Genomic DNA, 230,686 nt, shown 5'->3' with positions numbered 1-230,686 from the left:
TTATAAATGAAGAGAATGCACAAGGTGATTCAAAGTTAAAAGAAACCTGCACCATCTTAAGCCAAACAAACCAACCTTATTTAACAATATGTTTGTTCGATGCCGATGACCCTAAAATAGTAAGGAGTATGAAGGGCTCTGCTTTACCATATAAAGACCACGGTAATAACGTGTTTTCAGTTGTTATCCCTAACCCTGACTTTAGAACCGACGAAAAAATATGTATTGAGCATTTGTATAAAGACTCAGATTTAAAACGATACACACATGATGGACTAAGGCTTTATCTAGCCGATGAGTTCGATCCGAAATATGGATTTCACAAACACGAAGAAAAACTTGTGAAGTTAAATCCAACCAAAAAAACGTTGATTGTAGACGAAAATGTTCTAAACACAGAGATAAAAGTCAACGTGGCATTGGCAAAATCAAAATTTGCCGAATTGATAGAATCTCAAGTAGAGCCTTTCAATCAAGTTTCTTTTATTGGATTTGAACCTTTACTAGAAATTTTTGAAAAATTGCATAGTGACTACTTACAGTAAGCATTCCTTCAATTTTTACCCAAAAATATCATTAAGCTTTAACGCAAGCTCATCGTTTAATTGTGACTCTTTTTCACTCACAAGCGCATTAGGGTCTTTTTTAACTTCATCTAGAATATCTTGCCAACGCTCGATCCATTCTTTTTTGAGATGAAACAGATCACCGAATTCGTAGTTTTTACCAACTCCTTTAGTTAAAGTCTGATTACGTATTGCCCTCAGTATCTCACTTGGGCACCCGCGTTCTTGCAGGTGTGTAGAAATAGTCTTTCTAAAAATCTTCGGTGTGAATTTAAGCCACGATTGAAGCACTTGAACATTCTTAGAAAAATGATCACGTTCTACCTGGGTATGTGGTTTACCAATTTCGTGAAACAAATACATATCTTTATCTAGCGTACCGTAGTGACTTTTCAGAGTTCCAAGGTAATCAAGAAGCAATGAAACGACATTTTCAGGTAAGTGAGTCCAAGCCTTTTTGCGGTTTTTTATAGATTCAGGTGGGTGCTCAATACGCATTTTTTGAAAGTTAACCCAGCCGATTTTAACCCTGCTCCACTCTTCAGACCTTACCCCGACACGAAGCATCAACGTTATAAGTACTTTTAACCAATCGTCACAGTCTTGCTTGTCTAATTCATTTAAGAGCTTGTGAAGGTCAGCACTTTCTAAATAGGATTCATCGGGCGAGCCTTGGATGCTTGCTAAAATAGCCTTACGACCAAATAGCGGGTTAGAAGAAACTATGTCCTTTTCTACTGCATAACTGAACAACCTTCGCATTACTTTATGAACAGCTTCAGCAGCTCCCGGTTTTCCCTGTATGTTTGCAAGGTCTAATATAAACTCGTCCCATTCCCTTGGCGCAATTGATCGCATATCACGACCATTCCAGTTGGGCAGAATATACTGGTTGTAGCTTAACTCATAGTTTCTCAATGCGCGCTTTGTACCGCCCGTCATTGCCCAATCTTCTTTGAATTGAGCAAATACCTGATTAACCGATGAAGTCTTTGTAAAACCCTCAATAAGCGACTGTGCGTTTATTTTCCTGATCTTTTCCTGAAGTTTATCTACTTGAGGGTCTATTCCCTTAAGTAGCTGCGCCGTTATTCTGTTGTGTTCAATTTGAATGTCGCCAATGTCCACATCAGGGTAATTACCCAAGGATATAACTGTTCGCTGATCTGAGTTTGGTTTCTGATAACGAAACCGCCAATTGAAAACTGTATTTGATAGCCTATCAACGTCATCCAGTTGGCTTGGGTTTATTTTGCTAGAGGTCCACTTCAAGTAAAGTTGTAAACCCGGATAACCGCCAAAGGTAACCGTCAGGTTTCGCTTGTTATTTGGAATACGTAATTTTGATATTGCTGTAGTTGATAAGTGTATCTTTGGCATAATTGGTAGTCTCCACCATCCTTGCATATATACTAGTATGTGCTCTCTACCAAATTTGTCTACCATTTTGTGTTTTTCGATAGGTACAAAAAAATCCCGATGAATTTTGCAACTCATCGGGATTTCTCGTAACTGCTTATTCTACATAAGAATTTCAGTTAAAATAGGTTGGTGCGGATGGGGGGACTTGAACCCCCACGGCCGAAGCCACCACCCCCTCAAGATGGCGTGTCTACCAATTCCACCACATCCGCATTTTTCCGGCATTTTACCTGATTGAGGAATCAAGTTACCGAGTAACTTAAGGCTACTAATCTTAAATTAGTTTGGTACGTCTGAAGAATTTGTTTCGTCAGATGAAGCTGGAACGTCTGTTGCAGCTGGTGCTACCGTTGCCGCTGGCGCTTCTAGGTTTTCCCACTCGTCAGTTTTTTTAATCTGACCAGTTGTTAAATTACCTAAAACGATGCTCAAAACAAAAAACACAGTTGCTAAGATAGTTGTGGTTTTTGTCATAAAGTTGCCAGCGCCTGATGAGCCGAATACCGTTGCTGATGCACCTGCACCAAACGATGAGCCCATATCAGCACCTTTACCTTGCTGAACTAACACCATTCCAATCAGTGCTAATGCAACAATTAAGTAAATAACTAATAATATTTCGTACATTTAAACGTTCCCTTGTGCACTATTGCAGATACTAATAAAAGCATCTTTATCTAGACTCGCGCCGCCGATTAGACCGCCATCGATGTCTTCTTGTGCAAATAATAATTCACTATTTTTTTCATTCACACTGCCACCATATAAGATGCGCAATGTGCTCGCGACCTGCTCATCATACTGACTAAGCATATCGCGTATAAACTTGTGTACTGTTTGAGCTTGCTCTGGCGTTGCTGTTTTACCAGTCCCGATTGCCCAAACGGGTTCGTATGCTATCACAGAATTATTTAAAGCTGCTAGACCTAATTTACCAATCACCGCATTTATTTGCTCTGCGACTACTTGCTCAGTTTGCTCAGCTTCACGTTCGGCTTCTGTCTCGCCTACACACAGTACAGGTGTTAAGCCCTGCTGCTGTGCCATTGCAAATTTGTTTGCAACCTGTTCGTTTGTTTCACCAAACAGGTTTCGTCTTTCAGAGTGCCCTACTAGGCTATACTTTGCACCTAGCTCAGATGCTAACTTTGCCTGAATTTCGCCTGTATAAGCGCCAGACTCATGCTCTGAAACTGTTTGCACTCCAGAATTGACCCCTGTTTTAGCTACTTCTTTAAGTAACATGGCAGGAGGAAAAACAATCACATCTAGTTGTGCATAACTATGCTTTTTGACTTCGTCACAGATTTTCTCAACCAGTTTCAATGAACCGTTCATTTTCCAGTTACCTGCAACAATTGGCTTACGCTGCGCCATACGATACTCCGCATCAGAAAGCGGGTGAGATACTAACTTGCCTCACCCTGATTTACAAGAAATAAAATTAAAAAACAGATTAATTGCTCACAGATTCAACAACTTCAGCGATTTTAGTGGCAAAATCGATGACTTGTTTCTCTTGTTCTGCTTCAACCATTACTCTGATCACCGGTTCCGTGCCTGATTTTCTCAATAGCACTCTTCCTTTACCTGCAAGTTGCTGCTCTACATCGACAACAACCTGCTTCACTATTTCCTGTTCTGTCGGATCATCGTCAGTGCTATATCGCACATTGATCATTTTCATTGGATATTTGGTAAATCCACTGCCTAAATCTTGCAATGTCTTGTTTTGTGACACCATAGCAGCAAGCACTTGTAAACTTGACACAATGCCATCACCAGTACAAATCAAGTCAAGGTTTAACACATGCCCTGAGCTCTCACCACCTATAGTCCAGCCATTTTCTGTTAGTAACTCCATAACATAGCGATCGCCTACTTTACTTCGCGCAAACTCAATGCCTTTTGCTTTTAGCGCATTCTCAAGCCCCATGTTGGACATAACAGTACCGACTATACCGCCGTTTAAGGTCCCTTTAGCTTGTGCAAGACATGCAATGATGTAAACAATGTCATCGCCATCAAATACATGCCCTTTATGATCAACCATCATCACACGATCACCATCGCCATCATAGGCAATACCAACATCCGCCTGATGTTCAAGAACTTGGCGTTTTAGTGAATCTACGTGCGTTGCACCACACTCATGGTTGATATTGACACCATTTGGTTCACACGCATGGCAAATCACCGTAGCACCTAGCTCACGCATCACAGCTGGCGCAATATGGTAAGTCGCTCCATTGGCGCAATCTAAAACTATTTTGACCCCCTCAAGAGACAACTCTTTAGGGAATTGGCTTTTACAAAATTCAATATATCGACCGTCAGCATTTTCTAAACGACGTGCCTTGCCCAACTTTTCAGAGCTAACACATGTCATTTCTTCATCCATCATAGCTTCAATTTCAAGTTCTACGCTATCTGCTAACTTCAAGCCGTTACCGCTGAAGAACTTTATACCATTATCATGATACGGGTTATGAGAGGCACTGATCACGATACCTGCTTCAGCTCTAAAAGTTTGTGTAAGATAAGCCACCGCAGGGGTTGGCATTGGACCAAGCAGCACAACATCTATACCTGCAGCAATCAGCCCCGCTTCTAAAGAAGTTTCCAAAAGGTAACCTGATATGCGTGTATCTTTACCGATAATTACTTTTTTGGTACCAGTTTTAGATAAAACTTTACCAGCCGCCCAGCCTAATTTCAGTGCAAACTCAGGGGTAATAGGATATTGTCCAACTAACCCTCTCACTCCGTCAGTCCCGAAATATTTTCTCGTTGTCATATGGTTACTCCATGTGTTGCCGCGTACCATACATCTAGCACATCAGCAGTTTGTTGAACGTCATGCACGCGTATAATATTTGCCCCTTGCTGTGCACACAGCAAGGCACCGGCAAGGCTTGCGGCAAGTCGTTCGTCAGTTTGTCTATTTAATAAGTGCCCAAACATCGATTTTCTTGAAAGCCCTGCCAAAAGCGGTAAACCGATGGATTTGAATGCCTCAAATTTCCCCAGTAACTCAAAATTGTGCACTAACGTTTTGCCAAATCCGAATCCGGGGTCAAGAATGATACGCTCGTTTGCGATGTTATGCGTTTGGCATGCTAACAAACGTTCGCTGAAAAATGCCTTAATATCATCAATAACATCCGCATAACTTGGATCGTTTTGCATTGTTCTTGGCTGCCCCTGCATATGCATCAAACAAACAGCAACTTCAGGGTATTTTGCAACCACTTCTAATGCTCCAGGCTCTTGCAAAGCACGAACATCATTGATGATGTCTGCGCCAGCAACAATCGCCTGTTCCATCACCACCGCTTTACTCGTATCGATAGAGATAATACAGTCCGATTTTGCGCGAATTGCTTCTATAACCGGAATCACTCTATTGAGTTCTTCTTCGCAAGTCACATCCGGCGCGCCTGGGCGAGTGGACTCCCCACCGATGTCTAAAATCGTCGCGCCTTGCTCAAGAAGAGATAGAGCTTGATTGACAGCGTTGTCCAATTCATAAAACGAACCACCATCTGAGAATGAATCAGGAGTGACATTCACTATGCCCATCACTTGAGTTTTTGTGAGGTTTAACTTCCTACCTCGGGGTAAACAAATTGTCGTCATTATTACCTTACTCAGTTTAGAGTAATGCTCGCCACCTCAGACTAGTGCTTCAGTAACCAACCAAGCGTAACAAAGGGATGCACGCCAAAATATAATTATTCTAAAGGTATGAAAAAGCCCCGTCTCAGCGGGGCTTTGAAATTATAGACTATTTTAACCGTTATTCAGGTCTATCATCAAGCTCAGATGGGCCTTGTGGCTTCTCTGGTGCTTTATCTTCGCTTTTTTCAGCGACTTTTTCCTGCTTTGGCTCTTTATTGTCCGGTTTTCTGTCATGTGCATCACGTGGTGGACGAACTTCAGTACGCTCCATTAGGTCATCAATTTGACCTGCATCGATGGTCTCATACTTCATCAGTGCGTCTTTCATGCTGTGCAGAATATCCATATTATCTTTTAAAATTTGCTCTGCGCGCTGATAATTTCGCGCAATGAAATCTTTAATTTCTGAGTCGATCAGCTTTGCAGTTTCGTCTGACATACCAGTCGTACGATGAGAACCACCACCCATGTACATCTCGCCTTGCTCTTCGAGGTACATCTGTGGACCGAGCTTACTACTTAAGCCCCACTGCATAACCATTTTCTTGGCAATATCAGTCGCACGCTCAATATCGTTACTTGCACCGGTTGTAACTTTATCTTCACCATATATCAATGCTTCAGCAATACGGCCACCATATAGGCTCGAAAGCATTGACTCTAAATGTTCCTTGGAGTGACTTACGCGATCTTGCTCTGGTAAATACATAGTCACACCTAGCGCTCTACCACGAGGAATGATGGACACTTTATATACAGGGTCATGTTCAGGTACTAAGCGGCCGACAATAGCATGACCTGCTTCATGATAAGCTGTCATCTCTTTCTCGTGCTCGCTCATAACCATAGACTTACGCTCAGCGCCCATCATGATTTTATCCTTTGCAGCATCAAACTCTGCCATGCTTACTTTACGCTTATTACCACGAGCAGCAAATAAAGCAGCTTCATTGACTAAGTTTGCTAAGTCAGCACCAGAAAAACCAGGCGTACCACGTGCAATAACTGACGCTTCAACATTGTCATCTAACGGCACTTTGCGCATGTGTACATTAAGAATTTGTTCACGACCACGAATGTCCGGAAGACCAACTACAACCTGACGGTCAAAACGACCAGGGCGTAGAAGCGCTGGGTCAAGTACGTCTGGACGGTTAGTCGCAGCAATCACGATAATACCTTCATTGCCTTCAAAACCATCCATTTCTACAAGCATTTGGTTAAGTGTTTGCTCACGCTCATCGTGACCACCACCCATACCAGCGCCACGCTTACGACCTACGGCATCAATTTCATCAATAAAGATAATACAAGGTGCTGCTTTTTTAGCTTGTTCGAACATATCGCGCACACGAGATGCACCCACACCGACAAACATTTCAACAAAGTCAGAACCCGAAATGGTAAAAAATGGAACTTTTGCTTCACCAGCAACGGCTTTAGCAAGTAATGTTTTACCCGTACCAGGAGGACCAACCATAAGCACGCCTTTTGGAATGCTACCCCCAAGCTTTTGGAATTTTGATGGATCACGCAAAAAGTCAACGAGCTCAGTAACATCTTCTTTCGCTTCGTCACAGCCTGCTACATCGGCGAACGTCGTTTTCACTTGATCTTCGCTCATTAGGCGTGCTTTGCTCTTGCCAAACGACATGGCACCTTTGCCGCCACCGCCTTGCATCTGACGCATAAAGAAGATCCACACACCAATAAGCAATAACATTGGGAACCAAGAGATGAAAATGTTCGCCAAAAATGATTGTTCTTCTGGCGCAACACCTTTAACGTTTACGTCGTTTTTCAACAAATCATTGATTAGGTCTTCATCATACATTGGCATGATAGTTTGGAAACGTTCACCGTTGCCTTTCATACCAGTGATAGTCCCAGTTGAGCGGTCAATATTGACATCCCTAACGGCACCACTGCGCACTTCTTTGACAAACTGCGTGTAACTTGTTTGGCGATCTATGTGATCACCACTATTGAAGCTCTGAAAAACAGTCATTAGCACGACAGCTATAACTAACCAGAGTATTAAATTCTTCGCCATATCGCTCAAGGAGTTAACCTCTTGTATCCAAAATTATTTAAATTCAACTTTAATGCTTTCCAACTGTACTACAGTTTGTAACCCGTCGCCACTATATATACCTCACGAGAACGTGGTCTCGACGCTTTTGGCTTTCTAATTTTAACAACGTTAAAACAATTACGTACTTCTTGCACAAACTGATCAAAACCTTCGCCTTGGAAAACTTTAACCGCAAACGCGCCGTTCTTACCAAGCACTTGATGACACATATCCAGTGCTAATTCTACCAAATACATACTTCCTGCTTGGTCCGTTGACATATTGCCACTCATGTTAGGTGCCATATCAGAAAAAACAACATCAATGTTTTTCCCACCAATACGTTCGAGTAACGCATTTAACACCGCTTCTTCCCTAAAGTCACCTTGTAAGAAATCAACACCAGCTAGCGAGTCCATAGGCAGAATATCACACGCAATAACTTGTCCATTTTCACCAACTTGTTCAGCTAAATACTGCGACCAACTGCCTGGAGCGGCCCCCAAATCAACCACACTCATGCCTGGTTTAATGAGCTTATCTTTTTGCTGAATTTCTTCGAGTTTAAAAATTGCGCGTGAACGAAAACCGCGTTTTTGTGCCTCATGAACATAAGGGTCATCCACATGTTCCTTTAACCAGCGTTTTGAGCTCGCTGAATGCTTTTTATTTGCCATATTAACTGCAACTCATTAGTAATATTCTTTAGATGGCGGTAGAATATGAGAATTCAAGCCTACATAGTGTAAATTGTAACAATATGACTTTATCAAATAAACAAAAGCAGTACCTAAAAGGACTAGCACACCCACTAAAACCGGTTGTTTTACTCGGTGCAAATGGTCTAACTGAAGGTGTCTTAGTTGAAATTGCTCATTCTCTAGACATTCACGAGCTTATCAAGGTAAAGGTACCAACCAATGATCGTGAAACCAAGCAATTAATTTTTGATGCCATCGTCAGAGAAACGGGTGCTCATAAGGTACAAACGATTGGCCATACCATCGTTTTATACCGCCAAAGCGAAGAGAAGAAAATCCAGCTTCCTCGCCAATAAGTTCGTTAAGCGTCATTGTTTGCTTGCAATGACGCATCTCTATACATCTCAATTACGTGTGAAATAAAATCCGTTGTTAGCTGATTTATCAAGCCGCTCTCGGCATTGAGCAATAAGCTAAAGCCAATATTCAATGCGGGTATGACCACAACATCTGTCCGATAACCCTGTACCCAACCACTGTGGTACATTAAAAACTCTCCATCGTAGTCGTAAATGCGCCACCCTAGCCCATAGTGTGCTTCATTAACATGTTTGCGCCAAATCCGTCGTCTCAGCTCTCTTTTTGTATGAGTGTAAGGTCGACTTTGTAAAGTCAGTGCATCCAATGACAATATATCAGGGTACATGCCGAGTTGCGCTTTTAACCACTGTGCCATGTCTTGAGCACTCGCATTGATACCCGCAGCTGGGGCAACCTTATAGTAATGTGGTTTTAATTTGGCGGTATGCCAGCGTTTTCTTCCCAAAACGTGGGGGTGAGCGTAATTATTATCTTTCGTCATACTTTCAATACCAACCCCGCCGTCTTCCATTCGCAGCGGAACGAAAATTGATTCTGTGATCCAGCGCTCGTAAGTCATTCCCGTTGCTTGATAAATCACGTCGGAGATCAAACTAAACATGGCATTTTGATAGCCATAACACCGCCCTGGCTCACAAATTTTCTCAACTTTAACTAAACGCTCAACAATTTGCTCATACGGCATTCGTGATTCTATTAAGTTGTCATACGCGTTTGGTACCAAACCACTAGAGTGACTCAGCAAATGGTAAATTTTTAACCTCTGATAATCAGTACCTTGCAAAAAAGGCAAGTAATGACTTACAGACTCATCTAAAGAAAAGCGCTCTTCACTTGCCAGTTTTGCCGTTAAAGAGCCTGCAAATGTTTTTGAAACTGATGCCAAACGAAATCTTGTGTGCTCATTGACCGCGCGCCCTTTGCGCACTTTAGTCTGCCCATAGCCTTTTACTAGATCGCCAAAATCTCCATGAACAATGCTTAATGCTGCCCCAGGAATTGATTTTTCTTTTAGTTTGCCTTCGACTTGCTTAGAATAGCTGTTCAAAAATTGGTGCCACTGCTGTTTTGCCTCTTCCGATGCATTTGCTTTAACAGTCAACAGCCAAAATACAACAAGAACTAGATACTTCATAATCATCCATTAAACTCGAGTCAAAGAGAGTTTATCATGAAGTTAACTTTTGTTTGTATCACCAATTAAGACTTTAACTGCAATTTGAGGTACTTGGATGCGTTTTTTGCTTATTTCCACCATTGTGGCTTTGTCTTTTGGTTGCTCACTTACACCAAAAATGGCGCCAAAACTCAATGTGCCCCCCAAGCCAATACTAAGTAAGGAAGTTTACCAGCTTAGCTATAGCACAGAGCTAGATTCTGCGCGTATCAAGTCTGTTCAGCTGCCCGCTCACCCTATTAAAAAGAACAATACGGTGCGTATTGTTGCCGATAAAGTCGCCATGACTGATACTCTTAAGTCTTACATTGAAAGCGCATTAAAGAAACAAGGCTTAAAAATAGTTACTAAAACAAAAGCTGATTATGTTCTTAATATACATGAGCTTGATCTCACCTTTGGTCCCAATAAAACTTATGTGCTCAACAAGCCAAAAACAACGCACCCGCTTTATCAGTTGTTGACTCAAAAAGCTTCTAGTTATCAATGTAGTAATATTATTGCGAGCGTCAGTATGAGACTAACGCATGTCGCGTCTTCAGATGTGATTTGGTTTGCCAAATCTTCAACAGACAGCGCAAGCTTTCAAGGGATACCACTACAATTTAGTTATACCAAAGAGCAAAAAATTACCAACGAACACGAAGTAATCGCTTTTGTTGTCGAGCAAAACACTGAGCAAGCCCGAGTAGCTCGCACTCAAACTCCTGTGCAAATGCCAAATTATCAGGTTAAAGATGAAATAAGCGAACCGAAGAAAACAGCTGGTGCTTGTTCAGAAACTGAAGTGAGTGCATTGAGCAGTGTGATGCACCAGCAACTTGCGACAACATTAATAGATAAAATCAACGTGTTATAGAAAAACAATTTCTTACAGTTCTACACGATAAAATCCCTATAATGTTCACTTGGTTTAATCTTGGTGAACATTATGCTTCGTGTTGTCTTGTCATTTTTAGTCATTTGCTTTTGCACTGCCAATAACGCATCTGCGAGCAACCGCTTATACGCGGACAACACTCTAGAGCCTAGCGAAGAATTTAATTATGACTGGAGCTTAGGCTCTGGCCTCATTTTGGAAGATCCATTTCTGATTGGTACTAAAAGATACCAAAATGCGGTTGAATGGTTGAATATCAATTTTAGAGCCTCATATGGCAACGCTTATATCGACATTGACCGAAGTCAATTGAGCGGTGGTTTTATTGTCGGTATGAGCCTAATCGATAAGTACGACTGGGGATTAGATATAGTTATCACTCAAGCACAACAAGGATTTGGTGACAAAGGGTTTGACCTATATCACTCAGATCAAATCCCCGAACTCAAGGGGATAGCCGAGCGTGGTTATGATCTTAACTCAGGCCTTCGTATGACTCGAAGATTTGGCGATGAACAAGTCTCTTTAGAATTTTTACAAGATGTCAGCAGCACTCACAACGGCTGGATCATAAACTACTATTACTCCAAAATCATCCCGTGGCAGAATTGGGAATTTAGAGCCGCCATTGGCCTTAATGTCTATTCTGATGATTTTGTTGACTACTATTTTGGCATCAACAGCAATGAAGCGACAGCAACTCGACCCGTCTATCAACCAGGCAGTGCCTACAGCGTCGTTTTAGAGTTTCATGGTGAATATCCAATCAACGAAAACTGGGTTTTCTTGTGTGGCTGGATGTCAACCCAGTTTTCTAGCGACATTTATCACAGCCCAATAGTGGCACAAAACCACCATCATAAAGCTAAGCTAGGTGTACGCTATGTTTTTTGATAGTACACATTTTCATTCAATCTGTATCATTTTGAATGAAAGCATTATAAGTTGAATAATTCGTGACAGTGGTGTGTTAGTGGGGCAAACTCAGGAACAGATTGTAGAGTTTAACTAATCGCCAGATTTATGCAGGTATTGGAGGTTATAGGAATGGATAATTACGGCACTATCTTACTCGTTGAGGACGATGAATCACTCGCAAAATGGGTAGCTGATTACTTGGACAACCAAGGCTATACCACGCACGTATGTGAACGTGGTGATAAAGTCGTTGCTATGGTTAAATCATTAAATCCAGATATCGTTTTATTAGATGTGATGCTACCAGGACAAGATGGAATAAGCGTTTGTCGTGAGCTTCGCCAATTTTACAACCAACCTATTATTATGCTTACCGCAAGAGACGAAGAAATGGACGAAGTCATAGGCCTTGAGGTAGGTGCAAGCGATTACGTTATCAAACCCGTTAGACCACGTGCACTACTAGCGAGGATCAAGGCAATGTTACGCGCGTCCGCAGAGACTAAGCAAGTCGAAGACGTCAATGACAAGTCAATTCAAGTTGGGAACCTTTGCATAGATACGCAAGCACGTAAGGTATTACTCCAAGGTGAAGAAGTGAATATTTCAAGCGCTGAATACCTGTTATTACACTTCCTCGCAACAAATGCTGGTGAAGTTGTTTCGCGTGATGCTGTATTTAAGGCAACAAAAGGCCGTGAATACGACGGCTTAGATCGCAGTGTCGATGTGCTGATATCTGCTTTACGCAAAAAGTTTAATGATGATCCTCAGCACCCAGAAAAAATTAAAACAATTTGGGGCAAAGGCTATTTAATGGTGCCAAGCGCTTGGTGATGGGTGGCCTGTGAGAAAGCTGTACATCTATTTACTCACGAGCGCATTAGTCTCTATCGTTGTACTTGGTTGGCTGATTGACATTTTTAGTGAACATACTCTAGATACTGAGGACAACTTTGGTTGGCAAAGTACGCTAGCAAGCGGTGTAGCAAAACAAGCAGCTAAACAACCAATAGATGCAAGAACACCATTTATTAGTGCAATCGCCCTAGATTATGAACTGGCTATTAGCTATAAACCAGGGAACACACTCGCCGTTCCTAGTGAGCTAAAAGCACAAATGCTGACCAAAAATGGTTTGATCCTAGAAGATCAGGCCGGATTTTATTTATTGAAAACCAATCAAGCACTGCTACCCGACTATTTAGAACTGCGTCTAGAAAAGCCACCTGAATTACAAGACAATGATGCTGTTCTCACCCTGCTTTTTTATGCAGGTGTATGTACCTTCATGTGGTTTATATTAGCGCCACTGGCAAAACGTCTGTCGATTCTGACCGACGCTGCCAAACAATTTGCAAACGGGGACTTAAGTACCAGAATTGAAACCAATCAGTTTACCTACATTAAAGATGTAGAGTTAACTTTCAATCGAATGGCCAGCCAAATTGAAAAGCTATTGGCTGAAAACAAATTGATGGCTTCCAGTTTATCTCATGACATTAGGACACCGGTTGCTTGTTTGCGATTTGGATTGGACGCAGCGCTCGAGGAACAAGACATCAATAAGGTCTATGGTATTTTGGAACGTATGGAAAAAGACCTAGATCAAATGGAAGGTATGCTCTCAAGTTATCTGTCTTTTGCCACACTTGAGCAAAAAGCACACTTACTCAAATTTGAATCTGCATCGGCGGAGCCCTATTTTGAATCGCTTGTAGAACAAGTCACACCGAAGTTTAAAAATGCACAACTGCTGCTTTCACTGGACGTTGAAACAAACTTGGTGATACATGCGGACCTTCATTGGCTTGCTCGAGCCGTTACTAATCTGTTGACGAACGCCAGTGACTTCGCGAAGAGTCAGGTTTTTGTTCATGTGGAAAGAGATGTAAAACACATATATATCCACATTGAAGACGATGGCCCAGGGATTGCACCACAAAACTGGCACAAAGTGTTTAGCCCATTTTATCAAGAGCAAACTCACCGAAACCGAGCAGGCAAAAGCTATGGATTAGGACTGGCGATTGTTGCAAAAGTTGTCGATTGGCACCATGGTATTGCCAATGTCTCTCAATCTGAACGTTTAGGCGGTGCGAAATTCACCATTACTTTACCTTGTAAAGATAGCTGAGCAGCGTAAAGTAATAACCACACATAGACACTGCTGATATGGTAATTAGCTGAAATACAATGGGTTCTAGAGAAGAATTAAAAATACGCAGTGGCGTGCAGGTATTACAGGCATAAAATTGCAAAAAAGTTGTGCTAGATCATGGCTTTTCTAGTTCAATTTACTCTTTTTATTTCGAGCTAATTACAGTAGATTGTCAGCCGCATTAAAAAAATAAGAGAAGTATAAATAATATGAGTAGCGTGCGCGGAGAATTTAGTTCTCGCTTTGGATTTATTATGGCAGCAGCTGGGTCAGCTGTTGGCTTAGGTAACATTTGGGGATTTCCAACCCAAACTGCTAGTAATGGCGGAGCTGCTTTCGTGCTCGCCTATCTGGTGCTGGCATTTTGTTTAGCTTACCCTGCACTCATGGCAGAGCTTATTATTGGTCGTCATGGTCAAGCAAATGCCGTTTCATCATTGCAAAAGCTATCAACAAACCCTCTAAATAAGCGCTTTGCGTTTATTGTAGGGTTTGGGGGCATTATCTGCGCAGGACTTATCTTGAGCTTTTACGCCATCGTTGCTGGCTGGATGTTCAGCGCGACCCTAGAGCCAATCGCTGAATTGACGAACTTAGCAAGTACATCACAATGGCTAAATCAGCAGTCTTTAGCTCGTGACCTTATCTTTACCGCGTTGTTTGTTATGTTGACGATTTCAATTATCAGCAAAGGGGTTGAAAACGGCATCGAGAAATGGTCGAAAAGACTCATGCCTGCGTTATTAGGCATTCTATTTTTATTGATAGCTTACGTACTAATGCAAGATGGAGCCAGTGAAGGCCTAAAAGCCTATTTAGTTCCAGACTTCTCATCAATTTTAGACCCAGAGCTCTTAGTCAGCGCACTTGGTCAAGCTTTCTTCTCCCTTTCACTAGGTACCAGTGTGATGATCATTTATGGTTCATACATTAGCAAGCAGGAAAATCTTGTTTCATTGGGCGCTTACGTAACTTTAATTGATGTGTTTATCGCTTTTGTTGCAGGTTTACTCATCATTCCAGCCATGTATGTTGCTCAAGCGCAAGGCGTAGAAATATTCAGTGCAAGCGGCCAGTTGCTTTCGGAAGACACCCTTGTTTTTCAAGTGTTACCTGCGCTATTTGATAGTATGGGAACTGTTGGGTTATTTGTTGGTTTTGCATTTTTCGCTCTGATGAGTATCGCAGCACTCACCTCATCTATTTCAATGTTAGAAGCACCAGTGTCATATGCAGTAGAGCGTTTCGCCCTATCACGCGTGCAAGCGACTTGGATCATCGGCGGGATTATTTCTTTCGTAAGCTTCACCATTATTTTTAATTTTTCTAGTTTATTTGGCTTTGTTGTCAGCCTCACAACTCAATTTGGCCAGCCTCTTATTGGCATGTTGTGCTGTATATTTGTCGGTTGGATCTGGCAGCGTAATGGGTTACTCAACGAAATTAAAAATGGCTGCCCAGATGCACAAAGTGGATTGTTTTGGAAGATCTGGCCTTGGTATATTAAGTTTATTTGCCCGTTAGCCATTGCATTAGTGTTTATACACTCGCTGTAAAGTAAACAAAAAGGCGCTTAACTCTAAGCGCCTTTACTCATTCGCATATCCTGATGAGCAATACCATCTTCTAGGTAAACTTCACCTTCAGAAACAAACCCAATACTTGTATAGAATGGCAATAAATAGGTTTGCGCCGAGATCACTACATCCATCCCATGAAAACGCTCCTGGCATACTTCCAGTGCTTTATCCATAAGTGGCTTTGCAAGGCCTTTACCTCGGGCACTTTGTGCGACCAGTACTCTTCCTATGGCGCATGTGTGCTCAGATTTGTGATAAACACGTGCATAAGCATAAACTTCTTCACTGTTTTGCAAAAACACATGCACTGTCTTTGGTTCGGTGTCTACACTATCAAGCTCTGGATAGGGGCATTGCTGTTCAACCACAAATACATCCACACGCGCTTTAAGCAATGCAAATAAGACGTGCGTATCTAGTTCAGCAAAGCACTTCGATTGCCATTGCATTTTATAACTCTCCCAAAAAGACAAAAGCCCAGCATATTTTGCTGAGCTCATTTGATTTACACTCTAATAAGTTAAGCAAACAGTCTTTCTAACTGATCGCACACCTGAGACAAATTGACGTGATCATGTTCAATCGTCAAATCAACATACCCATCTGCACGAAACGCCCTATCTAGCTCAATAAGTACATGTGTTTTGTGGGCTTCAGGGATAAACGACAGCTCGATTTCTTGTAGTCCAAACATTGACCTGTTTTGTGGACGATATTCAAGCTCTTGGTAACAACCTGATGACGACTGGAAATTACTTGCACGCAGGTAGCCCTTTTCAACATCCGCCTTGACTAGGTTGAAGCCAAGCTTCTCCATAGCCATCATACACGTTTTAACCGCGTCGTTAGGATATATGTGAAGTGTATCTCTATCAGTTGGATCAAGAGCTAGATCAATATCCAAACCCGTTTCAATCCACACATAACTGTGATTAAAGCCTGCATTAATCTCCGTGATCGGTGTTTCAGAATGTAAACGCGCTTCAAATGGGAGCACTTTACGTTCGCTGGGTGAAAGCATAAAGCGCTCACCTACACGCCACTTATCTATGACATGATTGACAAAATATTCACCGTCATCATTTTCAACTTTTACGCGAGTCATCAGGGCCAATTCTAGCCCATTGATTTCTTGTTCGACGTTTCCGCCTTCTACAATGATTTGAGCCTGAAACTTCTGCCCTGGATACAAGTGTTCTGTTTCTAAAATAGTATCAACTTTTGCCGCACCTATACCTACAGATGCAAGGATCTTCTTAAACATTAGCTCTCCTGTGAGAATGTCCGTTAGTGCATCTTAACCACAATTAGCAAGGCTTGTCAGCGAAAATTTCTATGCAAAGCGGCATTATTGCCCAATTTTTTAATTGAACGCATGTTTAACTACGCTATTAATCACTTTTCAATTTATAAATCATATAGTTTTGATACACTGGCTGAAGGTTTAATCAATCCGCATTTGCTATGGAACTATTGTTTTTTGCTGCTGCATTCGCTTGTGGCTTTTCTGTATATCAGTTGAAACTACCGCCTTTGATAGGTTTTTTGATGGCTGGCTTTATTCTAAACCTGCTTGGCTATCGCAGCACAGAAATACTAAACCAATTAGCTGACTTAGGTGTGACTCTGCTCCTTTTTAGCATCGGCCTAAAACTGAAAGTGGGTAACCTAGTTAAAGCGCAAGTGTGGGCACCTGCAACTTTGCATATTGTTCTTAGCAGTGCTTTCTTTGCCGGACTTTTGTTGTTTTTAGGCACAATGAGTTTGCCTTTATTTACCGACTTATCTTTAACGACGGCGCTTATCGTGGGCTTTGCGTTTAGCTTTTCCAGTACAGTATTTGCAGTCAAGGTTTTAGAAGAACGCGGAGAAATGGCCAGCCTCCACGGTAAGATCTCTATTGGTATTTTGGTCATGCAAGATATCTTTGCGGTTGTATTCTTAGCTATCAGTACAGGTAAAACTCCCAATGTCTGGGCACTCGTATTATTGGTCTGCTTGCCCGTGTTTAGGCCAGTTATGCTTTGGGTACTCAACCGCTCTAAACACGGTGAACTGCTTCCTTTGTTTGGCTTTTTCTTTGCCTTGGTGATTGGTTATCACGCCTTTGAGTTTGCAGGCCTAAAAGGTGATTTAGGCGCACTTATTATCGGTATGCTCTTCGCGCCACATAAAAAAGCGGGCGAATTATCAAAGTCTCTCATGAACTTGAAGGATGTGTTACTTGTGGGCTTTTTCCTAAATATAGGATTGAACGCCAACATGAGCTTTGATGCGCTGCTGATTGCTTGCTTACTCACACTCGTGCTCCCTATCAAAGTAACACTTTATTACGTATTGACAAATTTATTGCGACTACGAGCCCGTACTTCATTACTCAGCGCGTTTACTTTAGCGAACTACAGCGAGTTTGGCCTTATCGTATGCGCTGTTGCAGCCAGTAGTGGTGCCATTGCCCCTGATTGGCTCGCCGTTGTTGCTATTGCCGTTTCTATCACCTTCGTCATTGCTTCACCATTAAATAAGCAAGCTAATGGGTTTTACGTCAAGTTAGAGCCTTTCCTTTTGAAATTCGAAAGTAGTAAGCGCTTAGAAGAAGAGTTGCCTGTGAACCTAACGGATACACGTATCGTTATATTTGGCATGGGCCGTATCGGTACCGGCGCATATGAGACTATAGAAGCAACCCACCCCGGTTCAATTGCCGGAATTGACATAAAGCCAGAAGTGGTAGAAAAGCATGTGCAAAGAGGAAGACGTGTATTACTTGCCGATGCAACGGACCCGGACTTTTGGCAACGAGTGAATCATTCACAAGTTGATATGGTCATGCTCGCCATGCCTAAGCATATGCAAAACATATACGCGCTTGAGCAACTCCAAGCATCTGGATTTAAGGGGCAGGTAACTGCCATTGCAAATTACCCTGATCAACAAAAAGAACTTGAAGAACTCGGCGTGAATTCAACTTATAACTTCTATTTAGAGGCTGGTAGTGGTTTCGCTGAACACGTAAAACAAAATTTATTTTCTTAATACATTTGTCTTATCTCAGTACCATAAAAGGTACTGAGAACTATTTTTATTTTCGCATCAACACCTTACTTCTAGATGTCCAAAAAACACCTTGTTCACCATTTAGAAACCCGCATTATTCGATTTACAAAGCTTTACATCGAAGTTAGTAATCTGCCCTAAAAACAGAGTACACTGTTTTCAAGCTTACAGACGTAAGTATCTATTTTTAACACAAAAAAGCAAAGCAACGCTTATTTATTTGACAACTGGACGTTTAAAAAAGAGGGCCATTATGCTTAAAACAAAACAACTGAATCACTTTGCTGCTGTCGTTGATGACGTTAAAGCTGGGCCATTCTCAGACCTGCAAAATCGACTAGATGAAATTCAGGATAATGGAATGACAGCGTTGACAATTCGCAATATTTTATTTCATAAAATGTTGGACTTACACAACGTGCCTAGCGACCATTTTTTACGCGATCAAGACACGCCATCTAGATTGGATGACCCATCGCTTATTGAAAAGTTGAATGGTTTAGGTTTTTATCGTAAACAAAGAAGTGCAATGCACTAGAAATGAATTTGTGGGAGCCTACTCTCCCCATTATAGGCTGGCAATGCCCGTCGCCAGCCTATCTCCTTATATCAACTTCCCTTATAAATTTTCTAAGAAGTCTTCATCAAAATCAGTCTGCTCTTCCTCGATAGGCGGATTGCCATCATGCAGCTCATACAACTGACGCTGAAAATAGACATCTTTCATAAAGATGTATGGGTCTAGTGACTCTTCTAGCAGCTTTTCTTGTGCCATTAATGACGCTCTGGCCTCCACAGCCTTAAAAGCAAACACCAATATGGTTTGTGGCGTTGTTAGCGCAATTTCGGGCAATACGAAGTTATCAACCACATCTCCTGTTACGTTTCTCACCGTCGATGGGCCCATCCCCGGCAGCATCAGATAAGCTCCATCACCAAGCCCCCACACACCCAATGTTTGACCAAAATCCTCATCTTTGTGCTCAAGGCCAAGGCTCGAAGCAACATCAAAAATACCTAAAATACCGACCGTTGAATTAACTAGGAAACGAGCTATGTTAATACCCATATCGCCAGGTTTACCCTGTAAACCCGAGTTAATTGCATCGGTTGGCGTGGTTAAGTTGGTCGTAAAATTAACAATCCCTGTGCGGACAGGTTGCGGTGTAATCGTGACATAACCTTGGGCAACTGGACGCAAAATATAGGCATCCAACACATCCATGTTAAAATCGTAGATAGGCCTGTTTAAAGATTGTAAGGGGTCTCGCTCGTCCTGCTTTTCTTTAGGAACACTGCTACACCCTGAAATTAAAACAGCTGCCAAAACAGCTAACAATGGCTTATACATTTACTTTCCTGTGCTTGATAAAACGCGATTGATCGTAACTGAGATGTTGTCTGAAGCCGAGCTCAACGAAATAACTCCAGTTTGTCCTTCCAACTCACCTGACTGCGGCATTACACTTTCGTCTAAAGAAATACGAGCAGTCACAATAACATCCTCAAAATTAGACAGTTTCAGACTTGGCATCATGGCCATACTATCGTCCAAGGTTAACTTTAAAGGCAAGTTAAAATTTGTAAGTTTTCGCACAGCAAGGGGCATAGCCGGGCCTTCTGCCGCTTTAGCAAAAACAAATAAGATTCCTTGCTCTGGCAGATTGCCTTTTAAGTTTTCATCAATCTTAACATTAACACTGAGGCGCACTTGTCCAACGCCTTGAGCTGGCGTCATTTTTTGCGCAATCTCATCGATGCGTTGCTCTATCATCGGGTAGCGAGGGTCATCATGCTCCATACTTGCCAGTAACACTTCAAAAGCAGCTTTTGCTTCATGCCAATCTTGCTTTTCATATGCGATGAGTGCCAGCAAAGAAATTGCGTCGATGTTAGTGGGATCTTTTTGCAAAACGCTGGCTAGTAAGCGCGCTGCGCGGTTAATTGCTTGCTCGGAGCCTTCAACAAGTAGCACTTGGCTATAATTAACTAAAATGTTTTGATTATCCGGCTCCATTTTGAGCGCTTTTTCAAAGGCCTGCTTGGCCATTTCAAAATCATTCAAGGACATGGCAACACGTCCAAGCAACATCCAAGCTACGGCATCATCACCGTCGTTAGCCAACTTAGTACGTAAACCTAGTGCAAAAGCTTGAAGTTCATTGGCGGTTAAAACATCTCCTTTTTGTAACACCGCACGTTCACCATATTCTGGTAGCTTATCTATCGCATCATACCAGTTAGAGATCTGCTGCTGACTACCTGTAAATTGGTAAAACACAGCACTTACAGCCAAAGTAAACAACACCCCTGTCACAGCAAAGATACGATTATTACCACGACTGCTCAGTTGCTTTTCGGGCGCAAGTTCATTTAGTAGACGACGTTTAAGTTCTAATACTGACTCGGCGTAATTGTCTTTTTCAATCCGTTCGTTATCCAGATCCGCTCTTAATTCGTCTAACCTTTGATAATAAATATCGATACGCTCAGCATTCGCTTCATTATCAACGGTTAATACTCTTTCACGGCGTAAAAACGGCACAACCACAAATAACAACGCTAAAATCGTCAATAGTGCGAACATGCCCCACATTTGCGCTATTCCAGTCATATTACTGCTCCTTACGCTGGTATTGCTGAATTAACTTGGCAAGTTGTTGTTCGTCATCACTGCTCCAAGCTTGTTTGCGGGATGCTGTTTTTTGTCTAAATACAATAAAGCCAAAACCAAATACAACGATAAGAACAGGTAATACCCAAAGCACTATCGTAGCGGGTGTAACTGGCGGCTGATAGTGTACAAAATACCCATACCTATCAATCATGTAATCAATGACTTCTTGTTTACTTTTTCCTTCGTTAACCAGACCCAGTACTTTATCGCGCAAGTCTTTGGCCACGATTGCATCAGAATCTGCAATATTTTGATTTTGACACTTAGGACAACGTAACTCATGTGTTAGCTCTCTAAATGTCGAAGCACGTTCAGCACTTGTAAACTCATATTGATCTTCAGTTGCGAATACTGACACACTCATAAGCAATAACATTAAAAAGAATGGTTTCATTGTGTCAGCTCCTGCAACTTAGGCGCAAACTTAGCACGCCATACCCTTTGGTTTATATCACCTGTATGATGAAGCAAAATCTTTCCATTTGCGTCAACTAAGAAAGTTTCTGGCGCACCAGATACGCCCAAGTCCAAAGCGAGTGTTCGCTGCAAATCCAAAATATTGAATTGGTATGGATTACCCGTTCTGTCTAACATCGCTTGCACCTCGGCACGTAATTTATTGATGTCAAACTGATCGCCAAAATCAGGGTCATAAGCTTGTTCATAATATAGACCGATAATTTTCACACCTTGTTCTCGAAGCTCAGTTAAGTAGCTCAGCTCCGCAATACAAGTTGGACACCAAGTCCCCCACACATTCAGTAAATAAACTTCCCCAAGCAAGTCATCATTTTTCCACTGCTTCGTATCATCCATCAGGTCAGGCAAGACGAATGCAGGCATAGTTTGCCCCAATCGACCAGTTTGTAATTCCCTTGGGTTGCCAAATAAGCCCTGATACAAAAATACGCAAAGCAAGATAAAAATTAGAAATGGAATTAAGCCTAAAAACTTACGATTCATGCGCCCACCTCTTGTTGACGTCCATGGAGTTTACTTTTTCTGTAGCGTTTATCGCCCAGTACTATAAAACCTGCGAGTGCTATTAAGATCCCACCAAGCCACATCCAACGTACATAAGGCTTATGATAAATACGTAATGACCATGCCCCACCACTTAGTTGCTCCCCTAATGCCAAATAAAGGTCTCGGAAAAAACCATCGTCAATGGCCGCTTCAGTCATAAATTGCATCCCAATGTTATATAGGCGCTTTTCTGCGTAAAGCTCAGTCACAAGCTTTTCATTCTTCAGAACCGTAACCACACCAGCATGCCCCGTATAGTTTGGCCCGATAATCTCTTTAACCCCGTCAAAACGATAGACGTACTCGTTCAATGTTGCTGTTTCTCCCGGCAACATGCGTACCGAGCGCTCAACGGAATATGCAGACGTTAAAGTTACACCAGCTATCACAAACGCCATACCAACATGACCTAGTACCATGGCCCAATAGCTCATGCCAAGACGCTTAAGACCAGACAGCAAGTCAGACTGCACAGACACCTTTTGTGCCAAATCAAGCCCCGTTGCTAGCACTATCCACACAGCCAGAGCAGTAGCCATAAACGTTAGAGGTGTTACGACTTCAAAACTGCCAAATAACCATGCCGCAGTGATCACAAGCGTAGCAACTAAAACAATGAGCCACTTTTTAACAAGCGGTGAAAGCTTATTTTGCTTCCAACGCAGTAAAGGCGCAATCCCCAGTAAAATAGCAAAAGGCACAATTAAAATTGCAAACATTTGATTGAAAAAAGGCACACCGATTGAAATGGACCCTAGCCCTAATTCTTTATGGATCATAGGCAGCAATGTGCCCAATAAAACAACCAACGTTGAGACTACGAGGAAAATATTATTCAGCCATAATGCCACTTCACGCGATATAAACTGGTATCGCCCTTCGCTTTTAACCTGTGACACTCGCACACCATAAAGTGCCAAACTACCGCCAACGACTAGCGCAAGGAAAGATAATATAAACAAACCTCGATCAGGATCGGTGGCAAATGCATGCACAGATACGATAATGCCAGAACGTACAATAAAGGTGCCCAGTAAGCATAAACTAAAGGCGGTTATAGCCAGTAATACAGTCCAAGATTTAAAAACACCGCGCTTCTCTGTCACCGATAATGAATGCAGCAGTGCCGTTGCAACCAACCAAGGCATAAGTGACGCATTTTCTACTGGATCCCAGAACCACCAGCCGCCCCAGCCAAGCTCTGAATATGCCCACCAACTACCGATGGTGATCCCCAACGTTAAAAACCCCCACGCAACCATAGTCCAAGGTCTAGACCATTTAGCCCATGTATTATCGAGCTTACCGGTTAACAGTGCCGCTATCGCGAATGAAAAAGACACCGATAAACCTACATAACCCATGTAAAGCAATGGCGGGTGAATGATCATACCAGGGTCTTGTAGTAATGGGTTTAGATCGCGTCCTTCAATTGGATAGTAAGGTAGCAAACGCTCAAAAGGGCTAGACATCCATAGAGTGTATAGCATAAAGCCGACACCTAAGAATCCGAGTACCCCTAATACCCGAGCACGTAATACCCAAGGTAATGAGTTAGACATCAGCGCAACGACCGCAGTCCAAGAGGCCTGCATAACCAGCCACAGTAAAATTGCACCTTCATGTCCACCCCAAGTCGAAGTGACTTTGTAGTACCACGGCAGCGTCGTGCTTGAGTGATGAGCAACATAGGCAACGGTAAAGTCATCAGTCAAGGTGATGTAGATTAATATCGCAAATGAAAACAACACGAACACACACTGGCCAACAGCCAACGACGGTGCCGCGCGCATCAATCTTAAATTACCAGTATGCGCTCCCCAAAGAGGAAAAATGCAAAGTAACAAGCTCAGTGCCATAGCGAGCACAAGCGAAAAATAGCCTATTTCAGGGATCATATTAGTTCTCGCTGTCTAAATTGTACTTTGGTTTCTCATGCTTGATTCCTTTTAGGGCTTCAGCGACTTCCGGCGGCATGTATTCTTCATCATGCTTGGCGAGGACTTCAAACGCCTCTATCACATTGGGTTCAACCAATGTCCCCTGAGCAACAATACCTTGTCCTTCTCGGAATAAGTCTGGCAAAATTCCATGATATCGAATCGTTACCGTAGGACCCGTATCAGTGAGTTTAAAGCTCACGTCAAGATTGGTTTCATCACGTATCACAGAACCTGGCACGACCATACCGCCAATACGCAGCTTCTGGCCAATGAACGGCTTTTCTTTGTTTTCTCCTTTGCCTTCAATCAGTTCAGAAGGCGTGTAAAACAAATTAATATTTTCTTGTAAGGCGTAAAGCATTAATCCAATGGCTGAACCCACACCAAAAATGATGGCAACAACTGCAAGTAAACGTTTTTTTCTTCTTGGATTCATGATTGCTCCTGTTGCTTCGCTTTTTTAATACGCTCTTCACGATGCATTTGCGCTTTGATTTCACTTCGTAATTTACTCGTGTCTCGCAAAGAACTCAGTAATACACTCAATAAAATCAACGTACAGCTACCAAATGACAACCATACATAAAACCCGTAGCCGCCCATCGCCCAAAATTCACTAAATGATTCAAACTGCATTATTCACCTCGCCCCACCAGTTCACGCACCCAAGGACGGTGCTTCTCGCGCTGTAAGATTTCATTTTTCAATCGTATTAATGTCACTACACCAACAAACCCCGCAAACGCCGTAATGTTGATCAACAATGGCCAAAGCATCGATGGATCAATCGCTGAGGTATCAAATTTGGTGATCGTCGCGCCTTGGTGAAGCGTGTTCCACCATTCCACAGAAAAATGAATGATTGGCAAATTAATGACACCAACAATTGCGAGAATACAGGCTGCCCGTCCCGCTGATTTTTTATCCTCAAAAGCATGATATAGAGACAACACACCAAGATATAAAAATAACAGGATCAGCTCTGAAGTGAGGCGTGCATCCCACACCCACCAAGCTCCCCACATAGGTTTGCCCCATGCAGCCCCCGTAATCAATGCAATTGCAGTCATCGCAGCCCCCACTGGCGCAATCGAGATCACTGCAAGCTCTGCATTTCGGATTTGCCATACTAGAGCAATAATGGCTGCGATTGCCATTGACGAGTACGCTCCCATCGACAAAATAGCTGAAGGAACATGAATGAAAATGATGCGATAGCTATCCTTTTGTTGGTAATCTGCGGGTGCATAGGCAAGCCCCCAAACCCAACCAACAGATAAACACACGACAGTAATAACGGCAAAATACGGCAACAGCGTGTTACACAACTGATACGCCCGTTCTGCCTTTGCATAGGGATGTAACCATTTCCACATGTTAACTTACACTCACTTTTAATGCTGAAGATATAGCAATTGGCGCGCTCACAAAGGCGATTGCGAGCATTGCACCAAGGATTGCGAGTTGTCCGCCATAATCAAGTGACATACTACTTGTGTCGATGGCCGACGTCGCAAAAATTAAGACTGGAATATATAGCGGTAGAACCAGTAAACTCATTAAAATACCGCCCTTTTGTAAACCTACAGTAAGCCCCGCACCTATAGCGCCAATGAAACTAAGAAGGGGTGTACCAATTAATAAGGTGAGCACAGTTGCGCCAAGCGCTTGTGCATCTAAATTCATCAATAGCGCAAATACTGGAGCCATAATAACCATAGGCAAACCAGTTATGGTCCAATGTGCAAATACTTTTGCCAATACAGATAGAGATAAAGGATATGGAGAGGCAATCAACTGCTCTAGCGAGCCATCGTTGTAGTCATCCCGAAAAAGCTTGTCTAAACCCAACATAGTCGATAGCAAGGCGGCCACCCAAATAATACCGGGTGCCATTCTGGCTAACAGCGCCGGTTCTGGACCAATTGCTAAAGGGAACAAAGTAATCACGATTAAAAAAAACAGCAATGGGTTCACAATCTCAGAGCGCTGACGAAATGCTAAGGTGACATCTTTACTATAAACAGCAGCAAACAGCTGCCCATAAGAATGCTGTGCGCTCATTAAAACTGATACTCCAAAACCAAAGTTTTTAATTGGGCAAAGTGTTCGGTTAAGTCTTGGTGGGTGGTCAGTAAAATCGCGCCACCGTGTTGGAGGTGTTGACTAAATCGAGTTTGTAACATCGCCACACCTTTTTTATCCAGCGCGGTAAATGGCTCATCTAAAATCCAAAGTTTTGCATTGTTCAGCCAAAGCCTTACCAGAGCGACTCGCCTTTGCTGGCCTGCTGACAAGGTCCTGACTGGTACATCTTCAAGTCCTACCAATCCAAGCTTTGCGAGCAAGTCGTAGGCTCGCTCATCCACGTTGCAACCGTGCACTTTTAGCCAATGACATACATTTTCATAAGCACTGAGTTGTCCATTAACCCCAGTTTTATGACCAATAAATAGTAACTGCGCCGCAAACTCGTCGTAATACTGTTGAATAGATTTACCTAAAAATAACACATCTCCTTCATCAGGACGTGCAAAGCCAGAGATGATACGCAATAATGACGTTTTACCAGCGCCATTTGGGCCCTCAATTTGCATGATCTGTCCAGCTTCTAATGAAAAGCTTAACGATTCAAACAGACAGCGTTCTTGTTTAGTACAAGTGACAGAATTTATCTCTAGCAAATTGGTTATTCTCGTTACCCAAAATTGGGCGTTAGTCTACCATAATGGTATGGTAATACGAATAACACGTTGCGACCGATTAGCGAAAATTTGATTTAAAATAATGAATAAGCCACCGATTTCTATTCAATATTCGACCACACCTGAGGCAAGCACAGCTTTGAACGAAGGTCGCTCAAATATCGACCTGAGCAAGCAACCCAGTCAGTTTTTAGCACGCAACGTTGTGATCAAACCAGAGTCCGTACAAATGGAAGTCGAGATTGATGGCCGCTGGCAAACCATACGTCTGGCCACAAAAGACGGTACGCCAAACACCACCCGCATGCACGAAGCAATTATCACTTTGAGTGAAAATGCTCAGGCGCTCACACTAAAAAGCGCACAGCAGGTGGTCAATATCAAAGCAGCCAACGAGCTACTTTCATTACTCACCCTACTGAAAAGCGGCACACCTCAAAGTAGTGTGACGACCAGTGCAAGCTTAACTCAAGGCAATAACCCGCAACTAAGGTTAGATCAGTTAGGGATAAAGCTCGCCATAGACCCCGCATTAGCTAAAGTACTCGGCGAAGAGCATAAGCTGGTTGCACAACTGCAAGCAAATAAAGATAAAGTGACCTTAAAACTGACCAATGGCTTTGCAGACGCTTTATTAACGAGCACTATCAGTAAGCAAAAGCTTGTTGAACAACTCATATCTCAAGCAAAAAGCCCACAATTACTTGTTGATAAACAAACTATATTCGTGAAGTTCTCTACTGATCAAAAACCGATTTCGTTGCCACTTGCCAATTTAACCAGTGCTAAACAAGCTAATAGTGCGCAATGGCAAGATGCTAAGCTCAACAGCACACTCTCAGGTATGGATATAAGAACACAACAAGTATCAGAACTGTTGAATTTAAAGCAACCTATTAAAGATCGATTTGCGCAAATACAAAATTACAATCCGGCTCAACCGACAGTTAATACCACCAACAGTAGTGGCACACTCACTTACGCAAAACCGCTGTTTAACCTCAATCTACAGGACATTAAACAAGCCGTTGAGCAAGCGCTAGTAAAGTGGTTATCCAAACCATTCAAACAAGAGATAGCGGCGACACAAGCAACGCAATTTAATACAACTGTTAATCAATCACCCAGCCAGCTGTTAAATCCCAACACGATACCTTTGATGTTGCAAACCGAGGACAACGAGGCCCCATTACCACCTCTAATCAAATTACTATCGGGCTTTAAGAATAGCTTTCCACTAAATCAAACGTTTTTTCAGAGTAACAACTTAAAACAGGTTGACCCCTTGGGACAACAAAAACTAACCTTGCGCCCTGAAAAACAAGGAACTTCGGCTCAAACTTCATTAGTCACTGAAGCGCTAAAAGACAATGTGAAATTGCCAAACCAAGCCATGTCGCTAGCACGCAATATCACAGCAGTACAACAAGACCCTGTACTTACAAATTTGAACAATAAGTATCAGGCCAATTTACCCATAGAACGCTCGCTGGTAAGTACTTTGTTGAAATTATCCAGCGCTGAAAAGGTCCAGCAAACAACCCCTGTAAATACTCAAGTGCTAAGTGAGAAAATTGCCAATTTGAGTCAGTTTAAACATGCTGAGTCGATTGATATGACTAAACTTGTGCACCAAGCTTTTAGTCGCATGATTGACTCTACAAACATTTCAGCAAATCAGGTCAGCGCCGAGCTCGCAAGCCTTTTGCCCAATACACCTGCAAGTGCGCACACTGTGCCTTCGATCGCAACGCACAGTTTCACACAAGCATTGGATAAGTTACTTGTTACTTTACTGGCTGCCCCAAAAGCATTAAATATGCAAAATTTACCCGAAGGCATGACGCAAGAACAGCGTTTAACAGCCCTACTCGAAACATTACTGCCCAATAGCAAAAACATTAACACCAAACAGTTAATTCCACAGCTTCAGCAAACAAATGCGAATTTACTTGCTGAGCTTGGCCAAGTGCAAAGTGCCCTCTCAAATAGTGTACAACTGGCTCCGCCAAGCCAACAAAAAGCGGATAGTGAAACACAACTATTACTTAACCTGCTAATGCCAATGAAAGTGCCCCCTGAATGTAAGCAGACAGAATTGCAAATAGGTAAATACAAAAAGCCCGCTAAAGCAAAAATGCCAGAGAAGACTGTATGGTTCGTACGTTTGAATTTCGATTATGCACATTTGGGTAAACTCAACGCACAAGCAGAGTTAATGGACAAAGCCGTCGATTGCCAAATCATCGGCAACACCACACAAGTCTGTGATTTAGCTTCACCACATTTAGATGCATTACGCAGGAAGCTGTCAGGTCATGGCTTGCAGGTAAATGAAATTGTGTTAACCGAGGACATCAACGAAACTCATACTTTTTATGAGCAACATACAATCGTCAACGTTAAGGTGTAAATATGCAACAAAAAACCGCTATTGGATTACTTTATGAAGCCGGCAGTTCACCACATGTGGCATGCAAAGGGTTTGGTGATTTAGCTGATGAAATTATCGAACTAGCCAAAGAAAAAGGCATTATGATCCATGAAGATGCTGAACTTGCGAAAACATTAGGACAACTGGATCTTCATCAAGAAATCCCCAGAGAGCTCTACTATGTTATCGCAGAGCTCATCGCTTTTTCTTATATATTGCGTGGAAAGTTTCCGCCAGGTTGGAAAGGGTTTAGTGACAAACTAGACATAAAGGCTTAAGACTTTTGATGTAAAGACATCAAAAGTTCGGCCTCTGCTCGAGGAAGTTCACATTCTTTCATGATCTCTTCCAGATCGGCGCCTAACTCAATCATTTTCACAGCGCGCGAATAAATTTTAGCGTCAGGATCATCGTACTTTTGTGCCGCTTGCTGCTGCGCAAGTTCTTTTACATAGTTTTCGCAAGCAACGATCCGCTTACCCATATTCATCAGGCTACTGCGCACTTCCGCTACCTCGCTTCGCAAGATAACGGTCTGATCTCGACTCTCTTTTAATGCGTGCTTAATGTGATGAATATTCTGTTGGTTGGAAGATAATCGCTTGCTCAACATAAAAATCAACCCCAGACATACTAAAACAAGTAAACCTGAGGCGACTAATACCAATAAGATCAGATTGTTATTTACTACTTCCACAGCTTATATGTGACTCAACTCGTCCCACTCATCATCACTGAGTAGTTTGTTCAAATCGACAAGTATAAGTAGTTCGCCTTCACGGTTAGATACACCTTGAATAAACTTCGCACTCTCCTCCGTACCTATGTTTGGCGCACTATCAATTTCAGAACTACGCAGATAAACCACTTCAGCGACACTATCCACTAAAATGCCAATAACTTGCTTTTCAGCTTCGATTATCACGATGCGCGAATTATCTGTTACGTCAGCGCTTGCCAAGCCAAACCTTGCTCGCGTGTCAATAACGGTCACTACGTTACCACGTAAATTAATAATGCCGAGTACATACGCTGGCGCTCCTGGCACAGGTGCAATCTCTGTGTAACGCAAGACTTCCTGAACCTGCATTACATTAATACCGTATGTCTCTTCTTCTAGCTTATATGTCACCCATTGAAGAACTTCATCATTACTATCGGCATTTTTGTCTGCGGAAAGTAGTCTATCTTGGCTCATGGTTTTACTCCAAAAAGATCTTGTTTACTGCTCGCGGCTATCGAGACCTTGCTCAAGCAAACGGTTTAAATTTTCTACATCAATTAGTGCGCACATTTTTTCTTTTATGACGCCAGCTAACCAAGGTCTTTTACTATCACTTGTTCGCCATTTTACATCATTCGGCTGTAAAGTAATGTTATTAACCAAGTTTTCTGCCAGCAATCCCCAAGTACTATCACCCAAGGTTATTAAATATTGATAATCGAGCTTTTCCTCAAGCTCTGGCGTATACTTTTCTGGCATAACCCATAAAGCAGTATCCACGACGTGTAACTTTTCATCACGGTTTAACATTACGCCCTTAAACCACTTAGGTTTACCAAACAACTGATTAACTTCGCCCAGCTGGTGAATACCACCTAGAGACTTCAATGGCACCGCTAATGTAAGACCTGCTACTTCAAAAAATAATGCCTGAAACTCATTATCACCGTATGCCTCTCTGGCGCTAACTGGTTGATTTTTTGTTTCGTCAGATTCTTTGATAATAGTATTATTTTCTGGTATCTCAAGAATTTTTGTTTGTTCTTCAGGGATTTCCTGTTCTGCAACAGGTGCTATATCTGGAACCTCTTCTGTTACAACTCGTTCTTGTGGCACAACTTCTTCATCAGCAGGTTGTTCAACAATAACGGGAACCTGTTCAAGCAGCTTGGCGACAGGTAGCAATGCGCTATCTTCAGGCTCTTCCTCGCTTAATAGCGCGCCCAAATACTGCTTCATTACTTTTTCGTTAGCAAACAACTGCTTACTCATTTATACCTCTAATCAACTTGCTGTAAATAATCAAGTAACGCACGATACGCAAATACCCCTCTTGATTTGGGGCAGTATACTACCGGCGCTTGTTGCGCCAAACTTGCATCCCTAAATTTTGTATCGACAGGGATAACACCGGGCCACACGCTGCCATTGTAGCTGTTAAGTAAGCTTTTATAGGCTTCAAGCGACGCTTTGGTTCGCTTATCATACATTGTAGGTATTATGGTATATTTATACGACTTTGATTGCGAACTTTGCATCAACTCCATCGTTCGCATCATTCTATCTAACCCTTTTAGCGCTAAAAACTCAGTTTGAACAGGGACCAAAACACGTTCACTCGCAGCTAAAGCGTTAACCATTAACACACCTAGCACTGGTGGGCAATCTAAAATGGCGTAATCATAATGTTCACTTATTTTGTCTAATGCTTTTTTTAACACTAGCCCCATTCCAGCACGATTGCCCATGCTTCTATCCAGCGTAGCAATTGCCATTGTTGCCGGCAGTATGTCAAGGTTTTCAACCGTAGATGGACAAAGTGCTTGCAGAATTTCTTCTGCCTTCATAGCACTACCACGCGCAAAAACATCGTAAACACTTACTTCGAGTTCTTCTGAATCTATCCCAAAATAATATGTCAATGACGCATGGGGATCGGTATCAATTAGCAACACCCGTTTGCCTTCGAGCGCCAAAATACCCCCTAAGCTCACCGTAGTTGTTGTTTTCCCTACACCCCCTTTTTGGTTTGCTACTGTCCAGATTTTCACGTGTTAAAGCTCTCTCCAAGTTATTAGCTTTTGTAATTCTTATTTATTGCCTGTCCATGGTGAAAATTTAACAGCCAACCTCTTTTGATATTCTTACTGCAACCTCACCTAAAGCGAGATGCTCTGAAGCGAGTCCTGCGTTAGCAATAGCCTGTGGCATACCGTAGACAACACAAGTCTTCTCATCCTGTGCCCAGATCGTCGCACCTGCTTGCTTCAACATTCTGGCGCCATCTCTTCCATCGGCCCCCATTCCCGTCAGCACAACAGCAAGCACATCACCTTGGTAGGCCTTTGCTGCACTGGCAAAGGTCACATCGACACTCGGTTTGTATGTTATTCTTGGACTATCATCTTCGAATACTTTCAGCGTACCTCTAGATTCAACCATCATTTGCTGACCACCAGGAGCTAAGTATGCAACACCAGGCTGCAACTTATCACCTTGCTCAGCTTCTTTCACCTTAATTTTGCAAAGGCTATTCAAGCGCGCCGCAAACGCAGGCGTGAAAGCGGCTGGCATGTGCTGAATCAATAAAATCGGATGTGGAAAATTACTTGGTAATTGCGTCAAAATTGTTTGAAGCGCAACCGGACCACCTGTTGATGTTCCAATTGCCACTAATTGATACTTTTTCCCCGACGCTTTGGCAGCAGTTGACGGCGGGCTCGTCACGGAACGTTGGAAAGTTCTATCTGGCTGCGAGATTCCTGTACCAGTTGTCGGGCGAGTGGGTTGCCTTGTCGCCGGGCTTATTGCAAAACGTGACAGTCGTCGGCGACCAATCTCTTTGACTTTATTTTGTAGAGACTTAATTGCATCATCGCTATTTCTAGCAATGTCCTCAAACTTTTTCGGTAGAAAGTCTAGTGCCCCCGCATCCAAAGCATCTAACGTCGCACTCGCTCCTTCTCTTGTTAAAGAAGAAAACATTAAAATCGGTGTAGGCGTTGCTGCCATGATTTGCTTTACTGCACTAATGCCATCCAGTACAGGCATTTCAACATCCATTGTTATCACGTCAGGCTTAAGCTGTGCCGCTTTTTCAACGGCTTCTTTACCATTAACAGCAAAATCAATCACTTTAATTTCACTGTCTAGTTCAAGAATTTCACTTACTCTACGTCTAAAAAAACTTGAATCATCAACTACTAATACTTTAACTGCCATTGGCACGCTCATTCAAATATACAGATCCAAAAAGTGGTGCGCGGGGCACCACTAAGATTTAAGTCGCTACACGCAAAACACTACTTACCAGCATAATGCTTAAGCATATTAGGCACATCGAGGATCAAAGCAATCCCACCATCTGATGTAATTGTTGCACCAGCCATACCTGGAGTACCTTGCAGTAGTGCATCTAGCGGTTTAATTACCACCTCTTCTTGCCCAATGAGTGAATCCACCACAAAGCCAACCTGTTTTGTTCCCATTTGAACAATAACTACGTGGCCTTCTGCTTTTCTCGTATTCCTATCTGCCCCTTTAACCAACCAATGTTCTAAATAAAACAGTGGTATTGCTTTTTCACGGACAATGATAGTCAACTGACCATCGACGATATTGGTTTTGGTCAAATCTAAATGGAAAATTTCACTTACCCCAGCTAACGGTAAAGCAAATGTCTGCTCTCCGACAATGACCATTAAAGTTGGAAGTATAGCGAGTGTCAGAGGCACCTTAATTTCCAAGATGGTACCGACACCTAACTCTGATTGAATATTAATAGAGCCATTCAACTGAGTAATTTTGGTTTTAACTACATCCATGCCCACGCCACGACCTGAAATATCTGATATCTCTTCTTTGGTCGAGAAGCCAGGAGCAAAAATGAGGTTATATGCTTCTGTATCCGACAAGCGACTCGCCTGATCAGAGTCAATAACTCCTTTATTTATGGCTATTTTTTTCAACTTCTCAGGGTCCATACCCGCACCATCATCTCTAATGGTAAGCAAGATATGGTCACCCTCTTGTGAAGCTGATAACGTAACGGTACCTGTACGAACCTTTTTTGCTGCTTCACGCACTTCCGGCATTTCAATACCATGGTCTACCGAGTTTCTAACTAAGTGCACCAATGGGTCGGCAAGCGCTTCTACAAGGTTTTTATCTAAATCTGTTTCTTCACCTTCAAGAACAAGATTTATATCTTTCTTTAGGCTTCGAGCTAAATCACGAACAACCCGAGGGAATCGACCAAACACTTTTTTGATTGGTTGCATCCGGGTTTTCATTACAGCGCCTTGGAGATCAGCTGTGACCACATCCAAGTTAGAAATGGCCTTACCCATCGCCTCACTATTGGTGTTGTTGGCTAAGCTCACCAAGCGGTTTCTGACCAGTACTAACTCACCGACCATATTCATGATCTGATCTAAACGCTTTGTATCAACACGAACTGTTGTTTCCGCCTGTGCAGCAGGCGCTTTTTTAGCAGCCGTTGTCTTACTATCCGCTGCTGGCGTTTGTACTGGTGCTTTTACAGCAGCTGGGCTTGGTGCTGGAGACTGTTTAGGCGCAGGTTTTGCCGCTTCAGGTTGAGGTTCTGGTTTTGCGGCTGGTGTACTCTTTGGTGCACCACTTTCAACTGATCGAGGAGCTGTGCCTTTACCATGCAACTCATCTAATAGCGCTTCAAACTCATCATCATTGATTTCTTCGTCATCATCGCTAGATGCAGGTGGTGCAGGCGTGGCGCTCGCAGGTGGCGCACTTGGTGCACCTGACTTATCTATGGCTCCAAAGCTACCCACACCATGAAGCTCGTCTAATAGACTATCAAACTCATCATCGGTGATATCGCCATCATCCGTTTCTTCTACAGCAGGTTTGCTTGAAGAGGCTGGACCATTACCTGAACCATGCAGTTCATCAAGCAAGCTCTCAAATTCATCTTCCGTAATTTCATCAATACTCGCATCATCACCATCCGACGAAGCATCTGAGGTATCGATATCAAACAGAACATCATCAGCCTCCACTTCAGGAACTGGCGGAGTTTCATCCTCAATTGGCTCTGGAGCACTGGCGGCAGGTGGTGGAGAAATTACTTCGTCAGCTGATTCAGGCTTGCTCAATTGGTGAAGTGTTTCCAACAATGCTGGGTCAGCTGGATCTGGCTGCTCACGATTTTGGATATGCGCGAACATTTCATTAATCGTATCTAAAGACTGTAAGATAACATCCATCAGTTCAGATGTTACTTTCCTTTGCCCTTGCCTAAGTACGTCAAACACGTTTTCAGCCCCGTGACAGGCATCAACGAGCTCAGTCATACTCAGAAAGCCAGCGCCCCCTTTGACCGTATGGAATCCGCGGAAAATTGCATTTAACAGCTCTTTATCTTCTGGATTATTCTCTAGTTCGACTAACTGTTCAGATAACAGTTCTAGGATCTCACCGGCTTCAACAAGAAAGTCTTGTAAGATATCTTCATCGACTTCAAAGCTCATGCATACTCTCCTAATTAGAAGCCTAAACTTGACAGTAAGTCGTCAACTTCATCTTGCCCTGATACCACATCATCTCTTGAATCTGCATCGATAATTGGTCCTTCAGGGCCTGAAATCTCATCAACATTTACATCTTCAATATGTTCAGGATCAGCTTGCACCTCTTGGCGTTTTGCTTTGCCAGGCTGCTCATCCGTAGTACCAAAAACAGTCAATAAATTAATTAGGCTATCTTCTACTTCTCTGACTAGCTCTATAACTCGACGAATAACTTGCCCTGTTAAATCTTGATAATCTTGAGCCATTAACACATTGGTCATTAAACTTTGTAGTTCATCAGTTCTAGTTTGCGACCCTTGCATAAACTTATCTAAATCGTGACATAGTGACTTGAATTCACCTAATTGAATGTCACGTCGCATCAAGCGATCCCACGTCGGTTTAATATCAGACAAATCATCAGCCAATTGTTGGGCAAGCGGCAAACTTGCCTCAACTGCATCCATGGTTTTATTAGCTGCATTCTCTGTCATTTCCATGACGTAATTTAAACGTTGCTTAGCATCAGGAATGGCTTCAGTCGTCAGATCGGCAAGACGCGTGTCGAGTTCAAAGTTTTTCAAAGACTCATGCAGTTGGCGAGTTAACTTACCCACCTCTGCAAACAACTCAGACTGCTCTTTATTGGCAGCTTCCAAAATTAATTGATCTGCTTTTTCTTGTTCACCTTGTTCCAAATATGCAACAAGCTGTTTTGCCTGCTCAAGGCTGATCTGAGGCACAGAAGGCGTTGACATTAGCCTCTCCTTCTTATTTCTTAGCCTAAACGTTCAAACACTTTTTCTAACTTGGTTTTTAGTGTTCCTGCCGTAAACGGCTTAACAATATAACCATTAACGCCTGCTTGGGCTGCTGCTACGATTTGTTCTTTCTTTGCTTCAGCAGTTACCATCAACACTGGGATATGCTTAAGGTTATCATCCGCTCTAATTGCGCGGAGTAAATCAATCCCTTGCATACCAGGCATATTCCAATCTGTTACTACAAAATCAAACTCTTGATTCTGTAGCATTGGAAGCGCAGTACTGCCATCATCAGCTTCTTGTACATTGGTAAAGCCTAAATCTCTAAGCAGGTTTTTGATTATTCTCCTCATTGTAGAAAAATCATCAACCACGAGAATTTTCATGTTTTTATCCAAAACATCCTCCAGTGAGGTTTGAACCTATTATTTTTACTCTAATTGACCCAGTCATTGATTTTGGCCCTTAGCCTTATCATTGCCTGCCCATGAATTTGGCTAACACGAGATTCACTTACATCTAGTATCTGGCCGATTTCTTTTAAATTCATTTCATCATTGTAATACAGTGATAAAACTAAAGCGTCTCTTTCAGGTAAGGACTTAATCGCTGCGACCAACGACTCGTTAAAGCGTTCATTTTTAACATTATTAAATGGTTTGTCTAGCGATAAATCATCGCCCGATGGTGAAATAACATCTTCATCAACGCCTAAGTCCTCGATACCTATCACTTTACTGCTATTAACATCATTAAGAATATGATGGTACTCATCTAGCGTAATATCAAGTTTTTCAGCTATTTCAGTATCTTTTGGCTCTCGATTGAGAATTGATTCAAGCTCGGCAATGGCTTCTGCAACCATTCGGCTTTTACGGTGAACAGAACGAGGAGCCCAATCACCTCTGCGAATTTCATCGAGCATTGCGCCACGAATGCGAATACCCGCAAAAGTTTCAAAGCTTGCCCCTTTAGAAGCATCAAAGTTTTTCGATGCTTCAATTAGGCCAATCATGCCAGACTGCACCAAATCATCTAATTGAATATTCGCTGGTAAACGCGCCAATAAATGACATGCGACTTTTTTCACTAGTGGCGCATGACGTTCAACCACTTTGTGTATGTTTTCAGACGTCTGATACCCCATCGCTCTACTCACCGATGATGCCATAGTTACCCGTTGACAAGTTGTTCAATAAAAAACTCTAAATGACCAGAAGGTTGGTGTGGAATTGGCCACTTCACAGCCTTGCTAGCAAGTCCCCTAAACGCAACTGCTGCTGGTGAGTTTGGAAAAAGCTCAACGATGGTTTTTTGACGCCTTGATGATTTACGCATATTTTCATCGAACGGAATAGTTGCGACTAATTCAAGCGCCACATCTAAAAACCTGTCAGTTACTTTTGACAGTTTAGCAAATAATTCTTGGCCTTCGCGCAAACTACGCACCATGTTGGCAACAATCTTGAATTTATATACACCATGTTCACGACTTAATACTTTGATAAGTGCGTAGGCATCAGTAATAGAAGTTGGTTCATCACATACTACAACGACTACGTCTTGAGCCGCTCGCGAGAAGCTCAGAACCATGTCAGAGATGCCCGCAGCGGTATCAACAATTAATATATCAAATTCGGTATTCAGTTCACTAAAAGCACGGATCAGTCCGGCATGTTCAGCTGGTGTGAGCTCTACCATGCTTTGCGAACCTGATGTCGCTGGCACAATTTTTATTCCAGCTGGCCCTTCTACGAGTATTTCGTCGAGCTCACATTCTCCTGAAAGCACATGAGAAAGGTTTTTCTCTACTCTTAAGCCTAACATAACATCACAGTTAGCCAGACCTAAGTCAGCGTCTAATACTAAGACGCGATTTCCTTGCTGGCCTAACGCAATTGCGGTGTTTAACGAGACATTTGTTTTGCCTACACCACCCTTACCACCGGTTACAGCGATAACTTTAACACCGTGATTATTATTTTGACTCATTTTACGCAGGCCACTTGCTTGATCTAAAACTGTGTTAATCATACATTCCTACTGTCTGAGACGCTACTGCTACAGGTCTCGAATGTTGTGCTTTTATTCTTTTTAAATACAATTGCTCAGCCTTTTTGACTAGCTTTTGAGCATTCGCCACACGAATATCCTCAGGAACTCGCTGACCATTGGTAAGATACCCTATTGGCAAACGATTTTGAATCGCTATGCTAATAATCTCGCCTAAACTTAGACATTCATCAAGTTTGGTGAAAATACAGCCACTTAAGTTTACTTTTTGGAAATGGCGAACCGTTTCCTGCAACACATGCATTTGCGATGTGGCACTTAATACTAAATAGCTGCGAATATCCACACGAGTGCTACGCATTAATGTATTTAACTGTTCAGTTAAACGCAAATCTCGTTGGCTCATTCCTGCGGTATCTATTAATACTAGTCTTTTATTTCTTAAGTGATACAAAACTTCTGCAAGTTCATTCGCATCTTTTACCTGTTTAACAGGACAGCCAATAATTCGACCATAAGTAGACAATTGCTCATATGCACCGATGCGATAAGTATCTGTTGTGATCAATGCAACTTTATCAGCACCGTACTTTTGCGCACCGAGTGCAGCAAGCTTTGCAACTGTCGTCGTTTTTCCTACACCAGTAGGACCAACGAAAGCGTAGACACCACCTTGACGAAGAATATCATTATTAGTGGTATGCATTTGGTTTACAACCATATTCAGCAACGCGCTCCATGCTTCCTTACGTGATACATCATCTGGAATAAAACACGCCATTTGCTCAGCGACATCAGCATCAATACCCATACCTTGCAAACGATCAATTAAACAAGCACGCGTTGGATCTCGGCGAGCCATTTCTTGTTTCATCAACCCTGACACTTGATGTTCAAGAAGCTGACGGATAGCGTTCATTTCTTCACGCATCGCACTCATTTCATCATGCTTTGGATCGTCATGGTCCATATCATCACCAAATCCAGCTTCTAGCTCATCGTCAAAGTGCCAGTTGGATGTTTGTGATTGTGTTTGTGCGCTGTGATTAGCCTTCGGTTGTTGGAAACGTTCTTGTGCATGCGTGTGTTCTTCAGATTGCTGTGCCCGAGGCTTAAACACTTGCTCAGTATCAATACCAGATTGCGAGAACATAGATGCTAACTGCGGCGAACGAGGACGTGGGGCTTGGCGTTCAAGTAATGCCTCTAAACTATCAGCTACCTGTGCTTGTGGCTCAGGACGCGCTCTTTGTGGTTCAGGACGTACAAAGCGCGGTGACGCAGCTTGAGGCTGTGCCTGTTGAACAGGTTCTGCTGTAGGGGTTTTAGTCACTGCTGGTGCACGATCATTGTCAATTGCGGCAACAATTTCGACGCCATCAGCCAACTTTTTATTTGACATGATCACAGCATCAACACCAAGCTCTTCTTTCACTTCTTTTAATGCGGTGCGCATATCTTTGGCAAAAAAACGTTTAATTTTCATGTTACAACCCCTTTAATCCTATTACTGTCCGACTGAGCTCACAATCTTAATTTGTCTTTCATCTGGCACTTCTTGATATGACATCACGCGAAGGCCGGGGATCGTATGTTTAACAAATCTTGAAAGCACACTTCTTAACATACCTGAGGTTAATAAAATGGACGGGTCACCTAGCATTTCTTGCGTTTGATGCGCTTCTCTCAATGAATTTTGAAGCCGCTCTGCAAGGCCTGGTTCGATTCCTGCCCCTTCATCACCTGCGTTCTGAAGTGACTGATGCAACATCTGTTCCAACTCAGGCGCCAATGTTATGACAGGGATCTCATCTGCGTTTCCAACCGCATCTTGAACGATTAACCTGCGCAGTGAAATACGTACTGCAGCCGTTAGTACATCAGGATCTTGGCTTCTTGGACCATACTCAACCAAGGTTTGCACAATTGAACGCATATCACGAATAGCTACTCCCTCATTAAGTAAATTCTGTAGCACTTTCACAATAGTAGTCAGTGGTAAAATGTCTGGCACTAAACCTTCAACTAAACGCGGGTGGCTTTTCGCAAGCATATCCAATAAATTTTGAACTTCTTCATGACCAAGTAACAATGAGGCATTGTTTGTCAGTAATTGGCTAATGTGGGTTGCTACAACCGTTGCTGCGTCAACTACGGTGTAACCCAGTGAATGTGCCTCATCTTTTTGATCTGGCTTGATCCAAACCGCATCCAAACCAAACGCAGGGTCTTTGGTTTCGATCCCCTTGATAGGACCAAACACTTGACCCGGATTAATTGCGAGCTCATCACCATGCTTTAATTCACCTGTACCAGAACCTACGCCCATGAGCGTGATGTTGTATGCATTGGGGTCAAGTTCAAGGTTATCGCGAATATGTACTGGTGGAACCAAGAAACCAAGCTCTTGAGACAACTTCTTACGCACTCCTTTAATTCGGCTCAGCAACTCACCACCTTGCGCTTGGTCAACTAAGGGTATCAGGCGATAGCCTACTTCTAAACCAATGACATCAACTGGCTGTACATCATCCCAACCCAATTCTTTTTGTTCTTGTTGTGTTGCAACAGCGCCACCTTTGGCCTCATTCTCGGCAGTTTCTTCAGCAGCCTGTTTTTTCTGTTGTTGAGTGTAATAAGCAAGATAGCCCAATAGTGTGCCCAAACTTAAAAACGCAATATGCGGCATGCCTGGGACCAAGCCCATAACAATGAGAATGCCAGAGGCGATAAATAAAGATTTTTCGTTACCCAATTGTGTTTTAAATTGGTCGCCCATGTTGTGCGATTCATTTTGACGCGTAACGACTATTGCAGTGCCGATTGACAGTAATAGTGAAGGAAGCTGAGCAACTAGGCCGTCACCAATGGTCAGCAAGGTATAAACTTCCATTGCTTTGCCAAACGACAAGTCGTGTTGGATCATACCAACAAAAAGTCCACCAATTATATTGATCGCCAAAATAACGATGCCCGCTATCGCATCACCTTTTACAAACTTACTCGCACCATCCATTGAACCGTAAAAATCGGCTTCTCGCGTGACTTCGTCACGTCTTGCACGCGCTTCATCTGCACTAATAAACCCAGCATTTAAGTCTGCATCAATTGCCATCTGCTTACCTGGCATCGCATCTAACGTAAAACGTGCTGATACTTCGGAAATACGCCCAGCACCTTTGGTGATTACAACAAAGTTGATGATAATAAGGATTAGGAATACCACTAAACCAACGGCATAGTTACCACCTATCACCACAGATCCAAAAGCTTCGATCACTTTACCCGCAGCGTCTCCGCCATTGTGACCTTCGAGTAACACCACTCGGGTACTGGCAACATTCAGTGCTAATCGCATGATGGTCGCGATTAGCAGCACCGCTGGAAACATACCAAACTCCAATGGCTTCATGGTGTAGACCGTCACCAACAAAACCACCAAAGCTAATGCAATATTGAAAGAAAATAGAATATCCAACAAAAAAGGAGGCAATGGTAAAATAACCATGCCTAACGCAGCAAGTACCAATAAAGGTGTACCAACACCCTTGGCATATTCTTTTTTATCTTTGTTGAGCTGTTCTAAAACCGCTTTAAATTCCATAACTTAACAACTGCAAAATATTGACACTAAGCTAATAAAGCAATTAGCACGCCAAATTTTGATTAGTGTTTTAAGTTATCAGGGATCGGTAAGTCTTTTTTAATTTCAGTTGGCCGTCGTCCATGACCCTTTTTGAAACGTTTGAGTTGAAAAACGTAAGCGAGTACTTGCGCGACAGCCGTAAACAGTTGATCTGGGATTTGGTGCCCAACTTCAGTAGTGTGGTACAGTGAACGTGTAAGTGCTGGTGACTCAACAATCGGCACCTCATTACCAATGGCCACTTTTCGTATTTGCATCGCGAGTTCGTCTACACCCTTTGCTATAACGATAGGCGCCCCTGCTTTTTCTGTGTCGTACTTAAGTGCAACAGAGTAATGCGTTGGGTTGGTAACAACTACATCAGCATCAGGTACATCTTGCATCATTCGCCGCTGTGACATCTCTCTTTGCGTACGACGAATACGCGCTTTTATCTGAGGGTCACCTTCTGAGTTCTTATACTCATCTTTCACTTCTTGAAGTGTCATTTTTAACTGCTTGTGGTGATTATAACTTTGATAAGGCGCATCAATCGCTGAAATAATGATTAACGTGCAACTGAGCGCTAAGAACATCCAAGAGAGTATTTCCAAGGCATGAATAACACTATCAGGTACCGCTTCAATACTAAGGTGCAAAATTTCATTGAAGAATGTGCTAATTAGAAAAATAGCAAACCCAGCTACCAATAAAAACTTAAGCAGAGATTTCACCAGCTCTATCGCAGCCTGTGGCCCTAACATACGCTTAAGGCCTTTTGCTGGAGACATTTTACTGGCTTTAAATCCTGCAGCTTCCCAACTAAAGTTAAATCCACCTAGCAGCGTGTTACCAATAATTCCAGCTAACGCAATAATAAAAACAAACATCGCTAATGGGAAAAGTAACTCAGAGAATGCATCTGCCCAAACTGCAAACATCTTCGTCGTATCGTAGGTCTCATTGCGGTTGAGTGTTAGCGAACGAGCCATAATATTAAATAAGCCTTTGCCTATCGCAGGACCATAAAGCAACAGTGCAATAGCTGAAAACATAAGCACAAATGTCGTCCCTAGCTCTTTCGAGCGAGCGACTTGACCTTTTTTTCTGGACTCAGAAATCTTTTTTTCCGTGGGCTCTTCCGTGCGCTCTTGACCCGAATCTTCCGCCATATCTACACCGTACAGCCTATTAAATTACACATTAGCTCCGTCATCTTTACCCACTGAAACTCAAACTGTACAACGAAGTTACCGAGTGTTGCCCAAATAATTGTGAGACCAGCCACCAGAGTAAATGCAAAGCCTACAGAGAATATATTCATTTGTGGAGCCGCTCTAGTCATAATACCAAACGAGATATTGATCACTAACATGGCAGTCAAAGGGGCGAGTGATAGTGCTAATGCTGTGGTAAACATCCAGCCTCCCCAATTGATAATTTGCCAATAGTTATCAACTAACCACCACTGTCCATTTATAGGAAAGGTTTCAAAACTGAACACTATCATTTGGATCATCATCAAATGACCCTTAAACACAAAGAATAGCAATGTTGCTAAGATAAGATAGAACTGACCAACAGCCGGCACGCTCATGCCATTTGCAGGATCAACAACTGAAGCAAAACCGAGACCCGTCTGCATAGCCAGTATTTGACCCGCAATAATAAAAGTATTCAGTAATAGCAAAGAGGCGAAACCAATGGCGATACCGATGATCATTTGTTGGATCACCACCAGCAGCATTGCAAACGAAAATAGCTCAGTAAATTCAGATTTGGGTAACGCTGGCATAACAGCAAAAGTAATGACCACGGACAGCGCTAATTTTATGCGTGTAGGTACTGTTTGTGCACCTAAACCCGCCATTATCATGATCATGGAACTTATTCTTACTAACGGCAACAGTAAGTCACTCAACCACTGCATTAATATGCCAAGTTGCACTTCCACAGCTAGCCTGCGATTTCAGGAATACGCATTACAACTCCGGTAAAGAAGTCCATAAGCTCTTGTGTTAACCAGTGACCCGCAATGATCAATGCGAGTATTGTAATGATAAGACGAGGCAAGAAACTCAATGTCTGCTCATTGATTGAAGTTGCCGCTTGGAAAACAGCAACAACTAAACCAATTAGTAAGCCAGGCAGCACAATCGCAGCTACAAGTTTAATAACCAGAAACAGTGCGTCACTTAAAATATCAACAAATACTTCTGGTTCCATGCTATACCCCTAATCCAAAGCTTCTCGCAAGGGTACCCATCACTAAGCTCCAGCCATCGACAAGAACGAACAACATAATTTTAAATGGTAATGAAACTATCATCGGAGATAGCATCATCATACCCATAGCCATCAATACACTGGCTACCACTAAATCCAAGATCAAAAAGGGAATAAAAAACATAAAGCCGATGATAAACGCCGTTTGTAACTCACTCGTCACAAAGGCTGGAATAATCACGATAAATGGCGTGTCTTCTGGGCTATCCAGTTTGTCGTATCCCGCTATCTTCGCAAACGTTTCTAAGTCTTTAATCCGTGTCTGAGACAACATAAAAGCCTTTAGAGGCTCCTTTGCTTGCTCTAGCGCTTGCATTGAAGTGAGTTGTTCATTGAGATAAGGCTGGACTGCCCTATCATTTATTTGACCAAATATGGGTGCCATAATAAAAAATGTTAAAAACAATGACATACCCAAAAGTACTTGATTAGATGGTGATTGTTGCAAGCCAATGGCTTGACGTAAAATTGCCAGTACAACAATGATCCGCGTAAAAGAAGTCATCATGATAACCGCAGCAGGGATAAAGCTCAGCGCAGTCATTATCGCTAACACTTGTAGCGTGACCGAATACTCTTGAGAACCGTCTGGATTGGTCGTCACGCTCAGTGCTTCGATCCCTTCAGCACCCGCAAAAGGCATAAAACCCAAACCAATTAGAAATAATATTAATTTAATCATGGGGCGTTTTCTTGTTGTTATTTTGATTACCTAGAAATCGGCTCAGCTCTTTAGCAAAAGCAGATACTTGCGCTTCTTCTAACGGTTGCTCAAGTTGATGCAGGTAATTAATACTGTGCGGTGTAACACCTAAAAGATGCTGTTTGTTGTCGACCTCTATTACCATTAACCGTTCTTTTGTCCCCAAAGGCAAACTTCTGATCACCTTAAAATCACGGCTATTACCAACATTTGGGTTCAGCTTTTTTAAGACAAATGCCAAACCAATAATCACGACTACCACCAGCATCAATGACAAACCAACTGACACAAGTTCTGTGCTTAAGCCTGCCATTGGCTGCTTCGCAATACTTGGTGCTGATGTAAAAATCAGTGAACAGAGTAAGAGGCTTCTCATCGTAGTTTTTTGATACGTTCCACTTGGCTTATCACGTCAGTTAAGCGGATACCAAATTTGTCGTTAACGACCACCACTTCACCATGAGCGATTAATGTGCCATTAACTAATACATCTAGCGGTTCACCTGCTACTCGGTCAAGCTCTACGACAGAGCCTTGGTTCAGCTGAAGCAAGTTACGAATATTTATTTTAGAACGTCCTACTTCCATAGATATGGTGACCGGGATATCTAAAATGGTATCTAGCTTGCGTTTTTCATCAGGCGAAATGTTCGCACTCGACTCAGATAGCTCATCGAGTTCTGCAACTTCAGGTTCAGCGCCCTGATCACCTTCTTCAGCCTCAGCCAAAGCTGCTGCCCATTCGTCCATTGTATCTTGATCATCACTCATACTATCAAAACCTTAATATAATCAATCTTTACCAGTCTAAATCTACGCCTTCAGAAAGATGTAAATCTTCTTCTAATTCAGCCAGTTCAGCATCTGAGTCCAGCTTTTTACCTCCTTTGGTAAATACATGCAGCTCAGACTTAACAGACTCTGGACGTTTAATTTTTTCGCTAATTTGTAGTGCAACATTATCTCTAGAGCGGCCCATCTTCGCCCTAAAGGTAGGCAGCTCTTCAACAAATACCGTAATATGTTCCGGCATCTCTACAGGAATAACATCTCCCGCTTTTAATTCCATCACCTGTTGCAGTGTTAAATCTATCTCAAGCAGTTGTGTTGAAAGCTCAACCTCCACATCCATAATTTCATCACGCAGTGCCTTACTCCAACGTAAATCTGTATCTTCAGTATCTGATTGAACACCAGCGTCAAGCAGTTCACGAATAGGCTCGAGCATGGAATAAGGCAAAGAGATATGGAAGTCACCGCCGCCTCCATCTAACTCGATATGAAATGAACTGATGACAACCACTTCAGTGGGGCTCACGATGTTCGCCATCGCGGGGTTTACTTCCGAATCTAGATATTCAAACGACACATCCATTACGGGCGCCCAAGCTTCTTTGTAATCTTCAAAGATTATTTTAAGCAGCATTTGCACGATACGTCGTTCGGTTGGCGTAAATTCTCGACCTTCAATTTTGGCGTGGTAACGACCATCACCACCAAAGAAGTTATCGACTAAAATAAACACTAACCGGGCTTCCATGGTAATAAGCCCCGTTCCTTTTAGCGGCCTAAAACGCACCATATTCAAGCTGGTAGGTACAAACAGTGTATGAATATACTCACCAAATTTGAGCATTTGCACACCGTTGATGGATACTTCTGCGGTACGACGCATCATATTAAAAAGGCTGATGCGCATGTGTCGAGCAAAACGCTCGTTAACAATCTCGAGCGTAGGCATACGACCACGAACAATACGATCTTGTGATGAGAAGTCATATTGTAACGCGGAGGATTCCCCGTCATCGCCGTCGTTTATTTCTTCCTCTTCAACGTCATCAACACCATGTAATAGCGCATCAATTTCGTCTTGAGATAATAAATCACTCACTTAAGACCTCACTGCATTACAAAGCCGGTGAATAAAACTCGTTCAATGACTTTACTTCCTTCCACACTTTCCATTGCTTCTTGCACTTTATCGACTGCAGCCAAACGAAGCGTTTCTTTACCTGCACTCGTCGTCAGTTCATCCGCAGTTGTTGTTGAAAATACACTAAGCAAAGTACCTTCAATGAGTGGTATATGCTTCTTTGCAATTTCTTCATTAACATCGCCACGTACGAGCAATTGCACCTTAATTTGTACAATTCTATCTCTGCTTGCACCAGGTACGTTAAAAACAAATGGTCTCGGCATGGCAACATATAATGCACTTCCAGTCTTAGCCGAAGCGGATGTGGTTGCAACAACTTCCGCTGCAGTTGTTTCTTCTGCTAGTGTTTCTACAGGCGCATCCTCAGATGACATTAAAAAAAATACAGCGACTACTACCAAAACAAGCACTGCAGCACCCGCAATAATAATTATTTTTTTCTTTCCGCCGGTTTCTACTATTTCTAAGTCAGTTTCTTCTGCCATGTTAATCCTTAGTCAAGCACTCAGCTTAAGGGTCTATTTCTATATAATAGCAGTAGTTAGGCGTAATAATCTATTGAAGAACCATCGTTTATATTAGGCCGAGCTCCACTTTGTGCAATTTCTTCATCGCTTGCTTCGTTTGTTGTGTCAGTATTGGCAAATGAACCACTTCTGTTATTGTCAGAAGTTTCACTGCCACCTTCATCACCGTGCTGAATATTACTTTCACCAAGCTCAATTCCCTGCTCTGCCAACATCTCTCGTAACTTAGGCATAGACTCTTCTAGTAGATCTTTAGCTTGTTGATTTTGAACAACGAAATTAACCTGAGCTTGCTCTGCATCCGTTCTAATACGGATCTGCATACTGCCTAACTCTCTTGGATCAAGGCGGATTTCGGCCTCTTGGTTATTGAGGTTCAGCATCATTGATACTTTTTCTTGAAGTACTTTAGCTGCATCATTACGCGTAATATTGATTGCCTGCATAAGCTGAGAATCAACACTTATTTTTTGCGTTGTACCGTTAGAATGCTGAGTTTGCTGATTGTGGTGTTGCGCCACTTCGATTTGCTCAACGTATTTAGCCAAATCTACATTATCAATCGACTGAGAAGCGGTCTGCGTTGGCGATGCAATCACTCTAAAAAGTTGCTCTGCTTGGGGGGTTGGCATGGCTTGAGCGATTGAGTTCAGCAGACTATTGAACTCTTTTTTGTTCTCAATCATGACTTGCTTATTCATAACCTCTTGCTGCGTACCTGTAGCCGCGATTTTCATCTCACTTTTAATACTTTCTTTATCAACCTTAGTACTGTTATAACTTGCTGCTTTATCGGTTGTACCCAACACATTCGTAGCTAAAGGGGTATTGAGTGATTTACTTTGTACAGCATCTTGCTCATCAAGTATCGCTAGTTGTGACAATGCTCGTTCAACAAGCGGATTTGATTTGCCACTGTCGGAAAGCTGCTGTAGCCCCTGTTGCAACACTTTACGCTCACTGGGGCTCATAGATTCAAGTTGCTTATTGAGTGTATGACTCAACTTTGCCTCTATCTCTGAAATTTCTTGACTTGTGATGCTAGCAGTCACTTCGCTTTGAGCTTTGTTTAGAATATCGTGTACTTGTTTTGCAATATCAGATTGTTGTGATGTCTTATCTGGCTGAGTTTTATTTTGCGCTGCTGTTAATACGCTATCATTTCTTGTTGTTTGTTGGTCAGAGATACTCAAATCAGCACTGACTTTACCCTGTAAAGCTTTAGGTTCATTTTCAACACTTGTTTTAAGTTTTGCTTGCTCTTCTTCACTGACAACTTGCTTTACTGCAATCTCGCCATTCAACTGCTTAGCAGAGTCGTTTATTTGGCCATCTTTTTTGCCATTCTTATTAGCCGTCTCACCGCCGTCTATGATTTGCTCAGCTTTCCCTTGCGTAGCTATACTCTGCTCAGCTTTAAGAACATCTTCAGTTAGCTCTTCACCCGCTTGTACACTTACGCTTTCAGGTACTTTGGGAATATCAACGCGATCTTTGGGGTGATTTTTGACTACTATCTCGTCATTCAGTTTATCGTACAAAAACTTAAAGCCGTGTTTTTCATCACCGCTAGCTTGCTGCTCGTCTGTCTCATCACTACTAGACTGATGTCTTACAACATCTGTTTTCTGCAAGTTAGCAGCATTTATCTGGGCAAGTAGATCTGACCCTGATGTATCATCTGCTTCACTTTGCTGATTTTGTCGCTCTTCGCCAATATCATCATCAGACTTTTTTGCAGACTCTGCATGTGTGAATTCGCCAGTAAGTGCCTCATCAGAGTTATCTACCATCATTTGATCTGTATCTAGCGCCTCAGTATCTCGGGTAGTTTGCTGCTCACTTGCATCATTGAGTGCTCTAAAAGCCTCTAAAAAGCTTTTTTGCTCGGTGCTGTCGTTTGACGATGCAGTCTGCTCTATTGCCGAAGATTCATTATTTACCTTTGGCGTATTATTCAGAACTAAATTTAGCATATGGGTACCTGCCGAAGCGGCAATTAACAGCCGCAAAAACTTCACTGACGTGATAAAAGCAAAATTCAGACCAATTTATAGTTAAGATATTACTGTGTGTTTAACTATCGAGTGAATGGCTCTAGGAAAGCAATTCATTACTCTAAATAAATTGGTATGTTATGCTCTTCTTCTCATAAATTGATTAGTCGCAAACTCGTCTAACATCTTTTGCTCTGCTTTGTCTAAGCGTTTTTGATGTTCTAGCTCTTTCTTCTCTATCAGCTTGGCAATTGCTTTAGCTTTAACCTGCTGGGCTAGCCATAGCTTCTTACGTTGCTCTACCACTTGCTTCGCCGTATTGACGGTTGTGGCCTGTTGCAAAATCGCATCTTCAATTTTCTTAATGAATGCTTGATATTGTAAAAAGCCACCTGTTGACAAACCTTGCTGAGCTTTAAGGTGTAATTGTTGAGAATACTCAAGACGGAAGTTATTTAGCCCAGAGAGCTTTTGTTGGTTCTCATTTAAGTTATGTTGCGCTTGCATGTAATGCACGCGCAGGGACTCTTCCTTTTCCGATTCTAAGTTATAAAGTAAATCAAGCTTATTGGCGGCCATTATTCTTGTCCTAATAATTGAGCAAGTTCTTGTAAGCACTGATCATAATTAAGCACCTCTTTCATACCTTGCTGTAAGAATGCGTTCACAGTCGGCATCATATTGATGGCCTGATCTAGCATGGGGTCACTGCCCTTTTGGTAAGCCCCTAATGTGATCATGTCTTTATTCTGTTGATACATAGAATAAACTTGCTTGAGCACGCGCGCCTGTTGCATATGACTGTCTGATACCACCTGAGGCATCACACGACTGATCGATTTTTCGATATCAATAGCTGGATAGTGACCACTATCGGCAAGCTCGCGAGAAAGCACAATGTGACCATCAAGAATGGCTCGAGCAGAGTCTGCTATTGGGTCCTGCATATCATCCCCTTCACTCAACACGGTGAAAAATGCCGTGATTGAACCTTGCCCCTCTCCGCCATTACCCGCACGCTCAACAAGCGCAGGTAATTTAGCAAATACCGATGGTGGATAGCCTTTTGTTGCTGGCGGTTCACCAACGGCGAGCGCAATTTCACGCTGTGCCATCGCATAGCGAGTGACGGAGTCGAGTAATAGCAAAACGTTCAGCCCTTGATCACGAAAATACTCAGCAATCGTCACGGCACTTTCACACCCTTTGAGACGCATTAGCGGTGATGCATCCGCAGGTGCGGCTACAACCACAGATCGTTTACGTCCCTCAGCGCCTAAGATCTCATCAATGAACTCTTTAACTTCTCGACCACGTTCACCAACTAGTCCAACGACTATCACATCTGCTTCACTGCCTCGCGTCATCATGCCAAGCAACACTGACTTACCTACACCACTGCCTGCAAACAAGCCCATACGTTGGCCTTGTCCAACCGTGATAATAGAGTTAATTGCGCGCACGCCAACGTCCATAGGTTGGCTGATTGGTCTTCGGGCAAGTGGATTAATACTCGATTGGGCAAATTTAAGTGTATGTTCTGCATTGATAGGACCGAGTCCATCAAGAGGTCGGCCTAAACCATCAACGACGCGTCCAAGTAAACTCATACCAACAGGTAACCCTGTTTCTTTTAATTGTGGAATAACGCGTGCTCCAGGTAAAACACCTGAAATATGGTCATTAGGCATTAAATACAGCGTGTCGTCATTAAAGCCAACGACTTCCGCATCAACTAGACCCCTAATAGTTTCAATTTTACATTGACTTCCCACAGGCGCACTTAGCCCTTTAGCTTCCAAGGTCAACCCGACTACACGAGTTAAGCTACCCGCAACTGGCACGGCATAAGGGGAAATATGTTTTTTATATGTGGATATACGCTCGGCTAATGGGCTTTCTACACTCATTGTGCAACCAAATGTTACGACTCTATACCACTGTTATGCAAAAAGTCGTCCAAGATTTCTTTCATTCTGGTTTTTAGTGTCATATCAATAGAGGATTGTGACGTTTTGACCTCTACTCCACCGCGCTCTTGCGTTGGTTCGGGCAACAGGTGCCAATGCTGCTGTGCGAGTTGCTCCTCGCCATACGCGGCCTTGACCAATTCTAAGTCTTCTGGATGAAGATGAATTTTGACGGCCTGATCAGCGATAGGCAAAGCATCCATCGCTTTTTTTAAGGCCAGTAACACAACATCTGGGCTTTGCTCTATTTCTTTAAAAATCACCGCTTGTGCCAATAAATTGGCAAGCTCCACAAGCTGTTTTTCACAGTGTTCGTCAACCAAGCGTAATGGCTCGTGCAATTCATTTATGATAAGCGTCAAAGTTTGTAACTTTTCTTCAATCAGTGGTTTAGCTTCGTCATGCCCTTGTTGCTTACCAATTTCTACCCCTTCTTTATACCCTGCTTCTTTGCCTTCGGTCATACCCTTATCAAATCCATCAATATAACCTTGTTCATGCCCTTGCTTGATGCCTTCATCATAAGCATCTTGACGAATTTGCTCTAACTCTTCTAGCGTCAATGTGGGGAATTCAGGCTCTTCAACCTCTGGCTCCTGCTTTTTACGCTCTGGTTTTTGATAGACCTCAGCAAGTGGTTTACCAAATGCAGTAGAACGACCAGAAAACTTTCGAGGATCTTCAGCAACATCAGGGATAGGCCAGTTTTTTAACAGTTCGTCCAGTGCTTCACTTTCTACTGGACGACCTTTATAAAATTTCGTGTCGCTCATAGATTACAAGAACTCCTCACCACCACCACCACCTAGCATAACCTCACCTGAATCGGCTAAACGACGTGCTGTAGATAGGATTTCTTTTTGAGCCGCTTCAACTTCACTGATCCGCACCGGCGGCATAGCTTCTAAATCGTCAGCCAACATATCAGCAGCACGTTTCGACATGTTGCTCATGATCTTCTCTTTCAGTGCATCATCGGTACCCTTGATAGCTTTCATCAATACATCTTGCTGCACTTCGCGCAAGATAGCCTGAATACCTCTATCATCGACATCGAGTAAGTTTTCAAATACAAACATGAGATCTTGAATTTGTTGCGACATTTCTTCGTCATGTTCACGAATTGAATCCATTAACTGACCTTCGATATTAGTATCAAGGTAGTTCATGATATCGGCTGCTGCTTTCAAGCCACCCATTTTCGCTGCCTGTGCCCCCGCTTGACCAGCAAATTGTTTCTCCATGATCTCGTTCAATTCTTGAAGTGCCGCTGGTTGTACTTCTTCTAAGTTTGCAATACGCATGGTCAAATCCAGTCTCACCTTTTCTGGGAACTGAGATAATATTTCCGCTGATTGCTCAGGCTCAAGGTAAGACAATACAATGGTTTGGATCTGCGGGTGCTCATTACGAATAATGTTCGCTACCTGCTTGGAATCCATCCACTTGAGTGAATCCAAACCTTTAGCACCTGATCCCATTACAATTTGATCAATCAGGCTGGCAGCTTTGTCTTCACCCAATGCAGCTGTCAGCGCTTTCTTAATGAAATCTTCAGATTGGAAGCCAATCGTACTGAAGCTTTGAATTTGCTCAATAAACAGGTTATGTACCGCACTAATTTTTGCCTGAGATAAGTCATCGAGTGCAGCCATTGCCATGCCCACACGCTGAACTTGTTTAGGCTCTAAATGTTTTAATATTTGCGCAGCATCTTCTTCCGAGAGGCTTAGAAGCAGGATGGCGGCTTTGTCGACGCCATCCAGCTTGTTTACATCATAAGCAGCTGGTAATTGCTTTTGTTCTTCATCAGTCATCTTCAGTTAACCACGCTTTCACTACTTGAGAGGATAATTCAGGTTCGTTTGCAACCAGAGCTCGTACCGCTTTGAGCAGGTCTTCGTCACCATGTAAATCAGGCAATTGTAATGTACCATCAGACGAGAAGCCAACGGATGCCGAATCAAACTCATGATTTAACATATCTAATGTGCTATCTCCCAAGTCCACTCCTGAAGTCAGTGAGTCTTCATCAAACTCTTCTAACGTATCATCAGGGTAGATTAAACGTTTCAGCATTGGTCTAACTACCGCTAAGATAAGTACGATAATAACAAGAGCACCAAGCGCTAAGCGGGTTATTTTCATGAACCACTCTTGCTCCCAAAGTGGCACTTCTGCTGCTTCGCCTAAATCTTCTCTCACAAATGGTACAGTAACCACTTCAAGTGCATCACCACGCTGCATATCAAAGCCAACACCACCTTGTAACAAACGACGAATATTGGCAAGCTCTTCTTGGCTGCGTGGCGTCAAGGTCATATTGCCCTCGGCATCAGGCTTAGGTAGATAATCTACTGCAACCGATACGCTGATACGACGAATGACACCCGTTTGCTGGCGCTTATGACTAATTGTAGTGTCTAATTCGTAGTTACGCGTTGCTTCTTTTTGCATACGGCTTGGGTTAGTACCATTACTACTATTGCCTGCACCTGCAATTTCTGGAATATTCGAATTCACGGGTGGTTGATTAGACAACGCACCTGGAATACCGACAGCTAATCCGCCAACATTATTTTCTTCGAAGGTTGTTTCACTACGCACTGCTGGTAAATCGGGATTAAAGCGTTTTTGCGTTTCTTCGACTGCACTAAAGTCCATTGTTAAATCAACTTGCGCTGTGAAGTTGCCTAAACCAACAACTGGAATAAGAATACTGTCAATTTTTTCTAAATACTCTTGCTCGCGTTTGCGCTCAATTTCATATTCTTTTCGTGAGCGCGCGGCTAATGAGTCTTGCGAACCAGAGTTAAGCAAACGGCCATTTTGATCCGTTACGGTAACACGCGCAGGCTCTAACCCTTGCACTGCTGAGGCAACAATATCAACAATTGAGTCAACTTCTTCCCCACCGAGCGTTCTGCCCCGTTTTAGCGTTATAACGACGGTCGCTGATGGTTTCTTTTCACGACGCGCAAATACGTTTTCTTTAGGAATAGCTAATAGTACTTTTGCACGATTAACATCTTGTAACTCTTCGATGGTGCGTGCGAGTTGTTGCTCACGGCTGTGCTTCAAACGTTCACGCTCTAAGCGCTGACTCACGCCAAAACCCATATCTTGCATTAAAATATCGGTGCCTGAGCTTGGAGACTGGCTAAAACCATCACGCGCCATTTGTAACTTAATGCTCTGATAGTCGTTCTCAGCCACCATGATGGTGTTACCTTCCAGTTCGTATTCAATTTTTTGCGCATCCAAAAAGTCGAGCGTTTGAACAAGCTCTTCCATCGGGTACTTACCTAAAGGTCGCATATCAGGCTGACGTGCCCATATGATAATGAATACCGCGATTGCAAGACAAATGGCCAATGCGATCACGAGCGTAACTTGACGTAACATATCAACGCCACTCAGCGCACTAAAATAGCCCGATTTTTGCTCTTGTTGCTCTTCAGCCTCAGCGCCCATTGCGCCATCTGATAAAGCGAGATCTGTTGATTGATTCGTTGCCACAGTTACTCTCCACTACCTAAATTAAACAGGCATGCTCATAATTTCTTTATAAGACTCAACCAGTTTGTTTCTCACTTGAACTGTCGCTTCAAATGCCACTGATGACTTTTGCGAAGCTATCATCACTTCTGCAAGTGATACGCTACGATCTCCCATTTCAAGGGCCGTTACCTTTGATTTTGCCTCTTTTTGTAAACCATTAACAGTGTTAATAGCATCCGAAAGAAGCTCGCCAAACTGTGCTGATGATGGTGTTGAAGACTGCACAGGCAAGCTTTCTTGCCCTCTATTACGCGTAGCTTCAAGCGCTAGTGATTGCATTTCTTGATATAAAGCATTGGGTTGTATGTTCATTTTCACACCCTCTTCTACAATTGATAACCTTATCAAAGCAGAATCTGTGCCAACTTTAAACTATTTTAAAATCAATATCTTAGCTGTTATTTTGATGTGTCATGATTTTGACAAGCACAAGCCAGCTGATTGCTGGCTTGTGAAAAGGATATAACTAGGCTGGTACGGCGATCCCCATATCGCGCATTTTTGCGAGTTTATACCTAAGGGTTCTTGGGCTCATTCCTAGAATTTCTGCGACTTCTTTACGCTTCCCTTGGCATCTTGATAGAGTATCCAAAATCATTTGATGCTCTTTATCTTGTAGCTCCGCTTTGTAATCTACACCTTCAGCGTTGGCCATCTGTTCAATCACTTCATACGATTCAGCAGAGGCTGGCTGGCTTGCTTGTACATTCGGCACAGATATGCAAGGTTGATGGTTTTCGATGAAAATGTCATCTGCACCAATTTCACTTCCAAATTGCAAGATCAGTGCGCGCTGTACAACATTGTCTAACTCTCTCACATTACCCGGCCATGCATGTGACAACAGTTTTTGCTTTGCATCATGCGTTAACACAGGTGTTGGCTTATTGGACTTTTTGCTATGACGTGCGATCAAGTGCTCTGCGAGCACTACTATGTCGCCCGGCCTCTCACATAAAGGTAGCCAAGTTAAAGGAAAAACATTTAAACGATAATATAAGTCTTCTCTAAACTCGCCCGCAGCAACTGCTTCTTTGAGATCTCGGTTACTGGTTGCCAAAACTCTGACATCCAGATCTATCGTTTTCCTACCACCCAAACGCTCAACTTCACGCTCTTGCAGAACGCGTAGTAATTTAGCCTGTAGGCCAAGGTCCATTTCAGTGATTTCATCCAACAAAATAGTGCCTTTTTGAGCTTGTTCAAACTTACCGGGACAAGCTTGGATCGCGCCTGTAAATGCTCCTTTTTCGTAACCAAACAGGGTAGCTTCCAGCATGTTTTCTGGTATTGCTGCACAGTTAATCGCAACGAACGCTTCTTGCGCTCTATCCGATTTATCATGAATATATCGCGCCAGCACTTCTTTGCCTGAACCGCTGGGACCTAGCACCATAACGCTGGCATCTGACTTAGCAACCTTTGCTGCAAGTTCAAGAAGTTTAATGCTCTGAGGATCTTCAACCACAGGGCCATCAGCTTCTTTTTCTTTAGGAGGCATGTAGCGGCTTACCATATTTAACAACACTTCTGGCGCAAACGGCTTAGCCATGTAATCAATAGCACCTAAACGCATCGCTTCAACAGCGTCATCAATCGTGGCATAAGCCGTCATCATCAACACAGGCAGGTCTGGATAATTCAACTTGATGGTTTTGAGTAGATCAATACCACTCATTGCGCCCATTTGCACATCACTAACAACCAAAGAAAAGCTTTGCTCCTTTAGCAGTACAACGGCTTGTTCTGCACTTGACGCTTCAACGCAATGAAAACCTGACAACTGCAATGTATCAATTAGGGCTTCGCGTAAACCAGCGTCATCTTCAACAACTAGTATGGAATAACTCATACAACCTCCAATTGTTCAGTATCGAATGATATTGGTAGCAACAAACTGAAGCACGCGCCCCCTTGTGGCATATTCTTTACTTCAACACGTCCTTTGTGAGAATTTGCTACTGAATTCACAACTGCAAGACCCAGCCCTGTGCCCTGACTTTTTGTGGTATAAAACGGTTCAAATAATTTATCGGCATCGCTGGGATTGATACCCGGGCCATTATCTATCACGGAAATTCTCACCTTGTCTCGCTGTTCATCCTGTTGAGCGATAAGTGTAACCTTCGCGTCGGTGCCAATAATTTGAATACTGTTATGGATCAGGTTTTGAATTGCGCTGGCCAATGCCGTTTTATTCCCCAAGATCGTAATATCAGGATCCGGTAAGCACACTTCAAGTGAACTTTGATTCATTGCAACCATAGCATCAGCACCCGCTTTTACTTCATTTAAAAGCTGCTGCATCGACACTTTTTCAACCACTTGTTGCTCGCCACTCTTTGCGAACAACAGCATGTCATTAACCTGAGATTCTAGGTCTTTTAACCGCGACATGAGCTTTTCGTGAAATCTTGATTGCGATACTTTTGGTAGCTTATTGCTACCTAAGTTTGCGGCATAAAGCATCGCGGCCGAGAGTGGCGTTCTGACTTGGTGTGCTAAAGAAGCAACCATTTTACCAAGCGCACTTAACCTTTGCATATGCGCAACGCGCGATTGCAATCGACGAGTTTCGGTTAAATCCGTCATTAGAATAAGTTGACCCGGTTCCGGTGCGAGCGCCGTAATATCTAGTTTTATCAAGCGACCATCTTTGAGCGATATCTCATGACCATCATCTTGTTGAGGGCTAAATGAACGCTGAATGATATTAAACCACTTTTCACCCTCTAAAGGTTCGCCCAGCATATCGATGGCAATTTGATTCGCTTTAGCTATCATGCCCTGACCATCAAGGACGACGACCCCAGCGGGCATCGTATGAACTAAATGGCTCAACCAACTTGCTTGCTGACGTAGCTCACTTAGCTCGCCAACGTAGGCTTCTTGCAATAGGCAAGGATTGTATTGTGCAGATGGCACAAATTGTGGATTCAATACATGAGCTAAAGCCATAACATCGCTCTCAAACAATAAAACTCTACCGTTCAAAATGCAGGATGCGTGCCAAAAATCAAATACATATTTATCAAAAACTTACAACTTAAATTTAAATGACAACGTTTTGACACTGGTTTTTTATACAGCACTCTGTACACTAAACAAATCACTACTCTTTCAAGGAAGCAAAATCATGTGCACACGCTGTTTATGGGTTGATGAAAGCAAACCGGATTACGTTGAGTACCACGATAAAGAATGGGGCGTCCCCGTCATTGACGATCACACCTTGTTTGAATTTATCACGCTCGAATCTGCACAAGCCGGCCTTAGCTGGTATACCATTTTGAAAAAGCGCCATAGTTATAAACGTGCCTTTGCAAATTTTAACGTAGAGCAAGTCGCAACCATGGACAAAAGTAACATTGCCGAGCTAATGCAAGATACAGGTATTGTGCGCAATGAAAAGAAAATAGCGGCGACAATCAATAACGCAAAAGCATTTATCGAGATCCAAAAAGAATTTGCTAGTTTCGCACGCTACCAATGGGCATTTGTGAACTTCAAACCAATCGTGAATAACATCGCTACTAGAGACGACTATCTCGCAACGACCGAGATAAGCCATGCTTTTGCGAAAGATTTAAAAAAGCGTGGTTTTAAGTTTTTAGGACCAACCACGGTCTATGCGCATATGCAAGCTTGTGGCATGGTCAACGATCACGACAATGGCTGTTTTAGAAAAAAACAAGTAATCGATATGTATTCTAAGCAACTTTTTAGCGAGATTGCCAGTTAATCTCTATTCAAGTTGTATTTCTTCATTTTTTCTACCAAGGTAGTTCGGCGTACACCCAGTACGTCGGCTGCGTGAGACACGACATAGTCGTAACGCTCCAGCGCTTGAGTAATTAGACTCACCTCAAGATCAGCCAAATATTCTTTAAGTTCTATTCCCTCGTCAGGTAATAAACCTAGATGTGGTTGAGACCCTGACATATCAACAGCATCGCTTTCATCATCAAAATCACTAAAACCTTCGCTAAACAACTCGTTAAATGCGTCTTTTTCTAGCAGTTCTTCAGGATACTCCGGCTCATATGCTTCCACTTCAATATGACGGTATTTATTAGGTAAATCAGTTACATCTACTACTTTTTCTGGGAACATGATCACCATGCGTTCAACTAAATTCGCTAATTCACGAATATTACCAGGCCAATCATGCGCTTTTAGGCTTTCAATTGCACGCTCAGTAAATTTAGCCGTTGAACCGCTTTGCTCGTTTACACGTCTCATCAATTCTTTTAGCAGTAAAGGAATGTCATCTCCACGTTCTTTTAATGACGGGTTTTCAATAGGAAACACATTAAGGCGATAGAACAAGTCTTCACGAAACTTACCTTCTTCAATCATATCTTCAAGATTTCGGTGTGTCGCTGCAATGATCCGAACATCCGCTTGAATGGCTTTGGTTCCCCCCACACGTTCGTAATACCTTTCTTGCAAAACGCGAAGTAGTTTAACCTGCATTTGCAGTGGCATATCCCCTATTTCATCGAGAAATAACGTCCCGCCTTGAGCCAATTCAAAACGACCTTTACGAGCTGATATCGCCCCAGTAAAAGCTCCCTTTTCATGACCGAATAGCTCGCTTTCAAGTAATTCGCCTGGAATAGCACCACAGTTCACTGGCACAAACGGACCTTGGCTGCGATTGGAAAGTAAGTGTACGTTTCGCGCAACCACTTCTTTACCAGTACCCGACTCTCCTAAAATAAGCACATTGGCATCCGTTTTCGCCACCTGAGAGATTAGAAATCGAACTTGTTTAACGGCTGGTGTTTCACCAACTAATCCATCAAATGAACGACCGTCAATTTTGTCTGACTTGCCAGGTAACATACGCTGGTACTGTTGACAGTCATGTAGCAATTGCATCGTGACATCATGGCTAAAAGGTTCAGAGATCAACCCCACAACATTGGCCAAACTTAAAAGTGGTTTGAGTGTTTCACCAATTAATAAAAATGGGTAGGCAGGTTGCGATTTAATGACTGTTTCATGTTCTAGGTTTGACAAGGCACCTAGTACAACGATTGATTCAGAGGGCAATTTGGTTTGTGATCCGATCTCAGACTCTTGTATGACTTTCGCGCCTTGCCCCACAAAAGTTAAAGCAGCCTGAAGGCCATGAGCGCGCACATTATTATTATCTAAGATCAAAACCATCTTACAATTCCAACTACTTTAAGTAAGGATTAAAGTTATGATTGTAAGGCACTTAAGGTGGGATGCAATACCTAAGTGGCATTTTATTGACATAATCGCCAAAAAAACGCCACATGGTATAGAGTTGATTAGTACTAAATCATTAATTTTAGCTTTTTATCTATTTTAGAGTAAGTTCAATACCGCCGAAGCAGATTGATTTGCTTGACCTCTTAATGCAATAGAAGCCTGTGACAAAATATCATTTGCTGTTTGCTCAGATATGACTTTTGCGTAGTCCGTATCTTGGATACGACTTTGGCTTGCTGCGATGTTTTCACGCTGATTATCAGCCTGTCTAATCGTGCTCGAAATGGTATTTTCAAATGCACCTAATTGAGTGCGCTGCGTGTTTAGGTCTTGAGATACTGTGTCTGCAACATCAATTGCCGCTTGCGCACCGGCTTGTGTGGAAATATCAACACTCAAAATACCACTGGCAAAACTGCCGTCAGTTTGCGTCAATGACTTGGTGGTCAAAGCATCAGGGCCAATTTGAAAACTTGCAGACTCTCCGTCAAATAACTTTGCGCCACCAAAAGTTGTGTTTTCAAAGGTTTCTGTAATTTGCGTTTGCAACTGCGTCACTTCTTCTTGCAATGCCTGACGATCTGAATCCGTGAGTGCCCCATTTCCTGATTGAATTGATAGCTCTCTAATACGTGAAACAGCATCATTTACACCTGATAATGCTGAGTCAGCGGTTTGTGCATAAGAAATACCATCGTTGGCGTTGCGAATAGATTGGCTGTAGCCATTTTGCTGAGAAGTCAGTCTATCAATAATCTGCAACGCAGCCGCATCATCGGCTGCAGAATTAACACGCTTACCCGTCGACAACTGCTGGTTTAATTTAGTTCCAGTATTTTCAATCCTGTTAAAAATACTACTACTTTGTGACTGGATTTTCATAGCAATCCCCATCAAGTGGTATTAGCTTAGAACATACTACTTTTTGCACAAAAAGTCATCTATCGCCAATAATTACCTGTGTTGTAGCCATAAATACTGCAAAATCTATAAAACTAATATAAAGTATTGACTAGCATTCGATTTATAGCGCCTATAAATGGTTAGAAAACCTAGCAGGTAACAAAGCTGTAAACAATTAATTACACCTTAAGGTCGGTAAGCATGTTCGACAATAAAACTATCTTAATCACTGGTGGTACGGGATCTTTCGGAAAGAAATACGTAAAAACCTTGCTAGCAAAATATAAACCTAAAAAAATTATCGTGTTTTCACGGGACGAGCTCAAGCAATTTGAAATGCAGCAAGTCTTTAATGACAAATGCATGCGATATTTTATCGGTGATGTGAGAGACAAAAATAGACTAAGACGAGCTATGCAGGGCGTAGACTATGTCATCCATGCGGCTGCTTTGAAACAAGTTCCAGCAGCCGAATACAACCCCATGGAATGTATTAAAACCAATATCAATGGCGCTGAAAATGTCATCGAAGCGGCGCTCGATACAAATGTAGACAAAGTGATCGCTCTATCAACAGATAAAGCAGCTAACCCTATAAACCTCTACGGGGCAACCAAATTAGCTTCAGATAAACTGTTCATCGCAGCAAACAACATGGCTGGCGGATGCAGAACAACTTTTTCTGTAGTGAGATATGGCAATGTTGTTTGTTCACGAGGTTCGGTTGTTCCTGTCTTTCAAAACTTTATCGATGAAGGGAGGGACTACATCCCTATTACTCACGAAGACATGACACGGTTTTGGATAAGCTTACAAGAAGGCGTGGACTTTGTTCTTACTAACTTCAGTAGAATGCTTGGAGGTGAAATTTTTGTACCAAAAATCCCTTCAATCAAAATCACAGATCTAGCCAAGGCCATGGCGCCGACTCTACCGTTAAAAGTTGTTGGTATTAGGCCCGGAGAAAAACTCCATGAAGTGATGTGCCCATCTGATTTATGCTTTGATACGTATGAATATGACGACCATTTCATCATTGCCCCTGGCATAAAATTTAGTAGTAGAAGCAATGACTTCACAACCAATGCATTAGGGGAAAAAGGAAAATTAGTACAACCGGGCTTTGAATACAATTCCCTTGATAATTCACACTACCTGAGCGTAGATGAAATTATTGAGTTTAATAAAAATGCACTACTGTGAATTATAAATTATGATTCCTTACGGAAAGCAAGATATAAATGAGCAAGATATTGAAGCAGTTGTAGAGGTTTTACGCTCTCAATGGCTTACTCAGGGTCCACAAGTCCCAAAATTTGAACGCATTGTTGCGGATTATTGTGGCGCGCAACATGCCTGTGCTACAAATAGTGCAACCTCTGCGCTGCATACTGCTTGTTTGGCTCTTGGTGTAAGTGAAGGTGATTATGTTTGGACATCACCAATTTCGTTTGTTGCATCAGCTAATTGCGCTGTGTACTGTGGTGCAAAAGTTGACTTCGTCGATATCGACCTAGAGACAGGCAATATGTCTGTCGAAAAGCTGGCGATAAAACTTGCGCAAGCAAAGAAAAGTAACAAACTACCCAAAGTTATCATTCCTGTGCACCTTGCCGGCCAATCTTGTGATATGGAAGCCATCTCGGCACTTGCAAAACAATATCAAGTAAAAATTATCGAAGATGCGTCACACGCAATTGGCGCACAATTTCAAGGAAACCCTGTAGGTTGTTGTCAATACTCAGATATCACCGTATTTAGCTTTCACCCGGTAAAGATCATTACCTCTGCAGAAGGCGGCATCGCTACTTGTAACAATGCCGAACTAGTTAATCGAATGAAACGTCTCAGAAGTCATGGTATTACTAATGAGCAATCTGAAATGACTGAACCTAGTCACGGCCCTTGGTATTATCAACAAATTGAACTTGGCTTTAACTACCGTATGACTGAGTTACAAGCTGCGCTGGGGATTAGCCAATTTCAGAGGCTCGACTCATTCGTCGCAAAAAGAAACCAATTAGCAAAAGATTATGTTGCTGCATTATCACACTTGCCTTTACAGCATTTAAACCAGAACCCTGACTGTTACTCAAGTTATCACTTGTTTGTAGTTCGATTATTAGCCAATGATAAACAGCAACACGCCCAGCTCATCACTAAACTAAGAGAAAAAGGCATTACAAGTCACTTGCACTATATCCCTATACATATGCAGCCTTTTTACCAACAACGAGGATTTCGCTGCGGAGATTTCCCAAATGCCGAAATGTACTACCAACAGGCAGTCACAATTCCACTATTTCCAACCATGACGAAATTCGAACAAACGACAGTTATAGAGGAACTACAGCAAGCATTATGCGATTAGCTTTAGGTACTGTTCAGTTCGGTCTGGACTACGGTATTAGCAACAACAACGGTCGACCATCTTATTCTGAGGTTGAGCGCATATTGCGCTTGGCAAATACTGAGAATATAAAAGTTTTAGACACTGCATTAGGTTATGGCGAGAGCCATCACTCTCTTGCTACATACGCACCTCTTCACAGTCAATTTAATATTGTAACTAAATTGCCACCTCTGCAAGCAGATGTATTTAGTCAAACTGAAGTTGAACGCTATATCCGTTATGTTGAACAGTGTTTTATAGACCTAAAATGCTCATCTTTGAAAGCTCTACTTTTCCATCAAGCGTGTGATGCCTTTAAGCCTGGTGTACAAGCATTACTTGACTATCTTGTAGAGCAAAAACAGAAGTGTCGTATAAAGCAACTTGGCATTTCAGTTTATTCAGGGACACCAACCTCTTTATTATGTAAATCAAATTTTATCGACTTGATACAATTACCATTTAATGCCTTTGATGACTATTTTAAAAAAACAGGTGCTCTAGAATCTTTAGCCGAGAACGGGGTAGAAATTCACTCTCGTTCCTGTTTTTTACAAGGTTTATTACTTATGCCAATCGAGCAACTCGCCCCTTACTTTTACCCTTGGTTAACACAACTAAAAATGTTTCATAAGCAGGCCAAGCAGCATAATGTTTCTTTACTTACGTTGTGTTTAGCGTATGTTGCAAAAGAATCTGAAATAAACCAAATCCTAGTGGGCGTAAACTCAGAGCGAGAGCTTAGCGAAATACTTGAAGCATATCAAAAAGTGTCAACTATAGACCCAACAGAGTTAATAAACGTGTCGGTGAGCGATCCTAACTTAACTCACCCTTCTCGTTGGAAACTGAGCGAGTCTTCATGAGGTCATTAACTAACTTAACTGCTTGTAGTTAATTGGCTTACAATGACCTTTTCCAATTAGTAATTTAGTCACTTCAGGGCCCAAGTTCATAAGCGCATCTATTATACCTAAGTGAGAAACGAATGGTGGATAAAGTTGCTGATACTCGGGGTGACTAAACTGTTGATAATATACATCGATACCAGCTTTAGATAATGCACCACCTTTATTATATCTTTCTATATAATTTTTGGCCCCCAAAGGAGATAAATAAGTCTTTGCGGAAAAAAAATGACACAAATTCACCAAGCGTTCATCTTTTTTTCCAGATAAACCTTGGATATTTGAGGTTCTATCTACTGGGGTAGTAATGTCTAAAAGCTTCATAAACTGTCTGATTAAGCCAATATTAAAATCAGCAAGATTATTACTCCCTACGGAGTAATATCTAAGCAATACGTCATAGATCTCATCGAAGTATGGCGCACGCTGATAGTTCATTTTAATCGCTTTTAAATGCTTCTTTCTCCAAGGATGCCCTTGTTTAAACTCAGTGTCGCAAATCGTGCTCTCCATTCTTCCATTTGGAGTCGATACCACTTGGCTTAACATAAGCTCACCTTGTGCACTCTTAATTCGATTTCTTACATGCCAATCACTTTTTCCAAGTTTAACATCATCTAAAAATACAAATTGGTCTGAACTGTTGATCAAATCAAAATATCCCATCCATGGAATATAGGTTGGCTGCATTACGGACAAAATCACTTTAGCCCCCCTTCTTTTTTGAGCACCATTGTAAACTCATAGGGAAATCCACCTTCTTTGGTCACGTAATCATGTTTCAAAAGTACGAAAGGCGTAATATTCCTTTTTATATATTCAAATAAATTCAGAGGATCTACGTAAAATAATTCCTTATCATGATAATCCACGTAACATGATAGGGCATTAAATATAACGCCTTCTTTAGCTACTTTAAATGCCTTGCCAATTGTTTTTAACAAAAATTCTTCATTACAATTTAACTTGTTATTAAAAATACCACTCATTGTTACATAGTCATATCCAGACGGAACAGGATCGCTAATAATATTTAGTGTCATAAACTGACTTTTGATATCTTGCGAGAACTTATTATTATTATTAACGATAAACTCACTAACAAAATCACATCCAAGATATTTCCCAGAAAAGTTATGCTGTCTTAGATATGTTAAAAAATCGCCTAACCCACACCCTAAATCAACGATACTGCATTGTTCACCAATGAATTCTTGAAAAATTTTAAAACGTACGTTTTGCGCATGACGAGAAACATGTTGCACCGCAGCGGGAGCGTCACCATGTTTTATATAGAGTTGCTGATAATATTGCTTTAATTGCTCAGGTGTCATAGTCAAACTCATTAACTACATTAATCATGTTGTCTAATTGATTTTGCGTAATGCTTGGTTTAACAAACAAGTTAATAATACTCGCGCCAATCAAATCAGCGTTAGGTACATTGCTGTATGTAAACATTGCCCCTAAGCTTTGAAAGTGACAAGTGAATACCTGCTCATGTTGTTTTGCAAACGCCAGAAATTGTGACCTCAATTCCTGTGAGATTAATAGTGGATATCTCCAATAGTTGATAAAATAAGGCATTGATAGCTTTCTAAAAATAGGGTTTTTTATACTACCATGAATATATTGAACATTCCCCTTTCTTCGCTCAGTCACCTCGGACAACGTCGAAACTGACTTTGCTAACTCTACACGCATTTCATCGGATCCAGGCATACAGAAAAACGCGTTTTTTCTCAGAATATTGTTTGCTCTCTTTGCGATATATTCATCTTTAAGTAACAAAGCTCCTCCCATGCCATATGCAATTGGTTTATCATAGCCAAAGCTCACTACACTAGCATCTGCAAAACTGCCAATAGACCGACCTTTATATTCACCACCATAGGCTAAGCATGCGTCTTCGATCACCACAATATTCATCATTTGTGCAAAAGCCAAAATATTATTTATATCGCAAACTCGCCCATAGGCATGGACGGCTAAAATAGCGCCAGTATTTTCGGTAACAACAGCCTTAATATGCTCAAGATCACAGTTTAAAGTTTCTAAACTCACATCAGCCAATACGACCTCATAACCAGCCATTTGTAGTGAGTACATTACTATTGGGCAACAGCTAGCGGGTATTATTACTTGCCGCCCTACTGCTACATTGTATGCTTGCATAGCAAGTATAATCGCTGTACTTCCAGATCGAGTTAGTTGGCAGAACGGCATATCAAGGCTGTTTTGAAGTACTAATTTAAGCTGATTTTCAGATCTTTCCGATACCATGACAATGTAAACTCTGAAGGTTGTTCAAGTATTTCAACAGAAGCCACTGAAGGCTGGAATCTTAACCATTGAACTAAATTGGTTAAGTCAATAAATAGCCACTGAGAATAACGGTGTATGATAGGTAGAGAGGCTTCTATTTTAAGGTCACTGCCAGATTTAATTTGCTCTTCAAATTGTTTATCTAGTAGATCTCCAATTAATATCACGCCATTCGGTGCAGCCAAACTGAGCAGCTTTTTTAAAACCGCTTTCACATAGCTTTCATCAGGAAAGTAGTGAAATATGCTATAGCTCAGTATACGCTGGAAGGGTCCTGAAAATGGAATGCTATTAGCTTCCCCCTGTGCGAAATTTGCATTTGGCAAACGTTTCTTGGCTTCATTTACCATGTTCAAAGCAAAGTCTACTCCCCAAGTTTTTTTATCGTCTATTGTTAACAGCGATAATAAATATGCATTTCCACAGCCGACATCTAACAATGACTGACTACCTGTTAGCTCTAAGCTTTGATTTATACTTCTCGCTAGTAAGGCCCACGTCTCATCATTCATTACTCTTGCAACCTGTTGCTGAGCATTGCTAGCTTGAGCCTGATTGGACCAAGCCTGCATTTTCTGATCATTTTTTGACATCTAAAAATCTCACTATACATTCTACCAAATCTCTGGTTGACTCACTGTTGAAGCGCTCAATCATGCTTTGTCGCTGCGCTTGTAACACGCCGATACTGAAGAACCTCGACAAAGACTCTTTGAGAGATTTTAAATCACTGTACTGAGCAAGTCCTAGGTCGAAACATAGTTGATGTTGTTGTAGCAAAAGAGTATCCTGTCTTTGTAGTTCTGTTTGCGATAACGCAGCATTAGGCCTAACACAAAATCCTGATTCATACTTCACAGAGCCACCCCCACTGATCACCACATCATGACCACCGTAAAAGTGGGCTATATTATCCACAAATGAATAATATTGTAATTCATTGCTTTTAGGCTGATAAGCAGGCTTCTGGCTTGCTAGTACTGTCAGCCGGCACCCACTAAGCACACTATCCAACGCTTCAATAAGCTTGTCCATTACCAAAAACCGATCTGCTGCGCCAATAATCACTAATATTTTGCGTACAGTTTGCCCACTTGACGCCTTTTGAAGACTATTCAATCGAACTTCCCGTAAACTGGCTTGAAAAGGGAAGTATTTAACACCCAGAATGTGCTTTTCTGTTGACTCAATAAAGGTTTCTGCTGCAAAACGAAAATTAATAATGGCATCTACGCATGGATAACGGTAGTTATCGAAATCATCAATAACAATTAAATGAGAGCAGCACCGCTTCAGCTCCGTAAGACTTTTCTGAGTATGGGCGTAGCCGTCTACTACCAACGCAGTTTGAAAACTACCCGCCCCTAGCTCGATTTGATCTATTTGCTCTGTAACAAGACGGTTTTGGGCAAAAACGTTAAAATTTCCACTAAACCCCAACTGAAATGGAAAACCTTTCATGGCAATTGCTATTGTCAAGCAACGAGAAAAGTGCCCCAGCCCTACATCTTCATTACCATCGCATACAAATAAAACTCTCTTTATCATTCATCTACCAAACTGCTTTTCGATGGTTTGATAAGTATCACACAATATATCGTTTAGTAGCCATAACTTACCACTGAATCGACCTGAAATGGAAATATTGCTTACTAAATGATGTAATTGCTCAAACTGTGTTGATATGTGTTGATTAAACTCATGTGTTGGCACTGGAAAGGTGTTATGGATAGTCTGCCTGGTTGATGATACAACTTTTGAATCTGGCGCTATAAGCTGCATATCAATCAAGTCAGTAAATATTTTCTTCTCACAGAGCGTGTCTGCTTGCTCCATGTCACTGAGTACTTCGGCCGTGATCGAGTGACACCTCGCTGAGTTCAAGTTAGGATATAATGTGATACGAAAGACATCTGAACTTTCATCCCAGTTCCATAAATAATGAGATTGAGAATTTTTAAGAGGTTTATCTACCGTAAAATGAAATACATTTGCAGTTCTTAATTTAGGCCTAAACGAACTCACTTCTTGTGTTAAGAATCTCAATGCAAATACCGGTGGCGCACTCCAATAGACCCAATCACAAGAGATTTTTTCACCATTACTGATACTAATTTCAGTGATCTCAGATGCTCTCGTTGTCATGCCCGTTATATGAACATCACTGAGAACTTTCACTCCAATTGAGCAAACTTTTTCGATCAAGTATTCTACCCAAGCTTGACAACCTTTATATGATTTGGGATACATGTACGTTGTTTCAGCAATATCCTGCTCCTTCATCCACTGACTGTAAGCTTCGCGAGAATGAAAACCAAGTCGCGTATCATATTCTGAGATTTGTTTAAGCTTTCGCGTCATAGGTTCATCTAATGCCAACAATCGTGTAGCACCGAAGTAATTAATACTACTTTTGCTGGAGAGCGTTTTACAGTCAATTTGCGATCCATATAGCTTCCTAATAATAGGTTTCGCCAGCTGTGAAAAGAATACCTCTCCTATAGAGTTATTACAGTAGGCCTCAATATTGTCGCCTAAAGGATGTGATGTGTTTGCCAATAGTTGACCTAGTCCACGTTCATAGTCCTGTTGGTCTAATTTCCTAGCATCTATTGTCTGAGTCTCGAAATCCCATGTGCCTTTAAAATAGTTCCCTGTTTGCAAATTTGAAATTTGAAGCCAATGTTCATCCCATTGAGATTTAGGTCCAAACAGTATTTCATCAAGTTCAGCATGCCCCGTTAAATTCGGAATGTGTGTACCTTGATCATAATAATTACCTTCATCATCTTGCACAGAGCGCAACAAGCCACCACAGTGCTTAGCTTGTTCGACCAAAACAACTTCATGGCCACGCTGGCGCATTAAATAAGCGGCTAGTAATCCACAAACCCCTCCTCCAACTACAACGCAATTGCTCATGTTATGACTCCTCAATTTTCCCGTGAATAACATTTGGGTTAACACGATCGCCAAACTCAACCGCTTCCGCTAACACTTGTCCTATATACTTGGGTAAAAGCTTGGGGTGCGCACCAAAACCAGGACGGACAGAGCGTATATCTTCTTTAGTCAAAACATGACCTTTAGGCAATGAGCGGCAAAAATATAGCGACCGCCTTGCCAATATATTTTTCTTAGCGGACTCTGTTAACTTGTAAGTAACATGACCTAGAGCTTGTTCAACTTCGCGAATCTTTTCCACCATTTCAGCAAAATCATCACTATCTAAAGAGAAGAACGCATCCACAGATTCATCATCACTATCTTTAATAAAATGCTTTTCAATAATTTTTGCCCCAAGACTAACAGCAGTCATCGGAGCCACAACCCCTTCCGTATGGTCAGAAAGTCCAGCGATGCAATTAAAAGAACTTGCAATATCAGGTATTGTCTTTAAGTTACAGTCAGTTAATGGTGTAGGATACGCTGTAGTACATTTTAGAATCGCTATTTCGGTACAGCCATGCATTCTCAATGTGTCTACCGCAAGTTGAATATCGTCATACTCAGCAATTCCAGTGGATAAAATAACAGGCTTTCCTGTTTTAGCTATGCATTCTAGCAACCCAACATCTGTAATCTCAGGAGAAGCTACTTTATATGCAGGTACATTTAGAGATTCCAATAAATCCACCGCTGAACTGTCAAATGGGCTAGAGAATATATCTAGTCCTAGCTTCTTAGCCTCATCAAACAACTTCTTATGCCATTCCCAAGGTGTGTACGCTTCTTGATAAAGTGAATAAAGAGATTTATGAGATTCCCAAGCATTTCCTGCTGGAAGTAAAAAGTCTGGCTTATCACTTTTTAATGTGATGGTATCAGCTGTGTAGGTTTGCAGCTTGATAGCGTCCGCTCCAGCTTTATGTGCTGCATGGATTAACTCTATCGCTTTATCAATACAGCCACCGTGGTTTGCGGACATTTCTGCGATAACATAACATGGTGAGTTATCATCTATTCGCTTACCATTAATCGTCAGTGACTTAGTCATTTTTAACCTGCTCTTTTTTTAAAGATATTGCTAAACCTTCATTTCTAACTACATGATTGTTTATTTTGTATATATCTGGATATGTATCAAAAAAGGTCTTTATTTCTTGATAATTTATCATCGTACTTCTGTTCCCAAAGTGCTTGGCCATTCGGCTAACAACTTCCCAATCTTCAGGTGTATCTAGCGTAAACCGATACACACTATCATCTGACTTATTCTTAAGTTCTACTATGTTGCAGAATGTTGGATTATTAAAAAGATGGAGCGTGACATGTTCGCGCTCAGAAGGTAACTGGGCTTTTTTCGCCATCAGCGAAAGAACTGTAGCATCGATCACCTCGCAATCTACACCTTCAGAAAAAAGCTCACTCAAAAACGCATATTGAGCTCCTTGACTATCAAAATAGGCTATGAGCTGATCAATTACTTCAGGGCAAATAAACGGGGAGTCAGCAGTAATTCTCACTACTTTATTAGCTGCAAATATTTCGTTCGCTTGAGCAAATCGCCCTAGAACATCGTCCTCACTACCCCGGAAGAAATCAATGCCAAGGCTATCCAATATGTTACATAACTGATCATTTTCAGGGTTATCGGAGGTCAACACCACAATCTGATCGACTTTCTTTGCTTGCCGTAGCCGTATTATAAGGTGTTCAATAACGGTCAAATCATTTAAAGACTTTAAAATTTTCCCAGGTAAACGAGAAGATGCCATCCTAGCCTGCACAAATGCTATGGTTTTGCTCATATCAATTTAGCCTTTGAAAACCACTATGACAAACAGGGCCTTCCAACCATGCTTCAATATTATTATCGTTTTGTGCAACTTTTAACAAAAGAACAACTTCTTTAAATGCAGCTAAAAATTTTCGGCACAGCTCTTCGGTATGAGCGATAGAAACATAAATTACATTGCTCGCCAACACGCCTCGTTTCAACATTTCTTGTGTATAAAGAGTTTTTAAGGCAAGTGCCTGCTCTGTTGGAAACAACAATATGGGCACACTATCAACACCTATTAATTGAAGGTCAAAGTCTATATTTTTGCAAATTGACGTCATTTCTTCTTTGAGACCCGCTCCTATTTTTTGCAATTTTTCACAAACACCTTGCTCTTCAAAAATTTGTAGTGTCGATAATGCAGCTACAAAACCTACTCTTTCAGTCCAATAAGAGCTACTTATAAAAGATTCCTGTGCAGCATCCATCACGCTTTTTTTACCAACAACCGCCCCTATTGGATGCCCATTCCCCATAGCTTTCCCTAATACACATATATCAGGCTCAACATCAAACAATAAATGAGCACCTCCAGCATTAAGTCTGAAACCTGAAGATATTTCATCAAAAATAAGTACTATATTATGCTGCTTACAAAGCGATTTAACCTGTTTGATAAAGTCTATATTCGGCATACCATGGCGAAAAATTTCCATAATCACAACACCCAAATCATCACCGTGCTCTGCAATTATATTCTGAAATTCTTCTAAATCACCTTCTTTAAATGGCAAAGCCGTATCCTGTAGCTGAGCAGGAACACCACTTGGAGCTAACCCGGGCAGCAATTGTTCCTTCAACTTATCTGACGATGCGAGATTGGTTGCTAAATACCAATCGTGCCAACCATGATACCCACAAAACGCAACTTTATTTTTCTTAGAATATGAGCGTGCAATTCGTATTGCCAATGTACATGACTCCCCACCCGTCCTGGTGAAGCGTACACCTCCGGCCCACGGATGAAGTTCTATCAATTTTTCTGCAAGCATCACTTCTTCATAGCAATTTAAGCTTGTCATAGAGCCTGAATGAATTGCTTCGACAACCGATGCGGTCACTTGCGGGTGGGCGTACCCCAAAGAACAAGTTCCAATGCCCATGATAGAAAAATCTAAATAATGATTATCATCCAAATCCCATATCTCACATCCCTTCGCTTTCTTATAATAAGCAGGCCACTGCTTTGGCAAAAACATTTCTGCACGCTTGGATAACAACTGATTGCCACCAGGAATAATATCCTTAGCTTTTTCCCATAATTGAGCCCCAGAATTTTCTTTTTTTGACATATGCTCCTCCGGAAGGGGTTATCGTCGCTATATACTTTATCGACAAAACTTTTGAAATGTTTAGATAAAAGCAAGAAGAGTACCACAAGCGTCTTTATTTTTAAAAAGACCTCGTACACAATAAGGAAATATAAAAAACTGAGCGCATTACATGAATAATCAACCAGTAATTATATTGTTTACCGTTGACCCTGGAGGCTCGAACGCCATAGGCGTTATAGAAAACTCGCTTTCTCGGCAATTCCAAGTTTTTTGTTTTGCGAGGGAAGCAGCTTATAGCCACCTTAAAAAAAACAACCTAACTAACAACGCAATTCTCATTGCTGACTCTCACAGCCAGTATTCCCAAACATTCTTTCATAAATTGTTAGATGAATTAAAACCCATCGTAGTCATAACCGATACCACTGCTCGAGACTATTCAAATAGAAGCTTGTGGCAAGCATGCAAAACGTTGCAAATCCCTACGATCGCTATATTAGATCAGTGGGTCAATTACTCGCTTCGATTTTTAAGAAAACACCAAACCTATCAAGAGAAACACTCTTATCGCCTTGAGGAATATATATTTCCAAATGCAATTGTGACAATGGATAACTCTGCAAAATCACAGATGATAGATGAAGGAATACCCGGCGATATTATTCATGTTCTTGGCTCTCCTTACTATGCCAAGCTACAAACCCAGTCCAACTCGAAACACACTCTGCATACTAAGACACTCAATATTCTATTTGCGTCCGAACCCATAACTAAAACATATGGAGTCTTGCTTGGAAAAAAAATTTATGGTTATACAGAACGCTCTATCTTGAATGCCCTATGCGCCCAACTTGCAAGTGAAGAGAATATTAAACTAACGATTCGTGCTCATCCTAGAGAGTCAAAGCTACGGTATAATTACTTAATAAAACAATTTTCCAACGTTGCACTGTGTACCAAAAAAAATGTAACTGAAGCGATTTGCACATACGATGCAATAATCGGGATGTCTTCAACCATGCTAGTCGAAGGCGCCTTACTCCAAAAGCCCGTTGTGAGTATTCAGATCGGTAATCACGGCAATAGCACATATTACCTTGAAAAGATTGGGTTAGCTAAATCTATACGATATCAATACCAACTTCGTTCAGTATTTAAGCAGTTAATACTAAGTTCTCGTAACCCTTACACAACAAAACTTCCCGTACAAGAAGGCGCCATGCAAAAGCTACTTGAACTTATCAATCAAATGATTTCTAGGAAGTAAGTTTCCATGACATTAGTAACCCATCTTCACTCGTTATGGGTAATAGTGGAGATTTTTCTATTTCAAATCCGATTTTTCGATATGAAGATATCGCATTTTTATTTTTCTTACTAACACCTAAGAGCATAAGCTCACTGGAAAACTTCACTTTTGCAAATTTTGCAAATGCCTTTATTACCTCTGGAGCAACACCAATTCCTTGAAAGCGCGTTTCTCCTATTAAAATCCCCATTTCGATCATTTTGAAGTCATGATCCAAGAACTCAAATTTAACATTTCCAATATGAAAATCATCTTCTTTAGTAAATATTCCGAATAAATATGCTTTCTCATCTGCTTTTTTTGACTTTATATACTCAACAAGACCTGCAATTGTGTGTTTTTTATGTTGAATAAAATCTGCTGATGAAGAGTTCAACCAACTAAGGTACTGCGAAGTCGCATTTTCTTCGTCCAACAACTTTAGAAAAAACCTCTCTGTCTGAATCTCCAACGAACTAGTCACGGCATCTATCCCCCTAGTCTAAAAACTCAAACTCATGATCACTAGACTCATTCCAACGCTCCCTATACATATCTGGCGCGCTACTTAAGAAATCACACCAAACCTGCTTCACAGTTTCATAATATGGCATGATAGATATCTCATCACCAAAATTAAATAATAGGTTAATTATTACTGCATTGGCATACAATGCTTCACCTTCTAGAATCATATAATGGTGGCTGAACTGGGTATTTTTAAGTGAAATAAGGAAGTTTATTTGTTCAAGAACATTATCCAATGCTTGATCTCGCGTATCTGAAGGCTTGTTTAATATTTCAACCATTGTCGAACACAGCTTTTCAAATCCCTCAAAATCCAACCTGTTTTCTAAACTAAAGTCTGCCTCTGGAACATAAAACAACTCGTTTCTGATATAATCAGCCACTGTTTCTTTGTTAACTGCGCTGCTCTGAATAATTATATCGCTTGAAGGCAGAGAAGTTGTCCCCTCTATTTTCGAGCCGTTACTGCAATTAAAACAGCTAGCTCCTCTAGCTACATCTGTTAATAGTAAGCGTTCCATCTGCACTTTACCGGCATTTAGAAAGTGATCAGTAATAACAACACCACCAAAATTCCCTTCGACTCTTAATCGATCACCTATCTGCAACGGCTGATATACCGTTTTTCCGCTTCCATTATAATACATGCTAGACTTTGAGTGATGATGCTCCGGATCTACATAACCATTGTCTACACCGAACATATATATATTTTTAAATCCAAAAGATAGGGCATAACTTAGCGCCATGTTGCCAACTAATGGGTTGCAAAAAGGCAAAGTTCCGCTTGATGGAACGCCTGAGAATACCTCTGCGATTTGAAACAAACTGGTACCAGCTTCCCTTCCTTTAAGCCCCGCCCCACTCCAAGCGAACAGATCGGCAACCTCTTCGTGCATGACGTTTACGGTCAACAAAGATATTTGCTTCCTGTACTCTTCTGGTATGTATACTTTTAAAAAATCATAGGTAAGACGACAACGCTCTAGCGCCGCGTGAAAATCAGGAATAATATCATGCTTAAGTAAGGCTGTCGTAACAGAGTTACACGCTATAAGCAACACTTTATCTCGGTACTTTTTAATTGTCTCAATGTCATTATCCAAAGATGGTCCATTTGCAACAATAAAAACTGGAAAATCCTTAAACTTATTTTCACCATTAACTCTTCCAGGAAAAACTGGAAGCCGCTTTTCGACATTTTTGCATGTATGTGCGAGGCTCATAAATGCATCATCAATAAACCCCCACCCCATGAAGATCTGATGAAAATTATCTCTTAGCTTTAAAATCAACTTATTAATAGATACGGATGGATAGTGCTGAAAAAAGAAAGAATTAGAAATTGTAAATGGCCCAAGGTCTTGTGCCCGAGCATACAACTCCTTATAAGTTTCATCTTCTGAAACACCTATACTTATATAAAAATTAGTACCGGCTTTATCAACTTTATTTAAGAAACGAGCCCAGTCGAAAGTAAACAGGCTTGCAAAAAAGTAATCTTCTTCAGGTTCAAAAATGTTCAGATATGCTGATGGTACTTTCTCCAGAAGCTCCTCAAGGTGATAACCTAAGCCAACACCAAAAACAACCACACTTACCTGCTTTCCAGAAAGCTTAGTGTTATTTTCAAGTTCATTCTTCGCTAAGTTATATGCCTTACCGATTTTATTTAATAACTTAACATGAGTGTAATCATACTGATTTTTTAAATGCTCTAAATGCGAGTAATTTATTCTAGAAATATGGGGGTTGTCTAATGAATTTTTAACCTGCTCTTGTACCTGCTCGAGAGGGGTTTCATTATACATGGGGAACTTAGTTCCATAGTCAATGATATTCGCAGTGCCATTATCATTAAGAAAAAGTTTAAACTCGTCTTTTGGTTGAAATACAGAAAACTTATCGTACAGTTCAGGAAGGTACTTAGCCAAAGCAACTAAGTTTTTTTCGTAAGTTGCATTTGCCTCTTTAATAAACTGCTTTTCCATTTCAGCCATCTTTACAGATGAATGCAGTTTATTTTCCATATTGGTTAATTGTTGTTCTAAATCACGTTGGTCAGTCATAATATATCGGCTCGATACTCGAATAAAGTACTAAAAAGATTTGTATACGTTTATTGCTTTTTGAGAAGCAATAGAGTTGGACAACTCATCTCGAGTTTTTGCTTTTTTCTTATTTAGTGAGGTTAATAAGTCGGAGTACTTATTATTTATAAAATTTAGCACATCAAAATCATGGTCTTGAAGTTTAGAAAAGTTAATTGCTCTAATTGAACGATCAATAGACTCGGCAAATATCATTGCTTCAGCCAAATTCTCATCAAGTAACGCCATTTCTAGATTAATAACTAACTTTTCAACTTCAGTCAGCTTATCCTGCATTTGCATGTTCGCCATGGTGGCTTAATGTTTCCTGTCTAACATCAATTGGTATTGAATCCCATGCAGACTTGATTTCTTTAAGCAAGTTAGAGACTTCATCTATAATGGCTGTGTCATTGCTAACGCTAACATCTATCAGTCTATCTATCATATAAGTGTATAATGCGTATAAGTTTTCAGTTATCTCACCACCCACTTCAAAGTCTAAACATCCGCGCAGAGCAGATATGATGTCAGATGCTTTCGATAGGTGTTCACTCTTAGCTTCAAAATTTTTCTTTTCAATTGATACTTTAGCCAGCACCATCTTTTCGACGGCACCTGCCATTAGCATTTGAATGATTTCAAAACGGTCCGCTCCCGCCACGCGTGTTTTCAGCGCTTCTTTGCGGTAGTTTTTTACTTTAGCGTTATACATAACCCACCTTTCAAATTTATCTGTTAAATTGTCATTGCCGACTAAGATTTAGATTTAGTAAATCCTGGTAAACTTGCCAATTGGGCACCTAAATATGACTGTGTTGATTGCATTTGAGCTAACAACACATCCAACCCTGCATATTTTTTCCGAAGTCCTTGTTCAAATGACTCCATCCGGTACTGAAAACTATCTACATCATCTTCTAGATCATCTAATTGACCATTTAAATTTGTTTCTCGCTGCTTAACAATGCCACCTGAATCAATATAGTTACCAAGCAAAGTTTCTAAATCTTTGGCTACACCATTATCTCCTGCAAAAGCCTTGCCAATATCATCAAAATTACTATCCATTGCTTCATTTAGACTACGAACCAATGACGACTTTTTCAAATATCCATCGTTATCGACAGTTAAACCGATATCAAATATCGACCCAAATGGACCAGCCCCTGTTAAAGGTTTTCCTAAAGTATTAATTAACTGGTCTTTTAGACCTCGTATTGACGCATCACCATTTAATGGCTTGCCAATGCGAGTTTGAAAACCAATATTGCCGATTAAGTTATTATAAGACTCAACTAACTGATCAACTAATTTAGTAACTGACTCTCTATCATACTCAACACTCAGTTTGGCTTTTTCTGGGCTGCCCGTACCATCATCTTCACTTTTCTTTAACGCTTTAATTGTCATATCTTGAACAGCATCTTTAAACGTATTTGTGCTGCTGTTTACTGTTAAACCGTCAACCGTGATAATTGCATCTTGGGCCGCTTGTGTTTCAGTCATTCCAGCAGTACCACCTGCAAATGGTGAAGTACTCACTGCATCTAATTCAGCCGTGTCAGAAGTGACCGTTAGCCCATTACCGTTACCAGTGACATTTGAAGTGAGGACTAACTTTGAGCCGACGCCTGGAACACCTGTGTTCACGATATTTGCTGTTACACCAAAGTTAGTTTCTGAACTATTGATAGCATCACGCAACTCTGCAAGCGTAGCGCCCGCATTAAGGGCCACGCTAAAATTATTGCCTGCTCCCGCGTCAAATGTGAGGGTACCGCCAGAAGCCGTTACAACATCGGTTGTCGCGTTAAACGCACCATCGGTAGAGTTTAATCTACTGCCCATAGCTAGCTGCGTCACTGCAATATCAAATGTCCCGACGGAAATATCGCTAGTCGGTGTAACACTTATAATGTCTCCCGATGTAGGCTGAGTGATGTTTGCAACACGCTTACCGAAGTTATCTGGATCAGCGAGTTTTTCAATGGTATCTTTAAGTTTAGATATTGCAGATTTAATCTCTCCAATCGCTGACAACTCAACCTTTAACAAATCCTGCTTTTTCTGAAAAGCTTGAAGCTTAGGTGCACTTTCGGCTTGTACTGACGCCTGAATGATACTTTCAAGGTCTAAACCAGAACCGATACCCGCTTGAGTGACTAATGGCATGAGTTACCTCCAAACTTACTGCAATCTAAGCCGTTTCATTAAATAAAAAGCCCTTGTTAGCTAATTTATCGGCAAACTCGTCCAAAGCTTTAGCTACTTCACGGAACTCTTCTGATGGGATTTCTCGAATAACTTCATCATTCCCGCGGTCGATAACACGGATAAATGGCGGGTTACCTGTCTCATCAAATTCAAAAGATAAATTAGTTGAAGTGATTGGTAGCACTTCATTCAATTTATCTAGATTTTTCTGTACATCGTCAAATAATGCCTGACGCTCTTGCGCTAAATTTTGCGATGACTCTTCTTGCTGCTGCAGTTTAGTGGACGCAGCCGATTGTTCTATCGGACGCTGAAAGTCAACAGCACTGCTATCTTTATCTTTTGAAAATGTAGGAGTCAAAAAACCGACATTACTTTTTAAAATATCAAAATCGCTCATAGCAGACCTCCAGATATTACCTTAAATATAGCATACGTTAAACTCAGATGCTTAATACCTAAGTTTAACGTAATGCGTGTTCACTTTAACCTAATAGTGATAAAGCTACTTGAGGACGCTGGTTAGCCTGACTCAAAATCGAACTACTTGCTTGCTGCAATATCTGCATTTTAGTCAAGTTTGCAGTTTCTGTTGCAAAGTCGGTATCCTTAATACGTGATTTAGCAGCAGCTAAATTCTCAGATACGTTTGACTGATTACGAATTGTAGATTGGAAACGGTTTTGTACCGCACCAAGCTCTGCACGCTTTTTATCAACTACCGCAATGAGTGCATCCATACCAGCCATTACTTTTTGTGCATTTGACTGACTTGAAACACTGATAGAAGTCGCCTGGAATGTCCCTGCATATGTGAACGATGTACCTACAACTGAACTGCTACCTACTGAACTCAATTCAGTTAGCGATGCCAATGAAGTACCTGCAGTACCGGTTACCGAACTTGCTACGGTTGCAATACCTGATAGGGTAAAGCCACCATTATCAGCCAGCGCAGTATCACCACCCACTTCCTGCATACTAAATCCGATGGTTTGAACAGCATCAGCACCTACTTGGAAGCTTGCTTTATAAGAACCATCTAATAAATTTTGACCACCAAACGTCGTATCTTCTGCAATACGGTTTACTTCTGAAGATAACGAACGAATTTCTTCTTGAATCGCTAGACGGTCTTCATCTGTATTCGAACCGTTAGATGCTTGTTGTGCTAACGTACGAATACGCTGGAACATCGAAGTTACTTCGTCCAAAGCACCTTCAGCAGTTTGTGAAAGTGAAATGCCGTCATTTGCATTTCGTGAGCCCTGATCTAGCCCGTTTACTTGGCTAGTCAAACGGTTCGCAATTTGCAGACCTGCTGCATCATCTTTAGCACTATTAATTCTAAAGCCTGAAGATAACCGCTGGAAGGAAGTATCTAAAGAATTAGCAGAATTATTCAGTTGCCTTTGTGCGTTCAGTGAACTCACATTGGTGTTTACATATATAGCCATAATAGCCTCCGCTTCATTGTTGGATTGGTATGTAACGGGATACCCCTACCCTGTTACACCCAAATTAGAGTCCTAAATTTGTAGTTCTCTGACTCATGTATCGACTCATGAAGCGAAAGCTTTAGCTTTATTTATGTTTTTTTTTAAATATTTGTCAACTTACCCTTGTAATAAACTCAGTGCAGCTTGAGGTCTTTGATTTGCTTGACCTAATATAGTCTGGCTAGCTTGCTGCAAAATTTGATTTTTAGTGAGTTTTGCGGTTTCAAGTGCAAAGTCTGCGTCTTTAATTCGAGATTTTGCAGCCGATAGATTTTCAGAAATGTTGGCTTGGTTACGTATCGTTGACTGAAAACGGTTTTGCACCGCACCCAACTCGGCACGTTTTTTATCAACTACCGCAATGAGTGCATCCATACCCGCCATAACCATTTGTGCACCTGATTGAGAAGATACACTAATTGAAGTCGCTTGGAAAACGCCAGCATAAGTAAAGGCCGTTCCCACAATAGTACTACTTCCTACAGAGCTTAAATCAGTCAGCGAGGCCAAAGACGTTCCCGCAGTTCCCGTTACAGAACTTGCCACGGTAGCAATGCCGGATAAAGTAAAGCCTCCATTATCAGCTAGCGCAGTGTCACCACCCACTTCTCTCATACTGAAACCAATGGTTTGAACTGCATCCGCACCTACTTGGAAACTCGCTTTGTAGCTGCCATTAAGTAGGTTTTGTCCACCAAACGTAGTATCAGTAGCAACTCGGTTTACCTCAGCAGATAGCTGACGAATCTCTTCTTGAAGTGCCAAACGGTCTTCATCGGTATTAGAACCATTGGCCGCTTGTTGTGAAAGTGTGCGTATGCGTTGAAACATGTTAGTTATTTCTTCCATCGCACCTTCTGCTGTTTGTGCTAACGAAATTCCATCATTCGCATTACGGTTACCTTGATCCAAGCCATTTATCTGAGACTGCAAACGGTCAGAAATTTGCAAACCGGCTGCATCATCTGCAGCACTGTTAATGCGCATACCTGAAGACAATCGTTTGAAAGACGTATCTAACTCATTTCCTGAATTCGTTAATTGACGCTGAGCGTTTAAAGCGCTTACGTTAGTATTTACAAATAAAGCCATAACAATTTCTCTCTATTTCAAGTTAAAGCCAAACTTTCCAGCTTTAAATTACTCAATACAAAGTGGCTATTTTTGTCGCCATGTTTTTTGCGACGGGGCAAAAAATTGCCACTTGCACCATGTTTAGTTTTCTTGATAAAGGTAAATGCAAAAGGTGGGCCAATTTAATATTCAAACGAAATAGATAGCTTGGAATACAAAAAAAGGGCCTTTCGGCCCTTTGTAATTTGAAATTTGAGAGTAAGTGTCAATAAACCAGCATATACATTGGCACGGTCTATGCTAGAAAATATGTGTTCATTGAATCGATGAACGCTATTGGATTGTAAGCTCCTCCGCTTTATCATCCAACTTGGTGTCCGTGCTAAATACCCCATCAAGTACGGACACCGCTTTTCCTGTCATTATCCTAGAAGACTTAAAGCAGCCTGAGGACGTTGGTTAGCCTGACTTAAGATAGTTTGGCTTGCCTGTTGAAGGATCTGCATTTTAGTTAAGTTTGCAGTTTCTGTTGCAAAGTCGGTATCCTTGATACGTGATTTTGCTGCCTGTAAATTCTCAGATACGTTTGACTGATTACGAATTGTAGATTGGAAACGGTTTTGTACCGCACCAAGCTCTGCACGCTTTTTATCAACTACCGCAATGAGTGCATCCATACCAGCCATTACTTTTTGTGCATTTGACTGACTTGAAACACTGATAGAAGTCGCCTGGAATGTCCCTGCATATGTGAACGATGTACCTACAACTGAACTGCTACCTACTGAACTCAATTCAGTTAGCGATGCCAATGAAGTACCTGCAGTACCGGTTACCGAACTTGCTACGGTTGCAATACCTGATAGAGTAAAGCCACCATTATCAGCCAGCGCAGTATCACCACCCACTTCCTGCATACTAAATCCGATGGTTTGAACAGCATCAGCACCTACTTGGAAGCTTGCTTTATAAGAACCATCTAATAAATTTTGACCACCAAACGTCGTATCTTCTGCAATACGGTTTACTTCTGAAGATAACGAACGAATTTCTTCTTGAATCGCTAGACGGTCTTCATCTGTATTCGAACCATTCGCTGCTTGTTGTGCTAACGTACGAATACGCTGGAACATCGATGTTACTTCATCCATTGCACCCTCAGCGGTCTGCGCAAGAGAAATACCATCGTTTGCGTTACGGTTACCTTGGTTTAAACCATTTACCTGCGAAGTCAAACGGTCTGCGATTTGTAGACCAGCCGCATCGTCAGCTGCGCTGTTGATACGAAAACCAGAAGATAAACGCTTGAATGATGTATCAAGTGAAATACCTGAGTTGTTTAATTGTCTTTGTGCGTTCAACGAACTTACGTTAGTATTTACATAAAGTGCCATGATAGTTCTCCCAATGTAAACTTTGTGTTTACTCTCAAACTTAAAACTTTAAGCCTTCGAAAAGTTTTTTATTCTCCAGCTTGGTTACTTAAGTTATCGGGCGGCAAAAAAAATCCTTTAGTATTTTTTTTTAAAAAATAGCAACCATTTGTTTTAAAATAGAAAATATTAAATAAAGTGCAATCTCAAGCAATTTCTGCCAAGCATAGTTATTTTTTATGGGCGAGAGTTTTTTAATAATTAAAACAATAAGTAGCAATAGAAAGCTATAGAAACTGATGTAAACAAGAAAATGCTGCCATAATTTTGGCAGCAAACAATTATCTGATGTAGTCCAGTAAAGATAAGTTAGATAAGCGGCCAAAAGTAGCTTGGGAGGCCTGTAGTGCAGTTTCATGCTTGGTAAGTTCAGTGATAGCCTCAGCCATATCCAGCTCAACAAGATTTGCTTTAGCCTGCTTATTATTGATATCTAAGTCTGAATTTGCCGACTCAACACGCTTGGTCGTATTGAGTCGGCCGCCTAAAACAGACTGAGTTTGAGACACCAGATTCTTCGCATTATCTAAACCGACATTTGCATCTGCTAGCGCTTGCTTAAAATCATTTTCATTCAAATTAGGGTTATTGAGCGTTGTCACTAACTCATCTAATGTATTAAGAACGTTTTGCTTTGTTGGTGTTTCCAAATCAAAGTCAATACTTGCTGGCGCACCTGTAAAAGTGATATCCATACCATTCACACTGACTTTATTACCTTGGTAAGTACCCGATTGAATGGTTGTGCCAGCGACTTGTAAATCATAAGTTGTTGCTGAAGTGAAATTGATGGTGACCGTGTTTGCATTCGCTGGCGCAGTTGGGTCAGCGTTGTAATTCGCTTTGTGAAAGTTATCAAAAGCACCTTGCTGTTGCACATACACATTACTCGTCGCTGGCACAATAGTTGTACTATCAACATTTAGACGTTTGCTGGCTTTTTCAAAAACACTAAAACCATTATCGCTCGATTTGATACTGATGCCTTCTGCCACTTTAATGCTGTGTTGGCCTTGGTCACCCTGATACACATATTTTCCAGTCGCACCATCATACACAAATGCTTGTTTATTATCTTGATAACCAGCAAATATGTATCCACCATCCTCGGACTTTGAGTTCATCAGTTCAAAAATAGATTCTTTGAGTGAGCTTATTTCTGCTGATAGCCCCTCTCTGTCTATATCATCAAGCGCACCGTTACCCGCTTGGATTGTTAAAACCTGCGCCTTGGCAATTGATCCTTTAATATTCTCGAGCACACTTTCTTCAATTTCTAAACGACTACTTAGCATCGAAGAGCTTTTAGCATACTGCTCGTTAGACTGGATTTTATCCGTGTATAACATAGAATTGGCAATCGCTGACGGATCATCCGAAGCTGTCAGTACGCGCTTTTGGGTATTAACTTGTTGCTGAGCTCGGTTAACTTCTTCTTGATTACTCAAAATGGAATTTAGGTTATTTCTAAACATTAAATTGTTTGATAATCGCATAACTGTTACCTCGCCGCGCTCAATAAGGTGTCAAATATGGTACGTGCAGCCGATATAATCTGCGCGGAAGCAGAGTAGGACTGTTGAAAACGTAACAAGTTGGCTGCTTCTTCATCTAAGTTTACACCTGAAATAGATTCAAACCATGTTTCAGATTGCGTTGCTAATGCATCAAAAGCAGCTCCATTGGTTTTGGCTTGATTCGCAATCACCCCTACTTCCGTCACTAAACCCGCGTATGATTCGTTAAACGTTTGTAAGTTATCTGCACTGGCTACAACGCCTTGACGCACTAGCTCATCGGACTTTAGCTGGCTAAGTGCTAAACCATTGCGGTTGTCATCAAAACCACCTGTATTAACTTTAATGGTGAAAACATCTCCCGTTGCTGGCTGCCCTTCAATATTGAAATCAAAGCCGTAAGCGTTATACGGTGCACCGGCCGCATTTAAGAAACTGTTTGCAGGAGGTGTAATCGTCACTAAATTTGTGCCACTGCCATCCACAATTTGATATTGGTTTGCTACTGCCGTTTTAGTGATCGTAATATCACCTTGCGCCAATGCAATTGGGGGGCCTGCATTAATATTGCTGGTGTTATTTACAACACCGGCTGAAATAGCTGCAGTACTTGTATTATTAGCACTCACCTCTGTTCGAATTGGAGATGCTAAAGCCAAATGTTCGGGTCTTTGTGTAGCAAGATCCAATGACCCTGCGGCACTGGAGTTAAGTTTTACGACAAAACGGTCTCCCGCAGCGGCCGCTCCCGTCACTGTCATATCTAACCCAAATGATTCACCAGATGTAATGGTTCCAGAGTTAATAGCACCGGCGGTGACATTCGCCGTGGAAGGAGTACCTATAACATTGCCTTCGCTGTCGATTGCTGAAATTTCAACCGTCGTTGCCGTTAAAAATGTTACCTGGAAATCAGTGGCCGGCAACGAGCTACCTAACCCAGCTTCTAATGTCGCATTGACGACACCAGTACCAGTATTACTTTGAAACGCATAGCCCTGCACAGTTGGGATACTAAAAATAGCGCCACCTAAATTACCGTCAAGATCCATACCTAATGCATTTTGCTGGTTAAACGCATCTGCAATGGCGATGCCTATCTGCCCTAGCCGATTTTGTGCAGGCTGTAGAATATCGTCACGAAAAGCCATCAATCCACCAATTTTTCCTTTTAGTGAGCCCAAATCAACATCTAAAGCAACAGCACTACCACTGCGAACATCTAATTTTAAATCTTTAACGTTCGGATCTGGATCGCCATCCAACGCAAATGCATTAAATGTCCCATTTTCCATAACTAAGGCTTGACCACTACCAAGAAATACCAGCTTTTCTCCATTTGAACCGTCGAGTGTTTCAATATCAACTAACTCTGACAAATCCCGAATTGCTTGGTCTCGTTCATTTAAAACCGATAGTGCCACTGTGTGGTCATCGCTCGTATAGGTTGATGCTACTTTATCATTTAACTGGCTGATTTTTTCAATTAGGTTATTGGCTTCATCGGTATAGAGGCTGAGTTGCTCATTAACAACGCTTTTCTGATCAAAGACAATGTTTGATAGCCGATGCATCTGCTCAACTAAACCTTGTGCAGAGTTCATAAATAGTGAACGCGATACGGTTGACGCTGGTTGGTTCATTGCCTCTTGTAAACTATTAAACATGGTATTAATGCTAGTACTCAGGCTATTTGACTCTTCAGCAAAGAGCGTATCAATACGAGAAGACTCTGTTACAAACTGATCATAGTAAGCTTTATTTGAGATATCACGATTCAGTTGTTTTACTGCAAATTCATTGATCAGGCGAACAGTTTCAGAGCGGCCCACCATATTGCCCACGGTCGTCGCATGCTCTGTGCGCTCGCGTATATAACCCTTAGTGTTTAAATTGGATATGTTTCTACTGGTCGTTTGCAGAAGCTCCGAGCTTGCACGAACACCACTCGTACCAATTTGCATAAGATCATAAGACATCTTAATTTACTCCTTGACGAATTAGCGACGTGAGCATCTGCTTAAACTCGCCACGCTGTAGCACGTTTTTAATTTTATCGGCATAATTTGGATCTGTTGCATAGCCTGCTTGCTGTAATGCCTCTAAATATTCACTTGGCTGCTTCACTTTTTGCAGCGCCTCTTCATAGCGGGGATTACTTTGCAAAAACTCAACATAGTCATTGATACTGTCCTTAATTGAGTCATATGCTCTAAAACTCGCTTGCTTTTTAATGGGTAGACCTTGTTCAAACTCCAATGTCAACTTCTTGGCACTCTCACCCTGCCATGCTTTATCTGATTTAATATTGAACAAGTTATAACTGCTCGAACCATCAGGCTTCGAGATAACATGTTTACCCCAACCTGTTTCTAATGCGGCTTGCGCCACCATCACAGCTGGATTAAGTCCAATTTTGCCAGCGGCTTCTTTAGCGTGCTCCCAAATGGATTCAACAAAAGCCGCAGGATCATCAAAAAACCCCTTCTGCTCTTCACGCTTTGAGTCGCTTGCCTGAGTTGCCTTTGCCTCATCCGGCTGAGCAGCAGGCGCTTGACCACTGGCAATCTTGTCACTGACTAAATTGGCATTTGTGCGGATCACTGAAGCTGGCGTGTACCCGTCTGAATTTGGTGACAATTGCTGTACAATTAAATCCGCTAAGCCCAACCCCCCTTTTCCAGCAAGCTCCACAGATAGTTGTTGGTCGTGCATTTCTTCAAAGAACTTGACGCTACTGGAGTTAAACGGACTATCTTTATCTTCCATTGCTTCATTGGCTTTGCGCATACTTTTGAGCAGCATTTGCGTAAAGATCGATTCAAACTGCTGCGCCGCTTTTTTCAAAGCTTCATTTGACGCTTTTTGATCAGTGCCGCTTTTCAAGGCATCTTGACGTAAGGTATTTAGATCCCCTAAATCAAAAAAGTTCTGTTTGTCTAACGGATTAGTATTCATCAGTTCAACGACACGTTAAAAATTCATAGCATTATCAATGCAAAAAATGAGCCAAAAAAAAGCCCCGACTAATCAGGGCTAACTTATTGATTAAAAATAACTCTTCATATGACGACTAATTGACCATTGATTGCACCCGCTTCTTTTAGCGCCTCTAAAATCGCCATTAAATCGCCAGGCGCGGCACCCACTTGATTAATCGCTCTAACCAAATCATCTAAACTCACACCTGGGTCAAATACAAACGCTCGTGAGTCATCCGTATTTACGTCAATGATACTTTGCTGCGTTACTGTCGTTTCACCTTCACCTAAAGGTTGAGGCTGAGAGACATTTTGCTGTTCAGCAATAGTAACGGTTAAGCCACCATGTGTGATCGCAGCAGGCTGTAGCTTCACATTTTTACCAATGACAATGGTACCAGTGCGTGAATTCACAATAATTTTAGCGGTGGTATCGGCTGGCTTAAATTCTAAATTCTCTAGTGTAGAAAGATAAGCGACACGTTGTGAGGGATCTCTGGGTGCAATAACCCGCACAGACGCAGCATCCATAGGTTTTGCGCTGTTTGGTCCAACCAGCTCATTAATTGTATCCGCCAATCGTTTAGCCGTTGTAAAGTCAGGACTGTTCAAGTTAAAAGTGATATGGTCACCTTGTGTAAATGGGCTTTTTACCGCTCGCTCAACAATCGCACCATTGGGTACTCTGCCCACCGTCGGGGTATTAATAACCACTCGACTACCATCCATACCCTCAGCACCTAAACCACCTACAATCAAACTCCCTTGCGCAATCGCATATACATTACCATCAACCCCCTTCATAAAGGTTTGCAGCAAAGTACCGCCACGTAGACTACCTGCACTACCGATTGAGGAAACCGTAATGTCAATCTTCTGGCCCGGTTTAACGAAAGGTGGCAAATCTGCATGAACTGCAACTGCAGCGACATTTTTAATTTTGGGCTTTAAACTAGACGGCATAGTAATACCGAAGCTGCTTAACATCGCTTTAAAACTTTGCTCGGTAAAGCGGCTTTGTTCGCCAGTTCCAGGTAAACCGACCACTAAGCCGTAGCCCACCAGCTGGTTTGAGCGAACACCTTCCACCATACTCACATCTTTTATACGCTCTGCGTTTGCACTTGCGGACAATACACAGCAGACCAATACACTAAGTAATACGAACAATCTCATTGTCTTAACCCTTTAAAATGGTAACAACGTACTTAAGAAGAATTTAGCTAACCAGCCAGGACTCTGCGTTTCTTGATGCTGGCCTTTACCTGAGTATTGGATACGCGCGTTAGCAATGCGGTTTGATTCAACCGTATTATCCGCTTTCACATCCGAGGCTCTCACCAAGCCTTCTAGTCGAATAAACTCTTCACCCGTATTCAGTGTCAACCATTTTTCACCACGGATAACCAAATTACCATTGGGTAGCACGCGCATGACGTTAACAGATATGTTACCGAACAAGCTGTTTGATTGATTCGCTTGGCTATCACCTTTGAAAGAGGATTCTGATTCCAAACCAAATTGAATACTTTCTTTACCAATATTAATCGCTGAACCACCCAAGCCCGTGATTGGATTGAGCGACGCTTCGGTCTCTTTATCAGTCTGGTTATTTGCAGCCTTTGACGCTGCGGTTGTTTCACGCAGGATGACGGTAATAATATCCCCGGTTCTTAATGCCTTTTTATCCGAATATAAATCATTAGCTCGGTACTCACTAAATAATGATCCGGTTGCGACAACAGGCTCCGCTTCTTGCTCGGGGTACATGGGCGCATAGTATGGATCATCGCGCACCACATCACTATTTTGCGTTGACACACATCCTGCAAGTAAAGTGGTTACTAAAATGGCTAAGCTCAAATCACGCATACTGCCCCCTAAATCTTATAATTGCTGATTAATATAACTAAGCATTTCATCCACGGATGAAATTACTTTCGAGTTCATCTCGTAAACCCGTTGAGTTTCAATGAGATTGACCAACTCTTCGGTCACATTCACGTTCGAGGTTTCAAGCGCACCTTGGACAATAAGACCAAGACCGTCAACGCTCGGATTACCTTGCACCGGTGCACCGCTTACTGCCGTTTCTGTGTATAAGTTTTGACCCATCGGCTCCAAGCCCGCAGGATTAATAAAGTCGCTGATCACTAACTGACCGATCACGACATTCTCTGCTTGCCCTGCAACTGCAACTGATACTTCACCATCTTGAGAAATCGTAATGGACTTGGCATCATCTGGCACATTCATCTGCGGTTGCAGTGGGAAGCCGGCACCTGAGGTAACAACACGACCAGTTTCATCCGTCGTAAACTGACCATTTCGAGTGTAAGCCGTTGTGCCATCGGGCATTTGAATTTCGAAAAAACCAGGGCCTTGGATCATCCAATCCAGCGTATTTTCAGTACTAAGCATATTGCCTTGAGAAAAGTTTTTCTGGTTGGCAACCACTTTCGCACCGGCACCTAACATCAAGCCCGAGGGGAGTTCGGTGTCTTGCGACGAACGGCCGCCTGGTTGATTGATATTCTGATAAAGTAAATCTTCAAAAATAGCGCGACTCTTTTTATACCCGACGGTACTCGCGTTTGCTAAGTTGTTAGAAATAACCGCAATATCTGTTTGTTGCGCATCTAAGCCCGTTTTACTGATCCACAATGCTGGGTTCATAACAATTACCTCACTCGGTTAGACGATACGCAGCAAAGATACATGACGTTCGTCTATCTCTTCTGCGGTCTTCATTAATTTCATTTGCATTTCAAATTGACGCTGGTGGTTAATCAAATCCACCATCTCATGTACGGGGTTCACATTAGAGCGTTCTAATGTACCGCTCATAACACGAGCCGTTGGGGAGATTTCACAAAACCCACAAAGGCCATCAACCAATGCATCTTCTTTTGGACGAAACAGGCCATCATTGCCTTTTTCAAGCTGGCTGTTGTCTGCGTCAATAATTTTTAATCGGTCGACAACTTCCATAAAGTTAGCAGGTGCGCCTTGTGGGCGAACTTGGATAGAGCCATCATCACTAAATACCACTTTATCTACTGGGATAGGCAATATAATCGGCCCCCCCTCGCCAATAAGTTGACGCCCATGGCTGGTGATCAAAGCGCCGTCCGAACGAATGTTTAAATTACCCACCTTGGTGTACGCTTCATTGCCACTTTCGTCCATAACACTGATCCAAGATTCTTGAGATACTGAAATATCTAAATCTCTCGCAGTCTCCATAATTGGCCCGGAGGTCAAATTAGTCCCAGGACGTTCCTGCATAGCAAACACGCGAGTCGGTAAACCTTCACCAAATGCCTGCATTGAACGCGCTTGGGCAAAATCGGCTTTAAAACCGACGGTATTTGAGTTGGCTAAGTTATTAGCTTTAATAGCAACGCCACGCAAATTTTGTTTTGCGCCAGACATTGCAACATAGAGCATTTTATCCATAACACTAACCTTACTAATAAATTCATCTAATCAATAAAAGCAATAATAGTGCCAACAAATAAATGACGCTGTTCAAGTGAGGAAAGGCATATAAAAAAGGCCGCATGATGCGGCCTTGGAAGCAAATATCTAATTATCGGATCTGTAGGATATTTTGTTGCAATGTTGAGTTTACTTCCAGCGCTCGAGAGTTTGCTTGGAAATTACGCTGAGCACTGATCAAATCTACAAGTTCATTGGTCAAGTTAACATTCGACTGCTCAAGCGATGAAGAGTTAATGCTACCTAATGTACCTGAGCCCGGCTCACCCGCAATTGGCTCGCCCGATGTTAAACTCTTCTTCCATGCAGTATTACCCACTGGTGATAAACCTTGCGAATTGGAAAAACGCACCATCGCTACTTGGCCCAAGTAAGTTGAATCACCGTTACTATATGCCGCGATGATTTTACCATCAGAACCAATGTCAATACTTGATAGACGGCCAACCGTTGCACCATCCTGTTCAAGCGCTTTGACTTCAAAACGGCTGGCATATTGAGTCGGCAATTTGTTGGTGGTGTTTGCTTCATCACGCCAGTTCATAGTGATATTATTCGGGAACGTAGCACCGTTGGTCAGTAACCCTGATAAGCCATTAGGCGGCGCTGATGGACCAGTAATTGTTAATGGATCAAACGTTGTGCCCGTATTATTAACTGTCGCAGCAGGCGGTATCGTTGTTGTCGCTGGTAGACCGCTTGCGTCAAAACCAAAAGTCGTTAGCGGCGCGTATGGTGCGGTGTTTGCTGCACCTGTATTAGTAAACGGTTGACTGTCTAGTGTGCCATAAACATCCCACGTATTTGCCGCTGATTTTCTAAAAAATAACTGGACGACATGAGGTTCACCTAACGAGTCATATACTGTTGTCGAAGTAGATGAGTTATAGGATGCCGATTGTGTTGGATCAAACGGAATTGAGGGTACTTGCTCACGAGAGTCAACATTAAACGAGTTGTAAATTGTTGATGTAGCGCGCGGTGAACCCGAAGCATCAGGGATTTGTAACGCGGTTGAAGTACTCAAACTTACTGAAGTTGTATCTCCTGTAGAGGGGTCTACAGGGAAACCTTGCAAGAAGTTACCTTGCGCATCGACGATAAAATTGTCTTTGTTCAGCTTAAAAGCACCTGCACGGGTATAGGTATAATCTTGTGAGCCAAACTCTTCACTCATTGCAAAATAGCCATCACCCGTAATCGCTAAATCTAGCGAGTTTTGCGTGAACTTCAAAGACCCTTGGTGAAATTGTTGCGCCACCATCGTCGTTTGCGTACCATCGCCGGCTTTCGTTTTACTGGAACTAAAAACAGATGCCGCGTAAACGTCAGCGAACTCAGCACGTGACTCTTTAAAACCTGTTGTATTCACGTTTGCAATGTTATTTGCCGTTACATCTAGGTCTTTTTGAGCTGCCGCCAAACCTGTTAATGCTATATTGAAACTCATACTCTCACCTCTTGAACTCTAAGGTTAATTCTGTGACTAAGATAATTATGCGATTTCAGCGACATCAGCGAGTTTCACTGCGCCTGCACTAGTATTGATCACGATGCCATTGGCACCATTCACATTTACGCTATCTATATTTTTAAAAGTAGCCATAGGTAGGCTTGTATACTCACCATTTAACCTACCTTCAGCCTTAATTGTGTATTCACCATCTGGCATTTGAACTTCGTCGTCGTTCTTACCATCCCACTCAAATCTTAATGCGCCAGCAGTTTGACTACCCATCTCCATAGTACGAACCAACTGATTCTTATCGTCATAGATACTGATAGTAAGATCTTCAACTGGTTGAGTGGCGATCACCGACCCTTTTGCCAATTGGTCCGAACCAACATTGATAGTATCTGATTCGAGTAATGCTTTTTTTCCGACCAAGGTGGAAGCTTGTAGTGCAGAGTTGGACGTCATGGACGCTGATAGCATCTCAAACTTAGAATTTAAGTTAGAAATACCTTCTGCCATGGTAAAGTTGGTCATCTGCGCTATCATCTGATCGTTGTCAGCAGGCTTACTTGGATCTTGATAGGAAAGCTGTTGTGTTAACAACGAAAAAAAGTCTTCTTGCGTTAACTGATCATTCTTCTCTTGTGGTTTGTTTTCCTTATTCCAACGAAGGGAATCCATGTAAGAGGACGATGCCGCATTAATATCATTACTCATCAGCTATACTCCCGTTAACGCTGACCAAGCAGTAGAGTCTTACTAAGCATTTGCTTAGCGGCGTCTGCTACTTGTACATTGGTTTGATACGAACGAGATGCAGAAATCATATTGGTCATTTCTTCAACTACGTTCACATTGGGTTTATAGATGTATCCATCTTTATCAGCACTCGGGTGGTTTGGGTTGTATTCAACCTGAAGTGGTTTATCACTCTCTACAATCCCTAACACTTTCACCCCCACTGATGCATTGAGCTGCGTTGGATCTTGCATTGAAGACGCTTTTGTTAACTCAGCTGCAAATACTGGGTGCCTTGCCCTATAAACCTTATCTTGGCTAGAGCTAATACTGTTTGCGTTCGAAATATTACTGGCAGTAGTGTTTAGGCGAATGTTCTGAGCACTCATACCTGTACCTGCGATATCAAATACGTTATATAAACTCATAATAATTACCCTTGACCACCTAGCGCCTTTTTAAGGCCTTTAAACTTACCAGACAGAAACTGCAAACTGGCTTGATACTCTAATGAGTTTTGTACATACAAGTTTCGTTCCACCTGTACATCCACAGAGTTGCCATCACCCGTATCTGTTTGATTTGGATTGCGAAATAGTTCTAAACCGCCAGTTAACTTGGTGCCCCCAGCGATATGATTGGAATCTGTGCGAACCATATTATTGCCGCGTTCTTGACCAGATTTTGCCGCTTTAAATGCTTGGGCAAAATCAATGTCTTTGGCTTTGTAACCTGGGGTGTCGGCGTTGGCGATATTACTGGCGAGGATCTCTGCACGTTGCGAGCGGATCACCATCGTATGAGGGTGTACTCCTAATGCCTTATCAAAACTGATTGCCATAACACTACTCCAAAAATTTGACTCAGGAGTGTTAATGCAAAAGTTAGGCCAGAAGTAAAAAGGCGGGAAACCCCACCTTAAACTATTGTTTTTTCTGGTAAATAATACCTGGGTTACAGCGTATCATATCAAAGGCATCACTTAATCCAGCCATTGATTCTGAAGCGCCTAGAAAGAGGTATCCATTAGGATTGAGCGCTTGCGCAAATTGAGAAATAATTTTTGCTTTCACCTGCGGTGAAAAATATATCAATACATTTCGGCAAAAAATGACATCAAACTTCCCCATCAGAGCATAAGAATCTAATAGGTTTAGGTGCCTAAAATTGACCATGCGTTTGATCGGATCAACCACTTGTGCCATACCGTTGCCGCTGTCTTTAAAAAACTTAGTGCGCCTTTCGGCAGACAATCCTCTCGCTAGCGCCAGTGCGTCATACTCTGCATTTTTGCACATATCGAGCATGGTATTGGAGATGTCTGTGCCCGTGATCTGCACTCCCATCTTCAATGCGCCTGGGTTTTTAGTCTGATATTCACTTGCTGACATCGCAATTGAATATGGTTCTTGCCCAGAAGAACTGGCCGCAGACCAAATTTTTATAGGTCTGCGTAATTCGCTAAATTCTGGAAATATCTTAGTTTTCAAAAGTTCAAACGGATAGGTATCACGAAACCACAAAGTTTCATTTGTCGTCATCGCATCGACGACTGCGGCACGTAATTGCCGCTCGTGAGGACTGAGCGTTTTCGCGACTAATGCAGAAAGTGTATCAACGCTAAATCTTGCCATAAGAGGAGCCAAGCGACTCTTAACAAGATAAAGCTTGTTATCTCCTAGAACAATGCCACATTGTTGCTCTAGAAACGTTCTGAATTGATCGTATTCGCCCTGCTGAAGATGCTTATTTTCCAAAGTACTACCGCCATTCATTAATCACAGTGAACCCACTTTTTAACCGCAGCTGCCAACTCGTCAGGATTAAACTTAGCAATGAAGTCATCAGCACCTACCTTTTCAATCATCGCGTGATTAAATACACCGCTAAGCGAAGTATGTAAGATAACGTGCAATGGTGCCAACTTAGGATCCGCTTTTATTTCAGCAGTGAGTGTATAACCATCCATCTCCGGCATTTCAACGTCAGAGATTAATAAACCTACACGCTCAGTAATATCATTTTGGCAATCCATCTGAGCTATTTCTCTAAGACGTATCAGCGCCTCACGACCATTTTTTGCAAGTTCCGTTTGGACACCTAAAGGTTCCAACGCACGCTTTACTTGATTGCGTGCTACCGCTGAGTCATCCGCAATGAATACAATACGCTCGCCCAAGTCTTTTTGCATTTCGCCGTCTGAAATAATATCTTGGCTTACTTCGGTATTAACCGGGCAAATCTCATTCAGAATTTTTTCGACATCTAAAATTTCGACAAGCTCATTTTCTATTTCTGTGACCGCAGTTAAGTAAGAATATCGACCAGCCCCAGAAGGTGGCGGCATGATCTTTTCCCAATTCATATTCACAATTCGCTCAACGGCACCAACCAAAAACCCCTGAACCGAACGGTTATATTCCGCAATAATAATAAAACAATTATGAATATCTTCTATTGGAGGCCCACCTACAGCTAAAGACATATCAATAACTGAAATGGTCTGCCCACGAATATGTGCAACACCTCGAACAAAGGAGTTGGATTTAGGCATGCTCGTTAGCGGTGGACACTGGAGCACTTCTCTAACTTTAAACACGTTAATGCCAAAGCGTTGTCGACCTTTAAGCCTAAATAGCAATAACTCTAGGCGGTTTTGCCCAACCAACTGGGTGCGCTGGTTTACTGAGTCTAAAATACCTGCCATTTCACTCTCCTACTATATTAATGCTTAACGGAACGATACTTGCAGACGCTAATAAAGGAACGATAACTCTTGAAGAGGTGCCACAATTAACGCAAAATCTTTATACCTTTTTTCACATGATAAGCATAGTCGAAACATCATGAGTTTGTTAAAAAAAACCAAATCTATCGGGTTTTTATCCTCGATGGTATATATTCTGCTCAGTTGTGAAATTTATGCCCAACAATTCAATAATCAAGACCTAGAAGAAGCTGCTAGGACCTACATTGAAAACTTGGTCCCAACAAACCCCGACAGCAAGATACAAATTTCGGCACTTCCACTGGATGCACGGCTGCCTACTCGCGAATGTGAAAAGCCTATTGATATCATGACAAATGCGTCGCCCCCCTTTAATCGGCAGGTAACTGTACAACTTAAATGTGACGACTTAATTGGCTGGACACAATATGTGCATGTTCGCATCGAAGAGTTATTCCCAGTAATCGTCAGTAGCACGATGATAGCCAGAGGAGAGCTCATTTCAGAGGAACATCTCAAATTAGACTTCCTCGCGAAATACTTTGTTCGAGCGACTCATATTGATGATAAATCTTTGCTAATAGGTAGTCGAAGTAAGCGTGTAATACGTGAAGGCATGCCTATAGGCATGCATCAAATTTGTATGGTTTGCAAAGGGGATGTAGTCAATATATATGCGCGAACTCCCTCTTTAACTATAAAAACCATCGGTATTGCACTAGAAGATGGTAACATTGGTGAACAAATTCAGGTTAAAAATCAAAAGTCTGGAAAAATTGTCTCTGGAAGAGTAAAAGATGTTGATTCAGTTGAGGTCAATATTTAAAATTTTTGCTAAAGTTATAGCTAGAACAGCCGATATTCTAAACAAGAATTTAAATTTGGGTCACAGGTCATGGTAAATAACGTTAAAGGTCAAACGCAATCAAACAGCGTGCTTAATAATATTAAGCAACAAAAAGCTGAGTTGCAAAAAAATGAAGCCAATGCTGCTAGCACAGCGCCTACTAAAGCGCCACAAAAAGCGGCTAGCGATTCAGTAAGTTTAACACCACAAGCGCAGCAACTTAAAAACCTGCAAGAAAAGGCAAAAGATGCGCCTGCGTTTGATAGCAATAAGGTTGCTGAACTTAAAAAAGCCATTAGCGAAGGCAAGTATCAAATAGACGCCGAAAAACTCGCTAAGAATATCGCCGCATTTGAGTTTGATATGTATGGTTGAACAGCTTAACCTCTGTCTTCATAAATTAGAAACACAGCTCACTAACCTAGCAACTCTGACCCAGTTGCTAGATAGAGAGTTGAATGCTTTAGCGGCTCGAAAAGGTGACCATTTAAAAGAACTTGCAAGAGATAAACTTACCTTACTAAACACCATCCAAAAACAAGATAAAGAGCTGTCTAGTTTTGATCAAGCGCTTTTCCAAGCTGAAGAAGCTATCGAGATGACCGATAAAATTGAAGAGTTGCTAATTGAGTGTAAAAAAAAGAATGAAGTAAACGCTCAGGCTGCGCATCAAGCTCATTTAAGCGCCAGAGAATTGAAAAGTATTCTTTTAGGTGCGCCCTCTTCTATTACATATGGCCAAGATGGTAGCGTCGTGACAGGTAATAACGAGCTAGTTAAAAACCTTAAAGCATAATCAAGTACGCTCTGCATCTAACAGAGCGTTGCCAAGCGTCCAGTCTATTAATAATAAGTTACACGTTTTATCTTTCTTGGTTTCACCTGTGTAATATATAAATCGTGCACGCGCTTCATATCGAGCTCTAATTCAGTCACATATGCATCACCCGACGCATAGCTCTTTACAACCTTAGCGCCTCTTATCACACCTGTCACTTGACTCTTGAGCCCATCGTTTTTAGCAACTGCACCTTGAACTGTCATACCCGCGGTAATATTTTGGCCATAGACTTGCTCTGTTAACTCTCTGTATGCCTCAAGTTTCGACACTTTCACCGCCATTAGCATCTTTTGCGTATCACTGGCACCAGGTTGAGCACTTAACGGGGCGTAACCAATTGCTTTTAATACTGGGTAATTATCTGGCTTGACGTACTCATATTCAATGTTTTTATCAAACATCGAGCTACATCCACCTAATAAAAATAAAAGTATGGTTATGGCAACCAAGCCTATACTGTTAAAAGTTCGTGTGGCATTCATCATTCTATACCTCTTAAATTTGATGATTTATCCAATGCACGATTCTTGCCAAAAATTGTTGGTATATGACTTGCTACGTTCATTACAGTTATTTTTTAAGGTTTTAATTATGATTAGAGCAGTCGCTTTGCTTATGCTGGTAGCAATGAGCAGTAATGTAAAAGCTGAGTGGTATGAAGTCATCGGTTATGCAAGCATGCAAGGGCGCGACATGGCAGACGCTCGTCAAGCAGCAGTTAAAGACGCAATTACACAAGCGTTGATATTCTCTGGGGCTACCATCAGCAGCGTTCAAACCGTTGCTGATGGGGTCTTGAGTCAAAATGAGATCAAGATCAAATCTCATGGCGAAATCCAACAAGTTAACCTTGTTAGCGAAAATCAAAGTGACGAGCAATATAGCGTGACTTTGCATTTAGATATTTATGCTACCGAAAAAAAATGTCCAGGCCAGCAATTTAATAAACAAATTGCCATTACTCAGAGCCAATTAACACAGCCCCATCAAGCAAGGTTGGGTCAAATTTTTGACATTGCAAAGTCTGCATCTCATCGTTTGTTTAATACCCTGAATGAGCGTACTTCCGCAGTCAAACCGATCCCTTATCTAAACTCCCCTCTAAACGTCAGTGAGTATTTTTCTCAACAATTTAACTATGACCATATGTTGATTGAAACCATTTCAACCAACAGTAATAGCCAATATGTATTATTAAGCCAGATCACAGATATAGCGGGTTTAGATAAACTCAATAATGATTATGCCTTTTGGCAAGACGATGAGTACCTTCGCAGCTTTAAAATAGACTTTGCGCTATATGACTCAATAACATTCGAGCAGGTATGGCAACAACATTATGTAACTCAGGGAGTTTGGCCATTTAAAAAGACAAAAATTATTGACGTATATAGCGAGCAATTTTGGCGCTCAAACTATGGTCAACAAATTCAAGATATTTTTAATAAAGTGAGCCAAGACCTTGATGTAGCCGTGGCATGTATACCAACTAAAGGGAAGATTTTGCACATTAATAATGAACAAGTTGTGATTAATTTAGGTAAAAAACACGGCCTAGAGCCGGGCAAAGTACTCTCAATTATGCACCGAAGTGACATCGTCACGGGTAACGGCAAAATCATAAACTCTACACGACAAACTATCGAGCAACTGAAAGTCATTAATGTGAATATGCAAAGTGCCACAGCCATTAACTTAAATACTCGCCCATTAAGTAATGTTCAGCTCAATGATATAGTGCAAGTGCTCATTAAATCTGATGAGTCATTTGAACTTGAATAACCAAGAAGGTGCCAATTGGCACCTTTTTCCTTGTTGATAGCTGATGCATTGTTATTAACTTCACATCACTAAGCTCGATAGGCAGTACAACTAAAACAACCAGGATTTGCGTTGTGTATTTGAATATATTCCACGCTCTGAATGTTAAACATCTCGTGCAAATGTATATCAACGACTTCTCCTTGCGCAGTTTTAGCCGACACCATATTGCCCTGTTGATCATAAGCTCTGAGTGACAATAATCGTGAACAGAGTACCTGCGGTATCTCATTCACCTCTAGATTGGCATCCTGACTACTTTCACCTATGAAAATAGGACCTGATGCACGATAAGGCCCAGACACATCATGATGAACATAATGAAGCAATAATACTCGCTCACCCACTTCTACATCTTTTAGTGACACTCGACACGGATAACCAGATTGTTCATCTGCTGTCAGCCACACCGCGTGGTGCGCTTGCAATACATCCACTTGTGCATTGAAAAGGTGTGTATAGTCTTTATAGTTCAACCCTTTAATAATAAATTGATTATTCATAATACTCGTCCTTTTAATGAAAACCCCATTATAGAGACGTGCAGGAGGCATTCTCGCCAGATATGGAATCAAAAGCATCAAAAGTATAACTACTCAGAAAGAAAGGTTAAGCGCGCAAGGAGTGAGTTGGGTGGGTCTAAAAAATACTGAGTGACAAGAAGCAAGGGGGTTGTCGATACCATCCCTTGTAACCATTTTACGATTTCAGCCCATTCCTCAGCACAAAAAAGTAACTAGGATTAATAATGTAATTTTTAAAGCTATTGTTTTTATGAGGAAAACTGGCGGCCCCTGCAGGAATCGAACCTGCAACTATCCCTTAGGAGGGGACTGTTATATCCATTTAACTAAGAGGCCACAATTTTGCAAAGTATATCGTTTTGGCCTCAGAAGTTTCAAGACTTTTTTATATTACTCAGTAACTTGAAACAGTCAACCAGCCTAAGGAAGTTGCAACACCATCAAGTCAGCACTTTGCAAAACATAGCTGGGCACAAGCTTGCTACTTGTCGCAATCACCTGCTTGGACTCAATATCAACGATACGCGCATGCACTTCTACGCCAGTGCTTCTGTAAATCATGGTCCCCGATAAAACATGACTCGCCACTTTTTTTTGTGCCAAACGTTTTAACTCTCGTGAAAAAGAAAAATCGCCATTCGCTGTTACCGCTATAGAGTTGGCTGTTTTGAAATCAACGACTCCATAACCAAACTTTTGCAACTGATGAATGAAAGTTTCCGAAAGCTGGTTGCCCAACTGATTAGTAGAGCGCAAATTATTATCAAACTCGACAAATGACGTGACGGCAATGTGCATCTCATCTTCGTAAGTCATCGAATCTACGAGATCAAGTGCCATTTGCTCTACATAATTAGACAAACTCAAGTTATGTCGCATCGGGTTAAACTTAAATGCATTTTGAGTCATTGCATATTCATCAGCTTGCTCACGTTGTTTTGTAACTTGAGCTTGACGGTAAAGCTCATCTAGCGGGCTGGCCGCAGGTGTAGGTTGCGGATGAACAGGCTTCTGTATCGGTGTAATTAACTGACACCCGGCTAACGATGTTGCAAACGCTGCCCATAAACAAAATTGCAGTTTCATCTTAAACCTCAATTACTTGCTTTTTTTAACAAAATACCATCGGTTCGATAGCTATTCCCCAAGGCGTCAACGACTGACTGAGGAATAAACCCCTGTGCAGAGCCTACCACCGCCTTACTATTGATCCCAACGATCCGCGCATTAACCAATACACCGCCTTGGTGGTTAACTAAAGTCCCCGCCAGAACATATTGAAAGCTCTGGGTCTCATTTAACTCTAGATAATCACGGCTGAATACAAAATCACCTTGAGGCGTAACACGCATATAGTCTGTCGTTTTGAAGTCCACGACTGCAACACCAAACTTATGTAGCTCATGCATGAAGCTCTCCGACAGCTGATTACCCAGCAACGTGCCTTGTCCATAATCATCGTCCAAATATACGAAGCTTGAAACCGCCAAAGGAGTTTTAGCGTTGACATACTGTAAATTTTCAATCATATCTTGCATGATACCGCGTACATAATGATTGATATTCTTACGGCTGACGCTTGCCCTCTGACTAACTTGGTTAGGAATGGCATTACGCGCTTGAAATGCTTCTTTGGTTGTCGATGGAGCCAGAACACCACGTTGAGTGCTTGGTGCAGACAGATCACCTTGTTTTTGTGTTCCAAATGATTCCATCATATTGGCGCATCCAACACCCAATGGTAATAGCAATAAATATAAAAAATTCTTCATTGTGTGTTCCTCATTAATATTCAGTGCGATAGATTGCACCATCGCGTTGCTGTACTTTTTCATCTGACCACATAACATTAATTGGGATCTCAGTGGTTGCAGCAGATACAACGCGTGCACTTTGCATATCAATTAGTCTAGCATTGACGATATAAGCATGTTGCTGCTGAGTCAGTGAACCCGCAATCACAAAGTCAATATTCTGACGTTCTCGTAAATTATCAAGCTTGCGACTTAGCATGCTATCTGCATTTTCAAGCAGCGTGAGTTGGTTTTCTAGACGATGCTCTACGGCGTGGTAACCAAGTTGTGTAAACTGCGTAAGTAAACTTTCTTGGATCTGCTGACTTAGGCCTAACATCTGTTGACTAGCAAGGCTTTCTCCTAAACCTTCAGCTTTGAAAAAGCTCATTACAGCAATACTAGCATTACGTTTTCTCACGCCAGTAATGTTACTCAATTGCACACTTAAATCACTCACGTATTGATGTACAGTGTAAGGTGCCATGGTACGTTCTGGCGTTACATATAACGGGTGGCGCTTGTCAGCATCACCTGCGCTTTGGCAGCCTGCAAGGCCTATACAAATTAAAAATAGTACTACGCGCATTATCATCGAGCCCAAATTAACAATTCTGCTCAGATGAAATGCAAGAAGTATACCCAAATATTTGATCGAATGGCTTTATAGTAATCCGCTTAACTAAGTGTTATTACGATATTATGTGTAAACCTTGAAAAGACAAGCAATAACCGTTACCCAATTTGCAGTGAACTGTGCCAGGCAATTAAGTACCTGCTCTTTTCATCATTTAAGTTATTGAACAGATATCCAAGCGAATGTTTGCCTTCGTTTTGTCACCAACTTGACTCAACTGACGGCAATAATTTGCCTCTTTTTACAAAAACAAGATCGTCAATATCATTCTCGGTGATGTTTTATGCAGGTGTCATTCATCCATTTCTTAATCATTAAAAATCGATATTCAAGGTGAATGCGATATTACTTCGAACTACAAACTAGCTCATCGAATATTGGGGCTTCTACTATTCAAGCAAACGACATGATTCACTTAATTGATTGAGGACAAAACACATTTTTCGAGCGTCATCCACTGAGTTAAATGGTCCACCAAGCACGACAAAATATCCCATGTTTATCGTACGGTGTCTGTCTATCTGATAAGAAATAATTGAATCAAGTTGGGGGTAACGTTTTTTAAAATCTTGAAGATAAGCATCAGCCTGCTCTTTTCGTAAAAAAGTGCCTAAGTTTATCTTCGCTTGATATGTTTCCCGCGTATTTTTCCTTTGTTGTTTGTAGTTGTTTATAACGCGCTCTACATCACTACGCAGTGATGGCGACAAAACTTCAACATCGGTTTGAGAAGCAACCAGTTGCAATAATAAGGAAAGATCTTGCTCCATCTCTGTGAGCCGAGCAATACTTTGCTTGCTTTGCTCCCACTGTTGAAGATAAGGCTCAATATCAGAACGATAAACGGGCTGTCGCACATGGCTAGGCTGCTCACCCAGCAAAACGCAGGCTGGCATCAAAGTGACTAGCAATAAAATCATCATATTTTTAGCTAACATCGCACTTACTTCCCATAAAAACACAATTTCAGTCCGTTACGATTGTCAGCAAAAAAAGTGCCATGATAGGCACTTTTCAATTCATAAACTGCATTTTACTTAACCTCAGCTGAGGTTACTTATACCAATGACTTCATATGCGCCTTCAAAGGCCCTGCAAATTCCGCTCTTCTTAATGCATATTCAATTGTTGCTTGTAAATAGCCAAGTTTACTACCACAATCATGGCTTTTGCCTTTCATCGCGTACGCTTGAACCGTTTCTTGTTCCATTAGCATCGCAATTGCATCCGTCAGCTGAATTTCACCACCCGCACCAAGCGGTGTTTTGGCTAGTAATGGCCAAATGGCTTTTGATAATACATAACGCCCAACCACCGCTAAGTCTGACGGCGCCTCGTCGATGGCTGGTTTTTCAACCAAGGTATTCAAATCACAGCTTTGCCCTGATTTGAGTTTTACATCACCAATGTCAGCAATACCAAATTTATTGACATCCTCATGCGCAACTTGTTCAACCATAATTTGACTATCACCTGTTTCTTTAAAACGGGCTATCATTTGTGCTAGGTTGTCTTTACGCAAGTCGCTTGCAGCATCATCAATCAATACATCCGGCAGCATCACCACAAATGGTGCATCACCAACGATTGGCGCTGCGCAGTTTATCGCATGCCCTAAACCTTTCGCTTCACCTTGACGAACGTGAATAATTGTTACGTCTTTAGGACAAATTGATTGCACCTCTTCAAGCAATTGACGTTTAACACGCTTCTCTAAAGTTGCTTCAAGTTCAAAACTGGTATCAAAATGGTTCTCAATTGAGTTTTTACTTGAATGAGTGACTAAAACGATTTCCTTGACGCCCGCAGCAACCGCTTCATCTACCACATATTGAATGAGTGGACGATCAACAATTGGCAGCATTTCTTTTGGAATTGCCTTCGTTGCAGGCAGCATACGCGTGCCGAGCCCCGCTACTGGAATAACAGCTTTCATTTTTTCTCCTAAATGGCCACAGGTGCTTTAATATGAGGGTGAGCTTGATATCCTTCGAGCTCAAAGTCTTCATATGTAAACGAAAATATGTCTTTTACTTCAGGATTAATTTTCATCGTTGGTTTTGCAAATGGTGTGCGAGATAACTGTTCGTCAACCTGCTCTAAGTGGTTGAGATACAAGTGTGCATCACCAAAAGTATGGACAAAATCACCCGGTTCAAGATCACATACCTGCGCAACCATCATTGTCAATAAAGCATAACTGGCAATATTAAATGGTACGCCCAAGAAAATATCACCGCTGCGCTGGTATAGCTGACAGGATAATTTGCCATCCAATACATAGAATTGAAAGAGCGTATGGCATGGCGGCAAAGCTTGCTTGCCCATTGCCGCATTCTCTTTTGGCGAGTATTGAGTGTCGGGTAATAGTGCTGGGTTCCATGCACTAACAATAAGACGACGCGAGTCTGGATTGGTTTTGATTTGCTCGATCAAATCCTTGATTTGATCGACTACTTCACCGTTTTCACCCGTCCACGAACGCCATTGCTTGCCATATACTGGGCCCAATTCACCTTCATTCGTTGCCCACTCATCCCAAATTTTTACACCGTTCTCTTTTAAATAGGCAATGTTTGTCTCACCTTTTAAAAACCACAGTAATTCATGAATAATTGAACGTAAATGACACTTTTTGGTGGTGACCAAGGGAAAGCCATCTTGCAAGTTAAAGCGCATTTGATAGCCAAAAACGCTGATAGTCCCCGTGCCAGTTCTGTCCTGTTTTACCGTGCCATGTTCTTTTACGTGGCGCATTAAATCTAAATACTGTTTCATAATCGCTATCTTAATCGTCTATGACTTATTCTCAACGGGCTGTGTTTTATACGCCCAAATCATTAAAGCTGCGCCCGCAATCACCATTGGCAACGACAGGATCTGCCCTTGTGAAATAACGCCAGCATAAAGCCCTATATGTGCATCAGGCTCGCGGAAGTATTCAATACCGAATCGGAAAACCCCATAACCAAGCAAAAATAATCCAGCAATACTACCCGCCGGTCTTGGTTTTTTCGCAAATACTATCAACATGATAAATAACACTAAGCCTTCAAAAAAGGCCTCATATAATTGCGATGGGTGTCTTGGTAATGGCCCACCTGTTGGAAATACAAATGCCCAAGGCACATCGGTTGTGCGTCCCCACAACTCACCATTGATAAAATTACCTATACGCCCAGCCATAAGCCCTACAGGCACAAGCGGCACAACAAAATCTCCCACTGAGACAATAGATTTTTTGGTTTTACAAGCGAACACAACAATGGCCGTTATAACACCCAAAGCGCCACCATGGAACGACATGCCGCCTTGGTCAATGCGGAATAAGTACAGCGGGTTTTCGATGAAATATGAGAACTGGTAAAAAAGCACATAGCCAACGCGGCCGCCTAAAATCACACCCAGCATACTGTAAAACAGTAAATCACTGACCTGCTCTTTGCTCCAACCTGAGTTTGGTTTCTCAGCTTGCCGATTTGCCATCCACATAGCAAACACAAAGCCAATTAAATACATCATGCCATACCAGCGTACGCTCAATGGCCCTATCGAAAAAATGACAGGATCAATCTGTGGAAACTGCAAAGCCATCGCTTTCCCTTAATTAACGATCATATTGAAGGCAATTACTAATAGTAATGCCGCGAAAATTTTCTTTATTGTCGAAACAGGCAAATATTGTGTCGACTTAGCGCCAATGGGTGCTGTAAACCATGATGTCAGCACAATACCAAATAACGCAGGTAAATATATAAACCCTGCAAAGCCTTGATTCACGGTGTAGTGACTACTACCAGATGTAATATATCCTATCGAACCAAACAAGGCGATGACAATGCCACAAGCGGACGCACAGCCAATTGCTTTTCTAACATCTAATGAAAAATGGCTTAATAACGGTACTATCAAAGCACCGCCACCGATGCCAATCATCGCCGACAAACCACCCATTAATGTTGTTAGGAACGTCAACATCGGACCACTAGGTAATTGACGCGTCGACTGCACTTTTTTGGCACTACTGTAGAGCATTTTTAATGCGATGACGACGACACTGACGGCAAAAATGCCGCGGATCACCACCTCGGGCAACATCGCTGCAAAAAACCCGCTGATCAATGCCCCCAATGCCACGCCTCCCATCACGTAAGGCGCAATATGCCAGGGCACATTACCATTTCGATGATGCGCAAGCGCAGATGACGTGGAAGTGAACAAAATTGACGCTAATGAAGTGGCGATTGCCACCAAGACAATTTGAGGTTCTGGCACAATGTTGAAATAGTGCAAAATGCCTGACAGTACAGGCACAATGATGAGGCCGCCGCCAATTCCTAATAGTCCAGCAAGAAAGCCGACAAAGCTACCTAATAACGCACAACTGGCTATTAGTAAAATGGCTTCGCTCATGTATGTTATCTCTTATTATTTTGAGCGGGTAATGGTAACGCATTCTGTATAGCCATGCATCCTTCAAACAGGTCCTAATTCGATTGATAGAATAGTTCGCTGAAATTATGTTCAATCATAAAGTTACGTAACAAACGATGTACCTGCTTTGCTGAGGATTGTGACAAACATTCTTCCAGCAACATTTCCATATCACTGACATTGAGCCGTCGAAGTACCCACTTCACTTTAGACAAAGACGAAATGTTCATACTGAGTCGACGATAACCCATTGCCACCAGCAAAATGGCCCCTTCTGGCTCCCCGCCTAACTCACCACACAAACTGAAAGGCAACTCAAACTCCTGACAGCTTCTGGCAATAGAGTTTAAAACACGCAAAACGCTCGGGTGATAAGGGTCGAATAAATCTGCAACCTGGGCGTTATTCCTATCCACAGCGAGAAGATACTGGGTTAAGTCATTGCTCCCCACCGAGCAAAAATCCACTTTCTTTGACCACTCTGGCAATAAGAAAACACTGGATGGTACCTCAAGCATCAAGCCCACTTCAGGCCTATCAATCAATAAAAATTGGTCAGCCCATTCTTCTTGCAATTCAAAATAGGCTTGTTCGATAAGAGAAAGGGTCTCATCGACCTCTTCGGTATGACTCACCATTGGCAGCATAATGCGCAAATTTCCAAGCCCCGCGTTTGCTTTTATCATCGCTTTAAGTTGATCTAAGAACAGCTCTGGGTGGTCAAGGGATACGCGAATACCACGCCAGCCTAAAAATGGGTTTTCTTCTTTAATATCAAAATAATCAAGTACTTTATCACCACCAATATCTAAGGTTCTCATCACTACAGGTTCAGGGTGATAACGAGTGAGCACTTCGCGATACCATTGCTCTTGTTCGCTTTGTGAAGGAAAACGGCCCTTTTGCATAAACCAAGCTTCGGTGCGGTACAGACCTACCCCGTCGCAATATTTAGCGGTCAATGACTCTGTACTTAAATCAAGCCCAGCATTTAGCAGTAAACTGATGCGCTCGCCATCTAGGGTAATGGGCGGTAGCGCATGCTCTGCCTCAAACTTATCGTGTAATAAGCTCTCTTGGCGGCGCATTTGTTCATATTCATGGCGTAATGACTGTGAGGGAGAAATATACACTCTGCCCGCATAGCCATCGAGTATCATCTCTTTGCCTTCAAGCTGTAATAAGGGAATATCTTCAATACCCCAAATTGCTGGCACGCCCATAGCTCGCGTTAAAATGGATGCATGTGAGTTGGCTGCACCTAATACACTGACCACACCTTTAAGTTTATCTTTCGGCACCTCAGCAAGCATGCTGGGTGTCAGGGTATGCGCAACAAGCACCGTGTTGTCAGGGTAAGATTTTACTGCATGCTCAGTACTCACTAAATGATGCAGCACTCGTAACCCAATGTCGTTTACGTCAACAGCACGCTCTTTAATGTAGGGGTCTTTCATGGCATTAAACTGGGATACCAAACTTTCAATCACATGCTTTAAAGCACTTTTCGCGTTCCAACCTAGCTTTAATTGGGCATCAACTTGCTGCCCCAAACTCTGCGCATCGAGTAGCTGTTGATAAACCTCAAAAACGGCCAACGCTTCTTTAGGAATCGTATCGCTGAGCGTATTGGCGAGAATGTGAAACTCTTGCCGTGTGGCGGCAACGGCCTGTAAGAATAGCTGCCGTTGATGCTCAATATTGTCTGACTTTTGCGGCTCGATGCTGTCAAAACCCAGTTTTGGCAACACCACATAAGCGTCGCCAATGGCAATACCCGGCGCACCAGACACCCCTTTCAAAACCGACGTTTGATGCGCTGTAGCTTCTTGAGTCAGTACGGTTTGAATACCCACATGTGAAAGCTGAGAAGCAAGCTGTGCCGAAAGCGTGATTAAAAACGATTCCTCATCATGGCTAAATACCCTGGCCATTTTTTGCTGTACTACAATCACACCCAGCACTTTACGTTGATGTACCACAGGTACTGACAAAAAGGCATTGTAACCTTCTTCATTAACTTCGGGAGAGAGTTTAAAGCGCGGGTGAGATTGCGCATGAGCGATATTGATGGGCTCTTCTCGCTGCGCGACTAGGCCAACAAGGCCCTCCGTGAAGCCAATACGGAATTCGCCTATGGCTTGCGGGTTTAGGCCATCACTGGCCATCAAAACAAAATTATCTTGGCTATAATCTGCAAAGTAAATTGAACAACATTCCGTTTTCATTGCTTCTTTGACCATAGTCACAAACAATGTCAACGCAGCTTCTAAATCCGCTTGTTGTGACACTGATTCGACTATTGAACGCAATGTTGCTAACACTTTTAACTCCTTTTATCGACGCTGACGATAGCCATTTTCTCTGCCATTGTTGTCTTTTTTATTAAATGGCATAGCAAAAGGTGCAAATTCTTTCATGACTCGGCGATAAACATCTCGCTTAAAAGACACCACTTGCCTAACCGGATACCAGTAGCTCACCCAACGCCAGTCGTCAAATTCTGGATGATGTGTATGCAGTAAGTCTACATCTTCGTCTTTGCATCTGAGTTTTAACAAAAACCATTTTTGCTTTTGGCCAATACAAACCGGACTTGAATCTCTTCTGATCAAACGCTTGGGTAGCTTATAACGCAACCAGTGTTTTGAGCTGGCAACAATTTCCACGTCTTCCGGTTTTAAACCCACTTCTTCGTGCAATTCTCGATACATGGTTTGTTCAGGCGTTTCGCCCTCATCCACACCACCTTGAGGAAACTGCCAAGAATGCTGGCCAAAACGTCTAGCCCAAAATACCTGCCCTTGGTTGTTACAGATCACAATTCCGACATTGGCACGAAAACCTTCGGCATCAATCACCTTAGTGCCTCTTTTATAAGTCGATTTTTAATGATTGTTCCACAACTTCTGGCCTACAGCAAATATTATTCCCGCTTTTACGCAAGTTACCCACAGTTTGTGCATAAAATTTTATAATTAAGGTTGTTTTGCAAACAAATCCACAAAATTTCGGTTTATACAGTACTTTCTCCACAGAAACTGTGGATAATTATGTTTATATTGTTGTATTTATCCAAGTATGACCACTTCCAAAGGTACTTGAAGCTCTTAAACATTAAAAAAACCACTTATATATCATATAGGTAACCACAAACACTGTATATTTTTACGGTTATTTTTTATCCCGATTAAGAAGGGGTTAAAAGTTAACCACTTATATTGTTACGGTTTTTTATTCACAGTGCATTCGTTACAATGTTTGGATGAACGACCATTGATGCTATTAAATCCATTGAATAAACCAGCTCCCCCAACCTCTATTGCGCAGCTTATGCAGCGTGTTGATGACATTGCAGGCCTCACCTTGGGCGAACTTGCCGAGCGTTACCAATTTAAAAGCCCTGAGCACCTACTGAGGGAAAAAGGTTGGCCCGGACAGTTACTCGAATATGTGCTGGGTGCCAGTGCAGGTTCAAAGCCTGTGCCCGACTTTGAGCATTTGGGTATTGAGCTAAAATCCTTGCCCATTGGCTACAACGGTAAACCGCTTGAAACCACTTATGTGTCAGTTGTGCCGCTGACCAACTTAACGGGGGTGACATGGCAAGAAAGCACCGTCAAGAAAAAGCTCAGCCATGTACTGTGGCTACCCGTATTAGCAGAACGTGAGCTGCAACCTGTTGAGCGCACCATTGGCTGCGGCTTTTTATGGCAACCCAATACACAACAAGAAGCTTTGTTACAAAGGGATTGGGAAGAACAAATTGAACTCATTGCCCTTGGCCGCGTTGATGAAATATCAGGGCACCTTGGTCAGGTGATGCAGATCCGCCCCAAAGCCGCCAATAGTAAAGTGACCACCGACGCCATAGGCCCGAACGGCAAGTTGATCAAAACCCTACCCCGTGGGTTTTATCTCAAAACCAATTTTACTCAAGAAATTTTAGCGCAAGAATTTAAGCTTTAAATTGCGACATTGTTGCAAGGCGTCTGAAGCTTTTCCAATCTACCCGCGTAGGTGGGATAAGCGCAGCGCCACCCGACGCGAATTTACGATATTAAGCCAATTCTATACAGGTGATGACACATCACAAATGGTGCCTTCAGGTGCAACAAGCAACATTCGCTTTTGACCATAAGATGTGAGTTCTGGCGCTTGCAAAGCGCCGTAACCTAGCGTTTGTGATTTATCAAAAAGCGCATCAACATCTTCGACAATAAAGGTGAGATAAACACCTGAAACAGCACCTTTGGCTTGAACCGGCACCACATCACTGTTTTGCGCGATGATACCAAGCTCTAGTTCCCTACCTTCTGAAATTAAATGTACAAACCAATCGCTGTCAAAATCAACCTCAAAAGCGAACAAACGGGTATAAAAGTTTTTAGAGCGCTCAAGATCTACAGCGCATATATTTGTCAAAAGTCGGTTTATTTTCATAGCAAATCCTTCATGCATCGTGCTTTAACAAAAAGCGAATAATAGCGGGCTAGATAATCGCCCAATACGCCAAAACCTGCGCCTTGACGTTCATTATTTAATTAAAGTGTGGTGTTTGTATGACATGGGAAAGCAAATACGCGAATTGTTGGAAGGCGCCTTCGGCTTTTCCAACCTACCTCACGTAGGTCGGATAAACGCAGCGCCATCCGACGTTGATGTTTAACGCCGCAAAACACAACCTACTTCTTTGTCATTAAAAAGGCTAAATCCTTTGCTATGTTTTTATTGCGATAACAACAGTAGCTACAGCTCCAACTAGTGTAGCAATTGATAACACTACATTTAGCCAAAAAACCTTATTACCAACTTTATCCGATGACTCTGCATTTTTAGCTAACTGATTCTCTAGCGACTTAATAGATGATTGAATATCTTCGGTACACCTGACAGTTATTGCAGCTTTTTGTTGCTCATGAACTGCACTTTTTGGCTGAGCTACTCCAACCAAATCTTCTAGGATGTCAGTTTTAGTTTTACCTTCAATGTGGCTCAAAAGAATCTCCTCAAAACACAACAGCGTATACCTTGTAAGGTTGACCGTCAAAACGTCATAGATCAAACCAAAAAAAATGCCGTCAAACATGACGGCATTTTCTTAGTCTTAAATAAAGTTCAGTGTATTACTGACCTTTGATCTCTGAACGACCTTTGTAAACTGCTTTGTCACCCAACGCTTCTTCGATGCGAAGTAGTTGATTGTACTTAGCAACACGGTCTGAACGACATAGAGAGCCAGTTTTGATTTGGCCAGCCGCTGTACCTACCGCTAGATCTGCAATCGTGGCATCTTCAGTTTCACCAGAGCGGTGTGAAATAACCGCAGTGAAGCCCGCGTCGTGTGCCATCTTGATTGCGTCAAGCGTTTCAGACAGTGAACCGATTTGGTTGAACTTGATTAAGATTGAGTTACCGATGTTTTCATCGATACCACGCTTTAAGATCTTCGTGTTAGTTACGAATAAGTCGTCACCAACAAGCTGTACTTTTTCACCGATTTTATCAGTCAGTACTTTCCAGCCAGCCCAGTCACTTTCGTCTAAACCATCTTCGATTGAAACGATTGGGTAACGGTTAGCCAGATCTGCTAGGAAGTCAGCAAAACCTGCTGAATCGAATGCTTTGCCTTCGCCTTTCAGGTCATATTTGCCATCAACGTAGAACTCAGACGCCGCACAGTCTAGTGCAAGTGTAATGTCTTTGTTTAGCTCGTAACCTGCATCAGAAACCGCTTGCGCGATGACTTCTAGTGCTTCTTCGTTTGACTTAAGATCTGGTGCAAAACCACCTTCGTCACCTACCGCTGTGTTTAGGCCACGTGCGTTAAGTACTTTTTTCAGGCTGTGGAAAATTTCAGCACCCATGCGCAGTGCTTCACGGAAGCTCTTTGCACCAACAGGTTGGATCATGAACTCTTGAATATCAACGTTGTTATCTGCGTGCTCACCACCATTGATGATGTTCATCATAGGAACTGGCATTGAGTATTGGCCAGACGTACCGTTAATATCAGCAATGTGCTCGTAAAGCGCCACACCTTTTTCCTGCGCTGCTGCTTTTGCGTTTGCAAGAGAAACCGCCAAAATCGCGTTTGCACCTAGTTTTTCTTTGTTTTCAGTGCCATCTAAATCGATCATGATTTGGTCGATGTTACGTTGCTCAAGTGCGTCTTTGCCTTCAAGTGCTTGTGCAATATCCGCATTGATAAAATTAACGGCAGTTAATACGCCTTTACCTAAATAACGAGACTTGTCACCATCACGTAGTTCTAATGCTTCGCGAGTACCTGTTGATGCACCAGACGGAGCACATGCACGACCCCATGCGCCTGAAGCTAAGTGAACATCTGCTTCAACCGTAGGGTTACCACGTGAGTCCATAACTTCACGGCCAATCACTTTAACGATTTTTGACATCTTGATTCCTCTTATTCCCAAAGTGGTGAGTGTAATAATTTAAATACTTAAAAATAAGCACTGGTTTAAATTTACGATTTAGTTTAAATACAAATCAGTGCTCACTGCGCCATTAAAAAAGCCGCGCATAAGCACGGCTTTCATTATTTAAGAGTTTGCTTTTTGGTAGCCGTACGCTGCCGCAACAAAGCCTTCGAATAGTGGGTGTCCATCTCTTGGCGTTGAGGTAAACTCCGGGTGGAACTGTGCAGCAATAAACCAAGGGTGGTCTTTATTTTCAATGATCTCTACCAGCTTTTTATCTTCTGATAGCCCAGTAAATTGTAAGCCTGCTTTTTCCAAGCGCTCAACGTAGTGGTTATTCACCTCAAAGCGGTGACGGTGACGTTCAACAATTTCATCGCTGCCGTACACATCACGTACTTTTGAGCCTTTCTTAAGGTGACACTTCTGTGCGCCTAAACGCATTGTGCCGCCAAGGTCTGACTCTTCGTCACGTACTTCAACGTTGCCTTCTGCATCTAACCACTCAGTGATCAGACCCACAACTGGGTGTGCCGATTTTGCGTCAAATTCAGTTGAGTTTGCGCCTTCAAGGCCAGCTACGTTACGCGCATACTCGATAAGGGCAACCTGCATACCTAAACAAATGCCAAGGTAAGGTATTTTGTTTTCACGGGCATATTTCGCCGCTAAAATTTTACCTTCAACACCACGGTTACCAAAACCACCTGGTACCAAAATAGCATCTAGGTGTGCTAAGCGCTCTACACCTTTGCTTTCGATATCTTGAGAATCAACATATTCGATATTAACCGTTAAGCGATTCTTAAGGCCAGCATGCTTAAGTGCTTCGTTCACTGACTTGTACGCATCCGGAAGTTCGATGTATTTACCCACCATACCGATGGTCACTTCGCCCGTTGGGTTTGACTCTTGGTACAATACTTGTTCCCACTCAGATAAGTCAGCTTCTGGTGCTTCAAGGTAAAAACGACGACACACTAAGTTATCTAAATCTTGTGATTTAAGTAGTGCAGGAATTTTGTAAATGCTATCTACGTCAGGAAGCGAGATAACCGCTTTTTCTTCTACGTTAGTGAACAAGGCAATTTTTGCACGCTCGTTCGCTGGTAGTCGGCATGAAGAACGACATACTAAGATATCAGGCTGGATACCAATTGAACGTAGTTCTTTTACTGAGTGTTGTGTTGGCTTAGTTTTTACTTCACCTGCAGTACCAAGGAAAGGCACAAGCGTTAGGTGCATAAACAACGCGTGCTCTCTACCAAGCTCAGTACCAAGTTGACGTAATGCTTCTAAGAATGGTTGTGACTCGATGTCACCCACTGTGCCACCCACTTCAACGATTGCGATGTCGTAGCCTTCAGCGCCTTCTAATACACGACGTTTAATATCGTTAGTGATGTGTGGAATAACTTGGATAGTTGCACCTAGGTATTCGCCCTTACGCTCACGGCGCAGTACGTCTTCGAATACACGACCTTGCGTGAAGTTGTTGCGACTCGTCATTTTGGTACGAACAAAACGCTCGTAGTGACCTAAGTCAAGGTCAGTCTCAGCACCGTCTTCGGTTACAAATACTTCACCGTGTTGAATTGGGCTCATTGTGCCCGGGTCAACGTTGATATAAGGATCCAGCTTAAGAATAGTTACATTCAAGCCACGTGCTTCTAAAATAGCGGCCAATGATGCAGCTGCAATACCTTTACCCAAGGAGGAAACAACTCCGCCCGTTACGAAGATAAATTTTGTACTCATGCGAACCCTAGAATATCAGGAAAAAATGGAATTCAAATAGAATCAGGACGGGGCGATAGTATAGCAAAGCAGGACAAATCAATCCAGCGAAAATTCTGCCTAAACAAGTTGCAAATATTTAACCTTGTTGTTTTTTAACTTGTTCCCAAGCCTCATCCATTTGCACCAGCGTGGCTTGTTCTAGGTTCAAGCCTTTTTGTTGTAACGTGCTATCAACTTGGGCAAAACGTCGTACAAACTTATCGCACGCTAAACGTAAAATTTGCTCCGGATCATGCTGCGCATGTCTTGCGACGTTTACAGTGGCGAATAATAAATCACCTAATTCTTCGGCGCTGTGGGCCGAATGCGGGTCGTTTGCCAAGGCCTCACCGACCTCTTGTACTTCTTCAGATACTTTATCTAGCGCGCCATGATAATCTGGCCAATCAAAGCCTAAAGCGGCAGCGCGCTTTTGTACTTTTAGCGCGCGAGACAATGCAGGCATAGCGCGAGGAATATCGCTCCAAAGTACCTCTTGTTCAGGTGCTTTGTGTTTTCTCTCTTGTGCTTTTATCGCCTGCCACTGTGCTTCCAACTCTTCATCAGTCAGCGTTTTTTGTTCTGCAAAAACATGTGGATGGCGACGCGTGAGCTTGTCATTCAAGCTTGCAACCACTTGCTCAAAATCAAATGCGCCCTGCTCGTTGGCCATTTGCGCGTAAAAAACGACTTGGAATAATAAGTCTCCTAACTCATCTTTGAGCGCTGCCATATCTTGTTTTTCAATGGCATCGGCTACTTCATAAGCTTCTTCCAATGTGTGTGGCACAATCGTTTGAAAAGTTTGCTTTTTATCCCAATCACAGCCCTTTTTGGGGTCACGTAAGGTTGCCATGATGTCTAGAAGCTGTTCGATCTCTTTGTTCATGATAGTAAGTGCTCACCTAATGCTGACGTTTTGCATCAAATACGCCTTCAATTTGGTGCAACTTGGTTAGTAATCGATTCATCGCTGACAAATCGGATACTTCTATTTTCATTTCAAACACGGCAACTGCGCGCTCATCATTGGTTTGCACACTCATGTTCAGTACATTGACTTTTTCATTGGCCAAAACCGAACTTATATCACGGATCAGTCCCTGCCTATCATGAGCTTCAATACGCACCGTAATGGCATAAGCTGATTGAATTTCTTCCGACCAACTGACCGCAATTTCACGCTCAGGGTGCAAGTCACAAATATGAGCAAATGCATCACAATCCGTTCTATGAACTGCAATGCCTCTGCCTTGGGTTATGTATCCCACAATTTCGTCGCCAGGCACGGGTTGACAGCATTTAGCTACATGGCTCATTAAACTGCCCACCCCATCAACAACAATGCCATTTTTGTCGCCTTTGCGTTTACGAGGCGATGCAATTTTTAGTTTTGGCAGCTCTTCAGGCTTGTCTTGAACATAATTCAAGAATTGATTGAGGCGAATATCACCGGCACCGATAGCAGCCATCAAATCATCAACATTTTTGAAGTTGAAACGTGTAATAGCTGGTTCGAGTTGTTTATAGGTTAAATCAAGCTTAGCTAACTGCGTATCGAGTATCTCTTTACCTGCTTGTAGGTTTTTGTCTCTGTCTTGTTGCTTGAACCAGTGGTGAATTTTACTACGCGCACGAGAAGAATGAATGTAGCCCAACGACGGGTTAAGCCAATCACGACTTGGCGATGCATTCTTCTGGGTAAGAATTTCAACTTGATCGCCCGTTGATAGCTTGTAAGTGAACGGCACGATTTTGCCAAACACCTTAGCCCCTATGCAGCGGTGTCCCACATTTGAGTGAATGTAGTACGCAAAATCTAGCGGTGTTGCGCCCAAAGGTAAGTCGAAAATATCCCCTTTTGGCGTAAACACATAAACTCTATCTTCCACCACCTGATTTTTAAGCTCATCGGCTAAGTCACTGCCATCAACAACTTCTTCTTGCCACTGCAACAGTTTTCTTAGCCAACTAATTTTTTGCTCGTAACCCGAGCCACGCCCCGGTAAGGCGCCTTCTTTGTACATCCAGTGTGCAGCAACACCCAGCTCGGCATCTTGATGCATTTCTTCGGTACGAATTTGGATTTCTACCGTTTTACCTTCAGGGCCAAATACCACGGTATGAATTGACTGATAGCCATTTTGTTTTGGTGTTGCGACATAATCGTCAAACTCTTTAGGTAAGTGCTTCCAACTGGTGTGCACAATCCCTAAAGCAGCGTAACAATCTTGAATTTGATCGACCACGATACGCATAGCACGGATGTCAAACAATTGATCAAACTCATAGTGCTTCTGCGACATTTTTTTATAGATACTGAAAATATGCTTTGGCCGCCCATAAACCTGTGCATTGATGCCCGCAGCCGACAACTTATCACTTACCAACTTAACCATGTTCTCCATGTAAGCTTCACGATCAAGGCGCTTGTCTGATAATTGTTTGGCAATTTTTTTGTAGGTGTCAGGATGCAAATAGCGAAAAGAAAGATCTTCTAACTCCCACTTCAACTGGCCTATGCCCAATCTATTTGCCAGTGGTGCAAAAATGTTGGCTGTTGCTTTGGCAGCGATCACCCGCTCATCTTCATCGGCATTTTTTACCGCACGCAGGTGACAAATTTGCTCAGCTAATTTAATCACCACGGCACGTACATCTTCAACCATGGCCAATAACATGCGACGAATATTGTCGATTTGCACGTGGCCTTTGCCTTGGTGTGCCAGCGTGCTAATCGTGGCCATTTGCTCTACGCCGCGCAGCAGTAAAGCAATATTGCTACCTAGCTCACTCTCCACTTTGTCGACATCAACTAAGTTGGCTAAGAAGTAAGGAGTTAAATAGGCGGTTGCTAAAGACTCTGCATCAAGATTTAACTCTGCTAAAATTTCGACCATCTCAATAGCATTGTGCAACATCTCAGGTTCAGATTCTGCAGGACACAAACCATGGGCTTGCTGCAGCCGAGTCATTTTCTCGTCTGATAAGTCAAGCAAAGACAGCCGCGCCGAAAAATCGGCGGGTAACTGTTGTTGATGCGATTGGCGAGTAGCAACCATTCCTATTACCTCCTGTGGAATAACGCCATAGTTTCGATATGTCCTGTATGTGGAAACATATTCATTAGTCCGATTTTTTGCAATTCAAATCCGGCATCTAAGAGCAATGTACTGTCGCGTGCAAGCGTGACGGGGTCGCAAGAAACGTATAATACTCTATCAAATTGCGCCAATGGCATTTGCTTGAGTATTTCATATGCCCCTGTCCGTGAGGGGTCAAGCAGCAAAACGCTAAACTTAGAAGAAAACCACTCAGCCTCTGTTATTGCACGCGTTAAATCAAAACAATAAAAATCGACATTGCCTTGTTGATTAGTGTGCGCATTTTGCTTGGCCATTGCAACCGAAGACTGCGAACCTTCCACCCCAACCACACTGTTTGCCTGTTTTGCCATCAATAAAGAAAAATTACCGATGCCGCAAAACAAATCTAGCACCGTATCTTGAGTGCTGGGATTAAGCCAAGAAAGCGCTTGAAGCAGCATTTTCTCATTCACAGCTCGATTAACCTGAATAAAGTTTTCGAGCTTAAAATCAAAGTGCAATTCGGCCACTTTGTAATGTGGTAACTGGCTGTATACAACGGGATCTTGACCATTGTCCCAAAGTAGCAGCCATTGCTGCGCAGCAAAATGCTGTTCAAATGCCTGTTTATGCTCATCAGCTATGGGCTTCGTATGCCTAATCAGAGCATATTGACCATTATCCGCGTCACATAGCTGAATGTGACTGATTGAGTTAAACGCTTTGTGACTCGCAATGGCATCTCTCAATGGAGCAAAGCTCGTCGCGAAAGATTCTGACAGCACATCACATTGCTCAATGTTTATAATCTGTTTACTGCCAGCACTGCGAAACCCAAGTTTTAGTTGCTGACTCTTTTTATCAAAAATACAAGCAATACGAGCTGCGCGACGGTAGTTATACGGTTCGCTTTCAATTGCAGATTGCCAAGGCATGACCGATTTTTGTGTAAACTTTTTAAACAAGACATCAAGCGCTTGTTGCTTATGTGCCAACTGTTTTGTATGTGCCAAATGCTGTAATTGACAGCCACCACATTGCTGATAGTGTTGGCAAAACGGTGCCACTCTGTCTTCACTGCGGCTGATCACTTTTACTTGCTTTGCCTCTATTAGTTTGGCTTTTTCATGATTAATTTGCGCTTTCACACTCTCTTTTGCCAACGCACCTTCCACAAAACATACTTTCCCCTGATGCCTGCCAACACCGCGTCCTTGATGATCTATCGACTCAATTGCAAGCTCAATCGTTTTGCCTTTTGAAGATGATGCCTTAGCACGAAAAAACTGCGCCATACTCTGCCCCTTAAACATTGCTAATCAGCAACTAACTAGATAATCTATTGAGAAATAAACAACTCAGACTACTGCCTTACATGACTAAACTTAGCCTGCGTGACAGCATTCTCGTTTTAACATTAATTCCCACTGTGCTGATCGGCTTGATACTTGGAGGCTATTTTACCGTAAATCGTTATATTGAGCTTGAAGAAATTCTCTATCAACAAGGCAGTAGTATTTCCGAGCCGCTTGCAATTGCCGCCGAGCACGCTGTGGTCGAGCATGATAGGGCCGGATTACACCGAATTATCAGTACCGCACACAACAAACATGCACCTCTAGTGAAAAGTATTGCGTTATTTGATCAAGACAATCAATTACTACTCACCAGTAATTACCATGAACACTTTGAAAAACTTTATTTTTTTGGCGACATATCGCAACTGCACAAAACTGAATTCGTGAAGCTTAATGATACCTTCGTGTTTTTTACCCCCGTAAAAAACCATTCAAAGCAAATGGAACGTTGGAATTCAACACATCCGAAAACTATCGCAGTATTAGCAATAGAGGTCAGTCAAAATAAAGCGCTTATATCGCAGCAACGGGCATTGATTTGGAGCAGCAGCGTTATATTATTCGCTTTGTTCCTGAGTGCTTTCCTATCACTGCGCTTAAGCAAAATGTTTACTATGCCCCTTTCACAACTGCTTCTTGCCACAGACAAGCTTGTAGAAGGTAAACGAGATATTGATATTGACCACGAAATGGTCGGCGAATTTGAACTTTTGCGTCAAGGCTTAAATACCATAAACGAAAAAATGATCGGTCAACGTGATGAGATGCAAAAACACATTGACCAAGCTACCAGCGACTATAAAGAAACGCTAGAACAGTATGAAACACAAAACATTCAGCTCAATATTGCCAAGCGAGAAGCACAAGACGCTAACCGCGTAAAATCTGACTTTTTAGCGAAAATGAGTCACGAATTGAGAACACCACTCAATGGCGTAATAGGTTTTACCCGCCAGCTGTACAAAACACCGCTTAACAAACATCAAAAAGATTACTTAGATACGATTGAGCTTTCTGCTAACAGCCTACTGACCATCATCAGTGATATTTTGGACTTTTCAAAACTAGAAGCTGGCGCAATGGATTTAGAAAATATCCAATTTCAGCTACGAGATTCGGTAAACGAAGTCATGACTCTGTTAGCCCCTAGCGCGCATGAAAAGAACCTTGAGTTATCCATTGCAATTAACCGTCAAGTGCCTGATAACTTGTTGGGCGACCCAACTCGGTTTAAGCAGATATTGATAAATTTGATCAGTAACGCCGTCAAGTTTACAGAAAAGGGCTCAGTCAAAGTTGATATTACTTACCGTTTACTTGATGACTCTCACGCTTCTTTACTTGTTTCTGTCAGCGACACTGGCGTTGGTATTGCAATGGATAAGCAAGACGCACTATTTATTCCATTTGCACAAGCCGACTCAAGTATCACGCGTAAATTTGGAGGCACAGGGCTGGGTCTCATCATTACAAAGCATATTGTTGAAGCGATGAAAGGCCGTATTACTTTAAACTCAGCGCCCGGTAATGGCACTTGCTTTACGTTTAATGCTATTTTCGAGTTACCTAATCGATTATATAATGACGACTTGCCTAATGGCTCATTGACCAACAAACGTATTTTGTATTTTGAGCCACAGAATCATACCCATGCTTCGGTGGTTGCTCAACTGGATGAATGGAGCATGCAGATCACTTCGTGCCAAACAGAAGCAGAGTTTTTTGCCGCTCTTGAGAAAGACTTTAGCTTTGATATTTGTTTGATTGGCGCTATGGCAAATGTAGAACAAATGCAAACCGTAAAAAGTTACATAGCCAAAGCAAGAGACTCCGCCGATTATCTATACCTCATGCTCAATACTATTTCTCACAACATGCGAGAGTCTCTCATTGGCAGTGGCGCTGATGCATGTTTAAGTAAGCCACTTAACCATAGAAAACTGTGTGAAATATTGGCTGCGCCGTATCGCTTGGATCACCCAACCATTGCTATCGAAGAAAGTGATATTCAAATTCTACCAATGAAAGTGCTCATCGCCGATGATAACGATGCAAACTTAAAGCTCCTTTCAACCTTACTAGAAGAGCAAGTAGAAGCAATCGACACAGCACACAACGGCGCTCAAGCTGTTGGCTTGTGTAAAACGCACAAATATGACCTGATATTTATGGACATACAAATGCCAATAATGGATGGTATTACCGCCTGTAAGACCATACTCGAATCGTCATTAAATGAAGACACACCGATCATCGCGGTAACTGCTCACGCACTGACAGGTGAAAAAGAGCAGCTACTTAAAGATGGCTTTAAAGGCTACTTAACTAAGCCCATAGACGAAGACATGTTAAGACAAACGATCAGTGATCACAGCGTAAAATCACCGATAAGCAAGCATAAAAATAAAGCGGTGATACATAATAGCGTAGCGCCATTTGAAAGCGCGCTTCTTGACTGGCAACTCGCTCTGCAACATGCAGGGGGTAAACCTGATCTCGCCTTAGAAATGCTGAATATGCTGTTAGATGGTTTAGAGCCTATGCTAGAGACAATTGAGCATGCCTATGAAAACCAAGATACTGATACTTTGCTGCAAGTCATCCACAAATTTCATGGCGCATGCTGTTATACGGGCGTGCCAAAATTAAAGAACCTTGCCGAAATACTTGAAACCGCACTTAAGCAATCACAGCCAATCAATGAATTTGAGCCTGAACTGCTTGAGTTGATTGACGAGCTGTCTAACTTTAAAAATGATGCACAAGCAAATGTTGCTTGATTGATGTAAAAGTCGCGCTGCTAAGCGCGGCTTTAGGTCTGCTATTTAAGCAAACCAGGTGAAGAGCTAAGTTAGCCAGTCTCACGTTTGCATCGCTTTAATAGTCAACTTTAATCTCTTCATTGATTAGCGTAAAAATCACAACGATTTTGTCACGTCAGCCATCGAATTTACTGAAACACGTAAAAAAGCAACTGTCTGTGCTGGTTTGCCGTGAACTCAGTGAAATTTATACGAATTTACTGTCATTTGGGGATCTCTCATCTATATTTTATAAAACATAATATGTGTTTGTTTCGTGAGGTACCTTTGACCGAGCCACTTCCTACCATGTCACTAGTACGCCGATTAACGCAATTAAACATGTCAGTCATGGCCGGCGGTATGCTCTTAGTGTTTACGCTCACAACAGCACTACTGTGGTTTATGGTAAGGGACAGACAAGCAGAAACCGCAGAAATCAACTTAGCACAAGTAGCGCATAATGTTGTTCCTATGCTGTTATTCAATGACAATGAAACGGCAAACAAAGAGCTCACATTAATTGGAGAGCAAAAAGACGTGCTTTTTATTGCTCTGCGCAAACCTGATGGAGCGATATTTGCTGAATATGCCGAGCCAAGCTTTGTTCAGCCTAGCACTTTATATAATGAGACAAGTTCGCAACCGAGTCGCCTATATTCGGGGCTAAAAATGCTGCTCTATTACCCTGTAAAAATGAAAGGGAAAATGGAAGGCGACCTCGTCATGGTTGTCGACCTAAGTAGTTTACTTTATTGGTTCTTACAGCTCACCCTCATGCTAGCGTTGCTTACTATGGCACTTTTTACAATCTCTGCATTAATGCTTGCAGGGGTACAGAGAAGCGCCTTAGCGCCATTGCTTTCTTTGTCTCAATTAGCACAAAAAGTTACCAAAGAGCATAACTTTGGGCTAAGAGCACAAATTGTCAGAGATGATGAAATTGGTATTTTAACGCGCAGTTTTAATGAACTGCTCAAACGTGTCGACATTTCCCAAGCTGAGTTACGCCAGCAACTGGAACAAGAACAACTGCAAGGCCAACAACTTAAACAAATGGTACGTACTGATCCACTCACTAAGCTTCCTAATAGAGTGGCATTAAACACGATGCTCAAAGAAATCACCAAAGAGGGTGTAACACAACCAATGTTGAGCTGCTTGATGTTTATCGACCTGGACAATTTTAAGTTTGTGAACGACAACTTTGGTCATGATGCTGGGGACGAAACACTGATTGAAGTAGGCAATCGCATTAGTGAGATAATTCGTAACGACGATCTATTATGTCGTCTTGGAGGAGACGAGTTTGCACTACTGTTACCTCATATTGAATCCACCGAGAATGCCGAGAAACTCGCCGCAAGAATTGTTTCAAGCATCAACCACCCTATCGTGATAAAAGACAAAACTATGCCTATTGGTATCAGTATAGGCTTGGCGTACGCACCTTTAGATGCAAGCTCGCCAATTGACTTACTCAATTGCGCAGATGATGCCATGTACGCCGCTAAAAGAGCTGGGAAAAACAACTTTCAGGTTTACCGTAAGAAGGTGACGGCTTCATGAATATGCTCATAAGACTGATGCTTTACATTTCTGTCTCATTGAGTGTAAATATCAATGCTGAACCACTTCCTGCTCTAGAAGATTTACTTGATCAGCAACTTAAAGAGTTACCAAGTAATACCCAGATATCCACAGCGTCACGCATAGAACGTTCAAGCAGTGACAGCATGGCAATTACTCATGTAATAACCGACAAAGAAATTAGGCAACTTAACCTTCAATCACTGGCAGATATTATTTCTCTGTTCGCGGGGATCACAATCCGCGACGATAGTTCTTTCATCTACGTTGGAGCCAGGGGCATTGGTCGTCCAGGAGACTTTAACTCCAGAATATTATTTCTACTCGATGGCACTAGAATTAATGAAAACCTATTTGACGCGGGTTTGCTCGGCAACGAAAATTTTGTGGATGTTGGGTTAATTGAACGAGTTGAATATAGTCCCGGTGCATCAGCCGCATTGTATGGAAATAACGCATTATTAGGTGTTATCAATATAGTGACTAAGACTTCTGCAAAACTACGCGGCGTTAATACCTCATTGTCGCTTACAAATGACAATGCAAAACATGCCCGAGCCACTTTCGGGTTTCGTTCCGACTCTGGAGCTGATAGCTGGTTTTCAATCAGTCGTACTAAGCTAGACTCTATCCCCTACACTGTCATCAACACGCCTGAAGAATTATTTGCATGGCAAGACTTAAACGAAGAAAAAAGTACTCGACTCATGTTCAGCCATCAAACAGGTGGCTTCCAACTTCAAGCAGCTGCATCACGTAGAGAACGAAATTTTCCCGATGGTCCAAGCTTATCCGTTCAAGAGACACCCGCAATAGAAAAGCTCAAAACAGATGCTTACTTACTGGCGTTGAGCTATGACGGTAGGTTAAGCGAAGATACAGAACTCTATTTTCACGCATCCACTCACGGTGATGATCTGTCCCGCGATATTCCTGTTATATTTACAAACGGTCATATTGAAACTGACAATGTAAAAAACTCGGGAAGATGGAGCAATTTGGATGGCCAACTCATGTTTTTAGGCGTTGATAATCATGAGGTTTTAATTGGTGTTGACTACCAAAGAGATCATCGTCAAGAATTCTCCGCAACGTCATCTATCCAAAATGGGCTAAATTTAACGGAAAAAAGCAGTGAATCTAGATACGGCATTTATATGCAGGATTTGTGGCGATTAACTGACAACTTTAAATTTCAATGGGCATTAAGGTACGATAATTCTGACTTTAGTGAAGCTCGCTGGTCTCCGACGTTTACTGCAAAATATCATCTAACACCCAAACATAGTATTTTGGCTAGGCACAGTAAAGCATTTAGAGTCACTAATGTACTTGAGCGAAATGCTAACCAATCGTTCAACCTATCAAACCCCAGCAATGAAGCCGTCAGCTATAACGAGCTCAGCATTATCAATAACTGGTCAAGTTCTTTATCTTCATTTGCCACACTGTACCAAGCTGATATAGACGATCTCATTCATCAGGATGTATTTTCTCCCATTTACTTCAATACCCCTCCCATCAAGAGTCAAGGGCTGGAGATGGGAGTGGATAAACGTTGGCCAAGTGGTATGTCCATGGCTGCTAATATGGCACTGCAACGGACCGAAATTGAAGGAGGAAATATCATCGCAAACTCTCCTCGCTTTATCGCTCAACTACGCTTTAGTGTACCGCTAAGCTCGGAATTCTTATTTAGCATTCATTCTCATACTGTCAGTAAAAGAAAAACGTTTACCGGTATGCTGCCTAAATTTACAACACACGACGCAAGTATTAGCTGGCAAAATGACGACGGAATGTTTATTGCGCTTGGCATTCGTAACCTAAATGATGAGGAAATACTCAATATTACGGGAGATGGCTTTGTGCCCCATGTACAAAGGCGCAGACAAGTACACCTATCAATAAACTGGAGTTGGGATAATGATTAAAATGCTCATTCTTTTGTGCTTTTTGGTCACTATGCCCTTTTGTGTTGCGCAGAGCCTAAATGAAAATGAACTCAAAGCGGCATTTTTGTATCGTTTCACACAATTTAGCAAATGGCCCCCTCCTCCACCTGAAACCTTAAACTTTTGTGTCGTGGGAAACCATGCGCTTTATCAGGAGGTATTAAAGTTACTCAAGACTCAAAAAATGCAAGAAAGCATTACAGCCATTGAACTGCCAAACAACGAGCAAGTACGTCAATGTGATGTACTCTTTTTGAGCCAACAAAACCGCCAACAAACACAATATTGGTTAGCTGAGCTAGAAGAAGAGCCGGTTCTAATCGTAGCTGATACCAGTGAAGGCTTCCGTCAAGGGGCCATGATTGGTCTCATTGCCGATGCAAATAACTTAAGTTTTAGAGTGAACCTGACAGACGCCAAGCGTAAAGGATTAAACTTCAGCGCACATTTGCTGAAGCTTGCATCGGAGGTACGTTAAAAAAAGGCACCTTAAAGGTGCCTTTCTAATATTTTACTGAAGCGACTGTTAGTCTTCTTGAGACACGCTCAATTGCGGGCGAGAAACTTCAGCTTGCGCTTCTAAAGCAGCCAATAACGCCGTATAGCTTTTGTTTGCATGCGACATTTCAATATTTCTCTTTTGCTGCTCATCAACTTCTTTGCTCAACTCTGGTGTGGTTACTGCATTTAATTGCAGCAATGCCGCGTCACCATTGTTCAGCTCAACCATAGCAAGCTGAGGCTTACCGTCTACAGGATGAGGAAGTTCAAACGCTTCACTAACAATTGCAGGAGCAATGCTATATGCTTGACGCTGCAACGCTGCTTCTGATTTAACTTCTTGCTCTGCTTCTTTTGCAACATCAGCTAAAGCTTTACCTTCTTTCAACTGAGCAAATAAGCCTTCTGTATACTCTTTAATTAGAGTTGATGCTTTATCATTGATAAGCTTAGTTTTGATCTGAGCACTTACCTCGTCCAGCGGCTTAGTCGCAGCTGCTTGGTAGTCACTGACTCTAACCACAACGATATGTTCGCTTTCAACTTCTAGTACCTCAGAGTTTACTCTATCTTCTAGCAGTTCGGGCGTGAAAAGCGCATTTGTAACTGTAATAGAGTTTAATGGCGCAGGTAACATATTCTTTGCTAACAGTTCTGTTTTCTGAAGCTCTACACCGGCTACTGCTGCAGCATCTTCTAAGGAATCAGCCTGCTCAAATGCAATTTCCGCTACTTCTGTTTGTTTTTGATAGAACGCATCTATCTTCTTATTCTGTTCAAGTTCAGCACGAAGCTCATCTTTCACATCATCAAATGCTTTTGTTTGTTGACGTTGAATATCGGTTAACTTAATTACATGAAAACCAAATTCAGACGTAACAACTTCACTCATATCACCGACATTTTCTAGAGCGAAAGCCGCCGCTTCAAACTCAGGATCCATCATGTCTAGCTCAATCCAGTCAAGGTCACCACCTAACTCGGCACTGACTAAATCATCTGACTCCGTTTGTGCAAGCTCCGCAAAGTCCTCGCCACCTTTCAATCTAGCTAATATCTCTTGCGCCTTCTGCTGAGCTTGCGCATCGTCCGCACTGCCTTCAACTAAAATATGCGACACGCGACGTTTTTCAGGTTCGATATACTGAGATTTGCTCTCTTCGTAGTATGCCAACACATCTTCGTCTGTTACTGGGTTTGCTAGCTCAATATCGCTCGCTTTAAGCTCTATGTATTGAACTGCAACGCGCTCTGGCGACTGAAATTGACTCTGATTAAGCTGGTAATAGTCTTTAATTTCCTGCTCAGATACTTCAGCTTTATCAGTCATTTTGTCTTTGCTCAAAACAACATAATCTAAGCTACGCGTTTGCTGTTGCAAAGCGACCGTTTGCTTAAGCTCAGACGATAACACAAATTCAGAACCCGCTAACGCTTGTACTAGTTGTGTTCTGGTCATCTCTTCACGTAAATACTCACGAAATGTGTCTGGCTGAAAATTCATTTGGCGAATAAGTTGCAGATAACGATCATTGCTAAACTGTCCACCAATTTGAAAGTAAGGCATTTCAACAATCGCGTTCTTTACCTGCTCATCGCTCACGCGTAGGCCTAACTCAAGTGCTAGTTGGTTTTGTAGTTCTTGTTGTACTAAGCGATCAACGACACCTTGACGTATACGCGCCATGTAGGATGGATCTGCCGAAATTTGATTGAAATACTCTCCAAACTGCTGTTCTAATCGAGCCCGTTCATTTTGGTAAGCTCTGGAAAATTCAGTTTGACTAATTGTTACTCCATTGACCTCTGCAACAGGTTGCTCTGTGGTTTGACCTAGGTAACCACCGATCCCTGCTAGCGCAAAAGACAAGATAACTACGCCAAGAATAATTTTGGCTGCTGGGCCTTGAGAACCCTCTCTGATCTTTTCAAGCATTTGTTCTTCTCTTATCTAAGCCAAAGCACATGTGCGCTTTGAAATTTATCGCTAATGTAAAAAAAGCGTATCTTATCAGATACGCTTTTTTTCTTGAAGCTGAACACGGCATTTGTAGCCTAAAAGTGTAAAGCTACGTAAAGCCGCGCCTATAATCTAATCCTTCGGATTAGTTAACAGCGTCTTTTAGTGCTTTACCAGCTTTGAAAGATGGGATGTTAGCAGCAGCAATTTGGATTGTTTCACCAGTTTGCGGGTTACGACCAGTACGTGCAGCACGTTCACGCACAGAGAAAGTACCAAAGCCAACAAGCGCTACTGAGTCGCCATCTTTTAACGCACCAGTTACTGACTCGATGAATGAATCTAGAGCACGACCCGCAGCCGCTTTAGAAATATCAGCATCAGCTGCGATTTGATCGATTAATTGAGATTTATTCACAATATCATCCTCTTACATTGTTATTATCAAAAGCGCACCGGATAGTTATGTTGATACGCTCTTGCTGTTCATTTAGAGATATCACAGCGACTCTCTAATTCGGAAATCTTTGTCAAGCCTAGGCCTCACAAGGCCTAGGCTTAAAACTAGTGCTTAAGTTAACATACCTTTTCGATTTGAAAAGCCCTTTCACACACTTTTTTAGCTTTTTTCTTAGTTTTTGCTGCTTTCAACAGCAAAACTCTCAATTGGGTTAGCTAAAGCGAGCGATAACACTTCGTCAATCCACGTCACAGGGTGAATTTCCAAACCATCCAGTACATTCTGTGGTATCTCTTTTAGATCTCTTTCATTGATTTTTGGGATCACCACAGTCTTGATACCACCCCTATGAGCCGCTAAAAGTTTTTCTTTTAATCCACCAATTGGCAGTACTTCGCCACGTAACGTGATTTCCCCAGTCATAGCGACATCTGAACGGACCGGATTACCAGTTAAGCTTGAAACTAGACCAGTTACCATCGCAATACCGGCACTTGGACCATCTTTAGGTGTTGCACCTTCAGGAACATGCACATGGATATCACGTTTTTCATAAAAATCGTCATTGATACGAAGTTTGTCCGCGCGATTTCTCACAACCGTCATTGCAGCTTGAATTGACTCTTGCATCACATCACCCAGTGAACCTGTATAAGTCAATTTACCTTTACCTGGCACCGCTGCACATTCAATCGTAAGTAAATCTCCACCGACTTCTGTCCATGCCAGACCAGTCACTTGACCTATCCGATCACCATCTTCCGCTTTGCCATAATCAAAGCGTTGAACGCCAAGGAATGACTCAAGGTTATCTTGGTTAATCACTACTTGTTCAATATGTTTATCTAGCAAGATGTTCTTGACCGCTTTACGACATAATTTTGAAATTTCACGTTCTAAATTACGTACCCCAGCTTCTCGCGTGTAATAACGAATGATGCCAATGATCGCACTATCTTCAATAACAACCTCAGATTCCTTCAAACCATTACGTTTAATTTGCTTTGGTATGAGATGCTGTTTTGAAATATTCAGCTTTTCATCTTCGGTGTATCCTGAAAGGCGTATCACTTCCATTCTATCAAGCAGTGGCCCTGGAATATTAAAGCTATTTGACGTCGCAACAAACATGACATCAGACAAGTCATAATCAACTTCTAAGTAATGGTCAGCAAACGTGCTATTTTGTTCAGGGTCCAATACCTCCAACAATGCAGATGCTGGGTCACCACGCATATCTGAAGACATTTTGTCGATTTCATCTAGCAAGAATAATGGGTTCTTAACACCGACTTTGCTCATGCTTTGAATAAGCTTACCTGGCATTGAACCGATATAAGTTCTTCTATGTCCACGGATCTCCGCTTCGTCTCGAACTCCACCTAACGCCATACGGACGTACTTACGACCCGTAGAACGCGCGATAGATTGCCCTAAGCTTGTTTTACCAACACCAGGAGGGCCAACTAGACATAAAATTGGGCCTTTAAGTTTATTGGTACGCTGTTGAACAGCAAGATATTCAATAATTCTTTCTTTTACTTTTTCTAACCCATAATGGTCTGCGTCAAGAATTTTTTGTGCGCCCGCTAAGTCTTTCTTTACTTTTGAGCGCTTCTTCCAAGGTACGCCAATCATGGTATCAATATACGAGCGAACTACCGTTGCTTCAGCTGACATAGGCGACATCATCTTCAACTTGTTCAGTTCAGACATTGCCTTTTCTTCGGCCTCTTTTGGCATTTGCGCTTCACCGATTCGTTTTTTAAGCGCTTCAAATTCGTCCGGCACATCGTCAAGTTCACCAAGCTCTTTTTGAATGGCTTTCATTTGCTCATTCAAATAGTACTCTCGCTGCGATTTTTCCATTTGTTTTTTAACACGGGAACGAATTTTCTTTTCTACCTGAAGCAGGTCAATTTCGCCCTCCATCAACGCCATGAGATACTCTAGACGTTCAGTCACACTGCCAAGTTCCAGTACCTTTTGCTTTTCTGGCACTTTGATTGGCATATGTGCTGCCATCGTGTCAGCTAAACGAGCAGCTTCATCTATACCTGATACAGAAGTTAGAACTTCCGGCGGAATCTTTTTGTTGAGCTTCACGTAGCCTTCAAATTGACTCACCGCACTACGAATGAAAATGTCCTGCTCTTGACCATCAATGTCTTTTGACTCTAAGAACTGCGCTTGTGCTAGGAAATAATCGTCTGTCACCAAAAATTCTTCGATTTTGGCTCTTTGTGTACCCTCAACTAAGACTTTGACAGTACCATCTGGTAACTTTAGCAACTGAAGTACCGTTGCAATGGTACCGACTTCATAAATTTCGTCAGTTTTTGGGTCATCAACAGTGGCGTCTTTTTGCGCAACCAAAAAGATCTGCTTGTCATTTTCCATCGCCGCTTCTAGGCACTTTATCGATTTCTCTCGGCCAACAAAAAGCGGGATCACCATGTGCGGATAAACCACGACGTCGCGTAGTGCTAGCACAGGAATTTCAACTCGATCCGTTCTCTCAAGCGTCATTTTATTCTCTTCACACTTCTTTAATTTTTATTAATACCAAACTATATGGGGATAGTGGTTGTAAAGTTCAACTCGTTGATAAAAAAAGGAGCCGTTGGCTCCTTTTTTAACAATTAGTAAACCTACTCAGACACAGCTTTGTCTTTTGGGCTATTCTCGTAAATCAAAATAGGATCTGACTCACCTTTAATAACAGTCTCATCAACAACGACCTTGCTTACGTCTTCAATTGAAGGCAGTTCGTACATCGTATCAAGCAGCACACCTTCCACGATAGAACGTAATCCTCGTGCACCTGTTTTACGCTCCATTGCTTTACGGGCAATCGCTTTCAGTGCGTCGTCTCGGAACTCAAGTTCAACATCTTCCATCTTGAATAATGCAGCAAACTGTTTAGTTAATGCATTTTTTGGCTCATTCAAAATCTGAATAAGTGCATCTTCATCAAGTTCTGTTAACGTAGCAACCACTGGTAAACGACCGATAAATTCTGGAATTAATCCGTACTTTACTAAGTCTTCTGGCTCAACATCTTTGAAAGTTTCACTCAACGAACGTGTTGAGTCTGCCGATTTAACATCCGCTCCAAAGCCAATACCGGTATTTTTGTGACTGCGCTGTTCAATTACTTTATCAAGGCCAGCAAACGCGCCCCCACAAATAAACAAAATTTTCGAAGTGTCTACTTGAAGAAACTCCTGCTGTGGGTGTTTACGACCGCCTTGAGGTGGCACAGATGCCACTGTACCTTCGATAAGTTTTAACAGGGCCTGTTGAACCCCCTCACCCGATACGTCTCTGGTGATCGATGGATTATCGGATTTACGTGAAATCTTATCGATTTCATCAATGTATACAATACCACGTTGCGCTTTTTCTACATCGTAGTCACATTTTTGCAGTAGCTTTTGAATGATATTCTCTACGTCTTCACCAACATAGCCAGCTTCTGTCAATGTCGTTGCATCTGCCATAGTAAATGGCACATCTAATAATCGAGCTAAGGTTTCGGCTAAGAGCGTTTTACCGCTGCCCGTTGGACCAATCAGTAGGATATTACTCTTGCTTAATTCAACATCGACTTTAGAACCTTGACTGCGCAAACGCTTATAGTGGTTATACACAGCTACAGATAAGACTTTTTTGGCATGTTCTTGGCCAATTACATAGTCGTCTAAGTGGTTTCTAATTTCTTTTGGAACTGGAAGCTTGTCACCAGACTCATGCTTTGGTGCAATATCTTTTATTTCTTCCCTAATGATGTCGTTACACAGCTCGACGCACTCATCACAAATATAAACAGAAGGACCTGCTATTAACTTGCGTACTTCATGCTGGCTCTTACCACAAAATGAGCAATACAAGAGTTTGTTACTTTTGTCGCCGTCTGTTGGAGTGTCTGACATTCAGCTACCTCTTAAATTCTGTGTCACCGTTCACCGGCGACCATATACGTTGTTTTAACTATACCAAATAAATTTTACTTTAGCATAGTTGTAGAGAGAGGTTTAACACCTCACCCTGTCAGATTTACTTGCTGTCTCTGCGTGTATGTACTGCGTCAACCAATCCATACTCAACCGCTTCTTGTGCACTCATGAAGTTGTCACGATCAGTATCACGAGAAACGATATCAAACGGTTGACCTGTATGTTCAGCCATTAGACGATTTAATTTTTCTTTTATAGACAAAATTTCTTTTGCATGAATTTCAAAATCCGATGCCTGACCTTGAAATCCACCTAAAGGCTGATGGATCATCACACGCGAGTTTGGCAAACAGTAACGCTTACCTTTCGCACCACCAGATAATAAGAATGCGCCCATACTTGCAGCTTGGCCAACACACACCGTACTTACGTCTGGCTTAATGAAGTTCATGGTGTCATAAATAGACATACCAGCAGTGACCGAACCGCCTGGCGAATTAATATATAAATAAATATCTTTTTCTGGGCTTTCTGATTCCAAGAATAACAACTGCGCGACAATCAGATTCGCCATGTGATCTTCAACTTGACCAGTCAAGAAAATAATACGCTCTTTCAGTAGTCGAGAATAGATATCAAAGGAGCGTTCACCTTTAGCTGTTTGTTCTACAACCATAGGTACTAATGCATTGAAAGGATCGATCATACCGTCATTCATAATTTTTATTCCTTATCCGCAGTCATATCAAAAGCACTGCGTGTGGTTGGTATTCTGTGCCTAGAAAATAAAATGGCCCGGACATGCTACAAAAACTGCAGAATATCTCGAGCCATTAAATCGTTAGCTATGCTTTAAGTCAATGACTTATTATGCACCTTGCTGTGGATTCATGATTTCATCAAATGCTTTTTCAACGTCAGAAACCTGAGCTGCAGCTAGAATAGCTTCAACAGCTTGCTCTTCCATTGCTACATTGCGCATTTGCTGCATCATTTGCTCGTTGCCCTTATAGTAAGCAACTACTTCACTTGGATCTTCGTAAGCTGAAGCAACACTTTCGATTAACTCATCTACTTTCGCTTCATCTACTTTGATGTCGTTCGCTTTGATCACTTCACCAAGTAAAAGACCAGTTTTAACGCGAGTCAATGCTTGCTCGTGGAACAGCTCAGCTGGAAGCTCAGGCATGTTTTGCGCGTTGCCGCCAAAACGCTGCGCCGCTTGCTGGCGTAGTGCATCAATTTCTTGATCAATTAGAGCTTTTGGAACTTCAGTTTCGTTGTGCTCAAGAAGACCTTTGATCGCTTGATCTTTCACGTTTGCTTTAACAGCTTGAGAAAGTTCACGTGTCATGTTCTTTTTAACTTCTTCTTTAAGTGCATCAACGCCACCTTCAGCAACACCAAACTTAGTTGCGAATTCGTCGTTTAGCTCTGGAAGTTCTTGAACTTCAACTTTTTTCACTGTGATAGTGAATTGAGCTGGCTTACCTTTTAAGTTTTCTGCGTGATATTCTTCAGGGAAAGTCACGTCAGCTACAACTTCTTCACCTGCTTTTTTGCCAACGATGTTGTCTTCAAAGCCAGGGATCATACGACCTTGACCCAGCTCTAGAGGGAAGTCTTCAGCTTTACCGCCTTCAAACTCTTCTCCATCTACTGTGCCAACGAAATCGATTGTTACACGGTCTTTCTCGCCTGCAGCTGCATCGCTTTCTGCCCAAGTTGCGTGTTGCTTACGAAGTGTCTCAAGCATGTTTGCTAAGTCTTCGTCAGTTACATCTACAACTGGCTTTTCAACAGTGATTTTATCTAAGTCTTTCAGTTCAACTTCTGGGTAAACTTCGAAAGTTGCATCAAATTCTAAATCTTTACCCGCTTCTAAAGACTTAGGCGCAAATGCTGGTGCGCCAGCTGGGTTGATTTTCTCAGCTACGATAGCTTCAATGTAGTTGCGTTGCATTAATTCGCCTGCAACTTCTTGACGAACAGCTGCACCAAAACGTTTAGTGATCACTGATACAGGAACTTTACCCGGACGGAAACCGTCAATACGCTGAGTTTTAGACAGTTGTTGTAAGCGTTTTTTAACTTCAGTCTCAACGTTCTCTGCAGGAACGGTGATAGTCAGACGGCGCTCAAGGCCTTGAGTCGTCTCAACAGAAACTTGCATGATTTACCTCAATCTTCAATTTTGGCGACAAAGCGCCTTCCTTACAAACAAGTTGCACATCATGTCTTAATTAGCCTATCCACGGAATACCGTTTTGAGCACCAATTGCATGTGTCATTCTTGTTGCCTGCCCTTCATGGGCGCTATGTTAAACAATAGACGCGGCATTATAACCGATAAAAACGTTTAGTCGAGCTATCGAAGTAAATTTATGACGAATTAAGCGATGATTGGTTAAATAATGGTTAAAAATAAATTTAGGAGAATAAATTTAGATAAGAAGGTGGTCGGCGATGCAGGATTTGAACCTGCGACCCCTTGGACCCAAACCAAGTGCGCTACCAAACTGCGCTAATCGCCGATAAGTAAATACATTTTAAGAAGTGGTCGGCGATGCAGGATTTGAACCTGCGACCCCTTGGACCCAAACCAAGTGCGCTACCAAACTGCGCTAATCGCCGATAAAAGTATGTAGATGGGGCGACTGATGGGACTTGAACCCACGACAACCGGAATCACAATCCAGGGCTCTACCAACTGAGCTACAGCCGCCACTACATGTGGATTAAAATAAGAATGGCGCACCCTGAAGGATTCGAACCTTCGACCGACGCCTTAGAAGGGCGTTGCTCTATCCAGCTGAGCTAAGGGCGCATACGAACATCTTCATGTTACTATCTTACTTTAAAAGTGGTCGGCGATGCAGGATTTGAACCTGCGACCCCTTGGACCCAAACCAAGTGCGCTACCAAACTGCGCTAATCGCCGATACCTTTTCGTTGTTTCCGAGTGACCTCGTTGACAACGGGGTGCATAATAGTGATTTGACTGTTCTAGGTCAAACACTTTTTGAAAAAAACATTTCAAGTGGCCAATTTTACTACAAACTGTTCAATAAGTAGATCACTTTGCTGAAATTTATACAGTTTTTCCTACACTTTAGGCTAATCATGTTTGCTTAATATGGTAAAAAGCACATATCAGCTTGGCGCATGCGCCGTTTTCTGAGAAAATAGCGCCATTGTTGCTTTATATAGTAGCAATTTGAGCTTAACCCCTATACGCTCATTTTCGTTCAAGTTTTTAATCCCAATAAAGGTCACCCATGACGGCAAACATCATTGATGGAAAGGCAATCGCCAAACAAGTACGCACCACGGTTACTAAACGCGTTGCCGAGCGTGTTGAACAAGGTCTACGCGCTCCTGGACTTGCAGTAGTACTAGTTGGACAAGATCCAGCGAGTCAAGTTTATGTTGGCTCTAAACGTAAAGCATGTGAAGAAGTTGGCTTTATTTCAAAGTCTTTTGACCTACCTGGTGATACGAGTGAACAACAATTATTAGACTTAGTTGACACACTAAACAATGATTCAGAAGTCGATGGTATCTTAGTTCAGCTACCACTTCCTGAAGGTCTAGATGCTGAGAAAATTCTAGAGCGTATTCATCCACACAAAGATGTAGATGGTTTCCACCCTTATAATATAGGCCGGTTGGCTCAACGTATGCCTGCGCTTCGCCCTTGTACGCCAAAAGGTATTATTACTTTATTAGACTCAACTGGTGTTCATTATAAAGGAATGCATGCTGTTGTTGTCGGTGCATCGAATATTGTTGGACGTCCAATGTCCTTAGAGCTGTTACTCGCTGGATGTACAACTACAGTATGTCACAAATTCACTAAAGACTTAGAAGCACATGTAAGGCGTGCAGATTTGCTCGTTGTTGCAGTAGGTAAACCTGAATTTATCCCTGGCGAATGGATCAAAGAAGGCGCCATCGTAATTGATGTTGGTATAAACCGCCTAGAGTCAGGTAAATTGGTTGGCGATGTTCAGTATGATAAAGCAGAACAAAAAGCGAGTTTCATCACACCTGTTCCTGGTGGCGTTGGCCCAATGACCGTGGCGAGCTTAATCGAAAATACTTTAGAAGCGTGCGAGAAATACCATAGCTAGCCACGCGCTAATTATTCAATAAGGAGTCTTTAAGGCTCCTTTTTTATTTCTTATCTCCAACGCGCAACAGATTCATATGGAAATGGGTACATATTAAGGTACTGCACGATGCGAGGTTTATCGGTTAAGTTTGCTCGACTACCATGAGGTAAAAAATGATGCCAAATAATCATATCGCCAGCATTTGCCGCTATTGGTTTAGAGCCGAGTTCATGTAGTTTCGCAGGATTGGGCTGAGATTGATACTTAGCCGCTTCATTGGTCAGCTTTTTATGGAATCCTGGCACCAAGGTCAAAGCGCCCTGCTCTTCCTCCGTATCGGTCAAATAGATAATGCCCTGAGTACCAAAAGTGAGTGGCCTTGAAAAGTCAACATCCCAATGTAAATCAGGGCCAGGAAATGGCTCTCTGTCGGTTTGTGGTGGATTGAATCCACATCGATCGGCGGAAACTACTAAGTCTGTGGTTTGCCACAACTGGCTAAACGCTTTATAAATTCGCTTACTGCTGCGCACCTTATTGAGCGCCTCATGCTGGATCAGCTCAACCATAATACCCGAACGCCTATCATTGACATACCATTGGCTTGTATCTGCCATGTCCATTTGCAAATATTCGCCTAACGCACAGATCACACCGTTGCACATCTCTTGATCAATGGCATTTTTCACCACAACAAAACCGTGTGTTTGCCATTGCAAGATGTCGTCATCACTTAAAACATTATCCATATTTTGAACTTGCGCTATTATTTGTTGCATCTCTTGAGGCTGTTCTTGACCACTTAAATAGCGGCTAAGGCGTGTGAGCGATAACTCACTAGATGGACCTAAGTCATTTATACGCTCCAGAAACGCTTGATATGAGTGAGCGCACTCATAAAGCGCTCGCAATGCATCTGCCTGGCTTATACCTAACAGGTCAAAAATCGCTCGCTCAAGGAGGAAATCCACTTCTTCGTTTTGATCTGCTTGACCATTGATGCTGTTATGTATGCGAGTCCAAATTTTTTCCAAATAGATGCCAACAATATGGTTATTATCGGCAAAGTTACCCATTTCAAAATGATGATCAATCATATAGTTTCCTTGAGCAAAAAATGTAGAGCGACATTATGATTATACAAAAGTTATAAATATCATAAAATTACGAAAAAACACTATTTTTTAAAAAATCTTGAGCAGCCATATTTTTTGCACATTTGTCTTCCATCTTATTAATCAAGAAATCAACACACCTCTTAGGTATATCACTACCGTTATTAAAGTGGCGTGTGGAATAATTAACCCATGACAAAGAGAGACAAAATATGAAACGTTCAATTATTAACATTGCAATCGTTGCTACAACACTAGCCACCTTAACTGTTAGTGCGCAATCACATGCACGTAAAGGCGGTAAAGGCCCGCATCAAGCACCTGAAGTCGTATTTAGTAAATTTGATCTAGACCAAAGCGGTACGCTTACCCTTGATGAGTTGAATGCAAATACCACTGAAAAGGCTCAGAAAAAATTAGAGCGTGCGGATACTGATGCGAGTGGTGAAATTGAACTTACCGAGTACCTAGCAAATCGCCGTCATAGCAATGACCTATCAGCTTTTGCCGCAGAAATTGTGCAATGTGTCCAAGACACTAAAGATGCCACCGCAGATGAGAATATAGTGGTACCCGGTGCAGACCATTTTGCTTCACCAGAAACTAAGTTTGCGCAATTAGATAGCGACAGCAGTGGTGGTATTAGCTTAGATGAAATCAGCAGTTCACTTTCAAACCGCCATGCAGATGCATTCTCTGCAATGGATAGCGATGAGAGTGGTGATGTTACTTTAGATGAATTTATCCAGCACGGTGAAAGCAAACGCGCCACTAAGCATGCAGTCAAAGAATGTATCGACAGCATCCTAGACGCTGCAGAGCCTGTATAAGCAATTGTTAAAGTGTTCATTAAGAAAGGGCCATTCACAATGCTTTGTGACTCGGCCCTTTTCTAGATTTTATCTTTCAAGGCAACAACTCGAAGTCTACTAATCAGATTACTGTCCTTTCCTACGCCTCATAAATGACCAATATTATGCGCATTTGAGTAGACCATAGAAAAATATTCTTACTCCACTTGCGCTTTAATTGGGCCATATTCTAAATTCACATGCGGATTTTGCCCACGTTGACGCAACAAGTGATCCATCAAGGTAATTGCCATCATTGCTTCTGCAATAGGGATCGCTCGGATCCCCACGCAAGGATCGTGTCGTCCTTTTGTGATCATTTCAACTGATTCGTTGGTCGTATTAATACTTTGCCCGGGTATCGTAATGCTCGATGTAGGCTTAAGCGCTATCGATGCAACAATATCTTGACCCGTTGAAATACCGGCTAGCACACCACCAGCGTGATTACTTGTAAAACCTTGAGGCGTGAGTTCATCTCTATGTTCTGAGCCTTTTTGTTCCACTACCGCAAAGCCATCACCAATTTCAACACCTTTCACAGCATTAATACTCATCAAAGAGTGAGCTAGCTCCGCATCTAATCTGTCAAATACTGGTTCACCTAAACCAACAGGTACATTTTTGGCAACCACTTTTACTTTTGCACCAATGGAGTCGCCTGACTTTTTCAAATCACGCATGTATTCATCTAGCGCTTCTAATTTGCTCTCATCTGGAAAGAAAAATGGATTTTGCTCAACTTGCTGCCAATCATATTGCTCGGCTTTTATGGGCCCAAGTTGAGACAAGCATGCATGAATTTCAATGCCATGTACTTGTCGTAGATATTTTTTTGCTATACCACCGGCTGCAACTCGAATAGCCGTTTCACGTGCTGATGAACGTCCACCGCCGCGATAATCGCGATGTCCATACTTATGCCAGTAAGTATAGTCACCATGTCCGGGCCGAAATACTTCTGCAATTTTACTGTAGTCTTTTGAACGCTGATCAGTGTTTTCTATTAATAAGCCAATACTGGTACCTGTGGTTTTCCCTTCGAAAACACCCGACAGTATTTTAATTTCGTCGCCTTCTCTACGCTGTGTCGTGTAACGACTTTGTCCTGGCTTGCGCCTGTCTAAATCAACTTGTAAGTCAACTTCACAAAGCTCAAGCCCTGCTGGAACGCCATCTACCACACCACCTAGTGCTGGCCCATGACTTTCGCCAAAGGTACTCACCTTAAAAAGCTGACCTATGCTATTTCCTGCCATTATTCACCCTCATTCCAAATGACACCCAAAATACTAAGTAAGCATGCCGCCTACTTAGTCGTTAAAATATTCAACTAGTTGTTGCTTTGAAATAACAAATACACCTAGGCCACCATTTTCAAATTCTACCCACTCGAAAGGCGCACCTGGGTACAACGCTTCCATATGTACCATAGAGTTACCAACTTCGACAAATAAAAGTCCATGATCGGTCAAATGCTCTGCCGCTTCTTGTAAAATCGTGCGCGTTACATCAAGGCCATCTTCTCCCGATGCAAGGCCTAGTTCCGGCTCATGATGAAACTCGTGTGGCAAATCAGCCATATCTTCTGCATCCACATACGGTGGATTGGCTACAATCAAGTCATATTTTTGACCTTCAACACCACTAAACACATCAGATTGAATTGCAAATACTTGGTCTTGCAACATGTAATCTTCAATGTTGATATTCGCGACTTCCAATGCATCATAAGAAATATCAACCGCATCAACTTGTGACTCTGGAAAGGCTTGCGCTAAAGCAATCGCAATACACGCAGATCCTGTGCACATATCCAAAATACGTTCAACAGGCTGCTGGGCTTGTAACCATGGCGAAAATTTATTATTGATAAGCTCAGCAAATGGCGAACGCGGAACTAGTACGCGCTCATCAACATAAAATGGCATACCAGCAAACCAAGCTTGGTTTGTTAAGTACGCTACCGGCGTACGCTCTACGATACGGGTTTCGATGTAACTCAATAAACGCAGTTTCTCGGTACGTGTTAAACGCGAGTTCATTAATTCTGTTGGTGTATCAAGTGGTAAATTCAAGATCGGTAAAACTAAGCTAACAGCTTCATCCCACGCGTTATCTGTTCCATGACCAAAAAATAGCCCTTGGCTTGCAAATTGGCTGGTCGTCCAACGTAACCAGTCTCGAATTGTTTGTAAGTCACTTACCGCTTCTTCGGCCAGTGCTTCTGTCAGCTGAAATTCGCTCATGTTTCTATCTCGGTCATTTTTAAACTAGCGACATTGTAGCGGTTTTTGCGCTGGGTTTTTACGCTTTTTTTCATTAGAATGACACCATGAAAAAAGAACCCTCAAACTCATCCCAAATAGACGACGCTGACCTAGATTTATTTCGTCAGTCCATCGCTGGTACAAAAAAAATGAAGCAAGATACTATCCGCTTCAGTAATGCCACTAAAAAACCTAAATTTAGCGAACTAGCAGAGCAAAAAAAACAACATAAGTCGGAGTTTTATTTTTCTGACGAATATATTCCTGACATTGATACACACGGTACTGTCAATTACGTTAGACTCGGCGCAGACCGCTATTTAGCAAAGCAATTACGCCGAGGCGACTTTGCACCTGAATTAGTATTAGACCTTCACGGATTGAACAAAGATAGAGCTAAAGATGAACTCGCGGCGTTAATTCATGCGTGTAAAAAACAACACTACTATTGCGCTTGTGTTGTACACGGAATAGGTGAACATATTTTGAAGCACAAAGTGCCACAATATTTAGTGCAACATCCTGATGTGCTAGCAATGCACCAAGCGCCACTTGAATATGGTGGTAAGGGTGCGGTCTTGATTTTAATCGATTTACCACAATCGGATGAGTTTAGACGCTAAGCCAATCGCATTAATTATCTGGCTCATTGAAAAACCTTTGGTTAATATGCCCTGTAAATAACGTTAATAACGATTAGAACAACAGGGTTTCTATGAATGAATTACTGAGTGCAGATCTGGCGATACTGCTTGTTGAGCCTTCGCCAACACAACGAAAGGTCATTACGAAAGAACTTAAAGACGAAGGTATATTGCATATTGATTTTGCTGATTCCATCGAAGATGCCAAAACACAGCTGATCAACAATATTCCTGACTTGATCATTTCCTGCCTGCATTTACCTGATGGCAGCGCCGTCGATTTACAGCATCATCTCAACCATGAACTGAGTGAGTATGCAATTCCATTTATGCTCATATCTAGCGAAACCCGCAAAGCTCAATTAGAGATATTCAAACAATCCGGTGTCATCGCTATTTTACCAAAACCGTTTAACAAGCAGCACCTAGGTAAAGCACTCAATGCCACCCTTGATATTCTCTCTCCCCAAGAGTTAGAACTTGATCTATACGATGTACAAGACCTTAGAATACTCATTGTTGATGACTCCCGCCTTGCTCGTAATCACATCAGGCGTGTACTCACAAACCTTGGCGCTAGTCGTTTTACGGAAGCTGAAGACGGTGCGCAAGCCATTGAAATCTTACAAACACAGATGTTTGATCTGATTGTAACTGATTACAACATGCCTCAAGTCAATGGCCAAGAGCTAACCGAAACCATCAGAACAAGTGACGAACACGCGCATATTCCTGTGCTAATGGTTACTTCAGAAGCCAATGACACACATCTTTCTAATATAATGCAATCAGGGGTTAATGCACTTTGTGACAAACCGTTTGAACCCGAGTCTGTTAAGCGGTTAATTTATCAACTTCTAGAACATGACTAAAATATAGTTTTTTTCGCCAATCAATGTGGTCAAATGTACAACAAAAGGAATTTGACCACACTCCAACAAAACAAAAATCTAATTAAAAACAATGATTTAAAATTTTTTCATAACATGGCACAACCTTTGTAATAGTTAATGCGACTAATACATTAAAGGAGCAAGATTATGAAAACTTTTACTAAATTAACAGCTATCGCATTGCTTTGTGGTACAAGCATTTCCGCTAATGCAAACGACTTAACAACCGATGTTACCGCTGAGCTATCAGATGTGATCAGCACAGCTATTAGCAACAGTATCAATAACAGCATTGAAGAGTTGAAAGTAACTACTTTCGAGTCTGTAACTTCATCTTTAAACACCGCTTTTGAGCAACCTGAAAACGAAAAAACGGCAGCTACAACTCAAGAGGCGCCTAATCATGGGGAATGAGCTAATGTTACTGGGCTTACTTGCACTGCCTGTAGTTAGCACTTTCGCTGCATATATGGGTATAGAAATTCTGCGTCATGTGGGACAGCGACTAAGCATGGGGTAAAAATATGGTTGGGATAAACTTTAAAGAAACGAGCAGGCAAATAAAAACCCGCCTAGCGGCGGGTTTAAACGAAAAACGTAGCGATTATAGTGCGCCTTCGTTCTCAGATAGGAACTTAGCAACACCTTCAGGGCTTGCATCCATACCTGCTTTACCTTCAGTCCAACCAGCTGGACATACTTCACCGTGCTCGCTGTGGAACGCTAATGCATCAACCATGCGAAGCATTTCATCGATGTTACGGCCTAAAGGAAGATCGTTAACTACTTGGTGACGTACGTTACCTTCTTCGTCGATTAGGAAAGAACCACGGAAAGCAACACCAGCTTCTGGGTGCTCAACATCGTATGCTTGGCAGATTTCGTGTTTAACGTCTGCAATTAATGCATATTTAACTGGACCGATACCACCTTCATTTACCGGTGTGTTACGCCATGCATTGTGCGAAAATTGAGAATCGATTGAAACACCAATCACTTCAACACCGCGCTTTTGGAACTCTTCAAAACGCTTATCAAAAGCGATTAGTTCAGAAGGACAAACAAAAGTGAAGTCTAGTGGGTAAAAGAAGATAACTGCTTTTTTACCTTTGATGTTTTCATGTAGATTGTAGCTATCTACGATTTCGCCATTACCTAGTACCGCTGCTGCTGTAAAGTCTGGTGCCTGACGGCCAACTAATACACCCATTGTTTTCTCCAAATAGTTAGGTTTTTTGTCCAATTTAATTTAGCACATCAATGTGTACTAACACTGTATCTTATTATTGAGGCAGTATGTGAAAAAACAAGCCTCTGCAAAAATTGGCATCAGTTTATGCTGCTCATCGTCAAAATAACAATCGAATAAAGCGATAACCATCATCAATTTTTTTGATTGCTGTTTTTTAATACCAATTTTCTTAACTAAGTAGTCTATTTTGAGGCTGGAGAACCTTGTTACTATCAGGTTTAGCCTCCAGAATGATCAAGTGTTATTGCAGATAGGTATAATTCAAAGATTTATGCAAAAAAAAGCGCCCCGAGTTCGGAGCGTCTTAATCCTAAGAATACTTAATCCATTATATTTTCTGGCATTTCACCACGCAATTGTTGCCAGATTTCACCCGTTTTGTGACCATATTTACGCATCAACGAAATCGCTCCATCGTGGTTTTTATCTTGCGCGAGCACCGTCAAATCTTTATAAAACTGTCTTGCAAGTTCACGGGTACGTGGGTCTGAGAAGTAGTGCCCACCAATTTTTGAGTACAGGCCTTTGAAACCATTCAAAACTAGCACGTAGATGCGGTTGTTACCGGCAATAGCGAGCTTGTGGTGAACTCGGTAGTCATATTCAGCAAAAGCCTCTGCCGAGTCTTCTAGTTCATCACTCTTAGATAGAATATCAATCACATCTTCAGGATTAAATTTAATCGCGGCACGGGTATAAATTGCACTAATGTTAGTGCGAGCAGACAACAACTGATCCGTTAACTCTGGCATTTTATCTTCATCTAAACGCGCCAAAGTCTCTAGAATGTTCAACCCTGAAGTTTCCCAAAAGTTGTTTACACGAGTGGGCTTACCATGCTGTATGGTTAACCACCCATCACGGGCGAGACGCTGCAAAACTTCTCGTAATGTGGTGCGAGTAACGCCAATCAACTCCGACAACTCTCGCTCAGCAGGTAAAATAGAACCCGGCGGAAATTCCCCATTCCAAATAGATTCAACAATATACTCCTCAGCAAATCCTGCTGGGCTTTTGGCTTTGAAAATTCTCATTTAGCACCACTTTTTTGAAATACGTGACCGTACCGTTGTAATCCACTGATTGTACCAGATGATTTTCAACTAACAAGCAAAGAAGCTTATCGAGTATATCCTGAAGTCAATCGAGATTAGTTGCAGGCATAACAAGTTATGACTCATAATAGCCTCAAAAAGATAATCCTTTGGAGCGGATATGAACTGGCTAGGTACTCTGCCTTTATCAAAAAAAGCATGGGCGCTTTTGGCACTAAGTGCTGCAATATTTGAAATTACTGCATTGTTTTTCCAGTATGCAATGGGCCTTGAGCCATGCATTATGTGTATTTACCAACGCACTGCCATGTTGGGGCTATTTGCTGCCGGTGTGATCGGTTTAATTAATCCTCAAAGCACACCATTTAGGTGGCTAGGCTATGCGATATGGGGAGTTAGCAGCATTTGGGGCTGGTTAATTGCCCGTGAGCATATCGATATGCAAACAACCACCGACCCATTTGCGTTTACCTGCGATATTGTACCTAATTTTCCTTCATTTATGCCCTTACATGAATGGTTCCCTGCTTTTTTTGCAGCGACAGGTGACTGCGGTAATATCGATTGGTCGTTCTTGTCATTGAGTATGCCTGGTTGGATGGAGATCATTTTCGGATTTTATAGTCTGAGCTTTGTCGCCATCTTTGGCTGTAGCTTACTGGTAAAAAACAAATGATTTTACGTCTCAGTCAACTCAAATTACTTGATGGTTATAAGCTGAGAGACAAACAGCGTATATTGTCAAATGCATTAGAAATGCTACCAGTTACTCAAAAAGTCATGCTTCGCATTGCCAAACTATCGGTACTGATACCTTTTTTTATCGCGCTGGCATATGTTGAAGGTTGGGTGCTTCTGCCTGTCTTATTGTTGGCGGGCTTGAGCTACCCTTTGCTTACTAGTCCAATTGAAATTTTATTCTCAAAGTCAACCATTGAGCAGGCTGAAAAACAGTTTAATTCTAGAGAACAGCATATAAATGGGCCCGAATAAGGGCCCCTCCTTGCTTTTAAAAGCGGATCCTCCCAGCTAATTTAGCAGCCATCCTAGGGCCAATTCCCTTGACTTGTTGTAGCGATTCAATGTTTTCAAATCGACCATTCAACTGGCGATAATCAATGATTGCTTGTGCTTTTGTCTGTCCAATACCTGGCAAGCTGGTTAACTCATCTACCGATGCATTATTTATATCCACCAACTCTACCGAGGGTGATGCTGCAACTTCTTCAGTATCGATGGGTGGAGTTTGAGCAAGTACGGTTGGATAGTGCCCAAACGCTAGAACAAGCGTCACAATAAGAATAATTGATTGAATCATAGTAGTTCCTTACTAGTTAATGTCCATATACGCCTTCAAAAAATCAGCTTCGTGAAAGCTCTTTAAATAAAGATAAGTAGTCCCTCTTTGTCAAGCTCATCAATCATTACTTATCATGTAATTTTTTAATAACATGACTATGCTAAATATTGATTTACGCGCTTAACAAGTGCCAATTAAAACTTGCATAAATCGGCGCAAACTATTACTGTATAAAAAAACAGTGTTTAGCAGGAGTGATCATGGCTGTTGTTGTTAAGTATGTGGTAGAAAGAAATGGAGTCGAGCGCATGACCTTTACCAGTAAAAAAGAGGCTGATGCATACGACAAAATGTTAGATGTTGCAGAATCTTTGGAACAAATGCTTACCAAGGTAGACGTACCGTTAAGCGAGCAACAAGTTGAGTCTTTAGCGCTTGAAATTGCCAAGCAAAAAGATCAGTTCCTTGCCGTGTTAAAGGGTGGAAAACCTGAGCCTGTGAAAAAACCCAAAGCGGTTAATAAACCGCAAGCGGAAAACGTCACGCCACTCAAAGAAGCTTAGTCTTTTTATAGAAAGTGACTAATCACAAAACTTTTGCCTTACCTGCATATAGATGTAGATTTCTTGGCAATTGCAAGACGAGGTAGCCGCGCTACCGACAAAGTTTTCTTGCCTCAAAATAGACCTCTTAGTTAGGCGAATTCGCGTTAAAGATAAAATCAAGGCGTAAAAAAACCCGCTCATGCGGGTTTTTATGTGACTGAAATTTTATTTCAAAACGTCAGCAACGGCATTTGAGAAGTAATCGATGTTCGCTTGACTAATACCGGCTACGTTTACACGACTCGAACCCACGATGTAAATCGCATACTCTTTTTGTAAACGCTCGATTTGATCTTTATTAATACCCAAGAACGAGAACATACCATTTTGACGATCAATGAAAGAGAAGTCTTGCGCAACACCTTTAGCCGCTAAACTGTCTTTAATTAAAGTACGTAAACCATTAATTCGGCTACGCATTTCATCAAGCTCTTCGTGCCACATTTGCGTTAATTCATTGCTGCTCAAGATTGTATTAACAATGTCTGCACCGTGCGCTGGCGGCATTGAGTAAATACTGCGCACAACGCTTAACAATACCGAGTTTGACACATCTGCAGTTGCTACATCTTTAGCAATCAACGAACATGCACCAATGCGTTCACGGTATAGACCAAAGTTTTTAGAGCATGAAGAACAAATGATCATCTCATCTACTGCATCAGCAACCATGCGAAGGCCTTTTGCATCTTCATCAAGACTTGTTCCAAAACCTTGGTAAGCGATATCAATTAATGGTGTAAAACCTACCTCTTTCGCGAGTTCAGCAACCACTTTCCATTGTTGCTCGTCTAAGTCCATACCGCTTGGGTTGTGACAACACGCATGAAGAAGCACAACATCGCCTTTTGGTACTTGCTTCAATGTATCGATCATTTCGTCAAACAAAAGCCCTTTATTTTCATAGTCGTAATAAGGGTATTCTTTAACGTTCAAGCCTGCAGCTTCGAACAAGCTAATGTGGTTTGCCCAAGTTGGTGTTGTAACCCATACTGTTGCATTTGCGTTACAACGCTTAATAAACTCCGCAGCTACGCGCAGTGCCCCAGTCCCGCCAGGCGTTTGTGCTGTACGCACTCGGTTTGCTAACAGCGCGTTGTGCTCACCAAGTAACAGAGACTCCATTTTGTGACAAAAATCTAAATTACCCGCTAGACCAATATAAGACTTTGTCTTTTCATTTTCTAAACGAAATGCCTCAGCCTGCTTTACCGCACGCAGTACTGGTGTATCGCCCTGCTCGTCTTTATAAACACCAACACCTAAGTCAATTTTGTTTGGGTTAGTATCTTGCTTATAAGCTGCCATCAAGCCAAGAATTGGATCTGTTGGTAACGGTTTTAGTTCACTGAACATGGTTTATCTCTTTATTATATTTAAGCCGACACCGAATAAGACACAGCACTAGATGTCTATACGATGCCAAGCAATAGGGGTTAAAACTGAACTCATCTTAACATAAATATGTGTTAAAACGAGCGATATCACTCAGGCAGATACTGAGGAATTTTAATACATACAGCGATTAGTAAAGCCAATACTTCAGGCGTAAAAAAATCTTTGCTAAATGCTTCAGCATCAATGATACCTATGCAGTTGTTCTCACTGTCGAACAATGGTAGGCAAGTCTCAGCCCGTACTTTAGGATCACACGTATAATACTCTCCCCCGGCTTCAACATAAGCTCGAACATCATTGATCACACGGGCATGATGGCTCATAACAACTTGTACGTTGTTGCTAGTTGCTGCGAACTGTTCATTAACAGGGAAAAGCGGCCTGCTCGGAGCACCAACATAGGCAAGCTTCAAAAGTTGGGGGCCTTCTGGTGTCACTCTTGTTTGGTATATACCAAACCAATCAACTCGAGTGAGACGACTGACAAATTCAACAATAGTTTGTAATTTAGCTAAACATACTTCTGTATTTTCACTTTTATCGATGATTGATGAAAGCTCAAATGGCTCATCTTGAAGGTGCCCAAATAAGCTACACGCACCACCTTCACCCAATTCAGGAATAAGATAAGACCAAACAGCCTGTGTACTATTGCTCTCATCATTTAAAAATACATCTAGCTCTGATAATGCCCTGTCTATCAATTTAGGTTCTATTGATAACTGCGCGAGATCAAGATAAGAATAAACCATCTAGCCATCCAAACTTCCAAAATTAAAAATAGAGACTAACATGGTGCGTGATTGTTGCAAATAAAAAATCAACGAAGCGCATAGATTATTTTTACTTCATTACCTTTCTCGTTGAATTGAATGTCTGTAGCGATTTCACTGAGCAGCCTAAGACCTCTACCATGCTCTAACTGCAAATTATCTTCTTGCTTCGATTTGGGCCGGAAACCTTTACCAGAGTCTTGTATCGTAAAAATTAATCGAGCTTCAAGCGGGGCATATTGCACATGTATAACAATCAAGGCTTGCTCTAAGGTACTCAACACTTCTTCACGCAGCTGATAAAACTCTAAAAAGCCATCTTCTTTATTTTTGATATCAGAATCAAGACCCAATACGCCATGGTCGACTGCATTGTTATAAGCCTCAGACAAAAGTAAGAAAATATTAGAACGATGCTCACTAACTCCTTTAATTCTGCTCAGTACATCTACTAATTCCAAGATTGGATCCGCACCCACAATATTAGTCTCATCCACTTTTGCACTCAATTCAAACGGAACATGAGAGTACTCAATAGGCTGTGTAGATTTAACTTTACTTGGCACACAATTTAAAATGGCAACACTCAAGTCATCTTGCTGGGCGCTATGTTCAGAAAACTTCTGGGTATGACTAACAACTAACTCTGTCGAAATGTTGGGCACAGAAGATAACAAAGCTTTTAATCTATCTTCACCAAACATATCGCCTTGCTTATTTTCAGTCTCAATAATGCCGTCAGTCGCCATGAAGAGCCTTCGGCTTGCATCAACTTCTAAGTGTAAGGTTGTTCGTTCAAACTCATCCTGTTCTAAGATCCCTAAGGCCATATGCTGTGACTCCAACGTCTCAATAATATTGCCTTGTTGATCGAGTAAATAGAGGTCAGGTAACCCACCTAACCAAGCAGATAAACTTTTTCCCGATTCACTCAATTCCACAATCGCAGCAGCACAAAACATATTACTCGGTAATAAAGTACTCAGTACCCCATTAAGTTCATACGCAATATCATTAACCGCCATTCCCTTATTGACCATAGCGTAGAAAATACGAGATGCGGGAAGCGCACCAACAGCAGCAGCGAGCCCGTGTCCGGTAAAGTCACCGAGCAAGCAATAAAATCCCCCCATCGGGCTTTTTGCCATTAAGAACATATCCCCGTTAAACATTGAAGCTGGAGACAGGTGATAATCGCAATAGCGGCTATATTCAGGTGATTGACTTAACGCGTTACTAAAAATGTGCTCTACAATTTCATGCTCGCGCTCAATTTGGTTGTAATGGTACTCAAGCTGCTTTTTTTGTTGATTTGCTTCTTGGCTTAGCCTTCTCGTTCGCGCATGCGCGCGTATTTTGGCGGAAAGGATCACTTTGTCGAATGGTTTATGGATAAAATCGTCACCACCCACTTCCAAACAACGTTCAAAGCTATTGTGGTCTTCAAGCGTTGTAATGAAAATAACGGGTAAATACACATCACCAGCAAGTTCTTTAATTTTTGGCGCAGCAGTAAAACCATCCATTACAGGCATAATAACGTCAAGTAGTACAATATCAATTTCACTCGACTTTAATACTTCCAGCGCCTGCGCACCATTATTTGCAACCGATACATCATAGTTTTGTTGCTCAAGCATTGTTTTGAGCAAAATGCAGTTCAAGGGTTGATCGTCTACAACCAGTACTCGCACAGTATGTCTCTCTAAACGCTAAATATGGCTTAATCGATATCGAACTTTTTATCAAAGCGCGAAATTTGAAGAATTTTCTTCAACTGAGGACGACAATTACTTATTTGAATAGTATCTATAGTTTCGGACAATGTTTTTTTCATATTTAACAACATACCTAGTGCTGAACTGTCCATATAGTCAGTTTCACGCAGATCCACAACCACTTTCTCTGTTCCTGAGCCTATGTCAGCGTAGGCCTGACGAAACGATTGCACTAAATTGAAGTCGAACTTACCACGGATTTGTATCGTTAAAACTTTTCCATCTGCAGACGAACTCTTGCTCAAACTCATGTTAAGCTCCTAATATGGTTTGAATTTGTTATATAGCACTGCTTTAAATATAATCGCTATACAAAGATTAGCAAAAATAAAACGCACAAAAGTTCAAACGATACGCTCTCTATTCATTGATCTGTGTATCATTACTGCATTATTAAAAATAGATGGTATGATCCGCATATGCTAAATACCCTCTATGAGATTAAACATGTCAGACAGTCGCTTAGTTTATTCAACTGATCTTGGAAGAATTGATACTAAAGAACTTAAAGAAGAAGCCCAAGTCAAAACATTTAAAGATGGCTTTGTTAGAATAGAAAGACAAACTAAAGGCCGCAAAGGCAAAGGTGTGATGCTTGTTGTTGGTATTGACCCCAAAGAGCATGACTTGAAAAAGTTAGCTAAAACACTAAAAAGTAAAATGGGCCAAGGCGGCGCTTTAAAGGATGGTGTTATCGAGATACAGGGCGATGACCGTGAAAAGCTCAAACAGATTTTAGAAACGCTGAAATTTAAAGTGAAAATTGCAGGTGGATAAGCTGTAATAAATAACCGAACTTAGTTGTCAGATATGGTTTGTAAGCGTGCTTTTATCTGACAGTACTAAATCAAGCATGAAGTTACGAGACTAAATCAGCTTTTCGCTCTATAACAGGTAAAACTTCTGCCAGCTCTTTGTCTAGCATATCTAATACGCTTTCAAATCCATATTTCGGCCTCCAACCCAAGGCTTCCTGTGCAGCGGAAGAGTCATATATACGATCTAGACGTTTCGGGAGCTCCCATCCTCTTAGCTCAAACTCTTGAGCCAACTTGTGACATTTTCGCCTAATTACTACATCGGCCTCACTAAATAAGCTTTCTTGATCAGAGCGATGGAAAGGGGTTGCTGCTGATATAATAAATCGATTAAAACCATCTAGACGCTTGGTCACAGCGCATAAATGTGCATTAGCAACATCTCGAGCATCAACCCCCCGGGTAAGCCGATAAACCGCCATTAAATCACCAGCTTCAGGAAAACATCGGGACATTTGCAAGACTGTAACGGGTAGCGAATACTGCTGTGATATTTCGTGAAGCTTATGTTCAGCCAATATTTTACTTCTGTGATAAACGGATTTCGGTTGTGGTTCTACTTGCTCTGTTATCCAGCCAGCCATTCCATTTGGTGTAGAAGCATGACCATAGAGTGCTGTGGTGCTCGTAAATATAAAGTGTTTAATGCCATTTTTTATGGCCTGTAATGCCAATCGCTCTGTTGCTTCTACATTAATACTCTGAAACTCATGCTCGCCAAACAGCCCCACATGAGGGGCATGCAACGCCGCAGTGTGGACAACGGCATCCACCCCCTGCAAAGCTTTGTTTATTACATTGATATTTCGAATATCAGCGACAAAATCGACCGTGGAACAAGGTGTTGTATCAACACCAACTACATCATGTATGTTCATTAACTTGATGTAAATAGCGCGGCCAACCCGACCAGCTGAACCCGTTATTAATATTCTCACACTTACACCCAAACACAATATAGCTTGAAAGCACAGGGGGTTGAGAACCACCTATTCAGCATACAGCTAATCCCTTACGCTTCAAGTTTACTTTTCAGGGCAACCGCTTCGTGCTGAACGCTCTCAGGACCATTGCTAACAATATCCTCGATCACGCGATTGGCCGCATCATAGTCTTCGATTTCAATATAAGCTCTTGCAAGATCGAGTTTAGCTGAATAACCATCCTCTTCGAGGTCAACGTCTGTCGGGTTTTCACCTGCCAGTAAATTTTCAAACTCGTCAAGTCCCACATCCATATTTGCATCAACATATGGCTCATCGTCAGGCTCTAGCTCTTCGCTTTGTGCAAGCAAATCATCGATTTCAACGAACTGTTCATCCTCAACGTCCGCTTCACCTAAATCTTCATCTGCGACGCTAACATCTTCATCTTGTAATAATGCGTTAAAGTCAACATCAACTTCATCTAGATCGCCAACTTCAATAGGGTCAGGTTCAGCCAATTCGTTAAGCAAAGAGTCAAAATCAGTCTGAGTGAGATCCGACATAAAGTCGTCTTCTATGGCATTTTCATCAATTGCTAAATCAGCGTCACCTTCTTCTTCACTGAGATCATCTATTTCGCTCAGGAACCCTTCTGGTGTTTGCTCTTCCTCATCAAACTCAAACTCTGGCAAAGAATCCAGCTCTGCGTTTTCAACCTCTTCACTATCAAGCTTTTCTTCATCTAGCGACTCTTCCGCTGGTTCGTCTGATTGCTCTGACAACTCTTCGGTTTGCAATTCACTAGGCTCTGATAATTGTGGTTCATCGAGATCTGCTGCTTCTTGTGTAAGCGCATCATTTAATAGGTCATCTAGCTCATCGCCAAGTTCACCCATTGATTCTGCAGCGGCTTGCTCATCAAACTCTGGCTGTGAGCCTAAATCATCCATCGACTCTGCAGCGGCTTGCTCATCGAACTCTGGTAGTGACTCCAAATCAACAGACTCTTGCGCGGTCGGCGTTTCTTCTGCAAGCGGTTGATCCTGTAAGTCTTCTAAGTCATCGCCTAACTCATCCATCGACTCTGCAGCAGCTTGCTCATCGAACTCTGGTAGTGACTCCAAATCAACAGACCCTTGCGCGGTCGGCGTTTCTTCTGCAAGCGGTTCATCCTGTAAGTCTTCTAGGTCAGCGCCTAACTCATCCATCGACTCTGCAGCGGCTTGCTCATCGAACTCTGGCAGTGACTCTAAATCAACGGACTCTTGCTCGGTCGGCGTTTCTTCTGTTAGCGATTCACCCTGTAAGTCTTCTAGGTCCTCGTCTAACTCATCCATCGATTCTGCGGTAGTTTGCTCATCTAACTCGGCAAGCGATTCCAAAGCAATATCGTCTGTATCTTTATCAGCTACATCTTCGATGGTACCGTTCATTTCATCAAGTGATGACTGAACGGATTGCTCATCAAACGAAGATAGCGCATCTTCTATTTCCAATTCATCATCAATGTCCAGCTCATCTTCTAATGCAAAGTCATCAATGTCGCCTTCTAACTCATCATGCGTAAGCCCATTTGACATTGCATCAGTCAAACTTTGCTCAGTTTGACTGACTGCTGGCTCTTCAAGCTCAAGTTCAGGGTAACTATCTAGCTCCTCGCTCTGTTCGATAAAGTCTTCGAGTTCTTCATGCTCTTCATCTTCAGACAAGTCGATTTCATCTGCCAGTGGGTCATCGCCAAGCGCTATTTCTTCGCCCTGTGTGGCCTGTTCATCCCACTCACTGAGTTCTTCATCATCAAGCTCACTTAACAAATCATCAACACTCTGTAGTGTTTTTTCCTGCTGTTCTTCAAAACTGGCTTTCGGTAATTCGTTCTCAAATTCATCATCACCAAGGTCAACATCAAACTGACGTTCATCCATCATTGGCGTTGAGGTATCCTTCGACTCGTTCTGCTCCTGCTCGGAAAGTGCATCTTCACTTTCTTCTGACAAGGTGTCATCGCCCTGTGAAACGTCATCTTCAAGGCTATCAAGCATGCCTTCAATTTCATCAACCACATTGTCCGAATCAGAGTTTTCATCTGGAGCATCGAGTAAGTCTTCAGCGTCTAGATCATCAGCTACATTCTCGGCTTCATCCAGCTCAGGCTCGGCCGCGATGACTTCTTCTGGCTCGTCGAGTAAGTCTTCAGCGTCTAGGTCATCTGCTAAGTTCTCGGCTTCATCCGTCTCTGGTTCGGCCGCGAGAACTTCTTCTGGCTCGTCGAGTAAGCCTTCAGCGTCTAGGTCATCTGCTACGTTCTCAGCTTCATCCGCCTCTGGTTCGGCCGCGAGGACATCTTCATGCTCGTCGAGTAAGTCTTCTGCGTCTAGATCATCTGCTACATTCTCAGCTTCATCCGGCTCTGGTTCGGCCGCGAGGACTTCTTCTGGCTCGTCGAGTAAGTCTTCAGCGTCTAGCTCATCTGCTACGTTCTCGGCTTCATCCAGCTCAGGCTCGGCCGCGATGACTTCTTCTGGCTCGTCGAGTAAGTCTTCAGTGTCTAGCTCATCTGCTACATTCTCAGTCGCATCCGGCTCTGGTTCGGCCGCGAGGACATCTTCAGGCTCGTCGAGTAAGTCTTCAGCGTCTAGCTCATCTGCTAAGTTCTCGGCTTCATCCTGCTCTGGTTCGGCCGCGAGAACTTCTTCTGGCTCGTCGAGTAAGTCTTCAGTGTCTAGGTCATCTGCTAAGTTCTCGGCTTCATCCAGCTCTGGTTCGGCCGCGAGAACTTCTTCTGGCTCGTCGAGTAAGTCTTCGGCGTCTAGGTCATCTGCTAAGTTCTCGGTTTCATCCTGCTCTGGTTCGGCCGCGAGGACTTCTTCTGGCTCGTCGAGTAAGTCTTCAGCGTCTAGGTCATCTGCTAAGTTCTCGGCTTCATCCGGCTCTGGTTCGGCCGCGATGACTTCTTCTGGCTCGTCGAGTAAGTCTTCAGCGTCAAGGTCATCTGCTAAGTTCTCAGCCGCATCCGGCTCTGGCTCGGCCGCGAGGACTTCTTCTGGCTCGTCGAGTAAGTTTTCGACGTCTAGGTCATCTCCTAGAGCTTCAGTTTCATCTAGCAGATCATCTAAATCATCACTAGATAATTCTACTGACCCATCAATATCTGCGGCTAACTCTTGCTCCGAAGACTCATCTAGCAAATCGTCCAAATCATCACTAGATAATTCTACTGTTCCATCAATATCTGCGGCTAACTCTTGCTCCGAAGACTCATCTAGCAAATCGTCCAAATCATCGCTAGATAATTCTACTGACCCATCAACATCTGCGGCTAACTCTTGCTCCGAAGACTCATCTAGAAGATCATCAATATCGAAATCATCGCCAGATATATCAACCTGTCCCTCTGAATCATTAGCTTCCGTACCTTCTTCGTTAGACTGCTCTAACAAATCATCTATATCAAAATCTTCATCTACTTGTGCAGATTCAGCATTTGTAGATGAATTATCTTGTGTTTCGTCCAGTAAGTCATCGATATCAAAATCATCTGAAGATTCATCGTCGCTAGTCTGTGACTCTTCGACAATGTCCGGCGCTAAATCAGCTTGTGATTCATCAAGTAGAGCATCTATGTCAAAGTCATCGTCACCAGAGTCATCACTGGCTTCGTCTAATAGCCCGTCTATATCAATGTCATCTTGCTGCTCGTCCGCCAACTCTTCACTTAATGTTGCCAGCGCATCATCACTAATATCTAACTCGTTATCCGCCTCATCCGGTGAAGCGCCCAACATTTCATCAATATCGTCATTGCTCAGTAAATCATCGCTGCCGTCATCTTCATCCAGTGAAATATCATCACCTGCATCTTCGTTCTGACCATCAAAACTTTGTTGTAAGAAATCATCTAAATCTTCTGGAATATCTGAGTCTTCAGTTTCATCATCAAAGACGATATCCTCGTTTAATAAACTATCTAATTCATCCTGATCGAGCTCGCTACTGCCTTCTTCAAACGTGTCGTCATCCAATGAATCAAACATGATGTCATCATCTTCGGGCAGTATGTCATCATCTAACTGTACACTGTCTTCAATGGGCGGTTCGGCAGGTGCCGACTGCATGCCTAAATCGAGAGGATCTGTGGCTGCGGCAGCTGCCGCAGCAGGAGCTTGCGGTAAGAAATCATCTTCATCGTTGGAAGGCGTATCCTTCTCTTGTTTTCGCTTTTTGAGGAAGAAGATAGCACCACCCACAGCCAATAGGGCTGGAAGCGTGGCTAATAAAATCAGCACTAATGGGTTGCTGAGCGCTGAACTAAGGTCAAAGGCGCTCTCTTGTTTTTGCTTTTCTTGCTCCTGGCGTGCAATTAATGCATTTTGCAAATTGATCATCGACTGAAGCTGTTGCTGAATTTCGCTGTCTTTGCCCAGTTGCTCTCTAACCGTTTGCAGTTCTTCAGAAATAGTACCCAGTTGCTTTTTAAGCTTGTCGTTCTCTACTAAAATTTCTTCAACATTTTTGACAGAACTACGGAATTGTGACTGCAGCTCCATAAGCCGAGAGTCTTGTTCAATTTGGATTGATTTAAGCTGATTGGTTAAAGACTCTTTTGCCTGCTCAACATCAATTTTTCGTGCCTGGGTAACTTTTTTCTGTGCTTCTTCAATTGTTTGATTGTCGAGTAAACCGTTTTTCTTCATTTCCCACAGAGCATCATCCTGATCTGAACGCTGTTTTGCCAATGTCGGATTTTCTTTGCGGATCTCGCCCATTGTTGGAATTTTTAAATAGGCACCATCACGCATATGATTAAGATTTTTATCTAGGAATGCTTGAGGGTTTTTGTGGTAAAGCGCGCTCATTACCTGATAAATGGTAACCGACTCGTCAGGTCTTACTTTTTGGGCAATACGCCATAAGGTATCTGATGACTTAATTGGCCCTATCGATCTCCCTTGCAGCCCGTAATCAACTCCTTTTGGCCCTTTTATTTGAGGCTCTTCAAGACTGTTAACAGGTAAAGTGATCAATGTAGAGACAAAGATACAAAAAACGACAAAACCGCGCATGTTGGTCCTTTCAGTACTATGTTCAACATTATTTTTTGCTAAACATCAAAATGTTGCTAATGATTGCTACTGCAAGCTCTATTCCAAGTTCAAACTATAAACCAGATAACGTCGAATATCCATTGCAACGCTTTGAAAATTAACATGCTTATAATAAATTAAAGGCAGAGTAAGGCACAGGGGTAAGTAAAGGCATGCCAAACCATTGGCAGTTTTACATTTATAGAGGCAAAATGCTGCCGCATTGCAGCACTTTGCTATTTCTGTTACAGATAGTTTTCGATAAGTTCTTCGGCAATTTGAACGCTATTCGTGGCTGCGCCCTTTCGCGTATTATCCGAGACAATCCAAAGGTTTAAACCTAATGGATGGGAAATATCTTGGCGTAAACGACCTACATAAACTGTATCGTTACCACTTGCGTCACTCACAGGCGTTGGATAATCATGCTCATCTTCTATCAGTTCAACACCTGGCGCTTCAGCCAGTAGTTGCTTGATATGTTCAATATCATAAGGCATACGTGTTTCTAAATGAACCGCTTCAGCATGACCAAAAAATACTGGAACACGCACTGCTGTAGGATTAACCATTACGCTACTATCGCCCAAAATTTTATGGGTTTCCCATACCATTTTCATTTCTTCTTTGGTGTACCCGTTATCTTGGAATGCATCTATTTGCGGGATCACATTAAATGCCATTTGCTTAGGAAATACTTGGTTATCCATCGGGCGTGCATTCATTAAATTTGCAGTTTGCTTAGCCAACTCGTCCACAGCTTCTTTCCCTGCGCCAGAGACAGCTTGGTACGTAGATACATTTATCCTATCAATGCCATACGCATCATAAATTGGCTTTAATGCAACCAACATTTGGATAGTCGAACAATTTGGGTTGGCAATAATGTTGCGATTTCTAAAATCTGCAAGACTCTCTTTGTTCACTTCTGGAACAACCAGAGGCACATCAAATTCATACCTAAATTGTGAGGTATTATCAATCACTACACACCCTGCTTCAGCAGCAATTGGCGCATACTTTTCTGACACACTACCACCTGCAGAAAACAAACTAATATGTGCTTGACTGAAATCGAACTTTTCAACATCGATTACTTCAATTTTTTCACCACGAAAGTCAATTTCTTCGCCCGCACTGCGACTACTCGCAAGAGCGAAAAGCTGATCCACTGGAAACTTGCGTTCTGCCAAAGTTTCAATAATTTGTCGGCCAACTAAACCCGTTGCGCCCAACACAGCCACATTAAATTTTTGCGACATTACTTGCCTCATTCTTTTCAATTACATTAAATCCTAGCTTCGCCAGTAACTCACCATGCTGACTCAAGTTTTCAACACTTAAGGTATTGAACTCTCGTCTTGGTGGGTAGGTTTTGCGTAAACTGTCAAAGCCATGGCTTTGCAAGTTAGCACGCATAAGCCCATCATCTCGGCGAATATCGTAAACTAAATGCACTAGACGACCTAAATCTTGCTCAACCAACGTGCTTTCAGTTTTACATTTAGTCAACGCAGGTACGGGTAAAAAATCTTCTAGTTTTTTAGTAGTTGCTATACCTAAACGCTGGCATAAGCCCTCGTAAAGCATTTGCGTGCCTCGGGCTTTACCCTCTTGGGTATGTCCTGCGATGTGCACACTTGCGAAGCGAGCAAAATCTAAAAGTTCAGTGCAAATATTGGGTTCGTTTTCCCACACATCGAGTACTAACTCCAACTGTTGACCGTTCTTTAATGCGCTTAGTAATGCTTTATTATCTATTACATCCCCACGACTTGCATTAATAACAAGCGCCCCTTTTTTCAACAAAGTTAACTTATCTGAATTGAGTAAGTGGTGTGTTTTATATGGGCCGTCTTTTATTAACGGAACATGAAATGTCACTATGTCTGCACTCGATAGCAATTCATCAATCTGCACATGCTCATCCAAGGAGCCTTTTTCGTACCGAATTGGATCACATAACAGTAGTTTTAATCCGATGCTGGCCAGTTTTTCACGTAAACACTGGCCAATATTACCCACGCCAACAATGCCCAATGTCTTGCCTACTAAGCTAGTATCCGTTTCCTGTGCATAGGCATAAAGCGCGCTGATAACATACTCAGCAACAGCAATAGCATTACACCCAGGAGCATTAGCAAAGCCAATGTTTCGTTGTTCAAGTAACGGCTTATCAACATGATCGATACCAATCGTCGCAGTGCCGATGAATTGAAGCTTGTTAGCATGTGCTAACATTTCTTCATTTATTTTTGTCACTGAGCGGATCAGTAACACATCTATATCGTTAAGTGACGATGCCTGTAAGTTGCGCCCATCAAAACGCCTCACTTCACCTAATTCAGAAAAAAACTCTTCTACTAAAGGCATATTTTGATCTGCGAGGATCTTCATTTAACATTCCAAACTTTTCACGGGACCGATATTGTATACCTAAGCTAGGTCAGAATGCGAGTTTGCCTAGCAATTAGACTTTATGAACACGCCCTAGTGGCGCTTTTTCATTTTTTGCACCCCAACTCCAATGCACACAAACATCACTAGCAAAAGAAGTAATACCGTGAGTGTTGCCGTTTTTTGCTCTGGCAGTACCAACAGCGGGCTCATAACGACAGCAAATACATTGAAAAATGCCAAAGCTAAGGCGGTTTGAACTTGCGCGTGATAGCCATACCAAGCACTTATCAAACAGCAAAAAAGATTGAAAAATACAGCTGGTGTATAAATATTGACTGACATCCATGTGGCTAACAATGAGATAGACATAACAACAATTGAACTAATCATTCAAGGCTCCTTCCTTAAAATGCGGTCCCAGTAAAAACATAGACCCTGGCGTGCAAATCTCCAACATTATGTTTGGTTAAAATTGCGACTGGCAATTAGCCGCTACAATCCCGCTTTTTAGTAAAATACGCACCTCTCGTATGAGTACGCTAAATTACGCATAGTTAACTAAAGTAAATGAATCGTTTTTTCTCTTGAAATGATCGCCTTATGGAGCTAGTCTAGCCTAGGTGGTCAGACCTCTTATAAGGAAGAACAACATGACTCTCATATTCACTCTTGCTCTGATAGCACTACTTAGCATCGCTTGCTATCACAGAGCTAGCTGGAACACCTCAGTTGGTGTTGCAGCAGCAACCTTACTTGTGGGCACCTTATTTGGCGCCTTCGGTGCATTGTCTTGGCTAATTTTCTTAGCCGTTACTGTGCCTTTATCTCTTACTAATATCCGTCAGCAGTACATTGTTGCGCCGTTATTTAAAGCATTTAAAAAAGTAACGCCAACCATGTCGGAAACCGAAAAGTCAGCAATTGATGCTGGTACTACTTGGTGGGAAGCAGACCTATTTTGCGGTAACCCTGACTGGAAAAAGTTACATCAATTTCCACAGTCTCGTTTAACAATTGAAGAACAAGCGTTTTTAGACGGTCCAGTGGAAACTGTATGTGCCATGCTTGATGATTGGAAAGCAACGCATGAGCTAACAGACTTACCTCAAGATGTATGGCAATACTTAAAAGACAATAAGTTCTTTGCCATGATCATTAAAAAACAATACGGTGGACTTGAGTTTTCTGCTTATGCTCAGTCATGTGTATTACAAAAGCTAACAAGTAAATCAACCTTGCTTTCTTCAATCGTAGGCGTACCTAACTCATTAGGTCCAGGCGAATTACTTCAGCACTATGGTACTCAAGAGCAAAAAGATCACTATTTACCACGCTTAGCAAAAGGTGATGAGATCCCTTGCTTTGCATTAACCTCTCCAGAAGCAGGTTCAGATGCATCAGCTATCCCTGATTTTGGTATCGTCTGTAAAGGTGAATGGGAAGGCCAAGAAACTCTAGGTATTCGTTTAACTTGGAATAAGCGATATATCACTTTAGCACCAGTTGCGACGGTACTTGGTTTAGCATTCAAACTACGTGACCCTGATGGATTGCTTGGTGATAACAAAGAGCCTGGGATCACCTGTGCGCTTATCCCAACAAACACCCCTGGAGTAAAAATTGGTCGTCGCCACTTCCCTCTTAACGTGCCATTCCAAAATGGACCGACACAAGGGGAAGACATTTTCGTACCAATTGATTACATCATCGGCGGCCCGAAAATGGCAGGTCAAGGCTGGCGTATGCTTGTTGAGTGCTTGTCAGTTGGACGCGTTATCACACTACCTTCAAACTCTACAGGTGGTATTAAATCATTGGCGCTTGCCAGTGGTGCATACAGCCGTATCCGCCGCCAGTTCAAGTTACCTATTGGTAAAATGGAAGGTATCGAAGAGTCATTAGCTAAGCTGGGTGGTTACGCCTACAGCACAGACGCCGCTGTGAGCATGTCTACAGGTGCCGTTGACATGGGTGAAAAGCCATCTGTTGTCTCCGCTATTCTGAAGTATCACTTAACCGAGCAAATGCGCGCGTCTACGATGCATGCAATGGATATTCATGGCGGTAAAGGTATTTGTTTAGGCCCTAACAACTATCTAGGTCGTGGTTACCAAGGCGCACCAATTGCAATTACGGTTGAAGGTGCAAACATCCTGACACGTAATATGATTATTTATGGTCAAGGTGCGATCCGCTGTCACCCATTCGTGCTGTCTGAACTCAATGCGGTCAGTATGGAAGACAAGCAAGCTGCACTAGAGAGCTTCGATAAATCGTTAATGGGCCACGTTGGCTTCACGATTTCTAACCTTGTTAGAACTAAGTGGTTGGCACTAACTGGTGCACGCTTTACTAAAGTACCTTACAACGATGAAACGGCTGAGTTCTACAGAAATGCAAGCCGTTATAGTGCGTCTCTTGCATTAATGTCTGACATTTGTATGGCAGTATTTGGTGGTTCACTCAAACGTAAAGAGCGTATCTCAGCCCGTTTAGGTGACTTGCTAAGCTACCTATATTTAGTGTCTGCAACGCTTAAGCGCTACAACGATGAAGGTCGTAAAAAAGAAGACCTACCGTTTGTACAGTGGAGCTGTCAAGAACACTTGTATTTGTGCCAACGAGCACTGGCAGATTTGATCAACAATATGCCTTCTGCAGCTCTCAGAGGTTTGCTTAAAGTAGTATTGTTCCCGTTCGGCCGTCCTGTACGTAAGCCTACCGATGAGCTTGAGCACAAACTTGCACACTTACTACAAACGCCAAATGAGTCGCGTGAGCGCTTGGCTGCACACATTTACCTAAAAGATGAACCATTAAATATCTTAGGTAAACAAGAACAAACGTTGCGTGATATTCTTGAAGTTGAGCCTTTATTTGACAAAGTATGCCGTGCAAAAGGTGAAAAGCTACCATTCTTGCAACTAGACAAAGTTGCAGCTATGGGCCTTGAGGCTGGTATCTTAAATGAAGATGAAGCAGCTAAGCTCAGCGCTGTAGAAGCGAAGCGCCTAGCAGTTATAAACGTTGATGATTTTGACCCTAGTGAACTCACTGCGGGTCAAGCTGTTAAGCCAAAAGCGAAAGGTGCAAGCGCAGCATAACGACTTTAAGTTCATAAAATGAGTCAAAGCCAGCGGTCTTCGCTGGCTTTTTTGATCTTATCCCCCGCAATAACACTTACTTATTTTTGAGGGGTTAAACCTAACGCTAGCTGCTTTAAAAATTTCTTATTTACAATAAATAGCAGAACGAGGAAATGCTACCGACAAAGTTTACTGGCCTCAAAATAGACCTCTTAGTTACGCGGATTGATGTTACAAGAGAATTTTAACCAGATATACGCTCATAATGAGGGCTGCCCAACAAACTGCCAAATGCTTGGCTTTGCGAACAGCACACCATTGGATCATAGGTGCTAAAAAAAGCACACCTAACATATATCTATCAGCCCCCAGCATTAAAATAGAAATACACCAAGTGATGAAGAACAAGGCGAATATTACAGTATGCTGAGTAATAAATGCATACTCAAACTGTTTTATGCTTAGCCAAAATAAGCGATGCTCTCTTAGGTAAGTCGATGTTTTTATGCACAATGTGCCCCACAACAAAAGTGCGATGGCAACGATCATTGGTGTATACCAATGTAACAGCTCAGGCCTTTCTTGGGCTATAATTACGGCCCCCCAAATGAATAAAAAACTCACAGAAAATCGCCAAATCAAAGACCAGATATTCTCCAAACCATATAATAACCAAAACTGCCAAATGGTTACCTGTTTAGGCAAAAAACGAAACTTGAATGGTTTAATTGCACAAGCAGTCAGCAAGAGTAAATTAATGATGCCCAAATACACAGTGGAAGGTAAAGCCAAAGCATGTAAAGCCAGCGCACCTATCAACGTGTAAATAAGTGCCTGTGGACGATACAGTAGCGCAATCGAACAACTTACTTGAGTTGTAATAAACAGCACAAAGTGAGGTGCTTGAGGTAACTTATCTATGCCTATTGCCATCGCTAACACAAACGACATCCACAGTAGCACATGACTACATAGCAGTAACCCAACATCACAGAGAAACTGCTTTATCCGGCTGGATAGAAGTGTCAAATGAAAAGCCCTGTGTGGCATGTCCAGTACAATGGGTTTTAATACATTAAGCAATAAAGTTTGTATGAGTAGATAGCCCCAAATAACCTTATTGGATACTTGTTCAGAGTCACTTTCGACAATTCTGCCAAGACCAAAAAACAACGCCCCTATAAGGCCTGGTAGAAAAATATAGAACAAGGTAGAGATCATCAAAGCAAACTGTTGTATCTGCCTTACAAGGTCTCTGAGCGCATATCGATAGGCATGAATACGATAGGTAAAGTAATTCATATTGTGCACCCGCTACTGGTTAAATAGCGGCTGAGAAACAAACCCAATATTTAAAAATGGTTGCGGCTCATGGCTACTTATTAGAACATGCCCATTAAACTCACCTAACCACTGACAGATGGTATCAACGCCATGTTGGTCCAGCGCCGCACTCGGCTCATCTAAAATGAGGTACTCAGTGCCTCTCATTATCGCATTCAGCAATTGTAGCTTTTTATAATTGCCTGACGATAAGTCACTAACTCGGGTCTCCAAAAATGCGCTAAAACCGAATTCCTCAGCAAGTGTCAATGGCAACTCACATTGCCAAGCACTCCCTGTCATGGCCAAAATTTGTTGTGCAGTCAAAAACTCTGGGAATGGTATTTTATCTGAGGCAAGCGCGACACGTTCTTGCAAACTCTTAACATGCTTGCCGGCAAGTAAAATTCGCCCCGAAAAATAGGGATCAAGGCCAGCGATCAGAGTAAATAGTGTCGTTTTTCCAACGCCATTCTCACCCAAGACACACGTCTTAGCATTTGGAAATTTATTGTTGTATTCGTGAAAAATTTGCTTATTTGCAAACTGCTTATGAAGGTGTACAACTTCTATCATAAAAACTCCCTGTTTTTTTAAGTCTATCATTTAGGGAGGATTTATATATATGTTGATTAGTTACAAATTATGTAATCTGGAGAGAATAAAAGCGTCATTAAACGAGTGTAGAAATTACTGTAAAGAATAAAAAAGAATTTAATCGAGATGAATTTCTAATAAATGGCGGAGTGGACGGGACTCGAACCCGCGACCCCCGGCGTGACAGGCCGGTATTCTAACCAACTGAACTACCACTCCGCAGTGGTATGTGTTTATAGAGCATCCTCTTTGATATCAAATGGCGGAGTGGACGGGACTCGAACCCGCGACCCCCGGCGTGACAGGCCGGTATTCTAACCAACTGAACTACCACTCCGCAGAGATATCATAATTGTTATTTGCGTTGGCGGAGTGGACGGGACTCGAACCCGCGACCCCCGGCGTGACAGGCCGGTATTCTAACCAACTGAACTACCACTCCGCTGAGCAAATAAGGGCGACTAAAACGTTGGCGGAGTAGACGGGACTCGAACCCGCGACCCCCGGCGTGACAGGCCGGTATTCTAACCAACTGAACTACCACTCCACGGTGTTTTAATCTGCTGCTTTCCTATTGGCGGAGTGGACGGGACTCGAACCCGCGACCCCCGGCGTGACAGGCCGGTATTCTAACCAACTGAACTACCACTCCACAAAGGAAAAGCGTGCCTTTCGGCGTTGTAAGATTTGGCGGAGTGGACGGGACTCGAACCCGCGACCCCCGGCGTGACAGGCCGGTATTCTAACCAACTGAACTACCACTCCAGCGCTACTTACAAATTGTTGAATAATTGGCGGAGTGGACGGGACTCGAACCCGCGACCCCCGGCGTGACAGGCCGGTATTCTAACCAACTGAACTACCACTCCGCATTATTCTTGCTATCAAGCTGCTCCCTGACAGCGGCGTGAATAATACGAATCGACCCCATGAGAGTCAACAGTTTTTTTGAAAATAACCCGCTTTTTTAGTCATCTGACATCGAAAGGTTCAAAATATCACCTGATTTGTCATTTTTTGAACCACTTTCATCGGAGTTTTGTTTTTTCTCCGATGTTTCTTTTTCTGGCTCAGACTGCTTTTTCTTAAAAAGAGACGAAGGTAATGGCAGTTTTATGCTAATTGGCTTGTTTTGAACAAAAACGCGAAACGCTAACCAACCGACAAATAGCACTAACATGTTCCCAGTAACAATCACACTCACCACTAAAGTTGTATTAACTTCTGGTTCTGGCTCTGGCTCAGGTAACAAAATCGTAGGGACTGGTTGTGCTAACTCTGGGACTTTTTCTATAGGTCGTTCTATTTCAAATTTAAACATAGGCAAAGTTGCCATAAATTCTCGACCATTGATATTTTCACCAAACGCAGAAATTTCAACACTGTAACGCCCCCAATCATAATTCTTGATGGGTAGCTTCCGGTATAAACGTGTTTCTGGATTTAGGGTAAATGGTAATTGTTCACCATTTGGATAAAAGATTTTACCTTGAAAGATCACTGTATCAGGCTTGACCACTTGATTGTCTATTTTAAACAATAACTCGTGATCAAACTCTTCGTTATCTGATAACGTCAGCTCATATTCAAACGGTGGCCGCGCAACAAGGATTGGTTTACCAACCACTTTACGTTTAATTAGTGGCGTTTCAATGTGAAATTCCGGTCGCCATTCTCCAGCAGGAAAAGAAAGTCTGAATTCACCGGTGAAAATACCGTCCATTGGCCGCTCATCAAACTCACGCCCATCATCTTTGAACTCGGTCACACTTTGTGTGCCCGCGCCAAAATTATCGTAGTTATCATTGTTGGTACTAACGAAGTCGACAACTAAAGATACAACATCACGAAAATAGCCAATTTCAATAGGCTGACCATCATTGGTCACCCGCCCCGTTACTTTAAGGGTCTCACCTTGAAATATAAGTGCAGGCAATGGCTCCATATTAAGTTCAATGTCTCCTACCACCATAACGCGGCTACCTTTTTGGATATTGCCTATCACTTGCCAAGGTCCAGGGGTTGGATTAGTCAATACGATTAAGTCGAAGCTGGGTTCGTCATACCACTGTAAGGTTTCATCACGAAGTGCATGGGTAGAGTATATTTTACTGCCATCTGGTTGCACCAGAACGACCGCTGGTGAGCCTGTTTTCCTAAAAAATAACAGCGAGATTTTATCAACCTTATGGTCAATGCGAAAACGGTTATCTAGCAGTGGCACTTCATTTGTTTTACCGTCGCGCTCTAAAATGGTCACTGACGGCAAAGCTACCGCAATGCTTGATATCATCAACATCAAAAGCCATAACCGCTTCATATACTACCTCATTATTGTTGCCACAATGTGTTGCCGCCTTTATTAACTACCAAAAGCCTTTCTTGATGAGCTTGAAGTTCGTCGCTTGTAGCCCTGACAACCTTCAATGCAGGCCTATCAGCGTTGAGTCGACGAATGGCACTACTGTCATTTTGTTCACTGCTATCACTACCGTTAGCTAGGTTAAGTTTAACCTGACCACCAGTCATGCCCAGATATACATCTGCGAGGATCTCGGAATCCAGTAATGCGCCGTGTAATGTTCGTTTTGAGTTATCTATGTCATAACGGCGACACAATGCATCTAGGTTGTTCTTTTGTCCTGGATGCAAATCGCGCGCCATGACTAGGGTATCTAGCACTTGACAATACTCATGTGTGGTTGGATAGCCCTGATTTAACATGGCAAATTCATGGTCCATAAAGCCGACGTCGAACGGCGCATTGTGGATCACCAATTCAGCGCCTTTGATGTAGTCAAAAAATTCTTGCGCTATTTGATTAAACAAGGGCTTATCTCGCAAGAATTCGTTGGTTATACCGTGAACATCGATAGCTTCTTCTTCAATCTCTCGTTGAGGATTTATATAAACATGAAAGTTATTGCCGGTTAACCGACGGTTTATTAGCTCTACACAACCAATTTCAATGATCCTATGCCCCGCTTTTGGGTCGATACCCGTTGTTTCAGTATCTAGGACTATTTGTCTTTTTAACATATCGTATGAAGCTCAACTTTGTTATGGTTAACCACTATTAGTTACATTCTACATAAAAACAGGTCTATTCGTGCAAAAAACAGTAGAGATTTATACCGATGGCTCTTGCCTAGGTAATCCTGGGCCCGGCGGCTATGGGGTATACATGTGTTATCAGGGCCATGAAAAGCAATTAGCACAAGGGTACGAGCTGACGACAAACAACCGCATGGAAATGCTTGCAGCCATCGTTGCGCTTGAAACTCTTAAACGACCATGTAACGTGATCCTGTATACCGATAGCCAATACGTTAAACAAGGCATCGAGTCATGGCTAGAAAATTGGAAAAAACGTAACTGGAAAACAGCATCTAAAGCGCCTGTAAAAAACGTTGACCTATGGCAGCGATTGGATGCAGCTTGCCAGCAACATACTGTTGAATGGCGTTGGGTAAAGGGTCATAGTGGTAACAAATATAATGAACTGGTTGATGACCTAGCCCGTGAAGCTGCGTCATCTAGTCACTTGCTGACTGATGAGGGTTATCAGCGTTAATCTTCCCTTGACAGCTTTGCGATAAACGCGCATTTTTCACTGCTGGCGCCCATTTTGGTCTAGCATGCCACTTTGGTTTAATGGGGGTCAACGGTGTCACGCGTTTTCGGGCAACTATCATATAGCAGCTTCCCATCGGTTTTAAATATTGGCGGCAAAAACGCCGCCAAGGCGCGAACCGTGATAAACGACTGCCACGCGCTAGAGACGCGTGTATAAAGCGTTCATCTGCCAAAATCTCAAAACCAAGTAAATCGAGCCAGTCTTTCACACGCGATGGTGTAAAAAAGCGACCTGACCAAGGTAACTTTTCTTTGCTAAATGGCAATAAATTAGCCAAGCCACACAAACTGATGGGATTAAAACCCGTGATCACTATGTATCCACCAGGAATAAGTGTTCTGTGTGCTTCTCGTAAAATGTGGTGAGGATCTGAGTGATACTCCAAACTTTGGCTCAATATGCAAGCATCCACACTATGCTCAGAAAATGGCAGTTCATCTATTTCTGCTACGACCCCCACGTGACTTTGCGCAAATGGTGCTACACACACTTGGTGCTTAATGGTGCTCTTGGATGTGTTGATCTGACCGCTTAAGCTGCCCAGTTTTAGCATATGATAACCAAACATTCGCGGTAACCATTTATCTATTTTCCGCTCAATCCCAACTCTCAAATAATCACCATGGGGAAAGTCTTGCCACTCAAGAGGTTTTGGGCCTTGTTGAAAACTTAGGGCTGGTTTCATCAAATACGCTCGTTATACTTATGCTAACACTCACTTTATAGAGCTATGACTAATGGTGCAAGTAGAGCCAATAAAAGCATTCACCGATAACTATATTTGGGCAATTCGTCACACTGAACGCCGACAAGTTTGGGTTGTCGACCCTGGCCAATCAGAGCCAGTTCAAACCTATCTAAAAGCGCACGGCGCAACACTTATGGGTATTTTGGTTACTCATCATCATTGGGACCATACTGATGGTATCGAAGTATTGAAGACTCACTACCCGTCCCTTACGGTATACGGCCCGCGTGACTCAAAGTTTCAAGGAATTACACATCCTATGCAAACAGGTGATACACTTGAGGTATTTGATCTTACATTCGATGTATTCGAAACGCCTGGCCATACACTAGACCATATATGTTATGTTAATAAGAAAATGTGTTTTTGCGGTGACACGCTGTTTAGCGCAGGCTGCGGCCGCTTATTTGAAGGCAGCGCCAAGCAAATGTGGCAATCACTCGAAAAGTTGTCAAATTTGCCCGATGACACACTTGTTTACTGTACTCACGAATACACAAGCGCCAACCTTGCTTTTGCTTGTGCCGTTGAGCCACACAATGAAAACATCAAAAATTATCAAACATGGGTAACAGCTCAAAGAAATGCGCACCAACCAACTCTACCTAGTAGTATTGGAAAAGAGCGTACAATTAATCCTTTTCTACGAACAAAGCAAAGTCATATCATTGAAAATTTACCAAAACACCTAAATAATGAAATAAATGCACCTTGGCAAGTTTTTGCCGCGTTGAGGGCTTGGAAAGACGAATTTTAACCTCTAGGTTACATACGCCACTTTAAATCTACCGGTGTTACAGGTAGTATTGGCGGGTTTTTGCTCGAGAATCAGAAAATTACTTATGAATAAATTGCCGGTTTCTATTGTTTTGATGACGCTGCTTACAAGCGGCTGTCAAACGCTATCCGAAAAAGACAATCTAGAAGAAGACACCGCGAAGCTTCTCAATAGAGCAAGCCCCGCCGAGATCAGCGATACACTACTTAGTGCTATCCAAGAGCCTATAGAAGCGGATGAACCTCCGCCGGTATTTGATGATGTATGGGAGCGAATTCGTTACCAACTCTCCATTGACGTCCCCCAGAACAGGCCTGTTGTTGCTGAACGAAACTATTATCAACGTCATCAAGCCTATTTAGATCGTATTGCCAAGCGCGCCGAGCCTTATCTGTATTTTATCGTTGAAGAAGTTGAAAAGCGCCAAATGCCTATCGAAATTGCGTTATTACCCATTGTTGAAAGCGCCTTTGATCCCTTTGGCTACTCACATAGAAGCGCCTCGGGTATTTGGCAGTTTATGCCACAAACTGGAGAGCGGTTTAATTTAAAGCAAAATTGGTGGTATGACGGAAGGCGCGATATTGTACAATCAACTCGTGCAGCACTTGATTACCTGAGCTATTTACATAAAACCTTGGAAGGCGACTGGTTAAATGCCATTGCAGCCTATAATTCAGGCGAAGGCCGCTTACTTAAAGCAATTCGTAAGAACAGAAAAAAGCACTTACCCACTGATTTTTGGTCTCTCGATTTGCCACGCGAAACAACTGCTTACGTACCCAAATTGCTAGCGTTATCAGACTTGCTGAAACGCCAAGATGAATTTAAAGTCCGCTGGAACAAAATAATTAACGCACAAGTTGTAGAGTCGGTTGATATCGGCTCTCAAATTGATTTGGCATTAGCTGCAGATATGGCGGATATATCGCTCACTGAACTATATCGTTTAAACCCAGCCTTTAACCGCTGGGCTACCGATCCTAAGGGCCCACACACTTTGTTGCTCCCCGCTGATAAAGTGGACGCATTCAAGGATAAGCTTGCTAATACACCAGAGAAAGAACGCTTAAAATGGCAACATTACGCGGTTAAGAAAGGTGATACTCTCTCTGTGATTGCGGCAAAGTTTTCAACCAGCGCAAGTGCCATCAAATCGTTAAATAAACTTGATTCACATATTATCCAAATTGGTCAACAACTCCTCGTCCCTCTGAGTGACGGCGAATTAAAAAGTGAGCATTTACCCACTAGTGTACGCTCTGCTATCGCGAAAACACAGCAGAGCAAGAAAACTCACACCGTAACCAATGGTGATACTTTATGGGATATTAGCCGTGAATATGATGTCACCATCAAGCAGTTAGCTCGCTGGAATAAACTGAAAACTAACGCTATTTTGCGTCTTGGCCAAAAACTGACTATTTATCAGCAAGAACAAACTAAGCAAGTCGCCAGTAACTTAACAAATCGTACAATTACCTACAAAGTACGACGCGGTGACTCACTCGCACGCATCGCGTCTAAGTTTAACCTGACGATCAATGAGATCATTAAATGGAACGACTTAGCTGGGCAAAAATACCTCTACCCAGGTCAAAAATTGAAACTTAAGGTAGATGTAAAAAGCTCATAAAAAAAGCGCCATTAGGCGCTTTTTTTATAGCTGCGCAATCCAGCGTTCTAGCCACGGCTGAACGGGCTCCCACGGCTCAAAATGCTCACATGCATCCACATCTAACCGCTCAAGTGGCAAAGAAGCATTCAACTCCTGGACAAGTGCATCAATTTGTCGACCTGCGCCACAAAACGTTTCACCATAACTACTATCTCCAAGTGCGATTACCCCCACTTTTTTGCCCGTTAACATAGGGAACTGGCTTTGCATCTGCAAAAACAAAGGCAGTAAATTATCAGGGATGTCACCCGACCCTGTTGTGGACGACACAAACAAAATCGTGTCGGCTTGTGTAAGTTGCTCCAACGTTGCTTCAGTGTATACGCTGGCTTTATGGCCACTTTTCTCATGCGCTAATTTTATCTCGGCAGCCAAATTTTCAGCGTTGCCATACACGCTTCCTACAAAAATTGATACAGACGCCATTATTCATAATCCTTTTCGGTATTAGGCCAACCTAGTCGCTCACAGATGGTTAGCATCTCTTCACCTAGTTTAGCTTTAATGATAATTGGTTGTTTAGTGTAAGGATGAACAAATTTAAGCGAAGACGCAAACAACATTAATCGTTGCAAAGCAAAGTGCTCATAAAAGAAATGATTATGTTTGTTATCACCATGATTCACATCTCCAATGATTGGGTGATTTAAATGCTTTAAATGGCGGCGTATCTGATGCTTCCTACCCGTTTTAGGAAAGCACTCCACCAGGCTATAGCGAATGCTTGGATACTTACCAAATGGGATAGGTAAACTCGCTTGATGTAAGCAATTAAACTGGGTTTGTGCTTCTTGTGGCGCTTTATCTTGATCCGCAAACTTATCTGCGATCTTGTCTAATTCTTCTTTAAGTGGTTTGTCAAGAAAAACAGACTCAGGTGCAAAGCCACGTACCAAAGCCAAGTAACGTTTTTCAATATTGCCATCAATGAATACTTGGTTCATGTCGCGAGCGGCTTCTGAGCTAAGCGCAAACAACAACACACCTGAAGTAGGTCTATCTAGACGGTGGACAGGAAATACATGTTGGCCAAGCTGGTCACGCAGCATTTGCATAGCAAATTGCGTTTCTCTTTTGTCTAAAAAGGAACGGTGTACCAACAAACCCGATGGCTTATTGATCGCAACATAGTTTTCATCTTGATATATGATTTCTAGCATGGTTTACCCTGTGAGAGACTCTGATCAATACGTACAAGCACCGTATGAATTTGAGGGAAATGTGCATGGGTACTCAAGGTCACTTCCGCCATAGGGGCCAATGCAATGCTCGTTGGTAATGACAGCTGATGTGTCACAAGCTCTGTTAATTTAGGTATGAAAACAAACTGAAGCCATTGTTCAAATTGTAACGTGTCGCAACAAAACGGCTGCGTTGACGCTAATAGTTGTTCATTGATTGGCTCTAATTGCCACAATAAGGATGCTTTGAGCACTTGCTCAAGCTCGCGCAACAGCAAACTCATATGCTCATATAACTTAATGTCCAAAATGATTACTCAAAATCGGGAATTTTGACTAATTATACCCAATCCTCCACGAGGAACCCATAGCTTGCTTATCACCTCACACATTTATAGGTATAATCTCACCCCTAAAGAACAAAGTGAGTGACAAATGACAGCGCAAATTTCAACGTTAGGCGAACTTTTAAGTACTGCAGGTACACAATGGCGTGTGTATGACATTGGCCGTAGGATCACCAAAATAGACAAAACGCTATTTGCTCAGATTGAAAGCACTCAAGCTCCTTACCCTTATCCTCTAGGGGGGCATGCACTATTAGCCATTCAATTTTGGGATAACCAAGCCACCCTTGATCCCTATGTATGGTTTTTAAAATTTCCATTGGATGAACAAAGCAAGCTCGTAGTGGCAAGCCGAGATCATTTTGCCAGTATGGTGTTGGAAGCACTGGGAACGCAACTGACGGGTGAACAAGCTGAAGGAAAATTAGACAACAACCCTTACGTATTTACACCTAATGCGAACAAGCTTGCGGCATTTAATGCCCTATTAAAATGCGAACTCAAGCGCCCGGCATCGCAATATTACGAATACTGCGAACTATACTTCGCAAATAAACTACCTCATGATGCTTGGCAAAGCATGGCTGTTCAAGGCATAGCTGATTTCGCATTTCGCTTAGACCATGGCCAAAATAGCCAAAATCTCGCGCAAGTGTGGAACGACCTCCCGCTCGAAGTTAAGCAGCCCTTAAGTGCCATGTTGGAACATGTTGCCATCGACACCAGCTTTTCTGAGCAGTTACAAAAAGCAATCACCGTCGCTATTGAAGAACAGCAGCTCGGCGAACTGATATGCCACCTTCGAGCACTATCTGGCAGCAAGGCAAAAGGGCTTGTTGAGCAAGCTGTTGATGCACTGCTAGATAGTCAATACAACAATGAAGCAGACATTCTACTTACGCTCGCTGGGCGTTGTTGGGAAACACTCTCAGACGCCCAGAGGCTATTTAAGTTTTTAGACTGTGTTGCGCATAACACCCAAATTGAAAATTTATTTGCTAGTATTTTCGCAGACTTAGTTGCAATTCCAAACTTGCGCCCACATGTATTAGCTATTCTACGGGCAGAAAACCGCAGTGAAACATTATCACGCGCGATTGGAAGGTTATTTTCATAAATGGCAACTCTCTGGCTTTTTATTTTATTCGGTGCTGCAATATCCATATTTTGGACAAGCAGACAGGCTGCTGAAGCAGCTAAAGAACATGCACAGTATCAAGCTGAAAAGCTGCAAGTACAGCTCCTCAGTGTGGCATGTCAAAAACGCCGTCTGGGAATACTCAAAAATGGTAAACCCGGCATAAAAAGCCAATTTGATTTTGAATTTAGCTCCGATGGACAAAGTGTATATCATGGCACTTTGTATCTTGAGAATAGCCAGCTAGTGAAAACTGATATTCCCCCACACCGTATCGTATAACTATTTGTTGCCAAATAACATACAGCTAGATATTCTCAAGGCTCGTTGCTTATAAAGGATATTTAGCTATGAAAAAACCACCATCTCTGAGTGAAAACAGTACACTCGCGATTGTTTCTCCCTCATGGGGCGGGCCCTCTGTCTTTCCTCACATTTACCAACTAGGGCTCAATAACTTAAAAGCACTTGGCTTTAATATCCGTGAATATCCAAGTGCTACAATGGATGCGAACACACTATTTCATAACCCCAAGCAACGGGCACAGGATATAAATGACGCATTTTCTGACAATGAAATTGACGGAATTATCGCATCTATTGGCGGGTCAGATTCATCTAGAATAATAAAGTACTTAGACCTGGAAGCAATATCACAAAACCCCAAGCTTTTTATGGGATACTCAGACACGAGCGCTTTGACAAGTACGTTAAATCAAGCAGGCATTGTTACATTCAACGGACCCTCTGTGATGGCAGGCTTTGCGCAGTTGCACAACAGCGAAGATGGGTACCAAGCTTACATTCGAGACTTTTTCTTTAATAACCCACCAAGTAGGCTGTTACCCACATTCAAACATGTCAGTCACGGTTACCCTGCATGGGCGGATATCAAAAATACAGGCAAGCTCAACCCTTTAATTGAAAGTCGTGGACCACAGACACTACAAGGTTTTGAACCTGTTGCTGGTCAACTATTCGGCGGCTGCATTGAAGTACTGGAAATGCTCAAAGGCACGGAGTATTGGCCTAAGCCCGACTTTTGGTACGGTAAAGTGTTTTTCTTAGAAACATCCCAAGAAAAGCCATCTATTGACTATGTACGTTATTGGCTTCGTAATTATGGGATTATGGGCGTATTCGAAAAGTTACATGCATTATTGATAGGCCGACCCAGAGACTACAATATTGACGAACAGTTAGAGTTAGAAGCCGCTATATTGAACGTTGTAAGAGAAGAGTTTTTAAACGATAGGCTTACAATTGTCGCCAATTTAGACTTTGGACACACAGATCCTCAAATCATATTGCCGCTCGGTATTCAATGCGAAGTCAACGCTCAAACTGGTCAGTTGAAATTACTTGAACAAGTCTTTTCGCAATCCTAACCAAATTTAGTAAGCCAGAAAAAACTAAGGCGCAACCTATGTCGCGCCTAGTTCTGACTACATCCATGATGGGTTATCCCTGCCCGGTGCGAAACGCCACCTTTTTCATCATCCCCTGAACGGGTATACATCCCAGTCACACCCGATCACCTTCCATGCCTTCTTCCAATGCCACTCCATGTGACCATCCACTTGCCAACCTGGCCTCCACTTCGCTCTTCCTAAGCGCTCCCTAAAGACACATCATGTGTCAATCCATTCTTCCTTGTACATACATCCCAGCATGTCCTCACTTCCTGTGAGCTCCTAAACCAATCCTTGCTCCTTTCTCTCGCTCCATCTCAGTTGGCCATCCAGCCAATTACCCCATGTCCTTGGAGTTCCTACTTCCTTTTGTCTTCCTGACAACAATCAGTCTACTCCAATGCAGTATTTGGGAAAGTGAATAAACTCAATTTAATACTTGAAAAAAAATAGCAATAAAAACAAATTCACTTTAAAACAAAAGGTTAAATGAAGATCAATACCATTTAACCATACAACAAAACACCTTTACCTACATTCCTGTAGGAAAAGTCGCACACTCATTCTTCCATTCTGTCAGCACTACGAGGTTTGAATAAGAGCTCTCCAGTCACTTTTTCAAAGCTAAGTTGCTTTATCACCTGATATCCATGACCTAAAAAGAAGGCTTTTTGCGCAGTTTGAGTAATGAAAACAGCCATACCGGCAACTGTTTCATTGCTCAAAGTCAAATCGTCCAATCCAGCCAATAAATAATGACCTAGGCCTTGCCCTTGAACATGGGGGTCCACCGCAATGAACGCCAAAAAGTAATAATGGCCATACTCTTCAAGTGCCGCCCGTATTGTATTTTCTTTGTCTATTAATTGTTGTGTTTGCAGGTACCCTGCACTAAGCATCAATCTCAAGCGCCAATGCCAGTAACGCGTCGCTTGCAGTTCAGTTTCAGACTCTAAAACACAAGCAACCGCATATAAGTTTTCACCTTCAAATAAACCAATCATAGGCTGACATCCTTGACCAAAACTTGAAAGTTCTTCACGGATCAAAGCTCTCAACTTTACTTCATAGCTGCCATCATCTTTCGCAGACAGCACATTTCTCATCACATCATCATCATGATAAGCCTGATATAACAGGCTAGCTGCAACTCTCATATCCTCTGGTGATAGATATTTTACCAATAAGTTTTGTTGTTCTAGAACGCGCATACTTTTCCCTTATGTTGTTGTTTTTAGGGCCGACGAATTGTTGTTAAATGCTCTGTCTACTATAGTTACAGTGTGATTTTTAGGCAACTAACGGAGTAACTTATGGATACCAGCAAGCACAACCTTGCTACCTTGTTCGCGCAATTGGGGCTGGAAAATTCAAAAGAGCAGATTGCGCAGTTTATTAACAAGCATCACTTAGCGGATGATATGCTGTTGGCTGAAGCTCCATTTTGGAATGACGGGCAGCGCCACTTTATTGAGGAGTCACTACGCGAAGATGCGGACTGGTGTGAATTAATAGACGAGCTTGATGCCATGCTACGCTAAGTATCTTAGCTATGATAACATGCGCTTTATTTGTTTGGAGTAAAGCGCATGCATCCTGCAGTTCAAAGAGCAATTGCAACGTTAGTAACTGAGGGCAAAACCCCAAGTGTTGCGCTCACTAAAGCTCGTTTGAGTGAGCCCGTTCCTATGCCGATAGTAATAGCAGGTCTGAGTGCCTACAAAAACGACCCAACAATTATCCAGGCCCCCTTAGAAGAAAAACCTGTTCAAAGCAATGAACAACTAAGCCAGCTCGACCGTATTGAGCAAAAACTTGATCGCTTATTACAATTACTAGAAAAGGACTAACATGTTCGTTGTTGATTTAACCTTTGATTGTTACCAAGACACAACACTTGATATTGCCGAAGTAGCAATAAACAGGGTCGTTAACGCATTACGTTTTAACGGTCAGATCATTGGTGATGAATTCCCTACAGTATTGAAAGACGGCTATTTTATTACGCGTGTCATGTGCCCATTAGAAGATGCATTGCACCCGCTCAATCACAGTCCATTCGTAAAACACGCCATTGATCAATTACAAAAGGCTGGCTTGTTGACACCAAAAGTCAAAGTGATAGGACAAGATATTCATGCTAATGGAGCCGATCAGTGTGATGCACCTTCGAGTTATATTTTGTACACCACGTATGTACATACATGTAGCCCTCTTTACTGCGGCGATGACTTTCAACCTGTACCTCTTTATAAAATTCCGGCGATTGCCAATGGCGACTTTAAAGCATTAATTAAGTGGCAAGAAGATTGGCAAGCGTGTGACCAAATTCAAATTAATGGCGCAACACGTTGTGAGTTTGCAGCTCTCGAGGAGATCTCTAGTATCGAGAGTGACTTATTTAGGCGTGGTATGGATCTCTCGAAACGAATTCGATATTTAACCAAAAAGCCGGTTTATTACTATATCTATCGAGTTGGTGGAGAAAGTTTAGAAGCCGAGAAACAACGCAAATGTCCAAGTTGTAATGGAGAGTGGGCTTTAGAAGAACCTTGGTTTGGTATCTTTGACTTTCGCTGTGACAAGTGTGAGTTAGTATCCAATCTGTCTTGGGATTTTCAATAACAACATAAACTAAGATCAGCGTTAAACGCTGATCTTTTGCAAAAACTCTGACAAGCTTGAAGCCAATACATGATGTGTTGGCTTTCCTACATATTCCAAACAAACATAGCCAGTATCGAGCTCTACCGTGATCAACAAATCATCTTGCTCAGTCAAGCCAATGAATATCGTTTCTGGCTGCTTTAACTTGCGTTTCATCAATACATGACCTGTTATGTTTTGCTGTAATCGCTCATAGTCATCCTGATTCCAAGCTTGCAACAACTCAATTTGATGACCATCGATATTGCCAACAATATTACCCGCAAAAAAACTGCTGTAATAACTATCAAGTTCTTTAGAAAAGTGACATCCCAAAGCATTTGCTAGCGTTTGCAAGTGATTGTCTGACGGCTGAGCAACTGCCTGCCATTGAATGTGCTCATCATTAATTGGCGCGCCCACCTCACATGGGCTTGGCCACTGAGCGTCATAATACATGCATGGCAAAGTGCCATGCTGTTGTTGATAGTTTGCCGCATAATCTGCGTGTAGTTGCGATAAAATCTGGTCTATTACCATACTGCCAACTGCTGTCTGATCCGTTATAATGCAGCCATTGTAACCACAATTGGTGAAACATGACAGACTACACAAATGCCCCCGAATTAAAAGCATCCGTTTTAGGTAAATCAACAGAGTACGCATCTGAATATGATGCCACTATACTGCACCCTATTGCACGTAAGCTCAATCGAGATCAAATTGCAGTTGATGAAACCGCGCTCCCATTCAAAGGCGAAGACACTTGGACGGGTTATGAGCTATCTTGGCTAAATGAAAAAGGTAAGCCACAAGTTGCAGTGGCAACATTTGTTTTTCCTTGCCAAAGCTCACACATCATAGAGTCTAAGTCATTTAAGCTTTACTTAAACAGCTTTAATCAAAGTAAATTTGCAAGCAAAGAGGCCGTTCAAGAGACTCTGACAAAAGACCTTTCGACTGCCGCAAATACCAACGTGACCGTTACACTATTTACTGCTGATGACTACGCGTGTATCCCTTTTACTGCAATGCCAGGTAAGTGCATCGATGATCTGGATATAGTGATTGATGTTTACAGCCCTACAGCCAACATTTTGAAAAGTGTTAATGAACAAGCCGTTGTTTCTGAGGTGTTGCATAGCCACTTATTGAAATCAAATTGCTTGATAACATCTCAACCTGACTGGGCAAGCATTGTTATCTCATATACTGGCAAACCCATATGTCACGAGTCGCTATTACGTTACTTGATCTCATTTCGCAGTCACAATGAGTTTCATGAGCAGTGTGTGGAACGCATCTATTGCGAGCTGATGAATACGTTTGGATTGGAGCAACTAGAAGTATACGCACGATACACAAGAAGAGGTGGCTTAGACATTAACCCTTATCGCTCAAGCCACCAAGATAATACACCTTATCAGATCAGAACAAATCGTCAGTAACGCACTGGCACTGGTAAAGCGCATACATCTGCATAGTTTGGCGTTGCAACAAACCAAGACTCAGGTCGGTTTTTTCGTGACGCCACTAGCGCTTTAAAAGAAGGATGCGCTGTATCTAACACTTTAAAACGGGTTTTATCTTGCTCCGAAATATCAGCAAGTACTCGTACAGAGCTTATTAGGTTAAAAGGCACTCCTTCACTTGCTTGTCGCTGTAACCTTTGCACATGCTCCATGCCAGATAACACTCGACCAAATACCGTGGTATTTTTATCGAGATAGCGTTGCGGCGTTAATGTGATATAAAAGTCCGTACCGCCGGTATCCAGGCCATCTTCACGAGACATACCAACAGCACCAGTGCAGTGCACTTGCCAAGTTTCTGTACCCTCTTCATTTTGCGCGACGGCAAAGCCATTCAAAAACCCAGTGCGAGGTGCGTAACCATCGTTTGTATCCACCACAGTAATATTAATGGGGGTATCACTTTTTAAGCTCAACTCTGCTTTTATGTGCCGCTTGCCATATTTAAGCGATTTTTTACCACTTTCATCGCCCCCTTGAGCGACAAAATTTTCCACAAAGCGATACATACTTAAGCCGTCATAAAACTTGGAACGCGCCAACAGTTTAATGTTATTGACCTGCCGAGGTGCAAGCAATGGATCCAATTCTACGTAGGTCGCCCCAGTAGGGAGCTGTATTTTTAATATATTATTATTATCGATCTGGCGCCAAGCAGTAGCAGGCGCTTGTTCAATAACTTCCTGTGGCGCTTTATCTGGTTGTGCAAGCGCAAGGCTTGAACACATTGATAGTGTGCAAACAAGCATAAGTTTGCAAGATTTCATTTGATGCTCCTTCTTAACGTTCTGTTTAATGTCCTACTGCTTTTCTGGGTCCCAATCAAATTTGTACAGTAAATCAATGCTGTCGTACAAACCACTGGTTGCTTCAATATAGAGTTTTGAGAATACGCGGTATCGAACCGCAATTTCATTCAATGGTTCAAATACACCAACTCGATAGCTCACCTGTACACTGGGTGTCAAATATCCCGACACCTCAACTTTTGTGGCATCGCCACTACCTCGAGCACCTAAAGTAACATCTTTAAAACCAAACTTCTCGCCCGTTTTCGACACTAATCCTTCGCTACGACCTAGGCCTTTTGAGAGCAATAACTGGGTAAGAATCGCATCATTTGAACTCTCCCCTTCCCCTAAAGGCTCTCCATTGAGCAAATAAGCCAAAGACTGGGATTGATCCATAACAGGCACCGAATAAATCGCAAATTTCGGCGCGTCAATACTACCGCTTAATTCTATACCAGCCTCCACACCATCCGCCGTCACTTCAGGATTACGAATCGCACGCACATTCAAATAAGGCTTATCCAGTGCACCATTAAAGCCAATTTGCCCTGTTTTGATAAGTAAGTCTTGACCAAAAGCTCTGTAGCGCCCTTCCTGTAACAGTAATTCACCACTAGCTAACAAAGGGCTGGCGGGATACTTACTGATGTCCAGCTGACCTGTAATGTAACTATCGAGTCCGAAGGTTTTGATTCTAAAGTCATCACCAACTTGCACATCAATATCAATGCTGTAGGGAACAGGTGAGTGTGTTTGTCTAGTAACCGGCTCATCAACAATAATTTGATCCTCCGATATCTGTACAACATTTGCAGGCAGCTCTTCTACTTCAATTCGACCATAAGGCACGGTAACTTGACCCGTTAGCGCGGCCTTGTTTTGCCTAAACTCGAAATGCAGATCAGGTGAGAGTGTTAATTCCACACCAGCTTTTGGCGCAATGAAAAAGTCATCTCCTTGAGCGTCAATACGCGCACTCAAGCCACTTTGCCAATTAACACTGCCATCTAAAGATAGCTTTCCGCCCTGTTGTGCCTGAAGTACTCCATGCAACGATGCAGCCTTATCATTAAGTGTCATGATCAATGACGAGTTTTGCAATGAGATTGGTGACAACTCGCTGGCAAGATGGATGTCATCGACATGAATATTACCACTTAACTGTGGTTGCTCTCGCGACCCCCAAAGAGACAGCTTACCGCTGACATCCCCGTCAAGTTTAACTGGTTGTTTGAAACTTTTGCTTAGAATGGGTGCTAATGGAGACAATGACATATGCACAATATTAAGATTTGCTGTCGGGGACAAGCTCTTATCATCAACTAAAGGCAATTGAAATTGCCCATCCATTCGCCCCAAGATGGAAGAGTTCATTTGCCATTGCACTTGTGCGTGCTGATTATTACTATTCAATTGAGTCGACAACGCTTCAATAGGCAGCGTGTGTAGCTGTTCATCACTATGGGTATACACCTTCACTTGCTGCATTTTCAGCTGCCCGTCTGCTTGGCTTAGCTTTCCATCATGCCATGCAAGCGCGACATCACCATGCGCCAATCCATCCAGTTGTAATACGTCTTCAAACCAAGCATTTAAATCATTGAGCACAAGCTGTTTGATGGTCACTTGGCTAGACCCTTTGCTCGTCAGCAGATCATGCTCAGCGGCAAAACACATCTCACTGTGTGAAACCTGCCAACACTGCTGCGCCAACGTCACGTGTTCAGATGAGAGTTGAAGGTCACCCGCGTTTTGTAATACCAAATTTTGGTTCTTGTAACTGGCTGTCGCAGCGTTGATTTTACCAAGCCATTGACTATTAAGTAGACCACCTATTGCGCTTATCGATGCATTGACGTCGCCTTGAGTATTAAGTTCAAATCGATGCTTTGCCAAGTCTCCTTGCAACCCAAAGTTAGCCGCATCAAGCGTCAATCCCTGTGTGCGCACCATCTGTGCTTGAATTGCAGCATTTGTTTGCCAATTTATCTCACTATCAGTGCTCACATCGAACTTTGCACTAGCCACCGATAATTGCTCATTGATAAATCGTGTCAGTTGTCCTTGTAGTTGCACTTTTGGACTTCTATGGGAGCCCGTTATCTCAAACGTTGATGATAGATCTAAATCAGCGGCAAACAATGGATCTTTCTGATGATGTATCTCCATCATGCCTGTTAATGCTAAATGCTGATGCAACTTGCCTTCAAGCCCAAGAAGACTGTCTCCATATCGAACTTTCAGGGTATTGAGTTGCCCATGAAAATCTTGGTCGAGCGTCAAGTTAACATTTGCGTAAAATGGCCTGTTATACAAACTACCTTTGATTGCCAAACCATCAACCTGCAACTGCCAATTTTCATTTTTTAACTCAAAACGTGTATCTAATTGTGCTGCTAACTGACTGTTAGGAAGATCAGAAATAAATTCGCTCAATGGTAATGGCGCTATATCGGCTTTGACTTCTCCTATGAGCGTATTTTGCCAGTCTAAGCTTGCTTGCAACGTGGAGTCGGTCTGGTCCCATTGCAAGCGACCTTCATTTAATTGCACTTGCGTTAAACCGCCAGCAACCTTTGCATTGATGTCGAACGCCTTGTTGTTGCGCGTAGTGCCATCAAGTTTGATATTCAGTGCATAGTCATTCGCGTTACCCGTCGCTTGAAGCGAGGCTTTGTTTAACGACAGTTGAGCTAGGGGTTCATCAATCAAGTCATGCAAAGTCCAATTCATCGCGCTCATTGACAGTTCAAACGGCCAATTGATTTGCGTGAAATCAATCTGGGCTTGAATATCTGAGGCGTACGTTCCTTGGTTGCTTGCATGGATAATCAGATCAGACAATGTGCCTGAAACTTCCAATGTTAAGTGCTCTGTGCCTGTGCTCAATTCACTCGAAGCGTTAACATGCAATGTCTTAGCCCAATCCAACGAACCATACGCATTCAAACTAGCTTGCTGATACCGAGCGCGTAGCCCTTTCCATTGCAAGCCTGCTTGAGCCACAATCGCTTGCAGCTCAATATCAGTGACTTGTGTCGTTTTGCCTTCTTGCAGGAAAGCAAGCTGAGATACTTGCAACCTATCTAAACGAAGCGTGAGCGGTAAAGGTGGTATTGTCACGTCGATGACCGGCAGCTCTGTTGGCATGGTTGGTGGTGAAGTATCTTCATTAACCTTTTGTACTATATCCACATTTTGCATAGTTAGGTGCGGTATTTGCACATCCGTCCCTTGCCAATAAACTGCCATGTTCAATTGCTTTATTGCAACTTGTTGCTGAGGCAATATCAAATTGCCATGGTTAATCAGCAAAGTTTTGATACCGATATTAAACGGCGCTTCGAGCCCACCCTCTTCGGGTTCATTCTCTATGTTGCCAAGCGCTTGATGTGTTTGCGGTGAACGCTGGTTATCAATTGCTAATTCCAGAGTTTGTGCTGAGATGTCAAGACATAGGGTAGAACATGTAAACCACTCTAGCGATATAGCTAATTGCTGTGCTTGGAGAGCTAGGTGATCACTTTTATAGTCAATATCAAAAGGTGCCCCCGATAACAAACGCCCTTTTTCTAAATTTATCGATAAATCTGTTACCCAAAAATGCGCGCTACGAATTAACAATTGATGGCCTGGAGCCGTGGCCAACAAACAAAACAGCACAGCCACAAGCATACCAACCCCAGCTAAGCATTTTTTAAAATTGCGTATATTGAAAATCGACATTAAATCTCAGGCCCTATGACAATACTTAACCTTGTACTTCTGCTTTCTTTACTTAAGCCCCACGCGTGATCTAACCGAACAGGCCCAACTGGTGTGATATAGCGAAAACCAAAACCAGCCCCCACTGACCACTTCTCAGAAAAATCATTAGTTGCAGTGCCGCCGTCAACAAATAAAGCAGCGCGCCACTTGGGTGCAAATTGATAATTATATTCAACAGACCCCGTTACTAAATACTTGCCCCCCACTTCTTTATCCTCTTCTTTTGGGCCAATTGAACGATATGAAAAACCTCGGATACTTTGGTCGCCACCAGCAAAAAAACGCATATTAAAAGGCACGCTATGAATATCATCCACAACGATAGCGCCTAGGTTAACCCGACTTATCAGATAGTGTTTTTCATAGTAATTGCGTAACCAAGCATTATTCCATCGCACTTTAAGTAACGATGTCGAAGAAATTAACGAGTCACTGGCTGCTTCAACTGAAATTAAACGTTCGTTTGCCCAATAAGGCGTGGCTCCCCCTTTGCTCTGTTTCTTGGCATAACTAATACCGGGAAGCAACATTTCCGATTTAAAGGGATCACCATCTTGCTCGGTTTCTTCATGCTCTCGCTTCAAAAAAAGGGTCCTCACCCAGTTGTCACTCGTCAACCACTGACGTTGCACCTGAACATTCCAAATTTTACTATTGATGCCTTGTTGCAGGTCATCGTTGATTTGGTAGCCTGCAAGCATACGCCATACATCATTGTTAGGATCTGATACAGGAATGGTGTAACTTGCCATAATATCCTGTCGGCGCTCGGACAAAGACAAATTACTTTCAACAAAATGACCGTCTTCAGTTAACCAAGGTTTAGCCCACTTTAAGCGTGCTTTTGCACCCAGATCTGTGCTGTAACCACCACCCACTTCAAAGCTATGAGCAGGCTTATCTATGGCTTCGACTTTAATGGGCAAAATACCATTTGCCCGCTCTTTCAGCTGTGGAAAAACTTTAGCGGATAGGAAATAAGGCGTGTTATTTAAAGACAATGTATATTGCGATAGAGCCTCACTGTTATATGGCTCTCCAACTTTGAAAGTTGCTAAAGAACGAATATACTTTTGGGCCTTCGTACTGTCGTCTACTGTTATTACGCCAAAACGGTAGCGCTCACCACTGTCAATATGCCAAACTACCTGAGCGTTGCGCTCTGATTTGTTTACCCTCAGTTCATGACGTAGCCATTTAAAGTCGAAGTAGCCTCTCTCAAGTAACCGCCCTTCAACACTGGCTTTAGCTTGACTATAATTCGCATGATTGAGCGTATCACCCACTTTAATTGGTAACTCACTGGCCATGTTTACAAGCCAAACATCTTCCTCGGCAGGCCCGCTTAGTTTCAACAAAATATTTTGCCACTGTAATGGCTCTCCTGGCACAACGTTAATTACCAGCGTGTTGTTTTGTGCGTTGGCGTCAAAAATAGTTTGGCTATGATAGTAACCAAGTGCTTGTAAAGCCTGTTGCAAGTCTTCTTCGATTTGCTCTTGCAGTTGGTCATCAAATGTTTGCCCGGTGTAGGCAAGTAATGTTCCTTCTGCATTGGCTTTTAGTTCGCTATCGATACCCAAAATATTGATATGCTCAAGCTGCCACTTTGATTGCGCCTGAACTTGAGCAACAGGAAAGGTCGCCAAAAACACCCATAATAAAACTAGTGGCTTACACACCCAAATAGCTTCCTTTTGTTTAAATTGCAAAATAGCATATCACAGGCCACCATAACGCCCTATGAACAATCCCTATGCAATCGAGCACTAAATTTAATGCTGACCTCTTTTTATTTATTGCTGAATAACCGACAATAGAGGCAATTGAGTTATTTGGACCAAATTATGCAATTCCCTGATGATGATAATGGCCAGCTATTAGCCGAAATGGCTGATGCTGGCATTGATCTTACCCAATTCCATACCGTTGACTTTTTTATTCTATTTGAGCAAAAGCAACAAGCTGAGTCTTTTATTAACGCCATTGGTGAAGATGAACTTGCCCCTGAAACTGAACTGCAGCAGTGTAAAGATACTGGTGTTTGGGAAGTTGTCACATCAATAAAAATGGTTCCTGAACACCAGTTATTAAGTCAAACTGAACAGTATCTAGAAAGTATTGCTAATAGCCATGAAGGTTACGGTGATGGCTGGGGAATAATGACACAAGAATAGCACCAGGTTGCTAGGGCATGTTGAACTTTCCTGTATGTTTTTACCGCAGTCATTCGGGTGTTTTGACAAGGCTGAGCCCGCATCGCATAGTTATTCTATGTGAGTCAGGCGGAAACGTAGAAAAATGACCGAATGACGCAGCCCAAAGGGTTACCCTTAGAGCCCTAAAGGGCTCTAAGACTTATCTGCGACACGGTAATGTCCCTCATAATCAAATATTTTTTCATGTACTTGCCAACCATATTGCTTGTGTTGTTTTGCAATCACAAAATCCGGCGCTAGTAAGTCATGTACCGAAGCACAAACTTGTTCGGCTGTTTGCCACTCAACCAGATGCTCTCTTCCTTTAAGCCTTTTCGCAAAATCGCGATTAAATACAAACCGACTCTTTGCATTGTCAAAATCATATACCTCAGAGCAGCTCGCACCGTCTTCATCATAATACGTTACTTTAACGAGTGCGTTTTTTAGGGGCTCTGCACTCATACCGCTACAACGTAACACCATAGCGTTTTTTAGGTTTAATGCTGCTCGTAATTTATCATCAGGATCCGCCATCACCGCTCGGCACTGGGCACACTGTCTGGCCGCGATATCGTTTTCTGCGCCACAGGCATCGCATTCTTTAAAGCGAAAACGATAGTCACATTGCTGCTGTTCAGGTACCTCCCCCAGCAAGCCTTGACAACGTCGGCCATAATGCTCAATTACTTGACCCTGCTCATTGGTTTTGCCCCAAAATATATTCGCAAACCCACAGCCAGGACACATGACCTGCACAGGTTCACTATCGCTATTTGGCTTTTTGCTGCCCACTTCAGGTGAAAACAAGTCAAAATCATTGCCTGCGTAGTCAATCACCAAGCATTCCGATTTATTTTTACTCAAGCGAAGTCCTCTCCCAACAATTTGTTGGTATAAGCTCACCGACTCTGTTGGGCGTAAAATTGCTATAAAATCAACATGAGGTGCATCAAAACCTGTTGTTAATACAGACACATTCACCAAATACTTTATATTTTTTTGCTTAAACTCATTGATTATATCGTCACGAACACCAGCTTTTGTTTCACCTGTAATTAATGCAACATTATCGTTTGATAAATAATCATAGATTTCTTTAGCATGTAACACTGTTGCTGCGAATATCATAACACCTTGTCTATTTTCACTTTGCGAAATAATATGCGAAACAATGCTCTTAGTTGCTCGGGTTTGCGCAGATAGCAACTTATTCATGTCTGTTTCAGAATAACTACCAAAACAATCCGTTTTTAACGCTGAAAAGTCATAATTACTGATTGCCGGGTCAATCTCTTTTGGTGCAGTTAAATAACCATTTTTTATCATATACCGTAAGGGCAATTCATAAATACAACGCTTGAAAGGGCTATTATTCGTGCCTCTGACAAAGCCATGGTAATGGGAGTGATATATCCACCCCATGCCCAATCGATACGGGGTTGCCGTCAAGCCCAATACTTTTAATGCTGGATTATGCTGCTTGAGCTTGCTGATGATCTTGCCATATTGACTGTTTTCATCACCATCAACGCGATGGCACTCATCTATAATAACAAGTGAATAATAGCTATTTAGTTTTTCTAAGTTTCTTACAACCGATTGTACACTCGCAAAAGTAACTTGCTGTGAAAACGATTTCTGTTTTAATCCCGCTGAAAATATACTCGCACTTAGACCAAAGCTTTCATACTTTTGTGCGTTTTGCTCAACAAGCTCTTTCACATGTGCTAACACTAAGATTTTATGCTTTGCCAAGCGCGCCAGTTCGGCAATCACCAAGCTCTTACCCGCACCGGTCGGTAAAACAATGACTGCGGGATCATTACTCACTTTGAAATGTGTGATGGTATTATGTACAGCTTCTTGCTGATAAGAACGGAGTGTATAGATACAAAATACTCACTCTAATACAGAAATGCTAATATTATACGGGTTAGAACGATTAAAGGCCCATATAGGGCCTTATATAGAGTTTAAAACTACATCGAGTCTTTAAATGGTATAATCATCCAAGTTCACACCAACAAATGCTTTAGGTGTTTTACCACGACCAGTCCACTCAAATACTTCACCATCTTTTTCAATTCTATACTTTGGCTTTACTTTTGCGCGTTTATCAACCTGAGCGCCGCCAACAAGATCTTCAAGTGTTAAACCTTTTTCCTTGATCAGTGCCAATACTTCCTCTTTTACTTGCTGCTGTTCACGCTGAGATTCGATAGCTTCATTGATTAACTCAGCAGCTTTTTCTAGCTCACTAAAACTTGCAGACTTGATAAAAGATTTAATTTCACGCATTGATAATTCTCTTAAATTATTAGAGTTAAAATACCCAAATTAGGTATATCCTATCAGATATAAAAAGAATTTAGTTTATATATTCCGATTACTATATTTTTACATATAAACCTAGTAAATCAAATAATATTAGAAAATTTCAGGGTATAAAGTGAAGTGAATGATTAAAATAGGAGCAACGGGCGTTACTCCTCAGGCAAATATGGTAGTTAAATAGCCACTACGTTTTCAGCTTCAGGGCCTTTTTTACCTTGCTTAACCTCGAAAGATACAGCTTGACCGTCGGTTAAGGTGCGGAAACCGTCACCTGAAATAGCACTAAAATGTACAAACACATCTGGGCCATTTTCTTGTTCAATAAAGCCAAAGCCTTTTGATTCGTTGAAAAACTTTACTTTACCTGTTTTAGAATTAGACATACCTATTATTCCTGTAAGTCAGATCAATTTAACATTCGCCTAAACGGCTGCCTCCCTGAGCTTGCGCCGCAACATGTCGGAATAATAAATACAGCAAAAAATACCATTCGAGAGCTAACCTCACGATATCGCTCAGTTAACCATATTTCCTTACCGCAACTCTTACATCCATAGAACAGCAAAAACTCAAAGCCTATTTAGCCTAACATATAAAATGAAGTACGGTACAAACTGTGCACAAATTTAATAATAAAATCATGTTTAAGAATTAAAAAAGCGCCCAAAAAGGCGCTTTTTCTCTGGCATATTGTGCTTACTATATGACTTTCCAGTCAATTTCGGCACCAGCTTTAATCGGCACTACCTGACTATCACCTAAAGGATAGCTCTCAGGCACTGTCCAAGGTGACTTTTGTAGTGTCACCGTATCCGTATTTCGAGGTAAACCGTAGAAATCAGGGCCAAAATGGCTTGCAAACCCCTCGAGCTTATCCAAAGCCCCCGCTTCTTCAAAAGCTTCTGCATATAACTCTAAAGCCGCATGTGCTGTATACGCACCTGCACAACCACATGCAGCTTCTTTTTTATCTTTCGCATGCGGCGCAGAATCCGTGCCTAAGAAAAACTTTTTGCTACCGCTAGTTGCAGCTTCAATTAACGCCTGCTGATGAATATTACGTTTTAAAATAGGTAAACAATAATAATGAGGGCGTATTCCACCAGCTAACATGTGGTTTCGATTGTAAAGTAAGTGATGCGCAGTAATGGTTGCAGCCACATTGGATGACGCCTGTTTGACAAATTCAACAGCATCTTTTGTGGTGATATGTTCAAGCACAACCTTTAAATTAGGAAATGCATCAACTATTTTAGCTAGCTTGGTCTCAATAAAGACTTTTTCTCTATCAAAAATATCAATTGCCGAGTCAGTCACCTCACCGTGAACAAGCAGCAACATACCAACTTCTTCCATTGCCGCTAAGACAGGGAAGATATTCTCAATATCCGTTACACCCGAATCTGAGTTGGTTGTCGCCCCCGCGGGATAGAGTTTTGCTGCAACGATATGCCCACTCGCTTTGGCTTTTTTGATTTCTTCAGGAGTTGTATTATCTGTGAGATACAGGACCATTAACGGCTCAAAGTTGCCTTGTGGCTGTGCCGCTAGGATACGCTCTCTGTAAGAAAGAGCCGTCTCGGTACAAGTCGCTGGCGGAACTAGGTTGGGCATGATAATAGCACGCCCCATATAACGACTAATATCTCTAACGGTGTCTTTAAGCGTTGCGCCATCACGCAAGTGCACATGCCAGTCATCAGGGCGAGTGATAGTGAGGGTGTTTACGGTACTTGTCATTGCTATTTTCCTCGGCTGAATTTGCCCGATCATAGGCAGTTCGCTATGCAGAGTAAAGTTTTTACGCCTGTTGCAGGCTGAAAATACCAATTTTCGTTAATTTAATGCTCTTTTTGCACAATTAATGTGTCGTTTCATTTATAAGTACGTTAAATTGTCGATAGTCGTTTTTAAGAGTGATGTGAATGCTTCCCAATAACAAACTAGAATCAAAAACCGAGCAGCTTAGCATCATCAATCAATTTTCATCTTCTTTATTACAGATAACCCAACTAGATGAATTATTTGATTATGTTACCGCACAAGTTGTATGTCGCCTTGGATTTGTCGACTGTGTTATTTACCTTGCTGATGAACAAACAAATTTTTTGGAAATCGTTGCCAGTATGGGCGTTGCCCAGCAGAGTAGTGATTATAAAGTTGCGCAAACAAAAATTCCGATCGAACAAGGGATCACGGGACACGTGGCCAGAACGCAGCAGGCTTTTGTTTCAGGTGATGTATCTGTTGAGCCTATGTATATTGCAGATAGCCGCCCTGCTCTTTCGGAGTTATGCGTGCCTTTGGTTTACGAAAACAAATTAATCGGCGTGATCGATTGTGAACACCCACAAAGAGATTACTTTACAGACGCCCATTTGCAGATACTTTCAACCGTTGCGCACTTACTCAGTGCCAAAATAAACCAAGTACGTACGCTCAATAGTCTAACAACCACAATTGAACAGCTAAATAAAGCGCAACAACTTGAAAAGTGTCTGTTAAAAATAGCCAATATCACTTACCGATCGCTTGACTTGGAAGCTTTTTACGACGAACTTTATCAGATCATCAACAGTCAATTACCCGCAGAGAACTTTTTTATCGGCTTATATGATAGATATAGCGATATTCTTGAAATTGATTACTTAATTGAGGGCAAAGTAAAATGTAACGCCCATCAGCGTGTCACCAAAGCACAGATCAAACATACCGCTTCTTACTTTACTCTCACTTCAGGTAAACCCCTACTATGTAATAGTAGAGAGTTTGAACATCATATTGAGCTTGGTCATTTCCAAATGGTGGGACGCTCGCCCAAATCATGGTTAGGCGTACCTTTTGCGGTTAACGACCAATTTCAAGGTGTCATCGTGATCCAAAGCTACACCCAAGACCGGGCTTTTAATCATCAGCACTTATCGATTCTAACCTACATCAGTAGACAAGTGAGCATGGCCATTGATAGGCAGCTTTCTCGCCAAGCTCTGGAGCATCGTGCGCTGCATGATGAGCTAACAGGATTAGCTAACCGCTATTTACTCTTAGAACGGATCAAACATGCTATTTTGTCGTTAGAGCGCACAGAAGACGATACACAGCATTGCTTACTTTACCTAGATTTTGACCGCTTTAAGAGTATTAATGACGCACTCGGACACGATGTTGGTGATAAGTTTTTAATTGCTATCGTTAACTTGATCAATGCCTGTATTAGACGCACTGATACATTCGCTCGATTAGGCGGTGACGAGTTTGCAATTTTCATCGAAAATGTCAAAGACAAAGAGCAAGTTGCTCTCGCACTTGAACGTATTAACGAGGCTATTTCTAAACCTCTGCACATAGATGGTCACGTGTTACAGGCGTCAAGTAGCATTGGTGTCGCTTTTACTGGCGACGCAACTGATAATGCAATAACCCTCTTACAACAAGCTGACGCTGCCATGTATGAAGCCAAGTCTCGCGGGCGAGGACAAGTTTGTTATTTTAATAACGCCATGCGCCGCAAACTAAAACAACGAGCCGATATTGAAAACGACCTACAACATGGCATTAAAAATGATGAATTTGAGCTATTTTTTCAACCGATCTTCTCATTGAGCGATCCACACATCGTCAGTTTCGAAGCGCTCGTAAGGTGGCACCACCCCAAAAATGGTCTGGTCCCCCCCAATGAGTTTATTCCTATTGCTGAACAAACAGGGCAAATTATAGAGCTTGATTTGTATTTATTGCGCTTGGCCGCAAAACAATTACAAACTTGGAGGTTGTCGGGCTATCCGATGACAAAAATTACGGTCAACGTGTCATCTCGTCATTTTGCCAGCCTCGATTTTGTGACTTACATGCAGCAGCTATACATTGATTATCAACTGCCCAATGGCGCCCTATGTATCGAAATAACAGAGTCTGGGCTAATTGAGAACCTCAAACTGGCCACTAAGATAATCCAAGGATTAGAACCTCTTGGTGTTAAACTTTACTTAGATGACTTTGGTACAGGTTATTCAGCACTTGGTTACCTGCATCAACTACCCATTCATGTATTAAAACTCGATAAAAGTTTTGTTGATCAACTAACAAACAAAGAAAACCCGCTCATAGACACTATCTTGTCTCTAGCACAATCGCTTGAATTGAAAGTAGTTGCCGAGGGTATTGAAAACCCAAAACAGTGGGCACTGCTAAAACGAAAAGGGTGTCAGTTTGGTCAAGGTTTTATGGTCTCAAAGCCGCTCCCTGCACGTCAAGCCATGGAGTTTTTGATCAGTAACACCGAAATGACATTATCGATATAAAGCATCAGAGTTAGGTCAAGGCCCATCGATATGGGCTTTGAACACACCAAATACGTTCATTTAGATTTGAACAGTAAAACAGCCTTTTGCAGAGCAACGGCTCCAACAAGTAGAAAAACAGGCAAGTCTCTATGAAATTTGTACAACTATTCACCCCCAGCAGAATAAGATGAATAAAATTAATTTGTATTTTTTGCAAAAAAGTTAAATAAAAAATGACAACGCTGTCAAAAATAGTGTTATAGTGATTTTGTTAAAAACTAATCATCGATTGCTGGTTTTGCAGACGTCTAGACGTTACTATACGGTAATGAAAGAAGTTCAGGGTAAGCAATCTGAGTTTAACTCAAGCTAATAATGAGATTTATTAAAGATGATAGACATAAAGCACCTGAAAACCATCGCAACATTAAAAGATACTGGGTCACTTGTTAATACTGCACGTGAGTTATTCTTAACTCAATCGGCTTTGTCACATCAAATTAAAGACTTGGAAAACAAACTTGATTGCCAGTTGTTTGAAAGAAAAACGCAGCCAGTGCGCTTCACACCTCAAGGTATGCTGTTACTTGAACTAGCAAACGATATCTTGCCAAGAGTCGAAGCAACAAAATGTCGCTTGAAAGAAAGTCTAAATCAGCCAATATCTCAATTGAGATTAAGCGTAGAATGTCACGCCTGCTTTCACTGGCTATTGCCAACGATAAAGGAATTCAATAACTTCTGGCCTGATATCAAAGTCGACTATGAACGTGGCTTTAGCTACGACGCTATTCCCGATCTACTTGAAGAGGAGTTAGATTTAGTGCTGACTTCAGACTTGAGGGAACAAGATAAGCTAGAGTATGCGCATTTGTTCGACTTCAAGTTAAAGTTGATAGTAGCGCCTGATCACGAATTGGCTAAAAAAGCCTATGTCACAGCTCTCGACTTGAAAGACGAAACGATTATTTCCTACCCGATTCCAAAAGAACGTCAGGACATTTTCAAACATTTTATTCAAAACGCCCGTTTCGACGGCACGCTAAAAACCGTTGATCAAGGTTTGCTTATATTCCAGTTAGTGAGTGCTGGTATGGGTGTTGCAGCTTTACCTGACTGGTTGGTTACACCCTATGAGAGTCAGGGACTTATTAAGTCAATCCCGTTAGGTGCATTAGGCTTAACTCGCCCTATGTATCTAGCCATGAAAAAGAATATGAAAGACAACCCAGTCTATCGCCACTTTTTAAATACCTGCAAACAGAACAATAACCGCTAAGCTATTATTTTAAGAACAATTTTACTACACTAAACCCAATCTTTTTGATTGGGTTTATTATGTTTGTTTTTAAAAAGCTGCTGGGCAGTGTACTTATGCCTTTACCACTGCTGCTCATCATTCTCGCTGGTTGCTTGTTTTATATAAGTAGGGCCAATAAAAAATCATATGGCCTTGCTTGGCTATGCCTCTTGAGCTTGTGGTTTATCAGCACCCCCTACGTTGCTGATCTTATGATCACTCCTATTGAGTCTCAATTAAGTACATTTAATACCCAAAAACATAAGCGTGTTGACAAAATAGTCGTACTTGGCTGTGACGTATACCCCAACGCTCGATTACATGCCAATGCGCAACTTGGTGGTTGCGCACTGTCTAGATTAACTGAAGGTGTGCGCTTATCACATCACTATAAAAGTGCTGAGCTCATTGTTTCTGGGCAATCCAGTGCCGTACTCATGAAAAGAACGGCTATTAGCCTGGGCATTACAGCTTCACGCATTCGTACCAACCCAAATGCCTTAGATACTAAAGACGAAGCAAAATTATTGGCGCCTATTTTGGTCGATAGGCAAGTTGCATTGGTCACCTCTGCCGCCCATATGAGCAGAGCCAAAGATTTATTTGAGGCACAGGGTATTGATACGATAGCGGCACCAACGCAATTTTTTAATTTTAAAAGCCAAGTATCATACAAACAACTGATTGCTCAATCATCAACATTAAATGCGGTCACATCGCACTATTATGAGGTACTGGGTAAAGCTTGGATAAGTTTAAGACGCTGGATAGACCCAGAGGCGCTATAGCGCCTCTGAGTATTTAAACTGGATTATCTATATCGATAAACGTAACATCAAGATCATAATGCTCAGCTAAGTACTCCCCTAACGCTTTGATACCATAGCGCTCAGTAGCGTGATGGCCTGCAGCAAAGAAGTCTATACCTTGCTCATTCGAGCTGTGGATTGTTTGCTCGGATGCCTCACCCGTTAGGTAAGCGTCAATGCCCTGACTTGCAGCCATGTCAATATAACCTTGCCCACCACCAGTGCACCAAGCTATGGTTTCTATTGGTTCGTTACGCACACTGTTGACCAGTGGTTTGCGATTTAACACAGTGGCTATTTTTTCAGCAAACATCTCGACTGACATAGGTGATACCAGCTTACCATGCACAGGAACGCTGGTTGGGCTTGGTTCAAGCCCGCCAAGCAGTTCTATGTCCAGTAATTGAGCTAACTGTGCATTGTTACCAAGTTTAGGGTGAATATCCAGTGGCAAGTGGTAACCATACAAATTAATATCATTGGCTAACAGCTTAGCAATCCTGCGCTTTTTCATACCAGTTATTACTTGCGCTTCACCTTTCCAAAAGTACCCATGGTGAACCAAAATGGTATCAGCTTGTATTTCAACCGCAGCATCAATTAATGCCTGACTTGCAGTCACGCCTGTTACTATTCTTTTCACTTCATCCGAGCCTTCAACTTGCAAGCCATTTGGGGCAAAGTCACGGATCGAATCGGGTTTTAATAACTCAGTAAGAATGTGTGTAAATTCTGAACGCTTCATGAAATTAACAGTATTTTGTCTTAATTATTCGCAAATTTTGGCGTTTATAAGCCAAAAATGGAAGCAAAAACCTTAAAAAATTGAAAAATCGTGCAAATTTGAGTATAAATACTCTTTAAATCTTAATCCCGCGTATCCGCGTATAAAACGACTAGGATCTACGATGAGTAAACTAGATAAAACTGAAGTATTAAGCGCTTTTGAAGCTGCTTACGAAGCTGCCCACGGCAAGAAACCTGAAATTACTACCAAGCCTGGCTGGTATAGCATTGATGGTGGAAAAAACATGCGCCTTGCGGAAGTAGCAGCATTAACTGAAGAGCTAACTTCTGGTTCTGCAACCCCTAGCGATTCTCCTAAAGCCGCTCCAGCCAAAGCGGCGACTGCTAAAAAAGCAAAAACAACCAAAGCAGCCCCCACTAAAACAGCGAAAAAAGCCTCTTTTAAAGTAATTAAAGAAAACGCTGAGGGTTACACAGCTGAAGAGTTCTGGATTGCAGAGCTTGCAGGCAAAGATCACGATTGTCGCTTGCCACGCGGTGTGGTTTAAAACCACACTAGGAAGTGACCGATAAAAAAACCGCGCAAGCGGTTTTTTTATACCTGTTTAAACCTTCTCTGCCTGCTCAAGTATTTCTTTTAAATTGTCCAAACCAACCTGTAAGTCTTCACCTATCACTTGTTCAAAATCCATCAGTAATAACATTAAGTTCATGGGATATTTCATTTCTCCATCGAATCCCCACGTCACTTTTGTTCCAATTGGCACGGTTTCTGTGCTCATAAAAGCAGGACTAGTAGACTGAAAAGGCTCTAAAAAACGAAGTTCGTAGTCAATTCGATTATTTTCAACAACTTTGATGATCTCCTGCTCACCCATACCTACTTCTGGATTGTCACTACGCCATGCTGATACAAATCCGACTTGGCCATCTTCACCACGATACTCTTTTTGCATATTTGGGTCCATTTGACCCCAAGAGCTATAGTTATCCTGATTTTTTAGTAATTTAATATATGAAAACACCGGTTCGACCGGGCGCTTTATAACCACATGACGTTCTACGTGATAACTATCAGCAACAAACAGTGCGATAATAAAAGGTGCAGCAACAATTATCAGTAAAACTAGAAGTACTTTTTTCAACATAACCTTACTCTTTTCTTTTTATTTGAAAATAACTGGCCGAAAGCACTGGCTTTACTCACTCAACCGACTTTAAAAATGCCGCACTGACTGCCCCAAATAACCCCAATAAACTATACACTAAAATCAATTCTGAGATGGATAGCCAAGTAGTTAATAGACCCAAGCTTCCCAAGATTAACAGCAAGCCGCCTATCACGGTATTACTGACTGACACGTAATCCGTTCGTAAGGCCCCTTCAGCCATATTGACCAAATAGGTTTTTCGCCCCAAACGCGCACCTTGATGCGCAACACTAAGCAAGAAATACATACAGGGTAAAAACCAAACGCTTTTCAGCCAAGCGCTTTGCCACGTACTTACTAAAAATACCATAATACCGTTTGCGACAACTAAAAAGGCGCTCAACATAAGGACATGTTTACTGGATAAATCACTGAGACGCCCCCAAAATGGGGCTGATACAAAACTAGCTAAACCAGACATGGCCATAAACAATGCTAATAAAGGAATATCTAACAAAGTATTACTGGCCAGCACAATATAAAATGGCGCGCTCAACGCAGAGCAGAGTAACAACGCCCTAGTCAACACAAAGTGAGCAAAAGCCCTATCTTGATAGAGGATCTTCAGCTTGCTGAGCGCATGGTAAAGGCCATTTTTTCCCCCTTGAGTCGCTCCCTTATGCTCAATAATCATGCTGTAACAAAGCGCAGAAAACATCCACATAAGTGCACTCATACCTAAGGCAATCATAGCCGCTTGGCTTTGATATCGTTCGGGCAATAACCACAGGGTAAAAGCAAAAACTAGCGTTGCAAAGCCAGTAATACTTGCAGCTAAGCCGCTTAAATTACCTCTATCCCCTTTAGGAATCACTTTACCAAGTATATCTTTTGCTGCAACCGAGCAAAAGCCTCTGGCCATGCTAAACAAACACAATACGGCTATCAAAGCAGCTCCGGCCGCAGCGCCACTCAAGTTCAATGATATTATGAGCATCCATACAATACAGAGCGCTTGTACCAATGCGCCACTCACCCATATCCATTTACGTTTAGCCAGCTTGCGGATATAACTGGCGATAGCCAACTGAGGTAATAACGAGCCAGACTCCCTAATGGGCACCAACCAAGCAACAAATGCACTTGGTACACCAAGCCCTTGCATTAACCAAGGTAAAGTCACTTTTGGGTTTAACAAAGCATCGGCAAATTTGCTCAATATCTGACTAACCAACATAAATATAAAATTACTTGGCACATTTTTACAGGCATCATCTGCAATTGCTTCACAAGCTCGGGCGTCTTCAACGTTGGTTAAACGCTCGTAAAGCGCTTCCTTTTTCATTTTGGGCATAATGTGAATTTCAAGTTCCTAGATTTACTTGATTCTTAGGACCTATTGTTCAGCGATGCTTCTCAATAGTCATGAAGTTGTCAACCCTTTGGACTAGAAAGCTGTGTATTTAAATACTTTACTAATCGTTGATGCAATACAGTGTAAAGCGTAGCAGCAGTATTCTAATAATGACGTGAAAGAGTGTGAGGGAGGCAACAAAACACATTACCTCCAAAATCTAAGTTAACTAAACAAACGTTCAAACCAGTTTTTATCTAAATCATCTTCACAACGCTTTAACTGTGCACCATATCGGCTAGCACGATGTTTGACCTTATTAGCAACCGACATCAACCATTTTTTCTTACGATAGGTACCGCGCTTATATCCTCCCCAACCCTCGTGATAGTTAAGATACTGCGCATAGGCATCCCACTTGGACACCCCATTGATTTTATGCGTTTTATAAACAAACCATGCCATAAAATCGATAGCATCTTCAAAGTCATCCCTGTCTGCGCCTGAATTGCCAGTTTCACGAATATAGTCACTCCATGTCGGCGTTTTAGCTTGAGAATAGCCATATGCAGAGCTCGCTCGACCTATGGGGATAACCCACAAAAAATACTCCATGGGTGGGGCTGCATCATGCTTAAAAGAACTTTCTTGAAACATCATCGCCATCAGCACATGCTTGGGTGACCCCCATTTATCTTGAGCATCCCTTGCATCATAATACCAATCTTCTTTTTCTTGGAAAATTTTACAAATATCATTAGGTTGCGAAGGTGGGGCAGTTGCACAACCAGTTAAAACAAGTAACACTGGAAATAAAATAATAAATTTTCGCATTTTTTTTCGAACCCATTGAACTTTTCTAAATAGTGCGAGTCTTAACTTATGAATGCAGCAGTTTAGCATTGTTTCATCCCTGAAATTTATTTGCGCAGCCTCTTAAGCTGCGCTTTTTTTTACCTACGCTTTAGCAAAGTAATCATCTAAGAATGCTACAAAGCTCAAAGAATCACTTTGTTCAATTTCTTTGGCTTTTTGTTTTGATTCAGCTACCGAACCACGCAACTTGCTTTCATCATAAGCCTGAAACTCTCGTTGCTGAGATGCCAATTTATATTGTTGCGCTAAGTCTAAAGCAAGTATATCACCGCTTTGCTGAGTTGTTTTAAGCGCTTCAATCAAACGTCCTGAGTAGGTCAATTCAGGCTGTTCTACCCAGCCGCTTAACTCACTAATAGTAGTGGTATACTTATCTGAGTTATTGGCCTCATCCATCCATTTTGCCACTTCCATAAGATCAGCAAATATCTGCTTCGCCCAGTGCGTCAGTTTCTGATTTTGACCCTCTTTGCTAAGTTCAACATTGGGATCTCTACCTTGATTAACAACAGTGCGAAGATTCACCTGAGTCAGTTTTTGCTCTTGCCAGTCCATTTCAGGCGAAGGTTTCAGTAAGCAATACGTCAAAAATACATCTAGGAAGTTAACTTGCTCGAGGTTAATGCCTGTTTCTGAGAACGGATTAACATCCAATGCACGGATCTCAATGTATTCAATGCCTCCACGTTCCAACGCATGCGTCGGAGGCTCGCCACTATGCGCATTGCGCTTTGGCCTTACTGGCGAGTAAAACTCATTTTCAATTTGCAGAATATTTTTGTTCAACTGCTTAGGTGCATCACTGGTGTAATCATCCAAATCACCATACAAATCAGAATGACAACGAATTGCTTCTCGCAGCCCTACAATGTACTCATCTAAGCTGTTGTACATAACCTTCAACGACGATTGCGCACTGTTAGTGTAACCAAGGTCACCCAAACGAAGCGCGGTGCCATGCTCAAGATAAATAATACCATTAGCGAGCTTTTCAAATGGCAACTTACTTTCTTTACCTTGTAAAAAAGAGGGACACAAAGCCGGTGATGCACCAAACAAATAGCTCAATATCCATAATTCACGCTTAAAATTGCGGATCAGGCCCAAATACTTGTCAGAAATAAAATCTTGCAGCGACTGCTTATTACCTTCTAATGCTTTTAGGCTTTGCCATAAGCTATCTGGAAAAGAAATATTAAAGTGCACACCAGCGATGGCTTGCATCATACTACCATAGCGGTTTTTTAAACCTTCACGATACAGGGTTTTCATCTTGCCAATGTTCGAATTACCAAATTGGGCTAACGCAATATCTTCTTGATCGTTAATGAAACAAGGCATGCTCATTGGCCACAGCAGTTCATCACCCATTTGAGAAAGCGTAAACTTTTGCAAGTCGCTCAACTGAGCAAGTGTCTCTTGTGAGTCTTCACTTACAGGCGTTATAAACTCAAGTAACGACTCTGAAAAATCAGTTGTGATGCTTCCGTGTGTTAACGGATGACCTGCGTTTTGGGGATGAGGTGTTTGAGCAATTTTACCATTTGGGTTTATGCGTAACGCTTCACGTTCAATCCCTCGTTTAATACCTTTAATGGCATACTTGTGCTCTGGCATAGACAACGCCGCGAGTCTTGTTTGTAGTTCTGTTGTTATCAAAAAAATATCCTCGGCCAAATTAGGCATTGCCAAACGTTATGGGGGCACGGATAAGCAAACTCAAGTCAGTATAATAACTTTTCCACTGTGTTCCCCATTTTCCATAAAGCGGTGCGCTGCACAGATATCATTTAGCATGAATTTTTCACTTACGTGAATGGTTAGTTTGCCACTTCTATACGCATGATACAATTGAGTGAGATCAGCGCCACTGGCGTGTACAACCATTTTCTGGCAATCAATACTGCGACTTTTAGCAAAATCACAGACTTGCTCTTGAGTAATCGTAGGCACAGTCACCACAGCACTACCCGGCTCTAGATTAGCAAGCAAATTAATTGCATTTTCTCCACCCACTAAATCAAGTAATTGCCCTACTCTGGCCTCACTGTAAAATGCATCATAATCCAATGTTTTAACCCCGACAGATTGAAACATTGTATGCTGCGCTCGATGTGTTACAGCAACCACTTGCCTACCTTGCATAAGCGCCAGTTGTAATGCCAAATGGCCAACACCGCCCGTCGCGGCGTTAATATACAAAGGTTGCTGTGGCAAAATGGGTAATAGCTTTAAAGCTTGCAGTGCAGTTAAACCGCTCAAACAAAGACCTGCAATTTCTGGATTTTCTTTCTTATCTAAAACAATTATTTCCTTGTGACTAACATCAACTTGCTGAGCATAACACCCGGGGTTAAGCGCAAAACCAACCATCCCAATGACCCAATCACCTAGCTTAATGTGTGGCACATCGGCGGCAACTTCGCACACCTGACCATAAAGATCATAGCCAAGACCCATAAACTGCTCATCTGGCTTTTGACTCGCAACAAACCCCAACCCCATTCTAGTTTTAATATCGATCGGGTTCACACTCGTCGCACACAGGTCGACCCTTACATGACCACTTTCTAAGTTACCCATTTTGTGCTCCACACTGCTAATCTGTGCCGCATCGCCAAAATCTGTAATGCCATAAACTCGTTTTGTTTTACTCATAACAGGTCGCTCTGTTCTCCAACTTGATAACTAGCTATAATCTAACACAATTAAGCAACATCTAATTCTCAAATCGATAATTCGTAAGTGATTAAGTCGAGCACTTGTTTACTAGCTCGAAGCCTGTTTAGGAGAACACAATGCGTCGTGGGCAAACAACCATCAATGAGGAGGTCACATTCGATGACTCTCAACAACTCGTCTCTACTACCGACTTAAGAGGCGTAACAACATATGCGAACGACGCTTTTTGCGCAATCTCAGGCTTTTCTCGTGAAGAATTAGTTGGCAAAAACCATAACATCGTGCGCCACCCAGACATGCCTAAAGCCGCATTTAAAGAACTCTGGGATAAACTCAAGGCTGGACATTCATGGCGAGGCGTTGTGAAAAACCGCTGTAAGGACGGCAAGTATTACTGGGTTGATGCATTCGTTACACCTATTTTCGAACATGGCCAGCTCACAGGCTATCAATCGGTGCGTGTTAGACCGAGCAATGAGTTAAAGCAAAGAGCACAAGCGCTGTATGATGCCGTCAATCAAGGTAAACGCATTTGGCATTGGAGTGAGCAACATACACTGCGAAGAGCACTCAGTGCAATATTGGTGCTTGTATCATGTGCCACAATTGGTTGGTCGGTTAGTATTGTGGCTGCCTTGCTGTTATTTTTTGTTTTTATCTCATTAATTGCTATCAACTACGATGAACTCATCAATACACCGGCAGAGCTAAAAACACAGCAGGCACAATTTGATTCAGTATCACGTTATGTCTACAACGGGCACGCTTCGTTTAGCGTCGCGCAATACAATCAAGGTATGCTGCAAGCAAAACTTCGTACCGTACTCGGTCGCATGAAAGATGCAACGTTCACTTTCAAAGACATTGCCGCAGGACTTGATAGTAAATCTAGCCAAACAGAAGCTGGCATTCAAGCACAGAGCCAACGTTTAAATTCAATTGCAACAGCTATGTCGCAGATGAGCAGCACTATAGGTGAAATCTCCGACAATACCGCTGAAACAGCTGGCAAAGTAGAGATAACACAACAGCATTGTGATGAAATCAAATCTTCCATGGCAGATAACGCCAACATGGTGAATACGCTCGCTGAACAAGTGGATGAAGCGGCTCAAACTGCTTCTTCTTTGGCCGACGAAGCCGACAAAATTGGTAAAGTCATGACGGAAATTGAAGGCATTGCCGAACAAACTAACTTGTTGGCACTCAACGCTGCCATCGAGGCGGCAAGAGCCGGTGAGCATGGCCGAGGATTTGCAGTTGTTGCTGATGAAGTACGCGCCCTTTCATCTAGAACACAAAATGCCACCAGCCATATCTACACCTCAATCAAGGAAATTCAAGATACGTTATTTAGTTGGTCAGAAGTGATGCAAAACACCAAAGACCGTGCAGACTCTTGTGCGCAAGCGAGCCAGCAAAGCCAATTAGCGTTAGAAAGCATTTTTTCGCAGATCAGTGATATTGCACAATCGGCGCAAGAGATATCCGCTGCAGCAGAGCAGCAACAGGTTGTAAGTATGGAGATCAACGGTAATATAAGTGATATTAGTGGGCACGGGGATGAAAACCTAGCACTGAGTTATAAAGTGGCTGAAGACGCTGCAAAATTAGTTGAAAGTGCCAACAAAATCTCTGGCATGCTGCTAACTTTTAAAGCTTAATTGCGAAGTAGCACATAATTTTAGGCTATTGATGAGCATTCAATAGCCTAATTAACCTCTTCTGAGGTTAATTATCTTGAATTAATTCGTTAACACTGTCGCCCAAACTTTCGAGTAAATACGACAACTTTACTTTAACCGCTTCATGCAACATGTCGTTATTAAACTTAATACCCATTTGGCAAACTTTAGCTGAACCCAATTTAGTATCGACTGCACTCAAACGCACAGGCATCCCATAAATAGGCTCAATTAGCATATTACCTTCTTTGTTTAAATCAAAAATGTCGAGCTCAATCGCATAGTTATTAAATAGATTTAAATCACAGCTATAGGGTAATTCAATCAACATACCGGTATGACTGATGTTTTTCACCGAGCCTGCCAGCTTTCTGTTGCTGGTTTGCACTCTCACTCGATGCTCCGGCATACCAGCGAGCCTCACGGCACCTCGACGGTTTGCACTGTTCCAAGACTTCTGAATGGCATCTTCAAGCTTTTCTGCGCTAAATGGTTTGACCACATATTGTGATACACCATTTTGAATAGCACTAAGCACATGCTCTTTATCTCCTAAAGAACTCATCATGATGAAAGGTATTTTTTTCATTTTGTCCGATTGTCGAACTGTACGAAGTAACTGGGCACCATCCATCTTTGGCATCTGCCAATCTGCAATTATGATATCGATTTCTCGAACACTGAGAAGCTCCAATGCTTCATTTCCATTAGTTGCCGTATAAACTGTATCTGCGCCCAATCTATTTTCTAGGGTATTACGCACTAAGTTCCGTACTAACTGACAGTCATCAACAACCAAAAAACTCACATCTTGCATCGAACGCTCCGCTTATAAAACTTCAAGAATAACCCCATAGAGACTCAACACCCCAGTTGTTTAGTTGTAGCACACAGAACCATATTCACAACCAAGGGGTGTGAACACCATTATTGCGCTTAACCGTTTTTATCATTATTTTTGGTAGGTGTAGTCAATGGCTTACTTCTCTAAAATTGAGAAAATACAAATAAAGCAATGACCTTTAGGTTTAGAAGCACCACGCTGACACCGCGTAAAGTGGTTGCAGCTAAAGTCGCTGTTTATTTGAGCAGGTGATTATACGCATTTTTCAGTATAACAAAACAATAAATATAGAAAAATGGCTTAGGCACAAGGTAAAAAGGAAGCTGTAAAAGGCAAAAAGCTCAGGCCTTATTTAGCCTGAGCTTCACTAACGGTTTATTTTACAAATACAATATCGTCGTTTTGTACATCAACAGTAATCGTATCACCACTGACAAACTCACCTGACAATAAACGCTGAGCCAGAGGGTTTTCAATGTATTGCTGCACAGCTCGTTTGAGGGGTCGTGCACCAAATACGGGATCAAATCCATTCGCTGCTATTTTGTCTAATGCCGCAGGGGTTAACTCAAACTGATACCCTTTATCTCTCAAGCGTGATTCAAGTTTGTCTAGTTGGATGCTAGCGATTTGCTTGATATGCTCATTAATCAGAGGATGGAATACCACAGTCTCGTCAATTCGATTGATAAACTCAGGCCTAAATTGCGTGGCGAGTACGCCCATCACACGCTCTTTAAGGGCTGCGTAATCATTACTACCCGCTTGTTCTTGAATAATGTCAGAACCCAAATTAGAGGTCATAATGATGACCGTGTTCTTGAAATCAACGGTGCGACCTTGACCATCCGTTAAACGGCCATCATCCAACACTTGCAGCAAAATATTGAACACATCTGGATGCGCCTTTTCTACTTCATCAAGCAGTACGACTGAGTATGGGCGTCTACGAACCGCTTCGGTTAAATACCCCCCTTCTTCGTAGCCAACATAGCCGGGAGGTGCCCCCACTAAACGTGCAACCGAGTGCTTCTCCATGAACTCTGACATATCAATGCGCACCATTGCATCTTCCGTATCAAACATAAAATGCGCCAGCGCTTTTGTTAGCTCCGTTTTACCAACCCCTGTAGGACCCAAGAACAAGAATGAACCGATTGGACGGTTAGGATCGGCAAGCCCGGCACGCGAACGACGGATTGCATTGGCAACAGCATTAACCGCTTCATCTTGGCCAATCACTTTTTTATGTAATTCATCTTCCATTTGCAGTAGCTTTTCACGCTCACCCTGGAGCATCTTGGCCACCGGAATACCAGTCCAGCGAGATAAAATTTCAGCAATTTCATCTTCACCTACTTGGTTTTTGAGCAAGCTCATTTCCTGCATTTCGGCTTGTGAGGCTAGGTCAAGCTTGCGCTCTAGCTCTGGTATGCGGCCATATTGAAGCTCTGACATGCGCTGCAAATCACTGGCTCGACGTGCCACGTCTAAATCTAAACGTGCTTGTTCGAGCTCCGCCTTAATAACTTGCGTGCCTTGAAGTGACGCTTTTTCTGCATTCCAAACTTCATCCAGTTCTTTGTATTCACTTTCAAGCTCTGTAATTAGCGACTGCATTTCTGTACGACGCTTTTGGCTGGCTTCATCTTTTTCTTTCGCCAGCGCATTGTCTTCCAATTTAAGTTGGATGATTCGGCGTTCCAGTTTATCCAACTGCTCAGGTTTTGAGTCTATCTGTAAGCGAATAGAGCTACCCGCTTCGTCAATCAGGTCAATAGCTTTATCAGGCAACTGTCTGTCACTGATGTAACGATGCGATAAGTTTGCAGCCGCTACGATTGCCGGATCGGTAATATCCACCGAGTGATGCAGTTCATAACGCTCTTTCAAACCTCGCAAAATAGCAATGGTATCTTCCACGCTTGGCTCGCTAACAAATACTTTTTGGAAACGTCGTTCTAGCGCAGCATCTTTTTCAATGTACTGACGATATTCATCTAACGTGGTGGCCCCCACACAGTGTAACTCGCCGCGTGCTAAAGCCGGTTTGAGCATATTACCAGCATCCATCGCGCCATCGGTTTTACCCGCGCCAACCATAGTGTGAATTTCATCAATGAATAAGATAACTTGACCTTCTTCTTTCGCTAATTCATTGAGAACAGACTTCAAACGCTCTTCAAATTCCCCTCGATACTTAGCACCGGCAACAAGTGCACCCAAATCAAGAGATAATACGCGCTTGTTCTTAAGCCCCTCGGGTACTTCACCATTGACAATACGCTGCGCGAGGCCTTCCACAATCGCCGTTTTACCAACACCTGGCTCACCAATTAACACTGGATTATTCTTAGTTCTACGCTGTAACACCTGAATTGTACGACGTATTTCGTCATCACGGCCGATAACGGGGTCCAGCTTACCTTGCTCGGCACGCTCAGTTAAATCTATCGTGAATTTTTCCAGTGATTGACGCGTGTCTTCCGCATTTGGGCTATCCACTTTTTGCCCACCACGAATGGCTTTAATAGCCGCTTCTATTTTAGGTTGAGTGATATGCAGTGATTTGAAAATATCGCCAAGTGGACCTTTATCTTCACAGGCAGCAAACACAAACAGTTCACTCGAAATATACTGATCTTTGCGTTTTTGCGCATATTTGTCGCACAAGTTAATCAAGGAAACGAGGTTATTTGACAACTGCACATCGCCACCAGCCCCCTCAACTTTAAATATTTTTTCTATGGCTTGAGATAATTTACTGTTCAGCTCATCGGCACTGACACCTGCTTGCGCAAACAAAGCTCGTACGCTAGAACCATTTTGTTGTAACAGTGCATACATTAAGTGGACGGGCTCGATAAATTGATGATCACGGCCAAGAGCCAATGACTGCGCATCCGACAGCGCAGACTGAAATTTGCTGGTAAATCTATCTAAACGCATGGGTATCTACCTATTAAAAACGATTACTAGTTAATTAATGGGTATGACAAGTCGAATGTTCAAGTAGAAAAAGTTTACAAAGTTTAATTATTTGCGCCAGATCAGAGAGGCCATCCGCCCCGTTTGGCCGTCTCTACGATACGAGAAAAACTGCGCTTGCTCAGTGACTGTACAATGTGTGCCACCAAAGATATGCTTTATTCCAAGTACATTGAGTTGCCTGCGTGCAATAGCAAAAATATCAGCAAGATACTTACTATTTGCTTGTAACATGAAGTCATTCTTATGCTCAGCATTGAGCGCACAAAATTGCTGCCTTACTTCCTCACCCACTTCAAATTGAGTTGGACCGATAGCCGGACCTAACCACGCGTATACGTGCTCATTGGGGGATAAAAAACGCTGCAGAGTGTTGTTGATGATACCTTGTGCTAATGGCCGCCAACCACCATGGATAGCAGCAACCTCATTACCTTTATAATCAGACAAAAGAATAGGTAAACAATCCGCGGTCATTATGGCCAATGGCATCTGTTTTAAACGCGTGTATTGGGCGTCTGCCTTAGGCCATGGTGTGGTGCCCTGATACTGGGTCACTTCTAAAACGTTTGCACCATGTACTTGCTCTAACCACTGTGCTGGTCTGGGTAAAAACCGCAGCAGCTGCTGCTGATTGGCATCAACACGTTGCTTATTATCACCCACATGATAACCAAGATTGAGGCTATCAAACGGCGATTGAGAAAAACCGCCGTTACGGGTTGTGGATAAGCCGCCAACTAAATGCTGTATTGGCCAATCAGGAAGCAACATAACCGGAACAGTTATAGAGAAAGATCTGGGTTGATCTTAGTATCTTCTCGCAGTGCTTGTGTCAAAATTTGCATATCTTCAGGCACTGGCGCTTCCCAAGTCATCATTTCACCCGTAATTGGATGAGCAATGCTCAACTTAATTGCATGTAGCGCTTGACGTTTAAAATCTCTCAGCTGGGCAAAAAGCTCTGGTGTTGCGTTACGCGGAGGACGCGGTCGTCCACCATATAGCTGGTCGCCAATCAATGGATGATTCAAATACGCCATATGAACACGAATTTGGTGCGTGCGGCCGGTCTCCAGACGCAAACGTAATCGCGTATGCGCTCTGAACTTTTCGGCAACACGGTAATGCGTTATTGCTGGTTTACCCATTTCATGAATGGCCATATGAGTACGTTTGGTGGCGTGGCGTCCGATTGGTTTTTCAACCATGCCGCCAGCTGTCATTGTGCCATTACAAATCGCTTCATATTCACGGGTAAAGTTTTCACGCGCTTGTAAGTTTTTAACTAAATGCGTTTGTGCTTGAATGGTTTTAGCCACCACCATCAAACCCGTAGTGTCTTTATCAAGGCGGTGCACAATACCAGCTCGTGGCACATTGATGATATCTGGGTGGTGGTGCAATAATGCGTTAAGCACTGTGCCATCCGGGTTACCAGCGCCTGGATGAACAACCAACCCCATAGGTTTATTGATCACCAAAATATCATCGTCTTCATAAACAATATCTAAAGCAATATCCTGCGCTTCATACTCTCTGGGTGCTTCAATCTGCGTTTCAACTGCGACCACCTCTCCACCTAGTAATTTTTCACGAGGCGTGTTTAGCACTTCACCGTCAACGGTTACTTTATCGTCTAAAATCCAAGTTTTTATTCTTGAACGTGAAAAATCGGGGAACAATTGCGCCAAAATTTGGTCTAGACGTTTACCGCCTAATTCGGTGGGGACTTCAGCTTGAAGGGAAATTTGCTCTGACATCTGTAACTTTACCTAATTTACCAGTGCAAGCTGTGCTCGACTGGGTTAGAATCGCATAAATGCATAGTTTACTCGGTTTTACCGACTTGGCCTAGCCGAAGACAACAAAGGTAGTAAAATAAAATGATAAAAAACTTAGGGAAGCGCGCCTTTGCCATTGTAGTAAGCGCCTCATTTTTGGGCTTAGCGGCCTGCTCTTCAGCGCCAGAACAAGATGAAATAGAACGCGTACCAAATAAATCAGCACAAGCGCTTTATGACGATGCCAAACAAACACTAGACTCCGGCCTCTATGCTCGCGCAATCGAGCTACTAGGCGCCATCAACTCTCGATACCCTTTTGGCCCTTATTCTCGCCAAGTACAAATGGATTTAGTGTTTGCTTATTACCAAACAGGTAATACCGAACAAGCGTTAGCGCAAATTGACCGCTTTATTCGCTTGAATCCAAACCACAAAAATTTAGATTACATGTATTACATGCGAGGTCTGGTGAACATCAAAGCAGATGAAAATGCTTTTCAAGATTATTTTGGTGTAGATAGAGCAGACAGAGATGCTAACCGAACTCGTGTAGCATTTCAGGACTTGTCAACCTTAGTTAAGAACTACCCTGATAGCGCTTATGTACCTGAAGCGAAAAAGCGCTTAGTGTGGCTGCTCAATAAAATGGCACGCTATGAACTGAAAGTTGCCCAATATTACTTTGAGCGTGAAGCTTATTTAGCCGCAGCCAATCGTGGCAAATATGTCGTTGAACATTACTCTCAAAGCAGCTATTTGAACAATGCACTTGAAATCATGGTAAAAAGCTATGACAAATTGGGATTAAACGACTTAAGCGAACATGCTCGTCAAACATTAAAGCTAAACAAGCGATAAGCTGACAGTTTAGTGTTAATCACTAAATAAAAGCTAACAAAAAGCCCCACTTTAAAAGTGGGGCTTTTTGTATTTGAACGTTGAAGAAAATATTAACGCTCGTTTAAATTGCTTCTTCGTCTTCTTCACCCGTACGAATACGAACAACACGCTCTACTTCCGTGACAAAGATCTTACCATCACCGATTTTTCCTGTTTGAGCCGTTTTTAAAATAACATCAATTGCACGATCCACATCTTCATCTGCGAGCACAATGTCGAGTTTTACCTTCGGTAAAAAATCAACCATATACTCAGCACCACGATACAGCTCTGTGTGGCCTTTTTGGCGACCAAACCCTTTTACTTCACAAACAGTCATACCGGTTATACCAATATCTGATAATGCTTCTCTTACATCGTCTAATTTAAACGGTTTAATAATGGCTTCTATTTTTTTCATGGCTCTATCATTTCCTGTGGTCGTGCGTCGATTTTAATCAATCCTAAAAACGTTAGCAAACAAAGTCATTGCTTTGGCGGTAAAATCCACGCGATAATGAACAAAATTAAAGTAAGACCAGTTGTTCATAATGAGAACACCACAAATAAAAACGAGTGGCTTTACTCTGCTTGAATTGCTTACGACCCTAGCAATTTTAGCAGTTTTGGCTGCAATCGCTTTTTATGGCAATAGAGATTTAATTGGTTCTGAGCGTGCTGAGGCCCATTTACTTGAGCTAAAAAAAAGTATTAGTTTTGCAAGAGCAAAAGCGGTTGCCAGTGACAGTATCGTTATTGCCTGTCCTGTCGATGCATCTCGAGTAAACGGGAATGACTTAGCCTGCAATGGCAATTGGTCAAGCTCCGCTATCGCAGTATTTAACGATCTAAACAATAATGGAAAATTTGAACAAAGCAGCGAAACCTTGCTACGAGTTATCGATCCCATTATAGAAGGTGACGCCTTATACTTCGCATCAGGCGTAATTCGTTTTGAAGGGAGTGGCCAAATGACATCCCCCATTGGCACCTTCATATACTGTCCAAAAGGCAATACAGCTCAGAATCAAGCACTCTCAGTGACTTTATCGGGTAATGCGCTATTCAATGGCATTTCGAGCTTGAGCTGCAGATAAACTTTTACCTGCCTACATTGCATTTAAAAACCCCTTAGACTAGGTTTTAATGCATATCAATTTGATTGCGAGCGCCAAGGATGGACAAATGCAACCGGCCCTATCAGGCTGGACTCTCTTTATTTGAGCAATTGGTGGTACTAGCTATACTATCGACTTTATTGACTCTAGCACTTTCAAGCTATGGTGAAATTTTTTCTGAGCACCGCCCCGAACATGGCTTGAAGCAAATTAAACGGGCATTGGTATTTGCCAGAGTCAGAGCGCTTTCTACAGGGGCCCAAACAACCGTTTGTCATTTAGAGCATAATCGTTGTGTTGATAACCATTGGCACGAGTCCATTTCTGTGTTTGTCGACCGCAAAGAGCCAAACGTGCTAGACAAAGACGATACACTGCTGCTCGAAATCGATGCGATCCCTAAGCAAGATAAACTCGCTTATCCTCGTCGAGCGGTTGTGTTCAATTATACAGGTGCGATAAAAGGCTTCACCAATGGTACTTTTGTTTACTGTTTACCTGAACATGAAGGAGAAGCTTCGGGTTTGGAGATGAGCGTAAGCAACTCTGGTAGAGCAAGGATCCGAGACACAGATAAGTGCCCGCTATAACTTGATTCAAGGTTAATTAACTCCAACCTAGCGTTGCCAGCATTGCTCATTGGTTGCACTACCAGAACTCAGCTTTTGACCAAGGTGATTCACTTTGAGTGACGTGCATTTTTTATCGCCCGCTACCGGACCCGATACGGCACTGGCCACTATCTCAAACTCATTGTCTTTGCTGGTCACTGAAATAGCATAGTAGCCATTGGGCGTTTTCTCTGGCACACCGATATCTTCCAATACATTTGCGTATTTTCGGTTATCAACAAAATACTGCTCCTGACGGTTTGCTGCATCAAGCAGCAAAGTCATCGCCTCTGAACGCGCTGCGCGCGCAAGGTGATCTTGATAACTTGGGTATGCAAAAGTCGAAACAATACCCACAATCGCCAAAACCACGAGCAGCTCCAATAGCGTAAAACCTTGCCCCTTAGTGCAATCATTTTTCATCATTAAGCTCTTTTTTGTATATGTACATTTGTCTTGTTGTTAAACCAAAATCAACCTGAGGACGAGTTAAGGATATTTTGCCGTTGATCACGACTGGCACTGAATCAAGTAACTCGGAAGGTGTCCACGGAGTACCCGTTGAAGGACCATTCCCCGGTGATTTATCCTGTTCTGTTTTTATTGCTGGACCAACCATACGTACCACGGTTTCGCAATCATTTTGCCCCTGTGCTTTTTCACAATTAAAGTACACTTTCGGTGTATCCGGTACAGTATGAGTCGTCTCAAATCTCAGTTCATCATACACTTGGGTTCCGTAGTGCAAATGAAAGGCGTATAAATTACCCGTACCCGTTGATGCTTTGCAACGGCTCACTTCGCTGGGGGGGGTGTACGATGTAAAATAGGCAATTCCACCTGCAACCGTCGGAGCTGCCAGCGATTTTTCATTGCCTGATAGTGCATATTTCCAACCTTTAAATTGCCCCAACTGCGCCTCTACATCCGTAAAACCTCGCACATTATCTAGTTCTGCGGCAAATGGATCTTGGGTTATATCCATCAGCTCATTGAGTTGAATTGTTGATGGCACGTTTGTTTGAAAAGACTGCGTCACAGTATGCTCATCTCTTATCATCACTAAATAATCTTTTGTGCCTGTTGATAATGGTCTAGAACGATTTCCAGAACCAAGCATCACGGCTTCATAAGGTGTGTCTTTACGCGTTTTTACATTACCATCAGAAGTCGAGGTCACTGTAACTTTACTGAAGTAAGTTCTTGCAACTGCGGGCTTGTAGAAAAACCGCCTATCCCCAGTACCTCCGGGCTGGCCAAGCTGAGCAAGCTTAAAATGCGTCCATTTTTTATCATTGTCAGTTGGGTTCGCACCTGGCATGTCCACCCGCCAAACATCTCCACCTGTATCGGCAAAGTAGAGTCTATCAGTATAGCCATCATAATTTGAGTCCAACATTGCAACATCACCGGGGACACTATGCTTACCTTTAAAGCCATTTTTTGGGGTTAAAGACCAAACAAGACTACCTGTTTGAGCATCAATAATAAAAATACCCCGGCCTTTACCATCTACACTGCTCCCATTATCTTTATTCGTATCGTAACCCGCCCCAAAAATAAGCACGGGAGATTTACCTCGGTTTTCGATATAAGTCACTTCGGGCTTTGACCAACTTTGATTTAACTCTTCAAAAGTGCCTGAGCCGCCCCCCAAGGGCTTGCCCCACATCATCTCAGGGTTATCAGGGTCTGTAATATCAAACGCATAGTAACGATTCCCCCCTCGGCGCATCCCCGCAAACAACCAAACTTCATCATCGCCGTTGACTTTGCCATTTTGGTCTACATCATGAAAATAAACTGTCAACGGCCCATCCATGCCGTATAGCTTAGTGTCTGGTTTTTTAACTCGCGTGTTATAAATCACTTTAAACAAGGATTCAGGAATAAACGCCCAACTCTCTTCAACAGTATTGCCTTTGTCTTTAAACATGTGCAGTAACCCAGCATTGGTGCCAACAATAACGCGAATATCACCATTACCGTAATCCATAGTCACGGGTTTTGAATGCAAAGGATCGCCAAATATGTCAAGCCTGCGCTCTCGCCAAACACCATCTCTATCGTCGTCATCAACATCCCAGCCATATAGCCAATTGATGGTGTTTTTAACTTCGTTTTTGTAGACACCTAACGCACCTGCGAAACGGCGCAAATTACCGTATTGCCTTCTCCCTTCAGGCACAGTAAATGGTCGCAACGACCCATTGCCATAATCAGAGTAAATGGTACGATTTCGCTGCTTTTGCAATTGGTAGTTCACCCCACCTCGTTGAATATTGTTGCCATCTTGCGAACCACTTTCAGACCAAAATGTAGTCGCACTTGCAGCTATCAACCCTTTCTCGTCTAATGCAGCCGCACCACCCATATCAACCACTTTATTGTTAGAAAACTTCAGTTTTTTCAAGTTGCCTTGCCACCTGGTATGGGGTTCAGGGTGAAACATTGTGTAATACAATGCTTCCCCACTGCGGGTTTGATCTGAGCTACTGGTCGCAACCGAAGGTGCCGAAAAACTGTCATTCACCTGACGTATCACATCCAATTGCTTTTTAAGCGCATCGGTCAATTCATTAGGTGTATTTGCTTGGGTATAAATCCCTTTGCCCAATTGCGCGGCTTTCTGTAGCACCTCAGTGCCTTTTTGACTTACATCAGTGCCAAAGCCAATTGTATATACTCGGCCTTTGTCTTCTAAAACTTGGCTTTGCGGGTAGAGATCTTTTTTGCCGGCAATGATCTCAGCAAGTGCGGGTAGATAGCTATCGTGTAGCTTTTCCGCCGATTTGGCAAACGTACTATAATAAAGATTTGCGATGTTGTAATTGCTACCATCATCCGCGGATGGCTCACCATCAGTGATCATAATAATACTGGCTGAACTGGCACAAATATCTGGGTTATTCGCCACAGCCTGAAACGGTGAAATATAGCGATTACCTCGCTCTACACTGGTATCTCGGTATTGCCAAGGCACACCATAACCATAACCAACGTTGCCGCCTGAAAGGTACTCATATGCCTCCCACAACGATTCCGTCAACGGCGTAGAGCCTATCGCCTCTAATGCACTAATTTGGTATCTAAGCGCATAGTTACTCGCTCCTAGTCCCGCCAAAATGTATCCCCCCTGATCCTGATTAAAGCGCATTAAACCAAAATCAATGTCTGGATTACCGTTAATCAAGTCAGTAATAGCCTGTTTAGCTACACCTAACCGGTTATCTGGACATAAGTAATAACGTCCTCTGACATAGTCATAACCACAGTTATTACCATTGGTGCTAGAAAAAGCCATGCTGCCAGAGGTATCAAATATCACCATAACTTTGGGGGTTTGTTTTATGGCAACATCTTGTTTGATATACAGCTCAATATCATCCGCACACACTAAATGTGACGTAAATGCAATCAGTAATAATAAGCACCACTTCATGTCTTAACGTCCCTCCTTCACACTGAGCATTTCTTGTCCTATTCCAGTCACGACAGTAATCGTATGCTGAGACTTAGCGCCATAAGTAATCGTGGTTTCGAGTTGCGTCATATTGCAGGTTATCCCCGCTGTAAAGGCATAAGAGCGTGGACAATTAATCTCCATTGGCCCCTTATTCAAGCTAGTAACTGTGTTCACTGCACCATTTTGTCCTTTGAATGTGTTATTTCCTAGTTCTAGCTGCTGACGGCTACGTGTAAATAAACTATTGCCACCCAATGCGGTTTGTGTCGCAACCGCTCTTTGAACTTCACCCATCAACAAATTTTCCGCCTCTTCACGCTCTTGAACGGCATTGGAAATTTTTAAGTCAACACTGCTAGAACTCATTAGGGTTACAGCAATCGCACTCACCGCGACGATCATTAACATCGCACTGATCAGCACCACACCTCGCTGGTTATTTACAAACGCCATACGATACTTCCCATATTGTTAAGTCTTACTGTGGTTGAAAAGACGGTTCTTCTGAAATTGTCATTAAAGGTATGCACGCGCTTATCTGGATCTGAACCCAAAATAAATGTGTTATTGCTGCGAGCTAAATCTGAGTCAGGCTCTAATGCTCTAACTAGAATAAAAATTTGGACAGTCAAAATACCATGTAAACGCTCCCAATCGGATGCACTCATGTCTTGAGTACTACGATAAGTATCCACTCGGTTGTCGCCATCCGTATCTAGACCAAAAACAAAACGTAAGTCTTCAACCCCCTCCATCACGGTTTCACTGATCATACCGCCATTGACTGTCAGCCGCCTACGCATCAAAACCGGAATTGATAACTTTTGGTTCCTAAGTGTAATATCCTGCTGTGATATGTAATAAACATGATGACTATATGGCCAAAGCGTTGAATTTACAGTTGGTAGAGAAAAACCATTGGTTTTTGTAGTGAACAAAGCACGCTCTTGATCGGCTACAAAGTAATAGCGATTATTTTGCATATTGTTTACACTTGCTAACTGCTTACCTTCTAAAAACTTGAGTTGAATTGCATCGGTGTTCTTCTTTGCATTAGATACACAATTGAGCGCACTGCTATCTGTCACCACACTGGCATATATGGAGCGAAAGTTCGCAGGACTCGTATCAGGAAAACTGCCATTGTTTATGCCTCCATAGCAATCTCCCCTTGGACTTTTTACTCCACCGCCCATGGCAACATTGTCGTCGTTGAATCCTTCTTCATAAAATGTTCCCCAAAATCCGACTTGTTCAATATCACGCTGTAGAATTGATAGAGTCAGCCTCCCCGCCTCTTGCATTTCCCCAATTGCCAAAGTATCCCGTGTGGTGGTCTTCATACTCACATAAGTTACACCGACCCCTGCTAAGATCAGCACGCCAATAAACATCGCAATTAATAATTCAACGATTGAAAAACCACGACTAACCATCATCACCCTCGCACCAAGATATAGCTATTTAAAACCACCAAACGGCGCTTATTGTTTTTTTCTCCACAACTAATCGACTGATTATCGACGCTTGCTTTCATCGCTTGTTTGCCTTGCCAAGCCACAACGACTTCAACGTTATACCCACGATTACGTGTACCCCCAACTGGCGAAGGCGTAATACAAACTGTGGTATTGTCCAATGCACCTGTATTTTCTCTAGCGCGTATTGCTTGACGCCAGTGCTCTATATCCATTGCGGCAATACTGGCAGCATCACACTGGCCGCTGAAGCATCGGTTGACTGGGTTAAGGGTGGTTTGACTGTTAAATACAACTTTGTAATGAGCCGATAATTGCAAGGTGTCATTAACTCTCAAACGCTGAATTATGTCGTTCGCTAACGCTATCGCAGCTGAGCGTTGCATCGCATCAAGGCTTGCTTGTTTCGCTTTTGCTTGAAGGGCCACAGCCCCTAACAAACCAAAACTAAGTACCATAAAAGCAATCAGCACTTCTAAAAGCGTAAAGCCTGCTTGTTTTGAATGTTTAAATGACATGTTCAATAAAATATAAATAACCTCACTTTATTGTATAAAGTGAGCGTCAACTTACAAGAAAGAAAGGAATTAACGGTTACTTTTGCCGATAAACGGTTAACCTAAGGATTGCAACTGCTGCCACGCACGACGACTAACAGCAATTTCGTCTGGAAAGCCAACAACAGACACCCAATACCCTTGCGTTGTGTTGTGTAGCTCAAAAATTGCAGCGCGCTTAACTAAGGTATTACGATGCACTTGCACAAAATGCTCAGGGTATTGCGCCAACAGCCCCTTTAAGCTGGTTTCTAAAATAATCTCTTCTTGACCAGTGAACAAGGTGGTGTATTTCTCATTCGCCTTGGCCACTAAAATATGCTCAACTTCAACCCACCTCGTTTGACCTCCCAGCAAATACTTTAACCGTGGGGGGAAAAGATGCGTCACCACTTTTTGTAACTGCTCAAGCGTAATAGGTTTGACAAGGTAGCCACTAGCAAAAACCGAAAATGCGTCTAATGCATACTCTGAGTGTGCCGTAACAAAAACCACTTTAGGTGGTTTGGCCAATAAACTAATGCTCTGAGCGAGTTCAAGACCATTCATTCCAGGCATATTGATATCAAGCAGTAAGAGCTGCGGCTGGTACCTTTCAATCAAAGCCAAAACTTGTTCTGCACTAGACTCTTCAGCGATACATTCAGTGCCCGCAATACCACCCATAAGCCGTTTTATGCGTTGACGAGCTAGGGGCTCATCATCTACGACCATATACTTCATCAGGTAGACTCCTTCAAAAAGGTTAATATGGCAGTATAGGTTTCACAGGTTTGCTCTGTATCGAACCTGGCTCGACTACCAAAATGCAACGCTAGTCGCGCTTTAATATTATCTTGGGCAATCCCCTCTCCGCTGTACTGATTTACTTTTTCTTGCGAGTATTGATTGCTGATCCTAAGCACAACCTGAGTCTTTGTTTCTAATAAATCTATGTCAATGCGTGTCACATTGCTGTGTGATTCCACCCCATAAACTATGGCATTTTCTAACAAAGGTTGAACACTCAGCACAGGCAAAGTGACTTCAGGAATATGCTTGGGCAAATACCACCGAACATCTAGTCGCTGCACATATCGCCAACGCTCTAAGTCAATATACTGACGTGCAAGATCGAGCTCTGCCCTTAAAGTCGTCAACTCACTCGTGCGCATAGCCGCTTTACACAATTGAGCGAGTGACAACACGGCTTGTTCCGCATCATTTTTATCCCCCTGCGTCAGCTCAGCAATCGTATTTAGACTGTTATACAAAAAATGAGGGCGGATACGCGCGCTCAGGGCCTCCAGCTCAATTCTTGATAACGTCTTGGTGGTTTGTAGTTTATCTAAAAAGATGCTCATTGAATGAATAAACAACAGCGACATTAAGAAACAAATCGCCATATTCTTCAACACAAATGACCACTCAAATATACTTGCCTGAGGGCTTGGCAAATATTGAATCAAAGCACTTAGCCCTGCGGTCATACACTGAAAAATAGCAATAATTATAAATACTTGAAAAAACAAGCTACAACGTGAAACTAAGTGGCGTAAGGCATATAAGATGCTAAACCCCAACACGCTCACACAATGAATAAACAAACTGAAAATGCCCAGTCGCACCCAAAAATCATCATAACTAAAAGGCGCTAGAGCCAAAATTGAAGCGAGAATTTGAGAGGCGACTAGCATGGCTAGTACGCCTCGATGGGTAATAATCGTAGGAATAAGCTGTGAAGTTAAATTGCTAGACTTTAACATCAAAGCTAAAAGTCTTAACGCAGTTCAACCGGAACGGCAAATACCACATTTTCTTCTTCACCCGGGTTTTCAACAACCGTGTTACCACCCAATTCTTTTAGGCGGTTTACAACTTGCTGAACTAATACCTCAGGCGCAGATGCACCAGCAGTCACACCAACTGACTCCACGTTGTGAACCCATTGTGGGTCAACACCTTGTGCATCATCAATTAAGTATGCTTTCGTGCCCATTTTATCAGCAAGTTCTCTAAGTCGATTTGAATTTGAACTGTTCTTTGCACCTACAACTAATAACACATCCACTTTATCTGCCAAATCTCTTACCGCATCTTGGCGGTTTTGTGTGGCATAACAAATATCATCTTTACGTGGGCCGTGAATGTTTGGAAACTTCTCACGCAACGCATCAATAACATCCGCCGTGTCATCCACCGATAGTGTTGTTTGGCTACAATAAAATAAGTTGTCAGCATCTTTTACTTGCAACTTCTCAACATCTTCAGGGGTTTCAACTAAATAAATACCACCTTCAGGGTTGTCGTATTGCCCCATCGTGCCTTCAACTTCCGGGTGACCATGATGACCAATCAGTACACACTCTGTCCCCTTTCGACTAGCACGCGTCACTTCCATATGTACTTTTGTCACTAATGGGCATGTCGCATCAAACACCTTAAGCTCTCTACGTTTAGCCTCTTGACGTACTTGCTGAGACACGCCGTGAGCACTGAAGATAACAATACTGTCATCGGGTACTTGATGCAGCTCTTCAACAAACACGGCCCCCCGATCACGTAGTCCATTTACAACATATTTGTTGTGTACAACTTCATGACGCACATAAATAGGCTTTTCAAAAATATCGAGCGCGCGCTCAACAATACTGATCGCTCTATCTACACCAGCACAAAAGCCACGAGGGTTAGCAAGTAAAATGTCCATTAGTTCTTCACCTCTAAAATATCCACTTCAAAGGTAACGGGTTGACCCGCCAATGGGTGGTTAAAGTCAACCGTAACAGAATCGCCCGCAACTTCACGAATTAAGCCAGGTAATTCAGTACCATCGGGTTGGGTAAAAGCAATAATACTACCAACTTGAGCCGGTGCATCAGTACCAAACTTACTACGATCCACATAATAAATATTATCTGGATTCGGCTGACCAAACGCGTCTTCTGGCTGCAAATCAAACGATTTACTATCACCCGCTTTTAAACCCAACAAGCACTTTTCAAAATTTTCAGTCAGGCTGCCATCTCCCATAAAGAGCTTAGCAGGCTTGTTGTGAACTTTCGTCGAATCTGCCGCCGAGCCATCTTCTAGTTTGATAGAAAAGTGAAACACAACTTCTGATTGTGGGCCAATCACTTGTTCACTCATGCCTTTTTCTCCTGTGCTTTATCGCCAGTAAAAGCGTCAAAAATTAACAATCCTGCGCCACCTACAATCGCCATATCTGCAACATTGAATGCTGGGTAATGCCAATTTTGATAGTAAAAGTGTAAAAAGTCGATGACATAGCCATGGATCAAGCGATCGATCAAATTGCCTAAAGCGCCCGCAAGCACCATAGAATATGCTGAACACAAAACCCAGCTACGGGCAGGTAATTTCTTCAACCAAAATAGCAGTAACACACTAATAGCAACTGCAATGGCACTTAAAAACCAACGCTGCCAACCACCGGCTTCACTTAAAAAGCTAAATGCGGCGCCATAATTATGCATGTAGGTAAAATTGAAAAATGGCAGGATCTTTATTGATTCATAAAGATCCATATTTTCAACAACAACGGCTTTGGTTATGTAGTCTACTGCAAAAAGCAGCAGACTCAGCCACAACCAGACTAAACCACTTTTTTGCGTTGTGTTAGTCACTCGTTGCTCCTATGCGAACTGGCGCTCTTCGCCGTCACCCTCAACGTTGCTAACACAACGTCCACACAATTCAGCATGTTCTTGGTGCTGGCCCACATCTTCGCAATAGTGCCAACAACGCTCACATTTGGCAGCTTCTGTTGCTTTGATTGCAATGTACAAACCATCAATTTCAGTTGCGATTGCATCTGCTGGTTTTGCATTTACAACCTCAACAGTCGCTTTCGACGTTAATAGTACAAAGCGCAGCTCATCACCAATTTTCTGCAATGACTCAGCTAAATCACCGCCTGTGTATAACGTGACTTCTGCTTGTAAAGTTGCACCGATCAGCTCTTCTTTACGCGCACTCTCTAGCACACGGTTCACTTCATCACGTACTTCTAGTAGGTTCTGCCAGTATTCGTTGTTAAGTTTACCTTCAGTGACATTTTCAAGACCTGCATACCATACATCGGTAAATACAAACTCGCCACGCTCACCCGGAAGAACTTCCCAGATCTCTTGTGCCGTGAAACTCATAATTGGTGCCATCCAACGCGTCATTGCTTCAGCAATGTGATAAAGCGCAGACTGACATGAACGACGAGCATGACTGTCGCTCTTCGCGGTGTATTGACGGTCTTTGATCACGTCTAAGTAGAATGAACCAAGCTCACCTGTACAGAAGTTCATCAGCTTTTGCGTTACAACTAACATTTGATAGTTGTCGTAGGCATTAATGATCTCTGTTTGCAATGCAGCGGCACTCGCCACAATCCAACGATCCAGCTCAACCATGTCTTCAACAGCAACGAGATCAGTCGCAGGATTAAAACCACTTAAGTTTGCTAGCAAGTAACGGCTGGTGTTACGGATACGACGGTAACGATCTGCTGAGCGCTTAAAAATTTCGTCAGAGACTGTCATTTCCGCGGTGTAATCCGTAGATGCAACCCATAAGCGCAAGATGTCGGCACCTAATTTATTCATCACGTTTTGCGGTGAAATAACATTGCCTAAAGACTTTGACATCTTACGGCCATTTTCATCTACGGTGAAACCGTGTGTTAATACCTGACGGTAAGGCGCATGACCATTAATCGCCACCGATGTCATCATTGACGACATAAACCAACCACGGTGCTGGTCTGAGCCTTCAAGGTAAAGATCCGCAGGGCCGGTTAACTCTTCTCGTGCATCCACAACACAAGCGTGTGTTACACCCGAGTCGAACCATACATCTAGCGTGTCTTGTACTTTAACGAACTGCTCGGCGTCTTCTCCTAGTAACGTTGCAGGCTCAAGGTCATACCATGCTTGAATTCCTTTTTCTTCAACCAACTTAGCAACTTGCTCAATGAGCTCGTTGGTATTCGGGTGAAGTGCGCCAGTATCTTTATCAACAAATAGCGCAATTGGAACACCCCATGTACGCTGACGAGAAATACACCAATCTGGGCGGCCTTCTACCATGTTTGCGATACGGTTCTCGCCCCATTCAGGGATCCACTGTGTTTTACCGATTTCGGCGAGTGAGTCTTTACGTAAGTTGGCTTGGTCCATGCTCACAAACCACTGCGGTGTTGCACGGAAAATAATGGGAGTTTTATGGCGCCAACAATGTGGATAGCTGTGCTGAAGCGCATGGTGGTGCATCAACACACCTTTTTCTGCCAACAGCTCTACAATGCTAGCATTTGCTTTAAATACGTGTTGACCAGCAAAGATAGGCGTATCAGGTAAGAACACACCGTTTGCACCTACGGGGTTAGCAACTTCTAAACCGTATGAAAGACCCGCGGAGAAATCCTCTGGACCGTGTCCTGGTGCCGTATGAACGATACCGGTACCTGAATCGGTTGTTACGTGATCCCCTAAGATAACAGGTACATCAAAATCTAAGAATGGGTGTGCTACTCGCAAGTTCTCAAGCGCTTGGCCTTTTACATAGCCAAGTACGTGATAATGATTGAAGCCAAAACGGTCCATTGCATCTTTAACTAGCTCAGAACCCAGTACGATACGCTGCTCTTTACCTTCGTCTTCCACTTGAACTAGTGCGTACTCTAAGCGCTCGTTCATCGCCACTGCGCGGTTAGCTGGTAAAGTCCAAGGTGTTGTTGTCCAGATAACAGTACATACTCCACCCTTACCTTCATGACCCTCTGCCAATTCAAACGCTTTGACCACCGCGTCTTGATCGACAAAGTCAAAACGTACATCGATCGCTGGAGATTGTTTATCTTGGTATTCTACTTCTGCTTCAGCCAATGCTGAACCACAATCGGTACACCAATGAACAGGTTTAGCACCTTTATGAAGGTGACCATTCTCGATAATGCGACCTAATACACGAATTGCATTCGCTTCAAAGTCAAAGTTCATGGTCAAATAAGGCTTATCCCAATCACCTAGTACACCCAAACGCTTGAAGTCAGCTTTTTGACCATCTACTTGTTTGGCAGCGTAAGCACGGCACTTTTCACGGAACTCCGCCGCAGAAACTTTATGGCCCGGTTTACCTACTTTTTTCTCAACTTGAAGCTCGATAGGCAGACCGTGACAGTCCCAACCTGGCACGTAAGGCGCGTCAAAATCAGACAATGTTTTAGACTTAACAATAATGTCTTTTAGGATCTTGTTAACTGAGTGACCTAAGTGAATATCACCATTTGCGTATGGAGGGCCATCGTGCAAAATAAATGGCTTCTTACCTTTTTTCGCGTCACGAATTCGACCATATAAGTCTTTTTCATACCAAGCTTTCAGCATTTTTGGTTCGCGTTGCGCTAAGTTTCCGCGCATTGGAAACTCAGTTTCCGGTAGATTCAAAGTATGTTTGTAGTCGCTCATTTATCCTAGTTTCCGTATCGCCTACTTAAAATTAAAACATTGTTTTGCAGCGGCAACATCTTGAGCGATCTGCGCTGTAAGCTGTTCCAATGTATCGAATTTTTGTTCATTGCGAAGCTTTTGAATTAGCTCCACTTGCATAAAATGTCCGTAGACATCTTGGTTAAAATTAAATAAATGTACTTCAAGCAGGGCTTTTGTACCATTCAAGGTCGGTTTATTCCCGACATTAGCAACGCCTTCATATTGTTTACCATCCAGCGTCACCCTAACCGCATATACCCCTTTTACTGGGTTTACTTGCCGTTTAAGTGCAATATTTGCCGTGCGAAAGCCTAATTCCCGGCCTTTTTTCCAACCATGTATAACACGCCCAGAAATTGCATAGGTATGGCCCAGCATTTCATGGGCCTTATTGAGCTCTCCGTCAGCAAGAGCTTGTCTTATCAGTGTACTGCTTACTCGGTGATCATCTCTACGAAAGCTCGCAGTGCTCTTCACATGCATATTATGAATATCACCAAGGCGCTTAAGCATATCGAAATCGCCTTTGCGACCTTTACCAAAACGGAAATCGTCGCCAACTGTCAGTGCTTTAACTCCCAGTTTTTTCACTAAAACTTGCTCAATAAAGCTTTCAGCCTCTTGACTAGCAAACTTGCCATTAAAGCTAACGCAAATCACGCGATCAATACCTAGTTTTGCCAACAAAGCAAGCTTGTCACGTAATCGAGTCAAACGAGCTGGCGCTTTTTCTTTTGCAAAGAATTCTTGAGGTTGCGGCTCAAATAACATCACTGTACTAGGCAACCCATATTGCTTAGCATCGTGTTGAAGCCCTTTAAGAACCTCGACATGGCCCAGATGCACACCATCAAAGTTACCGATAGTTAACACACAACCAAAGTGATGTGGCCGAATGTTATGGATACCTCTGATCAGCTGCATAGTTTCAATGCCTTAAATAGTGCAATCGTTGAAAGTGAGCGATTATACCCAAGTTGCTCAAAAATGCGAACATCTAGGGCCTGTGAATCTTTGTAAGCATTTAAGCATTATGATTACCTATAGCTGTCACGGTGTTTCACGGACATCTTTAATCGTTGAAAGTCGAACACCAAAAATCCACATTAAACCAAAATAACAGATAGCCGCCAAAGCCAACAAAGCGCATAACAAGGTGATTTGTTGCATCAAAGGCCACGCTTGCCAAGCATATAACATCGCAACATACCGCACACTTAATGCCATCAACATGGCCGAAGCAACGCATTTGAGTGCAAATAGCCAAGTAAACTTTGAAATATGGTACACATCACTGTGACTGAGTTGGCGATAAAGCAAAAATGCGTTACAGCTTGCCGATAAGGATGTAGCCAAAGCTAATCCCAAGTAACCGATGAATGGGGCCAATATAATGTTGAAGAGCATATTTAAAACGAGCGTGACAATACCAATTTTTACTGGTGTTTTGGTGTCTTGACGGGCATAAAAGCCTGGTGCCAATACTTTGATCAGCATAAAACTGACAAGCCCCACCGAGTATGCCGCCACGCCATAGCTCACCGCTTGAACGTGATCGACTTCTCCACTCGAAAACGCGCCGTGGTCAAACAACACAGAAATAATGAGCGGACTGATGACCATCAACCCAAACATGGCAGGAAATCCTAAGAAAAGAACGAAGCGTACGCCCCAATCTAAGGTTTTTTGAAAATCATCCAGTTTATCCCCCGCATGTAGTTTCGAAAGTGCAGGCAAAATGACCGTCGCGATACCAATACCAAAGAGGCCTAGCGGAAACTCAATCAGTCGATCAGAGTAGTAAAGCCAGGCAATAGAGCCAGTTACAAGCAATGATGCGATGATCGTATCTAGTAACAAATTAATCTGACTAATAGAGACACCGAACATAGCGGGTAACATTAGCTTTCTAACTTTTGTAACCTCATCGGAACGCCAAGCAAACTGTGGCTTTTGCAGCATGCCTAGGCGGTATAAAAAAGGCAATTGGAAAGCAAGCTGAACAACTCCCCCCAAAAAAACCCCCACAGCAAGTGCGTAAGCACTTACATCAAATTTATCGTGCAAGAATATTGCGCAACTAATAATGGATATGTTTAACAAGACGGGCGTAAATGCCGCAACCGCAAAGCGGTTATAAACATTCAAGATGGCACCACTTAGTGCCACTAAACTGATAAAAAATAAATATGGAAAAGTCAGCTTTAACAAACCACTGGCTAACACAAACTTATGGGCGTTTTCACCGCCTTGCCACCAGTCAATAAACCAGCCAGTGCCAAATAAGGCCGCAATCACAGGTGAACCAATCACCCCGAGAAAAGTCACACACAACAAAATAGTACCCAGTGTACCCGCTGCTTGCCCTACAAAAATGCGAACTTTGTCATCTCCGTGCTTTTCTTTTATCTCCGACAACACAGGAACAAACGCTTGAGCAAAAGCGCCTTCGGCGAATAAGCGGCGTAAAAAGTTTGGAATTCGATTAGCGAATAAGAACACATCCGCAGCTAACCCCGCACCGAGCAAATTTGCGACAACTGCATCGCGAACTAGCCCCATAATACGCGAGATCATCGTCATAGCACTTACTATCATGCCAGACTTAAATAACCCTTTGGCCACCCTTTTCTCCTTATGATTCAAACCCGACAATTATGCCATAGGATGGCGAAAAACAGGCAAAACATTTATCTAAGCACCATGTAAGTATAAAAATTCTTAACCTAACACTATGTGAACGATGTAAGGTTTGTTACAATACGCGCCATTAATCGCAGCAACCGGGGAGTTTCTTTGGTATTGGTGTGATTCAAATGCCTGCAATTACTAAATGCCAAGTGCATTTTTGCCGAGGTTTTAGTGTGATCAGGCTACCATGATAAAGAAACAAAGGCCGCATTCGTCAAATTATATTGACTTTTGCGATTAAAACGGGCATATTCCTCGGCCTTTAAATTAAGCTTATTTTAAGATTGTTAGGAGCAAACCTTGGCTAACATCAAGTCTGCAAAAAAACGCGCTATTACTAGCGAAAAACGCCGCCAGCACAACGCAAGCCGTCGTTCAATGATGCGTACTTACTTCAAAAAAGTAGTAGCTGCAATTGAAGCTGGTGACAAAGAAGCTGCAACTCAAGCATTCGCTGTTGCAACACCGATCCTAGACCGTTACGCAACTAAAGGTCTTATCCACAAAAACAAAGCTGCTCGCCATAAGAGCCGTTTAGCTGCTAAAATTAAAGCACTATAATTTGTTTTTGAATGAAAAAACCGACGCAAGTCGGTTTTTTTATATCTAAAATTTGACGGATTATTTAGCTTATCTCTAACTCTGGATAAAACTTCTTCAACATGGCCGCAATCTTTTTTGGTGAAAAAGGCTTAACCACAAACCCCTTTGCCCCTAACTCAATCGCATCTTTGACATTTTCCACTGTAGAGTGAGCCGACACCATCACAACATTTAACTCTGGATTAATTTCGTTTAATTGAGAGATAATTTCCTTACCATCACCATCAGGCAGTTCGATGTCTAAAAATACGATATCAAAATGTTGCTCTTCACACGCTGTGATGCACTGCCTCACCGTCGAGGCTTCTTTTACTCGGTCTATGCCCAAATGCATGAGAGTTTGATGCAAAAAGCTTCTCACGGTCCCCACATCATCGACGATTAATATTGAGATTTGCTGATCCATAATCCTTTCCCATTAGGCTGCGAATAAAAAATACGTTATCATTGATAATGATAGATCTATTATAGAGTGCTGCAACTAAAAGGCTACATCTAGGTATGGCAAACAATCCAAATAAACAGAAAAAAAACAAAAAACAAGCGTTACTAGGCCAAGTTCAGGGCAAACATAAAGCACGCATTGCGCGAACACCGCATAAAGCGAACCTAACGATTGAAAAAGCAAAAGAGCAGCCAAGAAACGATGTAACACAGCAACAATCTGGCACAAAAAAGCTACCCATAAAATGGATTGCGCTTAGCATACTAACACTCGCAGCGGTTATTTTTCCAAAACCTCAACTTATTACATACGAGAAACTTGGACTTGTTTCACAAAGCGTCTATTGGAGTGGGGCTTTAGGCTTCGACCCAGTTTTATTTGACTCTAATCTGCACCCTAGACCAGCACTTGAACGCAATACCTTATATCTGTGTGTGGATGAAAACAATCCAGATAGCTGCCAGAAGTATCAAATCATCGAGCAAAGTGGCTTTCTTTCCGCCCTTAAAAAGCTGATTTTGGATTAAAAAAACTAATCTGAAAATTATAAAAATACTCGCTTGAAGCATGGTCAAATGATCACCATAATGGCGCTCCTTTAATCAACAATGGAAACCCATACAGACCATGCTCAACGAGTTCGATTGGCTCATCAATATTATATTGCTAGCTTTAGGCTTAGGTGCCTTTTTTATCAATCAAATAACACTTTTGCGCACTGCCGCGTTCACGGCGTGTAGCTTACTGTTTTTATCATTCAGTTTCGATCTTGTTAATACTAGCGTGGTATCTAACCTAAGCCTTATTCTAATTAATACTTTTTATCTATTTAAAGTATATACATTTGGCCATCTTGAACTTAGCTAGTAGTCATAGGCGTTAGACTAAGCTAAAATCTCAGCCATACTCTCAGTTGCTTTACAGGTGAAGTATGGCTATGACCGATGAAGAGCTATTTTTAGCATCCATGGGAGATGTCACCCCACTGGCACACACAAACCAAGTGGAGTTATCTCGTTTAAAACATTCCCCAACAATTGCGCAGTTAGAAAAGCGTCGTGCCGCAGAAAAAGAAATTGATTTTGATCCCAACTTCTTGTCCACAGAATATGTAGAGCTGTTAGACCCTCATGATCTACTAACTTACAAAAAATCAGGTGTACAGGAAGGAGTGTACAAAAATTTACGTCTAGGCAAATACCAAATAGATGCGACATTAGATTTGCATGGGCGTTCTTTTTATGAAGCCAGAAAGGCCTTATTTGACTTTGTGATGGATTGCCAACAACGCAATATAAGAGTGCTTTTAGTGCGCCACGGCATTGGGCTTAAAAGTAAACCTTTCCCTGCAATCCTAAAAAGCTACACCAATAAGTGGCTGCAAGAAATGCCACAAGTGCTTGCATTTCACAGTGCACTAAGCTGCCATGGTGGCAGCGCGTCAACCTATGTGTTGTTGAAAAAAAGTGAAGATAAAAAAATAGAGAATAGAGAGCTACATGCTAAGCGCTAGCTTGTGATATCACTACTTTTGAAGGCTCTGGCAATTCAGTTGCTTGGGCCTTTGTAAACCATGCCGATACTCCTAACAAAATAACCGAAAAAAGTACCAACGACAACTTCACACCACTCTGCCTGCTTTTCATTATAGCCTCCTGTTTTTATTATTTTTTACTAATCTACTGAATATTCGGTGAACGAACAAGGTGTTTTTATATACAGGATGATGAACACACCGTGACATTTTCATTACTCAACAGGTACAAATTACTCACATCAAAAAAGCACAATAAAACCTTGAATTATATAATATATCTCTATTTAAAAGCTGTTTCCATCAAAAACAACTTAATACCCCTTGCTTCGATTTACTTCGCAGTTTAGCGGTTTGTTATTAAGTAAAGCGAAATAATTGTGAGCAATTTGCTCACAGACTGTCGAAATACTCGTGAGAGCTGCACAATGAGGTGTAATTGTTATTGCTGGATAACGCCAAAATGGATGTTCATTAGGAAGAGGCTCTTGCTCAAAAACATCTAAACTAGCGCCTGCAATTTCTTGATTATCGAGTGCCCAGATCAAATCTTGCTCATTGAGGTGCTGGCCACGAGCAACATTAATAACCACACTCGAGCTAGGTAGCTTTTCAAAAAGCGATTTATTCAAAATACCCTTGGTGTGCTCGGTTAACGGCAATAAGCAAACTAAATAATCTAACTCGTTTAGAAACGAGGCTATTTCTGAAGGCCCAGAAAAACAGGAAACATTGTCAATTTGTTTCGATGATGCACTCCAGCCATACACCTCAAAGCCATTATCATTTAAACGATGGGCAACTTTTAGACCAAGCTCCCCTAACCCCATAATACCGACTTTTTTGCCTTGCTTTGCTCTGCGAGGTTTCCAAACTTGCTTTGCTTGCTGAGAATAATATGATTTTATACGTAACTTATGTGCCAACACCTGACCCAGCACATATTCAGCCATGTCGTCCGCAAGCGCACTATCAATAACACGCGTAACCCGAACATGCTCAGGCAACAAATGCATAGCAATCGCATCCACACCCGCACCATATGATTGTACAACTTGCAAGTTAGGCAGCTTTGCCCAAAGTGCATCAGGCGCATTCCAAGCCAGAACAAACTGAATGCGCTCAAGATCAGG

224 protein-coding genes and 14 tRNA genes (2 of these 238 only partly in view) are annotated in these 230,686 nt (G+C 42.3%); 58 read left to right on the top strand and 180 right to left on the bottom strand.

Annotation, left to right across the window (positions count from 1 at the left end; genetic code table 11):
- Positions 1-545 carry the final stretch of a reverse transcriptase domain-containing protein gene (locus ACW689_RS01415; protein WP_476287837.1) on the top strand. It extends 1,174 nt beyond the left edge of the window, so the window shows 545 of its 1,719 coding nt (coding positions 1,175-1,719); the start codon falls outside the window, past its left edge; the stop codon is at positions 543-545.
- A gap of 15 nt (positions 546-560) precedes the next feature.
- Here the strand turns inward: ACW689_RS01415 and ACW689_RS01410 are convergent, their stop codons facing one another.
- From ACW689_RS01410 to rlmE, 8 genes are all read right to left on the bottom strand, one after another.
- Positions 561-2,063 carry a tyrosine-type recombinase/integrase gene (locus ACW689_RS01410; RefSeq protein WP_476287835.1) on the bottom strand — a complete coding sequence of 501 codons (1,503 nt, stop codon included), beginning with the start codon at positions 2,061-2,063 and terminating at the stop codon, positions 561-563.
- A gap of 52 nt (positions 2,064-2,115) precedes the next feature.
- Positions 2,116-2,200, bottom strand: a tRNA-Leu gene (locus ACW689_RS01405).
- 67 nt (positions 2,201-2,267) lie between these two features.
- A complete protein-coding gene (gene secG, locus ACW689_RS01400; protein WP_476287833.1) occupies positions 2,268-2,615 on the bottom strand; it encodes a preprotein translocase subunit SecG in 348 nt (115 codons plus the stop codon).
- Positions 2,616-3,365: a triose-phosphate isomerase gene (gene tpiA, locus ACW689_RS01395; RefSeq protein WP_476287831.1), complete on the bottom strand. Its 750-nt coding sequence runs from the start codon at positions 3,363-3,365 to the stop codon at positions 2,616-2,618.
- Positions 3,366-3,444: 79 nt separating this feature from the next.
- Positions 3,445-4,785, bottom strand: a complete 1,341-nt coding sequence (gene glmM, locus ACW689_RS01390; protein WP_476287829.1) for a phosphoglucosamine mutase — start codon at positions 4,783-4,785, stop codon at positions 3,445-3,447.
- Positions 4,782-5,627 (bottom strand): dihydropteroate synthase, encoded by an 846-nt coding sequence (folP, locus tag ACW689_RS01385; protein WP_476287827.1) that lies wholly within the window; start codon positions 5,625-5,627, stop codon positions 4,782-4,784. Before folP ends, glmM begins: the two co-directional genes overlap by 4 nt.
- 160 nt (positions 5,628-5,787) lie before the next feature.
- Positions 5,788-7,722, bottom strand: a complete 1,935-nt coding sequence (gene ftsH / locus ACW689_RS01380) for an ATP-dependent zinc metalloprotease FtsH (protein WP_476287825.1) — start codon at positions 7,720-7,722, stop codon at positions 5,788-5,790.
- 68 nt (positions 7,723-7,790) lie between these two features.
- On the bottom strand, positions 7,791-8,420 hold the full coding sequence (rlmE, locus tag ACW689_RS01375) for a 23S rRNA (uridine(2552)-2'-O)-methyltransferase RlmE (protein WP_476287824.1): 630 nt from the start codon (positions 8,418-8,420) through the stop codon (positions 7,791-7,793).
- Positions 8,421-8,503: 83 nt separating this feature from the next.
- Between rlmE and yhbY the strand changes: the two genes are divergently transcribed.
- Positions 8,504-8,800: a ribosome assembly RNA-binding protein YhbY gene (gene yhbY / locus ACW689_RS01370; RefSeq protein WP_476287823.1), complete on the top strand. Its 297-nt coding sequence runs from the start codon at positions 8,504-8,506 to the stop codon at positions 8,798-8,800.
- Positions 8,801-8,805: 5 nt separating this feature from the next.
- Here the strand turns inward: yhbY and ACW689_RS01365 are convergent, their stop codons facing one another.
- Entirely contained in the window at positions 8,806-9,960 is a 1,155-nt protein-coding gene (locus ACW689_RS01365) for a serine hydrolase domain-containing protein (RefSeq protein WP_476287821.1), read from the bottom strand.
- Positions 9,961-10,057: 97 nt separating this feature from the next.
- Between ACW689_RS01365 and ACW689_RS01360 the strand changes: the two genes are divergently transcribed.
- The 5 genes from ACW689_RS01360 (at position 10,058) to ACW689_RS01340 (ending at position 15,517) form a co-directional block, all read left to right on the top strand.
- Positions 10,058-10,861, top strand: coding sequence for a hypothetical protein (locus tag ACW689_RS01360; RefSeq protein ID WP_476287819.1), 804 nt, complete (start codon positions 10,058-10,060; stop codon positions 10,859-10,861).
- A gap of 72 nt (positions 10,862-10,933) precedes the next feature.
- Positions 10,934-11,776 (top strand): MipA/OmpV family protein, encoded by an 843-nt coding sequence (locus ACW689_RS01355; protein ID WP_476287817.1) that lies wholly within the window; start codon positions 10,934-10,936, stop codon positions 11,774-11,776.
- Positions 11,777-11,929: 153 nt separating this feature from the next.
- Positions 11,930-12,637, top strand: a complete 708-nt coding sequence (locus ACW689_RS01350; protein WP_476287815.1) for a response regulator — start codon at positions 11,930-11,932, stop codon at positions 12,635-12,637.
- 10 nt (positions 12,638-12,647) lie between these two features.
- Positions 12,648-13,937 carry an ATP-binding protein gene (locus tag ACW689_RS01345; protein WP_476287813.1) on the top strand — a complete coding sequence of 430 codons (1,290 nt, stop codon included), beginning with the start codon at positions 12,648-12,650 and terminating at the stop codon, positions 13,935-13,937.
- A 233-nt stretch (positions 13,938-14,170) separates the two neighbouring features.
- Entirely contained in the window at positions 14,171-15,517 is a 1,347-nt protein-coding gene (locus tag ACW689_RS01340) for a sodium-dependent transporter (protein WP_476287811.1), read from the top strand.
- 23 nt (positions 15,518-15,540) lie between these two features.
- Here the strand turns inward: ACW689_RS01340 and ACW689_RS01335 are convergent, their stop codons facing one another.
- Positions 15,541-15,990, bottom strand: a complete 450-nt coding sequence (locus ACW689_RS01335) for a GNAT family N-acetyltransferase (protein WP_476287809.1) — start codon at positions 15,988-15,990, stop codon at positions 15,541-15,543.
- Between the two features lie 71 nt (positions 15,991-16,061).
- Positions 16,062-16,805 carry a sporulation protein gene (locus ACW689_RS01330; RefSeq protein ID WP_476287807.1) on the bottom strand — a complete coding sequence of 248 codons (744 nt, stop codon included), beginning with the start codon at positions 16,803-16,805 and terminating at the stop codon, positions 16,062-16,064.
- 200 nt (positions 16,806-17,005) lie between these two features.
- On the opposite strand from ACW689_RS01330, the gene ACW689_RS01325 reads away from it, so the two are divergent.
- Positions 17,006-18,577 (top strand): cation:proton antiporter domain-containing protein, encoded by a 1,572-nt coding sequence (locus ACW689_RS01325; protein ID WP_476287805.1) that lies wholly within the window; start codon positions 17,006-17,008, stop codon positions 18,575-18,577.
- A 274-nt stretch (positions 18,578-18,851) separates the two neighbouring features.
- Positions 18,852-19,136, top strand: a complete 285-nt coding sequence (locus ACW689_RS01320; protein WP_476287803.1) for a hypothetical protein — start codon at positions 18,852-18,854, stop codon at positions 19,134-19,136.
- A gap of 81 nt (positions 19,137-19,217) precedes the next feature.
- On the opposite strand, the gene ACW689_RS01315 is transcribed toward ACW689_RS01320, so the two are convergent.
- From ACW689_RS01315 to ccmA, 10 genes are read right to left on the bottom strand one after another with little or no spacing between them, the layout of a single operon-like run.
- Positions 19,218-19,949, bottom strand: coding sequence for an MlaA family lipoprotein (locus ACW689_RS01315; protein ID WP_476287801.1), 732 nt, complete (start codon positions 19,947-19,949; stop codon positions 19,218-19,220).
- Positions 19,950-21,212, bottom strand: coding sequence for a c-type cytochrome biogenesis protein CcmI (ccmI, locus tag ACW689_RS01310; protein ID WP_476287799.1), 1,263 nt, complete (start codon positions 21,210-21,212; stop codon positions 19,950-19,952).
- 1 nt (position 21,213) lies between these two features.
- Positions 21,214-21,669, bottom strand: coding sequence for a cytochrome c-type biogenesis protein (locus tag ACW689_RS01305; protein ID WP_476287797.1), 456 nt, complete (start codon positions 21,667-21,669; stop codon positions 21,214-21,216).
- Positions 21,666-22,238: a redoxin family protein gene (locus ACW689_RS01300; RefSeq protein WP_476287795.1), complete on the bottom strand. Its 573-nt coding sequence runs from the start codon at positions 22,236-22,238 to the stop codon at positions 21,666-21,668. Before ACW689_RS01300 ends, ACW689_RS01305 begins: the two co-directional genes overlap by 4 nt.
- Positions 22,235-24,199: a heme lyase CcmF/NrfE family subunit gene (locus ACW689_RS01295; RefSeq protein WP_476287793.1), complete on the bottom strand. Its 1,965-nt coding sequence runs from the start codon at positions 24,197-24,199 to the stop codon at positions 22,235-22,237. Before ACW689_RS01295 ends, ACW689_RS01300 begins: the two co-directional genes overlap by 4 nt.
- Before the next feature lies 1 nt (position 24,200).
- Positions 24,201-24,680: a cytochrome c maturation protein CcmE gene (gene ccmE, locus ACW689_RS01290; RefSeq protein ID WP_476287791.1), complete on the bottom strand. Its 480-nt coding sequence runs from the start codon at positions 24,678-24,680 to the stop codon at positions 24,201-24,203.
- The gene (gene ccmD, locus ACW689_RS01285) at positions 24,677-24,880 is read right to left on the bottom strand and encodes a heme exporter protein CcmD (protein ID WP_476287789.1); all 204 of its coding nucleotides are present in this window, start codon (positions 24,878-24,880) and stop codon (positions 24,677-24,679) included. Before ccmD ends, ccmE begins: the two co-directional genes overlap by 4 nt.
- A complete protein-coding gene (locus ACW689_RS01280; protein WP_476287787.1) occupies positions 24,880-25,620 on the bottom strand; it encodes a heme ABC transporter permease in 741 nt (246 codons plus the stop codon). Before ACW689_RS01280 ends, ccmD begins: the two co-directional genes overlap by 1 nt.
- Position 25,621: 1 nt before the next feature.
- On the bottom strand, positions 25,622-26,308 hold the full coding sequence (gene ccmB / locus ACW689_RS01275) for a heme exporter protein CcmB (protein ID WP_476287785.1): 687 nt from the start codon (positions 26,306-26,308) through the stop codon (positions 25,622-25,624).
- Positions 26,308-26,928 (bottom strand): cytochrome c biogenesis heme-transporting ATPase CcmA, encoded by a 621-nt coding sequence (ccmA, locus tag ACW689_RS01270; protein ID WP_476287783.1) that lies wholly within the window; start codon positions 26,926-26,928, stop codon positions 26,308-26,310. Before ccmA ends, ccmB begins: the two co-directional genes overlap by 1 nt.
- Before the next feature lie 103 nt (positions 26,929-27,031).
- On the opposite strand from ccmA, the gene ACW689_RS01265 reads away from it, so the two are divergent.
- Both ACW689_RS01265 and ACW689_RS01260 read left to right on the top strand, forming a co-directional pair.
- Positions 27,032-29,362: a flagellar hook-length control protein FliK gene (locus tag ACW689_RS01265; protein ID WP_476287781.1), complete on the top strand. Its 2,331-nt coding sequence runs from the start codon at positions 27,032-27,034 to the stop codon at positions 29,360-29,362.
- Between the two features lie 2 nt (positions 29,363-29,364).
- Complete coding sequence (locus ACW689_RS01260) at positions 29,365-29,661, top strand: EscU/YscU/HrcU family type III secretion system export apparatus switch protein (protein WP_476287779.1); 297 nt, start codon at positions 29,365-29,367, stop codon at positions 29,659-29,661.
- Here the strand turns inward: ACW689_RS01260 and ACW689_RS01255 are convergent.
- The 29 genes from ACW689_RS01255 to ACW689_RS01115 form a co-directional block, all read right to left on the bottom strand.
- Positions 29,658-30,059 (bottom strand): DUF2802 domain-containing protein, encoded by a 402-nt coding sequence (locus tag ACW689_RS01255; protein WP_476288302.1) that lies wholly within the window; start codon positions 30,057-30,059, stop codon positions 29,658-29,660. The genes ACW689_RS01260 and ACW689_RS01255 overlap by 4 nt on opposite strands.
- 24 nt (positions 30,060-30,083) lie before the next feature.
- A complete protein-coding gene (locus tag ACW689_RS01250) occupies positions 30,084-30,581 on the bottom strand; it encodes a chemotaxis protein CheW (RefSeq protein ID WP_476287777.1) in 498 nt (165 codons plus the stop codon).
- 24 nt (positions 30,582-30,605) lie between these two features.
- The gene (locus ACW689_RS01245) at positions 30,606-31,379 is read right to left on the bottom strand and encodes a chemotaxis protein CheW (RefSeq protein ID WP_476287775.1); all 774 of its coding nucleotides are present in this window, start codon (positions 31,377-31,379) and stop codon (positions 30,606-30,608) included.
- An 8-nt stretch (positions 31,380-31,387) separates the two neighbouring features.
- On the bottom strand, positions 31,388-32,158 hold the full coding sequence (locus tag ACW689_RS01240; protein ID WP_476287773.1) for a ParA family protein: 771 nt from the start codon (positions 32,156-32,158) through the stop codon (positions 31,388-31,390).
- Positions 32,159-32,225: 67 nt separating this feature from the next.
- Positions 32,226-33,329 carry a protein-glutamate methylesterase/protein-glutamine glutaminase gene (locus tag ACW689_RS01235; protein WP_476287771.1) on the bottom strand — a complete coding sequence of 368 codons (1,104 nt, stop codon included), beginning with the start codon at positions 33,327-33,329 and terminating at the stop codon, positions 32,226-32,228.
- An 80-nt stretch (positions 33,330-33,409) separates the two neighbouring features.
- On the bottom strand, positions 33,410-35,617 hold the full coding sequence (locus ACW689_RS01230) for a chemotaxis protein CheA (protein WP_476287769.1): 2,208 nt from the start codon (positions 35,615-35,617) through the stop codon (positions 33,410-33,412).
- A gap of 14 nt (positions 35,618-35,631) precedes the next feature.
- On the bottom strand, positions 35,632-36,414 hold the full coding sequence (locus ACW689_RS01225; protein WP_476287767.1) for a protein phosphatase CheZ: 783 nt from the start codon (positions 36,412-36,414) through the stop codon (positions 35,632-35,634).
- Between the two features lie 20 nt (positions 36,415-36,434).
- Positions 36,435-36,818, bottom strand: coding sequence for a chemotaxis response regulator CheY (cheY, locus tag ACW689_RS01220; protein ID WP_171625892.1), 384 nt, complete (start codon positions 36,816-36,818; stop codon positions 36,435-36,437).
- A 38-nt stretch (positions 36,819-36,856) separates the two neighbouring features.
- Entirely contained in the window at positions 36,857-37,591 is a 735-nt protein-coding gene (locus ACW689_RS01215) for an RNA polymerase sigma factor FliA (protein WP_476287765.1), read from the bottom strand.
- Between the two features lie 2 nt (positions 37,592-37,593).
- Positions 37,594-38,454, bottom strand: a complete 861-nt coding sequence (locus tag ACW689_RS01210; protein WP_476287763.1) for a MinD/ParA family ATP-binding protein — start codon at positions 38,452-38,454, stop codon at positions 37,594-37,596.
- Positions 38,447-39,919, bottom strand: a complete 1,473-nt coding sequence (gene flhF, locus ACW689_RS01205; RefSeq protein ID WP_476287761.1) for a flagellar biosynthesis protein FlhF — start codon at positions 39,917-39,919, stop codon at positions 38,447-38,449. The genes ACW689_RS01210 and flhF overlap by 8 nt, the downstream gene beginning before the upstream one ends.
- Positions 39,920-39,940: 21 nt before the next feature.
- A complete protein-coding gene (gene flhA, locus ACW689_RS01200) occupies positions 39,941-42,037 on the bottom strand; it encodes a flagellar biosynthesis protein FlhA (protein ID WP_476287759.1) in 2,097 nt (698 codons plus the stop codon).
- Positions 42,038-42,099: 62 nt separating this feature from the next.
- Positions 42,100-43,230 (bottom strand): flagellar biosynthesis protein FlhB, encoded by a 1,131-nt coding sequence (gene flhB, locus ACW689_RS01195; protein WP_476287757.1) that lies wholly within the window; start codon positions 43,228-43,230, stop codon positions 42,100-42,102.
- 2 nt (positions 43,231-43,232) lie between these two features.
- Positions 43,233-43,988: a flagellar biosynthetic protein FliR gene (gene fliR, locus ACW689_RS01190; protein ID WP_476288300.1), complete on the bottom strand. Its 756-nt coding sequence runs from the start codon at positions 43,986-43,988 to the stop codon at positions 43,233-43,235.
- A gap of 26 nt (positions 43,989-44,014) precedes the next feature.
- Entirely contained in the window at positions 44,015-44,284 is a 270-nt protein-coding gene (fliQ, locus tag ACW689_RS01185) for a flagellar biosynthesis protein FliQ (RefSeq protein WP_476287755.1), read from the bottom strand.
- A gap of 1 nt (position 44,285) precedes the next feature.
- Positions 44,286-45,026, bottom strand: coding sequence for a flagellar type III secretion system pore protein FliP (gene fliP, locus ACW689_RS01180; RefSeq protein WP_476287753.1), 741 nt, complete (start codon positions 45,024-45,026; stop codon positions 44,286-44,288).
- Positions 45,019-45,360: a flagellar biosynthetic protein FliO gene (gene fliO, locus ACW689_RS01175; RefSeq protein WP_476287751.1), complete on the bottom strand. Its 342-nt coding sequence runs from the start codon at positions 45,358-45,360 to the stop codon at positions 45,019-45,021. The genes fliP and fliO overlap by 8 nt, the downstream gene beginning before the upstream one ends.
- Positions 45,361-45,419: 59 nt before the next feature.
- Positions 45,420-45,818, bottom strand: coding sequence for a flagellar motor switch protein FliN (gene fliN, locus ACW689_RS01170; RefSeq protein ID WP_476287749.1), 399 nt, complete (start codon positions 45,816-45,818; stop codon positions 45,420-45,422).
- Positions 45,819-45,846: 28 nt separating this feature from the next.
- Complete coding sequence (gene fliM / locus ACW689_RS01165; protein ID WP_476287747.1) at positions 45,847-46,938, bottom strand: flagellar motor switch protein FliM; 1,092 nt, start codon at positions 46,936-46,938, stop codon at positions 45,847-45,849.
- Positions 46,939-46,946: 8 nt separating this feature from the next.
- Positions 46,947-47,468 carry a flagellar basal body-associated protein FliL gene (gene fliL / locus ACW689_RS01160; protein WP_476287745.1) on the bottom strand — a complete coding sequence of 174 codons (522 nt, stop codon included), beginning with the start codon at positions 47,466-47,468 and terminating at the stop codon, positions 46,947-46,949.
- A 56-nt stretch (positions 47,469-47,524) separates the two neighbouring features.
- On the bottom strand, positions 47,525-49,486 hold the full coding sequence (locus ACW689_RS01155; protein WP_476287743.1) for a flagellar hook-length control protein FliK: 1,962 nt from the start codon (positions 49,484-49,486) through the stop codon (positions 47,525-47,527).
- A gap of 159 nt (positions 49,487-49,645) precedes the next feature.
- The gene (fliJ, locus tag ACW689_RS01150) at positions 49,646-50,086 is read right to left on the bottom strand and encodes a flagellar export protein FliJ (RefSeq protein ID WP_476287741.1); all 441 of its coding nucleotides are present in this window, start codon (positions 50,084-50,086) and stop codon (positions 49,646-49,648) included.
- Complete coding sequence (gene fliI / locus ACW689_RS01145; RefSeq protein ID WP_476287739.1) at positions 50,086-51,417, bottom strand: flagellar protein export ATPase FliI; 1,332 nt, start codon at positions 51,415-51,417, stop codon at positions 50,086-50,088. Before fliI ends, fliJ begins: the two co-directional genes overlap by 1 nt.
- Before the next feature lie 14 nt (positions 51,418-51,431).
- Positions 51,432-52,250, bottom strand: coding sequence for a flagellar assembly protein FliH (gene fliH / locus ACW689_RS01140; protein ID WP_476287737.1), 819 nt, complete (start codon positions 52,248-52,250; stop codon positions 51,432-51,434).
- Positions 52,251-52,253: 3 nt separating this feature from the next.
- Positions 52,254-53,294 (bottom strand): flagellar motor switch protein FliG, encoded by a 1,041-nt coding sequence (gene fliG, locus ACW689_RS01135; RefSeq protein WP_476287735.1) that lies wholly within the window; start codon positions 53,292-53,294, stop codon positions 52,254-52,256.
- A complete protein-coding gene (gene fliF, locus ACW689_RS01130; protein ID WP_476288298.1) occupies positions 53,287-54,951 on the bottom strand; it encodes a flagellar basal-body MS-ring/collar protein FliF in 1,665 nt (554 codons plus the stop codon). The genes fliG and fliF overlap by 8 nt, the downstream gene beginning before the upstream one ends.
- A gap of 66 nt (positions 54,952-55,017) precedes the next feature.
- A complete protein-coding gene (gene fliE / locus ACW689_RS01125) occupies positions 55,018-55,350 on the bottom strand; it encodes a flagellar hook-basal body complex protein FliE (RefSeq protein WP_476287733.1) in 333 nt (110 codons plus the stop codon).
- Positions 55,351-55,504: 154 nt separating this feature from the next.
- Positions 55,505-56,890, bottom strand: a complete 1,386-nt coding sequence (locus ACW689_RS01120) for a sigma-54-dependent transcriptional regulator (RefSeq protein WP_476287731.1) — start codon at positions 56,888-56,890, stop codon at positions 55,505-55,507.
- On the bottom strand, positions 56,887-57,996 hold the full coding sequence (locus ACW689_RS01115) for a sensor histidine kinase (protein ID WP_476287729.1): 1,110 nt from the start codon (positions 57,994-57,996) through the stop codon (positions 56,887-56,889). The genes ACW689_RS01120 and ACW689_RS01115 overlap by 4 nt, the downstream gene beginning before the upstream one ends.
- Before the next feature lie 178 nt (positions 57,997-58,174).
- Between ACW689_RS01115 and ACW689_RS01110 the strand changes: the two genes are divergently transcribed.
- Positions 58,175-58,780: a DNA-3-methyladenine glycosylase I gene (locus tag ACW689_RS01110; protein WP_476287727.1), complete on the top strand. Its 606-nt coding sequence runs from the start codon at positions 58,175-58,177 to the stop codon at positions 58,778-58,780.
- Here ACW689_RS01110 and ACW689_RS01105 read toward each other — a convergent pair.
- Positions 58,777-60,213, bottom strand: a complete 1,437-nt coding sequence (locus tag ACW689_RS01105; protein WP_476287725.1) for a sigma-54 dependent transcriptional regulator — start codon at positions 60,211-60,213, stop codon at positions 58,777-58,779. The two genes, ACW689_RS01110 and ACW689_RS01105, sit on opposite strands and share 4 nt — an antisense overlap.
- Before the next feature lie 165 nt (positions 60,214-60,378).
- The gene (locus ACW689_RS01100) at positions 60,379-61,164 is read right to left on the bottom strand and encodes a flagellin N-terminal helical domain-containing protein (protein WP_476287723.1); all 786 of its coding nucleotides are present in this window, start codon (positions 61,162-61,164) and stop codon (positions 60,379-60,381) included.
- Positions 61,165-61,386: 222 nt separating this feature from the next.
- On the opposite strand from ACW689_RS01100, the gene pseB reads away from it, so the two are divergent.
- From pseB to ACW689_RS01085, 3 genes are read left to right on the top strand one after another with little or no spacing between them, the layout of a single operon-like run.
- Positions 61,387-62,388: a UDP-N-acetylglucosamine 4,6-dehydratase (inverting) gene (pseB, locus tag ACW689_RS01095; RefSeq protein WP_476287721.1), complete on the top strand. Its 1,002-nt coding sequence runs from the start codon at positions 61,387-61,389 to the stop codon at positions 62,386-62,388.
- Positions 62,389-62,398: 10 nt separating this feature from the next.
- A complete protein-coding gene (pseC, locus tag ACW689_RS01090) occupies positions 62,399-63,556 on the top strand; it encodes a UDP-4-amino-4,6-dideoxy-N-acetyl-beta-L-altrosamine transaminase (protein ID WP_476287719.1) in 1,158 nt (385 codons plus the stop codon).
- A complete protein-coding gene (locus tag ACW689_RS01085; RefSeq protein ID WP_476287717.1) occupies positions 63,547-64,443 on the top strand; it encodes an aldo/keto reductase in 897 nt (298 codons plus the stop codon). Before pseC ends, ACW689_RS01085 begins: the two co-directional genes overlap by 10 nt.
- 9 nt (positions 64,444-64,452) lie before the next feature.
- Here the strand turns inward: ACW689_RS01085 and ACW689_RS01080 are convergent, their stop codons facing one another.
- From ACW689_RS01080 to ACW689_RS01040, 9 genes are read right to left on the bottom strand one after another with little or no spacing between them, the layout of a single operon-like run.
- Positions 64,453-65,190, bottom strand: coding sequence for a WbqC family protein (locus ACW689_RS01080; RefSeq protein ID WP_476287715.1), 738 nt, complete (start codon positions 65,188-65,190; stop codon positions 64,453-64,455).
- Entirely contained in the window at positions 65,187-65,819 is a 633-nt protein-coding gene (locus tag ACW689_RS01075) for a class I SAM-dependent methyltransferase (RefSeq protein ID WP_476287713.1), read from the bottom strand. Before ACW689_RS01075 ends, ACW689_RS01080 begins: the two co-directional genes overlap by 4 nt.
- On the bottom strand, positions 65,809-66,768 hold the full coding sequence (locus ACW689_RS01070; RefSeq protein WP_476287711.1) for a DegT/DnrJ/EryC1/StrS family aminotransferase: 960 nt from the start codon (positions 66,766-66,768) through the stop codon (positions 65,809-65,811). Before ACW689_RS01070 ends, ACW689_RS01075 begins: the two co-directional genes overlap by 11 nt.
- Positions 66,732-67,403, bottom strand: a complete 672-nt coding sequence (locus ACW689_RS01065) for a class I SAM-dependent methyltransferase (protein WP_476287709.1) — start codon at positions 67,401-67,403, stop codon at positions 66,732-66,734. Before ACW689_RS01065 ends, ACW689_RS01070 begins: the two co-directional genes overlap by 37 nt.
- Positions 67,390-68,358 (bottom strand): hypothetical protein, encoded by a 969-nt coding sequence (locus tag ACW689_RS01060; protein ID WP_476287707.1) that lies wholly within the window; start codon positions 68,356-68,358, stop codon positions 67,390-67,392. Before ACW689_RS01060 ends, ACW689_RS01065 begins: the two co-directional genes overlap by 14 nt.
- Entirely contained in the window at positions 68,359-69,732 is a 1,374-nt protein-coding gene (locus tag ACW689_RS01055; RefSeq protein ID WP_476287705.1) for an NAD(P)-binding protein, read from the bottom strand.
- A 1-nt stretch (position 69,733) separates the two neighbouring features.
- The gene (pseI, locus tag ACW689_RS01050; protein WP_476287703.1) at positions 69,734-70,807 is read right to left on the bottom strand and encodes a pseudaminic acid synthase; all 1,074 of its coding nucleotides are present in this window, start codon (positions 70,805-70,807) and stop codon (positions 69,734-69,736) included.
- Positions 70,800-71,561 (bottom strand): cytidylyltransferase domain-containing protein, encoded by a 762-nt coding sequence (locus ACW689_RS01045; RefSeq protein ID WP_476287701.1) that lies wholly within the window; start codon positions 71,559-71,561, stop codon positions 70,800-70,802. The genes pseI and ACW689_RS01045 overlap by 8 nt, the downstream gene beginning before the upstream one ends.
- A 1-nt stretch (position 71,562) precedes the next feature.
- The gene (locus ACW689_RS01040; protein ID WP_476287699.1) at positions 71,563-72,885 is read right to left on the bottom strand and encodes an aminotransferase class III-fold pyridoxal phosphate-dependent enzyme; all 1,323 of its coding nucleotides are present in this window, start codon (positions 72,883-72,885) and stop codon (positions 71,563-71,565) included.
- 151 nt (positions 72,886-73,036) lie between these two features.
- On the opposite strand from ACW689_RS01040, the gene ACW689_RS01035 reads away from it, so the two are divergent.
- A complete protein-coding gene (locus tag ACW689_RS01035) occupies positions 73,037-74,134 on the top strand; it encodes a hypothetical protein (protein WP_476287697.1) in 1,098 nt (365 codons plus the stop codon).
- Here the strand turns inward: ACW689_RS01035 and ACW689_RS01030 are convergent.
- From ACW689_RS01030 to ACW689_RS00925, 22 genes are all read right to left on the bottom strand, one after another.
- Positions 74,124-74,639, bottom strand: a complete 516-nt coding sequence (locus ACW689_RS01030) for a GNAT family N-acetyltransferase (RefSeq protein ID WP_476287695.1) — start codon at positions 74,637-74,639, stop codon at positions 74,124-74,126. The two genes, ACW689_RS01035 and ACW689_RS01030, sit on opposite strands and share 11 nt — an antisense overlap.
- A 13-nt stretch (positions 74,640-74,652) precedes the next feature.
- On the bottom strand, positions 74,653-76,752 hold the full coding sequence (locus tag ACW689_RS01025) for a motility associated factor glycosyltransferase family protein (protein ID WP_476287693.1): 2,100 nt from the start codon (positions 76,750-76,752) through the stop codon (positions 74,653-74,655).
- Between the two features lie 30 nt (positions 76,753-76,782).
- Complete coding sequence (locus ACW689_RS01020) at positions 76,783-77,070, bottom strand: hypothetical protein (protein WP_476287691.1); 288 nt, start codon at positions 77,068-77,070, stop codon at positions 76,783-76,785.
- Entirely contained in the window at positions 77,060-77,488 is a 429-nt protein-coding gene (gene fliS, locus ACW689_RS01015; protein WP_476287689.1) for a flagellar export chaperone FliS, read from the bottom strand. Before fliS ends, ACW689_RS01020 begins: the two co-directional genes overlap by 11 nt.
- A 41-nt stretch (positions 77,489-77,529) precedes the next feature.
- Complete coding sequence (gene fliD / locus ACW689_RS01010; protein WP_476287687.1) at positions 77,530-78,948, bottom strand: flagellar filament capping protein FliD; 1,419 nt, start codon at positions 78,946-78,948, stop codon at positions 77,530-77,532.
- Between the two features lie 25 nt (positions 78,949-78,973).
- Positions 78,974-79,390: a flagellar protein FlaG gene (locus ACW689_RS01005; protein ID WP_476287685.1), complete on the bottom strand. Its 417-nt coding sequence runs from the start codon at positions 79,388-79,390 to the stop codon at positions 78,974-78,976.
- A gap of 85 nt (positions 79,391-79,475) precedes the next feature.
- A complete protein-coding gene (locus ACW689_RS01000) occupies positions 79,476-80,447 on the bottom strand; it encodes a flagellin N-terminal helical domain-containing protein (RefSeq protein ID WP_476287683.1) in 972 nt (323 codons plus the stop codon).
- A 159-nt stretch (positions 80,448-80,606) separates the two neighbouring features.
- Positions 80,607-81,581 carry a flagellin N-terminal helical domain-containing protein gene (locus ACW689_RS00995; RefSeq protein WP_476287681.1) on the bottom strand — a complete coding sequence of 325 codons (975 nt, stop codon included), beginning with the start codon at positions 81,579-81,581 and terminating at the stop codon, positions 80,607-80,609.
- A gap of 404 nt (positions 81,582-81,985) precedes the next feature.
- Positions 81,986-82,957 (bottom strand): flagellin N-terminal helical domain-containing protein, encoded by a 972-nt coding sequence (locus ACW689_RS00990; RefSeq protein WP_476287679.1) that lies wholly within the window; start codon positions 82,955-82,957, stop codon positions 81,986-81,988.
- Positions 82,958-83,277: 320 nt separating this feature from the next.
- Complete coding sequence (gene flgL, locus ACW689_RS00985) at positions 83,278-84,492, bottom strand: flagellar hook-associated protein FlgL (protein WP_476287677.1); 1,215 nt, start codon at positions 84,490-84,492, stop codon at positions 83,278-83,280.
- Positions 84,493-84,497: 5 nt separating this feature from the next.
- On the bottom strand, positions 84,498-86,492 hold the full coding sequence (flgK, locus tag ACW689_RS00980) for a flagellar hook-associated protein FlgK (protein ID WP_476287675.1): 1,995 nt from the start codon (positions 86,490-86,492) through the stop codon (positions 84,498-84,500).
- Position 86,493: 1 nt separating this feature from the next.
- Complete coding sequence (gene flgJ, locus ACW689_RS00975; protein ID WP_476287673.1) at positions 86,494-87,471, bottom strand: flagellar assembly peptidoglycan hydrolase FlgJ; 978 nt, start codon at positions 87,469-87,471, stop codon at positions 86,494-86,496.
- A 104-nt stretch (positions 87,472-87,575) separates the two neighbouring features.
- Entirely contained in the window at positions 87,576-88,670 is a 1,095-nt protein-coding gene (locus ACW689_RS00970) for a flagellar basal body P-ring protein FlgI (RefSeq protein ID WP_476287671.1), read from the bottom strand.
- A gap of 12 nt (positions 88,671-88,682) precedes the next feature.
- The gene (gene flgH / locus ACW689_RS00965) at positions 88,683-89,366 is read right to left on the bottom strand and encodes a flagellar basal body L-ring protein FlgH (protein ID WP_476287669.1); all 684 of its coding nucleotides are present in this window, start codon (positions 89,364-89,366) and stop codon (positions 88,683-88,685) included.
- A gap of 15 nt (positions 89,367-89,381) precedes the next feature.
- Positions 89,382-90,170, bottom strand: coding sequence for a flagellar basal-body rod protein FlgG (gene flgG / locus ACW689_RS00960; protein ID WP_476287667.1), 789 nt, complete (start codon positions 90,168-90,170; stop codon positions 89,382-89,384).
- A gap of 18 nt (positions 90,171-90,188) precedes the next feature.
- Complete coding sequence (locus ACW689_RS00955; RefSeq protein WP_476287665.1) at positions 90,189-90,953, bottom strand: flagellar basal body rod protein FlgF; 765 nt, start codon at positions 90,951-90,953, stop codon at positions 90,189-90,191.
- A gap of 133 nt (positions 90,954-91,086) precedes the next feature.
- Positions 91,087-92,445 (bottom strand): flagellar hook protein FlgE, encoded by a 1,359-nt coding sequence (gene flgE, locus ACW689_RS00950; RefSeq protein WP_476287663.1) that lies wholly within the window; start codon positions 92,443-92,445, stop codon positions 91,087-91,089.
- A gap of 45 nt (positions 92,446-92,490) precedes the next feature.
- Complete coding sequence (locus ACW689_RS00945; RefSeq protein ID WP_476287661.1) at positions 92,491-93,168, bottom strand: flagellar hook assembly protein FlgD; 678 nt, start codon at positions 93,166-93,168, stop codon at positions 92,491-92,493.
- A gap of 14 nt (positions 93,169-93,182) precedes the next feature.
- Positions 93,183-93,617, bottom strand: a complete 435-nt coding sequence (gene flgC, locus ACW689_RS00940) for a flagellar basal body rod protein FlgC (protein WP_476287659.1) — start codon at positions 93,615-93,617, stop codon at positions 93,183-93,185.
- 5 nt (positions 93,618-93,622) lie between these two features.
- The gene (flgB, locus tag ACW689_RS00935) at positions 93,623-94,030 is read right to left on the bottom strand and encodes a flagellar basal body rod protein FlgB (protein ID WP_476287657.1); all 408 of its coding nucleotides are present in this window, start codon (positions 94,028-94,030) and stop codon (positions 93,623-93,625) included.
- A gap of 82 nt (positions 94,031-94,112) precedes the next feature.
- Complete coding sequence (locus tag ACW689_RS00930) at positions 94,113-94,946, bottom strand: CheR family methyltransferase (protein ID WP_476288296.1); 834 nt, start codon at positions 94,944-94,946, stop codon at positions 94,113-94,115.
- Positions 94,947-94,963: 17 nt separating this feature from the next.
- Complete coding sequence (locus ACW689_RS00925) at positions 94,964-95,896, bottom strand: chemotaxis protein (protein WP_476287655.1); 933 nt, start codon at positions 95,894-95,896, stop codon at positions 94,964-94,966.
- 139 nt (positions 95,897-96,035) lie between these two features.
- On the opposite strand from ACW689_RS00925, the gene flgA reads away from it, so the two are divergent.
- From flgA to flgN, 3 genes are all read left to right on the top strand, one after another.
- The gene (gene flgA, locus ACW689_RS00920; protein ID WP_476287653.1) at positions 96,036-96,743 is read left to right on the top strand and encodes a flagellar basal body P-ring formation chaperone FlgA; all 708 of its coding nucleotides are present in this window, start codon (positions 96,036-96,038) and stop codon (positions 96,741-96,743) included.
- Between the two features lie 69 nt (positions 96,744-96,812).
- Complete coding sequence (gene flgM / locus ACW689_RS00915; RefSeq protein WP_476287651.1) at positions 96,813-97,139, top strand: flagellar biosynthesis anti-sigma factor FlgM; 327 nt, start codon at positions 96,813-96,815, stop codon at positions 97,137-97,139.
- Positions 97,132-97,560 (top strand): flagellar export chaperone FlgN, encoded by a 429-nt coding sequence (gene flgN / locus ACW689_RS00910; RefSeq protein ID WP_476287649.1) that lies wholly within the window; start codon positions 97,132-97,134, stop codon positions 97,558-97,560. The genes flgM and flgN overlap by 8 nt, the downstream gene beginning before the upstream one ends.
- Before the next feature lie 47 nt (positions 97,561-97,607).
- Here flgN and ACW689_RS00905 read toward each other — a convergent pair whose 3' ends face one another.
- Positions 97,608-98,087, bottom strand: a complete 480-nt coding sequence (locus ACW689_RS00905) for an LPP20 family lipoprotein (RefSeq protein ID WP_476288294.1) — start codon at positions 98,085-98,087, stop codon at positions 97,608-97,610.
- Between the two features lie 109 nt (positions 98,088-98,196).
- Between ACW689_RS00905 and ACW689_RS00900 the strand changes: the two genes are divergently transcribed.
- The gene (locus tag ACW689_RS00900; protein WP_476287647.1) at positions 98,197-99,387 is read left to right on the top strand and encodes a flagellar assembly protein T N-terminal domain-containing protein; all 1,191 of its coding nucleotides are present in this window, start codon (positions 98,197-98,199) and stop codon (positions 99,385-99,387) included.
- Positions 99,388-99,455: 68 nt separating this feature from the next.
- Here the strand turns inward: ACW689_RS00900 and ACW689_RS00895 are convergent, their stop codons facing one another.
- From ACW689_RS00895 to rppH, 12 genes are all read right to left on the bottom strand, one after another.
- The gene (locus ACW689_RS00895; RefSeq protein ID WP_476287645.1) at positions 99,456-99,929 is read right to left on the bottom strand and encodes a DUF1203 domain-containing protein; all 474 of its coding nucleotides are present in this window, start codon (positions 99,927-99,929) and stop codon (positions 99,456-99,458) included.
- Between the two features lie 282 nt (positions 99,930-100,211).
- A tRNA-Arg gene (locus tag ACW689_RS00890) sits at positions 100,212-100,286 on the bottom strand.
- A gap of 84 nt (positions 100,287-100,370) precedes the next feature.
- A complete protein-coding gene (locus tag ACW689_RS00885) occupies positions 100,371-101,036 on the bottom strand; it encodes a FlgO family outer membrane protein (RefSeq protein ID WP_476287643.1) in 666 nt (221 codons plus the stop codon).
- Between the two features lie 8 nt (positions 101,037-101,044).
- Complete coding sequence (locus ACW689_RS00880; RefSeq protein ID WP_476287641.1) at positions 101,045-101,722, bottom strand: FlgO family outer membrane protein; 678 nt, start codon at positions 101,720-101,722, stop codon at positions 101,045-101,047.
- A gap of 13 nt (positions 101,723-101,735) precedes the next feature.
- Positions 101,736-102,332, bottom strand: a complete 597-nt coding sequence (locus tag ACW689_RS00875; RefSeq protein ID WP_476287639.1) for a FlgO family outer membrane protein — start codon at positions 102,330-102,332, stop codon at positions 101,736-101,738.
- 437 nt (positions 102,333-102,769) lie between these two features.
- Complete coding sequence (locus ACW689_RS00870; protein ID WP_476287637.1) at positions 102,770-103,318, bottom strand: hypothetical protein; 549 nt, start codon at positions 103,316-103,318, stop codon at positions 102,770-102,772.
- Positions 103,319-103,437: 119 nt separating this feature from the next.
- Positions 103,438-104,316, bottom strand: coding sequence for a UTP--glucose-1-phosphate uridylyltransferase GalU (gene galU, locus ACW689_RS00865; protein ID WP_476287635.1), 879 nt, complete (start codon positions 104,314-104,316; stop codon positions 103,438-103,440).
- 8 nt (positions 104,317-104,324) lie between these two features.
- The gene (locus ACW689_RS00860; protein WP_476287633.1) at positions 104,325-105,158 is read right to left on the bottom strand and encodes a thymidylate synthase; all 834 of its coding nucleotides are present in this window, start codon (positions 105,156-105,158) and stop codon (positions 104,325-104,327) included.
- An 18-nt stretch (positions 105,159-105,176) separates the two neighbouring features.
- Positions 105,177-105,974, bottom strand: coding sequence for a prolipoprotein diacylglyceryl transferase (gene lgt, locus ACW689_RS00855; RefSeq protein WP_476287631.1), 798 nt, complete (start codon positions 105,972-105,974; stop codon positions 105,177-105,179).
- 9 nt (positions 105,975-105,983) lie between these two features.
- The gene (locus tag ACW689_RS00850) at positions 105,984-106,793 is read right to left on the bottom strand and encodes a sulfite exporter TauE/SafE family protein (protein WP_476287629.1); all 810 of its coding nucleotides are present in this window, start codon (positions 106,791-106,793) and stop codon (positions 105,984-105,986) included.
- A gap of 74 nt (positions 106,794-106,867) precedes the next feature.
- Positions 106,868-109,138, bottom strand: a complete 2,271-nt coding sequence (ptsP, locus tag ACW689_RS00845; RefSeq protein ID WP_476287627.1) for a phosphoenolpyruvate--protein phosphotransferase — start codon at positions 109,136-109,138, stop codon at positions 106,868-106,870.
- A gap of 12 nt (positions 109,139-109,150) precedes the next feature.
- Positions 109,151-109,675: an RNA pyrophosphohydrolase gene (rppH, locus tag ACW689_RS00840; protein ID WP_476287625.1), complete on the bottom strand. Its 525-nt coding sequence runs from the start codon at positions 109,673-109,675 to the stop codon at positions 109,151-109,153.
- A 418-nt stretch (positions 109,676-110,093) separates the two neighbouring features.
- Between rppH and mutH the strand changes: the two genes are divergently transcribed.
- Positions 110,094-110,783, top strand: a complete 690-nt coding sequence (mutH, locus tag ACW689_RS00835; protein WP_476287623.1) for a DNA mismatch repair endonuclease MutH — start codon at positions 110,094-110,096, stop codon at positions 110,781-110,783.
- A gap of 102 nt (positions 110,784-110,885) precedes the next feature.
- Here the strand turns inward: mutH and ACW689_RS00830 are convergent, their stop codons facing one another.
- The 7 genes from ACW689_RS00830 to rlmD all read right to left on the bottom strand — a co-directional run bounded on the left by ACW689_RS00830 (position 110,886) and on the right by rlmD (position 119,417).
- Positions 110,886-111,257 (bottom strand): VOC family protein, encoded by a 372-nt coding sequence (locus ACW689_RS00830; RefSeq protein WP_476287621.1) that lies wholly within the window; start codon positions 111,255-111,257, stop codon positions 110,886-110,888.
- Between the two features lie 277 nt (positions 111,258-111,534).
- Complete coding sequence (locus ACW689_RS00825; protein ID WP_476287619.1) at positions 111,535-111,903, bottom strand: hypothetical protein; 369 nt, start codon at positions 111,901-111,903, stop codon at positions 111,535-111,537.
- 37 nt (positions 111,904-111,940) lie between these two features.
- Positions 111,941-113,233, bottom strand: coding sequence for a phosphopyruvate hydratase (gene eno, locus ACW689_RS00820; protein ID WP_476287617.1), 1,293 nt, complete (start codon positions 113,231-113,233; stop codon positions 111,941-111,943).
- A gap of 147 nt (positions 113,234-113,380) precedes the next feature.
- A complete protein-coding gene (locus ACW689_RS00815; protein WP_476287615.1) occupies positions 113,381-115,015 on the bottom strand; it encodes a CTP synthase in 1,635 nt (544 codons plus the stop codon).
- A gap of 118 nt (positions 115,016-115,133) precedes the next feature.
- The gene (gene mazG / locus ACW689_RS00810; RefSeq protein ID WP_476287613.1) at positions 115,134-115,925 is read right to left on the bottom strand and encodes a nucleoside triphosphate pyrophosphohydrolase; all 792 of its coding nucleotides are present in this window, start codon (positions 115,923-115,925) and stop codon (positions 115,134-115,136) included.
- A gap of 16 nt (positions 115,926-115,941) precedes the next feature.
- Complete coding sequence (gene relA, locus ACW689_RS00805) at positions 115,942-118,098, bottom strand: GTP diphosphokinase (RefSeq protein ID WP_476287611.1); 2,157 nt, start codon at positions 118,096-118,098, stop codon at positions 115,942-115,944.
- A gap of 5 nt (positions 118,099-118,103) precedes the next feature.
- Entirely contained in the window at positions 118,104-119,417 is a 1,314-nt protein-coding gene (gene rlmD, locus ACW689_RS00800; protein WP_476287609.1) for a 23S rRNA (uracil(1939)-C(5))-methyltransferase RlmD, read from the bottom strand.
- 80 nt (positions 119,418-119,497) lie between these two features.
- Here rlmD and barA point away from each other — a divergent pair, with 80 nt between their 5' ends.
- From barA to ACW689_RS00780, 4 genes are all read left to right on the top strand, one after another.
- Entirely contained in the window at positions 119,498-122,260 is a 2,763-nt protein-coding gene (barA, locus tag ACW689_RS00795; RefSeq protein ID WP_476287607.1) for a two-component sensor histidine kinase BarA, read from the top strand.
- A gap of 309 nt (positions 122,261-122,569) precedes the next feature.
- A complete protein-coding gene (locus tag ACW689_RS00790; protein WP_476287605.1) occupies positions 122,570-123,850 on the top strand; it encodes a diguanylate cyclase domain-containing protein in 1,281 nt (426 codons plus the stop codon).
- A complete protein-coding gene (locus ACW689_RS00785; RefSeq protein WP_476287603.1) occupies positions 123,847-125,805 on the top strand; it encodes a TonB-dependent receptor plug domain-containing protein in 1,959 nt (652 codons plus the stop codon). The genes ACW689_RS00790 and ACW689_RS00785 overlap by 4 nt, the downstream gene beginning before the upstream one ends.
- Positions 125,798-126,304, top strand: a complete 507-nt coding sequence (locus ACW689_RS00780; protein WP_476287601.1) for a YfiR family protein — start codon at positions 125,798-125,800, stop codon at positions 126,302-126,304. The genes ACW689_RS00785 and ACW689_RS00780 overlap by 8 nt, the downstream gene beginning before the upstream one ends.
- A gap of 48 nt (positions 126,305-126,352) precedes the next feature.
- On the opposite strand, the gene ppiD is transcribed toward ACW689_RS00780, so the two are convergent.
- The 11 genes from ppiD to ACW689_RS00725 form a co-directional block, all read right to left on the bottom strand.
- A complete protein-coding gene (gene ppiD, locus ACW689_RS00775) occupies positions 126,353-128,263 on the bottom strand; it encodes a peptidylprolyl isomerase (protein ID WP_476287599.1) in 1,911 nt (636 codons plus the stop codon).
- Positions 128,264-128,432: 169 nt separating this feature from the next.
- Positions 128,433-128,705 (bottom strand): nucleoid-associated protein HU-beta, encoded by a 273-nt coding sequence (gene hupB / locus ACW689_RS00770; RefSeq protein WP_476287597.1) that lies wholly within the window; start codon positions 128,703-128,705, stop codon positions 128,433-128,435.
- Positions 128,706-128,918: 213 nt separating this feature from the next.
- Positions 128,919-131,276, bottom strand: coding sequence for an endopeptidase La (lon, locus tag ACW689_RS00765; RefSeq protein WP_476287595.1), 2,358 nt, complete (start codon positions 131,274-131,276; stop codon positions 128,919-128,921).
- Positions 131,277-131,398: 122 nt separating this feature from the next.
- Positions 131,399-132,682: an ATP-dependent protease ATP-binding subunit ClpX gene (gene clpX / locus ACW689_RS00760; RefSeq protein ID WP_476287593.1), complete on the bottom strand. Its 1,284-nt coding sequence runs from the start codon at positions 132,680-132,682 to the stop codon at positions 131,399-131,401.
- Positions 132,683-132,806: 124 nt separating this feature from the next.
- Positions 132,807-133,424, bottom strand: a complete 618-nt coding sequence (clpP, locus tag ACW689_RS00755) for an ATP-dependent Clp endopeptidase proteolytic subunit ClpP (RefSeq protein ID WP_476287591.1) — start codon at positions 133,422-133,424, stop codon at positions 132,807-132,809.
- A 150-nt stretch (positions 133,425-133,574) separates the two neighbouring features.
- The gene (gene tig, locus ACW689_RS00750) at positions 133,575-134,879 is read right to left on the bottom strand and encodes a trigger factor (RefSeq protein ID WP_476287589.1); all 1,305 of its coding nucleotides are present in this window, start codon (positions 134,877-134,879) and stop codon (positions 133,575-133,577) included.
- 284 nt (positions 134,880-135,163) lie between these two features.
- Positions 135,164-135,240 (bottom strand) — tRNA-Pro (locus ACW689_RS00745).
- Between the two features lie 23 nt (positions 135,241-135,263).
- Positions 135,264-135,340 (bottom strand) — tRNA-Pro (locus tag ACW689_RS00740).
- A gap of 15 nt (positions 135,341-135,355) precedes the next feature.
- A tRNA-His gene (locus tag ACW689_RS00735) sits at positions 135,356-135,431 on the bottom strand.
- A gap of 25 nt (positions 135,432-135,456) precedes the next feature.
- Positions 135,457-135,533 (bottom strand) — tRNA-Arg (locus tag ACW689_RS00730).
- Positions 135,534-135,570: 37 nt separating this feature from the next.
- Positions 135,571-135,647: transfer RNA gene (locus tag ACW689_RS00725), tRNA-Pro, on the bottom strand.
- A gap of 337 nt (positions 135,648-135,984) precedes the next feature.
- On the opposite strand from ACW689_RS00725, the gene folD reads away from it, so the two are divergent.
- The gene (gene folD, locus ACW689_RS00720) at positions 135,985-136,839 is read left to right on the top strand and encodes a bifunctional methylenetetrahydrofolate dehydrogenase/methenyltetrahydrofolate cyclohydrolase FolD (RefSeq protein ID WP_476287587.1); all 855 of its coding nucleotides are present in this window, start codon (positions 135,985-135,987) and stop codon (positions 136,837-136,839) included.
- Between the two features lie 50 nt (positions 136,840-136,889).
- Here folD and ACW689_RS00715 read toward each other — a convergent pair whose 3' ends face one another.
- Positions 136,890-137,918 (bottom strand): phytanoyl-CoA dioxygenase family protein, encoded by a 1,029-nt coding sequence (locus ACW689_RS00715; RefSeq protein WP_476287585.1) that lies wholly within the window; start codon positions 137,916-137,918, stop codon positions 136,890-136,892.
- Positions 137,919-138,148: 230 nt separating this feature from the next.
- Between ACW689_RS00715 and ACW689_RS00710 the strand changes: the two genes are divergently transcribed.
- A complete protein-coding gene (locus ACW689_RS00710; RefSeq protein ID WP_476287583.1) occupies positions 138,149-138,766 on the top strand; it encodes an EF-hand domain-containing protein in 618 nt (205 codons plus the stop codon).
- 179 nt (positions 138,767-138,945) lie between these two features.
- Here ACW689_RS00710 and aroC read toward each other — a convergent pair whose 3' ends face one another.
- Positions 138,946-140,046, bottom strand: a complete 1,101-nt coding sequence (gene aroC, locus ACW689_RS00705) for a chorismate synthase (protein ID WP_476287581.1) — start codon at positions 140,044-140,046, stop codon at positions 138,946-138,948.
- 54 nt (positions 140,047-140,100) lie between these two features.
- Positions 140,101-141,036: a 50S ribosomal protein L3 N(5)-glutamine methyltransferase gene (gene prmB, locus ACW689_RS00700; RefSeq protein ID WP_476287579.1), complete on the bottom strand. Its 936-nt coding sequence runs from the start codon at positions 141,034-141,036 to the stop codon at positions 140,101-140,103.
- An 86-nt stretch (positions 141,037-141,122) separates the two neighbouring features.
- On the opposite strand from prmB, the gene smrB reads away from it, so the two are divergent.
- The 3 genes from smrB to ACW689_RS00685 all read left to right on the top strand — a co-directional run bounded on the left by smrB (position 141,123) and on the right by ACW689_RS00685 (position 143,008).
- Positions 141,123-141,680 carry an endonuclease SmrB gene (gene smrB, locus ACW689_RS00695; protein WP_476287577.1) on the top strand — a complete coding sequence of 186 codons (558 nt, stop codon included), beginning with the start codon at positions 141,123-141,125 and terminating at the stop codon, positions 141,678-141,680.
- A gap of 92 nt (positions 141,681-141,772) precedes the next feature.
- A complete protein-coding gene (locus ACW689_RS00690) occupies positions 141,773-142,573 on the top strand; it encodes a response regulator (RefSeq protein ID WP_476287575.1) in 801 nt (266 codons plus the stop codon).
- Between the two features lie 168 nt (positions 142,574-142,741).
- Positions 142,742-143,008: a hypothetical protein gene (locus tag ACW689_RS00685; protein ID WP_476287573.1), complete on the top strand. Its 267-nt coding sequence runs from the start codon at positions 142,742-142,744 to the stop codon at positions 143,006-143,008.
- 190 nt (positions 143,009-143,198) lie between these two features.
- Here ACW689_RS00685 and ACW689_RS00680 read toward each other — a convergent pair whose 3' ends face one another.
- Positions 143,199-143,804: a peroxiredoxin C gene (locus tag ACW689_RS00680; protein WP_476287571.1), complete on the bottom strand. Its 606-nt coding sequence runs from the start codon at positions 143,802-143,804 to the stop codon at positions 143,199-143,201.
- A gap of 362 nt (positions 143,805-144,166) precedes the next feature.
- Complete coding sequence (fadR, locus tag ACW689_RS00675; RefSeq protein WP_476287569.1) at positions 144,167-144,880, bottom strand: fatty acid metabolism transcriptional regulator FadR; 714 nt, start codon at positions 144,878-144,880, stop codon at positions 144,167-144,169.
- Positions 144,881-145,061: 181 nt separating this feature from the next.
- On the opposite strand from fadR, the gene dsbB reads away from it, so the two are divergent.
- Together dsbB and ACW689_RS00665 are read left to right on the top strand one after the other, a co-directional pair.
- Positions 145,062-145,577 carry a disulfide bond formation protein DsbB gene (dsbB, locus tag ACW689_RS00670; RefSeq protein ID WP_476287567.1) on the top strand — a complete coding sequence of 172 codons (516 nt, stop codon included), beginning with the start codon at positions 145,062-145,064 and terminating at the stop codon, positions 145,575-145,577.
- On the top strand, positions 145,574-145,894 hold the full coding sequence (locus tag ACW689_RS00665; RefSeq protein WP_476287565.1) for a DUF6170 family protein: 321 nt from the start codon (positions 145,574-145,576) through the stop codon (positions 145,892-145,894). Before dsbB ends, ACW689_RS00665 begins: the two co-directional genes overlap by 4 nt.
- Positions 145,895-145,910: 16 nt before the next feature.
- Here ACW689_RS00665 and ACW689_RS00660 read toward each other — a convergent pair whose 3' ends face one another.
- Positions 145,911-146,219 (bottom strand): ComEA family DNA-binding protein, encoded by a 309-nt coding sequence (locus ACW689_RS00660; RefSeq protein ID WP_476287563.1) that lies wholly within the window; start codon positions 146,217-146,219, stop codon positions 145,911-145,913.
- A gap of 242 nt (positions 146,220-146,461) precedes the next feature.
- Between ACW689_RS00660 and ACW689_RS00655 the strand changes: the two genes are divergently transcribed.
- Complete coding sequence (locus ACW689_RS00655; protein ID WP_476287561.1) at positions 146,462-146,764, top strand: YebG family protein; 303 nt, start codon at positions 146,462-146,464, stop codon at positions 146,762-146,764.
- Between the two features lie 207 nt (positions 146,765-146,971).
- On the opposite strand, the gene ACW689_RS00650 is transcribed toward ACW689_RS00655, so the two are convergent.
- The 4 genes from ACW689_RS00650 to ACW689_RS00635 form a co-directional block, all read right to left on the bottom strand.
- A complete protein-coding gene (locus ACW689_RS00650; RefSeq protein WP_476287559.1) occupies positions 146,972-148,162 on the bottom strand; it encodes an amino acid aminotransferase in 1,191 nt (396 codons plus the stop codon).
- A gap of 128 nt (positions 148,163-148,290) precedes the next feature.
- Positions 148,291-148,956 (bottom strand): GAF domain-containing protein, encoded by a 666-nt coding sequence (locus ACW689_RS00645; RefSeq protein WP_476287557.1) that lies wholly within the window; start codon positions 148,954-148,956, stop codon positions 148,291-148,293.
- A 68-nt stretch (positions 148,957-149,024) separates the two neighbouring features.
- On the bottom strand, positions 149,025-150,671 hold the full coding sequence (locus ACW689_RS00640; protein WP_476287555.1) for a SpoIIE family protein phosphatase: 1,647 nt from the start codon (positions 150,669-150,671) through the stop codon (positions 149,025-149,027).
- Positions 150,672-150,700: 29 nt separating this feature from the next.
- Positions 150,701-151,006 carry an STAS domain-containing protein gene (locus tag ACW689_RS00635; RefSeq protein ID WP_476287552.1) on the bottom strand — a complete coding sequence of 102 codons (306 nt, stop codon included), beginning with the start codon at positions 151,004-151,006 and terminating at the stop codon, positions 150,701-150,703.
- A gap of 196 nt (positions 151,007-151,202) precedes the next feature.
- Between ACW689_RS00635 and ACW689_RS00630 the strand changes: the two genes are divergently transcribed.
- Positions 151,203-151,532, top strand: a complete 330-nt coding sequence (locus ACW689_RS00630) for an SUI1 family translation initiation factor (protein ID WP_476287550.1) — start codon at positions 151,203-151,205, stop codon at positions 151,530-151,532.
- Between the two features lie 82 nt (positions 151,533-151,614).
- On the opposite strand, the gene ACW689_RS00625 is transcribed toward ACW689_RS00630, so the two are convergent.
- From ACW689_RS00625 to ACW689_RS00605, 5 genes are all read right to left on the bottom strand, one after another.
- Positions 151,615-152,511, bottom strand: a complete 897-nt coding sequence (locus ACW689_RS00625; protein WP_476287548.1) for an NAD-dependent epimerase/dehydratase family protein — start codon at positions 152,509-152,511, stop codon at positions 151,615-151,617.
- A gap of 74 nt (positions 152,512-152,585) precedes the next feature.
- Positions 152,586-157,562, bottom strand: a complete 4,977-nt coding sequence (locus ACW689_RS00620) for a FimV/HubP family polar landmark protein (protein ID WP_476287546.1) — start codon at positions 157,560-157,562, stop codon at positions 152,586-152,588.
- A 266-nt stretch (positions 157,563-157,828) separates the two neighbouring features.
- Entirely contained in the window at positions 157,829-158,845 is a 1,017-nt protein-coding gene (locus ACW689_RS00615; RefSeq protein WP_476287544.1) for an aspartate-semialdehyde dehydrogenase, read from the bottom strand.
- Positions 158,829-159,980, bottom strand: coding sequence for a 4-phosphoerythronate dehydrogenase (locus ACW689_RS00610; protein WP_476287542.1), 1,152 nt, complete (start codon positions 159,978-159,980; stop codon positions 158,829-158,831). The genes ACW689_RS00615 and ACW689_RS00610 overlap by 17 nt, the downstream gene beginning before the upstream one ends.
- A gap of 93 nt (positions 159,981-160,073) precedes the next feature.
- Positions 160,074-160,373, bottom strand: a complete 300-nt coding sequence (locus tag ACW689_RS00605) for a DUF6419 family natural product biosynthesis protein (RefSeq protein ID WP_476287540.1) — start codon at positions 160,371-160,373, stop codon at positions 160,074-160,076.
- Positions 160,374-160,633: 260 nt separating this feature from the next.
- Here ACW689_RS00605 and fadE point away from each other — a divergent pair, with 260 nt between their 5' ends.
- The gene (gene fadE / locus ACW689_RS00600; protein ID WP_476287538.1) at positions 160,634-163,087 is read left to right on the top strand and encodes an acyl-CoA dehydrogenase FadE; all 2,454 of its coding nucleotides are present in this window, start codon (positions 160,634-160,636) and stop codon (positions 163,085-163,087) included.
- Between the two features lie 213 nt (positions 163,088-163,300).
- On the opposite strand, the gene ACW689_RS00595 is transcribed toward fadE, so the two are convergent.
- The 11 genes from ACW689_RS00595 to dnaQ all read right to left on the bottom strand — a co-directional run bounded on the left by ACW689_RS00595 (position 163,301) and on the right by dnaQ (position 168,028).
- Positions 163,301-164,371: a DUF6136 family protein gene (locus ACW689_RS00595; RefSeq protein WP_476287536.1), complete on the bottom strand. Its 1,071-nt coding sequence runs from the start codon at positions 164,369-164,371 to the stop codon at positions 163,301-163,303.
- A gap of 12 nt (positions 164,372-164,383) precedes the next feature.
- A complete protein-coding gene (locus ACW689_RS00590) occupies positions 164,384-164,968 on the bottom strand; it encodes an ATP-binding cassette domain-containing protein (RefSeq protein WP_476287534.1) in 585 nt (194 codons plus the stop codon).
- Positions 164,969-165,131: 163 nt separating this feature from the next.
- A tRNA-Asp gene (locus ACW689_RS00585) sits at positions 165,132-165,208 on the bottom strand.
- 41 nt (positions 165,209-165,249) lie between these two features.
- A tRNA-Asp gene (locus ACW689_RS00580) sits at positions 165,250-165,326 on the bottom strand.
- Between the two features lie 28 nt (positions 165,327-165,354).
- Positions 165,355-165,431 (bottom strand) — tRNA-Asp (locus ACW689_RS00575).
- Positions 165,432-165,459: 28 nt separating this feature from the next.
- A tRNA-Asp gene (locus ACW689_RS00570) sits at positions 165,460-165,536 on the bottom strand.
- Positions 165,537-165,564: 28 nt separating this feature from the next.
- Positions 165,565-165,641: transfer RNA gene (locus ACW689_RS00565), tRNA-Asp, on the bottom strand.
- A 36-nt stretch (positions 165,642-165,677) separates the two neighbouring features.
- A tRNA-Asp gene (locus ACW689_RS00560) sits at positions 165,678-165,754 on the bottom strand.
- A 27-nt stretch (positions 165,755-165,781) separates the two neighbouring features.
- Positions 165,782-165,858 (bottom strand) — tRNA-Asp (locus ACW689_RS00555).
- Positions 165,859-165,956: 98 nt separating this feature from the next.
- Positions 165,957-167,309, bottom strand: a complete 1,353-nt coding sequence (locus ACW689_RS00550) for a TIGR03503 family protein (protein ID WP_476287532.1) — start codon at positions 167,307-167,309, stop codon at positions 165,957-165,959.
- Positions 167,310-167,320: 11 nt separating this feature from the next.
- The gene (dnaQ, locus tag ACW689_RS00545; RefSeq protein ID WP_476287530.1) at positions 167,321-168,028 is read right to left on the bottom strand and encodes a DNA polymerase III subunit epsilon; all 708 of its coding nucleotides are present in this window, start codon (positions 168,026-168,028) and stop codon (positions 167,321-167,323) included.
- A 70-nt stretch (positions 168,029-168,098) separates the two neighbouring features.
- Here dnaQ and rnhA point away from each other — a divergent pair, with 70 nt between their 5' ends.
- A complete protein-coding gene (rnhA, locus tag ACW689_RS00540; RefSeq protein WP_476287528.1) occupies positions 168,099-168,563 on the top strand; it encodes a ribonuclease HI in 465 nt (154 codons plus the stop codon).
- On the opposite strand, the gene ACW689_RS00535 is transcribed toward rnhA, so the two are convergent.
- The gene (locus ACW689_RS00535; RefSeq protein WP_476287526.1) at positions 168,526-169,311 is read right to left on the bottom strand and encodes a class I SAM-dependent methyltransferase; all 786 of its coding nucleotides are present in this window, start codon (positions 169,309-169,311) and stop codon (positions 168,526-168,528) included. The genes rnhA and ACW689_RS00535 overlap by 38 nt on opposite strands.
- 52 nt (positions 169,312-169,363) lie before the next feature.
- Between ACW689_RS00535 and gloB the strand changes: the two genes are divergently transcribed.
- Together gloB and ACW689_RS00525 are read left to right on the top strand one after the other, a co-directional pair.
- Positions 169,364-170,131: a hydroxyacylglutathione hydrolase gene (gene gloB, locus ACW689_RS00530; protein ID WP_476287524.1), complete on the top strand. Its 768-nt coding sequence runs from the start codon at positions 169,364-169,366 to the stop codon at positions 170,129-170,131.
- A gap of 85 nt (positions 170,132-170,216) precedes the next feature.
- Positions 170,217-171,788, top strand: a complete 1,572-nt coding sequence (locus tag ACW689_RS00525) for a lytic transglycosylase (protein ID WP_476287522.1) — start codon at positions 170,217-170,219, stop codon at positions 171,786-171,788.
- A 24-nt stretch (positions 171,789-171,812) separates the two neighbouring features.
- On the opposite strand, the gene ACW689_RS00520 is transcribed toward ACW689_RS00525, so the two are convergent.
- The 3 genes from ACW689_RS00520 to ACW689_RS00510 are packed head-to-tail and all read right to left on the bottom strand — an operon-like array spanning position 171,813 to position 173,319.
- Entirely contained in the window at positions 171,813-172,256 is a 444-nt protein-coding gene (locus ACW689_RS00520; protein WP_476287520.1) for a flavodoxin, read from the bottom strand.
- Positions 172,256-172,990, bottom strand: a complete 735-nt coding sequence (gene truC, locus ACW689_RS00515; RefSeq protein ID WP_476287518.1) for a tRNA pseudouridine(65) synthase TruC — start codon at positions 172,988-172,990, stop codon at positions 172,256-172,258. Before truC ends, ACW689_RS00520 begins: the two co-directional genes overlap by 1 nt.
- Positions 172,984-173,319, bottom strand: coding sequence for a YqcC family protein (locus tag ACW689_RS00510; RefSeq protein WP_476287516.1), 336 nt, complete (start codon positions 173,317-173,319; stop codon positions 172,984-172,986). The genes truC and ACW689_RS00510 overlap by 7 nt, the downstream gene beginning before the upstream one ends.
- 127 nt (positions 173,320-173,446) lie before the next feature.
- On the opposite strand from ACW689_RS00510, the gene ACW689_RS00505 reads away from it, so the two are divergent.
- From ACW689_RS00505 to ACW689_RS00495, 3 genes are all read left to right on the top strand, one after another.
- Positions 173,447-174,475, top strand: coding sequence for a DUF3549 family protein (locus ACW689_RS00505; RefSeq protein ID WP_476287514.1), 1,029 nt, complete (start codon positions 173,447-173,449; stop codon positions 174,473-174,475).
- A complete protein-coding gene (locus tag ACW689_RS00500; RefSeq protein WP_476287512.1) occupies positions 174,476-174,778 on the top strand; it encodes a DUF3301 domain-containing protein in 303 nt (100 codons plus the stop codon).
- Between the two features lie 68 nt (positions 174,779-174,846).
- On the top strand, positions 174,847-175,884 hold the full coding sequence (locus ACW689_RS00495; RefSeq protein ID WP_476287510.1) for a S66 family peptidase: 1,038 nt from the start codon (positions 174,847-174,849) through the stop codon (positions 175,882-175,884).
- A gap of 584 nt (positions 175,885-176,468) precedes the next feature.
- On the opposite strand, the gene ACW689_RS00490 is transcribed toward ACW689_RS00495, so the two are convergent.
- On the bottom strand, positions 176,469-177,119 hold the full coding sequence (locus ACW689_RS00490) for an N-acetyltransferase (RefSeq protein ID WP_476287508.1): 651 nt from the start codon (positions 177,117-177,119) through the stop codon (positions 176,469-176,471).
- 102 nt (positions 177,120-177,221) lie between these two features.
- Here ACW689_RS00490 and ACW689_RS00485 point away from each other — a divergent pair, with 102 nt between their 5' ends.
- From ACW689_RS00485 to ACW689_RS00475, 3 genes are read left to right on the top strand one after another with little or no spacing between them, the layout of a single operon-like run.
- Entirely contained in the window at positions 177,222-177,449 is a 228-nt protein-coding gene (locus tag ACW689_RS00485) for a DUF2789 domain-containing protein (protein WP_476287506.1), read from the top strand.
- A 48-nt stretch (positions 177,450-177,497) separates the two neighbouring features.
- On the top strand, positions 177,498-177,758 hold the full coding sequence (locus tag ACW689_RS00480; protein ID WP_476287504.1) for a hypothetical protein: 261 nt from the start codon (positions 177,498-177,500) through the stop codon (positions 177,756-177,758).
- A 1-nt stretch (position 177,759) separates the two neighbouring features.
- Entirely contained in the window at positions 177,760-178,533 is a 774-nt protein-coding gene (locus ACW689_RS00475; RefSeq protein WP_476287502.1) for a Zn-ribbon-containing protein, read from the top strand.
- A gap of 21 nt (positions 178,534-178,554) precedes the next feature.
- Here ACW689_RS00475 and syd read toward each other — a convergent pair whose 3' ends face one another.
- The gene (gene syd, locus ACW689_RS00470; protein WP_476287500.1) at positions 178,555-179,094 is read right to left on the bottom strand and encodes a SecY-interacting protein; all 540 of its coding nucleotides are present in this window, start codon (positions 179,092-179,094) and stop codon (positions 178,555-178,557) included.
- A 59-nt stretch (positions 179,095-179,153) separates the two neighbouring features.
- Here syd and queF point away from each other — a divergent pair, with 59 nt between their 5' ends.
- Entirely contained in the window at positions 179,154-180,002 is an 849-nt protein-coding gene (queF, locus tag ACW689_RS00465; RefSeq protein ID WP_476287498.1) for an NADPH-dependent 7-cyano-7-deazaguanine reductase QueF, read from the top strand.
- Here queF and ACW689_RS00460 read toward each other — a convergent pair.
- The 3 genes from ACW689_RS00460 to ACW689_RS00450 are packed head-to-tail and all read right to left on the bottom strand — an operon-like array spanning position 179,996 to position 186,327.
- Complete coding sequence (locus ACW689_RS00460) at positions 179,996-180,853, bottom strand: peptidylprolyl isomerase (RefSeq protein ID WP_476287496.1); 858 nt, start codon at positions 180,851-180,853, stop codon at positions 179,996-179,998. The two genes, queF and ACW689_RS00460, sit on opposite strands and share 7 nt — an antisense overlap.
- Before the next feature lie 33 nt (positions 180,854-180,886).
- Positions 180,887-184,603: a translocation/assembly module TamB domain-containing protein gene (locus ACW689_RS00455; protein ID WP_476287494.1), complete on the bottom strand. Its 3,717-nt coding sequence runs from the start codon at positions 184,601-184,603 to the stop codon at positions 180,887-180,889.
- Positions 184,603-186,327 (bottom strand): autotransporter assembly complex protein TamA, encoded by a 1,725-nt coding sequence (locus ACW689_RS00450; RefSeq protein ID WP_476287492.1) that lies wholly within the window; start codon positions 186,325-186,327, stop codon positions 184,603-184,605. The genes ACW689_RS00455 and ACW689_RS00450 overlap by 1 nt, the downstream gene beginning before the upstream one ends.
- Positions 186,328-186,492: 165 nt before the next feature.
- On the opposite strand from ACW689_RS00450, the gene ACW689_RS00445 reads away from it, so the two are divergent.
- Complete coding sequence (locus tag ACW689_RS00445) at positions 186,493-186,822, top strand: ribonuclease E inhibitor RraB (protein ID WP_476287490.1); 330 nt, start codon at positions 186,493-186,495, stop codon at positions 186,820-186,822.
- A 174-nt stretch (positions 186,823-186,996) separates the two neighbouring features.
- Here ACW689_RS00445 and radD read toward each other — a convergent pair whose 3' ends face one another.
- The 4 genes from radD to pyrC all read right to left on the bottom strand — a co-directional run bounded on the left by radD (position 186,997) and on the right by pyrC (position 190,920).
- Positions 186,997-188,736, bottom strand: coding sequence for a DNA repair helicase RadD (gene radD / locus ACW689_RS00440; protein WP_476288292.1), 1,740 nt, complete (start codon positions 188,734-188,736; stop codon positions 186,997-186,999).
- Positions 188,737-188,838: 102 nt separating this feature from the next.
- Entirely contained in the window at positions 188,839-189,144 is a 306-nt protein-coding gene (locus tag ACW689_RS00435) for an H-NS histone family protein (protein WP_476287488.1), read from the bottom strand.
- 209 nt (positions 189,145-189,353) lie between these two features.
- On the bottom strand, positions 189,354-189,563 hold the full coding sequence (locus ACW689_RS00430) for a cold-shock protein (protein WP_476287486.1): 210 nt from the start codon (positions 189,561-189,563) through the stop codon (positions 189,354-189,356).
- Between the two features lie 316 nt (positions 189,564-189,879).
- The gene (pyrC, locus tag ACW689_RS00425) at positions 189,880-190,920 is read right to left on the bottom strand and encodes a dihydroorotase (RefSeq protein ID WP_476287484.1); all 1,041 of its coding nucleotides are present in this window, start codon (positions 190,918-190,920) and stop codon (positions 189,880-189,882) included.
- Positions 190,921-191,105: 185 nt separating this feature from the next.
- Between pyrC and ACW689_RS00420 the strand changes: the two genes are divergently transcribed.
- From ACW689_RS00420 to ACW689_RS00410, 3 genes are all read left to right on the top strand, one after another.
- A complete protein-coding gene (locus ACW689_RS00420) occupies positions 191,106-193,481 on the top strand; it encodes a bifunctional diguanylate cyclase/phosphodiesterase (protein ID WP_476287482.1) in 2,376 nt (791 codons plus the stop codon).
- 373 nt (positions 193,482-193,854) lie between these two features.
- A complete protein-coding gene (locus ACW689_RS00415) occupies positions 193,855-194,742 on the top strand; it encodes a LysR substrate-binding domain-containing protein (RefSeq protein WP_476287480.1) in 888 nt (295 codons plus the stop codon).
- A gap of 59 nt (positions 194,743-194,801) precedes the next feature.
- Positions 194,802-195,551 carry a YdcF family protein gene (locus tag ACW689_RS00410; RefSeq protein ID WP_476287478.1) on the top strand — a complete coding sequence of 250 codons (750 nt, stop codon included), beginning with the start codon at positions 194,802-194,804 and terminating at the stop codon, positions 195,549-195,551.
- 13 nt (positions 195,552-195,564) lie between these two features.
- Here the strand turns inward: ACW689_RS00410 and ACW689_RS00405 are convergent, their stop codons facing one another.
- Positions 195,565-196,317, bottom strand: coding sequence for a Nif3-like dinuclear metal center hexameric protein (locus tag ACW689_RS00405; RefSeq protein WP_476287476.1), 753 nt, complete (start codon positions 196,315-196,317; stop codon positions 195,565-195,567).
- 163 nt (positions 196,318-196,480) lie between these two features.
- Here ACW689_RS00405 and ACW689_RS00400 point away from each other — a divergent pair, with 163 nt between their 5' ends.
- Positions 196,481-196,867 carry a hypothetical protein gene (locus ACW689_RS00400; protein WP_476287474.1) on the top strand — a complete coding sequence of 129 codons (387 nt, stop codon included), beginning with the start codon at positions 196,481-196,483 and terminating at the stop codon, positions 196,865-196,867.
- A gap of 57 nt (positions 196,868-196,924) precedes the next feature.
- On the opposite strand, the gene ACW689_RS00395 is transcribed toward ACW689_RS00400, so the two are convergent.
- The 5 genes from ACW689_RS00395 to ACW689_RS00375 form a co-directional block, all read right to left on the bottom strand.
- Complete coding sequence (locus ACW689_RS00395; protein WP_476287472.1) at positions 196,925-197,467, bottom strand: SRPBCC family protein; 543 nt, start codon at positions 197,465-197,467, stop codon at positions 196,925-196,927.
- A 55-nt stretch (positions 197,468-197,522) separates the two neighbouring features.
- On the bottom strand, positions 197,523-198,824 hold the full coding sequence (locus ACW689_RS00390) for an MFS transporter (RefSeq protein ID WP_476287470.1): 1,302 nt from the start codon (positions 198,822-198,824) through the stop codon (positions 197,523-197,525).
- A gap of 225 nt (positions 198,825-199,049) precedes the next feature.
- Complete coding sequence (locus ACW689_RS00385; RefSeq protein ID WP_476287468.1) at positions 199,050-199,658, bottom strand: transglycosylase SLT domain-containing protein; 609 nt, start codon at positions 199,656-199,658, stop codon at positions 199,050-199,052.
- 123 nt (positions 199,659-199,781) lie between these two features.
- Positions 199,782-201,359 carry a glutamate--cysteine ligase gene (gshA, locus tag ACW689_RS00380; protein ID WP_476287466.1) on the bottom strand — a complete coding sequence of 526 codons (1,578 nt, stop codon included), beginning with the start codon at positions 201,357-201,359 and terminating at the stop codon, positions 199,782-199,784.
- A gap of 60 nt (positions 201,360-201,419) precedes the next feature.
- Positions 201,420-202,358 carry a zinc-binding dehydrogenase gene (locus ACW689_RS00375; protein WP_476287464.1) on the bottom strand — a complete coding sequence of 313 codons (939 nt, stop codon included), beginning with the start codon at positions 202,356-202,358 and terminating at the stop codon, positions 201,420-201,422.
- A gap of 140 nt (positions 202,359-202,498) precedes the next feature.
- Between ACW689_RS00375 and ACW689_RS00370 the strand changes: the two genes are divergently transcribed.
- Complete coding sequence (locus ACW689_RS00370; protein ID WP_476287462.1) at positions 202,499-204,046, top strand: methyl-accepting chemotaxis protein; 1,548 nt, start codon at positions 202,499-202,501, stop codon at positions 204,044-204,046.
- Positions 204,047-204,113: 67 nt separating this feature from the next.
- Here the strand turns inward: ACW689_RS00370 and ACW689_RS00365 are convergent, their stop codons facing one another.
- The 4 genes from ACW689_RS00365 to rluD form a co-directional block, all read right to left on the bottom strand.
- A complete protein-coding gene (locus ACW689_RS00365) occupies positions 204,114-204,884 on the bottom strand; it encodes a response regulator (RefSeq protein ID WP_476287460.1) in 771 nt (256 codons plus the stop codon).
- Positions 204,885-205,286: 402 nt separating this feature from the next.
- Positions 205,287-207,860, bottom strand: coding sequence for an ATP-dependent chaperone ClpB (clpB, locus tag ACW689_RS00360; protein ID WP_476287458.1), 2,574 nt, complete (start codon positions 207,858-207,860; stop codon positions 205,287-205,289).
- A gap of 87 nt (positions 207,861-207,947) precedes the next feature.
- Positions 207,948-208,673 (bottom strand): peptidoglycan editing factor PgeF, encoded by a 726-nt coding sequence (pgeF, locus tag ACW689_RS00355; protein WP_476287456.1) that lies wholly within the window; start codon positions 208,671-208,673, stop codon positions 207,948-207,950.
- Between the two features lie 11 nt (positions 208,674-208,684).
- Positions 208,685-209,662: a 23S rRNA pseudouridine(1911/1915/1917) synthase RluD gene (gene rluD / locus ACW689_RS00350; protein WP_476287454.1), complete on the bottom strand. Its 978-nt coding sequence runs from the start codon at positions 209,660-209,662 to the stop codon at positions 208,685-208,687.
- A 123-nt stretch (positions 209,663-209,785) separates the two neighbouring features.
- Here rluD and ACW689_RS00345 point away from each other — a divergent pair, with 123 nt between their 5' ends.
- Positions 209,786-210,544: an outer membrane protein assembly factor BamD gene (locus tag ACW689_RS00345; RefSeq protein WP_476287452.1), complete on the top strand. Its 759-nt coding sequence runs from the start codon at positions 209,786-209,788 to the stop codon at positions 210,542-210,544.
- Positions 210,545-210,647: 103 nt separating this feature from the next.
- Here ACW689_RS00345 and glnB read toward each other — a convergent pair whose 3' ends face one another.
- Positions 210,648-210,986 carry a nitrogen regulatory protein P-II gene (gene glnB, locus ACW689_RS00340; protein WP_476287450.1) on the bottom strand — a complete coding sequence of 113 codons (339 nt, stop codon included), beginning with the start codon at positions 210,984-210,986 and terminating at the stop codon, positions 210,648-210,650.
- 130 nt (positions 210,987-211,116) lie between these two features.
- On the opposite strand from glnB, the gene ACW689_RS00335 reads away from it, so the two are divergent.
- Entirely contained in the window at positions 211,117-211,662 is a 546-nt protein-coding gene (locus tag ACW689_RS00335; protein ID WP_476287448.1) for a GspH/FimT family pseudopilin, read from the top strand.
- A gap of 80 nt (positions 211,663-211,742) precedes the next feature.
- Positions 211,743-212,273, top strand: a complete 531-nt coding sequence (locus tag ACW689_RS00330; RefSeq protein WP_476287446.1) for a GspH/FimT family protein — start codon at positions 211,743-211,745, stop codon at positions 212,271-212,273.
- A gap of 27 nt (positions 212,274-212,300) precedes the next feature.
- Here ACW689_RS00330 and ACW689_RS00325 read toward each other — a convergent pair whose 3' ends face one another.
- From ACW689_RS00325 to murJ, 13 genes are all read right to left on the bottom strand, one after another.
- Complete coding sequence (locus ACW689_RS00325) at positions 212,301-212,720, bottom strand: type IV pilin protein (RefSeq protein ID WP_476287444.1); 420 nt, start codon at positions 212,718-212,720, stop codon at positions 212,301-212,303.
- Positions 212,707-215,736, bottom strand: coding sequence for a pilus assembly protein (locus tag ACW689_RS00320; protein ID WP_476287442.1), 3,030 nt, complete (start codon positions 215,734-215,736; stop codon positions 212,707-212,709). Before ACW689_RS00320 ends, ACW689_RS00325 begins: the two co-directional genes overlap by 14 nt.
- A 3-nt stretch (positions 215,737-215,739) precedes the next feature.
- Positions 215,740-216,213 carry a pilus assembly protein PilX gene (locus ACW689_RS00315; RefSeq protein ID WP_476287440.1) on the bottom strand — a complete coding sequence of 158 codons (474 nt, stop codon included), beginning with the start codon at positions 216,211-216,213 and terminating at the stop codon, positions 215,740-215,742.
- Positions 216,201-217,196, bottom strand: coding sequence for a PilW family protein (locus ACW689_RS00310; protein WP_476288290.1), 996 nt, complete (start codon positions 217,194-217,196; stop codon positions 216,201-216,203). Before ACW689_RS00310 ends, ACW689_RS00315 begins: the two co-directional genes overlap by 13 nt.
- 2 nt (positions 217,197-217,198) lie before the next feature.
- Positions 217,199-217,756, bottom strand: a complete 558-nt coding sequence (pilV, locus tag ACW689_RS00305; protein WP_476287438.1) for a type IV pilus modification protein PilV — start codon at positions 217,754-217,756, stop codon at positions 217,199-217,201.
- A 96-nt stretch (positions 217,757-217,852) separates the two neighbouring features.
- Positions 217,853-218,518, bottom strand: coding sequence for a LytR/AlgR family response regulator transcription factor (locus ACW689_RS00300; RefSeq protein ID WP_476287436.1), 666 nt, complete (start codon positions 218,516-218,518; stop codon positions 217,853-217,855).
- Entirely contained in the window at positions 218,518-219,540 is a 1,023-nt protein-coding gene (locus tag ACW689_RS00295; protein WP_476287434.1) for a sensor histidine kinase, read from the bottom strand. Before ACW689_RS00295 ends, ACW689_RS00300 begins: the two co-directional genes overlap by 1 nt.
- A 14-nt stretch (positions 219,541-219,554) precedes the next feature.
- On the bottom strand, positions 219,555-220,484 hold the full coding sequence (gene ispH, locus ACW689_RS00290) for a 4-hydroxy-3-methylbut-2-enyl diphosphate reductase (RefSeq protein WP_476287432.1): 930 nt from the start codon (positions 220,482-220,484) through the stop codon (positions 219,555-219,557).
- The gene (gene fkpB, locus ACW689_RS00285) at positions 220,484-220,924 is read right to left on the bottom strand and encodes an FKBP-type peptidyl-prolyl cis-trans isomerase (protein WP_476287430.1); all 441 of its coding nucleotides are present in this window, start codon (positions 220,922-220,924) and stop codon (positions 220,484-220,486) included. The genes ispH and fkpB overlap by 1 nt, the downstream gene beginning before the upstream one ends.
- Positions 220,921-221,421: a signal peptidase II gene (gene lspA, locus ACW689_RS00280; protein WP_476287428.1), complete on the bottom strand. Its 501-nt coding sequence runs from the start codon at positions 221,419-221,421 to the stop codon at positions 220,921-220,923. Before lspA ends, fkpB begins: the two co-directional genes overlap by 4 nt.
- Before the next feature lie 9 nt (positions 221,422-221,430).
- Entirely contained in the window at positions 221,431-224,256 is a 2,826-nt protein-coding gene (ileS, locus tag ACW689_RS00275; RefSeq protein WP_476287426.1) for an isoleucine--tRNA ligase, read from the bottom strand.
- A gap of 21 nt (positions 224,257-224,277) precedes the next feature.
- Entirely contained in the window at positions 224,278-225,204 is a 927-nt protein-coding gene (ribF, locus tag ACW689_RS00270; RefSeq protein ID WP_476287424.1) for a bifunctional riboflavin kinase/FAD synthetase, read from the bottom strand.
- Between the two features lie 126 nt (positions 225,205-225,330).
- Positions 225,331-226,905: a murein biosynthesis integral membrane protein MurJ gene (murJ, locus tag ACW689_RS00265; protein ID WP_476287422.1), complete on the bottom strand. Its 1,575-nt coding sequence runs from the start codon at positions 226,903-226,905 to the stop codon at positions 225,331-225,333.
- 366 nt (positions 226,906-227,271) lie between these two features.
- Between murJ and rpsT the strand changes: the two genes are divergently transcribed.
- Positions 227,272-227,532, top strand: coding sequence for a 30S ribosomal protein S20 (rpsT, locus tag ACW689_RS00260; protein ID WP_070992575.1), 261 nt, complete (start codon positions 227,272-227,274; stop codon positions 227,530-227,532).
- A gap of 64 nt (positions 227,533-227,596) precedes the next feature.
- On the opposite strand, the gene ACW689_RS00255 is transcribed toward rpsT, so the two are convergent.
- Entirely contained in the window at positions 227,597-227,980 is a 384-nt protein-coding gene (locus ACW689_RS00255) for a response regulator (protein ID WP_476287420.1), read from the bottom strand.
- Positions 227,981-228,075: 95 nt separating this feature from the next.
- Between ACW689_RS00255 and ACW689_RS00250 the strand changes: the two genes are divergently transcribed.
- The 3 genes from ACW689_RS00250 (at position 228,076) to smrA (ending at position 229,532) form a co-directional block, all read left to right on the top strand.
- The gene (locus ACW689_RS00250; protein ID WP_476287418.1) at positions 228,076-228,546 is read left to right on the top strand and encodes a hypothetical protein; all 471 of its coding nucleotides are present in this window, start codon (positions 228,076-228,078) and stop codon (positions 228,544-228,546) included.
- 100 nt (positions 228,547-228,646) lie between these two features.
- Positions 228,647-228,886, top strand: a complete 240-nt coding sequence (locus ACW689_RS00245; protein WP_476287416.1) for a hypothetical protein — start codon at positions 228,647-228,649, stop codon at positions 228,884-228,886.
- Positions 228,887-228,950: 64 nt separating this feature from the next.
- Positions 228,951-229,532 carry a DNA endonuclease SmrA gene (gene smrA / locus ACW689_RS00240; RefSeq protein WP_476287414.1) on the top strand — a complete coding sequence of 194 codons (582 nt, stop codon included), beginning with the start codon at positions 228,951-228,953 and terminating at the stop codon, positions 229,530-229,532.
- Here smrA and ACW689_RS00235 read toward each other — a convergent pair.
- Both ACW689_RS00235 and ACW689_RS00230 read right to left on the bottom strand, forming a co-directional pair.
- On the bottom strand, positions 229,522-229,665 hold the full coding sequence (locus ACW689_RS00235; RefSeq protein ID WP_476287412.1) for a hypothetical protein: 144 nt from the start codon (positions 229,663-229,665) through the stop codon (positions 229,522-229,524). The genes smrA and ACW689_RS00235 overlap by 11 nt on opposite strands.
- A gap of 202 nt (positions 229,666-229,867) precedes the next feature.
- Positions 229,868-230,686 carry the 3' portion of a 2-hydroxyacid dehydrogenase gene (locus ACW689_RS00230; RefSeq protein WP_476287410.1) on the bottom strand. 102 nt of this gene lie beyond the right edge of the window, so the window shows 819 of its 921 coding nt (coding positions 103-921); the start codon falls outside the window, past its right edge; the stop codon is at positions 229,868-229,870.

The sequence above is a fragment of the Pseudoalteromonas sp. ABE4_541 genome, from assembly GCF_056312285.1.
The sequence above is the reverse complement of the archived record's forward strand: the minus strand, read 5'-3'. Positions and strand labels throughout refer to the sequence as shown.

What these genes read in the sequence shown, in the direction of transcription:
- ACW689_RS01410 (WP_476287835.1), bottom strand. Translation starts at nt 2,063, where the DNA reads ATGAGTTGCAAAATTCATCGGGATTTTTTTGTACCTATCGAAAAACAC.
- secG (WP_476287833.1), bottom strand. Translation starts at nt 2,615, where the DNA reads ATGTACGAAATATTATTAGTTATTTACTTAATTGTTGCATTAGCACTG.
- tpiA (WP_476287831.1), bottom strand. Translation starts at nt 3,365, where the DNA reads ATGGCGCAGCGTAAGCCAATTGTTGCAGGTAACTGGAAAATGAACGGT.
- glmM (WP_476287829.1), bottom strand. Translation starts at nt 4,785, where the DNA reads ATGACAACGAGAAAATATTTCGGGACTGACGGAGTGAGAGGGTTAGTT.
- folP (WP_476287827.1), bottom strand. Translation starts at nt 5,627, where the DNA reads ATGACGACAATTTGTTTACCCCGAGGTAGGAAGTTAAACCTCACAAAA.
- ftsH (WP_476287825.1), bottom strand. Translation starts at nt 7,722, where the DNA reads ATGGCGAAGAATTTAATACTCTGGTTAGTTATAGCTGTCGTGCTAATG.
- rlmE (WP_476287824.1), bottom strand. Translation starts at nt 8,420, where the DNA reads ATGGCAAATAAAAAGCATTCAGCGAGCTCAAAACGCTGGTTAAAGGAA.
- yhbY (WP_476287823.1), top strand. Translation starts at nt 8,504, where the DNA reads ATGACTTTATCAAATAAACAAAAGCAGTACCTAAAAGGACTAGCACAC.
- ACW689_RS01365 (WP_476287821.1), bottom strand. Translation starts at nt 9,960, where the DNA reads ATGAAGTATCTAGTTCTTGTTGTATTTTGGCTGTTGACTGTTAAAGCA.
- ACW689_RS01360 (WP_476287819.1), top strand. Translation starts at nt 10,058, where the DNA reads ATGCGTTTTTTGCTTATTTCCACCATTGTGGCTTTGTCTTTTGGTTGC.
- ACW689_RS01355 (WP_476287817.1), top strand. Translation starts at nt 10,934, where the DNA reads ATGCTTCGTGTTGTCTTGTCATTTTTAGTCATTTGCTTTTGCACTGCC.
- ACW689_RS01350 (WP_476287815.1), top strand. Translation starts at nt 11,930, where the DNA reads ATGGATAATTACGGCACTATCTTACTCGTTGAGGACGATGAATCACTC.
- ACW689_RS01340 (WP_476287811.1), top strand. Translation starts at nt 14,171, where the DNA reads ATGAGTAGCGTGCGCGGAGAATTTAGTTCTCGCTTTGGATTTATTATG.
- ACW689_RS01335 (WP_476287809.1), bottom strand. Translation starts at nt 15,990, where the DNA reads ATGCAATGGCAATCGAAGTGCTTTGCTGAACTAGATACGCACGTCTTA.
- ACW689_RS01330 (WP_476287807.1), bottom strand. Translation starts at nt 16,805, where the DNA reads ATGTTTAAGAAGATCCTTGCATCTGTAGGTATAGGTGCGGCAAAAGTT.
- ACW689_RS01325 (WP_476287805.1), top strand. Translation starts at nt 17,006, where the DNA reads ATGGAACTATTGTTTTTTGCTGCTGCATTCGCTTGTGGCTTTTCTGTA.
- ACW689_RS01320 (WP_476287803.1), top strand. Translation starts at nt 18,852, where the DNA reads ATGCTTAAAACAAAACAACTGAATCACTTTGCTGCTGTCGTTGATGAC.
- ACW689_RS01315 (WP_476287801.1), bottom strand. Translation starts at nt 19,949, where the DNA reads ATGTATAAGCCATTGTTAGCTGTTTTGGCAGCTGTTTTAATTTCAGGG.
- ccmI (WP_476287799.1), bottom strand. Translation starts at nt 21,212, where the DNA reads ATGACTGGAATAGCGCAAATGTGGGGCATGTTCGCACTATTGACGATT.
- ACW689_RS01305 (WP_476287797.1), bottom strand. Translation starts at nt 21,669, where the DNA reads ATGAAACCATTCTTTTTAATGTTATTGCTTATGAGTGTGTCAGTATTC.
- ACW689_RS01300 (WP_476287795.1), bottom strand. Translation starts at nt 22,238, where the DNA reads ATGAATCGTAAGTTTTTAGGCTTAATTCCATTTCTAATTTTTATCTTG.
- ACW689_RS01295 (WP_476287793.1), bottom strand. Translation starts at nt 24,199, where the DNA reads ATGATCCCTGAAATAGGCTATTTTTCGCTTGTGCTCGCTATGGCACTG.
- ccmE (WP_476287791.1), bottom strand. Translation starts at nt 24,680, where the DNA reads ATGAATCCAAGAAGAAAAAAACGTTTACTTGCAGTTGTTGCCATCATT.
- ccmD (WP_476287789.1), bottom strand. Translation starts at nt 24,880, where the DNA reads ATGCAGTTTGAATCATTTAGTGAATTTTGGGCGATGGGCGGCTACGGG.
- ACW689_RS01280 (WP_476287787.1), bottom strand. Translation starts at nt 25,620, where the DNA reads ATGTGGAAATGGTTACATCCCTATGCAAAGGCAGAACGGGCGTATCAG.
- ccmB (WP_476287785.1), bottom strand. Translation starts at nt 26,308, where the DNA reads ATGAGCGCACAGCATTCTTATGGGCAGCTGTTTGCTGCTGTTTATAGT.
- ACW689_RS01265 (WP_476287781.1), top strand. Translation starts at nt 27,032, where the DNA reads ATGAATAAGCCACCGATTTCTATTCAATATTCGACCACACCTGAGGCA.
- ACW689_RS01260 (WP_476287779.1), top strand. Translation starts at nt 29,365, where the DNA reads ATGCAACAAAAAACCGCTATTGGATTACTTTATGAAGCCGGCAGTTCA.
- ACW689_RS01250 (WP_476287777.1), bottom strand. Translation starts at nt 30,581, where the DNA reads ATGAGCCAAGATAGACTACTTTCCGCAGACAAAAATGCCGATAGTAAT.
- ACW689_RS01245 (WP_476287775.1), bottom strand. Translation starts at nt 31,379, where the DNA reads ATGAGTAAGCAGTTGTTTGCTAACGAAAAAGTAATGAAGCAGTATTTG.
- ACW689_RS01235 (WP_476287771.1), bottom strand. Translation starts at nt 33,329, where the DNA reads ATGGCAGTTAAAGTATTAGTAGTTGATGATTCAAGTTTTTTTAGACGT.
- ACW689_RS01230 (WP_476287769.1), bottom strand. Translation starts at nt 35,617, where the DNA reads ATGAGCTTTGAAGTCGATGAAGATATCTTACAAGACTTTCTTGTTGAA.
- ACW689_RS01225 (WP_476287767.1), bottom strand. Translation starts at nt 36,414, where the DNA reads ATGTCAACGCCTTCTGTGCCTCAGATCAGCCTTGAGCAGGCAAAACAG.
- ACW689_RS01215 (WP_476287765.1), bottom strand. Translation starts at nt 37,591, where the DNA reads ATGGCATCATCGGTGAGTAGAGCGATGGGGTATCAGACGTCTGAAAAC.
- ACW689_RS01210 (WP_476287763.1), bottom strand. Translation starts at nt 38,454, where the DNA reads ATGATTAACACAGTTTTAGATCAAGCAAGTGGCCTGCGTAAAATGAGT.
- flhF (WP_476287761.1), bottom strand. Translation starts at nt 39,919, where the DNA reads ATGAAAATTAAACGTTTTTTTGCCAAAGATATGCGCACCGCATTAAAA.
- flhA (WP_476287759.1), bottom strand. Translation starts at nt 42,037, where the DNA reads ATGGAATTTAAAGCGGTTTTAGAACAGCTCAACAAAGATAAAAAAGAA.
- flhB (WP_476287757.1), bottom strand. Translation starts at nt 43,230, where the DNA reads ATGGCGGAAGATTCGGGTCAAGAGCGCACGGAAGAGCCCACGGAAAAA.
- fliR (WP_476288300.1), bottom strand. Translation starts at nt 43,988, where the DNA reads ATGCAGTGGTTGAGTGACTTACTGTTGCCGTTAGTAAGAATAAGTTCC.
- fliQ (WP_476287755.1), bottom strand. Translation starts at nt 44,284, where the DNA reads ATGGAACCAGAAGTATTTGTTGATATTTTAAGTGACGCACTGTTTCTG.
- fliP (WP_476287753.1), bottom strand. Translation starts at nt 45,026, where the DNA reads ATGATTAAATTAATATTATTTCTAATTGGTTTGGGTTTTATGCCTTTT.
- fliO (WP_476287751.1), bottom strand. Translation starts at nt 45,360, where the DNA reads ATGGCAGGCTTAAGCACAGAACTTGTGTCAGTTGGTTTGTCATTGATG.
- fliN (WP_476287749.1), bottom strand. Translation starts at nt 45,818, where the DNA reads ATGAGTGATGATCAAGATACAATGGACGAATGGGCAGCAGCTTTGGCT.
- fliL (WP_476287745.1), bottom strand. Translation starts at nt 47,468, where the DNA reads ATGGCAGAAGAAACTGACTTAGAAATAGTAGAAACCGGCGGAAAGAAA.
- ACW689_RS01155 (WP_476287743.1), bottom strand. Translation starts at nt 49,486, where the DNA reads ATGCTAAATTTAGTTCTGAATAATACGCCAAAGGTAAATAATGAATCT.
- fliJ (WP_476287741.1), bottom strand. Translation starts at nt 50,086, where the DNA reads ATGGCCGCCAATAAGCTTGATTTACTTTATAACTTAGAATCGGAAAAG.
- fliI (WP_476287739.1), bottom strand. Translation starts at nt 51,417, where the DNA reads ATGAGTGTAGAAAGCCCATTAGCCGAGCGTATATCCACATATAAAAAA.
- fliH (WP_476287737.1), bottom strand. Translation starts at nt 52,250, where the DNA reads ATGAGCGACACGAAATTTTATAAAGGTCGTCCAGTAGAAAGTGAAGCA.
- fliG (WP_476287735.1), bottom strand. Translation starts at nt 53,294, where the DNA reads ATGACTGATGAAGAACAAAAGCAATTACCAGCTGCTTATGATGTAAAC.
- fliF (WP_476288298.1), bottom strand. Translation starts at nt 54,951, where the DNA reads ATGGGCGCTGAGGCTGAAGAGCAACAAGAGCAAAAATCGGGCTATTTT.
- fliE (WP_476287733.1), bottom strand. Translation starts at nt 55,350, where the DNA reads ATGAACATACAACCCAATGCTTTATATCAAGAAATGCAATCACTAGCG.
- ACW689_RS01120 (WP_476287731.1), bottom strand. Translation starts at nt 56,890, where the DNA reads ATGAGTTATTCCATACTAGTTGTTGAAGATGACGCTGGTTTACGCGAA.
- ACW689_RS01115 (WP_476287729.1), bottom strand. Translation starts at nt 57,996, where the DNA reads ATGGCTTTAGCTCATGTATTGAATCCACAATTTGTGCCATCTGCACAA.
- ACW689_RS01110 (WP_476287727.1), top strand. Translation starts at nt 58,175, where the DNA reads ATGTGCACACGCTGTTTATGGGTTGATGAAAGCAAACCGGATTACGTT.
- ACW689_RS01105 (WP_476287725.1), bottom strand. Translation starts at nt 60,213, where the DNA reads ATGGTTTTGATCTTAGATAATAATAATGTGCGCGCTCATGGCCTTCAG.
- ACW689_RS01100 (WP_476287723.1), bottom strand. Translation starts at nt 61,164, where the DNA reads ATGAAAATCCAGTCACAAAGTAGTAGTATTTTTAACAGGATTGAAAAT.
- pseB (WP_476287721.1), top strand. Translation starts at nt 61,387, where the DNA reads ATGTTCGACAATAAAACTATCTTAATCACTGGTGGTACGGGATCTTTC.
- pseC (WP_476287719.1), top strand. Translation starts at nt 62,399, where the DNA reads ATGATTCCTTACGGAAAGCAAGATATAAATGAGCAAGATATTGAAGCA.
- ACW689_RS01085 (WP_476287717.1), top strand. Translation starts at nt 63,547, where the DNA reads ATGCGATTAGCTTTAGGTACTGTTCAGTTCGGTCTGGACTACGGTATT.
- ACW689_RS01075 (WP_476287713.1), bottom strand. Translation starts at nt 65,819, where the DNA reads ATGACACCTGAGCAATTAAAGCAATATTATCAGCAACTCTATATAAAA.
- ACW689_RS01070 (WP_476287711.1), bottom strand. Translation starts at nt 66,768, where the DNA reads ATGGTATCGGAAAGATCTGAAAATCAGCTTAAATTAGTACTTCAAAAC.
- ACW689_RS01065 (WP_476287709.1), bottom strand. Translation starts at nt 67,403, where the DNA reads ATGTCAAAAAATGATCAGAAAATGCAGGCTTGGTCCAATCAGGCTCAA.
- ACW689_RS01060 (WP_476287707.1), bottom strand. Translation starts at nt 68,358, where the DNA reads ATGATAAAGAGAGTTTTATTTGTATGCGATGGTAATGAAGATGTAGGG.
- ACW689_RS01055 (WP_476287705.1), bottom strand. Translation starts at nt 69,732, where the DNA reads ATGAGCAATTGCGTTGTAGTTGGAGGAGGGGTTTGTGGATTACTAGCC.
- pseI (WP_476287703.1), bottom strand. Translation starts at nt 70,807, where the DNA reads ATGACTAAGTCACTGACGATTAATGGTAAGCGAATAGATGATAACTCA.
- ACW689_RS01045 (WP_476287701.1), bottom strand. Translation starts at nt 71,561, where the DNA reads ATGAGCAAAACCATAGCATTTGTGCAGGCTAGGATGGCATCTTCTCGT.
- ACW689_RS01040 (WP_476287699.1), bottom strand. Translation starts at nt 72,885, where the DNA reads ATGTCAAAAAAAGAAAATTCTGGGGCTCAATTATGGGAAAAAGCTAAG.
- ACW689_RS01035 (WP_476287697.1), top strand. Translation starts at nt 73,037, where the DNA reads ATGAATAATCAACCAGTAATTATATTGTTTACCGTTGACCCTGGAGGC.
- ACW689_RS01025 (WP_476287693.1), bottom strand. Translation starts at nt 76,752, where the DNA reads ATGACTGACCAACGTGATTTAGAACAACAATTAACCAATATGGAAAAT.
- ACW689_RS01020 (WP_476287691.1), bottom strand. Translation starts at nt 77,070, where the DNA reads ATGCAGGATAAGCTGACTGAAGTTGAAAAGTTAGTTATTAATCTAGAA.
- fliS (WP_476287689.1), bottom strand. Translation starts at nt 77,488, where the DNA reads ATGTATAACGCTAAAGTAAAAAACTACCGCAAAGAAGCGCTGAAAACA.
- fliD (WP_476287687.1), bottom strand. Translation starts at nt 78,948, where the DNA reads ATGCCATTAGTCACTCAAGCGGGTATCGGTTCTGGTTTAGACCTTGAA.
- ACW689_RS01005 (WP_476287685.1), bottom strand. Translation starts at nt 79,390, where the DNA reads ATGAGCGATTTTGATATTTTAAAAAGTAATGTCGGTTTTTTGACTCCT.
- ACW689_RS01000 (WP_476287683.1), bottom strand. Translation starts at nt 80,447, where the DNA reads ATGGCTATATATGTAAACACCAATGTGAGTTCACTGAACGCACAAAGG.
- ACW689_RS00995 (WP_476287681.1), bottom strand. Translation starts at nt 81,581, where the DNA reads ATGGCTTTATTTGTAAATACTAACGTAAGCGCTTTAAACGCTCAGCGT.
- ACW689_RS00990 (WP_476287679.1), bottom strand. Translation starts at nt 82,957, where the DNA reads ATGGCACTTTATGTAAATACTAACGTAAGTTCGTTGAACGCACAAAGA.
- flgL (WP_476287677.1), bottom strand. Translation starts at nt 84,492, where the DNA reads ATGCGATTATCAAACAATTTAATGTTTAGAAATAACCTAAATTCCATT.
- flgK (WP_476287675.1), bottom strand. Translation starts at nt 86,492, where the DNA reads ATGTCTTATGATCTTATGCAAATTGGTACGAGTGGTGTTCGTGCAAGC.
- flgJ (WP_476287673.1), bottom strand. Translation starts at nt 87,471, where the DNA reads ATGAATACTAATCCGTTAGACAAACAGAACTTTTTTGATTTAGGGGAT.
- ACW689_RS00970 (WP_476287671.1), bottom strand. Translation starts at nt 88,670, where the DNA reads ATGAGATTGTTCGTATTACTTAGTGTATTGGTCTGCTGTGTATTGTCC.
- flgH (WP_476287669.1), bottom strand. Translation starts at nt 89,366, where the DNA reads ATGCGTGATTTGAGCTTAGCCATTTTAGTAACCACTTTACTTGCAGGA.
- flgG (WP_476287667.1), bottom strand. Translation starts at nt 90,170, where the DNA reads ATGAACCCAGCATTGTGGATCAGTAAAACGGGCTTAGATGCGCAACAA.
- ACW689_RS00955 (WP_476287665.1), bottom strand. Translation starts at nt 90,953, where the DNA reads ATGGATAAAATGCTCTATGTTGCAATGTCTGGCGCAAAACAAAATTTG.
- flgE (WP_476287663.1), bottom strand. Translation starts at nt 92,445, where the DNA reads ATGAGTTTCAATATAGCATTAACAGGTTTGGCGGCAGCTCAAAAAGAC.
- ACW689_RS00945 (WP_476287661.1), bottom strand. Translation starts at nt 93,168, where the DNA reads ATGAGTAATGATATTAATGCGGCATCGTCCTCTTACATGGATTCCCTT.
- flgC (WP_476287659.1), bottom strand. Translation starts at nt 93,617, where the DNA reads ATGAGTTTATATAACGTATTTGATATCGCAGGTACAGGTATGAGTGCT.
- flgB (WP_476287657.1), bottom strand. Translation starts at nt 94,030, where the DNA reads ATGGCAATCAGTTTTGATAAGGCATTAGGAGTACACCCTCATACGATG.
- ACW689_RS00925 (WP_476287655.1), bottom strand. Translation starts at nt 95,896, where the DNA reads ATGGCAGGTATTTTAGACTCAGTAAACCAGCGCACCCAGTTGGTTGGG.
- flgA (WP_476287653.1), top strand. Translation starts at nt 96,036, where the DNA reads ATGAGTTTGTTAAAAAAAACCAAATCTATCGGGTTTTTATCCTCGATG.
- flgM (WP_476287651.1), top strand. Translation starts at nt 96,813, where the DNA reads ATGGTAAATAACGTTAAAGGTCAAACGCAATCAAACAGCGTGCTTAAT.
- flgN (WP_476287649.1), top strand. Translation starts at nt 97,132, where the DNA reads ATGGTTGAACAGCTTAACCTCTGTCTTCATAAATTAGAAACACAGCTC.
- ACW689_RS00905 (WP_476288294.1), bottom strand. Translation starts at nt 98,087, where the DNA reads ATGAATGCCACACGAACTTTTAACAGTATAGGCTTGGTTGCCATAACC.
- ACW689_RS00900 (WP_476287647.1), top strand. Translation starts at nt 98,197, where the DNA reads ATGATTAGAGCAGTCGCTTTGCTTATGCTGGTAGCAATGAGCAGTAAT.
- ACW689_RS00895 (WP_476287645.1), bottom strand. Translation starts at nt 99,929, where the DNA reads ATGAATAATCAATTTATTATTAAAGGGTTGAACTATAAAGACTATACA.
- ACW689_RS00885 (WP_476287643.1), bottom strand. Translation starts at nt 101,036, where the DNA reads ATGAAACTGCAATTTTGTTTATGGGCAGCGTTTGCAACATCGTTAGCC.
- ACW689_RS00880 (WP_476287641.1), bottom strand. Translation starts at nt 101,722, where the DNA reads ATGAAGAATTTTTTATATTTATTGCTATTACCATTGGGTGTTGGATGC.
- ACW689_RS00875 (WP_476287639.1), bottom strand. Translation starts at nt 102,332, where the DNA reads ATGCGCGTAGTACTATTTTTAATTTGTATAGGCCTTGCAGGCTGCCAA.
- ACW689_RS00870 (WP_476287637.1), bottom strand. Translation starts at nt 103,318, where the DNA reads ATGTTAGCTAAAAATATGATGATTTTATTGCTAGTCACTTTGATGCCA.
- galU (WP_476287635.1), bottom strand. Translation starts at nt 104,316, where the DNA reads ATGAAAGCTGTTATTCCAGTAGCGGGGCTCGGCACGCGTATGCTGCCT.
- ACW689_RS00860 (WP_476287633.1), bottom strand. Translation starts at nt 105,158, where the DNA reads ATGAAACAGTATTTAGATTTAATGCGCCACGTAAAAGAACATGGCACG.
- lgt (WP_476287631.1), bottom strand. Translation starts at nt 105,974, where the DNA reads ATGGCTTTGCAGTTTCCACAGATTGATCCTGTCATTTTTTCGATAGGG.
- ACW689_RS00850 (WP_476287629.1), bottom strand. Translation starts at nt 106,793, where the DNA reads ATGAGCGAAGCCATTTTACTAATAGCCAGTTGTGCGTTATTAGGTAGC.
- mutH (WP_476287623.1), top strand. Translation starts at nt 110,094, where the DNA reads ATGCTATTAAATCCATTGAATAAACCAGCTCCCCCAACCTCTATTGCG.
- ACW689_RS00830 (WP_476287621.1), bottom strand. Translation starts at nt 111,257, where the DNA reads ATGAAAATAAACCGACTTTTGACAAATATATGCGCTGTAGATCTTGAG.
- ACW689_RS00825 (WP_476287619.1), bottom strand. Translation starts at nt 111,903, where the DNA reads ATGTTTGACGGCATTTTTTTTGGTTTGATCTATGACGTTTTGACGGTC.
- eno (WP_476287617.1), bottom strand. Translation starts at nt 113,233, where the DNA reads ATGTCAAAAATCGTTAAAGTGATTGGCCGTGAAGTTATGGACTCACGT.
- ACW689_RS00815 (WP_476287615.1), bottom strand. Translation starts at nt 115,015, where the DNA reads ATGAGTACAAAATTTATCTTCGTAACGGGCGGAGTTGTTTCCTCCTTG.
- mazG (WP_476287613.1), bottom strand. Translation starts at nt 115,925, where the DNA reads ATGAACAAAGAGATCGAACAGCTTCTAGACATCATGGCAACCTTACGT.
- relA (WP_476287611.1), bottom strand. Translation starts at nt 118,098, where the DNA reads ATGGTTGCTACTCGCCAATCGCATCAACAACAGTTACCCGCCGATTTT.
- rlmD (WP_476287609.1), bottom strand. Translation starts at nt 119,417, where the DNA reads ATGGCGCAGTTTTTTCGTGCTAAGGCATCATCTTCAAAAGGCAAAACG.
- barA (WP_476287607.1), top strand. Translation starts at nt 119,498, where the DNA reads ATGACTAAACTTAGCCTGCGTGACAGCATTCTCGTTTTAACATTAATT.
- ACW689_RS00785 (WP_476287603.1), top strand. Translation starts at nt 123,847, where the DNA reads ATGAATATGCTCATAAGACTGATGCTTTACATTTCTGTCTCATTGAGT.
- ACW689_RS00780 (WP_476287601.1), top strand. Translation starts at nt 125,798, where the DNA reads ATGATTAAAATGCTCATTCTTTTGTGCTTTTTGGTCACTATGCCCTTT.
- ppiD (WP_476287599.1), bottom strand. Translation starts at nt 128,263, where the DNA reads ATGCTTGAAAAGATCAGAGAGGGTTCTCAAGGCCCAGCAGCCAAAATT.
- lon (WP_476287595.1), bottom strand. Translation starts at nt 131,276, where the DNA reads ATGACGCTTGAGAGAACGGATCGAGTTGAAATTCCTGTGCTAGCACTA.
- clpX (WP_476287593.1), bottom strand. Translation starts at nt 132,682, where the DNA reads ATGTCAGACACTCCAACAGACGGCGACAAAAGTAACAAACTCTTGTAT.
- clpP (WP_476287591.1), bottom strand. Translation starts at nt 133,424, where the DNA reads ATGAATGACGGTATGATCGATCCTTTCAATGCATTAGTACCTATGGTT.
- tig (WP_476287589.1), bottom strand. Translation starts at nt 134,879, where the DNA reads ATGCAAGTTTCTGTTGAGACGACTCAAGGCCTTGAGCGCCGTCTGACT.
- folD (WP_476287587.1), top strand. Translation starts at nt 135,985, where the DNA reads ATGACGGCAAACATCATTGATGGAAAGGCAATCGCCAAACAAGTACGC.
- ACW689_RS00715 (WP_476287585.1), bottom strand. Translation starts at nt 137,918, where the DNA reads ATGATTGATCATCATTTTGAAATGGGTAACTTTGCCGATAATAACCAT.
- ACW689_RS00710 (WP_476287583.1), top strand. Translation starts at nt 138,149, where the DNA reads ATGAAACGTTCAATTATTAACATTGCAATCGTTGCTACAACACTAGCC.
- aroC (WP_476287581.1), bottom strand. Translation starts at nt 140,046, where the DNA reads ATGGCAGGAAATAGCATAGGTCAGCTTTTTAAGGTGAGTACCTTTGGC.
- prmB (WP_476287579.1), bottom strand. Translation starts at nt 141,036, where the DNA reads ATGAGCGAATTTCAGCTGACAGAAGCACTGGCCGAAGAAGCGGTAAGT.
- smrB (WP_476287577.1), top strand. Translation starts at nt 141,123, where the DNA reads ATGAAAAAAGAACCCTCAAACTCATCCCAAATAGACGACGCTGACCTA.
- ACW689_RS00690 (WP_476287575.1), top strand. Translation starts at nt 141,773, where the DNA reads ATGAATGAATTACTGAGTGCAGATCTGGCGATACTGCTTGTTGAGCCT.
- ACW689_RS00685 (WP_476287573.1), top strand. Translation starts at nt 142,742, where the DNA reads ATGAAAACTTTTACTAAATTAACAGCTATCGCATTGCTTTGTGGTACA.
- ACW689_RS00680 (WP_476287571.1), bottom strand. Translation starts at nt 143,804, where the DNA reads ATGGGTGTATTAGTTGGCCGTCAGGCACCAGACTTTACAGCAGCAGCG.
- fadR (WP_476287569.1), bottom strand. Translation starts at nt 144,880, where the DNA reads ATGAGAATTTTCAAAGCCAAAAGCCCAGCAGGATTTGCTGAGGAGTAT.
- dsbB (WP_476287567.1), top strand. Translation starts at nt 145,062, where the DNA reads ATGAACTGGCTAGGTACTCTGCCTTTATCAAAAAAAGCATGGGCGCTT.
- ACW689_RS00665 (WP_476287565.1), top strand. Translation starts at nt 145,574, where the DNA reads ATGATTTTACGTCTCAGTCAACTCAAATTACTTGATGGTTATAAGCTG.
- ACW689_RS00660 (WP_476287563.1), bottom strand. Translation starts at nt 146,219, where the DNA reads ATGATTCAATCAATTATTCTTATTGTGACGCTTGTTCTAGCGTTTGGG.
- ACW689_RS00655 (WP_476287561.1), top strand. Translation starts at nt 146,462, where the DNA reads ATGGCTGTTGTTGTTAAGTATGTGGTAGAAAGAAATGGAGTCGAGCGC.
- ACW689_RS00650 (WP_476287559.1), bottom strand. Translation starts at nt 148,162, where the DNA reads ATGTTCAGTGAACTAAAACCGTTACCAACAGATCCAATTCTTGGCTTG.
- ACW689_RS00645 (WP_476287557.1), bottom strand. Translation starts at nt 148,956, where the DNA reads ATGGTTTATTCTTATCTTGATCTCGCGCAGTTATCAATAGAACCTAAA.
- ACW689_RS00635 (WP_476287552.1), bottom strand. Translation starts at nt 151,006, where the DNA reads ATGAGTTTGAGCAAGAGTTCGTCTGCAGATGGAAAAGTTTTAACGATA.
- ACW689_RS00630 (WP_476287550.1), top strand. Translation starts at nt 151,203, where the DNA reads ATGTCAGACAGTCGCTTAGTTTATTCAACTGATCTTGGAAGAATTGAT.
- ACW689_RS00620 (WP_476287546.1), bottom strand. Translation starts at nt 157,562, where the DNA reads ATGCGCGGTTTTGTCGTTTTTTGTATCTTTGTCTCTACATTGATCACT.
- ACW689_RS00615 (WP_476287544.1), bottom strand. Translation starts at nt 158,845, where the DNA reads ATGTCGCAAAAATTTAATGTGGCTGTGTTGGGCGCAACGGGTTTAGTT.
- ACW689_RS00610 (WP_476287542.1), bottom strand. Translation starts at nt 159,980, where the DNA reads ATGAAGATCCTCGCAGATCAAAATATGCCTTTAGTAGAAGAGTTTTTT.
- ACW689_RS00605 (WP_476287540.1), bottom strand. Translation starts at nt 160,373, where the DNA reads ATGATTAGTTCAATTGTTGTTATGTCTATCTCATTGTTAGCCACATGG.
- fadE (WP_476287538.1), top strand. Translation starts at nt 160,634, where the DNA reads ATGACTCTCATATTCACTCTTGCTCTGATAGCACTACTTAGCATCGCT.
- ACW689_RS00595 (WP_476287536.1), bottom strand. Translation starts at nt 164,371, where the DNA reads ATGAATTACTTTACCTATCGTATTCATGCCTATCGATATGCGCTCAGA.
- ACW689_RS00590 (WP_476287534.1), bottom strand. Translation starts at nt 164,968, where the DNA reads ATGATAGAAGTTGTACACCTTCATAAGCAGTTTGCAAATAAGCAAATT.
- ACW689_RS00550 (WP_476287532.1), bottom strand. Translation starts at nt 167,309, where the DNA reads ATGAAGCGGTTATGGCTTTTGATGTTGATGATATCAAGCATTGCGGTA.
- dnaQ (WP_476287530.1), bottom strand. Translation starts at nt 168,028, where the DNA reads ATGTTAAAAAGACAAATAGTCCTAGATACTGAAACAACGGGTATCGAC.
- ACW689_RS00535 (WP_476287526.1), bottom strand. Translation starts at nt 169,311, where the DNA reads ATGAAACCAGCCCTAAGTTTTCAACAAGGCCCAAAACCTCTTGAGTGG.
- gloB (WP_476287524.1), top strand. Translation starts at nt 169,364, where the DNA reads ATGGTGCAAGTAGAGCCAATAAAAGCATTCACCGATAACTATATTTGG.
- ACW689_RS00525 (WP_476287522.1), top strand. Translation starts at nt 170,217, where the DNA reads ATGAATAAATTGCCGGTTTCTATTGTTTTGATGACGCTGCTTACAAGC.
- ACW689_RS00520 (WP_476287520.1), bottom strand. Translation starts at nt 172,256, where the DNA reads ATGGCGTCTGTATCAATTTTTGTAGGAAGCGTGTATGGCAACGCTGAA.
- truC (WP_476287518.1), bottom strand. Translation starts at nt 172,990, where the DNA reads ATGCTAGAAATCATATATCAAGATGAAAACTATGTTGCGATCAATAAG.
- ACW689_RS00505 (WP_476287514.1), top strand. Translation starts at nt 173,447, where the DNA reads ATGACAGCGCAAATTTCAACGTTAGGCGAACTTTTAAGTACTGCAGGT.
- ACW689_RS00500 (WP_476287512.1), top strand. Translation starts at nt 174,476, where the DNA reads ATGGCAACTCTCTGGCTTTTTATTTTATTCGGTGCTGCAATATCCATA.
- ACW689_RS00495 (WP_476287510.1), top strand. Translation starts at nt 174,847, where the DNA reads ATGAAAAAACCACCATCTCTGAGTGAAAACAGTACACTCGCGATTGTT.
- ACW689_RS00490 (WP_476287508.1), bottom strand. Translation starts at nt 177,119, where the DNA reads ATGCGCGTTCTAGAACAACAAAACTTATTGGTAAAATATCTATCACCA.
- ACW689_RS00485 (WP_476287506.1), top strand. Translation starts at nt 177,222, where the DNA reads ATGGATACCAGCAAGCACAACCTTGCTACCTTGTTCGCGCAATTGGGG.
- ACW689_RS00480 (WP_476287504.1), top strand. Translation starts at nt 177,498, where the DNA reads ATGCATCCTGCAGTTCAAAGAGCAATTGCAACGTTAGTAACTGAGGGC.
- ACW689_RS00475 (WP_476287502.1), top strand. Translation starts at nt 177,760, where the DNA reads ATGTTCGTTGTTGATTTAACCTTTGATTGTTACCAAGACACAACACTT.
- syd (WP_476287500.1), bottom strand. Translation starts at nt 179,094, where the DNA reads ATGGTAATAGACCAGATTTTATCGCAACTACACGCAGATTATGCGGCA.
- queF (WP_476287498.1), top strand. Translation starts at nt 179,154, where the DNA reads ATGACAGACTACACAAATGCCCCCGAATTAAAAGCATCCGTTTTAGGT.
- ACW689_RS00460 (WP_476287496.1), bottom strand. Translation starts at nt 180,853, where the DNA reads ATGAAATCTTGCAAACTTATGCTTGTTTGCACACTATCAATGTGTTCA.
- ACW689_RS00455 (WP_476287494.1), bottom strand. Translation starts at nt 184,603, where the DNA reads ATGTCGATTTTCAATATACGCAATTTTAAAAAATGCTTAGCTGGGGTT.
- ACW689_RS00445 (WP_476287490.1), top strand. Translation starts at nt 186,493, where the DNA reads ATGCAATTCCCTGATGATGATAATGGCCAGCTATTAGCCGAAATGGCT.
- ACW689_RS00435 (WP_476287488.1), bottom strand. Translation starts at nt 189,144, where the DNA reads ATGCGTGAAATTAAATCTTTTATCAAGTCTGCAAGTTTTAGTGAGCTA.
- ACW689_RS00430 (WP_476287486.1), bottom strand. Translation starts at nt 189,563, where the DNA reads ATGTCTAATTCTAAAACAGGTAAAGTAAAGTTTTTCAACGAATCAAAA.
- pyrC (WP_476287484.1), bottom strand. Translation starts at nt 190,920, where the DNA reads ATGACAAGTACCGTAAACACCCTCACTATCACTCGCCCTGATGACTGG.
- ACW689_RS00420 (WP_476287482.1), top strand. Translation starts at nt 191,106, where the DNA reads ATGCTTCCCAATAACAAACTAGAATCAAAAACCGAGCAGCTTAGCATC.
- ACW689_RS00415 (WP_476287480.1), top strand. Translation starts at nt 193,855, where the DNA reads ATGATAGACATAAAGCACCTGAAAACCATCGCAACATTAAAAGATACT.
- ACW689_RS00410 (WP_476287478.1), top strand. Translation starts at nt 194,802, where the DNA reads ATGTTTGTTTTTAAAAAGCTGCTGGGCAGTGTACTTATGCCTTTACCA.
- ACW689_RS00405 (WP_476287476.1), bottom strand. Translation starts at nt 196,317, where the DNA reads ATGAAGCGTTCAGAATTTACACACATTCTTACTGAGTTATTAAAACCC.
- ACW689_RS00400 (WP_476287474.1), top strand. Translation starts at nt 196,481, where the DNA reads ATGAGTAAACTAGATAAAACTGAAGTATTAAGCGCTTTTGAAGCTGCT.
- ACW689_RS00395 (WP_476287472.1), bottom strand. Translation starts at nt 197,467, where the DNA reads ATGTTGAAAAAAGTACTTCTAGTTTTACTGATAATTGTTGCTGCACCT.
- ACW689_RS00390 (WP_476287470.1), bottom strand. Translation starts at nt 198,824, where the DNA reads ATGCCCAAAATGAAAAAGGAAGCGCTTTACGAGCGTTTAACCAACGTT.
- ACW689_RS00385 (WP_476287468.1), bottom strand. Translation starts at nt 199,658, where the DNA reads ATGCGAAAATTTATTATTTTATTTCCAGTGTTACTTGTTTTAACTGGT.
- ACW689_RS00375 (WP_476287464.1), bottom strand. Translation starts at nt 202,358, where the DNA reads ATGAGTAAAACAAAACGAGTTTATGGCATTACAGATTTTGGCGATGCG.
- ACW689_RS00370 (WP_476287462.1), top strand. Translation starts at nt 202,499, where the DNA reads ATGCGTCGTGGGCAAACAACCATCAATGAGGAGGTCACATTCGATGAC.
- ACW689_RS00365 (WP_476287460.1), bottom strand. Translation starts at nt 204,884, where the DNA reads ATGCAAGATGTGAGTTTTTTGGTTGTTGATGACTGTCAGTTAGTACGG.
- clpB (WP_476287458.1), bottom strand. Translation starts at nt 207,860, where the DNA reads ATGCGTTTAGATAGATTTACCAGCAAATTTCAGTCTGCGCTGTCGGAT.
- pgeF (WP_476287456.1), bottom strand. Translation starts at nt 208,673, where the DNA reads ATGTTGCTTCCTGATTGGCCAATACAGCATTTAGTTGGCGGCTTATCC.
- rluD (WP_476287454.1), bottom strand. Translation starts at nt 209,662, where the DNA reads ATGTCAGAGCAAATTTCCCTTCAAGCTGAAGTCCCCACCGAATTAGGC.
- ACW689_RS00345 (WP_476287452.1), top strand. Translation starts at nt 209,786, where the DNA reads ATGATAAAAAACTTAGGGAAGCGCGCCTTTGCCATTGTAGTAAGCGCC.
- glnB (WP_476287450.1), bottom strand. Translation starts at nt 210,986, where the DNA reads ATGAAAAAAATAGAAGCCATTATTAAACCGTTTAAATTAGACGATGTA.
- ACW689_RS00335 (WP_476287448.1), top strand. Translation starts at nt 211,117, where the DNA reads ATGAGAACACCACAAATAAAAACGAGTGGCTTTACTCTGCTTGAATTG.
- ACW689_RS00330 (WP_476287446.1), top strand. Translation starts at nt 211,743, where the DNA reads ATGGACAAATGCAACCGGCCCTATCAGGCTGGACTCTCTTTATTTGAG.
- ACW689_RS00325 (WP_476287444.1), bottom strand. Translation starts at nt 212,720, where the DNA reads ATGATGAAAAATGATTGCACTAAGGGGCAAGGTTTTACGCTATTGGAG.
- ACW689_RS00320 (WP_476287442.1), bottom strand. Translation starts at nt 215,736, where the DNA reads ATGAAGTGGTGCTTATTATTACTGATTGCATTTACGTCACATTTAGTG.
- ACW689_RS00315 (WP_476287440.1), bottom strand. Translation starts at nt 216,213, where the DNA reads ATGGCGTTTGTAAATAACCAGCGAGGTGTGGTGCTGATCAGTGCGATG.
- ACW689_RS00310 (WP_476288290.1), bottom strand. Translation starts at nt 217,196, where the DNA reads ATGGTTAGTCGTGGTTTTTCAATCGTTGAATTATTAATTGCGATGTTT.
- pilV (WP_476287438.1), bottom strand. Translation starts at nt 217,756, where the DNA reads ATGTCATTTAAACATTCAAAACAAGCAGGCTTTACGCTTTTAGAAGTG.
- ACW689_RS00300 (WP_476287436.1), bottom strand. Translation starts at nt 218,518, where the DNA reads ATGAAGTATATGGTCGTAGATGATGAGCCCCTAGCTCGTCAACGCATA.
- ACW689_RS00295 (WP_476287434.1), bottom strand. Translation starts at nt 219,540, where the DNA reads ATGTTAAAGTCTAGCAATTTAACTTCACAGCTTATTCCTACGATTATT.
- ispH (WP_476287432.1), bottom strand. Translation starts at nt 220,484, where the DNA reads ATGGACATTTTACTTGCTAACCCTCGTGGCTTTTGTGCTGGTGTAGAT.
- fkpB (WP_476287430.1), bottom strand. Translation starts at nt 220,924, where the DNA reads ATGAGTGAACAAGTGATTGGCCCACAATCAGAAGTTGTGTTTCACTTT.
- ileS (WP_476287426.1), bottom strand. Translation starts at nt 224,256, where the DNA reads ATGAGCGACTACAAACATACTTTGAATCTACCGGAAACTGAGTTTCCA.
- ribF (WP_476287424.1), bottom strand. Translation starts at nt 225,204, where the DNA reads ATGCAGCTGATCAGAGGTATCCATAACATTCGGCCACATCACTTTGGT.
- ACW689_RS00255 (WP_476287420.1), bottom strand. Translation starts at nt 227,980, where the DNA reads ATGGATCAGCAAATCTCAATATTAATCGTCGATGATGTGGGGACCGTG.
- ACW689_RS00250 (WP_476287418.1), top strand. Translation starts at nt 228,076, where the DNA reads ATGGCAAACAATCCAAATAAACAGAAAAAAAACAAAAAACAAGCGTTA.
- ACW689_RS00245 (WP_476287416.1), top strand. Translation starts at nt 228,647, where the DNA reads ATGCTCAACGAGTTCGATTGGCTCATCAATATTATATTGCTAGCTTTA.
- smrA (WP_476287414.1), top strand. Translation starts at nt 228,951, where the DNA reads ATGGCTATGACCGATGAAGAGCTATTTTTAGCATCCATGGGAGATGTC.
- ACW689_RS00235 (WP_476287412.1), bottom strand. Translation starts at nt 229,665, where the DNA reads ATGAAAAGCAGGCAGAGTGGTGTGAAGTTGTCGTTGGTACTTTTTTCG.